This window comes from Microbispora cellulosiformans, assembly GCF_008728085.1.
In the GTDB taxonomy this organism is placed as follows: Bacteria; Actinomycetota; Actinomycetes; order Streptosporangiales; family Streptosporangiaceae; genus Microbispora; species Microbispora amethystogenes.
This window is the reverse complement of sequence record NZ_VYTZ01000008.1, coordinates 57,672-283,456: the sequence shown is the minus strand read 5'-3', so window position 1 is coordinate 283,456 and position 225,785 is coordinate 57,672. Positions and strand designations below refer to the sequence as shown.

Sequence of the window (225,785 nt, the reverse complement as noted above, 5' to 3'; positions counted from 1 at the left end):
CGAGAGCCAGCGGGTCTCCGGTCAGCCGTACGCCCGCGTCGTCGGCGGCGAACTCCCGGGACCGCGAGATCGCCATCTGGATCATGGTGGCCGCGACCGGGCCGAGGATCATCACCAGGATGGCGCCGAGGAACCCCGGCCCCTCGTCGTCGTCCGAACCGGAGAACAGGCCGACGTATCCCAGATAAGTGATCATCGTGGCCAGCGCGCCCGCGACGGACGAGATCAGCGTGTCCCGGTTGTTGATGTGCGACAGCTCGTGGCCGAGCACGCCCTTGAGCTCGCGCTCGTCCAGCAGCCCGAGAAGGCCGTGCGTGACGCACACGGCGGAGTCACGCGGGCTGCGGCCGGTCGCGAACGCGTTGGGCTGCATGGTCGGCGACACGTACAGGCGGGGCATCGGCCTGCGGGTCTCCGTGCACAGATCGCGGACGACCCGGTAGAGGTGCGGCTGCTCGACCTCGGCCACGGGCCGGGCCCGCAGGGCCGACAGCGCGATCCTGTCGGCCGTGAAGTAGGCGACGCCGCAGGTCACGAGCGCGACCACGACGGCGATCCGGGCACCCGCCCCGCCCCCCAGCCAAACCCCGGCCGCCAGGAGGAACGCCGACAGCGCCCCCAGCAGGACCGCGGTGCGCAGGCGGTTGTGGTGCACGCCTCCTCCTCACGGTTCGGTGTGTCCAGCCCTACCAACGCGCAGGTCCTGGGCGAACGTTCCCGTGGGATGCTCCGGCGTGCGAGAGGTCAGCTCCGCCCCTCGGGACCACCCTTCTCGCCGGGCTGCTGAGGCTTCTTCGGCAGTGCGCCGGGCGGCCGGATGGAGCGGACGTCGCGCATGGCACGCGGCGGCTCACGCCGCGGGCGGCTCCCCGGCCCGCTCGCGGGTTGGGTCGCGGGGCCGTTCGCGGGTTCGGTCCCGGGGCCGTGCGCGGGTTCGGTCCCGGAAGCGCCTGCGGGTTCCGCCGCGCCGCCCTCCGGCCGGACCTCTGCCGCCCCGCCTTCTGCCGGTCCGCCCTCTGCCGGCCTGACCGTCTGCTGACCCACCGGCTGCGCGGCCGGCTGTTCCGTGGGCCGCCGCGCGGTGTCCTCCGCGACGGACGCGCCGTCGCCGGGTCCCTTCGCCGGCCCCACGACGGATCGGGCCGCCTGTGCGCGTGTGATCGCGGACGGCGCCTTGAGCGGCCCCTTCGGCGGCTCCGCGCCGATCTCGGGCGCGGGCGGCGGGGGCACGGTCGCCACCCACTCCCCGAGCCGGTCCTTCTCGTGCAGAAGGTCGCGGACGTCGTATTCCGCGTACTCGAACTCCGGCGACCAGAACAGCGCGTCGAACGGGCACACCTCGATGCAGATGCCGCAGTACATGCACAGCGAGAAGTCGATCGCGAAGCGGTCGAGCACGTTGTGGGCGCGCGGGCGTCCGCCCTCCGGCGCCGTGATCGTCTCCTTGTGCGAGTCGATGTAGATGCACCAGTCGGGGCATTCACGCGCGCAGAGCATGCAGACGGTGCAGTTCTCCTCCACCAGGGCGATCACGCCCCGGCTGCGCGCGGGCAGGTCGGGGCGGACCTCCGGATACTGCCCCGTCTCCGGCTCGTGCGGCGCCTGCCGCGTGCTCACGGCCGGGTCCCCTGCCGGTCCTTCTCCTGGTACGCGCGCCATACTTCATCTTCGCGCACCGTATCGAGCGCTGTGGACGGCAGCCGGACGCACGGCTCCGTCCGCACGGTTTTCCACATCGTCCACAGCCCCGTCCCCATAGTTGTCCACAGGATGTGGGGAAGAAGGGCACGCACAAACGGCGACGAATCCGTATCGTCTGGACCATGAACGGCTATGGGGGACCGGGAGGCTATCCTCCCGCACCACAGGGACCACCGAATCCCTACTACGGGGGCTATCCGCCACCACCACCGCAACCGCCGTCCGGCGCCGCCAGCGTGGTCTGGGCGCTCGTCCCGCTCTTCACCTGCGGAGCCGGCACTCCCTTCACGATGCTGTACGCCGCCATTCGCCGGCGCAGCGTCGGGCTCGGCCTGTCCGCCGCCGGATACGCCGCCCTGACGGCCGCGTGGCTCTACAACAGCGTGGTCTACGACGACGTCCCCACCCCGTGGCCGGCGACCGCCGCCATCATCATCGGCGCGCTCGGGCCCTGGCTCGGCGGGACCCTGCACTCCTTCGTGATCAGGAAGCGGGTGTTCGGTCTCGCCTCGCAGCCCTCCACGCTCAACGAGCACGCACTGGCGGTCGCGCAGCACCGGCGGGTGCTGCGGCAGCAGGCGAGGGAGCTGGCCGAGCGGGATCCCGCGATGGCGCGCGAACTGCGGATCGGTCGGCCCGACCTGCCCCGGCAGTACGACGACGGCGGCCTGGTCGACCTCAACCGCGCTCCCGCGCCGCTCATCGCGAGCATGCCGGGGATGACCCTCGCGCTCGCCGATCAGGTCGTACGGGTCCGGGAGCAGGTGGGCGGTTTCGTCTCGGCCGAGGACGTCTCCGCCGCCGCGTCCCTGCCTCCCCACCTCACCGCTGACCTATCCGAATACGGCATTTTTCTCCCATAGGCGCTCAACTCCGGCCGCCGTCACATATCTCTGGTTATACGGCAAGCATTTCCCTAGGCTGCGAAGTGCTCCTTGGGCGTTATGTCAGCCGCGACAACCGGAGGGACCAATGACGGCGCCGGAAATCGCCGAGTGCAGAGCGGACATGGCCGCGGCCGCCACGGCCGCGCGGGACATTCTCGATGCGCTTGGCGCCGTGCCTCCGATGTTCGGCGACCACACCTGGCAGGGTACGGCGGCGGATCTGTGGGCCGCCGACTGGCTCGCGCGAAAGGTCCAGCTCACCACACTGCTCGACGCCGTTCTCACCGAGCAGTCGCATCTCGTCGCCCGTGCCGAGGAGGCGGAACGCCTGAGGGCCGCCTCGTAGTCCGTCGTCACGGAGTCCGCCGGGGAGAGGGAACCAGTGGGGCAATTCGTCGGGGTCGATCCCGAGAATCTGAAAGAGCTGACCAGACGGCTTGAACAGCTTCATGACCTACTCGCCCGGCAGGGCCCCGTGATTCAGCAGAAGATGCAGAAATGGGGCAGTGAACTCAGCTTCGCCTCACTGCCCCGGCTGATCGCCGCCGCGCTCGACGACGTCCGCGACATGGACGCCCGCACGACGAGGGCGTACGAACTGGCCAGGGACCAGGGGTGGAACGTGATGACCGGGGCCCCGGGCGCGCTCGGGCCGGTCTTCGCCCGCCCCCCGGTCGTACGGCTGGACTGGGAGGCGACCGGGCAGAGCCGCGACCAGGGGCGACGCGACGCCGAGACGCTGGCCGCGGCCCTCGCGGCCAAGAACCCCGAGGAGGCCCGCGCCGCCCTTGCACCGTTGGCCGAACGCCTGGAACACCACCTCGCCGACAAGGACTACCAGCAGGCCTTCTGGGCGGGCGCCGGGCCGCTCGCCTCGCAGGCCGCCCGCGCGCTGTACAACCGCACCGGACCCACCCTGTTCAGCGCGGAGACCGTGAGCATCCTGCGGGCGCTCGGCGCCTCGCTGGCCGCCGCGAGCCGGATGCGCGTGGGCGCCGGCAAGGAGAGCCGTCCCCTCCTCTCCACCGCGGCCCGCGACGCCGTCACCCGCGGTTCCGACCCCTGGTCGGCCGGCATGCTGGCCAAGTACGGCCCGGACGGCCGTTCGTGGGACCCGCGCCTGCTCGCCGACCTGACCCGGGCCATGCTCGACGCCCGCGCCGCGGGCAGGACGATCTGGCCACCCGATCGCGGCGAGCCGGAGACCGACACCGCCGCCACCCGTCGCCAGCGCCTCATGGCGGAGTTCGACGCCGTCGGGGCCGTCCTGCAACGGGCCGCCGAGAACGGCGTCGCGGCCCGCCACGTGCTCGGCGACCCCGCCACCGGCCCGAAGTACGCCCGCATGCTCGTCTCCGACTCCTGGCACACCCCCGGCTACGATCCCGGCCGGTTCCTCAGCTCCTACGTGCATCCGGGAGGCGCGCTTCCCCCCACCGGCCGGATGGACCTCTCCACACCCGTGGGGGCCTTCCTCAAGGCCGCCGTCTCCGCCGAGCGCGGCACCTCCGTCGACGCCAAGGAATCCGCCTGGTCCGTCGTCCACATCGTCCAAGCCACCGCCGCCTTCGTCAAACTCCGCCCTCAGACGGTGCTCCCCAACCAGATCCGACAGGCCCTGACCCACACAGCCGAGCGCTACCTCCCCGACTTCGCCAAGTCCGTGGGGCATGACTTCTCCTCGCAACCGCTGCCGAAGGAGAACGATCCCGCGAATCCATGGACAGTCGTGGTCAAGACCAGCGAACTGGAGACGATGTTCGCTGAGGCGTTGCGGACGCCGGAAGAGTTCGGACGGTTCAAGGGCATCCTCAACGCCCGCGTGGCGGTCGCAGTCGCGGCGACCATCAAGGATCCGTCCGACGCGGACTACCTGAACGAGATAGCCGGCTTGTACGGCCTGGTGCAGCGCTTGCAGAACGAGCGGCACTTCATCGACGAGCAGTTGCGGGATGAAGAAGAGACACGGAACCAGACAGCTTTCGCGATCCTGACCGGCGGCTTCGGTGCGCTCAGCTTCAAGAACACATGGGGACCGGGAACCATCGCTCAACTCCTGACCGGCAGCTTCGGCCCGTTGGCCAACGAGTCCTTCGATACGGATCACGCGTTGCGTGCTCTGAAGGACAATGACGATGCCTTCCGCAAGCAGGTTCTCCAGATCGAGGTGCCGGTGGTTCAGGGCCTCATCGGCGCGGGCGCGCTTCATCCGCCAGAACACGTCACCTGGTACACGAACGGGAGGCTCACGCCCAACGCCGAGTTCGTCGAATGGCTCAGCGCGCACGCCGAGACCTCCTACGGTGGCAGAACCCTGCTCGCCTGGATCAGGGCCGCGCAGGAAGCGATGAGGGTGCAACAGTGAGGGCATCGTGGGCGACGACCGCACTTCTCCTATCTCTGACGCTCACACTGGCGGCCTGCACGAGAGAACAAAAGCCCCCCAAGTCAGTGGACGACGAGGTACATCGGCGTGACCAGGCGCTCGTGGCGGTGGTGCAGTGCCTTGTGGACCACGACAGGATCCCCCGCTCTGACCTCAGCGGCCAGCCCTGGCTGGTACAAGACAAGGTTCGTGGAAGTGCGGAACTGGTCGAGTGGCTGAGCGTTCACCGCGAGACGGTGTACGAGGGGAAGACGCTGCAGGCGTGGGAGGACGAGGCGACGGCGGCATGGCCGGGGTGGAGGTGCCCGTTCTGATGCCGCACCGCCCGCCATGCGGTGCGGCGAGAGCGTGGTACGGCGGGGGTGTGTGCGGGAGTAGCGCGAGGTCGGCTGTGCCGGCTGTGGGGAGCTTCTCAGGAGGAGGATGCCCAGCCGGGTGGGACTCCTGGCGGGAGTGTTCTGCGGCGGCTTGGGGAGCCCTGGCCGGACTCCCCCGGCTCCTTGGCTCCCGGCCACGCCTTGGCGACCCGGGCGGCGAGCACGAAGTCCTTGCGCAGCGGATGACCCTCGAAGCCGTCCGGCAGCAGCAGTGGGCTCAGGTCCGGATGGCCGTCGAACACCACGCCGAACATCTCGTACGTCTCGCGCTCGTGCCAGTTCGCGCCGCGGAAGACGCCCGTCGCGGTCGGCAGGCGGGGGTCGGCGTGCGGCACCCGGGTGCGCAGGAGCAGGTGCGCGAACGCGACGGGGTCGAACACGTGGGCCACGACGCCGAACGCCTCCGGCGGCTCGTCCACGGCGGTCAGCCAGTCGAAGAACGCGAACCCGGCCGAGCGCGCGGCCGTCAGCGCGTCGATCCATTCGCCGGGCTCCACGTCGAGCACGTCCTGCCCGAAGGAGTCGCCGACGCGGGAGCCGTACGGCTCCGGCAGCGCGCTCATGACTCCGCGCCCGGGACGGAGCGATCCGCGGCCGGGAGCGAACGGTCCGCGGCCAGGAGGGGGCGATCCTCGGCCGACTCGGCGGCGATCTTCTCCTGCAGCTTCGTGATGCCGTGCAGCAGGGCCTCGGGGCGCGGCGGGCAGCCCGGGACGTACACGTCCACCGGGATGATCTGGTCGACGCCCTTGGTCACGCAGTAGGAGTCCCAGTACGGCCCGCCCGAGTTGGAGCAGGCGCCGAACGAGATGACGTACTTGGGGTCGGGCATCTGCTCGTACAGCCGCAGCACGGCCGGGGCCATCTTGTCGGTGACCGTGCCCGACACGATCAGCAGGTCGGCGCGGCGGGGGCCGTCCGCGAACGGGCTGACCCCGTGGCGGATGAAGTCGTGCCTGCTCATCGACGTGGCGACGAACTCGATCGCGCAGCACGCCAGGCCGAAGTTGAACACCCAGAGGGAGTAACGGCGACCCCAGTTCAGCACGAACCGCATCGGCTCGGGCAGCGGCCGCGTCACCGGGCCTGCCGTCGGCATCGGAAGATCGTTCACGGGCATGCGCTCACCGCCATGACCCCATTCTCCTCCGCCGGAGGGACCGGTCGCGTCCGGCCCGGGACCAGCCATGACCACGGCACATGAGCCCAAATATCCACTCTTGACCCCTACTGTGGACCCCTGAATCCTGGCGGGCGCAATCTCACAGGCTGAACGCTGACGGTCTCAGCCCGGCTCCCCGCATATAGTTGAGGATCGTGACCCGAACCATGCTCGTCGCCCGCTTGCACGTGGACCTGTGCCGGCTCGCGTCGGGCCTGTGTCGTCCAGACGGTTCGCGAGGCTGACGGTGCGCCACCCCGGCGGCCGGAGCACCCAGTCGAAACAGCCCGCATATGGCGGGCCGGCAAGTCCCGGTAGACAGCGCGTCAAGTGCGCACTACGGAGAAACCAGCCTGACCCCGATGGATCTAGCATGGACATGACATCGTGCCACAAGCAGACAGGCCTGGGCGCGTCAAGGAGGACTGAGGAGCTGTGACCAAGCAGGTTCAGCAGCTCGACCGCGTGATCATCCGGTTCGCGGGTGACTCCGGCGACGGAATGCAGCTCACCGGTGACCGGTTCACGGCGGAGACGGCCCAGTTCGGCAACGACCTGTCGACGCTTCCCAACTTCCCGGCGGAGATTCGCGCGCCCGCCGGCACCCTGCCCGGGGTGTCGAGCTTCCAGTTGCACTTCGCCGACCACGACATCCTGACCCCCGGCGACGCGCCCAACGTGCTCGTCGCGATGAACCCCGCCGCGTTGAAGGCGAACATCGGCGACCTGCCCCGCGGCGCCGACATCATCGCCAACACCGACGAGTTCACCAAGCGCAACCTGCAGAAGGTTGGCTACCCGGGCAACCCGCTCGAAGACGACTCGCTGAAGGAGTGGCGGCTCCACGCGGTGCCGCTGACCTCGCTGACCGTACGGGCGCTCGACGGCTTCGACATCTCGAAGAAGGACGCCGAGCGGGCCAAGAACATGTTCGCGCTCGGCCTGCTGTCGTGGATGTACAACCGGCCGACCGAGGGCACGATCAAGTTCCTGGAGTCCAAGTTCGCGCGGCAGCCCGAGATCGCCAAGGCGAACATCGCGGCCTTCCAGGCGGGCTGGAACTACGGCGAGACGACCGAGTCGTTCTCGGTCTCCTACGAGATCAAGCCGGCCACTCTCGCGCCGGGCGTCTACCGGAACATCTCCGGCAACCAGGCCCTGTCGTACGGGCTGATCGCGGGGGCGGTGCAGGCGAAGCTGCCGCTGTTCCTGGGCTCCTACCCGATCACCCCGGCCTCCGACATCCTGCACGAGCTGTCCAAGCACAAGCGGTTCGGCATCCGCACCTTCCAGGCCGAGGACGAGATCGCCGGGGTGGCCGCCGCGCTGGGCGCCTCCTTCGGCGGGTCGCTCGGCGTGACCACCACCTCGGGCCCCGGCGTCGCGCTGAAGGCCGAGACCGTGGGCCTCGCGGTGACCACCGAGCTGCCGCTGATCGTCGTGGACGTGCAGCGGGCCGGTCCCTCGACCGGCATGCCGACCAAGACCGAGCAGACCGACCTGCTCATGGCCATGTACGGCCGCAACGGCGAGTCGCCGGTGCCGGTCCTGGCCCCGGCGACGCCGTCGGACTGCTTCACGATGGCGGTGGAGGCGGCGCGCATCGCGGTGAAGTACCGCACGCCCGTGATGCTGCTCTCGGACGGCTACCTGGCCAACGGCTCGGAGCCGTGGCGCATCCCGGAGGTGTCGGAGCTTCCCGACATCACCGCGCCGTTCACGACCGAGGCCAACGGCGAGGACGGCACGTACCTCCCGTTCAAGCGTGACCCGGAGACACTGGCCCGCCCCTGGGCCGTGCCCGGCACGCCCGGTCTGGAGCACCGGATCGGCGGCATCGAGAAGGCCGACGGCACCGGGAACATCTCCTACGACCCCGACAACCACGACCGGATGGTGCGGCTGCGCCAGGCCAAGATCGACGGCATCGACGTGCCCGACCTGGCGGTCGACGACCCCGGCGGCGACGCCCGCGTGCTGGTGCTGGGCTGGGGCTCGACGTACGGGCCGATCGCGGCGGCGGCCCGGCGGGTGCGCGCGGCCGGGCACAAGGTGGCCCAGGCGCACCTGCGTCACCTGAACCCGCTGCCCGCCAACACCGGCGAAGTGCTGCGCTCCTACGACAAGGTGCTGCTGCCGGAGATCAACCTCGGGCAGCTCGCCATGCTGCTGCGGGCCCGCTTCCTGGTCGACGTGATCAGCTACAACCGCGTGCGGGGGCTCCCCTTCAAGGCCGAGGAGCTCGCCGCCGTCATCGGGGAAGTGATCGAAAGTGACTGACACCCTCAACGGGGGCCTCAACGGCAAGGGCCTGGCCCTGATCCCGCGCACCGACGCCAAGCAGACCCTGAAGGACTTCAAGTCCGACCAGGAGGTGCGCTGGTGCCCGGGCTGCGGCGACTACGCCATCCTCGCCGCGGTGCAGAGCTTCCTGCCCGAGCTGGGGCTGCGCCGGGAGAACATCGTGTTCGTCTCCGGCATCGGCTGCTCCTCCCGCTTCCCGTACTACCTGAACACCTACGGCTTCCACTCGATCCACGGGCGCGCTCCGGCGATCGCGACCGGCCTGGCCGCCTCCCGGCCCGACCTGTCGGTGTGGGTCATCACCGGTGACGGCGACGCGCTGTCGATCGGCGGCAACCACCTCATCCACGCGCTGCGCCGCAACGTCAACCTGAACATCCTGCTGTTCAACAACAGGATCTACGGCCTGACCAAGGGGCAGTACTCCCCCACCTCCGAGATCGGCAAGATCACCAAGTCGACCCCGATGGGTTCGCTGGACAAGCCGTTCAACCCGATCTCGCTGGCGCTCGGGGCCGAGGCCGGGTTCGTCGCCCGGACCATGGACAGCGACCGCAAGCACCTGCAGGGCGTGCTGCGCCAGGCCGCCGAGCACCGCGGCGCCTCGCTGGTGGAGATCTACCAGAACTGCAACATCTTCAATGACGGGGCCTTCGACACGCTGAAGGACCCGGGCACCCGGGACGAGATCACCGTACGGCTGGAGCACGGTCAGCCGATCGTCTTCGGCACCGGCGAGAACGAGCGGGCCGTACGGCTTTCGCCCACGGGCGGCGTCGAGGTGGTGCGCCGCGCCGAGGTGTCCGACGGGGAGATCCTGGTGCACGACGCCCACAACCCCGACCCGTCGCTCGCGTTCGCGCTGTCCCGGCTGGACGAGCCGGCGTTCGAGCACGTGCCGATGGGCGTCTTCCGCTCGGTCGACCGGCCCTCCTACGACCACCTGCTGAACGAGCAGGTGGCCACGGCCACGGCCGACAAGGGCGAGGGCAGCCTCGCCGACCTGCTCCACGGCGGGGACACCTGGACCATCGGCTGATCCTCCGGCCACCCGAAAATGGCTCTCCGCCCGGCCGGGCGGAGAGCCATTTTCGTGCGCAATGTTTTTCATCATGCGCCTGCCCCAAAGGCCTGCCGCCCATTAATATCCAAATGCACTCGAACGGCATTCCGGAGGGACGATGGCGCAGTCGAACGCGCGGGTACAGGCGCGGATTCTGGTGTCCCGGCTGTTGACCCTGGTGCCGATCGGGCTGGTCATGCTCGTGCGGGAGCGTTATTCGACGGCAAAAGGCGGGCCGCGCTTTTTCTGGGAGCAGGTGGTGCGGGTCCTGCGGCACCGGCCGCTGACCCCGCTGGCCGACTTCACCCTTCCCGACAATCCGGTGATCCGGCTTTCCGCCGTACGGTCCCGGCTCGCGCAACTGCTGTTCTGGTACGGCGAACGCGGCTACGAGGGCGCTGAGACCGAACAATGGCGGCGGCTCTGCGGGCAGGCCACCAGGATTCTCGAAGTCGGGGCGAACATCGGCTACTACACGGTGCAGGGCGCGCACGCCGCCGGATCCGTCCCGTACACCGCCGTCGAGGCCAACCCCGAGTCCGCCGCCGTGCTGCGCGCCAACGTCGACCTCAACGGCCTGGCGAACGTCACCGTCGTCGAGGCCGCCGTGGTCGGCGACGACGCGCCCGCCACGATGCGTCTCCTGCTGCCCGACCGCGAGCGCTACACCGCGCCCACCGGCGCCTACCTGGCCAGCGGCACCGAGGGCATCAAGGACCGGCCGGCCACCCGGTACGTCGAGGTCCCGACCATTCCGATGAAGGACCTCGTCGAGGGCGTCGACCTGCTCAAGCTCGACATCGAGGGCTACGAGGCCGTCGTCCTGGAAGCCGTGTGGCCCCAGATCCTCGCCGCGCGGCCGACCATCGTCGTCGAGGTCCTCGCCGACGTCCCCCGGCTCCGCGCCCTCATCCGCGAACTCCACTCCGGCGGCTACCAGGTGCACGCCATCGGCAGCGAGACCCTGCACGAGATCACCACGGCGGAGATCGAGTCGGAGGCGCCCCTGCCCCGCTACGGCTCCCGGGACATCATCCTGACGCCGGCCTGAGCCGCCTGCCGGGCGGCCTACGCCGACCGGAGCTTCTCGTAGTAGGCGAGGCAGTCGTCGTAGCTCGGCAGCAGATGCCGCGCCCCCGCCTCCGCCAGGGTGGGCGCGACCGCGTCCTTCGGCGACAGGAGGGGATCCAGCCCCTCCGGCCACGCGATGCCGAGCTCGGGGTCGAGCGGGTGGATCCCGTGCTCCCGCCCCGGAGCGTACGGCTGGGAGCACATATAGGCGACCGTGGCCTCCTCGCTGAGCGCCAAGAAGGCGTGCCCCAGCCCTTCCGCGAGGTACACCCCCCGGCGGCTCACGTCGTCGAGCGGCACGCTCTGCCACCGGCCGAAGGCGGGCGAACCGACCCTCAGGTCGACCACGACGTCGAGGACGGCTCCCGCCACGCAGGTCACGTACTTGGCCTGGCCCACCGGCACCTCCGCGAAGTGGACGCCGCGCAGCACGCCCCGGCGGGAGACCGAGAGGTTGGCCTGGGCGAGCTCGAACCGGTACCCGAGCGCGGCGGTCAGATCCTCCGCCCGGAACCACTCCAGGAACACCCCGCGGTCGTCCCGGTGGACGGCGGGGGTGAAGACGTACGCGTCGGGGATCTGCATCTGTTCCATCTGCGGCACCTCGTGGTCGGTCGGAGACGGGGAGGAAGACGGGAAAGACGGGGGTAGGCGGAAGGCCCCGCCGTCGCCGGCGGGGCCTTCCTGGTCATCTCAGGAGACGTCGACCGTCTGGGTGGCGACGCTCGTGCGGTTGTCGGACCCGGTCACGGTCAGCGTGATCCGGTAGGTGCCCGGCTGGGCGTAGGTGTGCGACGCGGTCTGGCCCGTCTCCACCACACCGTCGCCGTAGCTCCATGTGTAGGTGGAGATCGGCGCGGAACCCGCGGTCGACGCCGAGGCGTCCACCGCGCAGGTCAGCCCGGTGCAGCTGGGCGTGAACGCCGCGGTCGGCGCCGTGGCCGTGCTGGTCGCGACCAGATCGTCCACCGTGGTCACGACCGGCGCGTTCGTCGCGGTCCCGGACAGGAACGTGCCGAACCCGACGCCGCCCGCCGCCTGCAGACCGGCCGTCGAGTCGGTGGCGGTCACCTGCCAGGAGCCCGGCTCGGCGTCCGCGGCCCGCCAGACCTTCGCCTGGACGGTCGTCGGAGACGTTCCGGCCACCTGGAGCCGGACCTTCAGCACCGTTCCGGCGCTGTAGGTGAGACCGGCCACCGTCTGCTCGGAGACGAGGGCCGTCTCCGCGTTGGCGGAGTCGGTGCGGCTCACCAGCAGGCCGATCCCGTTGGACGACAGCAGCCGCACCCGGGCCCGGTAGTCGCCCTGGCCGTTCACACTGCGCCCGATGCCCCAGATGTAGACGCCGTTGCCGGTGCCGGCCTTGTCGGTCGTGAAGGAGAACGTGGTGTCCGTCATCGTGCTGGACACCCCGTTCAGGTACGCCCGGCGGTTCGCGCTGGTCGAGGGCAGCGAGATCTGCGCCGCGCTGCCGTCCACCGCGAACGAGGAGGCCGCGCCGGAGAGCGAGTACGCCCCGCCGGTGTCGGCCGAGCCCAGACCGCCGGAGACCGAACGCCCGAAGGCGTCCGACGCCAGCGCCGCCGGCGGGTTCGCCGGCGCCTGGGCGGTGACCGTGTCGGTGCGGATGCCCGTCGCGTTCTGGTCGTCGGTGACCGTCAGCTTGACCGGGTAGTCGCCGGCGGCCGGATAGGTGTGCGTCGGCGTCTTCCCGGTGCCCGTGGTGCCGTCACCGAAGTCCCAGGCGTACGAGGCGATCGAGCCGTCGGTGTCGGCGGACGCCCCGGCGTCGAACGAGCACTCCAGCGCGGGGCAGGTAGCGGTGAACGACGCGGTGGGCGGCTGGTTCGGCGGCCCGTTGCCCGAGCCCTTCTGCCAATGCGTGGCGACCTGCGCGTCGGTGAGCACGCCGCCGTAGACGGCCACCTCGTCGATCTGCCCCGCGAAGTTGTTGCTGGTCGGCTGGTTCGGCCAGGAGTTGAGGTTGTCCCCGCCGACCCGCCAGTAGCCGGTGAAGTTCTCGGCGCCCGTCTGCGGGTTGGTCCCGGCGAGGGTGCCGTCCACGTACAGCTTCATGCCGCCGGGGCCCTGGGTCGCCACCATGTGGTGCCACTGGCCGTTGTTGTAGGAGCCGTTCGTGGTGATCACGTTGATGCTGCCGGTGTACGTGCCGAACACGAGCTTGCCGTCGTTCCGCATGTAGACGTGGCGGTCGTAGTTGGAGCTGGTTCCGGTGGCGGAGCCGCCGAGCCCGATCAGCTTGCCACCGCGGTTCGTGGTCGTCTTGAACCACAGCTCCTCGGAGTAGGCCGTCGGGTTGGCGTACGTCGTCGTCGAGGCGACCCCGCCGTTGTTGAACGTCACCGCCTTGTTCGTCGTGCCGACGAGCGCGCCGGTCTGGCCGTAGCTCACGCCGCTGGAGGTGTAGGTGCCCGCGACGCCGCCCTTGCCCGAGTCGGCGGCCGCCGGGCCGCTCGTCTCGTTCAGCCGCCAGTAGAGCGCCGGCTCGTCGTTGTAGACGGCCTTGCCGTACGGGTCCGCCGGGGCGGGCGGGATCGGGCTGGTCCTGCCGCTGGCCACGAAGTGGTCGATGACCTTGTCCTGCGGCAGCGCCGAGGGATAGATCGCGACCTCGTCGATGTCGCCGTTGAGGTAGGAGCTCGTCGGCTGGTTCGTCCATCCGCTGAGGCTGTCGCCGCCGATGCGCCAGTATCCGTTGTACTGCTGGGCGCTGGTGGTGGCGGCGGACTGGGCGACGCGGCGGCCGTCGACGTACAGGGTCATGCCGGCGGTCTCGCTGAGGCTGGCCGCGATGTGGTGCCAGTTGCCGTCGTTGTAGCCCGTGCCGGAGTTGATCGTGCGGACGGCGCCGGGGTGGACGCCGAAGAAGATCCGGCCGGAGTTGTCCATGTAGACGTGCCGGTCGTAGTTGCCGCTGTTGCCGGTGGCCGCGTTGCCGTAACCGACGATCTTGCCGCCCCTGTTCGTGGTCGTCTTGACCCACGCCTCGATGGTGAAGCTCGGCGTCGTGGGGGTCTGCGACTGGGTCACACCGAACCCGCTCGAGGTGCCGTCGAAGTGCGAGGCGGCGTCGGAGTCGCCGTTGACGGCCCCGGTCGCGCCGTGCGTCACCCCGGTCTTCTCGGTGACGTCGTTGAACGCCGCGTAGTCGTACGCGGTGGTGCCGGTGGGCTCACCGAGCCGCCAGTAGCTCGCGGGGTTGTCGGCGAGCACGGCGTCGGGGTAGGCGCTGGACCCTCCCGAGGTCGCGATGGTCACGGGATCGGAGGTGGCGCTGCCGACCGCGTTGCCCTGCGGGTCCCTCGCCCGGATCCGGTAGGTGTGCGTGGAGCCCGGTTCGAGGCCGGTGTCCTGGAAACCCAGCGCGGGCAGCGTCCAGAAGTTCGACTTGGCGGTGACGGTCGCGATCGGCGTGCTGCCGCCGTCCCGCAGGATCTCGTAGTTCAGCTTCTCGTGGTCCTGGTCCCAGGTCGCCTTCCAGCTCACCCTGGCCGTGCCCGCGCGGAAGGAGACCGCGGTCGGGGTCAGGTCCGGGCCGGGGATGGGCGCGGCCTTCCGCGGCGCGATCGTCTTGATCGCGAACCGGGTGAGGCCCTGCTGGGGGTTGCCGTTGACGTAGGTGAACTCGCCGCCCATGGACAGGTACTGGGCGTTTCCGGTGAGCGACCAGCCGCCCTGGTTCATGCCGGTGTAACTGCCGGCGTTGATCGAGGGGAACCAGTGGAGCAGGCCCGGCACGGGCTGTCCGCTGTAGTTGCTGTTCTGTCCCGGCGGGGCCTGGTCGGTGCCGACCGGGTACGTCGTCTCGGCCAGCGCCCGGTGCCACGTCGTCGGGCTGCTCTCGGGGAACGCGCCGAGGGAGCTGCAGTCGTGCGCGTGGCCGACGCTGTAGAGCACCTGACCGGTCACGAAGACGCTGTACGTCGCGCCGTAGCAGTTGTCGAGCCAGATCAGGTCACCGGTGGTGGGATCGGCAGCCCAGCGTCCGTCGTACCAGTGACCGCCCTCGCCGTCGTTTGCGCCGTAAATCACGGTGCCGTCGGTGGTGAGGTCGTCGACGTAGGAGAAGCCCTTGCCGTCGATGGCGGTGGGGGTGGGACGGCTGCTCCACGGCAGCGAGGCGCCGGTGACCGGGTCGACGGCGGTGACGCCGACGCGCGCCTCCCCGTTGAAGTTCTGGAACTTGCCGCCCACGATGACCCGGCTCTGGTCCGGGGACACCAGCATGGCGCGGATCTCGTCGTCGGGCTCGATCGCCCAGTCCCGCAGGGCGCCGTTGCTCCGCGCCAGCGCGGCGGCGCGGTTGCGCGAGTGACCGTTGGCGTTGAAGAAGTTGCCGCCGACGTAGACGGTGCTGTCGGAGACCGTGATGGCCCAGACGGTGTTGGAGATCGACGCGCTGAAGGCGGTGTCGACGGCCCCGGTGGCGGTGTTGAAGGCCACGAGGCGGTTGCGGGTCACCCCGTCGACGGTGGTGAAGTCGCCGCCGACGTAGATCCGCGAGCCGTCCGGGGAGACCGCGATCGAGCGGGCCTGCGCGTTGAGCGTGTGGTTGAACGGCAGGAGGTTCCCCGTCGTGATGTCGTACGCGAGGATGTTGGCGCGGTTGACCTCCTGGGGGTCGCCGGGACTCGTGCCGGGAGGCCGGGCCTTGGAGAAACTGCCAACGGCGTAGACCGTGTTGCCGACCGTGGCCTGCTTCCACACGACGCCGTTGATCTGCCACGTGGGCAGCGCGTCGGCCGTCACGGTCTCGGGTACGCCGGGTTCAGGGTCGATATCGGCCGCGGCGACCCCGCTCTGGGCGAGGCCGAATCCGGCGACGATGAGGAGTGCGAGCGCAGAGCGCTTTAACAGGGGTAATTTGGAACGCACTTGTACCTACTTCGTCCCGTGCGCCCTTATGGGCTGCGTTACGAAATAGATCGTAATGGAACGGTCTAATGGCGACCGTAGATTGATTACCCGATTGGTTCCAATGCGATCACGATTAGGTCTAGTAAGGGGCTCCGGCCACGTTGCGCGCGCCCGCTTGGGTGCCCAGCCAGCCTGCGACGTCAGTGGGCAGCGCCGCACCTGCGGAAAGACCGGATTGGGCGTTTTCCGCCGGAACCTCCCGACCATGACCTTCTATTTGCGCCTGAATTCCCTTCAGGCTGGTGTACGTCCCGCCGCCCCGAGAACGATCAATCCACTTGATGAGCGACTCGCGGCTCTGACCCATGCGGATATAGACGTTGTAGTCCAGCGTGGCCATCTGCGCGGCCGTACGCCTGCCGGTCAGGTCCTGCACCGAGATCAGCGGCCCGGTGCCGCCTCCCTGGAGCACGTTGTTGCGCACCTCGACCCCGGAGACGTTCCACGGCATGTTCGGGTCGGCCTGCTCCCTGGCGCCGTCGATGATGTTGATCTGCGACTCGCCGTTGCGCAGCGCCGTGTTGTTCCACATGCGGACGTCGCTCGACTCGTTGACGTACAGCCCGTTCCTGCCGTTGTCGGCCGCGAAGTTCCCCACGAGGAGCCCGCGCGCCGAGATCTCGAAGTGGATGCCGTGCCCGGTGTTCTCCCAGGCCAGGTTGCGGGCGATCACGGCGTCGGAAACGGACTCGTCGAGCCACAGGCCCGGCCCGCGGTTGCGCTGGGAGCGGTTGCCGATCAGCTGGAGACCCGACGAGGTGGTGATCTTCATGCCACCGGAGACGGGCGCCTGCTCGAAGCGCTCCCAGTTGTTGCCCTCCATCAGGTTGCCGGTCACGACCGCTCCCTGGGTGCGGTGCCCGTGCAGCCCGAGCTGGCCGTTGCGGAGGAAGGAGTTGTGCCGGACCACGATCCGGTCGCCCTTGATGCTGAGGCCGGCGAGCGCCGTGTCGGCGAAGACGTCGTTCTCGAACCGCAGGTCGTTGCCGAACCCCTTCACCGCGCCGACCCGCTTGATCGGCGTCGCGTACCGGCGGAAGCCGATGCCGAGGACGGCCGAGCCGTGCGCCATGTTGAGGTAGAGCGCCTCGGCCAGCGTCGTCGCCCGCACGTCGCGCCCGGTGGGATCGGAGCCGAGATAGAGCGTTCCGCGGTTGTAGTCGACGGCGAACGTGCCCGCCACGACCTGGTCGCGGCCGGCCACCTGCCGCTGCTGGCGCCCGTCGACGAAGACCTGGTCGGGCCAGTTCGCCACCGGGTTCTCCGACCCCACCATGTGCCAGGCCGGGCCGCCGCCCGCCGTCGGGTCGGTGTTGTCGAAACGGACGGTCCAGCCGTCCCTGCGCCAGATCGACCCGTCCCTGACCCAGCCGCTCACGGGCTCCGTGCCGTCGAACCACACGGCCTCGCGAGGGTACGCCTGAAGGGTGAGGCGTTTGCCGTACACCTCGACCGACTCGTGGTAGACGCCGCCGCGCAGCACGATCACCGCACCCGCGGGCGCGGCCTTCACGGCGCGGCCGACGGTGCGCCAGGGCGCCGACTGGCTGCCGTTCGCGGCGTCGTTTCCCTGAGGGGAGACATAGAAGGCTCCGGCGGGCACCGGATAGGCCGCCGTGCCGATGGGCAGCGGGCCCGCCGTACGCCAGCCCTCCACCTGCGCGGCCGCCTGCCGCGGCGCCACAGCCCCGACCGCGGTGACGATCGATACCACTACGGCGACGACTTTCATTCGGCACGCCTCCCTTCGGGGTTCACCAAACACCAACTTGACCACCACGGCAAGGAAAACCGCCCGATGGCTATGGCACCGGAGCCCGCTCCGTGGTGGCCGGCGGCCGGCGGGCCCGGTCACCGGATTGGTTCATGAGGATCACCGTCCAGGCGATGACCATGTACAGCCACACCGACGCGACGTTCGCGGGGGCGGCGGACATCTCCGCCGTCAGCCCGTCCACCGCGAAGAACAGCACCAGGCTCACCAGCAGCGCCGCGTCGGCGCGCCGCGCCGGCAACCGGCTCAGCCCGACGTTGACGGTGGCGAGGACGATCAGCAGCGTGCAGAAGAGGGTCACCCCGACCGCACCGCCCTCGACGAGGGCGTTGACGAAGGCGTTGTGGCCGCCGCCGAGGCCGATCTCGTCGAGGAAGAGGCCGCGCGCGGCCGACAGCCCGTTTCCGAAGAACGGCTGTTTGGCGAAGGCGTCCAGCGCGAGCGTCCACAGGTCCGTGCGCGCGTTCAGCGTCTCCAGTTGTTCGACGCTCTCTCCGCGGGTGGCGAAGGAGAGCAGGCTGTCGGTGAACACCAGCCCGACGACGATCGCGGTCGGCACCCCGATTATCAGCAGCTCCGCGCGGCCGCGGGCGCCCCTGGCCACCACCACCAGCGCGAGGACCCCTGCCGCGCAGGCCCCCGCCGCACCTCGCGTTCCCGTCGCGATCAGCGCCGCCGCCAGGACGAGGATCGTCACCAGGTACGCCGAGACGGGCCAGCGGCGCGGCAGCCCGCCCGGCAGCGCGAAGGCCACGGTCAGCAGCAACGCGATGCCGAGGAAGATGCCGGCCGAGACGGGATGCACGTACAGCCAGTTGAACCTGTCCATGGTCTGCGGGGTGCGCTTGAGGGGCACGGCCAGCCCGAATCCCACCGAGAACAGGACGAGGACGACGAAGGCGTGCGCGAGCCGGTAGAGGTCGTCGCGGTCGGCCCGCGTGGCGACGACGTGACAGACCGCCGCCGTGATCATCATCTGCACCCCGCGGACCAGGGCGAACTGGTGGAACGGCGACCACAGCGCCGACAGCAGGGAGTAGCTCGCGAAGGCCCAGCCCAGCAACAGCGGAGCGGGCGCCCGTCTGCGCGGCGGCCTGATGCCGAACCGCCGGTAGAGATAGAGGGCGACGACTCCGTAGACGCCGATCTCCAGCAGAATGACCGCGTCCACACCGCCCGAGATGGCCTGGTGCCCGCTGCGGGAGCGGAACTTGTACTCGCTGGCCAGGATGAGCGTCAGGGGGAGCAACACGGGCCACCACGCCGACCGGAAGTGGCGGTGGCGCGCCTTGGACATTCGCTCTCCTCGTACTGGACACGGGCACCCGAGCCTCGACCAGAATACTTGTGGACACCGTACCGAACGAGGGAATCGCGACATATGGGTGCACGGGAGATGTTACCGGAATCCGTCCTCGATATAGGGCGTAAAGCATTCCGGGCCTACGGAATGGCAACGGCGCGGACACGACCCGATCCCGATTTCCTGCTCATCGGCGCCAAGCGCGGCGGTTCGACCTCGCTGTACTACGCACTCCTCGAGCACCCCCGGGTCATCCCTCTCTTCCCGTCGGCGAACCTGCTGCCGAAGGCCAACCATACGAAGGGCATTCACTTCTTCGACAGCAATTACGACAAGGGCATGCGCTGGTACCGGTCGCATCTCCCGAGCAGAGCCACCCGTGCGCGTGCGGCGCGGCGCGCCGGCGGCCCGGTGATCACCGGTGAGGGGTCTCCCTACTACCTCCATCACCCCCTCGCCGCGCGACGCGCCCGCCAGGACGTGCCGGACGCACGCATCCTGCTGATCCTGCGTGATCCGGTGGAGCGCACGTTCTCGCACTACCGCGAGCGGGTCAGGGCGGGCGCCGAGTCGCTCTCCTTCGAGGACGCGCTGGAGGCCGAGGCCGAGCGGACCGCGGGCGAGGAGCAGCGGATCACCGAGAACCCGTCGTATCGCAGCTACGCCCACGAACAGCAGTCGTACGTCGCGCAGAGCGAGTACGCCGTGGCGTTGCGCCGCTGGCTCGACTCGTATCCGGCGGACCGCTTCCACGTGGTCACGAGCGAGGAGTTCTATCGGGACCAGCAGCGCGTCTGCGACGGGATCGCGGCATTTCTCGGCCTTCCGCCGGCGCCGCTTCCCGGAGCGGGAAAAGTGTGGAATCCGGCGCCGAAGGCAGAACTGGCACCCGCGGTCAGAAAGAAACTCGCCGACCACTTCGCTCCCCACAACGCGGCCCTCGAAAAGCTGCTCGGCCGGCGTTTTCCCGACTGGACGGATTAGTCCTTCGCGGTTCCCAGCGTCTTCAGGGCGGACATCAGCCGCCGGGTCAGTTCCTGGTCGTCCTGCCCCCGGCGGCCGACCCGATCGCGCCAGTAGTCCGCGGCCTCGGCGTACGAGTCGCCCGGGCGCGCGGGAGGGCCGCCGCCGTACACGGCGATCCGGGTCGCGAGGAAGTACACCTCGTCGGCGTGAGGCGGGCCGTACCCGGCGTCCTCCCAGTCGATGAGCCAGGGAACCCGCCCCCGGGTGAGCCGGAGATTCCACGGCGTGAGGTCCCCGTGCATCGGCGCCCAGTGCCCGGGGACGTCGTCCGGCCGCGGCAGGCACCTGGCCAGAGTCTCGCTGATCCCGTCCGCCAGGCCGGCGACCGCGACGCCGGGCACGGGCCGGGCGGGCACCGGTTCCATGGGAGACAGCAGCAGCCACCATAGGGAGCCCGCCGATCCCGTCCCCAGCACGCGGGGGACGCGGAAGCCGAGCCCGGCGGCCCCGCCCGGCCCGCCGGCCGAGCCGGCGGTGAAGGCCGCCAGCGCCGCCGACTCCCGGGTCAGCTCCCCCGGCGACTCGCGCACCTTGAGGAAGCCCAGGGGCCGCCCGTCGCGCAGGAGCAGCAGAGCGGCGCCACCGGCCCGGGACGCCTGAGGACGCAGATAACCCGCCACCCCGTCGAAGGGACCGGTGAGCGCCGCGACCTGGGCCGAGATCTCGGACCAGCTCTCCTCGTCGAGCGGCGGCCGCCAGGTCGTGCGCCTGCCCGGCAGCACCCAGGGGCCGAGGGCCCCGACCGCCACGTGCAGCGCCCGCTGGATCGCCAGCGGCAGCGGCTTGGACAGGGTCACGAGCGACAGCCCCGCCCGGGCGGAGCGGCGGTCGCGGGTGGGGATGAGGATGTTGCCGCGGCCGGGCGGAAACGCCAGATGCCGTCCGTTCATCGCGCCGGGCCCTTCCCCCGGCGTCGCAGCGCCACGAGAAGCACTCCCACGATGAGCACGAGGGCGAGCCCACCGCCGCCACCCGCGATCCACATCCAGCGGGCCGTCATTCGCGACGCCCACGGGGGCTCGGCCCGCAACTGCTCGGGCAGGCCGAGACGGTAGACGGGAGTGGACGGGTGCTCCGACGAGATCAGCAGCGCGGAACCGTCCGCCGAGAGCGCGAGGCCCTCGCCCTGGGGCTGCTGGGGCACGTCGATGATCCAACTCACCTTCCCGCCGAGCTTGTCCCAGACGCGGATCTTGTTGTAGCCGCGCAGGAACACGGCGCCCTTCGCCGAGATGAACCCGTCGTCCACCACGTGCGGGATCTTCATGACGTGGGTGAGCGGGTTCGGGCGGTCCTCGGAGAGCGTGAGCGGGGCGGAGTAGAGGTCGCCGCCCTGGTCGCTCTTGGTCACCACGTAGAGATGCCGGGTGGTCGGTTCGACGAGCAGGGTCTCCGCGTCGTGCTGCCCGTCCGGATAGACCAGCCGGTACGTCGTCGACGGGATTGTCTGGGTGACGAGACTGCCGGGCTCGGCGAAGCGGTGCACCAGGATGCCGTCCGGCCGGGGCTTCGGAGTGCCGCCGATGTCTCCCACGTAGATCCAGGACACGCCGTCCTCGTCCACCGCGCCGCCGAGCGCCTCGGTGTCGACGCCGGTGACTCCCGCCAGAGTCACGACCGCCCGGGTACGCCCGTCGGGACCCGCGGCGAACAGTCGCACCGGCCCCTCGCCGTCGTTGACCGTCCACACCACACCCGCGTGGACCGCACTCGCGTACAGGCCGCTCGACTCGGTGATCTCTGGATCGGTCCAGGAGAACGCCGTCGTCCAGGACGAGGCGGGGATGGTCTGGGGCGGGGGCTCGTCGGCCCAGGCGGGGGCCGACGTCGTGAGGGCGGCGGCGAAGCTAACGATCAGCTTTGACAGGAACATGAGGACCGGTTTCCGATCGGAGGGCGTGCAGGCGGATCACCAGGACGACGGACGTGACCACTCCGCCGGTGCCGATGTAGAAGGGCGCGAGGCCGAAGAGATCGGGCCGCCACACGAGCATGACGGCCAGCACGGCGAGCCCGATGACCGACTCGATCAGCCGTACCTCGAACACCAGCCGCGAGTGGCGGTAGGCGGTGGCGAGCAGGCTCACCGGCATCGTGGCCGCGATGCTGACGCAGTAGGCGCCCCACCCGGCGACCGTCACCGGGTCGACGTCGAACCGGCCGGCCGTGATGAGGTGTTCGAGCGGTCCGGTGAGCAGCACCGCCACGAGCGCGCTGACCGCGGAGACGGACGTCAGCGCGACCGACGCGGTGAGCGCGAGCCGCGCCCGCAGCGGGTGGCCGGCCTCCCTGAGCCTGACCATGCGCGGCAGCAGGAAGCCGCCGACTCCGTTGATGAGCGTGAGCGTGGGGGCGAGCAGCAGGCGCGCGGCCTCGGTGGCGGCGAGGGCGGTGCTGGAGACGAGGGCCGCGATGGCGATCCGGGCTAGCAGCAGCGTCGTGGGCCGCAGCACCGCCTGGGCCGCGCGCCACGCGGCGAAGACGCCGACCCCGCGGACGTCGGCGCCCCTGAGCGGGGGCAGCGCCAGTTCCTCGCGCGGCGCCTGCAGCAGCACCAGGAAGATCGACACCACGCAGCCCGCGGCCATGGCCACGAGCAGCCACTCCAGGTCGATTCCGGCCGTCACGTGCACGACCACCAGCACCACGCAGGTGGTCAGGAGATGCAGGCCGTCGTTGCGGGCCAGCCGGGCGAACTCCATCCGCGCGGCGAGCAGCCGGCGGCCGGTGTCCTCGGCCAGCCACACCACCACGAGGACCCCGAACAACAGCGTCCGGGCGCCGGGCAGCGCGCCGAAGGCGAGCGCCAGGACCGTTCCCACCACCGCGCCGAGGGCGAGCGTGCCCAGCAGCGAGACGAACAGGCCCGCCCGCACCCGGGGGTCGAAGCGGTCGAGGACGGTCAGCGAGTCGCCCACCCAGGCCGTGTGCAGGGTCGCCATCACCACGAGCGCCCCGTTGAGCAGGGTGAAGGCCGCGAAGCCGGCGGCCCCCAGCTCCCGGGCCGCGATCAGCTGCAGCAGCAGACTGCCGACCGCCGTGATGACCTGGGCGAGCACGGCGCCGCCCGCCCCGAGGATCCGCCGCACCGCTACCGCTTCGCGAGCAGGTCGCGGCACAGGGCCTCGTAACGGGCGGCCACGTCGTCCCAGGTGTACTCGGTGCGGGCCCGCTCACGTGCGGCGTCGCCCCGGGCCCGTCCCCTCGCCGGGTCGGCCTCCGCGTCCTCCACGGCCTTGGCCAGTGACGCGGCGTCGGCGAAGAACTCACCGGTCTCGCCGAGCACCTCGCGGTTGAAGTTCACGTCGTAGGCGACCACCGGGGCCCCTGCGCCCATGGCCCGCAGCAGGGACGGGTTGGTGCCGCCGACGGAGTGGCCGTGCAGGTAGGTCGCGGCCCCCGCGTAGAGCGCGTCGAGCAGGCGCTGGTCCCAGATCCCGCCGGTCAGCGTCACCCGCGGGTCGGCCTCGGCCAGGCGCTCGATCCCGCGCGTGTACTCCGCGGCGTACGGCGCCGACCCGACGACCACCAGGGGGTAGGTCGCGGCGCTCCGCGTGTAGCCCTCCACGATGAGGTCGACGTGGTTCTCCGGCTCGAACCTGGCGACCACGAGGTGATAGCGGCCGGGCTCGTATCCGGCGGCGCGCAGGACCTCCTCGTCGACGGCCTCCTGCACGGGCGCGCCGTACGGGATCATCACGCTCGCGGTTTTGTAACGTTCCCGGTAGTAGTCCTGGATCCCTCTGGCGTCCGCGATGATCTCGTCGGACCAGCGCACCGCGAGGCGTTCGGCGACGAGGTAGTACCTGCGGCCGGTTCCGTTCCACTTGGCGCGCTTCCACTCCAGGCCGTCGACGTGGGTGGCGACGGGGATGCGGGCGGCCCGCACGAGGGGCAGCAGCGGCGAGTTGGCCGCGTTGAAGACCAGCGCCACGTCGGTGCGCCGCCCGAGCAGGTGCCCGACCGACAGGGCCGTATGGCTCAGGGTTTCGAGCACTTTGTGACGGACGGCCGGCAGGTGGACCAGGCGCATTCCCCGGTACTCGCGCATCCGCTCACCGCCCGAACGGCAGTAGACGCGCACCTCGTGTCCCGCCTCGACCAGGCGCGCGCCTATCTCCTCCACCGCGGTCTCGAACCCGCCGTAACGGGCGGGGACCCCTCTCGTGCCGATCATCGCGATTCGCAACCGGCCCTCCATCGAGTCCTGGCCCCATCAAGTGTGTGCGAAAATCGTGAGAACCATACCTCGGGATGGGGATTACTTGGATAAGGATCGAGTGGTAATCGCACATCCGTCACCAGATTTATATGGCTCTGACCGCATGGTGCTCGAATCGGTGAATTCGGTCATAAATACGCATCATGTCCTTTTTGTCCTACCGGTTGACGGACCGCTTACCGAACGCCTGCGGGCGGCGGGCGCCGAGATCGCCTTCCTGCCCGTCCCCGTGCTGCGCAAGTCCCTGCTGTCTCCCGGGGGCCTGCTGTCGCTCGCCTGGCGTACGCTCACCGTCCTGCCGCGCATGGTCGCGCTGCTCCGGCGGACACGTCCGCCGGTGCTGTACGTGAGCACGATCACCATTCCGCTGTGGATCGTGGCCGGCCGCCTGGCCGGAGTCCGGGTGATCTGCCACGCCCACGAGGCCGAGCAGAACCTCTCCCCGTTGGTGCGGCGCCTGCTCACCGCCCCCGTACGGCTCGCCCACCTGACGGTGGCCAACAGCGAGGCGTGCCTGCGCACCCTGACCACGGCCGGGGTGCGCCCCGACCGGGTGCGAGTGATCTACAACGGGGTGCCCGACCGCGGTGACGCGACACCGCCGCGGGAGACGCCCGAGGGCCGGCTCGTGCTCGTGGGCAGGCTCTCCCCCCGCAAGGGCACCGACGTGGCCGTACGGGCCGCCGCGCTGCTGCGCGAGCGCGGCCGCGCGGTGCGGCTCACGCTCGTCGGCGCCGTCTTCCCGGGCTACGAGTGGTTCGAGGAGGAGCTCAGGTCGATCGCCGGCGAGGAGATCGAGTTCGCCGGGTTCCAGGACGTGGTCGCGCCCTTCCTGGCCGACGCCGACATCGTGCTGGTGCCCTCCCGCGAGGAGCCGTTCGGCAACGTCGCGGTGGAGGGCATGCTCGCGGGCCGGCCGGTGGTGGCGAGCGAGGTCCAGGGGCTCGCCGAGATCGTCCGGCCGGGCGAGACGGGGCTGCTGGTGCCTCCCGGCGATCCCGCCGCGCTCGCGGACGCGATAGAAGAACTGCTGGGCGACTGGCCACGCGCCCTGACCATGGCACGGGCGGGACGGGAGGACGCGTGTGACCGTTTTGCGCTGACGCGTTACCACAAGGAAACGGCTCGCGTCCTTTCCGCGTCGCATACCTCTGCCTAGACTTCGAAAGGGGAAAAGCGTGGGAGGTAACGGGGAAGTGGTGAGCGAGGAGTCCGAGGAGGTCCTGCCCGAAGTCGGACTCCTGGAGGCCGTCTGGCGGTATCGCTGGTCCTCGCTCCTGATCATCATCTTGTCCGGGCTGGCCGCGGCCGGTGCGACGCTGGTGCTGCTCAACGGCGCCACGGCGACCGCGCGGTTCGCCGTGACCGACCCGCGCAGCACGTCGTTCCTCCGGCAGGGCGTCTCCTCCGACAGCAGCTTCATCGCCTACACCGCCCAGCGGGCGGCGTACACACAGTCGGCGAAGGTCCTCGGGCGCGCCCAGCAGCTCCTGGAGACCCGCCAGTCGTACCAGATCGACCTGGAGACCCTGCGCGAGAACGTCCAGGCGAGCCCGGGGTCGAGCGGCGGGATCATCGAGGTGCAGGCGGCGGCGAAGACCGACCGGATCGCCGCGAACATCGCCAACGCCGTGGTCGAGGCGTACCAGAGCCTGACCGCGGAGACCGCCAAGGCCGACCAGGCCAAGCTGGTCAAGAGCATCAGGGCCACCGAGCTCCAGATCCGGGGCAGCCTGAAGAAGGCCGCTCCCGGGAGCGGCGTCGCGACCTCGCTCACCGAGGCCCTGGTGCAGCTCCAGCTGAAGGAGAGCGACGCCCAGATCGACCTGGCGACGTACAACGACGGTGTCCGGTTCGTCGACCAGGCCAACCCGCTGCGGATCTCGCCCAGCAAGCTGCCGAGGAACTCCGCGATCGGGCTGGCACTCGGCATCATCATCGCCGTCGTGATCGCCTTCCTCCGGGCGACCAACCCCATCACCCGGGTCGCCCGCGCCACGATGGGCACGGGACGGCGCAAGCGCCCGCGGCGCATCCTGCTCGCCAAGGCCCAGCCGACGCGGCTGACCGCCAAGGCGCTGACCGCCGCGCCGTCGTCCTCCACGTCATCGGGGGCGTCCTCCAGCCTCTCCTCCGGATCGGGCGGCCCGGGTTCGTCCTCGTCGATGTCGTCCGGTGCGCGCAACGGCTCCGTCGTGAACGGCGCGAACGGCATGAACGCCGCCAACGGGGTGAACGGTTTGAACGGCCTGGACGAGGAGGAGGACAGCACGGCGGTCTACGACCGCAACGCGCTGCTCGCCTACAACGTGGACGACGAGGAGCTGCGGATCGTCGACATCAGCGCGGAGGCGCGCAACTCGAAGCGGTGACATGCTCCCCCGGCCCGAGGGGCCCGGGGCACCGCTCACCACGTCACGGCGCAGATTCCACGGCTCAGGTTGTCATGGCCGGAGGCCGGGCCAGGCGGCGTGCAGCGCCTCGCGCCAGTCCCGCATCGGGGGCAGCCCCGCCCCCACCCACCCGGCGTGCGACAGCACGCTGAACTCCGGACGGCGCGCGGGCCTCGGGAAGGCGGCGCTGCTCACCGGGCGCACCCGGCCGGGGTCGGCGCCGAGCAGCGTGAAGACCTCGCGGGCGAGGCCGTACCAGGTCGTGCGGCCGGCGTTGGTGCCGTGGTAGATCCCCGGCGGGGCGGACGCGCGGACCAGCCGGATCACCTGGTCGGCGAGGTCGGCGGTCCAGGTGGGCTGGCCGTGCTGGTCGTCCACCACGTCGACCGTCTCCCGCTCCCCGGCCAGCCGGATCATCGTACGGACGAAGTTCGCCCCGGCGTCGCCGTACAGCCAGGCGGTGCGCACGACGTGGCCGCCGTGCTCCAGCGCCGCGCGCTCCCCTGCGAGCTTGGTCCGTCCGTACGCGTTGAGCGGGGCGGTCGCGGCGTCCTCGGGAACGGGCTCGCGGGCGTCCCCCGGGAACACGTAGTCGGTGGAGATCTGGACGAAGCGCGCGCCGGCCTCGGCCGCGCGGGCGGCGAGCTCGCGGACGGCGTGGCCGTTCACCGCCATCGCCTCGTCCTCGTGGTGCTCCGCGTCGTCCACGCCGGTCCAGGCCGCGCAGTTCACCACCACGTCCGGGCGGTGGCCAAGCACCCAGTCGCGCACCGCCGCGGGATCGCGGATGTCGAGCTCCGCCCGTTTCGGCGCGACGACCTCGCCGTCGGCCCGCCGTACCAGGTCGGTGGCGAGCATGCCGCCGCCGCCCGTGACCAGCCAGCGCATCAGTGCTCCCCGAGCAGGGGCGTCCACCAGTCGGGGTTGCCGGAGTACCAGGCGATGGTGTCCCTGAGCCCGTCGTCGAAGCCGACGGACGGCTCGTAGCCGAGCGCCCGGATCTTGGCGTCGCTGAGCGAGTAACGCCGGTCGTGGCCCTTCCGGTCGGGCACGTGCTCGACCATGTCCCAGCCGTATCCGAAGGCCTCCAGCAGACGGATCGTCAGCTCCTTGTTGGCCAGCTCCGCCGTCCCGGCGACGTGGTAGGTCTCGCCCGCCGCGCCGCGCTCGGCCACGAGCTGGATGCCCCGGCAGTGGTCCTCGACGTGGACCCAGTCTCTGACGTTGCCGCCGTCGCCGTACAACGGGACCTTCTCGCCCCGGATCAGCCGCGTGACGAAGAACGGCACGAGCTTCTCGGGGTACTGGTAGGGACCGTAGTTGTTCCCGCAGCGCGTGATCATCACCGGCAGGCCGTGGGTGACGCCGTACGCGCAGGCGACGTGGTCGGCGCCCGCCTTCGACGCCGAGTACGGCGAGCGGGGACGCAGGGGCGCCTCCTCGTCCCAGGAGCCGGTCTCGATCGAGCCGTAGACCTCGTCGGTGGACACGTGCACGACCCTGGACACACCCGCGTCCAGGCACGCCTGCATGAGCGCCTGCGTCCCGAGCACGTTGGTCCGGACGAACTCGGCGGCGCTGTCGATGGAGCGGTCGACGTGCGACTCCGCCGCGAAGTGCACGACGACCTCGTGCCCGGGAACGACCTCGGCGAGCAGCGCGGCGTCGCAGACGTCCCCGTGGACGAAGTCGAACCCCCCGGAGACGGGCTCCAGGTTGGCGAGGTTGCCCGCGTAGGTGAGCTTGTCGAGCACGGTGACACGGGCCCCGGTGAACGCGGGATAGCCGCCGGAGACCAGGGTGCGGACGTAGTGCGAGCCGATGAAGCCGGCCCCGCCCGTGACGAGGACCCTCACGATGAGATCTGCACCTTACTGTGGTCGCCGAGCACGAGCCGATGTGCCCGGGGCGTGTTGGGGGCCGGGGTGACCTCCACATCGTGGCCGATCAGAGAGGCCTCCACCCGGCGTACGCCGGTGATCGAGGACCGGGACAGCACGATCGAATACTCTATCTCGCTGTCCTCGACGACGCAGTCGGCGCCGATCGAGGTGAACGGGCCCACGTAGGAGTCCGTGATACGGGTGCCCGCGCCGATGACGACAGGACCGACGATGCGCGACCCGGTCACCAGCGCGCCTTCCTCGATCACGACCCGGCCGATCAGCTCGCTGGCCTCGTCGGCCTGGCCGCGGACGGCCGGTTCGAGGCTCTCCAGGACGAGCCTGTTGACCTCCAGCATGTCGGAGACGTTCCCGGTGTCCTTCCAGTATCCGGAGATCACCGTCGACTCCACCCGGTGTCCCTCGTCGATCAGCCACTGGATGGCGTCGGTGATCTCCAGCTCGCCCCGCCGCGACGGCTTGAGCTCGGCCACGGCCCGGTGCACCGCCGGGGTGAAGAGGTAGACGCCGACCAGGGCGAGGTCGCTCTTCGGCGTCTCCGGTTTCTCCTCCAGGCCCACCACACGCCCGCCGGGGCCGAGTTCGGCGACCCCGAACTGCCGTGGATCGGGCACGCGGGTCAGCATGATCTGGGCCGCGGGCCGGTCGGCGGCGAAGCGGCGGACGATCTCGGTGATCCCCCCGACGATGAAGTTGTCCCCGAGGTACATGACGAAGTCGTCGTCACCCAGGTAGTCGGTGGCGATGAGCACGGCGTGGGCGAGCCCGAGCGGGGCCTCCTGCCGCAGGTAGGTCACCTCCAGCCCGAGCTCGCGCCCGTCTCCGACGGCGGCCTCGATCTCGGCGTGGGTGCCGCCCACGACGATGCCGACCTCCCGGATGCCGGCGGCGGCGATCGCCTCAAGACCGTAGAAGAGCACCGGCTTGTTGGCGACCGGAACGAGCTGCTTGGCCGAGGTGTTCGTGATGGGCCGCAGCCGCGTGCCCGATCCGCCCGCCAGCACGAGCGCCTTCACCTGGGGCCCCTCCCGCCGGTCGTCGCCTCGTCGCGTCGCGGCACCAGCAGGCGCACTAGTAGGCCCCTTCCCCGCCGACGACCGCCGCCCATGTCTTCCAGAGGATCTGCAGGTCCATGATGAGCGACCAGTTCTCGACGTAGCGCAGGTCGAGCCGGACCGACTCCTCCCAGGACAGCTCGGACCTGCCGCTCACCTGCCACAGGCCCGTCATGCCGGGCTTGACCAGCAGGCGCCGCCGCACGTCGTCGCCGTACTGCGCCACCTCCTCCGGCAGCGGCGGGCGGGGGCCCACGAGGGACATCTCACCGCGCAGCACGTTGAGGAGCTGGGTGAGCTCGTCGAGGGAGTAGCGGCGCAGCACCCCTCCGACCGGTGTCACCCTCGGGTCCTTGCGCATCTTGAACAGCACGCCGTTCCCGGCGTCGCGCTGCGTGAGCTCGTGCTTGACGGCCTCGGCGTTCCGCACCATCGTCCGGAACTTGTAGAGCACGAACAGCCTGCCGTCCTTGCCGACGCGGGGCTGCCGGAACAGGACCGGCCCGCCGCTGGTCACCCTGATCACCAGGCCGATCGTCAGCAGGACCGGCAGGATCACGATCAGGATCAGCGCCGCGACCACCCGGTCGAAGACGCTCTTGACGAGCTGCTTGCCTCCCCGCAGGTCGGGGTGGGCGACGTGGAGCAGGGGCAACCCGGCGACCGGGCGGATGCTGATCCTCGGCCCGGCCACCTCCATGAGCGCGGAGGCGACGTAGAGCTCGGTGCCCGTCTCCTCCAGCTGCCACGTCAGGCGGCGCAGCATCGATCCGTCCAGCTCGGGGCAGGAGAGCACGGCGACCGTGTCGGCGCCCACCCGTTCCACCACCTCGGCGACGTCGGAGAAGTCGCCGAGGACCGGGAAGCCGTCGAACTGGGCGGGCAGGTCCATGTGCTGTTCCGGCGGGACGCACGCCGCGACGATGCGCATGCCGTGGTGGCGCTGCCGGCTCAGCTGGGCGTGCAGTTCCAGCACCGAGCCCCAGTGGCCCACCACGACGACCCGCCGCAGGCACTCTCCGGCCCGGCGCCGCCGGTGCAGCCGCTTGCGCAGGCCGTACCGGAGGAGAAGGCAGCACAGGCCGGCGAGCGGGATGGCGACCATGACGTAGCTGCGGGCCAGGAGGGTCTGGGTGAGGTACGCGGAGATCGCGACGACCGAGGCGAGGGCGGCCGTGGCGTGGAGGACCTTGCGGTACTCCTCGGCGCCGTCCCCGAGGTGACGGGTGTCGTATCCGCCGATCAGGGCCACGACCAGCGGCCAGGCGACGACCAGCGACGCCGCGAGCGCGCTCTCCCACGTCCCGGCCTCGCCCAACAGGAGCCTGACCCCGAGGACGCCGAGGACGGACAACGCACCGCAGGCCACGTCGCCCACCAGCATCACGCGGACGTGGCGGCGCGGCCAACCGGCCCGGTCCGTCGACTGCCTCACGGCGTATAACGCGTCGTCAATGGCAATGTCCATGCGCCCTCGCCTCTGCCCATCCTCACTTCTGGAGGAAAGCCCGCCCGGTTCAGCCTGCGTCAGAAGGTGATGATTGGAACGATCCTAGGGGATGGCGGAAGTTACAGGGAAGTTCAACCATACGTCCACATGCGGCCATACTCACGTGGTGGACAAGACGTCCGACAGATGGTCCCGATTTCACTACGTATTGGACCGTCCCGTGTGCCGGGTATGGGTCAGTACGGTAGATGTCTGCTTTGGAATGCACGCGCGCAGGACAAGGACTTGAGCATTGGACACCACGTGACGACATCCGGACAGTTACCTCTCACCGCGACCCCGCCGCCGCGGGTGTCACGCCGGCGCAAGGTGCTGATCGTCGTGACCCTCGTGCTCCTCCTCCCGCCGGCCGCCCTCTTCGCGGTGCTGATGCAGCGCCAGCACGTGTACGACACCAACCTCCGGCGGGTGCAGCAGGTGTTCCCCGAGGAGTGGGACCGACCGGCCAAAGCAATTGGAACCGCCCAGAACTGGCTGGTCGTCGGCGCGGACAAGCGGCCCGGAGAGAGCGGCTTCCAGCGGTCGGACAGCCTCATGATCGCGCATATCCCCGCCGATCGGAAGCGAATCTTCCTGATCGGCATACCTCGTGACTCGTATGTGACCATCCCCGGCCACGGCCGGGACAAGATCAACGCGGCCTACGCGTACGGCGGTCCGCGCCTTTTGATCCAGACGGTGGAGAAGCTGGCCAAGGTCCGGATCGACCACTTCGCCGCGCTGGATTTCGATGGTTTCGTCGAGATGAGCAAGGCACTGGGCGGCGTAGACGTCTATGTGGCCCGTCAGGTTCACGACCCCGCAAACAAAATCACCTGGCCCCAGGGAAACGTGCATCTGGAGGGCGAGCGCGCGTTGCTATTTGTCCGCCAGCGTTACGGACTGCCCGGCGGAGATTTCGACCGTATTAAAAGACAGCAGGCCTTCTTACGGGCGGTGGCCCAAAAAGTGGTCAGCAAGGGGATGCTGACCAATCCGTTCGCGCTGGACAAGTTCCTCCAGGCATTGACACGGTCCCTGTCGGTGGACTCGGGGGTCGACATGAAGACCCTCAGGAGCCTGGCTGTCGAACTTCGCGACATACGCGGCGACGACCTGCGGTCGGCCACCTACCCCGTCGCCGGCACGGACACGGTCAAGGGAGTGAGCATCGTCCGCCTGGACGCGAAGGAGGGCGCGAAGCTCACCGACGCCCTGCGGGCCGACACGCTGGAGCGCTACTTCGCCGACCGGGGCGGGCTGAACGAGTCCTCCTTCGTCCGGTGACCCGCTCGTCTAGTCGTATTCGAGATCGGGCAGGGGCGAGGGCGGCTCCGGGCTGCGCCACACCACGACGTAGTCGGCGTGCGCGCCGGCCACCGCCGTGCTCAGCCGGTCGAGGTCGAAGTCCGGCAGATACCGCAGCCGGGCGAGGAAGCTCGCGTCGGTCGCCGAGTGCGGGACCACGCAGCCCTCGCCCGCGCGGTCCAGCAGGACGATGAAGACGTCGTCAGGCTGGCCGGACGGTTCCCGGCGCTCGTGCCCGCCGACGCGGACCTCGACGACGTCCTCCCACGCGAGAGCCTCGACGCTGCCGTCGGCATAGTGACGCGTCACGCCTTCTTCGGTGACGTACACATAGGTGTCCGGCACTGGGTTGCCGTGCATGGGCGCGATTGTGACGACTCACAGCGGCCCCGTGCAAGACCGTTCAGGCAGGCGGCTCAGCCATGCCGCCACCGCAGATGGGCGCGCACCGCCCGCACCGCCGCCTCTGCCGGTCCCTCCTCGATCGTGCGCAGCAGCGCCGCGTGCTCGGCCGCGAGCTCACGTGGGTCCTCGTACGCGTGCCTGAGCCGGACGAGCCCGAGCCGCGTCTCGGCCGCCAGCGTGCCGTACAGACGCTCCAGGCGGGGGCTTCCGGCGGCGGCGACGAGCGCCTCGTGCAGCGCCATGTGCTCGGCCACCACACTCGCCCAGGGGGCTCCGGACGGCAGGCCGGACAGGCGGCCCAGCGCCTCCTCCGCGGCGCGCACCCGGCGGCCGGCGACCGCCTCCGCCATGAGCTCCTCCAGCGGCCTCCTGACGTACATGAGGTCGGCCAGGTCGGCGGGGGTGATCTCCGGGACGTACGCGCTGCGGTTGCGCTCGCGCCGCAGCAGCCCCTCGTGGACGAGGAGCGCCAGCGCCTCCCTGACGGTGGGGCGGGCCACGCCGTACCGCGCGGACAGCTCCTGCTCGGGCAGTGCCGCTCCCGGCTCGACGTCCCCCGACAGCACCCGCTCGCGCAGCGCGGCGGCGAGCGCCTCGACGGTGGAGACGGGCCTCAGGGTGGTCACGGGGCTGAGCCTACTCATCGGATCGGATCTGTACCGGGCCCGTCAGTGACGACCGGCGGTCACCTTCGGCGTCCCGGGCTTCTCGGGCTTGTCTGGCTGCTCGGGCTGCTCGGGCTTCTCTGGCGCGTGGGCGTCCGGAGTGCGCGCCCGGGCGGGCAGGGCGACCACGGCCAGGCCCGCGGCGAGCAGCGCGAGACCGGCCCACGAGACCGCGGACAGGCGCTCGCGCAGCGCCACGACGCCGAGCAGGGCCGCGACAGCGGGTTCGGCCAGCGCGAGCGTGGCCGCCGTGGCCACGGGGGTCGTGCGCAGGCCCCGGCCGTACAGGAGATAGGCGAGGGCCGTCGTGGCGCAGCCGAGATAGAGCGCGGTCAGCAGGCCGCCCGGCCGGGCGAGCCACACCGGGCCGCTCAGCACGAGGACCGGCACCATGAGGACGGCCGCGCCGCCGAAGAGCACGCCCATGACGGTCCCCGAATCCGTCCCTCCGCCGATGGCGCGGGCGGCGACGACCACGTAGAAGGCGTACAGGAGCCCGCCGAGCAGGGCGAGCCCGATGCCCGCGGCGTCGGCGCCGGTCTCCCCTCCGGCGCCCCCGCCCGTGACGAGCACCGCGCATCCGGCGAGGGCGGCGGCCGTGGCGAGGGCCCAGCGCCCGGTCGGCCGCTCGCGCCCCACGAGCCAGGACAGGACCCCGGTGAAGACCGGGCCGCTGCCGATGGCCACCACCGTGCCGATCGCGACTCCCGTACGGTGGACCGCCGCGAAGAAGCACAGCTGGTAGGCCGCCACCGCCGCGGCCCCCAGAGCCAGCGTCCAGTGCGCGCGGGCCCACCGCGCCAGGCCGGGCCCGGGGGTCCGTACGCGCTCGCGGGAACGGTCCAGAGGGCGACGGCGGAGGGAACGGCGGTGCGCGGAGACCGCCAGCGCGGCCAGTACGGCGCCGCCCAGCACGAGGCGGGCGGCCGCCAGAGAGACGGAGTCGGCGGCGGCGAGGGCGCCCGCGGTGCCCGCCGTCCCCCACAGCACGGCCGCGGCGACCACGGCGAACGGACCGGATCGGGTATGCATGAGGTCGATTGTCTGACAACCAGACAGCAATCGGCAAGGCGTTTGCCCACGAACGCTGAGACTGTCCTGATACGGGGCTGTGGCCCAACTCGTTAGGAACGATCCCTGGTGGGCCGACTCACCGATTGCTAGGGTTTCGCCACTAATTAACATGTGTGTAACCGACGGGCGGGGCCATGGCTGGTCGGAAACGGTCCATTCGCTTCAAGATTTTCGCGATCCTGCTGGTGCCGGTGACCGCTCTGGTGGTGATCTGGGGGTTCGCCGCCACCGTGACGATCGAGCAGGGGCAGCAGCTCCTGCGCATCCAGAAGGTCTACGACAACGTCGTCTATCCGGTCAGCGAGACGATCAACGCGTTGCAGACCGAGCGGTTCGTGTCCGTGAGCTACCTCGCCTGGCGCACCGCCTCGTTGCGTACGGACCTCCAGGGCCAGCGGCGCAGGACCGACGGCTGGGCGGACGAGATGACCCGCCTGTCGGAGCAGGCGCGGGACGAGACGCCGCCCGCCATGTGGAGCCGCGTCCAGGACCTGATCCGGCAGGTGCGCGGTCTCGACGTCCTGCGCGGCCAGATCGACGACCACACGCTGACCCGTCTCGAGGCGATAGAGGAGTACAGCTCGGTCGTCGAGACCGCCAACCAGGTCTACGACCGGCTCATGATCTCCCCCGACATCGACATCGTCGGGCAGACCAAGGCGCTCATCCTGCTCGTCCGCAGCCGCGAGGTGGTGAGCCAGCAGTCGGCGCTCGTGCTGGGCGCGCAGGCGTCCGGCCGGATGTCGCAGGACGAGCGGGACGCCTTCTCGGGCATGGTCGGCAAGCGCCGCCTGCTCTACCAGCTCGGCACCAGCCAGCTCGACTCCACCCTTCTCAAGCAGTTCGGCGCTCTCAACGCCTCCCCCGTCTACTCGGCGTTCCTCTCGCTGGAGAACGACGTGATCGCCAGGGTGCGGCCCGGGCAGCCGCTGCCCCCGGACGCGATCGCCTGGCCGACGACGGCCCAGGCCCTGACCAGCCAGCTCACCGAGACGACCAACGTCGCGGCCGACGTCACCGCCGCCCGCGCCCTGCCGCTGGCGCAGGCGGTGCTCTGGCGCATCGGGATCGTCGGCGTCCTCGGCCTGGCCGCGGTGCTCGCGACCATGTTCATCTCCTTCCGGTTCGCCCGCACGCTGACCGGCGAGCTCACCGCCCTCCACCGGGCGGCCCGCGACCTCGCCGAGCGGCGCCTGCCCGACCTCGTACGGCGGCTGCGACGCGGCGACGACGTCGACGTGGCGGCGGAGACGCCGCCGGTGGTGCAGCGCAGCGACACGTTCGAGGTCGAGAACGTGGGCAACGCGTTCACGTCCGTGCAACAGACCGCCGTCGAGGCGGCGGTGGGCCAGGCGGAGCTGCGCAAGGGCGTCAACAAGGTCTTCCTCAACCTGGCCCGCCGCAGCCAGTCGCTGCTGCAGCGCCAGCTCGGCATGCTCGACAGCCTGGAGAAGGTGACCGCCGACCCCGACCTGCTGGAGCGGCTCTTCGGGGTGGACCACCTCACCACCCGCATGCGCCGCCACGCGGAGGGCCTGATCATCCTCTCCGGGGCCGTGCCCGGGCGCGGCTGGCGCAACCCGGTCCGCCTGTACGACGTGGTGCGCGCCGCGATCGAGGAGGTCGAGGACTACCTGCGGGTGGACGTGACCGTCCCGCACGGGTACTCCCTCGTCGGCGGAAGCGTCACCGACATGATCCACCTGCTGGCCGAGCTGATCGAGAACGCCACCGTCTTCTCCCCTCCGCACACCCGGGTGCACGTCCGGGGCGAGGTCGTCGGCCGCGGTTTCGCGCTGGAAGTCGAGGACCGCGGGCTCGGCATCCCGCCGGAGGAGCTGGAGCGCCTCAACCAGCGCCTCGCCGACCCGCCCGAGTTCGATCTCGCCGACAGCGACCGGCTCGGGCTGTTCGTGGTGGGCCTGCTGGCCCGGCGGCACAACATCCGCGTCTCCCTGCGCAGCTCGCCGTACGGCGGGACGAGCGCCGTCATGCTGCTCCCGCAGGAGATCGTGGTGGAGGCCGGGATGCACGAGCCGGCGGTGCAGCCTCTCTCGCAGCCGGAGCACGTGGCCCCGGCGCTCGCCCTCACGCCGCTCGCCGGCGGCGGCCACGACTCCCTGCCCAAGCGGGTACGACAGGCCAACATCGCTCCGCAGCTCAGGGAGGAACCGCCGCTCAGGCAGGATCCGGAGTTCAGGGAGCAACCGCAGCTCAGGGAGGAACGGAGCGACGTGTTCTCCTCGTTCCGGTCGGGCTGGCAGCGCGCCCAGGAGGACTCGTGAGCGAGCAGGAGGAGGGGCCCCTGCTGCGCCCCTACACGATCACCCGGGGACGCACCCGTCCGACGGGGCCGGAGTTCGACCTGATGACCATCATCAGGACGGCCCCCGCGGCGTACCGCGGGGTCTCCGGGCTGGCCCCGGAGCACTGGCGGATCCTGCAGCTGTGCCGGGGGCCCTCCTCCGTGGCCGACCTGGCGTCGGAGCTGGGGCTTTCGCTGAACGTCGTACGCATCCTGCTGAGCGACCTGCGCGACCAGGAGCTGATCACGGCGCGACCGCCGGCCACCGTGGCCCAGCTGCCCGAGGAGCGTCTCCTGCGCGAGGTGATCCAGGGGCTGCAGGCGTTGTGACGGCGGCGGCGCCTCAGGAGTCCGCCGCGCAGGACTCCACGAGGCGCTGCACGTGCCAGCGGGCCGGGGTCGTCAGCTCGTCCACGTACCGCTCCAGCAGGGCCGCGCACTCCACCGGATCGGCGATCTCGACGGGCGGCAGGACCAGGATCGCCTCCTCCCCGTCGAGCACGAGCTCGCCCCGCACGCCGAACGTGTCGTCGCCGACCGCGACGGCGGTCTCGAACACGAGGTCGTGCCCGGGCAGCGCCAGCGCCGTGCCGAGCCGTACGGCGGGCCCGGCCAGGTCGGAGATGATCTCGACGCGGACATGGGGGAAGAAGTCACGGGAGAGGGACCGGCCCATCTCGCTGAACCGCGCCGCCGTGCGCTGCAACGCCCGCAGCAGCTCGGCGGCGCCCTGACTTTTGGCGTCCACCTCCGCAGGGTAGATCACCGCCGGTAGCGCTTTGGCCCGATATTTAGGTTGGCCCGGAAATTTCCCGAGGAGAAACCGCCGTCAGCGGAAGGCGTAGCACTCGACCTCCGCACGCCGCCGGGTCAGCCCGCCGTTCGTCGACTCCTCCACGCACGCCCGCTGCGCGGCGCTGAGTTCGAGGGTCCCGCAGACGGAGATCCCGGAGTACGTGCGGCAGTCGAGGGCGGGGTTGAACGCCCCGACCACGTATTTCGCGCGCACCTGGGTCCGGCACCGCTCTCGCGCCTGGCCCGTCTTCGGGTAGCGGCACTGGCCGATGAGGACTCCGTACTGCTCCTGGCTCACCTCCTGCCGCTCGATCCCTCCCTCGGGCAGCGTGGGAGCCTGCCGGTACGCGCTCCGCGGGCCGGTCCCGGGGCGTACGCCGGTCCCGGCGGCGACCGCCGCGACCGCGGCGGCCGTGCCGAGCGTCGTCATGGCGGCGAGCACGGAGACAGCGACGATCTTTCTCATGCGATCCCCCCGAGGAGGAACGTACCCACGGGCGACCACCCGCCCCAGGTGCCTCCACGGACCACACGGGACCACATAGGACGGCCGTGACCTCGCGTCATCGTGAGATCGGCGAAGTCGCCACGTTGTGTAAACAGCACATTGCCGAGTGTGGTCGATGAAGATCGCGGGTACGTGTGGTCCCGGAACCGAAGGGGACGGCCTTCCGCCATTCAAACCCATTTTCCTCGGTCCAAATCCGGTCATTCTCAACACAACGGAGCTTTTACGTGCGATTTGTTCACGCAGTCACAACAGGCGCCCTGGTTCTCGCCGGGCTGACGGGCACGAGCGCGGCCGCGCTGGCCGGCACCGGGCCGACGGACCCCTCGGACTCGGCGTTCGCCGGCTACCAGATCGTCACGCTGCCCAACGCGAACGTGCCGAACTTCACCCGGCGCACCGTGTACTGCCCGGCCGGCAAGCGGGCCGTCGGCGGCGGCGGCGAGGCACAGGGCAACGACGCGGTCCTCGTGGGCAGCTTCCCCACGGCCGACGGCACCGGCTGGATCGCCCTCGGCCGGCAGACCCGCTACGACAGCGTGGGCATCAGCGTCTACGCCATCTGCGCGTACACCAGCTGACGCACCCCGCCCTGCACCCTGCCCGCGGCGCGCCCCACAGCGCGCCGCGGGCGCGGTACGACCAGGGCCTATCCCGAGGCGCGGGACGGGTTTCTTCCGGCCTGGGCGGGGGTGCGTGACATCCCGCGTGACATCCCGCGTGGCATTCTGCGCGCCATCCCGCGCGTCAGGGTGCGTGCGGCGCGGCGGGCGAGGGCCTTGGGGCGGGAGATCGCTTTCGGGGCGGGGCGCCCGGCGGGCGGGTCCTCCCCGGAAGGCACGGCGAGCACCTGGGCGATGTCGCACGCCCGGCTCCCCCGGCACAACGCGTTCTGGATGCCGATCCCCTCGTTCGCGACATTGACGGAGACCTGCTGGGTGCCCCGGTTGCTGATGGGGCTCGACGCGGAGAGCGCGGGCTGCGCCTCCTCCCTCCCCGCCGATGCTCCCCGATCCGGCTGTGGCCCCGGCGAATGACGCGATAGACCGCCTGCGGCGGCGGGCGCCGCGGTGGCGAGAGTCAGCGCGATCGACACACAGGCGACAAGTCCCGAACCGCTCGGCAGAACCGGCCTGCCGTACCACCGACACCTCATCGCGCGCCGCTCCCGTCAGCCGGACCGCTCCTGCGGCCCTTCCTCGTGCGGGCCGATCCTCAGGCTAGTGATCCACCTTTTCCCGGCGCCCGGCACGCGCGGCGTCTTACGCCATCATTGCCATTTCCGTGGCACCCGATCTGATCACACGGCGGGACACGTCACCAGCCGATGGCGTTGACCGGCATGTTCTGCCAGATCTTGCAGTGCCTCGGGCCGGGGCCGCAGAAGGCGCCCTGGGTGTTGATACGGCCGCCGACCGTGATGCCGGTCTGCTGCTGGCCCATCATGAAGGTCGGGCTGTAGACGCCGTTGAGGTTCTGGTTGAATTTGCCGTTCCCCGAGCCGAACTGCCTGGCCGTGGCCACTCCTCCGGCCGCCACCTGACCTCCGCCGCCCCCGTGTCCGTTTCCGTGCCCGGCGGCGTACGCCGCGACTCCGCGGCGCAGCGGCGGCGTGCTCGCGCTCGCCTCCCCCGCGGTGGCGACCGAAGCGGCGACCGAGACGGCGGCCGAGGCGAGCGCGGCCGCGAGGGCGGCCAGTGTCAGGCGGCCGGCCGCGAGCGCCGGCACCGTTCGCACCTGGGGCGCACAGTCGCGGGACATCTGGAAACGCACCTACTCACCAAGGCCATCCGGTGATGGGCCTCGTCGTGGACATGGGCAACGATGCCCTCATACCCCGTCCGGCGACCTCGGTTCCGGCCATGCCGAGCGCGTCATGGATCATGACTCAGCTTTTGCCGCGAGCCACGGCACCGGCACGTCACTGGGCGAGCGGTGACACGGGGGTCGACACAGGGGCGGACGCAGGAGCGGACGACGGGTCCGGCCTGCCGTCCTGCCGCGGAGACGTCCAGACGGGCCACGCCGGCGACGACGTCCGCGGCGCCGGGGAGACCGACCGCGCCGGAACATCCAGCGCGTGATCGAGTCCACGGTCGAATCCGTGGCCGAATCCGTGGTCGAGGTCCAGATCGAGGCCGACGGTCAGCGTCCCGTCGTACGGCAGCGCCTGCTCGTCGCAACGGTCCCAGACGGCCAGCGGGCCCTCGAACCGTGAGGTGAGCAGGTGCTGCAGCGGAGTGCGCGGCAGGAAGAGGTCGACGTCGGGCGTCGCCCGGCGCACCGCCCTGGGCAGCCGCGGCTCACGCAGCCGGACCAGCGTGGCCGGGTGGGAGCGCCCGGCGAGCGCGCGGATGTCGAGGAAGGACAGGTTGGCCAGCTCCCGGGCCGCCGAGACGTGCCGCACGAGCACGCGGACCGGACCCGGCGCGCCGTCCATCCGGGCGAGCGCGGGCTCTGCCCCGGCGTCGCAGACGATCTGGTCGGCGAAGCCGTCCCTGAGCGCCACGACTCCCCCGGCCCCGATCACCTCGACCGCCTTCGCCAGCGCGTCCTGGCCCAGCAGGCCGTCCCAGCGCAGGGCGGGGCCGCAGGCCGCGCATCCCGCCGCGTCGCCCGGACCGCGCCGCGAGCCGGGCCGGTCGCACTCGCGCCGGCAGTCCTCGCACAGAGCGCGCGGCCGTACGCGTGGCTCTCCGGCCGGCGGCCCGCACTCACGACAGCGGACCAGCGGGTAGAGATGCCTGCGCCCGCGCGGGTCGAACAGCTCGCGTACGCAGTCGGGGCAGATGCGGTGCTCCTTCCGGAGGCCGTGCACGTCGAGGTTCACCGGCACGCTTCCGGCCCGCGCGGAAGCACCGGCGGCCCGCCCGCCGGGAGAGGTCAGGATGCCCATGGCGTCCGCACTGCCCCGGGTGATCGCGCCTAATCCCAGAAGTATCAATCGTCACAGACGTCACATATTGCGCATCTCGACCACCGGCGCGAGACTGATGATCTCGATCGGCACGGCAGACCGGAGAACCACGGTGACCGACGGACCAGGATCCCCCGCGATCGACTCCTCCGCCTCACACTCGGCCCGCGTCTGGAACTACCTCCTGGGTGGCAAGGACCACTACGCCGTGGACCGCGAGGACGGCGACATGATCCTCCGGATGTTCCCCGACATCGCCCGGATCGCCCGGCAGCAGCGCGGTTTCCTCGTCCGCGCGGTGCGCTACCTGACCGCCGAGGCCGGCGTACGCCAGTTCCTCGACATCGGCACCGGTCTGCCGACCGCCGACAACACCCACCAGGTCGCCCAGCGCGTCGCCCCGGATAGCCGGATCGTCTACGTCGACAACGACCCGCTCGTCCTGGTGCACGCGCGGGTGCTGCTCACCAGCACGCCGGAGGGCAGGACCGCCTACATCGAGGCCGACGTGCGCGACACGGACACGATCCTGGCCACCGCCCGGAACACGCTCGACTTCGACCGGCCCGTCGCGCTGATGATGCTCGGGATCCTGGGCCAGCTTCGCGACGAGGAGAACCCGGGAGCGGTCGCGGCCCGCCTGCTCGACGCCCTGCCGTCCGGCAGCTATCTGGCGGTGAGCGACGGCACCGACACCAGCGAGGCGCTCGTGCGGGCCATCGAGGTCTACAACGCCAACTCCGCGAGTTCCTACCACCTGCGCACCCCCGAGGCGATCGCCGGCTTCTTCGACGGCCTGGAGCTCGTCGACCCCGGCGTGGTCACCACCTCCCGCTGGCGGCCCGACGTCGCTGACGTGGAAAGCGGTCCCCGCGCGGTGGCCTCGTTCTGCGGCGTCGGCCGCAAGCCCTGACGGCCGGGCCCACGGGCGCCGGCCGCTGAATATTTCACCGCGTCCGGCAGGGGCAGGCAGCGGCCTCGTACGGATTCTCCGAGGTCTCCTCACGTTCTCGTCCGCCCATTGCGGAAAGGGACGTTTCCCCTCACGCGGACCGGTGTACACGACCCGGGCCATCACGGACTCTGGAGATCGTCGGCGCCCCTCCGGGATGCGGAGCGGCCGCCGGACAGGCCCGGTCACCTCACCCGGAGAAGGACGGCCCATGGCATTCGGCGACAACCGGTTTCTTCGCGGCCTCCTGACGGCCGTCACCGCCACGGCCCTGGGCGGGGCGGGGCTCGTCCTCGGCACGACCTCCGCCGACGCCGCGGTCGGCTGCGAAGTGACCTACGCGACCACCCAATGGGGCACGAACTCGGGCGGCTTCACGGCCGGCGTCACCGTCACGAGCACCGGCGAGTCGCTGAACGGCTGGAGGCTGACGTTCTCGTTCCCCGGCTCCCAGCGGCTCACGCAGGGCTGGTCGGCCAGGTGGACGCAACTCGCCGAGCACGTCGTCGCGGAGAACGAGGCCTGGAACGGCACGCTGCCCTCCGGCGGATCCGTCCACCTCGGCTTCAACGGGGCCTGGACCGGAAGCAACCCGCCGCCCACTGACTTCGCCGTGAACGGGGTGCCGTGCCAGGTGACCCTTGTTCCGAGCCCGTCGCCGAGCGCATCCGCCAGCCCGTCCGCCGGCCCCAGCCGGAGCCCCTCGCCCAGCCCGTCACCGAGCCCCTCGCCCAGCCCCTCGCCGAGCCCGAGCGTCAGCCCGAGCCCGGACGTGCCGGTGGACAACCCGTTCACCGGCGCCACCGGGTACGTCGACCCGGACTGGGCGGCCGACGTGGAGTCCTCGGCCGCGAAGGTGGACGACGCGACCGCGGCCAAGATGCGCGGCCTGAAGACGACGTCCACCGCGGTGTGGCTCGACCGCATCGCCGACGTCACCGGGGGCCCCGGCGTGACGAGAACCCTCAAGGACCACCTCGACGAGGCCGTACGGCAGAACGCCGGCTACGTCACGCTCGTGCTGCACGACCTGCCCGACCGCGACTGCCGGTCGCTGGTCTCCAGCGCCGAACTGCACGAGGCGCAGGGCGGCCTGAACCGCTACAGGACCGAGTACGTCGACGCCATCGCCGCCGTCCTGGCCAGGCCCGAGTACCGGAACCTCCGCGTCGCGACCGTCGTCGAACCGAAAGCGCTGATCGACCTCATCGTGGGCGTGAGCGCGGGGATCTTCCCGTGCCAGCAGGCGCAGCAGTCGGGCGTGTACCTGACGGGCATCCAGTACGCCCTCAACAGGCTCTCGCCCCTGCCCAACGTCTACACGTACCTGGACGCCGCCAACGCGTCGCTCGCGGGCTGGGACACCAACTTCACGCAGCTGACGACCCTCATCACCGAGACCGTGCGCGGCACGGCGGCGGGGATGCACAGCCTCGACGGCATCGCCACGAACGTCGCCGACTACGTCCCCCTCACGGAACCGTTCCTGCCCGACCCCACCCACACCGTGGCCGGCCAGCAGCTCATCATGAGCAGGTTCTACGACTGGAACCCGCACTTCGACGAGCGGGACTACGCCCTCGCGATACGCGCCGCCCTCGTCGCCAAGGGCCTGCCGAGCTCGCTCGGCGTGGTGATCGACACCTCCCGCGACGGCTGGGGCGGGCCGGGCAGGCCCACGGCCGTGAGCACCTCGCTCGACCTCAACACGTACGTGGACCAGAGCCGCGTCGACCGGCGCCCGTCGCGGCTCGCCACCTGCAACCAGAACGGCGCGGGGCTGGGCGCGCGGCCGGTCGCGGCGCCGGTTCCCGGGGTCGACGCCTACCTGTGGATCAAGCGGCCCGGCGAGTCGGACGGAGCGGGCGGGCCGATTCTGCCCGAGGGCTCGGACCGGCTGGTCGACCGCGTGTGCGACCCCAAGGGCAACCTCACGCCCTGGTCGGACACGATACGGCCGACCAACGCCCTTCCCAACGCGCCGCTCTACGGCGACTGGCACCACGAGCAGTTCGTGATGCTGGTGAACAACGCCTACCCCGCGCTCTGAGCACGCTCCGGCGCCCCCGCCGCGAAGGCCGGGCGGTTATCCGCCCGGCCGGCTCTGGAACAGCTGGGCGTCGGTGCTCGGCGGCGCCTGCGTCGAGGTGTCGACCTGGGAGGTGATGTCGATGCCGTGCCTGAGCTGGGTCCACAGGCCGAGGATCGCCGCCGCCTGGGCGACGATGAGCGCGATCCCGCTGCCCGCCGTACCGAGCCGGTAGACGACGGCCACGGGGGTGAGCCGCGACGCGAGGCCGCCCGGACGGGTCTGCAGCGTGCGCGCGTCCATGAGGACGGCGACCACGGTCAGGACCAGGAAGAGCAGCAGGACCCGGACCAGAGAGCCGCGCACGGGAGCCTGGCCGATGAGGTTGTTCAGCATCGCGTGCGCCCCCGTGGCCGCGCCGTACGCGAGCACCGGCACGACCCCCTTGAGGTATCCGCGCCTGCCGGGCAGCCGACGCCACAGCGCGCCCAGCACGAACCCGGCGACCGGCCAGATCAGCAGACCTCCGATCAGGTCGCCGGCCAGCCCGTAGAACCCGTTGGGCTCGCGGAGCCGGTCGAGCCAGCCGTCGTGGCCCGTGCTGTCTGCGCTCCAGGTGGCCCAGATGAGGAAGACGGCGGCGGGCGCGCCCACGTAGGACGCGTACCGCGAGGCGAGCCGCGCGTTGGCCCACCACGAGCCCCCCGGGCCGCGCGACAGCGCGAGGTCGAGCGGGGTCAGGCCGTCCTCCCTGCGGGGATCGAGGCCGATCTCCCCGCGTAACCGCCCGATGCGGTCCACGACCGGCTCGTTCTCCCTGTGGTAGGCGGCGTCGTCCATGTCGCCCGCGGCCCAGCGCCGGCGCAGGCCCTTCTCCCGGGCCTCCAGGGTTCGGTGCTCCTCGACGATCACGGCGAGCCGCCGCCGCGACACGCCCGGGTCCGGGGGCTCGGCCCGTCGCGTCAGCCGCAGCAGCAGGGGCAGCACCGTCAGGCCGGTGAGCGCGGCGAGCGGGACGGGCATCCCCGCGTACGTGCTGGGCCACCTGATCGTGCCCACGACGAACAGGAAGACGACGAGCCACGCGGTGAGCGGCCCGACGGTGTCCGTGCGCCGCCCGTACAGGCGCAGCAGCAGCAGAAGCAGGAGCACCACCAGCGGCCACATCAGGTACGCGAGGTTTTCCAGCAGGAAGAATGGCGACCCGACGACGCGCGGCAGATTTCCCCAGAACCCCAGCAGGCCGGTGGCGGCCGCGTGGGCCACGAACCCCAAGGTGAGCAGCGCGAGCCCCGGGACGCTCCATTGCAGCAGCGTGCGGACGGCCCGGGGCGTCCTCCTGTCCGGCACACGGGCCGCCCGCACCGCGATCACCCACGCCGCACCGGTGAGTAGCAACGCCGTCGCGACCGCCGACGCCGGCAGGATCAGATCCGGCTGTTCGTCGGCGTGCCGCACGGCCAGGGGTCCGAAGCCGCTGACGGCGACGAGCGCCACTCCCGCGAGCACCACGCCGCCGAACGCCGGAGCGCTCAGCGTGTCGAGCCCTGAGCCGGTGGGCCCCGCATCAGGCGACACAGGGCCGGTGGACACAGGGCCGGGGCGCCGGATTCGCCGACGTGCCGACCGCCACGCGGCCGCGCAGAGCGGCGCCGCCAGGATGACGATCGCCCCCACGTCCGTCAGGCCGAGGAGGTGGGCCGCGAACGCAGTCCCGCTGAGGACGAGGACGGCCGTGATCGTCTCCACCGCGGTGATCAACGCCAGCGCGCCGAGCATGATCCCGGCGAGCGCGCGCTCGCCCGGGTCGGCCGAGCGCCGGCGAAGCAGCACGAGCAGGACGGCCGGCAGCAGGTACGGCAGCGCGAAACCCAGGTAGGTCACGACCGTGAGCACGTCCGCCCCCCGCGAGCCGGCCCAGCGCTGGAACTCGGACCGCGCGGACATCCGGAGGGCCACCTCGACGCGCGGCGGGGCGGCGGCGTCCCGCCACACGTACGTGTGGTCGGGCCGCACCTCCGACGGCAGGGGCTGCACTCCGCGCACCCCGGAGTCCGGCGCCCGCACGGCCACGGCCCGCCACCTGGCCTTGGCCAGCCCGGGCGGCAGATCGGCCGGTGCGGGCAGCAGCGCGACGTAGCAGGTCCGGCCGGACGTGCGACTCGACCACAGCCCGGCGGGCTCCCCGATCCACTCCGCACCGTACAACTGCACAGGAGTCTCCTCCGTGTGCCGGACCACGACCTCGGCGCCGTCCGGCGACATCGTGGCGCTCGACGAGCCGCCTTCCGGAAGCAGGCAGCCGTCCGTGGTGGTCGCGCCGAGCAGGGCGGCGGCCCCCGCCCAGTCACGGGGCACGCCGACCCACGTGGTGCTCCTCAGCACGGCGGTGTCGTGGCCGCGTTCCTCGACGGTCACGGACGTCTCGATCCAGGCGGACGCCGGAGCGCCCGACGCGCACGGTGCGGCGGCGGCGAGCGCCGGGCGCGGGCCGAGGGCCGTCGCCGCGAGGAGCACCGAGGTCAGGGCGGCGGCTCCGAGCGCCACCGCGACGCGCGTCGTCCCCATGACAGCCGTCATCCACCGCACAGCCGGCCTCCCTGCCGCGATCGGGCCCCAAAGGATCAGTCGCTCGGAAGGCGGCATTGGTTACATCGAGTCAAGGCCAAAGGTGGATCCCGGCCCCGCGGTCAGGGGCCGCTCAGGCGCCGCTCGCCCTTCGTCGTGATCACGTACACCTGCCAGGTGTAGTAGGCGTAGTAGTTCCTGATGTCCCGCTTCATCTGGCGGGCGTGCAGCAGGACGGCGTCGACGTACGCCTGGGAGTGGTTGTAGGCGTACAGCGCCCGCCGGTAGTCGCCCGGCGCCCCGGACGCGTGCAGGTAGTTCGCCGCGGCGAGCAGGGCGTCCGTGGTGTCCTCGATGTCGCCGCCCATCCCGTACGCCTTCCAGGTGCCGGGCATGAACTGCATCGGCCCCTTGGCGCCCACGTAGCTCGGCGACCGGACCCGGCCGAACTTCGTCTCCACCAGCATGACCGCGGCCAGCACCTGCCAGTCGATCCCGAACCGGCGCCCGGCCCGGCGGAAGCCCTCGAGCAGGACGTCCGCCGGTTCCGGCGGCTCGATGCGGAACTTCACCGGCCCGCTCACGGGGTGGGCGAGGGACAGCAGGTCGCGGATGGCCGTCACGTTGTCGCGCGCCCGCGCGGCCTGGTCCTTCGGCAGCCTGCCGTAGGTGCGGGACGCGACGCCGGGGTTGCGGGCCAGATGACGGAAGAGGCGCTGCTCGTACAGGGAGAGCAGGACCACGGGCTCGGGGGCCTGTCCCTTGGCGGGGTCTCCCTCGCGCCTCCAGTCGTCGACGGCGTCCCGCAGCAGCGCGGTCGTCCGGGTCAGCGCCGCGGCCAGCGCGGCGGGGTCCTTGGGGATCTTCGCATCGGGCGCGGGCGGCTCCGCCGACGGCGACTGGTCCGGCTTCACCGGTGCGGACGGGTCTCCGGAAGGCCGCTCCGGCGGCGTCGCGGAGGCGGCCGGAGCCTCGGCCCCGCCGGAGACCGCCGGCGATCCCTCACCCCGCGCGCCGGCGCAGCCGGACAGCGAGACCAGTCCGGCGAGCCCGGCGGCGAGCAGGCCGGCGAGCACGCGCGGACGCCGCGACGCGGGGAGGAACGGGACACGACTGGTACGGGCACGCTGATCGTTCATCGTCTTCCAACGTATGCCCGGCGGCGCCCTTTCCTGTCCTCTTCGACGCCGGACGCCGCGCGCCGCCGTCCCCCGGCAGGCGGCGGCGACGGGAGAGAAAGAGCTGGCCGTAACCCTTTCCGGCCGCACCCCATATCCCGATTGCGCCGATTCGGGTGTTGACCGGATAAGTGACCGGGCAGTAATGCTCGACTCGTGCGCCTGCCCCGGGTGAAATTCGAGCACCGGCCCCACCGGTACGAGGACGGCACCATTCGCATCGGCGGCGAGATTCACGGGATCGCCGCCGAAATCGAGGACCCCCGCGGTTGGGTCTGGACCGCCCTGTGCCTGATGGACGGCACCCGCTCCCGCGAGGACATCGCCGACCGGCTCCGCTCGGCCCATCCGGAGCTGCCGGACGCCGAGTCGGTCGTCGAGCAGCTCGTCGAGACCCGATACGTGGAGGACGCCGCCGCCGTGCCGCCCGCCGCGCTGAGCGAGCGGGAGCTCGACCGGTACAGCAGGAACCAGGCGTTCTTCCGGGTGGTCGGGCCGGGCCCGCACAGCTGGGAGGTCCAGCTCCGGCTCAAGAGCGCGCGGGTGGTGGTGCTGGGGCTGGGCGGCACGGGCAGCCACGCGGCGTGGGCCCTCGCCGCCGCGGGCGTCGGTGAGATCCACTGCGTGGACCCCGACCTGGTCGAGCTGTCGAACCTCAACCGCCAGGTGCTGTACGGCGAGGCCGACGTGGGACGGCCGAAGTCGGAGGCGGCCGTCGCGCGGCTGCGTGGCGTCAACTCCGACATCACTGTCACCGGCGACCGGCGGCGCATCGGCAGCCGCCGCGAACTCGACACGCTGATCGCGGGCTACGACGCGCTCGCCCTCTGCGCGGACCGGCCGGACGGGCACGGCATCAGGGTGTGGGCCAACCGCGCCTGCGCCGCGGCCCGGATCCCGTGGGTGGGTGGCGGATACAGCGGCCCGCTGGTCACCGTGGGCTGCTTCACGCCGGGGGCCGGCACCTGCTACGAGTGCCTGTGCGACGGCGAGGAGGCGCGGCGCCGCCCGGGTACGCCGGTCGACCTCGGCGGGCCGGGGGTGATCGCCACATCGGCGGGTCTGTCCGGCCAGTTCGTCGCCCACGCGCTGATCGGGCTGCTGACCGGGGTGTCCGCGCCGCCGGTCGGCGTCATCCGGGGAGTCAACCTGATCGCCGGGGACCACCACGTGTGGGTCAGCCATCCGCCCCGTCCCGGCTGCCCGGTCTGCGGGACTCGGGCACGCGCCCGTTTCGATTCGACGGAGCGCATTTCCCCGGCCCGACCGAAACAGTGATTACCAGAAGGAATTGACAGAATCCTTGACTGCGTGGCGGCGGCGGCGAATGCTGAACGCGTTCTCGCGAGACCCCTCACCCAAGAGAGGAACCGGATGAACCCCAACGAGTCGGAGCTCGAGACCGCGGACGAGGCGGCCGCACCGGTCAAGACGAAGATCACAATCCGGCTGCTCGACAAGATCGAGACGACGAACGCCAGCAACAGCGTCGGCAACTGACGCAGGTCCCGGCACCGTGGCGTGCGGGCGCGCAGCGGGAGCGCCCACACGCCGCGGGCGGTCGCTCCCGCACCCCGACGGACGGCCCGAAGGAGGGAAGGGTGGAGTCCACCCGCACCGTCTTTGACGACGTACGGCAGGCCGAGGCGCGGGTGCTGCCCGCCGACGCCTACCAGGCCGAGTTCGCCGAGGAGTTCGACCAGGCCCCCGGTGTGGTGTGGAAGCTCGAACGCGCCCAGGAGTTCCACGAGCCCGACGTCCCCAGCTGGCGGGCGATGATGGCCGGCGACTGGGAACGTTCCCTCGCCCTGATCGCGGAGATGCGGGAGCCTCTCACCGGCTACTACCGGACCCACCCGGAGACCCGCAGGCTCCGCGTCGTGGAGACCCCGCTCACCCCCTATCTCCAGTGGGAACTGCACGTCCTGGCCGTCCGGGCGGCGGCCGGGGAGCGTCCGCGGGTGCTCCCCGCCGGCGCCGTACGGGAGTTCGAGCGCACCGCGCCGCTCCCCGAGATCGTCGTGGTCGGCCCGTCGCTGCTCTACGAGGTGCTGTACGACGAGATCGGCGAGCACGTCGGCGCCCGGCGGATCACCGACCCGGGCCTCGCCGGCCCCTGTCGCGCCGTGATCGGAACGCTCTACGAGCGGGGGGAGGACGTGCGGTCGTACGTCGAGCGGGAGGTCCTCCCGCTGCCGCCTCCCGCCGTCTCCTCCCGGCCGCGCGGCACCTTCCGCCCCTGACCCCCGGTCGCACGCCTGGAGGCCGCGATGAGCCAGGACGCCGGGCGGGCGGCGGACGGGACCCGGGTCCGGCTGCGTGACCTCGCGTTCCGGCGGGACGGGTCCCAGTGGATCGTCGGCCGCCCGGACGGGCAGGAGTTCGCCGCCGTGCCGTACGAGGGGATGCGGGCCATCAGGCTGCTGATGGAGGGCGCGACCGTCGAGGAGACCGAACGGCGGCTGCGCGGCGAGACGGGCGCCGACCTCGACGTCCGCGACTTCGTCCGCGCCCTCGGCGAACTCGGTTTCCTGGAGGAGCCGGGCGGGCCGGCCACCCCGCCCGAGCCGCCGACGTTCCCCCGGCTGCGCGCCCGGCACGTGCGGTGGACGCTGCACCCGCTGGTCCACACGGCGGTCGCCGGCCTGGTCGCCGCCGGAGCCGTGACAGCGGTGATCAGGCGCGAGACGCTGCCGGGCTGGCACGACCTGCTGTGGTCCGAGCACGGCACGCTCGTCCTGCTCTCGGAGATCGCCGTCGGCTGGACGCTGATCTTCCTGCACGAGATGGCGCATCTGTCGACCGCCAGGGCGGCCGGGGTGCCGGGCCGGATCCGCCTGGGCACCCGGTTGCAGTTCCTGGCCGTCCAGACAGAGGTGTCCGGGATCTGGCTGGCCGGCCGGCGCGTCCGCCTGACGGTCTACCTCGCCGGGATGGCCGTGGACGCCGCGGCCTGCTCGGCCGCGGTCATCCTGGCCGCCGTCCTGGGCCGGCACACCGTGCTGTCCCTCGTCACGCTGACCTCGGCGTCGATGCTGACCACCCAGTTCCTGGTGTTCATGCGCACCGACGTCTACTTCCTGCTGCAGGACCTGACCGGCTGCCGGAACATGTACGGCGACGCCACCGCGTACGCGCGGCATCTGGCGCTCCGACTACTGGGCCGTCCCTCGCCCGACCCGCTCGCCGGCCTGCCCCGGCGGGAGCGCCGCAGCCTCCGGGCGTACGCCGTGCTGATGGTCGTGGGCACCGCGGTCTGCCTCGGGGCGGCGTTCGCGGTCACACTGCCCGCGACGCTCGTCCTGCTCTGCCGGGCCGTGCGCGCGCTCGTCACCCCCGCCGGGCTCCTCTCCGTCCTCGACGCCGCGACGGTGCTGCTGGCCGCGCTCGCGTTCCAGGTGGCCTGGGCACGGGCGTGGTGGCGCAGGCACGGCGCCCGCCTGCGCGGCACGCTTTCCCGCCTCCTCACCCGCCCGCGGCCGTAGCCATCCGAAGTCGTGTAAAAAATTCTGTACATGAGGTCAAAGATTGGCTACCTTGGAAATGTCAAAGATGTTGTACATCGAGAGGAGCCGCTCATGACCCACCTGGAGAAGCGCGCCTGGATCAGGCTGGTCGTCTCCGTGCTCGCCTACGCGGCATACGTCGTCGTCGTCCTCAGACGGGCGGACGGAGGCCCGTTACCGGACGTGCCGTACACCGCGGCCTTGCTGTGGACAATCGGCGGGGCCATCGCCGCCACGATCGCGGCCGAGATCGGAATGGCGATCGTGAACCCCCGCGCCTCCCGCGTGCAGGACGCGCGCGACCGGGAGATCGGGCGGTTCGGCGACCACGTCGGCCAGGCGTTCGTCGTCATCGGCGCGGTGGCCGCGATGCTCATGGCGATGGCCGGGTGGGACCGGTTCTGGATCGCCAACGTGGTCTACCTCTGCTTCGTGCTGTCGGCGGTCCTCGCCGGGATCGCCAAGGTCGTCGCCTATCGCAGGAGCCTTCCGGAATGGTGAAGCCGACCCGCGTGACCAACCGCATCCGCACGCTGCGGTTCACCCACGACGAGATGACCCAGGCCGAGCTCGCCGAGCGCATCGGCGTGACCCGGCAGACCCTCATCGCCATCGAACAGGGCCGATACTCGCCGTCCCTGGAGATGGCCTTCCGGATCGCCCGCGTGTTCGGCGTTCCGCTCGACGACGTGTTCCAGTACCCCGAATCCCCGGAGGAGACGCCATGAAAGCCATCGTCCAGGACGCGTACGGCCCGGCCGACGTGCTCGAACCGCGTGACGTCGACCGGCCGTCCATCGGGGACGAGGAGGTGCTCGTCGAGGTCCGCGCCGCCGCGGTGGACCCCGGCGTGTGGGTCCTCATGACCGGCCGGCCGTACCTCATGCGCCTCGCGGGCTTCGGGGTGCGCCGGCCGAAGGTCCCGGTCCGGGGCCGTGACGTGGCCGGGGTGGTGGCGGCCGTCGGCGCCCGCGTGACCCGGTTCCGGCCGGGCCAGGAGGTGTACGGCACCTGCGAGAGCGGCTCGTACGCCGAGTTCGCGGGGGCGCGGCAGAGCAGGCTCGCGCCGAAGCCGACCGGCCTCACGTTCGAGCAGGCCGCCGCGGTGCCGGTCTCCGGCATGACGGCGCTGCAGGCCGTCCGCGACGTCGCCCGCGTCCGGCCGGGGCAGCGGGTGCTGGTCATCGGCGCGGCGGGGGGCGTGGGGTCGTTCGCCGTGCAGATCGCCAAGGCGTACGGCGCCGGCGTCACCGGCGTGTGCTCGGCGGCGAAGGCCGGACTCGTGCGGTCGCTCGGCGCGGACGACGTCGTCGACTACGCCCGAGAGGAGATCGACCGGGACGGGCCGCGTTACGACGTCGTCGTCGACACCGCGGGCAACCGGCCGCTGTCCCTGCTGCGCCGCGCCCTGACCCCGCGCGGCACGCTGGTGATCGTCGGCGGCGGGCACACGGCGTACCGCTTCACCGGTGGCATGGGGCGCACGTTCCGGGCGCCGCTGCTGTCGATGTTCGTCGGTCAGCGGCTGCGTCCGGTGATGAGCCGGGAGCGGTCCGAGCACCTGGAGGAACTGACCCGGCTCGTCGAGTCCGGCGCGGTCACCCCGGCGATCGACCGTGTCTATCCCCTCGCCGACGCGCCCGACGCGATCCGCCACCTCATGGGTGGACACCCCGGCGGCAAGGTCGTCGTCACCGCGAGCGGAACGGCGTGAGCTGAAGAGGTACGCGAAAGCGGCGATGGGCGCCCCTGGGCAAAAGTGATATCACTTTGCTAGTGTCGTGCTAGACATCGAGGAGCGTGCACATGACAGACCTGCAGATCGCCGTCGACATGCCGGCCCCCCAGACGAACGAGCGGGCGGCCCGGGAGACCGCGGGTTGGCCGCTGCTGATCCTGGCCCTGGTGGGCCTGCTGAGCCCCTTCGTCCTGGTCCCGGCCGGAATCAGCATCGCGGCCGGCGGCAGCACCGGGCCGGGAGTCGTGCTGGCCGTCGCCGGCGTGCTGCTCCTCCTGGCGGCCGTCGTCGCCCTCACCGGGCTCACCGCGGTCGCCCCCGGCGAGGCGCGAGTGATCCAGCTTCTCGGCCGCTACGTGGGCACGGTCCGTACGCCCGGGCTCCGCTTCGTGGTCCCCTTCACGCAGAAGCGCCGGGTGTCGACCCGGATCCGCAACCACGAGACCGACGTCAGCAAGGTGAACGACGCCGACGGCAACCCGATCGAGATGGCCGCGGTGGTGGTCTGGCAGGTCGAGGACACCGCGAAGGCCGTGTTCGAGGTGGACGACTTCGTGGAGTTCGTCGCCTTCCAGACCGAGACCGCGGTCCGCCACATCGCGGGCAGCTACCCGTACGACGGGCACGACGACGTGCTCTCCCTGCGCCAGAACGCCGACGAGATCACCGGCCGCCTGTCGGCCGAGATCCAGGCCCGGGTGGCGTCGGCGGGGGTCAGCGTGATCGAGTCGCGCATCACCCGCCTGGCGTACGCCCCGGAGATCGCGCAGGCCATGCTGCGCCGCCAGCAGGCCGGAGCGGTCGTCGCGGCGCGTCAGCGGATCGTGGAGGGCGCGGTCGGCATGGTCGAGGCCGCCCTGGCCCGCCTCGACGAGCACGACGTGATCGAGCTGGACGAGGAGCGCAAGGCCACCATGGTCAGCAACCTGCTCGTCGTCCTGTGCGGCGACCGGGACGTGCAACCCGTGGTCAACACCGGCTCCCTCTACCGCTGACCGTGGCGACCGACCGGAAGAGCATCCTGCTGCGGCTGGACCCCGCCGTGCACGACGCGCTGGCCCGGTGGGCCGGTGACGAGCTACGCAGCACCAACGCACAGATCGAGTTCCTGCTCCGCCGGGCGCTCGCGGACGCGGGGCGGCTCCCCCGCGACGCCGCCCGCATCCCCCGGCGCGGCCGGCCCCCCAGAACCTCTGCTCCGCCCGACGGCTCCGCGGCTTCCCCTGAGTCCGAGGAGCCCGGAGGCGGAGCTCCGCCCGGAGACGACTGAGAGAAGGCGACCGCGTGACTCCTCCGCTCCGTGAAGGGAGCGGCTTCTCGCTAAGCCGCTTCCGCAGCCCGGCGAAGGGCAAGCCCTGCCCTCAAGATGTTGGTCGTCGCGTTCACGTCGGCGTGCGCCGCATGTCCGCAGGCCGTACAGACGAACTCGGCCTGGGTGAGGCGGTTGTCCTTCGCGCAGTGCCCGCAACGGGCGCAGGTGCGGGAGGTGCCGGCGGGGTTCACCGCGATCAGCTCTCGACCGGCGCTTTCAGCCTTGTACGCGAGGACCGTCAGGAACACCCCCCAGCCCGCGTCCAGAATGCTGCGATTCAAGCCGGACTTCTGCGCGGCGTTCCGGCCCGGGGCCTCGATCGTGCCGGACGCCGAGCGGGTCATGTTCGCTATCCGCAGGTCCTCGTGCACGATCACGTCATACGCCCGGACCAGCGTCAGGGCGGCCTTGTGCGCGTAGTCGATCCGCTGACGGCGGACCTTGCCGTGCAGGGCGGCGACTCGTTCCGCCTTCTTGCGGCGGCGTGTGGACCCGCGTCTGCCGCGGGCGAGGTCTCGCTGAGCTTCCGCGAGACGATCGGCGGTCGCGGCGAGGTGGCGCGGGTTGGCGACGTGCACACCGCCGCTCGTGGTGACCAGACAGGCAACGCCCATGTCGAGGCCGACCACCGCGCCCGTGGCGGGACGCGGCTCGGCGGGCACGTCGTCACACGCCAGGACCACATACCAGCGGTCGCCCTCCCGCTTGACGCCGATCGTCTTGACCCGGCCCCGGACCGGACGGTGCTGGTGCACCCGGACATGTCCGACGCCCTGAAGCCGCACGAACATAGCCGAGGGGTGCTCGGGCTGGGAGTCCCAGCGGCAGCCGTCGCCGTTTTTGGGCCACTCCACCGCATCGCCACGACCCTGGCCACGAAGCAGGACCTTGACCACGGTATGGGCGACGGGGAACGCGGGCGCGGGAACCCGCCGCGCGGGTGGTGGGCAGTGAAGCTTGTGACCTTGCTGGCCACGTACGACGGCGAGTTGTTCGGGTTGGGCGTGACGAACAGACGCCCCTGGTCCGGCATCACGTCAAGCGCCGCGATCTGGCAGCCGTGCTCGCCGGCTGTGGCGTAGATCAGTTCCTCACGGCGGTCCCCGGCTCGCCCGCTGAGGACCGAGCGTGCGTACTTCGGGCACCACACGACGTGGTACCCGAGGTCATACGCCGCACCGGGGGACGCGTGCCCTTGCCGAGTCACACGATCAGCATGACAGCGCCGCAAATCCAACACCCGACGAACGGGGAACGATCTCTGATACGCAGACCAGGCAGGTCACCGCACCCCCGGGCCTTGCCGGCCCTCCCGCTCCCGATTCCCCCATCGCCTGAAGGCGACGACCCCCTCAGGAGAATCTGATGGACGTTCCCGGCTCCCTGCCGGCCCGGCTCTACCTGCTCGGCTACGACGCCCGCAAGGAGCGGGTGGTGACGAACTACCGCTCCCCGTACCTGCTCCGCGCCGCCGCGCTCACCGAGCTGCTCCTCGACGGCCGGATCGCCGACGAGCGCGGCAAGGTGCGGGTGGTGAGCGAGGAGCCGCTCGGCGATCCGGTCCTGGACGACCTGCTGCGCCAGATCGCCGGGTCCCGCCCCAGGTCGTGGCGGCACTGGATCGACAAGGACGGCCGCGCGACGGTCCGGGCGGTCCGGGACGAGCTGGAGACGCGGCGCTGGGTCCGCGTGGAGCTGCGCCGGCCGTTCCTCCTGGTCTTCAACAGGACCCGGGTGCGCGTGCGCGACACCCGTGTCGTGAAGCGGCTCGCGGCGCAGGTCTCCGCCGCGCTCAACGGTCCCGTGTCCCGGGTCGGCGAACGGGAGGCCGCCCTGGTCGTGCTGGCCGCCGCGGGAGAGCTCCGGACGGTGCTTCCGCGAGCCAGGCGGAAGGCGTACAAGCAGCGCATCGCCGAACTGGGCGAACGCGGCGGACCGGCGGCGCCCGCCCTGCGTAAGGTCATCCAGCAACTGCACGCGGCGTCCGCCGCCGCCATGGGCGGGGCCGGCTGACCCGCCCGGATCCCGGTGCCGTCAGGGCGTCAGGGCGTCAGGGGCGCCCTTCTCGCCCGGATGGCGCGGCGGCTGATCCGCCAGCCCTCGCCCCCGCGCACGATCGTGTCGTCGTACGTCACACTGCCCGTGGTGCCGTCGGCCATGACGCCGATGCCCTTCGAGAGCGCCCGCACGTGGTCGTCGGCCGTCTCGTCGAGAACGATGTTGGTCACGTGGTGAGCGACCGGATGCTCCCCGGCCATCGCGGACGTGACGTCCCGCAGCGCGGCCAGCCCGGTCAGCACCCCGCCGCCCATGCCGGTCAGGTCGAAGACGACGTCGGGAGTGAACAACTCGCTCCATCTGTCGAGCTCACCGTGGTCTGTCAGGTGCCCATGCCGATTGATCAGGTCTGTTACGGCGACGCGGTCCTCGGCGGACAGAGTCACTGTGTCCTCCCCTGCGGATTCAAACGGGGAGTTCCCCGTTTAGCACTGTTACCCTAAGCGTGGATTTCCCCGGGTAGCAAGAAGCTGAGGCGGCGAATGGCATCGGACACCGGGCGATCCGCCGGCGACGGCCGTACACGCAGGGCGGACGCTTCGCGCAACGCGGCACTCCTGCTCGCCGCCGCGCGCGAGCTCATCGCCGAGTCCGACTCCGAGGTCGTGTTGGACGGAGTGGCTCTGGACGAGGTGGCACGGCGTGCCGGCGTCGGGAACGCGACCCTGTATCGGCACTTCCCCACAAGGGGCGATCTGCTCGTCGCCCTCTACGCCGACGAGGTGGCGGCGCTGTGCCGGCGAGGGGCCGAGCTGTCCGAGACCGCGCGGCCGATCGACGCGCTGTTCGCCTGGCTGGAGGAGTTCGTCGTCCATGTCGCGACGAAACGGGCGCTCGCCTTCGCGGCCACCGAAGGCCCGACCGGCCGCCGTACCGAGCAGTTCGACCGGTGGCACACGTCGATCCGCTCCTCCGCGGCCGAGCTCCTCGCAGGAGCGCGGCAGGCCGGGGCCGTACGGCCGGATCTCACGGTGACCGATCTGCTGGCGCTCGCCAGCGGCGTCGCCCTCACAGCGACGGACGTCGCTCACGCCCGCCGGCTGGCGGCTCTCCTCCGCCGCGGTGTCGAGAACGACGCGGACGGACCGGAACGACGCCACGCGACCCCGCACGACGGCTCCTCCTGACGCGCACTCCGGATCCGGCGCCTGCCGGCGGCGTCACTGGGTGGCGAGGCCGGGGGTGATCGTGCGCAGCGCCTCGGCGAGGTCGGCGGCCGACGGCGCCTCGTCGGGATCGACGAGCCACTGCGCCGCCATGCCGCCGAGCAGCGCCTGGTAGAACGCGCCGACGGCCATCGCCTTCCGCGCGTCCGCGTCGGGGTCGAGGTTCTCGAAGAGCGCCGCGAGTCCCAGCTTCGCCTGGCGGTTGGCCGCCGCGAAGGCCTCCCGCAGCTCGGGCAGGCGATCCATCTGCGCGATGAGCTCGAACTGGATGGCCCACAGGGGCCTGAGCCTGGCGAAGGACTCGATGATCCGGGTCCAGGTGGCCTCGAACCGCTGCGCGGGCGTCCCGCCGAGCGCCGGCCCGGCGGCCAGGGTCCGCTCGATCTCCTGGCCCCACTCCTCCATCGCCTCGACGAGGGCCGCGTTGAGCAGCGCCTTCGTCGACCTGAAGTGGTAGCCGATGGAGGCGAGGCTGGTGCCGGCCGCGGTCGCGATGTCCCGCGCTGTGGTGCCGGAGTACCCCTTCTCCATCAGGCACCGCCTCGCACCGGCGAGCAGGTCTTCCCGGTTTCCCATACGCAGATCTTAACCGATCCACATACCGATGTCTGAGACATCTGTACTAGACAAACATTTGAGACGTTTGTACAGTCCGAGGTGTGACGAACATCCTGATCTCCGGCGGAAGCGTCGCCGGTCTGACGCTCGCCCACTGGCTGCGGCAGTACGGCTTCACCCCCACCGTCGTCGAGCGCGCTCCCGAGGTGCGGGAGGGCGGCTACAAGATCGACATTCGGGGCGCCGCACTCGACGTCGTCGGCCGCATGGGGCTGCTGGACGAGGTGCGCCGGCACAGCACGGACATGCGCGTCGCGCGCTTCGTCGACGCCCGGGGGAGGCAGGTCGCGACGATGAGCGCCGAGGCGTTCGGCGGCCGCGAGGGCGACGACGTCGAGATCATGCGCGGCGACCTCGTCCGGATCCTGCGCGCCGCGGCCGAAGACGGCGTCGAGTACGTCTTCGGCGACTCCATCGCCGCCCTCGACCAGACGCCCGAGGGGGTGCGCGTCACCTTCGAGAGCGGCCCTCCGAGGACGTTCGACCTGGTAGCGGGTGCCGACGGCCTGCACTCCAACGTCCGCGGGCTGGCTTTCGGCGAGGAGTCCCGGTTCGTCCGCGACCTCGGCCACCACATCTCGATCTTCACGGTGCCCAACCACCTCGGCCTGGACCGCACCGAGATGATGCACCCCGCGCCGGGCCGGAGCGCCGGGATGTACGGAACCCGGCGGGACGCCGACGCCAGGGCGATGTTCCTGTTCTCGTCACCGCCGGGGGCCGGCGACGGGCGGGACGTCACCCGGCAGAAGAAGCTGCTCGCCGAGGTCTTCGCGGGCCAGGGCTGGGACGTCCCGCGTCTCCTCGGCGCCATGTGGGACGCGCCCGACTTCTACTTCGACTCGATCAGCCAGGTGCGCATGGACCACTGGTCGACGGGCCGCGTGGCCCTCGTGGGCGACGCCGCCTACGGGCCCTCACCCGCCTCCGGGCAGGGCACCAGCCTGGCCCTGGTCGGCGCGTACGTGCTGGCGGGGTGCCTCGCCGCCGCGGCCGGGGACCACGCCGCCGGGTTCGCCGCGTACGAGCGCGAGATGCGGCACTTCGCCGAGGAGAACCAGAAACTCGCCGCGGCCAACATGAAGGGCATGGTGCTGGGGTCCGCGACGCGGATCCGCTTCCAGATGCTGATGCTGCGGCTGATGCCGCACCTGCCGGGGAAGGACCGGATGATCGAGCGGGTCACCGGGCCGATCCGCCGGGCCGCGACCGCGATCACGATCCGCGACTACCGGGTGCCGTCCGCGTGATCCGCACGGCCGGGCCGATGGAGCGGCGGTTCCGAGCCCGGCGTTCCGGGGGCCGGGCCTCTCGGGCCGCGCCTCCTGAATCGGGCGGGAATGACGGTGCGCCCGGCTGCGCCCCCACGGCGGAACCGGGCGCACCGAGCCTGCCCCGGGCCGTCCCCGGACCGGTGACGGAATGACGGCGAGATGGCAGGGGATGGCGGCGAACCCACGTCCGCCGTCGCGAGGCCGGTGCTCGCGCGGGTCCGTCGGGTTCGCCGCCTCCTGGTGGACGGCGCCGTCAGGGCGCCGCCGGCCTCACGAGCCGGTGCAGGTGAGGGTGGGTGTCGACGCCGTGCCGTTGGCGAGGAAGCCGAACGTCGTCGACGCGGACGGCGCGAGCGAGCCGTTGTACGAGGCGTTGCTCACGGAGACGGTCGAGCCGCTGGTGGTCAGCGCGCCGTTCCAGACCTGGCTGATGGTCTGGCCGCTCGCCAGGGTCCACTTCACGGTCCAGCCGCTGATCGCCGAGCTTCCGGCCGTCACGGTGACCTCGCCCTGGAAGCCGCCGGACCACGTGTTGGTGGTGTGGTAGGTCGCGCTGCAGGCGCCGGTGACCGGCGGAGTCGGCGTCCGCGTGGGCGTGGCCGACGGCGACTGCGAGGGCGACTGGGAGGGCGACTGGGAGGGCGACTGGGAGGGCGACTGCGACGGGGACTGCGAGGGCGACTGCGAGGGCGTGGCCGACGGCGACGGCTGGCCCGCGCCGCTGAACTGCCACCAGTTGAAGTTGAACAGGTTGCCGCTGCCGCCGGTGAACTTGAAGTACAGGTCGTGGGTGCCCGTCGCGCCGTTCACCGAGCAGGAGACGGTGGTCCAGGTCTGCCACCCGCCGGTGCCGGGGACGTTGCACGACCCGACCAGCGTGCCGTTGACGCCGTCGAGGTGAAGCTCGATCTTCCCGCCGGAGGTGGCCGAGGCCACCCGGGCGCTGAACGACGTCGCGCCGGACCCGAAGGCGATGCCCTTGACCTTGATGTAGTCGTTGTTCTCGACGAACCCGACGTTCATGCCGCCCTCGGTGGACGCCTCGGTCTCCACGCCCGACTCCCACGCGATCGTCTCGGCCTCCTGCCGGACGTACGGGTTGAGCGTGCCGATCTGCGGCGCCCCGGTCGTGGTCATGTTGATCGTCGGGATCGAGCCGTCGGAGCCGTAGGTGAACTTCTCCACCGCGACCGACCGGGTGTAACCGCCACCGCCCGGCAGCGCGCCGTTGTGGTAGAAGAAGTACGACCCGCCGTTGTAGTCGATGATCCCCGGGTGGTTGGTGAAGCTGCTGCCCTGCGTCGACATGATCGTGCCGCGGTAGGTCCACGGCCCGGTCGGGCTGGACGACGTCGAGTAGGCGATGAACTCCGAGCAGCACTTGGCCGCGAAGACCATGTAGTACAGGCTGCCCCGCTTGTAGAACCAGGGCCCTTCCTCGAACAGCGTCGGCCGGTTGGCGTCACCGGTGCGGGTGCCGAACCCCGACGTGGTCAGGTTGACCTTCGTCGCGCTGCCCGAGTAGGAGATCATGTCGCTGTTCAGCTTGACGTACCACAGATTCGGGTTGCCCCAGTAGAGGTAGGCCTGGCCGTCGCTGTCGATGTAGACGGTGGGGTCGATCTCGCCGTTCTCGACCAGCGGTCGCCCGATGGCGTCCTTGAAGGGCCCTGTGGGGCTGTCGGAGACGGCCACGCCGATGGCCATCCGGCCGGTCGAGCGGTTGGTCGTGGGGACGTACCAGTAGAACTTGCCATTGCGGTAGACGGCCTGGCCCGCCCACGCGTCCGACTTCGCCCAGCTGAAGGTGGCCACGCTCAGCGGGGAGCCGTGGTCGGTCCAGTTCACCATGTCGGTGGTGGAGAAGACCCGCCAGTCCTTCATGGTGAAGTAGGTCGAGCCGTCCTCGTCGTGACCGGTGTAGAGGTACACCCGCCCGTTGTAGACCAGCGGAGCCGGGTCAGCGGTGTAGATCGTCTGCACGATGGGGTTGTCCGCCCTGGCCGTGGTGGCCGGCAACAACGCCATCACCGACAACAGGCCCGCCATCCAGACGACACCGCGCTTGAGCCGGGCCCGAAGCGTGAACGCCGATCCCATACTCACCTCCTGGGGTAGTAACCACGCGACTCGCGCGTCGACACGTCCGGCGGCGCCAAGTACTACCTATTTGTTAGCGCTAACAACCATGAACGCGTGCCGCGGCGACCGTGGACATCGCCACGGCGCGGAGCCAATCCCATACGGGCGGGATGGTCAAGGTCCCTGGCCCGCGCCACGGCGGCGTCACGCGCCCGGGCCACCCGTCCTGAACTGTGCCCGGAGCACCGCCACCGGGGCCTCCGTACACGGGAAGGATGTGAAACTTTCAGCTCCGGATCGTGGTGGAAAACCCGTCCATCCGCCGGTCAGCCGCCCGGGCCGACCTCGCCCCCCGGCGCGCCGTCGCCCGCCGTGGGAAGGTCACCTCGTTCCACCGGCACGCGGGGCGGCGTGGTGCCGGCCTTCCCGTCGCCGACGGCCCGGTGGGCGCCGGTGACGGCCGCTTTCAGCGCCGCCCGGCTGACGTCCGTCACCCCTCCGCTCAGCTTGATGAGGACGTCTCCCCGGAGCGCGACGTACTCGTGACGGTCGCCGGCCATCCGATACCAGCCCACTTCGTCGTGGATGCAGAGGACCAGCGCGTCCGGAGGCGTGGCGAGGTTGATCGGAGTGCTCCGGCACACGTCGTCACCGAAGGAGCCACGGTCGACCCGCAGCTCCACCTGACGCCCACCGGGCGCGGTGTAGAAGACGCCGAACCCCTCCTCGCCGACCCCGCCCATGGACTGCTCGGCCATCTCGTATTCCGGCAGGTCGACGAGATAGACAAGGTCGGGCGCGACCCCCAGCGCCCGCAGGCGGCCCATGTCCACGCCGGAGGAGGCCGTTATGGACCCGCACGCGCTCAGGCAGGCGAGTCCGAGGACCGCCACTGTGACCCATCGGCCTCTCACCGGGTCAGTGTCCCAGCCACACGCCTGGAGCGCCTAGTCGCTGTTCCTCCCCGCGACGGTTCGGCGGGCGTCTCCTACGCGCCGCGTGGTTTCGCCCGGACGTGCATGCGTTCGCCCTGGGTGCCGAACAGGCTGAGGACCTCCACCGGCGCCTCGCCGGTGCTGCCGAACCAGTGCGGCAGCCGGGTGTCGAACTCCGCGGCCTCCCCCGCCTTGAGCACGATGTCGTGGTCGGCGAGCACCAGTCGCAGCCTCCCGTTGAGCACGTACAACCACTCGTAACCCTCGTGCGTACGCGGCTCGGGCTCGCAGCGCTCCACCGGCAGGATCATCTTGTACGCCTGCAGCCCGCCGGGGTGCTGGGTCAGAGGCACGATCGTCGAGTCCCAGCGGGTGATGGGCTTCAACCGCACCCGGGGGTCGCCGACCGGCGGCGCCCCGACGAGTTCGTCGAGCGGCACCTGGTAGGCCCGCGCCAGCGGCAGCAACAGCTCCAGCGTGGGCTTGCGTTCGCCGGACTCCAGGCGTGACAGGGTGCTGACCGAGATGCCGGTGGACTCCGCGAGCCGGCTCAGCGTGCTGCCGTTCTGCCTGCGCAGCGCCCGCAGCCGGGCGCCCACGGAGGCCAGGACGGCGGCGTCGTCGTTTGCCATGCCGGCAATGCTACTTGTCGAATCCGCACGGAGGAGCGCGCCATGTCCGGCGCCCGCGCCGCCGGACCACAGGGGCGTACGCCGACTTGGCGGCAACATTCACGCGATTTCCGGCATCTCATGGGACATGGGTTCTCGTACGGCTCTCGCCGCGCTTCTCCTGACCGTCGTGCCGCTGACCGTCGTGCCACTCGCCACGCCGCCCGCGGCTGCCGACGCGCCGGCCACGTCCGCCACGATCGCGTACGCGAAGCGGACACAGGCCTGGGAACTGGTGCTGTCCGACGGGCGGGTGGTGAAGGTGCCGGAAGCGCTCACGAAGGCGCCCGCCGACGCGGTCAACCCCGGCGTGCCCGCGCCCTTCCTGGTCAGCCGCGACGGCCGGCACATCTTCTACTTCCGCAGGTCGGACGGGGTGTTCGTCGAGCGGACCGTGCGCGGCGCGGAACACGTGGTGTCACGCCGGCTCACGGCCTTCTCGATCGGCGAGGAGTGGCCGGACGTGTCGGACGACGGCGGTTACGTGGTCACCACCACCTCGGGCCCGGGAGTGGGGATCTTCGCCGACCTGCGGAAGGGCAAGGTGCTGCCGCCTCCCGGACGCACGGACACGTGGAGCTTCCTGGGATTCAGCCCGGACGGCGGGCGGCTGCTCCTGGCCCAGGAGGATCGGCTCACGGTGTTCGACCGGACCCTGCGTGCGCGGGTGAGCCGCAAGACGCGGCTGTCCGCGACGGCGCTGGCGAACGACCACGTCACGGTGGCGGCGCTGGTCGGCAGATGGCCGAACTATCGCCAGGTGCGCCTGCTCAACCTGCGTACCGGCCGCACGAGCCGCACGGTGACCGTACGGCTGCCGCGCGGGCAGTACGTCGACGACCTCGCCTTCGACCGGGCGGACCACCTGATCGTCCGGTCCAGGACCCGGGCCGGGGTGACGATCTACCGGGTCTCGGCGGCGACCGGCAGGGCGACACCGCTACGGAAGATCGCTAGGCCCGACACGACGGTCTGGGTGCTCCCCGGAGACAGCACGTACGAGGCGTGGACGGAAAGGAAGCGCAGGGACTCCTGAGAAGCCCTGTGGCCGTTCGGTGAACGAATGTCCTCGATTGGACGTCATATGGGCGAACGGAGGGGAGCGTCATGCGTACCGCAGTCTTCGCAGGGGTGATGGTTCTCGGCCTGGCGAGCGTGCCGCCCGCGGCCGCGTCCGGTGCGGCCCACCAGGGCTACCAGGCGGAGGCGCCCGTGCCTGCGTGGAAGCCGGCCAAGGTGAACACGCTGCCCGGAGATGACGTGCTCAACGACGTGACGGTCCTGGGCGACGGATCGGTGTGGGCGGCCGGGCACCGGGTCGTGAACGGCCGACAGCGGGGGCTGGTCGAGCGGTTCGACGGCCGATCCTGGCGGGTCGTCCCGAACAGCCCGCCGTACGAACTGCGGGCGGTGACGGCCACCTCCGGCACGAACGTGTGGGTCTTCGGCGAGGGCAGGGCGGCACGCTGGAACGGCCGCGCGTGGACCACGCGCTCGCTGGGCGGCGGCTTCTCGGCGACGGACGCCGACGCGACGGGCGCGAAGGACATCTGGGCGGTCGCCGCGTCGTCCGCCACGGCGAGGCACTGGACCGGGTCGTCCTGGAGGAGCGTCCGGCTGCCGGGCCGCGCCTCCGCCGTCGACGCGTACAAGGCCGGCGTGGCCTGGGCGGCGGGCGTCAAGGGCAACCAGCCCTCGATCATGCGATGGAACGGGAGGTCCTGGTCCCTGGTCCCGGCGCCGGCTCCCGCCGTTCCCGCGCGGGACGCCGTCGTGACCATCCAGGACATCGCGGTCGTGGGCTCGAAGAACGTGTGGGTCGTCGGCGGGGTGAGCTGGGAAGGCGCCGACGAGCAGGGCGACGACGTGAACTTCGGCCGCACCCTGGTGATGCACTGGAACGGCAGGTCGTGGACCGTCTCCATGGGCACCGCCAACGCCCAGCCGTACACCGAGGTGGAGCCCGACGGCAGGGGCGGCGTCTGGGTCCTGCAGGGCAGCTGGAACCCGACCCTGTGGCAGGTCACGGGCTCGACGTGGCGGCAGGCCCGGCTCGTCCGGAAGTCCGGCACCGACGCCGTCGTGTTCTCCGTCGCCCGCAGGCCGGGAACGGCGACGATGTGGGGCGCGGGCTTCAGCGTCCCGCAGGGCGACCCCGACGACCCCTCGGCCAACGGCACGTTCTGGCGCACGCCGTGACCCGCTGACGTCACCGGCGGCCGGTTCCGTCCCCCCGCGGCGCGTCCGCCGCCGTGGGGTTCTCCGCCCCACGGCGTGTCCGCCTCACAGGTCCCGCCGCGCGGGTCTCCGCCTTTCGGGTGGCTCCGGCGCGCCCGCTTCGTGGGCTCGCCGCGCAGGTCCCCGTCTGGCGCGGCCCCCCGGCCTCGCTTGGACGAGTGTGACGCGCGTCACGTTCGCCGACTTTGCAACGCCTCCTGACCTGCGGATTCTCGCCTTATGATCCCTTTATGCGATCATAATCCGATTTGCACCCTTTGCGCCAATATGGCGTGTCTTGGTAGTTTCCTTGCCCAACGAACCCGGCCAGGCCGTGTTCGGAAAGCGCATCCACTGTCACCGTCGCCATGTGCTCTCCCGCCCCCCCTGGGCGCCGGTGATGCCGAATCCGGGCCAGCAAGGAGGCCCGGAACCGGGGAACCAATCGACCTTCGACCCGAAGGTCTGGGGTGAATCGGCGCGCCCAGCGCCGTAGGGCGACTTCCCTGCCCGAATCCGTCAGCTAACCCGGTAGGCGCAAGCGGAAGACTCTAGGAGAGATCCCCTGTCCGCCAACCCCACCACCCTGCTTCGCGCTGCCTGCGTCACGCTGAGTAGCGCAGCGCTCACCGTCTCCCTGGGAGGCTTCGGCGCACTCCCCGCCGGCGCCGTCACGGGGACCGTGACAGCCCCGCCCCCGGACTCGACGGCCATCCCGCCCGAGCCTCCCGTCACGGCGTTCACCCCGTACGCCGGACAGGCCGCCGCCACCCCCGCGGAGGCCTCCGTGGACACGAAGCTCACCAAAGCCGCTCTCCAGCAGGAGAAGGCCGAGCAGGCCATCAAGGTGGCGAGAAAGCACCTCGGCGATCCCTACGTCTGGGGCGCCACGGGCCCGCGGGCGTTCGACTGCTCCGGGCTGGTCCAGTTCGCCTGGCGCAAGGCCGGCGTCAAGATCCCGCGTACGACGTGGTCCATCCTCAGCGCCGTCAAGAAGAGGGTCTCCCTGGCGCGTCTCAAGCCGGGTGACCTCATCTTCACCAGCGGCGGCGGCCACGTGGGCATGTACATAGGGAACAAGAAGGTGATCAACGCTCCCCACTCCGGCGCGGTGGTCAGGGTCGACCGCCTCAAGGGCTACTGGAGGAGCAACTTCGTCGCCGCCGTACGCCCCGGCGTGTGACGCAGGCGTCATGGCACGTCCTCGGCGGAGATGTCCGGTCCCCTGTGCCGGCGTCTCCGCCGGAGGCCGGCCGCGGCGGCGACACGCCGCCCGCCGGGGCGAATTCGGCTTGCCGAAAGCATCCGGGGATGCGGAAGTATTGGGCCATGGATCGCCAGCTGATCAGCCATCTCGCTCATCGGGACCACCCCATCGCCGCGCCGGTCTCCGGCGCCAACGTGACCCGGCTGCTGCGCCGGGCACGGCTGGCCGAGGGGGCGAGGATCCTCGATCTCGGCTGCGGCGAGGGCGCCTGGACGCTGCGCGCGCTGGCGCTCTACCAGGACGCGACCGCCGACGGCGTCGACATCGACGCGCACGGGCTCAAGGCGGCGGAGCACGCGGCCGAGGTCCAGGGCGTCTGGGAGCGCATCCGCTTCCACGAGCGCCCGGCCGCCGACTTCCCGGTCGCCGAGCAGTACGACCTGGTGCTCTGCGTCGGGGCCACGCACGCCTTCGGCGGGCTCGGCCCGACCGTCGAGCACGTCCGCCGCTATCTGCGGCCGAACGGGCTGGCGCTGGTGGGCGAGGGGTTCTGGGAGCGCGAGCCGACCGAGGAGGCGCTCACCCGCCTGGGCGCCACGAAGTCGGAGTTCCTCGACCTGCCCGGCACCGTCGCCGCCGCCGAGTCAGCCGGTTTCGACGTGGTCTATGCGTACACCAGCGACCTGGCCGAATGGGACGAGTACGAGTGGTCCTGGACGGGCACGCTGCTGCGCTGGGCCAACGAGCATCCCGGCCCGGACGCCGCCGACGCCCGCACGGCGGCTCTGGAGCACCGCGACATGTGGTTGCGCGGTTATCGGGGTGTCCTGGGGTTCGTCACGCTCCTCCTCCAGCGCAGAAACTGACCCCCTACAGCTGACGCAGCACCTCCATGGCGTCCTTCTCCACGCGCGAGAGATCGTGGAGGATGACGCCGGCCTGCTCCAGGTGTCCCGCGTCACCGCTCTCCCCCGCCTTCTCGATCAAGGTGGCCACCTCCGTCCACAGGCCGGCGGCCTCGGCGTACAGCCGGTGGCCGGTGCGGAGGCGGCCGTCGTCGATCAGCGAGGCGCACTCGTCGAGGAAGTCGCGGTAGAGGGCGCGGAACAGGCCGCCGCCGGTGCCGCCCCGCTCCATGAGGAGAGCGGCCTGCGGCAGGTCCCGCCGCGGCTCGGCGGCGCGGAGCAGCCATCCGGGCACCAGCCTGCCGGCCTTCTCGATGCCGCGGTAGCCGAGGTTCGCGATGGGAGCGGCGAGGAAGGCGCCGGCGCACTCCCTGACGGCGGGGATGATCTGGTCCTGCCAGGAGAGCGGGCGCTCCGGCAGGGCGATGGTGAAGGACCGGTTCCTGCCGGTCATCGGGCCGCGTTCGGCCCGTGCCCTGGCGAGGCCGGCCCGGCTGGTGCGCACCGCTCCGCCCTGCGGGCCGGTGTCCACCAGGTAGACCTCGTGCTCGTCGTAGCCGTACATCGCGACGACGTGACCGCCGAAGTGCACCTTGGTGCGGAAGTAGTCCAGGTGGTAGCAGTCGAGCTGGAGGCCGACCGGCCGGCCCGCGTCGACGGACGCGGCCACGTTCTCCCACGCCTTACGTGGCGAGGTGGTCTCCTCGGTCACCAGCGTCAGCCCCAGTCTGGCGGCCAGGTTCCTGGTGAGTTCGAACGGCTTGACCCGGCCCCCGAGAAACGGGACCGGCATGGCCTTGCTGTCCCAGTAGACGAAGGACAGGCCCGACCCCAGTCCGAACAGCATGGGCTCGGACAGGTCGAGCCCTTCATGCCGTAACAGCACCCCCAGCGCCGTCGTCTCGCAGTGGTGCGTGCCACGGGCCTCGACATCCTTCACGAAGGTCATGCGTCGCTCTCCTCATGCCGGCCGGGCGAACGGTCTCCCGGCACCTCCATGATCGGCCATCCGGCCCGCTTCCCACGAAACCGGCGGCGATGAAATTTACATCGAGGCGGCGCCGGCGGCCGCGGCCTTTTCCCTGGTCAAAAACCGAATGAATGGACGCGCACCGGAGAGGGGCCGCCGGACCGAAGACAAGATCCTTGACATGTCGCATGACTTCTTATTTGCTCCGGTTCACCACCACCACCAGTCGCCCGTTAGAGAGGAGCCCCTGGCTGCCCCCGGCTGCTGTTAGCGCTAACACGCACTGGACCCAACGCCGGGCGGAGCGTGCCGCCCCGGGTCGACTGACGGGTGGGCTCACTTGCATTTGAATCCGGGAAGACCGCCCGGCCGACCTGCACAGGCCGGCCGCGGACGCCCTGCCGGACGAAGGAAAAACAAATAACTGTCCTGTCGACGCACGTGGATTTTCGAATGGTAAAGGGAGTTGCGTGAAATTGAGACAGAAATCCATCTTCGCCGCCGTCGCGGCGGCCGCGCTTCTCGTTCTGGCGACCGGGCAAACGGCGCTGAGCGACAGCCTCGGCTCGGCCAAGACGTCCTCGGCGAGCGCCGCCGCGGCGACGACCGCCGGATGCGGTAAGACCCCGACCCTCAGAAGCGGCTCGCAGACGATCACGACCAGCGGCAAGAATCGCAGCTGGATCCTGCGGATTCCCGACAACTACGACAACACCCGTCCCTACCGGTTGATCATCGCGTACCACTGGCTGAACGGCACCGCCCAGATCGTCGACTCGGGCGGATCGGACGGAGCCGTCTGGGCCTACTACGGGCTCAAGCAGGTCTCCAACAACAGCACGATCTTCATCGCGCCGCAGGGCATCAACAACGGCTGGGGCAACTCCAACGGTGAGGACCTGACCTTCACCGACGACATGCTGAAGCTTGTCGAGAGCAATCTCTGCGTCGACACGACGCAGCGTTTCGCCCTGGGCTGGAGCTACGGCGGCGCGATGAGCTTCGCGGTCGCCTGTGCCCGGCCGACCGTCTTCCGCGCGGTCGCGGTCTACTCCGGCGCGCAGCTCAGCGGGTGCAACGGCGGCACGCAGCCCGTCGCGTACATGGGAATCCACGGCATCCACGACTCGGTGCTCAACATCTCCCAGGGACGGTCGCTGCGTGACAGGTTCGTCTCGAACAACGGCTGCACGCCCCAGAGCCCGCGGGAACCCTCGCAGGGCAGCCTGACGCACATCATCACCGCCTACTCGGGATGCCGGGCCGGATACCCGGTCGTCTGGGCCGCGTTCGACGGGGACCACACCCCCTCCCCGAACGACGGGTCCACCTCCACCAGCGGTGCCAGGACCTGGACGACCGCGGAGGTGTGGAAGTTCTTCACCCAGTTCCAGTCCGGTCCGACGACGTCTCCCTCGGCTTCGCCCTCGCAGTCCCCGTCGCAGTCCCCCTCCCAGTCGCCGTCGCAGTCGCCGTCGCAGTCCCCGTCCCAGTCGCCCAGCGGCGGAACGGGCGCCTGCCGCGTCACCGCCACGGTCAACGCGTGGAACAACGGCCTGACGGAGAACCTGGCCATCACCAACACCGGCTCCTCCACCATCAACGGCTGGTCGCTCGTCTTCACGCTCCCCGGCGGGCAGACGATCACCAGCGGGTGGAACGCCACCTACTCGCCCACCAGTGGCCAGGTCACCGCGAAGAACATGAGCTACAACGGCACGCTGGCGCCCGGAGGCACGACTGAGGTCGGCTTCCAGGCCAACCACACCGGCAACGCCGGCAAGCCCACCTCGTTCACCCTCAACGGGAGCCCCTGCACCATCGCCTGACCGGCGATGACCACCGGGGGTGGCGCCCGCCCGGGCGCCCCCCCCGCACGCGGCCGGGCGTACGACCGCGAGGACGACCGCGAGGGCGACGCGGTCCGGCTCGCGCGGCATCGATGTCCACCCGGACCGTAGCCGCCTCACGGCCTGACGCCTCCGGGGAACCCGGTCCAGCGCAGGCCGGCCGGGAGATGGCTCATGTCGTTGAACATCACGATCGTGGGCGGCAGGCCGCTGCGATACTCGATGACCGTCAGTGCGGTGTTGGCGCTGTTCAGCCCGAGCCACCGGGAGGGCGGCGCGTCCAGCGCGTGCCGCACCAGCCACGCGATCGGGTAGGCGTGCGTCACCAGGACCTCGTTCGTCTCGGACCGGGCCCCCTGCGTGGCCGGGCCGGGAGCCTTCGCGAACCTGGCGACCAGGGCCTCGGCGAGCCTCTGGCCCGCTGCCGCCTCGGCGTCGTCGTAGCCGTCGAAGAAGCCGGCCCAGGACGGGGGCGTCTCGGCCGCGCTGGGAACGTAGGGCACATGGTCGACGAGTTCGGCGGCCTCGGTCACGGGCACGTCCGGCAGATGACGGGCGAGCTCGTGCGCGCTCGCCGCGGCGCGTGGCAGCGGAGAGTGCCACACGGCGTCGACCGGCACGCCCGCGAGCCGTTCGCCCAGCAGGCCCGCCTGCGTGCGCCCGATGTCGGTGAGCCGCCCGAACGCGTCGGCCGCGCCGTGGCGTGCCAGGTAGAGGCGTCGAATCGTCATAAGGGGTCAGGGGCCGGGGCCCGTGCGGGCCCTTCTCCCCTCTCCTTTCTGTCGGTGCGTACGGGTTCGGCGGAATGCTTGGGCGCGCTCGGCGATGCCCGGTCACGCGTCCGTCGCCGTGACGGTGCCGGCGGTGCCGTCGACGGTGATGACGGTGTCGTCGCGGAGCCTGCTCGTCGCGTCCGGGATGCCGAGGACGGCGGGGATGGCGTGCTCCCGGGCGACGATCGCGGCGTGCGAAAGCACGCCCCCGATCTCGGTGACGACACCGGCGGCGACGCGCAGCAACGGCGTCCACGCGGGGTCGGTGAAGGGGCAGACGAGGATGTCGCCCGGGCGTACGCGCGCGAAGTCGCCGCGACCGCGGACGATCCTCGCGGTTCCGGTCACGGTCCCGCGGCTGCCCGGCGTACCGGTGAGCGTGGCGGAGGGAAGGCCGGAGACGCCGGACGGCGATACCAGCGGTGGGGGTGCGGCGGTGACCGGCCGTGCCTGCAGAACCCAGGCACGGCCGTCGGCGATCGCCCACTCGATGTCCTGCGGACCGCCGAGTACGGCGGCGATCCGCCTGCCCAGCGCGGCCAGCCGCGTGGCGGTCGCGTCGTCGACCGCCGGCTGGTTCCGCGCGGCGGCGGGCACGTCATCGACCACGAGCCGCGTGCCGCGCCGGTCGAGGCGCCGCCGTTTGTCCGCGACGGCGCGGGTGACCGACCCGTCCGCGGCGACGCGGTAGGCGTCAGGGGTGACCCTGCCCTCGACGACGCTCGGGCCGAGGCCCCAGGACGCCTCGATCCGGGTCACGTCGCCGGGGTCCGCGGGGGTGAACATGACTCCGGACACCTCGGCGTCCAGATGGCGTTGCACGATGACGGCCATCAGAAGATCGTCAGGCGGATCGCCGGCGCGGCCGGAGGCGGCCCGGTAGGCGACGGCACACGCGGAGAACAGCGAGGCCCAGCAGGCCCGTACGGCCGTGGCGACCTCGCCGGCTCCCTGAACGGCGAGAAAGCTCTCGTGCTGACCCGCCGCCGACGCCCGGCCGGTGTCCTCGCCCGCCGCCGACGATCTGACGGCCACGGGCGGATCGCCGATCTCGCCGAGCGCTCGCCCCAGCGCGTCGACGACGGCCTCGGGGACCGGGCGGGATCCGATCGTCCGCCGCGCCGCGTCGGCGTCGTCCGGCACGTCGAGGAACCGCCCGAGGTCCAGGTCGCGGGTGGCGTCACGGTAGGCGGCGAACGGGACGACGAAGCCCTCGGGCACCGGCAGACCCGCGCGGAGCAACGCTCCGAGTGCGCCGGCCTTGCCTCCACAGGTGCCGGCGGCGGCCTCCATGAGGGGTACGATCACCCGGCTCCTTTCAACATAAGATTGACAACAATTTGTTGATTGTGCATTGTGAGACCCATGGAACGCAAGGACGACATGGCTCACAGCGCGCGCGCCGACCACGTCCAGGCCCAGCGTGAGAGGGACGCGCGCGAGCGTCTTCTGCGCCTGGGCGCGAACGCGCTCGACGCCCGCCCGTGGCGACCCCCACCCGCCCCGCCGTCGGCGGTGGACCTCGCGCAGTTCGCCGTCTGGCGCAACGCCGACCTGAACCCGGAGGACATCCTGAGCGCGCTCGCCCTCCTGCCCGCCGCACGAGCCGAGGTCGACGGACTCGAATCCGCCCTGCTCTTCATCGCCCGAAGCGCGGGTCTGACCTGGGCGCAGATGGCACACGTGATGGGGTTCAACTCTCCGCAGGCGTGCCAGCAGCACTACACCCGCCTGGCGGCACGACAGGACGCCGAGTCGTGACGCGCGACTCCACGCCCGGCCTCCTGGTCCTGCACGCCGTACGCGTCACCGGATTCGCCGACACCCCGGTGCTCGCTCGCCGGTACGGGCTCGACGCGGTCACGACGGAAGAGGTGCTGCGCGACGCCGAGGCCCGTGGCTGGGTCGAGCACAGCGCCTTCGCCGGCGCCGCGGGCTGGTCGCTGACCGAGCAGGGCCGGGCCGAGAACGAGCGTGAGCTCGCGGCCGAGCTCGCCCGCGTCGGCGCCGCCGACGAGGTCCGCGACGTCTACCGCAGGTTCCTCCCGCTGAACGGCCTCCTGCTGCAGGCCTGCACCGACTGGCAGCTCCGGCCCGCCGCCGGTGATCGGCTCGCCGTCAACGACCACTCCGATCCCGCCTGGGACGCCGGAGTGCTCCATGAGCTCGCCTGCGTCGAACGGGCGCTCACGCCGCTCGCGGACCGGCTCGCTCGCGTCCTCACGCGCTTCCGTGGATATGACACACGGTTCACCGCGGCCCTCGCGCGTGCCCGGGCCGGCGACGGCGCCTGGGTCGACCAGACCGGCCTGGACTCCTGCCATCGTGTCTGGTTCGAGCTCCACGAGGACCTCATCGCCACGCTCGGTCTCGACCGCGGCGCGGAACCCTGATCCCGCCGTCCCGGCTCAATTCGCGGACGGAAACTGAACTGTTCACCCCCATTTATCCCCTCTTGACACTTCCGCGGCAGCAGCCACAATGACGGTGTCGTCGCGAGTTGCGCCCTCTCGACGTGAACCATCTCTCTTGGTTTCGGGTCGAGAAGTGGAGTTCACGAATGCGGTCAGCGTTCTCTCGTGTGTTGATGGCGGCCGTCATCGCCGCCGCGGCGATTCTCGTGCCGTCGGGGCCCGCGTCCGCGGGTGTCTGGCAGCTCACCGACGGGTTCGAGCCGTCGACGAATCCGGCGTCCCGATGGACCTTCACCGCGAGCGGGGATTGCAGCGGGCCGGTGTTCGGCAGCGCGTCGAACACGCCGCGTACGGGGAGCGGCATGGCCGCCATGGCGGCCTATACGAACGGCGACTGGTGCGCGCTCGGGCGGACCATCACCCTCACGCCGGTGAGCGTTCATCCCGGGGCGCGATGCACGGCCGGCGTCTGGACGGACCTGTGGGGCGAGTGGGCCCAGTTCAACCTGGAGGTGATCGACCCCGACACGTGGACGTACATCGCGCTGAAGTCGATCACCCAGGACTGGGTCCACGGCTGGGAACAGCAGACGGTGAGCTGGACGGCGCAACGCTCCGACGTCGTGCTGCGGTTCGCCGTCGTGCAGCGGGCCACGTACTGGCACAACGCGGAGGTCGATCTCGACGACGTCGTGGTGCAGTGCTCCTACTGATCGGCCGAGCCGGCCGGGCCGTCCGGCCCGGCCGGTGCTAGCGGTCCGGGTCGTGGATGACCGCCCACTTGTCACCGCGCTTGAAGTAGATCATCTCCGTGCTGACGTAGAGGGTGGTGGACGCCTTGCGGTCGTTTTGCATCCAGAGCCTGCCGGCCCGTGCCGCGGCCAGATCGTAGATCACTGAGGCCTTGCGCCCCTGCTTGTCGGTCTGGCTCAGGGGGACGAAGCGGTCGGCCACGATCGACCGGGGGTTGTCGCCCGGCAGGTCCAGCACCTGGCCACCGTCGCGGCGGATCGCCTGGCTGTCGGTGACGCACCAGGTCACATTGCACTCCGCCTGCGCCGGATCGTCGAGCCGCTCCCCGGTGCTCAGGTTGAGCAGATTCGCCATGGCCCCCGGACCGTCGAGGGGACGCCCCGCCCAGGGCCAGGAGAAGAGATGCAACCCCTTCGTGCCCGGGACGGGCGACGGCTCGCCACCCGTCACCGGAACCTGGTTGACGCCCCCCGACTTGGCCGACGACCAGAAGATCCTGCCGTCTCCGACGGCCAGGTCCACACCGTAGATCGTGTCACCGTTCACCTTGTCCACATCGAGCTCGGCCGGGAACGAGACCACCGTACGGGGGGCTCCCCCGGTCGCCGGAATCGCCATGATGCGGATGTCCCGGCCCGCGTATTCGAACCAGACGATCACGCCTTCGCCCACCGCCGGCGAGTCCACCGGCGCGATGGGATAGCCGATGACGGCCAGGCGCCGAAAGGTCTGCGATTCCAGGTGATAAGCCCACAATTCAGGCGCTGGATCGTAGCCCTTCTTCGCCACGTACCCGAGCAGGGTGCGTGCGTCGATGAACAGCTTCGGCGTGAAGGCCTTACCGTTGGGGACCTTCAGTGGGACCTTCGCGACCACCGAAGGCAGCGCCTGTTCCAGCGGCGGCGCGATCTCCTTCACGATCCGTGGTTCGTGGATCCGTGGCTCGTGAATGCGGGGCGTGGGCTTGGCAGTGACGGCGGGTGACGGGTGGGGAGCCCGCCACGTCACGGCTGTCGCCGCCCAGATCACCAGACAGGTGGCCATCGCGGTCGCCAGCACCAGCCCACGGCGTCCGCGCCGGGTCCGCCCCTCGGTCACCTGGCGCAGCAGATCCGGCGGCGTGGCCGGGATCCGCGCCTCCGCACGCGCGAACGTACGGCGCAGCGCCTCTTCGACGTCGTTCACCAGAGGCTCCTTAGCGGGGTGACGGTCTCACGCAGCTTGCCGAGGGCGCGGGACGCCTGGCTCCGTACGGTTCCCGGAGAGATGCCGAGGATCTCGGCGATCTCGGCATCCGATCGGTCCTCGTAGTAGCGCAGGACCAGTACGGCACGCTGCCTCTTGGGCAGTTTGGCCAGCTCGTCCCAGAGGTCCGGCGGTGGCTCCGCCACCGGTTGTGGCTGGTCGGGCACCTCCCATGCCAGCTGCTCGCGCCTGCGCCGTCTCCAGACGGAGATGTGCAGCCGGGTGATCGTGGTCCTCACGTAGCTCTCCGGGTTGTGCTTGTGCCGCACCCGCGGCCATGAGCCGCGCAGCCGAATCATCGCCTCCTGAACGAGGTCGGCGGCGTCGTGCGGGTTGCCGGTGAGCATGTAGGCGTAGCGGAACAACGCATCGATCCGCTCGGCGGCGAAGTCCGCGAATTCCGGCGCGTCATCCACAGGCGGGAGTCCTCTCGTTCATCCCGGCTGAGACGCCCCAGGCCCCCGAAATGTTGCATCTTCTGAAATCCGCCGAGACGACAAGTGTTCGGGCAGCCTCAGGAGTCGAGGTCCCGGACGAGCGTCGGGATGAACTCGCGCCGTCACGGCCGAGGTGCTGAGGCCGGTCAGCTCGGCCAGCCGTCCCGCCGTGAGCTCTGTTTCGTGTCTGGCCAGGTTGAGGCACTTCAGGTCGGTCGGCCCGAGACCGAAATGAGCGGCGATGGCCTGGTGCATTCAGCAGAGGAGACGAACATGAGAGATGACACCCCCGTACTGATCGTGGGGGCGGGCCTCGCGGGGCTGTCCACCGCCGTGTTCCTCGGCCGAGCTGGTGTCCTTCCGTCAGGACGACGAGGCGATGATCGCCGAGCTTCGCGACACGGCGACGGGGAAGCGGCGGACGATCACGGCGCGGTACCTGGTCGGCGCCGACGGCCACAAAGGCACGATCCGCGATATGGCCGCCATATCCGTCCACGGACGCCGGGCGTCACGACCGGAGCGCACGATGTTCCTGCAGTTCGAGGCGGTGGCGTTGCGAGGTGACGCGTTCGGGCTCTTCTACCTGCAGAATCCGGCGTTACCCGCCCGGGCCACACTGGACCGGCGCCGTCGAGCAGGCCGTACGACGGCTCGGCGTGGCCCTGGACCTCCACGTGATCGGAGCCGCCGGCGGCCTGGCCGACGTGGACGGGTTGTTCCACACGGCGTACGGCATCACGGAGGCGGGCGCCGTCCTCGTGCGGCCGGACGGGATCATCGCGTGGAGATCGCGAGACGCGGGCGAACCGGGAAGCCTCGAACGTGCACTGCGGCACGTCCTCGACCGGCCCTGATCCGGCCTCTCGACCGGTCAGGACTCCAGGGTCGGGCCTGCTGACGAACGCGCAGCGCCCGCGGGCCGCGGCCGGGCGAGCCGTGCCAGGGCGGCGGCCGGCAGCGCCACGGCCGGTGTCAGAAGCGCGACGATCATGGCGTTCCAGTACGGCAGCGCCTGGGTGGAGTGGTCGTAAAGCCGGGAACCGATCGTCGCGTACACCGACCAGATGAACAGCGGCCCCGCCATGCCCGCCAGCACTCCCGGTCCGACCTCCGCGTCATGTCGTGCCGTGGTCCACGCGGCCACCACGGCGGCCAGCGCGATCGACACGACGACTCCCATCGGGAAGTCGTCCAGCCGGCGGGTGGCGTCGCCGGCGGTGAACAGCAGGACGAAGCAGACCAGCCCGGGGCGCGCCCCGGTATGCCGGAGTGCGGCGGCGCCTGCCGCCGCGCCGATGCCGCCACCCGCGAGGGACGCCATGAGCGCCACGGCCGGGGGGTCGTACGGCGCGCCGAGCGCCTGGAGGTACTGCAGCGGCCCGGCCGTCACCGCACAGCCGAGCCACGCGGCCAGGGGCGGCGCCAGAACACGCCCCCGCCCGGCGGGCATCCAGGACGCGACGAGGGAGGCCGACACCACCGAGGCCAGCACCACCGACGCGGCGGGATACCAGAGGGCGCGGGTCAGGTCGCGGTACCAGCCCGGCCCGTCGTACTCGTGGTAGGCCTCCCACAAGGTCATGCCCAGTGCCTTTCCGGCGACGAGCTGGCCGCAGGCGAGCACGGCGGCGACCACGGCCGTCAACACGATCACGAGCATGGGGCGCCCGGCCTCACCGGGAGCGGCATGCGGCAGCCCCTCGATCGTGGTCCGCTTCGCGGGAGTCACGGGATCGGCGTGGGGCACCGTGACCGGATGCGCGGGGGCCGCCTGACCGGCCTGCGCCCTGGGCAGCCTCCTGGCCGCGATCGCGTAGGCGAGCACGGCCCCGATCACCCAGCCTGGCCAGCCCGGCCGGACGGCCATGGCGTCGGCGAAATCCGGGCCGCCGTCGAAAGCGCCCCGCGAGAGCTCGCCGATCAGCACGGCCGAGGCGCTGCCGTACAGGGTCGCGACCGCGGCCCTGACCGGCTTCCCCCGCAGGAGGCCCCCCGCCGCCAGGCCGGTCAGCAGCCCCGCCGACTCGAGCCCGCCGGTCACCCTGAGGAGCACGGACACGCCCGGGCCCACGGCCGTTGCCACGATCACCGCGAGCACGATGCCCCGCATCTTCGCCACCCGCCCAGAAAATCACGCAGGACATGGCGTGACGGCGGATTCTGTGGACTTCACGCCGAGCGGTTCAGGCCGGGCCGGTCGAGTGATCACAGGTGCCAGCCGAGCAGGTTCCAGTGCCGGCAGAACCAGAGGAGGGCGAGCAGTCCCGCCAGCATGACCACCTGGTGTCCGCGGGCCAGGACGCCGGCGCGCCGCCAGGCCCTCACGGTGGTGACGATCGCGGCGACGGTGAGTGCGAGGACCAGCAGCGGCAGCACCAGGAGGGCCTGGACGTCGGCCGGCACGCCGTACAGGATGCTCGTGTCGCCGGTCAGGACCAGCGCGAACAGCACCACGAACACCAGTCCGGCCGCGGCGGCGAGCCCGGTCAGGACACGCGCGGCACGCCAGACACGCGGCACGGGACGCTTCCTGGCCCGGCCGACCACCGCGGCCACCGGCAGGCCGAGCACGGCGGTCAGCGCGGTGACGGCGAACAGCAGGACGATGACGACATTGACCGGCGGGGTGTCCCACCAGGGGACGCGTTGGTATGCGGGGCCGTCCGTGGCCACGTACGCGGCGCCGCTCCCGCCGGTCACCAGCGCCAGCCGCTGCGTGCCGCCGTCCTGCTGGTACAGGCCGGGCCCCAGAGGGCTCCACGTCGAACCCCTGAAGGCGAGCTTCCCACCCTCCACCCGCAGCCGGGTGGAACTCGTCAGGGCGACCACCTTCTCGATGCTGGACTCGGCGGACCGGGTGAGCTTGTAGAAGCCTTCGACAGGCATGACGGAAGCACCGCCGTCGGGCACGGCGCGCTTTCCGGGCAGGAAGCGGTCGAAGAAGGCAGGAATGATCGTGGTCAGCGCGTCGGCCCCGCCCAGGCTGTTCGTGGAGACGAACAGGCCGAGGCCGGCGTCGGGCACCAGCAGCAACCCGCTCTGGAAGCCCTCCCAGCCGCCGTCGTGCATGATCACGCGATGCCCGTTGAGCGTCTGCTCCTTGAATCCGTGGGCGTACCCGTCGATGCGCGGATCGGCCGCGAACGTCCGCCGGTGCATCTGCCGGGCCGTCGGCTCGTCGAGGATGCGCTGGTCGCCGAAGCGTCCGTCTCGCAGATGGGCGATCATGAAGTGGGCCATGTCGTTCGCGGTGGCACTGATCGACCCGTCGGGGGCGAGGTTGTCGAAGACGAACGGCTTGCGCCGGTACGCCCCGCCCTCGTAGTCGTAGCTGCGCGCCAGATCCGCGGCCAAGGGAGCGGGGACGGGCTCGGCGGCCGTGCTGTGCCGCATCGCGAGCGGGCCGAGGATGTGGTCGCGCACGTACTCGTCATAGGGCTGCCCGCTCACCCGCGACACGATGTGTCCGGCCAGCGCCGCCCCATAGTTCGAGTACGCCGACACCTCGCCGGGCGGGCGCACCCGCGCGGGCATGTTTTCGGCGAGGTAGTCCGCCAAGGGCGGCACATCGTCCTTGCTCCGCGACCCCACGCCGATCGTGCGGTCCTCGAACCCGGCCGTGTGGTCCATCAGGTCCTGCAGCGTGATCGGCCGGGGGTAGGTCGCGGGGATCCGGAACGCGGTGAGGTAGCGGTTCACGTCCGCCTTCAGGTCCAGCCTGCCCTGCTGAACCTGCTGCATCACCGCGGTCCAGGTGAACAGCTTGGTGATCGAGGCGATCCGTACCAATGAGGCGTCCGGGTCGAAGGGCCTGCGGTTCTCGACGTCGGCCAGCCCGTACCCCTTGCTGAAGAGCGTCTTCCCGCCGCCCACCACCGAGACGACCGCGCCCGGCACGTGGTTGGCCGCCAGCCCGTCCGCCATCGCGGCGTCGAAGAAGTCCGCGAGAGCACGTTCGTCCGGAATATCGGTAGCCGCCGCGGCAGGGGAGGTGACGCAGGGCGGGACGAGGAGCATCAGCGCCGCGCACACTGCGGCGAGCATCGAACGGACGACGTACACGGGACGGCTCCTGACCTTGTCGAGGCCATCCACGATGCGGCCGGCGAGGGTGCGGCCGCATCGCCATCACGGCCACAGGCGCCCCCGACGAAAGTCGGAGACCGCCCGGCGTCGGCGTCGACCTTGGTATGAGGTGGCGCGCCGCCGCCCTGGCTACGCTGAATCGATGCTGTCGTACCGCGCGGCGCTGCGGCGGGTGGCCGCGCTCGGGCCACACGCGATCAGCGCGGCCTCTGTGGCGCTCTGCCTGTTCCTCACCGTCCTGGCGGTCAAGGCGCCGTGGGCGCCGCTGCCGCGACCTGTCATCGCCGCCGCCGGGCTGGCAGGCGCGGGTGCGGTGTGGTTCCGGGGCCGGTGGCCGGTCGCGGTGGCCGTCGCCGGGGCGGGCGCGTACGTGCTGTCGGGCAATCCGGGACCGCTGCTGATCAGCCTGTTCTCAGGGGCGGGCACGCGTTTCCTGGCGCTGGCGGCGATCGGCACGGCGGCCTTCCTGGCCCAGCAGTGGGTGGACGGCGGCCGGTTGGGCACGGACGCGCTGGTCTCGGCCGTGACCGCCACCGGGGTCACGCTGGCGGCAGGGGCGTACGCCGCCACCCGCCGCGAGCTGACCCGATCGCTGCGCGAGCGCGCCGAACGCGCCGAGACCGAACAGCGTCTGCGCGACGAGCAGGCGAGGTCCGCCGAGCGTGGCCGGATCGCCCGGGAGATGCACGACGTGCTCGCCCACAAGGTGACGCTCATCTCGCTGCACGCCGGCGGCCTGGAGGTGAACGCCGGCGCAGGGCCGGAGCGCGTCGAGCGGGAGGCGGCGCTGATCAGGGTCAGCGCGCAGGAGGCACTCGAAGAGCTGCGCAAGATCCTTGGCGTGCTGCGCGCCGGGCCCGACGATGACAACGACGGCTTCCCCGACCTGCGGCGGCTGGTGGACTCCTGGGTAGCGGCCGGCGGGACCGTCACCCTGCACGGCGACATCGGCTCGTGGCCACCGGAAACGGCCAGGGCCGCGCATCGCCTCGTCCAGGAGGGCCTGACCAATGCGCACAAGCACGCCCACGGGGCCCCGGTCACGGTCACGGCGACCGGGAGCAGGGAAGACGGCGTCACGATCACTGTCACCAACGGACGATCGCCCCAGCCGAGTCTGGAGACCGGCTCCGGGGTCGGTCTGGTGGGCCTGGCGGAGCGTTTCCGGCTGCTCGGCGGAACGGTGCGCGGCGGGCCGGACGATGCGGGAGGCTGGCGTCTTGAGGGCCGGCTGCCGTGGCACGCCGTGGACGCATCCCCAAGGGGATCACATGATCAAGACGCTGCTGGTTGACGACGAGGCGCTGATCCGCGCGGGGCTGCGGTTCATCCTCGAGTCCGCACCCGACGTGGAGGTCGTGGGCGAGGCCGAGGACGGCAAGCAGGCCGTCGACGCGGTCCACCGCCTCGGGCCCGACGTCGTCCTGATGGACGTCAGGATGCCCCGGTACGACGGCCTGGCCGCCACCGGGGCCATCCGCCGGCTCGCCCGGGCACCTGCGGTGATCATCCTCACCACGTTCGACAGCGACGAGCACGTCTTCACCGCCCTGGAGGCGGGAGCCTGCGGCTTTCTGCTCAAGGACACCTCGCCGCACGACCTGATCCGGGCGATCCGTCTCGCGCACGGCGGCGACTCGATGCTGTCTCCGCAGGTGACTCGGCGGCTGATCCACCGGCTCACCACCGACCAGCCCATCCGGCGCCGCCGTGACGCGCTCGCCCGGCTGGAGGCCCTGACCGGCCGCGAGCGCGAGGTCCTCATCGAGGTCGGGCTCGGCCGCTCCAACAGCGAGATCGCAGCCCTCCTGAACATGAGCGAGGCCACGGTCAAGAGCCACCTCTCCCACCTGTTCGACAAGCTCGCCGTCACGAACCGCGTACAGGTGGCCATCGCCGCCTACCGCGCCGGCCTGGTCGACTGACTCAGCCCACCCCCGCCACCATCTCGCGACGGGAACCGGAGGCCGGAAACCGGCGACCGCGTCCCACGCGTTTCAGTGATAGCTGAGCTTGTTGAGACCTATCATTCCCCACCTTTGCCCGGTGCCGTCCTCCTCGTGCCGGAACACGTTCACCCCGTAGTGCGTGAAGTTGATCCACCCGTTGAGGTCGCCCTTCCCTACCACCCGCCGGGTATACACGTTGTCGAAATCGGCCCTCGTCGCCCACACGGTTCCCAGATCGGTGGTGCCGCCCGCCTGCATCACCTTCAGCCCGTCCTTGGGGAAGGTGATCTTCCCGTCGTCGGCGCTTCGCCCCTGCACCCACTCGGTGTTCACGCCATTGAGGTCGGCCTTGTCAGCGAACACCGTTCCCCAGTCGTGTCCGGCTCCCTTGCGCACGTCCAGACCTTCCTTGGGAAAGCTGATCCATCCGTCATCGGCGTGCCGTCCCTGCACCCACTTGGTGTTGACACCGTTGAGATCGGCCTTGTCGGCGTGCACGTTTCCCCACGCCCCGCTTCCCTGACGGACATCGAGCCCGTCCTTGGGGAAGGTGATCTTCCCGTCGTCGGTGCTTCTCCCCTGCACCCACTCGGTGTTCACACCGTTGAGATCGGCCCTGTCGGCCGTCACGGTCCCCGGCCCGCCGGAGTCGCCGAAGATCTCCACCCCGGTGCCCGTGAAGGTGACGCGCCCCTTGTTCGCCGTCCCCTGGACCCAGGGGGTGTCGATGCCCGTCGTGGCCGTGAGGGTCTCCAGGACGGGATACCGCACCTGAACGGTCGTGGTGAGAAAGTGCTGCTTCTGAGTGGTCGGGTCGGTGGCGACCAAGATGTAGGTGGTGGCCCGCTTCGGGGCGTCGGCCGGCGACCAGGTACGCGTACCCGGGGCAACGGCCGCGTGTCCGCCGGGGAACCGGATCTCGTAGCCGAAGTCGCCGGACCCATCCCAGCTCAGCGTGACGTTTTCGCCCGTGTCCAGCATGGCCTTGTCCGGGCGGAAGTCACGCGGAGCCGGAATCTCCTTGGCAGCGGCCTTGACCACCGGCACCGCCGCGTCGCTGACCTGCCACCCTCTACGGGTTCTGATGGTCTCGGTCACCATCAGCACGGCCACCCCAGCGGAGGGAGCGACGGTGACGTTCTCCAGAGTCAGCACCATGTAGTCACCAGGTGCGAAAGCTTCCAAGCGCCCGCTCTGGGTGGTGACCTGGAAGACGTCGACGCCCTGCGGCTGGACGATCACCGACTCGGTGTCCGCCTGAGGACCCGACTGGGTGTCGGTGTACTCGCCCCTCGGATTGATCGTGCCGATGTCCCGGGTGAGGTGACCGGCGCCGTCACCGACGGGCACCTTCACCTCGATCCTCACCCAGGGCACCGTCTTCCCGGTGTTGGTGACCATCAGATACACCGTTCCCGTGGACGGAGAGCGCCCGTCCACTGACGCCTCCAGGGATGTCGGGTCGGTGAGGAGGGTGTAGGTCAGCGCGGTCAATGTCACGACTCCTTCTCTGGGCCCGCAGAAGATCACCTCTCCCAGATCCAAACGCCAGGATGGGAGCGCAACAAGAGCACTCAAGGGGAGCTATAACGGGGCGCTTCAGCAATATCCTCGCCGCCTTGACAAGAATTCGAACCACGCTCTGATGGCAGTGCCGCAAACGCCCGCCGGCCGCGACAAGGGCGATGATGGAGCCCGCGCTGGAACGGTGTCCAGCTCATCCTCGACGTTCGCTGCTTACCGCATCTGTGCGGCGGCGCGTCCATGGTCCGCAGGCACGGCTGAACAAGATCCGCTGGTGAAAGCCCTCCGCGTCACGCGACATCTGTGCCCGGGGCAGGAGGGATCCTGCGGGCGGAGGCCGCGAGCCGGTCAGCCAGCGCGGCGACAAGGCCGCGGAGTTCGTCTGGTCGCTCGATGACGAACGGCCGGTCGAGCGACGCGAGCACCGGAGGCAACCAGTCGAGCCGCTCCGCTCGCAACTCGACGCGGAGCCAGCCCTCGGTGTCGCGATCTGTGTCGTGCGCGGATGCGGGCTCCTCCACAGTCGCGACGCCGGCGGGAAGCCCGGCGCGGATCTGCTCGACTGTCCCCTGGATGAGCAGGACCACTTCATGCCGGTACGGAGCCTTGGCGAGGGCCGACAGAACGCGCTGCGCCGGATCAATCCCGGCGGGCGGCTCAAACGAACCGGGCAGGGTCCTCGCGTCCGCGATGCGATCCAGCCGGAAGGTCCGCTCCTCACCGATCTTGGGATCAGCGCCCGTGACGTACCACCTGCCCGAATGTGCGACGAGCCCGTACGGATGCAGCGTCCGTTCGCTGCGCCGGCCGTCGGCGGCGGTGTACCTGATCGAGATCGGCCGGTGATGGCGCACCGCATCCGCGATGGAGAGCAGGACCGCGGTCTCCGGGGTGACGAACTCGCCGGGTGGAGCCGTGAAGGCGAGGGATTCGATCACCGTGTCGAGCCTGCGGGCGAGCCGCCCGGGCAGGACCCGGCGAATCTTCGCCGCCGCCGTCTCACTTGCCGCGCCCATCGTCGTCATCAACCCTGACCGGCGACCGGCGACCAGGCCGAGCAGCACGGCGAGCGCCTCGTCGTCGCTCAGCATGAGCGGAGGCACGCGGTATCCGGGGGCGAGCCGGTACCCGCCATAACGGCCGCGCACCGACTCGACGGGCACGTCGAGGTCGACCAGGTGGTCCACGTACCGCCGTACGGTGCGCTCGTCGACGCCGAGCCGGTCGGCGAGTTCGGCCATCGTCCGGGTGCCGCCCGACTGCAGGAGCTCTAACAGCGTGAGCACGCGATGAGTGGGTCGAGCCACGTCACACAACTTAGTGCAGATACTGGGCGGATTCTGTCCGGTATTCGTCCTAGCCTGCGGTCGGAGAACAGCCCATAAGCAGGGAGACCACCATGGACTTCGTATCGATCCGCATCATCACGGGCGACGTCGCACGCCTCGTCGACTTCTACGAGCGAGCCACGGAAGTACGCGCCACCCGATACAGCGAGGACTTCGCCGAGCTCAGAACCGCCTCGGGGACCCTGGCGATCGGCAGCACCCGGACCGTCTCGCTCATCGCGCCTGGCGCTGCCCGGCCGGCCGGCAACCGCACTGTGATCATCGAGTTCCTCGTCGACGACGTGGACGACGTGCATCGGAATCTGTCCGGCTTCGTCGAGGAGTTCGTCAACGAGCCCACCACGATGCCCTGGGGCAACCGCTCACTCCTGTTGCGTGACCCCGACGGCAACCTCGTCAACTTCTTCGCCCCCGTCACCCCAGCCGCACGGGACAAGTTCGCGCGCTGACGACGCGGCAGGGGCCCGCCGGCGGGTCTTACCTCTACTGAGACGAAGAACGATCAGGGCTCCGGTCCCCCGGGGTCGGCCTGAGACCGGCCTCCGGGATCAGGTCGCGAGGGCGGTGCGGCGGCCGCGGCGGGCCACCTCGCGCTCCAGGTACCACTCCACGACCAGCAGCGGGATCGTCCAGCCGAGCCAGCCGGACAGGCCGGAGATCGTCCACGCCATCAGGTCGGGATCGCCGCGGAAGACGGTGTCCTGCAGCGGGGACAGGACGGTGATCAGGATCCCGGTCCATACCCGGTTGGTGATGATGGAGTAGGTCAGCACGGCGCTGCGCAGCATCCAGCGCCGGTGGTCGGCGTACCGGCGGGCGCGGGCGGCGCGCCAGCCCGCCAGGGTGAAGGCGAGCCACAGCAGGGCGAGGAGCACGTCGCTGACCGCGAGGAACAGCCCGAACGGGGAACGCGCCCCGATGACCAGACCGGTCAGCCCGGCAGGCAGCACCCCGGCGAACACGTAGACCCGTCCGGCGCGCCGGTGCCACACCCGGTGCCGCCGCCGGAACCACGGCCACACCTGGAAGAACGCGGTGACCATGGCGACCGAGGCGAACAGTACGTGCGCCACGAGCAGCGGGTAGTGCAGGCCGAACCCCTCTGGCTGCGGCACCCGGGACAGTGACGGGTCCCCGGTCAGGTACGGCGGCAGCGAGAACGCGAGGAACCCGGCTGTGACCAGGCCGAGCGGCACCGTCCAGCGGCGCCGCCACCACGGACGCCGGCGGGCCGATACCGGCGGAGGACTGTCGATCGTCGCGTGCATGACGGCTCCATGGGGACGGGTCGAGTGAATGCGTATGTCATACGCTTAATGCGTACCATATACGCAAGGCGTAGGCCATACGCAAACTGCTAAGCTCTCTGGAATGCCGGACGACATCGGGAACCAGCTGCCGCACGCGCTGAACGTGCTGTGGGGGCGGGCCAAGCCGAAGGGGCGGGGACGCACGCCCGCGCTCAGCCTGGAGCGGATCGTGGCGGCGGCCATCGCCCTCGCCGACGAGGAGGGCCTGACCGCGCTGTCCATGGCCCGGCTCGCCGAACGGCTCGGCTGCGCGCCCATGTCGCTGTACCGGCACGTGGCCGGCAAGGACGATCTGCAGCTGTTCATGCTGGCCGCCGCACCCGGCTCGCCGCCGGAGTTCGACACGGCGCCGGCCGACTGGCGCGGCTCACTCACCCGATGGGCCGTCGAGCTGTTCGACGTCTACCTGCGGCATCCGTGGATCGCCCAGCTGGCGAACTCCCCGCCGATGGACCCCGGCCAGCTCGCCTGGCTGGACGCCGCGCTGCGCTCCCTCGGCGGCACGCCGCTGGACCCGCGGGCCCGGTTCTCCGTGGTCATGCTGGTGCTGCACTACGTGCGCGGCGCCGCCCAACTCCTGACGTCCATCCCCGCCGTACCAGAGGAAAGAGCCGACAGGGCGTACGCCGCCCTGCTCACCGAGCTCGCCGACCCCGACCGGTTCCCGGCGCTGGCCCGCGCCGTCGAGGCCGGGGTGTTCGACCCTCACGCGGGGGCCGCTCCGGACGACGACTTCCACGCCGGCCTCGACCACCTGCTCGACGGGGTGGGAGTGGCGATCGAACGCGCGGCCCGGGCCTGAGCCGGGTCAGCGGGCCGGCGCTGCGCCAGGAGGCGCGGACCTCCAGCCCGGGCAGCCGAGGCGGCCGGACCTGCGCCCCAGGACGGTCCATGCCGTGATCGTCGACCGGACGGGCACGCGAGCTACCGGCCTCGCTACCTCATCTCCGAGGTCCAGATGGAAGGCGAGTTCGGCGGCGCCCGTGTGACCATCCGCAAGGTGACCACCAGGCTCCGCGAGGACGGGCACCAGACCGAAGGGTCACCTGCGTGCGCGTGCCATCCGCGCCCATCCCGCAGCTCCGGAGTGGACTTCACACTGCGGCACGACTGCTCAGCCGCTGCTTGCTCTCCGCGCCCCTGGATACCGCAGAACTTTCGGCCGCTGCCCGTCATCGTGAATGCGATCCCGTCGTTGCGGGCACTGGCTCAGACGGCGCGGAGACGACGACCGTCGTGGCCGCGGAAGCCCCGCGTGCGATGGCGTACTCGGTGAATCGGCCGCAGGTATCGAATCCGAGACGGCGGTAGACGGGCTCACCGTCCGACGATGCCTGCAGGACAGCGGTGCGGTAGCCCTCGTCGTACGCGGTGTGCAGGGTGGCCAGGGTGATGGCGCCGCCGTAGCCCCGCCGACGGTCTGTCGCGAGGGTCGCGATGTTGTAGATCCCGGCAACTCCCCCGTAGAGGAAGACCTCGGCCGAGCAGACCGGGCGGCCGCTCGCGTAGCCGACCAGGTACCGGGCGGCGCAGCCGGGAGCGAGGGCCCACTCAGCGGCGTCGGCGAAGAACCGGCGTACCGTGGCGGCCGGCGGGTCCCAGTTCGCGGCCAGGACCATCGCGTAGTCGGCGAGCTGCTCTGCGGTAGTCACCAGGCGGATGTCCAGGCCATCGGCATGCGGCTTCGGCATGGAGGCATGCAGGTCCTTCCGCATGCCCGTCTCAGTCTCGGCCGCCTCCAGACCCGCGCCCTCCAGGAGCGAGGCGAGGTTCGGTGGCGTGGAGGCGGGACCGACCCACCAGGAGAAGGGGCGACCGGTCGCAGTCAGTGCACGGACGGTCTCCTCCACCCGCACGGGGGCGGTGTCCGCGGTGAAACGCGCCGCCGCGACGATGTTGAAAGTGTCGTCGTCGAGCCCGCTGTCCGCGACCAGAAGATCGTCCGTCTCCGTGACGACTGCGCGCTCCATGCGGCGGTGCAAGTGGCAGGCGTGCTCGGCAAGGTTCTGCTCCATCCTGACCAGCAGGTCAGGTTGGCCGGCAACCTGGTGTGTCGCCTCAATCATGTAGGCCATCACATCATGCCGTCCATGGCTCGCCCCGACCTTCGCGCGGCGATCGGATGACGAGCGTGCGTGTCGTGTGCGGAGCTCCCCCTCATGCAACATCGCAGCCCCACCGCACATGCGCGCACAACCTGCTGTGACGTCGACGGGTGTGTCGAGCCCCTGGACCCGGGTAAGGCACAGCACGGTCACGGAAAGTCAGCGCACGAGCACATTCGTGCAGCAGCGTTCGGCAATTGGTGCCGTCAGCGGAAAACGCCTGATCGAACGGGTAGCCAGAAGGATGGATCATGAAGAAGTCCTTTGACGTCGTCGTGATCGGAACAGGGGAAGCCGGCTCAGCGGTGGCCATGCGATGCCGGGCGGCCGGCCGGAGCGTGGCGATCGTCGATTCCCGGCCCTTTGGCGGTACCTGCGGGCTGCGCGGCTGTGACCCCAAGAAGGTGCTAGTGGGAGCGGCCGAGATCATCGATCGGAAACGTCGCGGATTCGGGGCCTGAGATGTTCGAGGCGGACGTGGTTGTCCATGCGGCTGGTCGCGCACCCGAGGTGGACGATCTTGACCTGTCCGCCGCTGGGGTCGAGTTCGATCGCCGTGGGATCCGGGTCAACGGCCACCTGCAGAGCGTCTCGAACCCGGTGGTCTACGCGGCGGGTGATGCGGCCAACAGCGGAGGTCTGCCCGAGACGCCCCTCGCTCAGTACGAGGGCGGCCTCGTTGCCGAGAACATCGTGGAGGGCAACCAGCGTACGGCGGACTACCTCGGTATGGCGAGCGTGGTCTATTCGATTCCCGCACTGGGCGCGGTGGGGATGACCGAGGAGGAAGCCCATACCAAGGGCCTGAATTTCACCGTCAACCAGGCGGATACCTCTGGCTGGTACTCAGCGCGGCGGGTCGCCGAGCCGGCGTCGATGTACAAGATCCTGATCGACAGCGACAGAATTCTAGGAGCTCACCTCTTGGGCCCGGAGGCTGACGAGTTCGCGAACGTCTTCGCTCTTGCCATCCGAGCGGACGTCCGCGCTGACGCGCTGAAGCATGCGCTGTTCGTCTACCCCACCCAGGCATCCAACATGGCATGGATGCTGTAGTGCCCGATCCTCAGGGCGGCCGGTACTACCCGCGTTCACTGGCGCGTCGGCACCCCGTTCGTGGACTCCCTGATCGCCGCTCTCCTTCACCGCGTCGACGCGGAGGCCATCGTGGACGTGCGTACGAACTTGGCCGGATCGTGGTCATGCCATCGGCGCAGTTCGGTCGAGGGCGTCACATCCCTGCTCCCGGTGGGGAGCGTCATCGCTGGGCCTCGCGACCCCGCCGCCACAGGCAGTCCACGGCGAGGGCCCCTCCCCCGCTGTAGGCGATGGCGATGATGGCAGCCGCGAGTGCCAGAACGAACTCGTAACCGCCTTGGGATACCCAGAAGCCTTTGCTTGCGTGCACAAAGAAGATTGCCAACAGCATGTCGAGCACAAGTAGCGTGCCGAACACCGGCAACAGCAACCCGAGCACAAGAGCCACGCCTCCGACCAGTTCGAGAGCCGCGGCTGCCAGGGTCGACACCCCGGGCAGGGGCACATGGGCCGACTTGAAGAACGCGGTCGTAGCGTCGATACTCGTGAATTTCTCCCACCCGTGCGCGATGAAGATGATGCCCACGATGACCCGAGTGATCAGCAGCGCGACCGGCTGAGCCTTCTCCATAACAAACGTATCCCTCTCGTTGAACGCTCGTAGCGGTCCAGGGGCAAGGGCCCACATGACTACTTCGCAAGCGGAGGGCCATCAACGACAACACAACTTCACGTTATGCCCGGCTCCAACAGCCGCACAACCCAGCCCGGTTTATGATCCATCCAAGATCACAAGGATTTTGAGTTCGCAAGGAAAGGTTTGGCTCGGTGCGGTTTCATGGGGGCAACTCGGTACGATTTTATGGGTGGCAGTAGTAAGCGGCACTGTACGGTGCCGTCGCGAGATGGGTGTGATGGTGCGCCGCTCCGGTGCCTGATCAGATGAGTGGCGGCGCCCCTGCAGGCGGGGCGCCCGGCGAGCATGGGCAAGATCCTTCGGACCCCCGCCGATGGAAAGCCCTGGCCGTCTGCCTGATCGCCGGTTTCATCACATGGTTGGACATCAGCATCGTTAACGTGGCGCTACCCTCTATCCGCATCGCGTTACACGCCTCGCCGAGTGACCTCCAGTGGGTCGTTTCTGGATACGCGTTCGCCTTCGGGCTGCTGCTGATACCCGCCGGGCGGTTCGGCGACGCACATGGCCGACACAACGTTTTTGTCTTCGGCATGGTCCTTTTCGCATTGGCCAGCGCAGCGGCGGGAGCAGCCTCCGGACCGGCTTGGCTGATCGTGGCACGGGTCGCACAGGGGGCTGCTGCAGGTGTGACTGCTCCGCAGATCACCGGGCTGATCGGGCAGCTTTTCTGGGGCGCGGAACGAGGGCGGGCGTTCGGACTGCTAGGCGCCACGATGAGCTTCTCCACTGCAATCGGCCCACTGCTGGGCGGCCTGCTTATTCAATTCACCGGCCAAGAGGCGGGCTGGCACCATGTCTTGCACGTCAGCATACCGATCAGCATCATCGCCATGATCTTGGCGTACCGATACGTACCCAGGAAGGGGGTCATAAAAAGACAACGGGAGAGCATGGATCCTGTTGGAGTTTTGATTCTTGCTGCCGGCATATCCGACCTCGCATTGGTGCAGAAGGTCTTGAAGCCTGCACTCGAAGAATTCCGCAAGCGTAAGGACAAGGAAGCGGAGGCGCGGATACACAATAACCTGGGGTTAGCGGCCAACAAGCTTGGAGACCGAATAGCTTCGATTGCTTTCCTCCACCTAGCGGGTGGCATGTTCGCAGAGGTTGGAGCCAAGCATGAAGAAGCAGGGGTCCTTTTGAACCTTGCTAGCGCATACCGGGAGTCGAGAGACCAGGAGCAGGAAGTCAAAGCGCTACTGGATGCTGTGGCGATCCTTCGACGCACCGGCGACGTTCGAAGAGAATTGCTAGCTACCGGCAACCTTGGAACTGCCTTCTTGACCCTTGATCGTGCTCAAGAGGCCATCGAGCCATTGACCAGAGCAATCGAGTGGGCGAAGCAAAATTCTGATAAAAAGTACACCGCTCTGCTTCTCCATAATCTTGGTGTTGCATTCAAAAAAGTTGGAAGGCTCCAAGAGTCGGAAATAACTATCGAAGAATCGCACTCACTTTTTGGGGGATGTGTTCTTGTTGATCCAAGTGTGTCTTCGGTTGGCTAACTGAGTCGTTGGTAAGGTGACTGCTGGGCTTCTAGTTGGCGGCGCCTTGCTTCTGCCCTAACGATCGCCGACTTCGCAAACGCTTCACACGGTCCGGGCGATCGACGCCGAGGCCCTCCTTCGTCGGGCCCCCGCACTGGGTGACTATGGCTCAGGCGACAGCAACATCCCCACACCGACACATCCGCGCCACCGCCCACATCGTCTGATCATGGTTTCTCCAGTCCTCGGGCCCAGCGGCCATGTAGGCCGGGTCCACCTGGCATCGGATGACGAGGGCGGGCCGTCGGACGGGTGCTGTACAGCAGCGCGTGCAGCACCCGTCGCACTCGTGACCACACCGCGCCGCTTTGCATTGACGGCCTGAACTACAGGGAATGCCGCTGGCAACGGCTGCGTGTCTGTCTTGTAACAGAAGTCAGGCGTCAACGGGCTGAGCCCATCAGAATCCGCATCCACCAGTAGCGGGCTTCGTCCCCTCTCCAGCCGCCGGTGTATGCGTGCTTAGTCGGGTCAGACTGAATGACCTTGTGGACCTGGTAGATGCCGCCGACACAGATCAGCTCGTAGACAACTGCCTGGCAGCAGCAGGTGTGGTCGACCACTCGGTAAGGGCCGCGCGGCCGGTCCTGCCACTCCAGACGTTTCCGGCTCCGTAGCGCGATGCCTGGCTGGACAGCGATTCCTGGACAGTCCCATTCTGGGAAATCCACCCGATCGTCGGCCAGCCGACGCGGCCCTCCCTGCACCGCCGTCATCGCGCCGGCGACCGGCCCGTCTATTCGGCCAGTTCGCGCCGCAGCTCGTCCAGAGTCTCAGCGGCTACCGTCATGCAAGCACCGGCCACGAGCTCGGCCTGGGTAAGCCGATGGCCCCACCGCGTCGCGTACCAGTCCCCCGGCCTGTCATCCGCTCGGCTGCGCCAGATCGACCAGCCGGGAAGCCCGCTACCAGGTCCTCAAGCTCTGTCATGCCCGCAGGTTACAGAGCCTAAATATACCTGTCTATAGCTATGAGCTCCTATGCCTCGTCTAGAGCTGCTACCTACAGTTGCCGAGTGATCGACTACGACCCGACGCGACCCAAGTGGGTGCAGATCTACGAGGTCGTACGCGCACGTATCGAGTCGGGCGAGTACCCGCCCCGCTACCTCATCTCCGAGGTCCAGATGGAAGGCGAATTCGGCGTCGCCCGCGTGACCATCCGCAAGGTGACCGCCAAGCTCCGCGAAGACGGCCTCATCGTCACCACTCCGGGCATGGGCTCCTTCGTGGCCCAGGACAAGAACGAGACCTCCGAGCAGGCCTGAACCGCCACCCGGAGGTCTCAGCCAATCCCGGCTTACTCCTCCGAAGAGGTTGTCAGCCCAGTCGGGCACCAGGCCGAAGGGTCACCTGCGTTGACACCCGTGCCGCCGATGCCGCAGTAGCCGTTTGGCACCTTAAAAAGGTATTGCTGGTGGTAGCACTCCACTTCAGGCAACAAATCGCAAGGCTCGCGCCCGTGCCGTTCGACCAACAGATCACTGCCCAGGACCGCGGGGCGGGACGGTCCTCAGAGCCGCTCCGGCAGGAGCATAAGTGCACCGGTGTGGTGGGGACGGACGATAGTGAAGTGGCGGCGATCAAGCGTTGCCACTTCCGTGACGCCGAGGCGCTCAGCAATGGCGACCACAGAGGCATCAACCGCCCCGAGTGGGAGACTTGCGTACGTCTCCACCAGGTCGCTCATACGCCGCAGATCACGTTCTGTGAGATCCACCAAGGTCAGACCTGCTCCGAAGGAGCGCAGAAACGCCGCCTCCGCCTTGCTCCCCTGCCGCTTCTCTACAAGTTGGCACACCTCCGTGACCACGGTCGCGGGGACGAGCAAGGGTCCTGGGTGGGTCCGCAGAAGTCGTGCGCAAGCCTGATGATGACGGTCCCGGACGTTCACGGCCGCAACCAACGGACCTGAATCGATGACGATCACAAAGAGTGATTGTCCTCCGCACGGAGAATCTCCTCCGAGCGTTCCGCGAAATCCGGCTCCGCTTCAAGCAAGCCGATGAACGGCAGGTCGCGTACGACAGGCGGCTCTTCGAGCTGATCCCGCACGAGCCTGAGCAGAGGAGCCACCTTCTCCTCTGGCAGCCGATCAACCAGGTGGTGGAGTTCCTCGCGCATCACGCTCATGTATCGAGTGTAATCAGTGGGACCGCCCCGGACAGCCGCGCAGCACGGCAGCTGATCGCGGCCCGCCGAGAGCGGCTGCGCCGGCCCGGGGCAGCCTGGGCTCCGGGCCGACTGGTTCCTGCAAGATCAAGCATCGCCGGCGGTCAGGCCGACGGGGCAGCTCACGCCCGTGCCACCGATGCCGCAGTAGCCGTTTGGCACCTTAAAAAGATATTGCTGGTGGTAGCGGTTCACTTCAGGCAATAGATGCCTCCTCACCTCACGCTGCGACATCTCACTGCCTGCGGGCAGGTCGGGGCCTACACTTGGCAGCATGGACTTGGACAACGAAGGCTGGGCCGACATCGAGGAGCCCCTCGACGCGCCCGCGCTTCCACGGCATCTCGCCGCGCTCGTCGGCGCGCTACAAGGGCCGGCAGACCTCGGCGTCCACCATGACCGGTACCTCACCTATCCTCACCGCGAGGAGTCCGACGGAGCGATCACCGCGTGATCCTCTGCGACACGGGACCCCTCGTCGCGGCATTCAACAGGGCCGACAAGGACCACGCTCGCTGCGTCCGGTTTCTCGCGCAGAACTGGACCAAACTCGTCGTACCGTCGCTCGCGGTGACAGAGATCTGTCACCTGCTCTCCGATCCGGTGCGTCGCGGCAGCCCCACTCTTGCAGCCGAGTTCTGCGCCGCCATCGCCGACGACGAGCTTCGCGTGATCGAGGTGACGCCTCACGACTACCGGCGAATGTCCGAGCTGCTCTCGGCCTACGCCTCGCTCCGCCTACAGGCCGTGGACGCCTGCGTGATAGCCCTGGCCGAGCGCTTCGACCTTCGCCAAGTCGCCACGCTGGATCAGCGCGACTACCTCGTCGTTGCCCCTCGTCATCTTCCCAAGGGGCAACGACTCACGATCCTGCCAGCCGACTGATCAGGCCTCGCCGGCGGTCAGGCCGACGGGGCAGCTCACACCGGTGCCGCCCAGGCCGCAGTAGCCGTTTGGCACCTTGAAAAGGTATTGCTGGTGGTAGCACTTCACTTGAGGCAATAGGTCTCGGCTAGCGCGGGTTGGACCGGAAGTCAGCCCAAAGCTCGACCGCCTGCTGCAGATCTCACCTCAGAGGGACCACCACAGCCCGCGTGGGCGCGACTCATGGTGAGTCGGCGACGCAAGACCCTCGCGCCCTGCCGGTCCTGCCACGTGTCGGTGATCTCTTGCTGCTCCTCCGACGTGGCGGCGTCTGTCGGCCGAGACCGCCAGGCGCCCGGGGCGGCGTAGGGCTACATTCCTCGCGCCCGCTGGTGCGTATCCAGAGGAGTGACGTTCTCTGGCAGTTCGTCATCGGCTGCTCGCTCGGCCACCTTCTCAAAGATCGCGCGGGCATCTCTGCCGATGTGGTCACTCTCCGGCGACTCCAAGGAGAGGATCTTCTCCGCCAGGTAAATGGCACCTCGGAGGTTTGCCTCCACCGCATCCGGTCGCCGTTCGTAGATCTTGCTGATCCAGATGTTGTTCCAGCTGCCCTTTTTGTGGCCTTGCTCTACGTAGGCGAGGAGCAGCCGCCCCACCTCTTCCTCCGCGGTCACTTCTCGTGCGGGGGCATGGTGCTCACCGAGAGTCTCCTCGACCCTCCTCAGCGCCCCCTCTATCCGCGCGATCGCCTTCTGCACCTCCGTGACCTGACGCTTGATTTCCTCGGCCGCCGTCCGCGTTTCATGAGAGGCATCTCGGGCCGCCTCTGCGGCATGTCTAGTCCGGCCCAGTATCGGGCCCTTCGCACTCCCTTGCTCCGTCATACATCCCCTCGCCTGGGTTGATGGAGACATCACCCGGAAGGTACGAAAAGAGAGGACCACCAGCCAGGCACGATTCCCTGCCCAGCTGGAAAGCGAGCGGTGGCCAACAAGGCCATATCAACGTCCCCCAGTCAGCCGAGGAGGACCAGGTCGGCGATTCGGAGCAGGCGGGCGACGTAGGTCCGGCCCTCGCGCCGGCGTAGACGCGGAAGCAGCGGCCGCAGATCGCGGGCGCGCTCCCTCACGATACGGAGTTGATTCCAGCACCCCGCGCTAACTTCCTACATACCTGGTCAGAGGGCCTGCACAGGAGTCGAGGTTACGGGGGCTAGTGGGAGCTCCTCGCGGGGTTGAGCCTGTGCGGAGGTCTCGTTCCGAAGCAGGCACCAACTCCCTACCCAAGGATGGCGCATCGATGCTCCCAGGGGGAAGGGAGGCTTAGATCCTCATCCTTCTACACGCCCTCTTGTACTCCTTCATGCAAGCTTCAATCGCCGCATCGTCCACAGAAAGCTCCAGGGTCAAATTTATTTCTAGCCTGCCCCTATTTGGCATCTCCAACCACTGCGGTATCCTGCCGTACTCTTCCACTACCCGATCAACAAAATCCCGTATATCTCTAGCCGGCCTATCCGCCACCCGGGCAGCAAGCTCCGCGGCATGGCGCATCTCCTCTGGATATACAGTGCCGCGAATATCACTTGCCCAATCTAGGAGATCTTCATAAGTGGAGATTATCCGCCCGGCAAAGTGGATAATCTTCCCGGGATCCCCAGGGACTCCAGGAGGACCGAAAGCCTCCTCCTGAGCTCTTTCATCGAAGATAGGCTTGATCCCGTTACCGACAACAAGGGCGTCACCAAAGACGCCGCCGAGGCGAGCTACTGCAGACTTATCGTCGAGATATACGCCGTTGCGCCGCCCATATCCCATCTGAAAATCGCGCCATTTTCCCTCGAGTCGCTCTTTCCCCTGCAGGAGTGACCCAGCAAAGAGGAGGTACTCCCAAGCTGGCGGAGCTTGCGAAATCAACAGCTGCTGCTCTTCGGGATTTCGCGGAACCCAAGTAACTACTGGATCCCTTTGATCTACTCTAAGAGATTCTATTTGCTCAGTTATCTCCTCAAGCTTCCACATGATGTCATTCGCAAGAAGATTCGGGAAGAGCTCTCTAACACTCTTGAAGCGCTGCAGCACTCCAGCAAAGTAATCCGGCCCTCGCCAGCTAACTTCAATACCAGCATCACGCCCCGCCTTCAATATGCGGGAAGCGATGGCTTCCGGTATCGGATAGTTCGAAAGAAACGTCCAGTGACGAATCTCCCAACCCCCATCACCTTTGAGGGCGATAGCCTTTTTCAGATCACTGCTCATCTTGGCATATATTTCACTATCTAGACCGCGATTTTGGATCCTTTTAAAACAGTGGGCCGCAAATATCCGTTTCTCAGACTTGAGATAGCCGTCATTTCCTCTATCCGGCCTATCGTCATCAATTGGAAGAAAATCATCTCCGTACTCAGCTCGAAGGACAGTGTTACAGAGACGCGTGAAATCCTGAGGAACCGTTATTAGTTCTATCTGGGCTTGAAGGTTCACTCATCCACACTACATCGGCAGCCATACACTGCGATTCGATTCCACGCATTTCGGACACGATAACGGCCTGATTTATGCAGTCCCATATACGTCATACCTGCCCAAAATATCCATAGCGGGATGAATTTCGGATGGAAACCGCTGGCGACAGTCCTGAGGCTCGGGCAATAATTGCTGCGGAGGTCGCCTTGGCAACGCACACGCCCCCCATTCCCGTCGTCTCCTACGCTCGTATCTCCGCCGACACCAAGCGGGACGAGCACGGAGTCCAGGACCAGCACAAGCTCAACCGGGAGACCGCGGCCCGGTACGGCTGGACCGTCGTCCACGAGTTCACGGACAACGACAAGTCGGCTGCAAAGGCCGATGTCGTCCGCGACGAGTTCGAGGCCATGTTGAAGGTGCTCCGCTCGGGCGAGCTTCCGGACGGCCCGGAGGTGCGAGGCGTCGTCATCGTGGCTGAGGATCGCCTCGCCCGACGTCCGGGTGACTACGAACGCTTCGTTGAAGCGATCACCTACCAGGACGGCCGCGTCTTCGCGGACGCGCGGGGTCAGAAGGATCTCTACAGCGAAGACACCGAGAGCATGGGTCTGTTCGGCGCGGTCATCTCCAAGATGGAGGTGCGGAAGATGCAGCGCCGTATACGCCGCTCCCATCGGGCACGCGCCGAGCAGGGGCTACCCGTTGGCGGCACGCGTCCCTTCGGCTGGTTACCCGATCGCTTGACTCTCGATCCGCAAGAGGCACCTCTCGTACGTCAGGCGATCCTCGACCTCGTCGCCGGCCGATCGCTCAACTCCATCGTGAACCAATGGCAGCGGGGTGACGTGAAGACTTCCCTGGGCAACCGCTGGACTTCCCGCTCCCTGAAGGTCACATTGACCAACCCTCGGGTCTGCGGCTGGCGCGAGATGAACGGCGAGTTGATACGAGACTCCGAGGGCAACCCGGTGGTCGGGCAGTGGCAGCCGATCGTGACGCCGGAACAGTGGATGGCGGTCAAGTCCATCTTCGACGCGCGCAAGGGTCACTTCGTCTACCGGGACGGTCGACTCGGCCCGATCCTTCCGCGAGACTTCAAAGAGCCCCGCCACCTGCTCACCGGGTTCCTCCGGTGCGGCCGGACCCAACCAGACGGCGCTCTGTGCAACGCGTCCCTCCGGGTCACGCACCAGAAGCACTGCGTGCAGCACATCTACATCTGTCCCGCCAAGACGGTGGGCGGCTGTGGCGGTCTCGGCAGACGTGGGGACATGGTTGACCTCTACGTCTCGGAAGCGGTCCTCGCGAAACTCGAAGAGGTGCAGTTGGCCTCTTCCACAGGCCCTACCGAGTGGCCTGGTCAACAGGATTACGAAGACGCCAAGGCTCGGCTCGAAGAGCTACGCGCCCAATGGACGGCAGGGAATATCAGTAATGAGCTGTTCTTCTCGGCGGCTCCCGATCTGGAGAAGCGCATATCCCGCCCTTCGCACGGACGCGCAGAGCTTCGCGGCGACAGCTCAACGACGACAGGCCCGCTCGGCTACCGACGTGGCCGAGATACGGCGGCGGTGGTTCCTATCGGAGAGTGAGGGCGGTCTACCGCTCTCGTTGAAGCGGTCCTACATCCGGGAGGCGCTGCACGCCGTGATCATCTACCCGAGCGGCAAGGGGCGCAGGCGCTTCGATCCCGACCTTCTTGAACTGGTCTGGCGTGAGGACTGAGGACGCGAGAACCCCCAAGACGTCCAGGACGTCTTGCGGTCGACGGTAGCTCCTCCAGCCTTACCGCCAGGCGACAACCCCCTTACCAGTCTCCCACCACAGCCGGACGTCTACGGACGCCGCTGGACGCCAGCGGACGCCCTGGGACGCCGTCAAAGACGTCATGCCAATTCCGGCTTCGGAACTGACCGGTACGCATATGCGTTCTTCTGGGGTAGAACAGAACTGCAAGAAGTCACCGTCTCCCTGACGGAATGACACAGGCGAGAAGCTACGCGACCCATTTTCCGGCGTGCATGAGATCCGGGCGGCATACAAAATAATTAACGCCGTACCGCTGGAGGGACCCGGCCCAGCGGCAGGCGTCACGCCCTTTCATTTTCTGGTCGCACACTCCCAGGTTCTCTCGCTGACGTGCCCGTGTTCGGCCGTTCGGCTGCTGGCTCACGGTGCTCGGCGTCTGTTCCGCATGCGCGGCGGTGGCTCCACCCGCGAGGAAAGGAGCCCACCTGACCACACAGACCCCCATGTCTGCCCAGGAGTGGGGCAGACGCAAAGCCGCCGAGTCTCCTCGTTGGTCTGCCGACAAGTGGCACCGGGTGGCCGCCGTTCTCGGTGCCGTGCTGGCCGACGAACCTGGCCGCACCGATCCCGCCGACGAGAAGAGCGGGAGGGATGCCGCGTGAGCGAGCTTCCTCCCCTCTCCCCCGATGTCCTCGCTGCTGCCCAGCGCGCCGCCATGCCGGACTTCGCCCGGTGGCAGGAGATGGTGCGGGCGACGGGCGGCTGTGCCCAACCGATCCGGCTCCAGGGACGCCGGATCACCTTCGATGCCGGGTTGGAAGTGCTGGACGTCTACCGGACGGCCGACGAGCCGACCGGGTATCTGCTGACCGCGTGTGGCAATCGTCGTGCATCCCGGTGCCCGGCGTGCTCGGAGGTCTACCGGGACGACACCTATCACCTGATCCTGTCCGGCCTGCGCGGTGGCAAGGGCGTCCCCGAGGACGTGAGCGCTCATCCCCGCGTGTTCGCCACGTTCACGGCCCCCTCGTTCGGCGCGGTCCACGCTCGCCGGGTGAAGAGTGACAAGGTGTTGCCGTGTCGTCCTCGGCGGGACAACCCGGTGTGCGCGCACGGCAGGCCGGAAGGCTGCGGGGTCCGCCATGCCGACGATGACCCCCAGGTCGGGCAGCCGATCTGCGTGGACTGCTACGGCTACCGGGACGCGGTGCTGTGGAACGCGCACGCGGGAGAGCTGTGGCGGCGCTTCACGCAGGCGCTACCGGCGACCTTCGCCCGGCACCTGGGCATCTCGCGGGCCGAACTGCGGCGGCGGCTTCGGCTGTCGTACGCAAAGGTGGCCGAGTATCAGGCGCGGGGCCTGGTCCACTTCCACGCCGTGATTCGCCTCGATGGACCGGACGGGCCGTCCGATCGCCCGCCGGACTGGGCAACGGTGCCCGTGCTCCAGGAGGCGATTCGGGAAACCGCGGCTGCGGTCTCGGTTCCGGTGCCGGACGATGACCCGTCGTTCGTCGGCCGGTGGGGCACGCAGCTCGACGTGGACCCCATCTATGTCGCGACCTCGGTTGAGGGCATCGCGGATCAGCGTGTGGCGGCCTACATCGCGAAGTACGCCACGAAGGGGGCCGAGTCCGCCGGCACCGTGGACCGGCCTATCCGGGAGGTGCCCGATGTCGCGCGACTCGACGTCACTGAGCATGCCCGGCGCATGATCTACACCTGCTTCGCGCTCGGCAACGATCCGGCCTACCGGTTGATCCCGTTGCGGCAGTGGGCGCACATGCTCGGCTACCGGGGCCACTTCTCAACCAAGAGCCGCCACTACTCGACCACCCTGAGCGCGCTTCGGCGGGTGCGGGCCGACCACCAGGCCGAGCGGGCTCGGGAACGGCGCGGCCTGCCTGATCCTGCCGAGCGGGAGACCGTGACGGTTGGTGAGTGGCGTTTCGCCGGGAGCGGGTACCGGCACGGCGAACACCTGTGGGCCGAGCTGATCCGGCAACGTGTCGCCACGGCGCGCCGGATCGCTCGTGAGCGGGGAGAGTCGGCCTGACCGGCGGGATGTGGGTGGGAGTGGTGCGGCCGGCGCAATGCCGTAGGCACCCGAAGGGCCGCGAAGCGGTTGGGCCGGCGGCGCCACGGCCGGTGGCTACTGCCCTTGGCTCGTCGGCTCTACGCTTGGTGCGCCTTCCATCGTCTCGCTGACAACCGATAGAAGGCTGAAGGCCCCTGGACTCGTTCGGGGGCCTTCACTCGTCTTCGGTGTCTCTCCTGGGCGGGCCGCCGGTCTCAGGGTCGGCGACAAAGGTTCCCTTGCCGAGCACGGTGTAGACGTCTCCGGCTTTGAGCAGTTCGTTGATGACACGGCGTGCGGTGCCCTTGGCGATGCCGAACTCTTCGGCCATGCGGGGTTCGCCAGGGATGGGGTGTCCCACCTGGTATTCGCCCGTCCGGATACGGCGTCGTATCTCTTCGAGGACGGCTTCCCATTTGAGCTGGTCAGGCCGGAACTCGATCACGGGCTCAAGAGTAGGAACGAAAGCGTTCCATGTCGTTACCACAGGTACCTAGAGGTACCTAGGAGTAGGACTAGGAAGGTCGGCGTACGCTAAACCCGTCAGCGAGACAGATGGGAGAGCTATGCGTCAGAACACGATCAGCAACCGAACCGCCGACCAGCAGGCGGGCATCCTGGCCGCCCTCAGCGACCTGCTCCGGTCCCAAGAGGTCCGTACCCGGCTCATCAGCCACATCACCGTGCGGATGACCGGGTTCCCGATCTGGGACCCGGCAGTCTCGGAGCTGGACATCTACGGCCTCGGCGGACAGGTCGCGACGGTCACCATCGACCAGGAGAACAAGCCGCGCCGCTTCCTGATCAAACTACCGAAGTCCGGGACCGTCGTTCCGCTGTCCACGGTCGACCAACCACAGTCCGCCGTCCGGTGGATCGCCAACTGGGCCAACGGCGGGCCACGGTAAGGCGGCGGTACTGGTGGCCGCCTCCATCCCGCACCTGGACGAGTGCCTGAGTCCGCACTGGGAGATGCGCCAACAAGATCACGTGAAACTCGTCTGGCATGAGCCGTTCGAAGGGGTCCGGCGGGTGCGGGCGCTTGCGTGGACGTGCGACTGCCGAGCCGTCGTCTACGAACTACTCCAGTCCGGCGGACAGGCGTTCATCCGCAAGACCACCCAGACCGAACCCACACCAAAGGTTGAAGAAACACACCGCTGGTCCATAGAGGAGGCCCGCAGGGCGTGGCATGCCCTGCTCCTCGGCGAGATGCGATAGACGGCCCAGCCCTCACGCGGCCCCGCTCACCTCGGGCGGGGCCGCACTCGCGTCTACGACCCGCGCCACTCCTCCCCCGCCCCCGATAGCTGCCGACATCAGTGGCCCGACCGAGGTGTCAATGCCGTCTTCATGTGTCCGTTCACCAGCGACGTACACCGCAACCCGACACCCAACCCGCACAGACGGCGTTGACACCGACCAAGGGCCACGAACAATCGAGCAGCGGGGGCGGGGAGCGGCCTTCGGCTGACTGTCTAATCTGAGTGCCTGCAGTCTGCTTCCATACCTACACCAGCCACACTCTCCTGACGATTCGGAGTAGGTAGAGATTATCTTCTAGATACTATGTATCTATGAAAGAAGCAGAGAAAGAGGTGCCGCGGAGACCGGATACAGAGGCGGTTTACTGGACACTCACCGATATTGCAGGTTTCCTCAATGTCCAAGTCAACACGGCGCGAGTCTACAACGCCCGGGCCAGTCTCAACCGCAGGAAGGGGACGCCGAAGCCAGGCGACCTGCCGGAACCCGACGCGATATTTGGCCGGTCCCCCGTGTGGAAACCCGCCACGATCATTGCTTGGAGCGAAGAACGCCCTGGGATGGGCGTTGGGGGCGGACGCCCTCCTAAAGACCATTCGGAATGATCAACTCCCTGCGGGCCACTGTGGATTAAGCGCGGGCGGCGCGGGCCGGGACCGGCCCCCAGGCCGCATGCCCGGCCCGCTGGCCGCCCGGCGCGCTGCGAGCCGCCGCAGGCGGCTCGCCTTGACCTTGTAGTGAAGGTTCTCGCCGAAAACGGCTCTGGCCCCTGATCGGCACCGGGCTTGCCGGGCGACCAAGGGCCAGGATCAGTCAGTTACCGCAGGTCAGGCCTCACCAGTGGTCAGGCCAATGGGACACGCGACGCCCGTGCCTCCGATCCCGCAGTAGCCGTTAATGTTGCGGAAAAGGTATTGCTGGTGATAATCCTCCGCGAAGTAGAACTCGCCGGCGGGGGCTATCTCGGTGGTGATCTCGCCGTACCCGGCGTCGGTCAGCACCTTCTGGTACGCCTCCTGGGACGCCAGGGCGGCCTCCAGTTGCTCGGGGCCATGGGTGTAGACGGTCGACCGGTACTGCGTGCCGACGTCGTTGCCCTGGCGCATGCCCTGGGTGGGGTCGTGCGCCTCCCAGAAGACCTTGAGAAGCTCCTCGTACGACACCTGGGCCGGGTCGAAGACCACCCGGACGACCTCGGTGTGCCCGGTGAGGCCCGAGCAGACCTCCTCGTACGTAGGGTTGGGCGTGTAACCGCCCGCGTAGCCCACCGCGGTCGAGACGACCCCCGGGGTCTGCCAGAACTTCCGCTCGGCGCCCCAGAAGCAGCCCAGCCCGAACTCGGCGATCTCCGTTCCTTCGGGGTACGGCGGAGCCAGCGGCGCGCCGAGGACCTGGTGGCGGGTGGCCACCGGCATGATCTCGGCCCGGCCCGGCAGCGCGTCCGTGGGCTCCACCATCGTCGTCTTGTCCCTGCCGAACAGCCAGCCCATCACGGACCTCCCCTTCTGTCTGCCATCACCAACCACCCACCCGGCCGCGTTGTTCCTCACGTAAGGAGTCCTAAACTCCGGGCATAGAGGTCCTTATTTGTCCTGAATCCAGGTAAGCAGCGAAGATAGGCGACATGCCTGATACCCGCCGTGGCCTCCTGTTCGGCGTCGCCGCGTACACGATGTGGGGTCTCTTCCCTCTCTACTGGCCCCTGCTCAAGCCGTCCGGAGCGGTGGAGATCCTCGCGCACCGGATGGTCTGGTCGCTCGTCGTGGTGGTCGCGGTCCTCGCCGTACGGCGCCACTGGTCGTGGATCCGCACCATCACCCGCCGCCAGCTGATCCTCCTCACCGTCGCGGCCGTCACGGTCTCGGTGAACTGGGGCACCTACATCTACGCCGTCAACACCGGCCACGTGGTCGAAAGCGCCCTCGGCTACTTCATCAACCCCCTGGTCAGCGTGCTCTTCGGAGTTCTGGTCTTCCGCGAGCGGCTACGCGTGTGGCAGTGGGCCGCGGTCGGGCTGGGCGCGCTCGCGGTTCTCATCCTCACGCTCGACTACGGGCGCCTGCCCTGGATCGCCCTCGTGCTCGCCTTCAGCTTCGGCTCGTACGGCCTGATCAAGAAGAAGGCGGGGGTGGGCAGCGCCGAGAGCCTGACCATCGAGACCCTCGTGCTGCTGGTGCCGGCCCTCGCCTACCTGCTCGTCCTGGAGGCGAACGGCACGGGCACCTTCGCCCACCACGGCGCCGGCCACGCCCTGCTGCTGGTGGCCGCCGGCCTGATCACCGCGGTGCCGTTGCTCTTCTTCACCGCCTCGGCACTGCTGGTCCCCCTCACGGTAATCGGCCTCCTGCAGTACATCGCTCCGGTGCTGCAGTTCCTGTGCGGCGTGCTGATCGTCCACGAGACCATGCCCGCCAGCCGGTGGGCCGGCTTCGTCGTCGTCTGGCTCGCGCTGAGCCTCTTCACCTGGGACAGCATCCGCGCCGCCCGCACGTCCCGCCGCGAGCGCGCCGCCGAACTCCAGACCGTGTAGTACGCCCCGGGGAGTACGGCTCCCACCACCGACGGGGGGACGACCTCGGCCGTCCGCGGCGGCGAGGATCAGCCCATGAGCAAGGACTTCCGCTTCGGGATCGTCGCCGGCCTCGCCCCCGACGCCGCCGCGTGGACGGCCACGGCCCGCCGCGCCGAGAATCTCGGCTACTCGACCCTTCTCGTCCCCGACACGCTGGGGACACTCCCGCCGCTGCTCGCCGTGACGGCGGCGGCCACCGCCACGACGACGCTGCGCGTGGGCACGTTCGTGCTGGCCGCGCCGTACCGCAATCCCCGGTTGCTGGCGCACGAGCTGGCCGGGGTCGACTTCCTGTCCGGCGGACGGCTGGAGGTCGGCGTGGGGGCCGGACGCCCCGCCGCCGAGCAGGACGCCCGCACGCTCGGCATGCCGTACGGCACGGCGGGCGAGCGGGTCGCCCAGGTCAGGTCGGTGATCGGCGAGGTGCGGACGGCGTTCACCGAGGGCGGCCTCAGCGTGCGGCGCCAGGGGCCGCCCATCCTGGTCGCGGGCTCCGGCCCCCGCATGCTGGCGCTCGCCGCGGAGAAGGCCGACATCGTCGCGCTCGCCGTGCCCGCCGTCACATCCGAGGAGGGCCTGCGCGGGCCCGTCGGCACGCTGCGGGAGCTGGCCGGGGCGAGGTTCGACGACATCGAGCTGAGCCTGAACCTCTTCCAGGTCGGCGACGTGCCTGCCCCGTGGCTGCCCGAGGGCTCCCCCACCATCCCCGACGACGCGGCCGCCGTGCTGCGCGGCTCGCCCCGGGAGATGGCCGACACGCTGCTGCGCCGCCGCGACGATCTGGGCATCTCCTACGTCACCGTCAACGGCTTCTACGCCGACGCGTTCGCTCCCGTCGTCGAGCTTCTCACCGGCCGCTGACGCGCTGCGCCGGCAGTCCTCGGGCACCCTCGACGGATCTCGCCTGGTCGGCCGGAGATAGCATCCGTGGCATCGAGCGAAGGAGAAGACGATGCGAATCGCAGTCGCCGGCGCCACCGGGAACATCGGATCGCTCACCGTCGCCGCTCTCGAACGGGACGGGCACGACGTCGTACGCGTCAGCCGCTCCCTCGGCGTGGACCTGATGACGGGCGAAGGGCTCGACAAGGCCCTGGACGGCGTGGAGGCGGTCGTCGACGCGATCAGTTCGGCGGCGACCGACCGGGACGAGGCGGTGGCGTACTTCGGCACGACCACCCGCAACCTGCTCGCCGCCGAGGAGCGGGCGGGCGTCCGCCACCACGCGCTGCTGTCGATCATCGGCATCCACCGGGTGGAGGGCAACGCCCACTACGCCGGCAAGCGGGAGCAGGAGCGCCTCGTGTCCGCCGGGCCGGTGCCGTGGACGATCGTCCCGGTCGCGCAGTTCCACGACTTCGCCGAGACGGTGGTGAGCTGGACCGAACAGGACGGCGTCGCGACGATCGCACCACTGCTCGTGCAGCCGATCGCGCCCGCGGACGTGGCCGACGTCCTCGCCGAGATCGCGGCGGGCGAGCCGCGGGGACGCCATGCCGACGTTGCCGGCCCCGAGCCACAGGACCTCGTCGACATGGCCCGGCGCACCCTCGCGGCGCGCGGCCGTACGGTCAGGCTCGTGCCGACCTGGTCAGGACTCTTCGGCACGTCGATGGCCGGAGACGTGCTCCTTCCCGGCGAGGGTGCCCGCATCGCGCCGACCACCTTCGACGAGTGGCTCGCCGACCAGAAGTAGGCCTCCTGCTCGGCCACCGGCCGGTCGGCGCGGCCCCGGGCCCGCTTGAGACGTCAGGCCAGCGCCGCCTCGGCCCTGGCGTACGCCGCCTCGGCGATCTTCGGCAGCAGTACGGCGGGGTCGACGCGCGGCTTCGGCCACTGTCTGGAAATCCGAATCTCCAGGACGTAACGCGGCGTCCGCACCACCTCGGCCCACTGCCAGACAGGGACCTTTCGGCTACCGGTGATGCGGAAGGCGAAGGACCTGGTGCCCAGCCGCGGCACGGGGAACGGCTCCACCGCTCCGGTGCCGGCCCCGGTCCCCTCAAGCTTCCGGCACGACTCCACGCCGGTGGTGTCCGCCAGGTGGTCCAGCATCTCGGCCGGCCCGGTGGTGATGGTTTCGCCGAACACGAGAGAGTTCCCTGCGTCCGGCGGGGTCGTCAACTGCGTCGCCGCGATCCATACGCCCCGCTGGTCGAAGTCCCGCAGCACGGCGCTCCATGTCCCCGAGGTCCATTTCCCACACAGGGAGGGCCCGTGCAGGGGGCTGCCGAGCATCCGAAGTCCGATGAACAGCGACGCGTCGTCGACGGGGGCCGGCAGACCGACCACCGCCCCCGGAGTCGTATCCGACTCGTGCGCCGGACCGAAATCCGTGAGCAGCGCCGACAGCAGGCGCGGATTCGCGGCTCCAGCGCCCGGATCGGGCACCGGGATGGGTTCACCTTCCTCCAGCGCCCAGCCCATCAGGCCCAGTTCCTCCGACTCGGGAGGGCTGGGGCCGAGTCGTCCCTCAGTGGGCACAGGCGAAACCGCCGCGACGAGCGCGTCGGCCAGGGAACGCGCCGGGTCCTGGGCCGGGTCGAGCGTGACGGCCTGGTCCTTGTCCACGACGATGGCGTTGCCGGGCGGCGAGTCCGGCGGCGCCGGGGCGGCGGGGGTGCCCGCTCGTTGCGTCCCGCAGCCTGTCACCGCCAGGGAAAAACACAGGGCGACCGCGGACCGGGTGAGTCTCACCCGGTCAATGATCTACGAAAAGGCGTCAGCCCGTACGGTCGACGACGTAGTCGCACAGGGCGACCAGCGCCGTACGGGCGGGGATGTCGGGCAGGCCGGCGAGGGCGGTCTTGGCCCGGTCGGTCCAGCGGATGAGCTCCGCGCGGGCCTGCGCCATGGCGTGGTTGGCCCGCAGCAGCGTCAGCGCCTCCTCGACGTCCTCCTCCGCCACCGGCCCGGACAGCAGCGTACGCAGCCGCGCGTCGGCGGGGTCGCCGGAGGCCAGGGCGTACAGCACGGGGAGCGTGCGGATGCCCTCGCGCAGGTCGGTGCCGGGCGTCTTGCCGGAGTCGGACGTGGGGGCGGCCACGTCGATGAGGTCGTCGCCGAGCTGCCAGGCCACGCCGATCGCCTCGCAGGCGTCGGTGAGGCGATCCACGACGTCGGCCGGAGCGCCGGCCAGCATGGCGCCGAAGCGGCCCGAGGTGGCGATGAGCGAGCCGGTCTTGTCGGCGAGCACGCCGATGTAGTGGGCGATCGCGTCGCGGCCCTCGGCCGGGCCGATCGTCTCGCGGATCTGGCCGCGCACCAGCCGGGAGAACGTGCGCGCCTGGATCCGGATCAGCTCGCTGCCGAGGTCGGCCAGGATCTCCGACGCCTGGGCGAAGAGGTAGTCGCCGGTCAGGATGGCCACGGTGTTGTCCCACCGGGCGTTGGCGGACGGGGAGCCCCGGCGCACCGGGGCCTCGTCCATCACGTCGTCGTGGTAGAGCGTCGCCAGGTGGGTCAGCTCGATGACGACGGCCCCGGGCACGACGCCCGGAGCGTCGGGGGTGCCGAACTGGGCGGCGAGCAGCACGAGCATGGCCCGGAACCGCTTGCCGCCCGCCTCGATGAGATGCCGGGACGCCTCCGTGACGAAGGCGTCCTCGCTCTCCACCGACGAGCGCAGCAGCTTCTCCACCGCCGCGAGCCCGTTTCCGAGATCCTCGGCCAGCCGCTCGTCGACGAGAGGAATGTCCACTACGGGCGGCGCGGCCATACGGAGATCTCCTATCGGACGAACAGGGACTGCGCAGCCGAGTGCGCGAGGTCAAGCAAGGGCTGAGGGAACACCCCGAGAACTACCGTAGCCAATGCCGCGATACCTACCACCGCCGCGGTCCCCCGCGAGGGCAGGACGACGGACGGGCCGTCGGCGGCCGGGTCGCTGAAGAACATCAGCACGATGACCCGCACGTAGAAGAACGCGGCGACGGCCGAGGCCACCACGCCGACGATGACCAGCGGCAGCGCGCCCCCGCTGACGGCCGCCTGGAAGACGGCATACTTGCCGAAGAACCCGCTGGTCAGCGGGATACCGGCGAAGGCCAGCAGGAAGAAGGCGAACGTGCCGGCCAGCAGCGGCGAACGCTTGCCGAGCCCGGCCCAGCGGGACAGGTGCCACGCCTCGCCGCCCGCGTCGCGCACCATCGTGACGACCGCGAACGCGCCGACCGTGGTGAAGCCGTACGCCACCAGGTAGAACAGCAGGCCCGAGAGGGCCGCGGTGTTCTGCGCGGCGCTGCCAGTGGCGATCACGCCGACGAGCAGGAAGCCGCCGTGGGCGATCGAGGAGTAGGCGAGCATCCGCTTGATGTCGGTCTGGGTGATCGCGAGGATCGCGCCGACCACCATCGTGAGAATCGCCACACCGTAGAACACCGGACGCCAGTCCCAGTCGAGGCCGCCGAGGCCGACCCAGAACACGCGCAGCAGCGCGCCGAAGGCGGCCACCAGGGTGCCGGAGGCCATCAGCGCCGTGATCGGCGTGGGCGAGCCCTGGTAGACGTCGGGCTTCCACGCCTGGAACGGCGCCGCGCCGATCTTGAACAGCAGGCCGACGCCGAGCATGGCCGCGCCGATGTAGAGCAGGGTGTCCTGGCCGCCGACCGAGCCGAGCGCGAGGTTGATCTTCGCGAGGTCGACCGACCCGGCGTAGCCGTACAGCAGCGCGGTGCCGTACAGGAAGAACGCCGAGGAGAAGGCGCCGAGCAGGAAGTACTTGACCGCGGCCTCCTGCGACAGCAGGCGGCGGCGGCGCGCGAGGCCGCACAGCAGGTACAGCGGCAGCGACATGACCTCCAGGGCGACGAACGCCACCAGCAGGTCGTTGGCCGCCGGGAAGAGCAGCATGCCGCCCACCGCGAACAGCAGCAGCGGGTAGACCTCGGTGTGCGCGGCGCGCTCCACCAGCGACTGCTCCTCCTCGGCCGAGCCGGGCAGGGCCGCCGCGGAGCCGACGAAGTGCTCCTCGTCCTTGATGAGCAGCACGCTCACGAAGGCGAGCACGAGGATCGTGCCCCAGATGAACAGCGCCGGGCCGTCGACCGCCACCGCGCCCATGGCCGCGGGCTTGGTCGGCACGCCCTTCAGCGCCTGCCACACGGCCAGCGCGAAGGCGCCGGCCAGCGAGAGGAGCGTGAGCGGCAGGTGAATCGCCGAGCGCAGGTAACGCGGCGCGAACGCCTCCACCAGCACGCCGACGATCGCCGCGCCGAAGACGACGAGCATCGGCGCCAGCAGGGCGTACTCGATGGTGGGCGCCTCAATGGTGCCGTTCACTTGCCCTCCTGAGCAACGGGTACGGCCGGCTTCGGGTCCGTGACCGAGACGCTGGACAGCGTGTCCTTCACGGCGGGGTTGATCACGTCGAGGAGCGGCTTGGGATAGAAGCCGAACACCAGCAGCAGCGCGATCAGCGGCGCCACCACGAACTTCTCCCGCGCGTTGAGGTCCGGCAGCGTCTTCACCGACTCGGCGGTCGGGCCGTTCATCGTCCGCTGGTACATCCACAGGATGTAGATCGCGGCGAGGATGACGCCGGTCGTCGCGATGACGGCGGGCACGAGATAACGCTCGTAGGTGCCGATGAGGACCATGAACTCGCTGACGAACGTGCTCAGCCCGGGCAGCGAGAGGCTGGACAGACCCGCCACCAGGAACGTCCCGGCGAGGATCGGCGCCACCTTCTGCACGCCGCCGTAGTCGGAGATGAACTGCGAGCCCCTGCGGTAGATGAGGAAGCCCGCGACGAGGAACAGCGCGCCGGTCGAGAAGCCGTGGTTGACCATGTAGAGCGTCGCGCCCGAGGCCGCGTTGGTCGTCATGGCGAACACGCCCATCGCGATGAAGCCGAAGTGCGACACCGAGGTGTAGGCGATGAGCCGCTTCATGTCGGTCTGCCCGATGGCCACGATCGCGCCGTACACGATGCCGATCACCGACAGCGTGATGACCAGCGGCGTGAAGAACTTCGCGGCGTCGGGGAAGAGTTCCAGGCAGAAGCGCAGCATGCCGTACGTGCCGACCTTGTCGAGCACGCCCACGAGCAGGACGGCCGCGCCGGCCGGGGCCTGGGCGGCGGCGTCCGGCAGCCAGGTGTGGAACGGCCACAGCGGCGCCTTGATCGCGAAGGCGACGAAGAAGCCGAGGAACAGCCACTTCTGCGTCGTCGCGTCCTGGATGGTCCCGACCAGGTCGGTGAACATGAACGTGCCCTTGCCGGCGATCGAGTAGAGCGCGATCACCGCCACCAGCATCAGCAGCCCGCCGAACAGCGAGTACAGCAGGAACTTCACCGCCGCGTACGACCGCTGCGCCCCGCCGTACGACCCGATCATGAAGTACATCGGGATCAGCATGGCTTCGAAGAAGACGTAGAAGAGGAAGACGTCGGTCGCCGCGAAGACGCCGATCATCATGGCCTCGAGCACCAGCAGCAGCGAGAAGTACGTGCGGACCGAGCGCTTGCCGGCCTCAGCGTCGTGCCACGAGGCGAGCACCACGATCGGCACGAGGATCACCGACAGCAGGATCAGCACCAGGGCGATGCCGTCCACCGCGACGCCGTAGTGGACGCCGAACGCGGGAATCCAGTCGTACGTCTCCGCGAACTGGAACTTGTCGCCGTTCGGGCTGAACTGGACCGCCATGGCGACGGTCAGCGCCAGCACGATCAGCGACACCACGAGGGTGAACTGCTTGGCGAGCTTGTCGTTGCGGACAAGGGTCACGCCCAGCGCGCCGAGCACGGACACGCCCATCAGGGTTGAAAGCCAGGGCATCACAGGTTCCCTACGACGAGCCAGGCACCGGCCAGGATGGCCGCGCCCAGGAAGATCGACAGCGCGTACGAGCGGACGAACCCGGTCTGGATCCTGCGCAGCCGCCCGGAGGTCCCCCCGATGCCGGCGGCCAGGCCGTTCACCAGGCCGTCGACGCCGCGGTTGTCGAAGAACACGGCCAGGCGGGTCAGCCACTGTCCGGGGCGCATGAACAGCGCCTCGTTCAGGGCGTCGCCGTACAGGTCACGACGGGCGAAGGTGGTGAGGAACGAGCCGCGCGGGGCGACCGCCGGCACCTCGGCCGCGCCGTACCGGAACCAGGCGAACACCGCGCCCACCGCGACGAGCGCGAGCGTGGCCAGCCCGGTGAGGCTGAACGGGTGGAAGGACGGCATCTCCTCCGGCGCGCCGACGGCCGGCGCGAGGAAGGTCATGAACCGGTTGCCGAGGACCAGGAACGCGCCCAGGCCGATCGCGCCGACCGACAGGATGACCAGCGGCCAGGTCATGACGGCGGGCGACTCGTGCGGGTGGGCCGTCGGCTCCCAGCGCTTGGCGCCGAAGAACGTCATGAACACCAGGCGCGACATGTAGAAGCCGGTGATGCCCGCGCCGAGCACGGCCAGCCAGCCGAGGACGGCGTTGTGCTCCATCACGGTCTCGATGATGCCGTCCTTGGTGAAGTAACCGGACAGCAGCGGGAACCCGATGATCGCGAGGTAGCCGATGGCGAACGTCGCGAACGTGACCGGCATGACCTTCCGAAGCGCGCCGTACTTCCTCATGTCGACCTCGTCGTTCATGGCGTGCATGACCGAGCCCGCGCCGAGGAACATGTCGGCCTTGAAGAAGCCGTGCGTGATCAGGTGCGCGATCGCGAAGGCGTAACCGGCCGGGCCGATGCCCGCGGCGAGCACCATGTAGCCGATCTGCGACATCGTCGAACCGGCCAGCGCCTTCTTGATGTCGTCCTTGGCGGTACCGATGATCGCACCGGCGAGCAGGGTCGCCACGCCGACGATCGTCACGACGAGCTGCGCCGTCTCGGCGCCCTGGTAGATCGGGCCGGACCGGACGATGAGGTAGACGCCGGCGGTGACCATGGTCGCGGCGTGGATGAGGGCCGAGACCGGGGTCGGGCCCTCCATCGCGTCGAGAAGCCAGGACTGCAGCGGCAGCTGGGCCGACTTGCCGCACGCGCCGACCAGCAGCAGCAGGCCGATGGCGGTGAGCGTGCCCGAGGACGCCTTGGACGCGTTCGCGAAGACGTCGTTGAAGGCCAGCGTGTGGAACGTCGCGAAGATCGTGAAGAGGCCGATCAGCAGGCCGAAGTCGCCGACGCGGTTGACGATGAACGCCTTCTTGGCCGCGGTCGCCGCCGAGGGCTTGTGCTGCCAGAACCCGATCAGCAGGTACGACGCGAGGCCGACGCCCTCCCAGCCGACGAACAGCGCGACGTAGTTGTCGGCCAGCACCAGCAGGAGCATCGCCGCGACGAACAGGTTCAGGTAGGCGAAGAACCGCCGCCTGTTCGGGTCGTGCGCCATGTAGCCGATCGAGTAGATGTGGATCAGCGAGCCCACACCGGTGATCAGCAGGCAGAACGAGATCGACAGCGGGTCGACCAGCAGGCCCACCTTCGCCAGGCCCGGGACGAAGTCGTACAGCTCGATCCCCCGGCGGCGCTCGCCCGGGGCGAGGCCGAGGAGCTGGACGAACGACAGCGCGGCCACCGCGAACGACGCCACGGCCATGAGCACCCCGAGCAGGTGGCCGAACCTGTCGGTCCTCCGGCCGCCCAGCAGGAGGATCGCCGCTCCCACCAGGGGCAGAGCGATCATCAGCCAGGCGGCCCCGATCGCTCCACCGGAGTGCTGGATGATCTCAGCGGGTTCCACGGCCACCTCTTAGTACTTCAGCAGGCTGGCGTCGTCGACCGACGCGGACCTGCGGGTTCGGAAGATCGTCACGATGATGGCCAGGCCGATGACCACCTCGGCGGCGGCCACGATCATCACGAAGAACGCGATGAGCTGGCCGTCGAGGTTGCCGTTCTGCCGGGCGAAGGTGACGAACGCCAGGTTGCAGGCGTTGAGCATGAGCTCGACGCACATGAACACCACGATGGCGTTGCGCCGTACGAGCACGCCGACGCCGCCGATGGCGAACAGCAGCGCGGAGAGCACCAGATAGTGGGTGGTCACTTGCCGTCCTCCTCGGTCGCCGCGGACTCACCGCGGGGACGGACCACGCGACCGGCCACGACGGTGTCCTGACCGGTGCCGTCCTCGGGCATCGGCTCGGTGTCTGGACCGGCGTCCCGGGCCTCGTCCGCCACCGTCGGCGTGCCGTGCTCACCGCCGTGCCCGTTGGCCTGAGCGGCGCGCCGCGCGGCCTCCTCCTGCTCCAGCACCTCGGCGACCTCCGGGGGCAGGATGCCCTTGGACTCCTCGTACCGGGCGATGTAGCGGTTGACCGACAGCGGCGCGATGGTCCCGTCGGGCAGCAGCGCCGGCATGTCGATGGCGTTGTGCCGGGCGTAGGTGCCGGGGCCGGGCAGCGGCGCCGGGTTCTTGCCGGTACGGCCGAAGGCGGCGAAGCGCTGCCGGGACAGGTCCCGCTGGGTCGGCTTCGCCTCGGCGCGCTCCCGGTGCGCCAGCACCATCGCGCCCAGGGCGGCGGTGATCAGCAGCGCCGAGGTCACCTCGAAGGCGAACACGTGACGCGTGAAGATCAGCTGGGCCAGGGAGGACACGTTGCTGCCCCCCTCGGTGGCCGCGGCCAGGCCCTTCGGCGACCCGGCCACCGCGTTGCCGATGCCGAGCGCGAGCAGGGCGGCGAAGCCCAGCCCGCCCACGACGGCCCAGAACCGCTGCCCCTTGATCGTCTCCACGAGGGAGTCGGAGGAGTCCACGCCCACGAGCATGAGCACGAACAGGAACAGCATCATGACCGCGCCGGTGTAGACGATGATCTGCACGGCCGCCAGGAACGGAGCGTCCTGGACGGCGTACAGCACCGCCAGCGAGAGCATGACGACGCCGAGCATCAGGGCCGAGTAGACGGCCCTTCGGCTGAAGACGAGTCCGAGTGCGGCGATCACCGAGACGACCGCGAGCACCCAGAACGTGATGGACTCACCCATTGCTTCGACCCAACCGGTAGTAGTCCTCCTCGGTTTCGCCGAGGCGCATCGGGTGGGGCGGCTGCTCCATGCCCGGTCCGAGCGGCGCGAGGAGCATCTCCTTGGTGTAGATCAGCGACTCGCGGCTGGAGTCGGCGAGCTCGTACTCGTTCGTCATCGTGAGCGCCCGGGTGGGGCACGCCTCGATGCAGAGCCCGCAGAGGATGCAGCGCAGGTAGTTGATCTGGTAGACGCGGCCGTACCGCTCACCCGGCGAGAACCGCTCCTCGTCAGTGTTGTCACCGCCCTCGACGTAGATGGCGTCCGCCGGACAGGCCCAGGCGCACAGCTCGCAGCCGACGCACTTCTCCAGGCCGTCGGGCCACCGGTTCAGCTGGTGCCGCCCGTGGAAACGCGGCGCGGTGGGCCGCTTCTCCTCGGGATAGTTGACCGTCACCGGCTTCTTGAACATGTGGTGGAAGGTGACGCCGAATCCCTTGATCGGATTCAACCAATCAGTTGCTCCCACTGGTCACCTCCTTGGCGTCGGTAGGGACACGCGCGGCGGGCACGGCTCCGTGGTAGTGCGGGAGGTCGAGCGCCGGCACCGGGAACCCGCCCGCGGCCGGCTCCTCGCGCAGTTGCTCGAACTCCTCCTCGACCTGGGCGGCCCTGGCCTCCTTGCGGCGCTGGTTGACCGTGTCGAACCGCAGCCAGACCACGAACGCGACGATGATCACCACCGCGCCGAAGGCCATGATGCCCGTCCGGTCGGTCTCCGGCAGGCGCAGCGCCTTGAACGTCGCGGCCAGCAGGATCCAGACCAGGTTGAGCGGGATCAGCACCTTCCACCCGAAGGCCATGAGCTGGTCATAGCGAACGCGCGGCAGCGAGGCGCGGACCCAGACGAAGAACCCGAACGCGATGACCAGCTTGGCGAAGAACCACAGCAGGGGCCACCAGCCGGTGTTCGCGCCGTCCCACAGGGAGATCGGCCACGGGGCCCGCCAGCCGCCGAAGAACAGCGTGATCGCCATGGCCGAGACCGTGAAGACGTTCACGTACTCGGCGAGCATGAACATCGCGAACTTCAGCGACGAGGAGTATTCGGTGTGGAAACCGCCGACCAGTTCGCCCTCGCCCTCGGGGAGGTCGAACGGCACGCGGTTCGTCTCGCCGAGCATGCAGACCGCGTAGATCAGGAACGACGGGATCAGCGAGAACACGTACCACGACGGCGTCGGGATGTGCAGCCCGAGGATGTCCCAGGTGCCGCCGCCAGCCTGCCTGGCCACGATCTCCGACGTGGACAGCGTGCCCGCGTTCAGGAACACCGCGACGAACGACAGGCCCATCGCGATCTCGTACGACACGACCTGGGCGGCCGAGCGCAGGCCGCCCAGCACGGCGTACGGCGAGCGGGAGCCCCACCCGGCGAGCACGATGCCGTACACGCCGATCGAGGCGGTGGCCAGCACCAGCAGGACCGCGACCGGCAGGTCGGTGAGCTGCAGCGGCGTCCGGTGGCCGAACATCCAGACCATCGGCCCGAACGGCACCACCGAGAACGCCAGGAAGGCCGGGACGGCGATGATGACCGGGGCCAGGAAGTAGATCACCTTGTCCACGGTCCGCGGCATGAGGTCTTCCTTGAGGCCCATCTTCAGGCCGTCGGCCACCGACTGCAGCAGGCCGAACTTGCCCGCCCGGTTGGGGCCGTAGCGGTGCTGCATGCGCGAGATGAGCTTGCGCTCGGTCCACACGCCGAACAGCACGCCCAGCATCAGGAACACGAAGATCGCGACGGCCTTGATGATCGTGATCCACAGGGGATCGTGGCCGAAGTCGCTCAGCGTGGGTCCGGGGTTGTTCACGAGACGCTCCCGATCTTGACGACGTCTCCGGCGACCGCGCGCAGGTCGCGCGTGACCGACAGGCCGGCGGAGTTGGACGGCACCCACACGACACGGTCGGGCAGGTCCGCGACGCGCACCGGCACGACGACGTCGTCACCGATGGTGATCTTCCCGCCGTCCACGGCGCCGATCTCGGCGGCGGTGGCCTCCGACAGCAGGGCCGCCGTCGAGCGGGCGGTCCCCGCGAGGTACGGCTCGCCGTCCTGCATCCGGCCGTCGTCGAGCAGCAGGTGCCAGGTGGCCAGCACCGCCTCGCCCGCCTGCGGCTCGGCGACCACGAGGCCGCTGACCGCCGGCGCGGCCGGGCGCGGGCCCTTCCAGGCGCCGAGCGTGGCCATCTCGCGCCGGGCGGCCACGTCGTCGGGCAGGCCGAGGTGCACGTCCATCAGGTCGGCGATCGAGCCGATCGCCCGCAGGTCGCTCATCAGGCCCGGTAGGGCGGTCGCCACGCCGAAGGAGCGGCCCCTGCCCTCCCAGTCGACGAACGTGCCGGACTTCTCGGCCACCGCGGCGACCGGCAGGACCACGTCGGCCCGGTCGGTGACGGCGCTGGCGCGGATCTCCAGGCTGACGATGAACGGGGTGTTCTCCAGCGCGGCCAGGGCCCTCGCGGGGTCGGGCAGGTCGTAGGGGTCCACGCCCGCCACGACCAGCGCGTCGACCTCGTCGTTCAGCGCGGCCTCGATGATCCCCGAGGTGTCGCGGCCGGGCGCCGTGGGCAGCGCGGCGACGCCCCACGCCCTGGCGACCTCCGCGCGGGCGGTCTCGTCGGCGGCCGGGCGGCCGATCGGCAGCAGGCCGGGCAGGGCGCCCGCCTCCAGCGCGCCGCGCTCCCCCGCCCGCCGCGGCACCCAGGCGAGCCGGGCGCCGGTGGCGAGCGTGAGCCGTACGAGCGCCGACAGGGCGCCGGGGGCGGCGGCGAGCCGCTCACCGGCGAGGATGATCGTGCCGGGCGGCAGCAGGTCGCTGGAGACGAGGTCGCCGAGCGCCTCGGCCTCCGCGCCGGGCAGCGTCCGGATCAGCGAGCCGTTCATCTTGGCCAGGCCCGGCGTGGCGAACGGCGCGATCGCGTGGACCTTCAGGCCCCGCTTGCGCGCCGCCTTGCGCAGGCGCAGGAAGACGATCGGCGACTCCTCCTCGGGCTCGAAGCCGGCGAGGAGCACGGCCGGGGCCGTCTCCAGGTCGGCGTAGGAGACCTCGATGCCCTTGCCTGCGACGGCGTGGGCGAGGAAGCGCGCCTCCTCCTCGGAGTGCGGCCGGGCCCGGAAGTCGATGTCGTTGGTGCCGAGCGCGATCCGGGCGAACTTGCTGTAGGCGTAGGCGTCCTCGACCGTGAGCCGCCCGCCGACCAGCACCCCGGCCCTGCCCCGGGCCCGCGCGAGGCCCTCGGCGGCGGTGGCCAGCGCGTCCGGCCAGGAGGTCGGGACGAGCTTGCCGCTCTCGTCGCGCACCAGCGGCGAGCGCAGCCGGTCGGGCGCGGTGGCGTAGGTGAACGCCCAGCGGCCCTTGTCGCAGTTCCACTCCTCGTTGACCTGCGGGTCGTCCCCGGCGAGGCGGCGGGTGACCTTGCCCCGGCGGTGGTCGGTGCGCAGCGAGCAGCCCGACGCGCAGTGCTCGCACGCGCTCGGCGTGGAGACCAGGTCGAACGGGCGGGAGCGGAACCGGTAGGCCGCGCCGGTCAGCGCGCCGACCGGGCAGATCTGGATCGTGTTGCCCGAGAAGTAGGACTCGAACGGCTCGCCGTCGGCGACGCCCACCTGCTCCTTAGCCCCGCGGTCGAAGAAGTCGATGAGCGGGTCGCCCGCGATCTGGTCGGAGAAGCGGATGCAGCGCGCGCACTGGACGCAGCGCTCACGGTCGAGCAGCACCTCGGTCGACAGCGCGACCGGCTTGTCGAACGTGCGCTTCTGCTCGACGAACCGGCTCTCGCCCTGGCCGTTCGACATGGCCTGGTTCTGCAGGGGGCACTCGCCGCCCTTGTCGCAGACGGGACAGTCGAGCGGGTGGTTCAGCAGCAGCATCTCCATCACGCCGCGCTGGGCCTTCTCGGCCACCGGCGAGGTGAGCTGCGTCTTGACCACCATGCCCTCGGCGACCTCGATCGCGCAGGACGGCTGCGGCTTGGGAAAGCCGCGGCCGTTGCCCGCGTCGGGGATGTCGACGAGGCACTGGCGGCAGTTGGCCGCGGGTGAGAGCAGCGGGTGGTCGCAGAACCGGGGGATCTGGATCCCCAGCAGCTCCGCGGCCCGGATGATCAGCGTGCCCTTGGGGACGCTGACCTGGAAGCCGTCGATGGTCAGGCTGACCATGTCCACGACCGGCTGTTCCGGCTGCGTCGTCTGAACTGTCACTTGGACCCCCACACCGTGGAAGCGGCGGGATCGAACGGGCAGCCGCCGATCTCGAAGTGCTTGAGATATTCGTCGCGGAAGTGCTTCACCGACGAGTGGATCGGGCTCGTCGCGCCGTCGCCGAGCGCGCAGAAGGACCGCCCGAGGATGTTGTCGGCGATGTCGGTGATGGTCGCCAGATCCTCCTCCGAGCCCTGGCCCTTCTCCAGCCGCTTGAGCACCTGCTTGAGCCAGTAGGTGCCCTCACGGCACGGGGTGCACTTGCCGCAGGACTCGTGCGCGTAGAACTCCGTCCAGCGCAGGACCGCCCGGACCACGCAGGTGGTCTCGTCGAAGATCTGCAGGGCGCGGGTGCCCAGCATCGAGCCCTTGGCGCCGACCGACTCGAAGTCGAGCGGCACATCGAGGTGCTCGGCCGTGAAGATCGGCGTCGAGGAGCCCCCCGGCGTCCAGAACTTCAGCTCGTGGCCCTCGCGGATGCCGCCCGCCATGTCGAGCAGTTCGCGCAGCGTGATGCCCAGCGGGGCCTCGTACTGGCCCGGCCGGGTCACGTGGCCCGACAGCGAGAAGATGCCGAAGCCCTTGGACTTCTCGGTGCCCATCCCGGCGAACCAGTCGGCGCCGTTGGCGATGATGCTCGGCACGCTCGCGATCGACTCGACGTTGTTGACCACCGTCGGGGAGGCGTAGAGACCCGCGACCGCCGGGAACGGCGGCTTGAGCCGTGGCTGGCCACGGTAGCCCTCCAGCGAGTCGAGCAGCGCCGTCTCCTCACCGCAGATGTACGCCCCGGCGCCGCTGTGCACGACGAGGTCCAGGTCGTAGCCCGAGCCGAAGATGTCCGCCCCGAGGTAGCCCTTCTCGTACGCCTCGCGGACCGCGGCCTGCACCCGGCGGATGACGTGGAGCACCTCGCCGCGGATGTAGATGAACGCGTGGTTCGCCCGGATCGCGTACGACGAGATGATGACGCCCTCGACCAGCGAGTGCGGGTTGGCCATCATGAGCGGGATGTCCTTGCAGGTCCCCGGCTCCGACTCGTCGGCGTTGACGACCAGGTAGTGGGCCTTGCCGTCACCCTGCGGGATGAAGCCCCACTTCATGCCGGTGGGGAAGCCCGCGCCGCCGCGGCCGCGCAGGCCGGAGTCCTTCACCGCCTGGATGACCGCGTCGGGCTCCATGCCCAGGGCCTTCTTCGCGGCCTCGTACTCGCCGTACCCGTCGAGGGTGAACGAGCCGGCCACGTCCCAGTTGTCGGTAAGGACGGGCGTAAGCGTTGTCACTTCTCGCTCCCCTCGGCCTTGGGGGCCTCCCAGCCCTTGGCCCTGGCGATCTTCAGACCCTCGAGGGAGGGACCGGCGGCCGACGGGCCGTCGGCGGCCAGGCCGTCGGGGAACCCGGCGAGGACCCGGGAGGCCTCCCGGAACGTGCACAGCCGGCCCGGGCCGCGCGTGGGCGCGACCTCCTTGCCGGCGCGCAGGTCGTCGGCCAGCTGCTTGGCCGACTCCGGGGTCTGGTTGTCGAAGAACTCCCAGTTGACCATCATGACCGGCGCGAAGTCGCAGGCGGCGTTGCACTCCAGCCGCTCCAGCGTGATCTTGCCGTCCGGGGTGGTCTCGTCGTGGCCGACGCCCACGTGCTCGCTGAGCTCGGCCCAGATCTGGTCGCCGCCCATCACCGCGCACAGCGTGTTGATGCAGACGCCGACGTTGTAGTCGCCGGCCGGCCTGCGCTTGTACATGGTGTAGAAGGTCGCCACGCCGACGACCTCGGCCTTGGACAGGCCCAGCATCTCGGCGCAGAACTCCTGCCCGTCGTCGGAGACGTAGCCGTCCACCGACTGCACCAGGTGCAGCAGCGGCAGCAGCGCCGAACGCGGCCGGGGGTAGCGGCCGATGATCTCCTTGGCGTCCGTCTCCAGACGCTCGCGGACCTCAGGCGCGTAAGTCATCGGTCCACACCTCCCATGACCGGGTCGATCGAGGCGACCGCGGAGATGACGTCGGCGACCATGCCGCCCTCACACGTCGCGGGCACCGCCTGCAGGTTCGTGAACGACGGGTCGCGGAAGTGCACCCGGTAGGGCCGGGTGCCGCCGTCGCTGACCACATGCGCGCCGAGTTCGCCGCGCGGCGACTCGACCGAGGCGTACGCCTGCCCGGCGGGCACCCGGAAGCCCTCGGTCACCAGCTTGAAGTGGTGGATCAGGGCCTCCATGGAACCGCCCATGATGTGCGCGATGTGGTCGGGCGAGTTGCCGAGGCCGTCGGGGCCGAGCGCGAGCTGCGCCGGCCAGCCGATCTTCTTGTCCTCGATCATCACCGGGCCGCCCTTGAGCGGGCCGGACAGGCGGTCGAGCGCCTGCTCGATGATCTTCAGCGACTCCTCCATCTCGTCCATGCGGACGAGGTAGCGGCCGTACACGTCGCAGGTGGTCTGCGTCGGGACCGCGAAGTCGTACGTCTCGTAGCCGCAGTAGGGCTGCGACTTGCGCAGGTCCCACGGTAGGCCGGCGGCGCGCAGCATGGGCCCGGTGATGCCCAGCGCCATGCAGCCGGTCAGGTCGAGGTAGGCCACGTCCTTGGTGCGCCGGGTGTAGACCGGGTTCGCGTCGAGGAGCTTGCGCATCTCCTTGAGCCGCCCCGGCATGACCTTGAGGAACTCACCGATCTTGTCCATCGCGCCGGCCGGCAGGTCGACGCTGACGCCGCCCGGGCGGACGTACGCCATGTTCATCCGCAGGCCGGTGATGTACTCCATCAGGTCGAGCACCATCTCGCGCTCGCGGAAGCCGAACAGCATCGGCGTCGTCGCGCCCAGCTCCAGGCCGAACGTCGCGATCGCGACGAGGTGCGAGGAGATCCGGGTGAGCTCCATCGTCAGGACCCGGATGGCCTGCGCCCGGTCCGGGATCCGGTCGGTGATGCCGAGGAGCTTCTCGACCCCAAGGCAGTACGCCGTCTCGTTGAAGATCGGCGCGAGATAGTCCATGCGGGTGACGAACGTGACCCCCTGGGTCCACGTCCGGAACTCCATGTTCTTCTCGATGCCGGTGTGCAGGTAGCCGATCACCGTGCGGGCCTCGGTCACGGTCTCGCCGTCGAGGGTCAGCACGAGCCGGAGCACGCCGTGGGTCGACGGGTGCTGCGGGCCCATGTTGACGACGAGGCGCTCGTCGGCCGACTCGCTGACGGTCTTGACCAGCTCGTCCCAGTCCTGGCCGGCGACGTCGTAGATCCGGCCCTCGGTCTCCGTAGTGCTCACGACGCTCTCCTCGCTGCCCTCGTTGCCTGGTGCGGGTCGACGCTCACGAGTACGACCTCCTCCGGTCCGGCGCGGGGACCTCGGCGCCGCGGTACTCGACCGGGATGCCGCCGAGCGGGTAGTCCTTGCGCTGCGGGTGCCCCTCCCAGTCGTCCGGCATCTCGATGCGGGTCAGCGCCGGGTGGCCGTCGAAGACGATTCCGAAGAAGTCGTACGTCTCACGCTCATGCCAGTCGTGCGTGGGGTAGACCTGAACCGTGGAGGGGATGTGCGGGTCGGCGTCGGGGCAGGAGACCTCCACCCGGACGCGCCGGTTGTGCGTGATGGAGCACAGGTGGTAGACGGCGCGCAGCTCGGCGCCGGTCTCCTCCGGGTAGTGGACCCCCGAGACGCCGAGCGACAGCTCGAACCGCAGCGCGGGGTCGTCGCGCAGGTGCTTCATCACCTCGGCCAGCCGCTCGCGCCGCACGTGGAAGGTGATCTCGCCGCGGTCGACGACCACGCGCTCGATCGCGTCGGCGAACGCCGGCTCCAGCGCGTCGGCCACCTCGTCGAAGTACGACCCGTACGGCCGGCTGCTGACGAGCTTGGGCGGGCGGCGGACGACCAGGCGGTTGTAGCCGGAGGTGTCGCCGCTGTCCCTGGCGCCGAACATGCCCGTACGGGCGACCGGCTCCTCGGGCAGGCCGGGCAGGTTTTCGGTCGTCACTTCCCGGCCCCCTGGTCGATGAGCGGCAGCGTCCGCAGCGCCTGGAGCTCCAGCTCCTCGACCTGCCTCTCGCGATGCGCGCCGAACTTCATGTTCTGGATCTTGTCGTGCAGCTTCACGATGGCGTCGATCAGCATCTCCGGCCGCGGCGGGCAGCCGGGCAGGTAGATGTCGACCGGCACCACGTGGTCCACGCCCTGCACGATGGCGTAGTTGTTGAACATGCCGCCGCTCGACGCGCAGACGCCCATGGCGATGACCCACTTGGGCTCGGCCATCTGGTCGTAGATCTGGCGGAGGACGGGCGCCATCTTCTGCGACAGCCGGCCGGCCACGATCATGAGGTCGGCCTGCCGCGGGGAGGCGGAGGCGCGCTCCATGCCGAAGCGGGCCAGGTCGTGCTTCGGGCCGCCGGTGGCCATCAGTTCGATGGCGCAGCACGCGAGACCGAAGGTCGCCGGCCACACGGAGTTCTTCCGGGCCCAGCCGGCCACCTGCTCGACGGTGGTGAGGACGAATCCGCTCGGGAGTTTCTCTTCAAGACCCATGGCTAATCCCAATCGAGGCCGCGGCGGCGCCACACGTACGCGTACGCCACGAGGACGGTGACGATGAACAGCACCATCTCGACCAGCCCGAACACGCCGAGTCTGTCGAAGGCCACCGCCCACGGATAGAGGAAGATGATCTCGATGTCGAAGACGATGAACAGCATCGCCGTGATCATGTACTTCAGCGGGAAGCGGCCACCGCCGACCGGCTGCGGTGTCGGCTCGATGCCGCACTCGTAGGCGTCCAGCTTCGCGCGGTTCCAGCGCTTCGGCCCGGTGAAGGGGGCGATGCCCACGGAGAACACGGCGAATCCCGCCGCGAGGACCGCGAGCACCAGAATCGGCACATACAGCTCCATGGCTACATGTCCTCGCTTACTCGGTGAAATTGCGTGATCACAATGCGACTCTTGGTCATACGGGCCTCGGTCATGCGGGCGGAGCCACCTTCGACAGGGCGTTGATTATGCGGTCGGAGACGTCGCCCCGCCGGTCTGTGAGATTAGCGAGAAGCTTGAACGCGAATCTCATCAGGGTGGGATGGGGCATCCCGTGCCGGGTGGCGAAGCTCATCACCCCCGGCCTCCCGATCGCCTCGACGAACAGGCGGCCGAGAGTGAAGTATCCGCCATAGGCGTCTTTGAGGATACGCGGGTACGCGAGTAATACGCGCTCACGCTGGGCGGGCGTCGGCCGGGCCAGTGCCTGCGCGATCACTTCGGCGGCCGTCCGGCCGGTCTCCATGGCGTACGCGATGCCCTCGCCGTTGAAGGGGTTGATCGAGCCGCCGGCGTCCCCGACGAGGACCAGGCCGCGGGTGTAGTGCGGCTGCCGGTTGAATCCCATCGGCAGCGCGGCGCCCCTGATCGGGCCCGTCATGTTCTCGTCGGTGAAGCCCCACTCCGGCGGCGTGTTCTTCATCCAGCGCCGCAGCAGGTCGCGGTAGTCGATGCTCTTGAACGCGTCGCTGGTGTTCAGCAGGCCGAGGCCGACGTTGGCGGTGCCGTCGCCCATGGGGAAGATCCAGCCGTAGCCGGGGAGCAGCCGGTCGTCGTCCCACAGTTCGAGCCACGTCTCCAGGTAGTCGTCGTCGTGGCGGGGGCTCGTGTAGTAGGTGCGCACGGCCACGCCCATCGGGCGGTCCTCGCGCTTGTGCAGGCCCATCGCGATCGACAGCCGGGTCGAGTTGCCGTCGGCCGCGACCACCAGGCGCGAGCGGTAGACGATCTCCTCGCCGTCCGCCTTGGCCGTGACGCCGATCACGTGACCACTGCGCTCGTCCAGCAGCGGGCCTGTAACGTTCACGCCCTCGCGCAGCCGGACGCCCGCGCCCTCGGCGTGCCGGGCGAGGATCTGGTCGAAATCGGCACGGGTGCGCACCAGCCCGAAGTCGGGATAGCTCGACAGCTCCGGCCAGTCGAGTTCGAGCCGCACGCCGCCGCCGTAGACGCGCAGCCCCTTGTTCCTGACCCAGCCGGGGGCATCGACGTCGACGCCCATCGCGACGAGTTCCTTCACCGCCCGCGGCGTCAGCCCGTCGCCGCAGACCTTCTCCCGGGGGAAGCGCGTCTTCTCCAGCAGCAGCACCTGGAGGCCGGCGCGGGCGAGGTGGAAGGCCGCCGTCGAACCCGCCGGACCCGCACCGACGACGATGACGTCGGCGTCGACCTCTCTCCGCGTCACGCGGGTTTGCTCGCTCACGGAGTCCTGTCCGTTCCAGGGAAGGAAGGCCTCGAAACTGGTTTAGACCTTCGTGCCTTTGTGAACAACTTCACAAACTGTCGCGCCGCAGTCTAACCCCTACGCGCGGCGGGATGTCAGAGGGGTGTGGACAACCATTCCTCACCGGCCCTTCACGGCGCGGTGGAGGGCGACGATGCCGAGGCTCAGGTTGCGCCAGCCCACCCTCTCCCAGCCCGCCTTCTGGACGATCCCCGCCAGCGCCCGCTGGTCGGGCCAGGCCCGGATCGACTCGGCGAGGTACTCGTAGGAGTCGGGGTTGGAGCTGACCATCCGGGCGACCGGCGGCAGCAGTCTCATCAGATACTGCGAGTAGACGAGGTCGAACGACTTCGGCGTCGGCCGGGAGAACTCGCAGATCACCAGGCGCCCGCCCGGCCGGGTCACCCGCAGCAGCTCGCGCAGCGCCTGCCCGGTGTCGGCGACGTTGCGCAGGCCGAAGGAGATCGTGACGGCGTCGAAGGTCTCGTCGCGGAACGGCAGGCGCAGCGCGTCGCCCGCGACGAACGTCACGCCGCGCACGCCCCCGCCGTACAGGCCGGACCCGCCGCGGCGCGCCACGCCGGTGCTGAGCATGCCGAACGAGAAGTCGCACGCGATCGCCCGCGCGCCGAGCGCGGTGAACGAGTCGGTCGAGGTGCCGGTGCCCGCGGCGAGGTCGAGGACCAGCTCACCGGGGCCCGCGTCCACCGCCGCCGCCGTGGCCCTGCGCCACAGGCGGTCCTGGCCCAGGGAGAGGACGTCGTTGACCAGGTCGTAGCGCCGGGCCGTGCGATCGAACATCGCGGCGACCTCGTGCGGCTGCTTGTCCAGCGATGCGCGCGTCATGCACGCAAGCCTAGGCCGCGGCACGCACGGCCCCTCACCACCCGGACAGGATGAGCGGAACGTAGTTCATCGATTACGCTCAGTCTGCTAGAACTTGGGGAATGCGTCTCACCACCGCACTGATCGCAGTGACCTCGCTCGCCGTCCTGCCGGCCGCGCCGGCCTCCGCCGGGCTCCGGCAGTCCCACGTGGTCTCGGAGAACCCCGTGAACACCACTCCGCACGTGCTCGACGGCATCGTCACCGCGTTCACGCTGGTCGGCCGCACCGTCGTGGTGGGCGGCGAGTTCAGCGCGGTACGGGAGGCGCGCGGCGGGGCGGACCTGCCGCGCGCCAACGTCTTCGCCTTCGACCTGCCCACCGGCCGCGTCCTGCCCGGCTTCGCGCCGGACCTCGACGGGCCGGTGTCCGCCCTGGCCCCGGGCCCGGGCGGCACCGTCTATGTGGGCGGCGCCTTCACCTGGCCGTCCCGGGGGCTGACCCGGCTGCGCGTCTCCGACGGCGCTCCCGTCTCCTCCTTCTCCGCCCCCGTCTACGCGGGAGAGGTGACCAGCCTGGTGCGTCTCGGCAGGGCGCTCTACGTCGGCGGCGACTTCGGCAGGATCGGCCGCAGCGCGCGGACCGCCCTCGCCCGGGTGGACGCCGAGACCGGCGCGGTGGACCCCCGCTTCACCGTCACCCCCGGCGACGGGCGCGGCGGCGGGGTCGGGATCCACGCGATGGCCGCCACGTCCGACCGCTTAGTCGTCGACGGCTCGTTCACCACGCTCGACGGCCTGCGCCGCCCGCAGCTCGGGGTGATCGACCTGACGACGGGCCGGGTGGCCGGCTGGCACACGGAGGCGTACGCCCCCGCCTGCAAGCCCGACTTCCCGTCGTACGTCCGCGGGCTGGACGTGTCACCCGACGGGAGCTACTTCGTGGTCGTCACGACGGGCGGGCCGGCGCCGCGCACCACCAAGCTGTGCGACTCCGCCGCGAGGTTCGAGACGTACGCGAAGGGCGACGCGGTCCGTCCGACCTGGGTCAACCTGACCGGGGGCGACTCGCTCTACGCGGTCGCGGTGACCGGTTCGGCCGTCTACGTGGGCGGGCACCAGCGCTGGCTGAACAACCCGCGGGGGGCTGACACGGCCGGCCCGGGAGCGGTCCACCGGCCCGGTATCGGGGCGATACACCCTGTAACGGGCCGTGCGCTGAGATGGAACCCGACGCGGGAAAGGGGAATCGGGGTAAAGGCCTTCCTGACCGTAAAGGCAGGTCTTTTGGTGGGAAGCGACACGACGGAGCTCGGGCATGAGTACCATGCCCGGGTCGGCATGTTCCCGGCGGCCTAGGAGTTCCCGGGTCCCCGACGTTTCGTGGCGATGCGCTCGCTCACCGCGTCGCGCTGTTTCGACAGCAGCACGTAGCTGGCCAGACCGCTGACCAGCACGGCGACCAGCAGCAGCGGGAACGACCGCAGGCCGACGAGATACAGGACGCCGACCGCGACCGCGAACAGGGCGAGGCGCGAAAGGGTGTAAACGACAACCGGATGCACAGCGTCGAGGTTACGTCACTCTCCCGGTGCGCTGGTCGCTCTTCGCATCTGCTGCGAGCACTGCTAGTGTTCACAACAAGGCGCTTTTGTAAAGAAACACCCATGAGCGCCCCAAAGAGGCTCTATCATATAACAATCGGGCACTGAGCCGGTAACAACCCGTGATCTTCTCCGAAAACCACGGATAAATCAGGCTTCGCTCGGCACACTGGTTACCTGTCCGCCCGCTGCAGGACGCGGGACGCGAGGGGGAGAGATTGTGGAGAGTAGCAGCGAGCGACTGCTGACTCCTGGAGAGGTTGCGGCTCTCTTCAGGGTCGACCCGAAGACCGTGACCCGTTGGGCCGCGGCCGGGCGTATCAGCAGCATCCGTACCCCCGGGGGGCATCGGCGGTTCCGTGAATCGGAAGTACACGCCCTCCTTCGCGGAGAGGACGTCCTCACGGCCGATCGGCCGAACGGCGACTCCCCGCGAGTCTGACGCAGTACCAGCACCGGGTGATCCTGCGCGCTACCCGGACGCCGCAGGGTCACCGGAGTCAGTCCCACCTCGATTTCAGGCTGCCGTAACAGGCCCTCCCGGCTCGTCCTGCTCCCTTGCCGGGGTTCATCGGTCCTGCTCTGCCTTGAAGGCCAGGAACGCCTGCTCCAGCGCGTCGTCGCCCTCCCGCCAGCGACGGCGTCGCTCGGCGTCCTCCTGCTCGGTGATCGACTCGGCCAGCCAGCCCTCGTAACCGGGTTCCCCCGGCGTGACCTCCACGTACGCGTTGCCGATGAGGCGCCCGTCATCGGTGGTCAGGGACCGGGGCACGCGCAGCGTCCCGTCGCCGAGCCGGATAACGTACATCCGAATCACCTAGATTCCGTAACGCCGGTTGAAGAAGAGCATGACGTTGAGGGCCGTCCTCGTGTCACCGCCCAGCATGTCCACCAGGGCCGGGCGCTGCCGGGACGCGATCGCCGCGAACGCGTCGGCGAAGAACTCCTTGCGCCCCAGGCCGGCGGGCTGCCGGTGGAACGACGACGCGAGCAGCGGCAGGCACTCCTCGTAGAGCGCCGCGAACTCCGGGGAGTCCGAAACCCACTCTCCCGGACCCGCGTCGACGTCGTCCAGCGCGTGCCCGACTTCGTGCATCATCACGTCCGGCGTGGGCGACGGCCGGTCCCCCACCACGATCTTGCGGTCTCCGTACGCGCCGGCGCAGATGTCCCAGGTGGCCCGGCCCGAGGGCAGCGGGGCGCCGCGCAGGTAACCCATGTCGTCCAGGTCGGGCACCCCGCCCCGGCCCACGTAGATGCCGTCGAGCCCGATGGCGAGCTTGGTCTTCAGCTGCTCGGGCAGCCGCGCGAGGCTGTCCACGGCCCGTACGGCGTCGGCGGAGGGAGGGCCCTCCTCGGCGTCCCATTCGCGGAAGAGGACGCGTTCCAGCGGCCCGCAGTTTCTCCTGCCGTCGCGCAGGTCGGGGGCGTCGGGCGGATGGGGCGCGACCCGGGTCGGCAGGTCGTCGAGCTCGAAGTCCTGCCAGGTGTACTGGGGGCGGTCGTCGACCACCGGCGCGGTCACGGCGTAAACCCGCTCCGGGTGCCGCTCGGGCGACCACTCGGCGCCCCACTCGGCACCCCAGTCCGGGGGGCGGTTCTGCGCCCGCTCCCACGGCCGTCCGGAGGCCCGCTCGGGGCCGCCGTCGGAAGCACGGTCGGAGGCGCGTCCGCGAGCGCGGTCGGCGGAACGGTCGGCGCCGCGGTCGAAGGGGCGGCCGGAGGCCCAGTCGGAGGCGCGCTCGGCGGAACGGTCGGAGGCGCGCTCGGAGCCACGGTCGGGGCCACGGTCGGAGGCGCGGTCCTCCGCGCGTCCTGGGACGTCGGTACGGCGGTGGGAGGACACATAGGGCCCTCGCTGCCACCATCGCGCTCCGCGCCGGTGGCGGCCCCTGTCGCCCGGCTCCGCCATCGCACCCCTCTGTTCAGGCCGAATCCGTCAGGCTGCTGGTTCCGTCAGGTTGGTTCCGTCACATGGGTCCACGGGCGTCTCCGGCAGGCTCCACGCTCCGTGGGGCGCGGTCTCCGGACGCCGTGTACCGGTCCACCGTACGATGCCCGGCTGTCCACGTCACCCCGAAGCCGGACACGATCAGTCGCCGGAATGGCTTACCGTGTGGGCATGCCTAGCGTGATTATCGGCCTGGCGCTGCTTGCCTTCTGGCTCTACTGCCTGTTCGACGTGATCACGACCCCCGAGGAGGACATGCGCAACCTCCCCAAGTTCATGTGGGTCCTCATCGTGATCTTCCTGGCCGACCTCGGCGCCCTGACCTGGCTCCTCGTGGGCCGTCCCCGAGCGGTGCACTCCGTGTACGGCCACGGCGCCGTGGGCGGGCCGGGGGCCGCGCAGGCGGAGGCGGGCGGCCGGGCCGGTGCGTGGTCCAGGCGGGGCGACGCGCCGCGCGGGCCCGACGACGACCCGGACTTCCTGAGCAGCTTGGAGCGCCGTCTGCGCGGCGACGACTGACCGGCGACCGACCAGACCGACCTACTGACCAGACCCGACCCGCCGCGACCAGCCCCGACCGGTCGACCGCACCCGATCGGACCAGACCCGACGACTCACCGGCGACCGGGCGGCCCCTCACGCCCGGCCCGGCGCCCCCGCCGGCAGGAGCGGTCCCCCGGCGGTGACGCGCCGGGTGGGCGCCGGGGTCACTTGGGGACGTCGGCGTAGGAGTGCAGTCCCGAGAAGAAGATGTTGACGCCGACCAGGTTGAACAGCAGGCAGCCGAAGGCGACCAACGAAATGATCATCGCGGCCTTGCCGCGCCATCCGGCCGTCGCCCGCGCGTGGAGATAGGCGGCGTAGACGACCCACGTGACGAACGCCCACACCTCCTTCGGGTCCCAGCCCCAGTAGCGGCCCCACGCCCGGTCGGCCCACAGCGCGCCGGCGATGACGGCGAAGGTCCAGATCGGGAAGGAGATGACGATCGCGCGGTGCGCGACCCGCTCCAGGGTCTCCCTGGCGGGCAGCACCGACGGCCGTCCGTCCTGGCGGATCAGGTAGAGGATCGCGCAGACGCCCGCCACGATGAACAGCCCGCTGGCCACGATCGCCGCGGTGACATGGATCGCGATCCAGTAGGAGTGCAGCGCGGGCATCACCGGGCCCGCCTGGACGTGCAGGAACAGCACGGCGAAGCCCAGCCCGAGCGCCGCGGTCACCGTCACGAACGCGCCGAGGTAGCGGATCGGCTGGCGGATCAGCAGCGCGAGGAACGCGGTGACGGCCGCGAAGCAGATGGCCACCACGAACTCGTACATGTTGGCCCACGGCCACCGGTCCACCGCGATGCCCCGGGTGAGGATGCCGGCGAGGTTGCCGGCCCACGCGATCCAGGCGATGACCACGCCGGCGATCCCGGCCCGGACCGCCCACCCCGCCGGTTGCGGCGTGCGGGTGGTCTCGGCCGTGCCCTCCCCGGCGCCCTCCCCCGGGTCCTCCGCGGGGAGCGCCGGGCCACCCGCGCCGACGAGCTCACGCGTACGCGCGGGCGCCGCCGTACGGACCCGGCCGAAGGCGAGCTCCAGCGCGAAGCAGATCATCGCGGCGAGATACAGCAGCACGGTGACCAGGATGAGCTGGTCGCTCACCATGGCGAGGGTCTCGTTGACGGCTTGGCTGACCGGGGCGGGCATGACTCACTCCTCGTCCGGGCGGACGCCCGGTGCGGCGTTTCCGGTGGGCGGCTCGGCCGGCTGGTCCGGCTCGGCCTGCCCGGCGACGATCGCGGAGCCGCCCGGCGCGGCCGCTCCTGGCTGGTCGGTGGCCCGGGGCTCGTCCGGTGTGACGTGGCCGGTGGGCGGGTCGCCGCGCAGAGCGGTGACGATCTGCGCGAACTCCTCGGCGAAGGCCGCGCCGCCGCCTTCGGTGCGGGTCAATCCTCCCACCGTGGCCCTGCCGTCCTTCACCCGCACCCAGACGCGGCGGCGGCGGATCGTGAGAGACAGCACGAGCCCGATCACCGCGGCCGCCGCCGCGAGCAACGCGGGCTCCCGGCCGGGGTCGTAGGTGATCTGGAGGCTGATCCACTCCTTGACGCCGGTGAACTGAATCTTTCCCGCGCCGTCGGCGAGCTCCTTGGTGTCCCCCACGTTCAGCGGCGCCGGCTGGGCGGACATCTTGCCGAGCGGCTTCAGGCGCGTGGTGTCGAGCTGATAGACCGACTGCGGCAGTCCCGACTTCAGGCCGAGGTCGCCCGCGAACGGGAAGACCTGCACGGTCGGGTTGGCCGCGCCGGGGAAGACCGACACCCAGGCGTCGCCGTTCGGCACGGTGGTGGGCAGGAAGCGGGCCAGGAAGCCGAGCTGGGACGGCTGGGCGTCCGGCACCTTGATGACGCACTCGGACGTGTACGTCGCCTGGTCGCCGGCCAGGCAGGGCACCGGGCCGTCGTAGGCCACCTGGCCCTCGCCGTCCGTCACCCGGAACGTGGGGGCGTAGCCGTGCCCGATGAGGTAGGTCAGCGTGCCGTCGACGTCCAGCGGTTCGTTGACCTTGAGGTCCACCTGGCGCGGGGCGGACTCCGGGGAGTCCCGCACCTCCAGCCGCGCGAGGTAGTCGAGCGGCTGGCCCTGCTTGGCCCCGGCGGCGACGTAGCTGGCCTGGAAGTCCCGCAGCGTGAAGGAGAACGGCTCCAGCGACTCGGCGGTGACCCGGCTGCCCGGCATGAAACGGTCGTAGGCCGCGACGGCGTTGGAGAAGCCGTCGCCCTCCACCACCAGCACGTTGCCGCGGTAGCCGTACAGGCCTCCGGCGCCGACGGCGAAGAGCAGCACGAGCAGCGAGAGGTGGAAGAGCAGGTTTCCGGTCTCGCGGAGATAGCCCTTCTCCGCCGCCACCCAGCCGTCGCCGGTGACCACCCGGAACCGCCTGCGCCGGAGCACGGCGGCGGCCCTCTCCAGGGTGAGATCGCCCTGGAACTCCTCGGCGTGCGGCAGGCGGAGGAGGTTGCGTGGCGCGGCGGGCGGCCTGCGCCGGATCTCCCTGAGATGCGCCAGCGCGCGCGGGAACACGCACCCGGCCAGCGAGACGAACAACAGCAGGTAGATCGCGGCGAACCAGGGCGAGGTGAAGACGTCGAACAGCCAGAAGCGGTCGAGCCACTTCGCCTGGGTGGGATTGTCCTTGAAGTACTGCGCGACCCTGCCCGGGTCCACGCCGCGCTGGGGATAGACGGAGCCCGGCACCGAGCCCAGCGCGAACAGGAACAGCAGGATGAGCGCGGTGCGCATCGAGGTGAGCGTGCGCCAGGCCCAGCGCAGCCATCCGACCGGCCCGAGGCCGACCGGCCTGGCCGGCTCCCGCGCCGCGTCCCCGGCCTCCGCTCCCCCACTCGCCGTCTTGTCGCGCGGCGCCGTCTCGTCGACAAGCGCGGGCTCGTCGAGGAGCGCGGGGTCGTCCCGTACGGCGCGGGCGAGGTCGTCGGGCGCGCTCATCTCAGATCACCGGCCGGAATCCGCCGACCCACACCTGCAGGTGGACGATGATCTCGGCCCACTGCCCGGTCACGAGCAGCACGCCGACGGCCACGAGCATGCCACCGCCGACCCTGGTGATCAGCGGGGTGTGCCGGCGGACCGCCCGGAACGCGTGGAGGGCCCTGCGGTAGGCCAGCCCGGCCAGCACGAACGGCAGGCCGAGGCCCAGCGCGTACGCGAAGGCGAGGGCCGCGCCGCGCAGCGCGCTGCCCTGGTTCACCGACAGCGTCATGACCACCGCCAGCGTCGGGCCGATGCACGGCGTCCAGCCGAGGCCGAAGACGACGCCGAGCAGCGGGGCCCCCGCGAGCCCGGCGGCGGGCAGCCGGTGGAAGCGCACGTCCCGCTGGAGGCCGGGCAGGACCCCCACGAAGGCCAGCCCGAGGATGATCGTCACCACTCCGAGGACCCTGCTGATCACGTCGGCGTTGCCCTGCAGCGCCGCGCCGAGACCGCCGAACAGTGCCCCGCCGAGCACGAACACCAGCGCGAACCCGAGCACGAACAACGCGCTGCCCAGCACCATCCGGCTCCGCTTGGGGTCGCCGCTCATGCCCGTGACGTACGACAGGTAGCCGGGCACCAGCGGCAGCACGCACGGGGAGACGAACGACACGAGCCCGGCGGCCGCCGCGATCGGCGCGGCGAGCAGCAGCGAGCCCGTCGCGACGGTGCTGCCGAGGTCACTCATCGGTCACCTTGGTGACGGCCGCGAGGAGGTCGTCGTACTTCACGGCGCCGAGCGCGCGGGCGGCGATGCGGCCCTGCGCGTCGATGATCAGCGTGGAGGGGATGGCGGCGGGCGGCACCGTGCCCTGGAACTTCAGCAGCGTCCTGCCGCTCTGGTCGTAGATGCTCGGATAGCCCGGCTTCACCGCGCGGTCGTACGCCTGCGCCGACGCCTGGAGGTCCTTGAAGTTGACGCCGAGGAACTCCACGCCCTTCGGCTTGGTGGTCGCGGCGATGTCCTTGAGCACGGGCGCCTCGGCCCGGCAGGGCGCGCACCAGGAGGCCCAGAAGTTGAGCACGTGGACCTTGCCCGCGGCGAGGGTGGCGGTGCCGCCGTCCAGGGTCGGCCCCTCGATCGCGGGCGCCTTCTGGCGCTGCGCCGCGGTGAAGAACTCGACCCTGCCGTCACCCGCGACGAAACGGGTGTCACCGGAGCGGGGCTGGGCCTCCTGGCCGCCCGCGCAGCCGGCGAGGGCCGTGACGGCCGCGGCCGCGGCAGCGAGCGCGGTCAGGCGCGTTGCGGTCAGGCGCTTGGCGGACACGGGAGATGGATCTCCTTGTACTACAACCGGTAGAGCTGTAAGCCTACCGACCGGTGCGGGTGCCCGGTTCTCTGGGGCACGGGTCTCCGGGGCACAGCCGCGTATGCGGCGTCGCCCAGGAGACGATCATGCCCCGGGCATCGCTCGCGGGCCGGGCGTCTCCTCGTCCTCCGGGCCGGCCGCCGCCGTCTCGGGATCGACGCGCAGAGCCTCCGGATCGGCGCGCAGAGCCTCGGGAGCGGCGCGCAACACCTCGGGCCCGACCCGTGACGCCTCGGGATCGACGCGCGACGCCTCGGAGGGAACGCCGGCCTGCCCGGGATGGGTGCGCAACGCCTCCGGGAGGGCCGCGTCGGCCTGCTCGAACAGCGCGGCCTCGCCCTGTGGCTGCGCGACCTCCCGCAGCAGCGCCCCGGCGGGCTCGCTGTAGCCGACGCTGATCAGCCGGTTTCCCTCGAAGGTCAGGCTGGTGAGGCTGGCCAGCGCGCACTGGCGCCGGCGCGGGTCGTGCCACAGCCGCCTGCCCTCGGCGGCGAGCCGGATGACCCAGATCGGCAGCTGATGACTGACCAGCAGCGCCTCGTGGCCGCGCGCCGCCGCCCGCGCGTCGTCCACCACCGACTTCATGCGGGCCACGACCTCGCGGTACGGCTCGCCCCAGGACGGCCGGAACGGGTTCCTGAAGTGGCGGTAGGAACGGGGATCGCGGAAGACGGTGTCGCCGCCGGTCATCCGCAGGCCCTCGAAGACGTTGCCCGCCTCGATGAGCCGCTCGTCGGTCGTGATCTCCAGGCCCAGGGCCTGCGCGGCCGGCTCCGCGGTCTCCTGGGCGCGCTCCATCGGCGAACTCCAGACCGCGACGATGTCCCTGCCCGCGACGGCCTTGGCGACGACGTCGGCCATCCGGCGGCCGGTCTCGGACAGGTGGTAGCCGGGCAGCCTGCCGTACAGGACGCCGCGGGGATTGTGGACTTCTCCGTGCCGGAGCAGGTGAACGATGGTCATCTCTGTCATGACCTGCACAGCCTACCCACCGGACGGCTCCGGGCACGCGGAGCGCAGCGCCTCGACGGCGGCGCGGATCGCCGGACGCCTCGCGGCGTCGGTCCGCCACACCGCGTAGATCCGCCGTACGGGCGGCGGCTGGACGGCCAGGACGGCGACGCCCTCCGGCAGCGGTCCCCGGCCGAGCCGCGGGATGAGCGCGCATCCGTGGCCCTCGGCGACCAGCGCGAGCTGGGTGGGGTACTCGTCGGCCATGCAGACGATGTGCGGCTCCCGTTCCTCGGAGCGCAGCAGGAACACCAGGAAGTCGTGGCAGACCGTGCCGGGGGTCGAGCTGATCCAGCTCTCGCCGTCGAGGTCGCTCAGCCGCACCCGGTCGGCGCCCACCAGCGGGTGATCGGCCGGCACGACGACGTCGGCCACGTCGTCGAGCAGCGCCGTGCGCGACAGCCCCTCCGGCAGGGCCATCGGCCGGTTGAGCCAGTCCTGGAGCACGGAGAGATCGAGGTCGCCGCGTGACAGCTCGCGGATCTGCCGCTCGGGCTCCCGCTCGTACACGAGCAGGTCGAGGTCGGGGTGCTGTCTCTTCAGTGTGGTGAGGGCGCGCGGCACGATGCCCCGCGCGGCGGTGGGGAAGGCGGCCATGCTCAGTTTGCCCACCACTTCCCCGCGCAGCGCCTCGAAGTCGGCCTCCGCCGTCTCCACGAGGGCGAGGATGCGTTCGGCGTGGTCGGCGAGCAGCCCGGCCGCGTCGGTGAGCTTCACACCGCGGCCGTTGCGCTCGATCAGGACCGCGCCGGTCTCCCGTTCGAGCTTCGCGAGCTGCTGGGAGATCGCCGACGGGGTCACCATCAGCGCCTCGGCGGCGGCGCCCACGGACCCGTAGACGGCGACCGCGTGCAGTGCCTTCAGCCGGTTCAGATCCAACATGTAGCCAGTCTAAACCGTTCGGGTAAGAAAAACTCGGTTGTGCTCAACTGTTTAGCGATGCGATGATTTGGCCATGCGAATCTTCAACAAGTTCTTCACGAAGCCGTCCCGTTCCGAGCAGACCTCCTACCTGGAGACCCTGGCGAAGCAGGCCAGGCAGAGCCGGGATCGGCGCCCCTCCCGCTGACCCTTCCGGGCGACCGATTCATGCGTCCCCGCCACCTGGCCCTGGCCGTCGCGCTCGCCGCCGTCTGGGGCTGCAACTTCGTCGTCATGCAGACGGGCCTCAGGCACTACCCCCCGCTCACGTACGCCGCCCTCCGGTTCCTGCTGGCCGCCTTCCCCGCCGTGCTGGTCACCGGAGGACCGCGCGTGCCCTGGCGGTGGGTGCTGGCCACCGGCGCGTCGCTCGGCGTCGCCCAGTACGGCCTGTTGCTGCTCGGCATGCGCGCCGGCATGCCGGCCGGGCTGACCTCGCTGGTCATCCAGGTGCAGGCGGTCTTCACCGCGCTGTTCGCGACCGCGCTGCTCGGCGAACGGCTCGGGCGCCGCCGGATCGCCGGCACGGCCGTGGCCTTCGCCGGTCTGGGCCTGATCGCGGCAGGCGTCGTCGCGAAATCGGGGGCGATCCCGTTCGGGGCGTTCCTGCTGTGCGTGGCCTCGGCGGCCGGGTGGGGCCTCGGCAACGTCGCCACCCGCAGGGCCGCACCGCCCGACTCCCTGCGCTTCATGGTGTGGGTGAGCGCGGTCTCGGCGCCGCCCCTCCTGGCACTGGCCCTGGCGACCGAGGGCGCGTCGTCGCTCGGGTCGTTCACGGTGGAGGGCGTGGGCGCCGTGCTCTACACCGCGTTCCTGTCGACCCTCGGCGGGTTCGCCGTCTGGGGGTGGCTCCTGACCCGGTACGACGCCTCGCTCGTCGCGCCGTACGGCCTGCTGGTGCCGGTCTTCGGGCTCGCCTCCGCCGCCATCTTCACCGGGGAGCCCGTCTCCCCGCTCACGATCGCCGCCGGCGCCCTCATCCTCGCCGGCCTCCTCTACGCCAACGCCCGCCCCCGCACCGCCCCCAGCGCCACTCCCGCCGACCGCGCGACAACCGGTCACTCTCGGTCATCATCCGAACGCTAAAGTTCGTGGCATGAGGAGCACACCCGCGCACCGACCCCCAGGCGGATGGACCGCGGACGACCTCGATCACCTGCCGTCCGAGGGCCTGGACGGAGAGCCTGACCTTTTCACCCACGTCGAGCTGATCGATGGAGCGCTCGTTCTCGCGGCACCTCAGAGACGGCTCCACCAGCGCCTGGTGCAGGGGCTGACCGCGCGTCTGGACATGCAGGCTCCCGCGGCCCTGACCGCTGTCCACCGGATGGACGTCAAGCTGGGGGAACGTACGCGGCCGTGCCCGGATGTGATGGTCATCGATGCCGAGGCCGGGGCGGACATGGCCCGCACGTTCTACGCCGCGCGGGAGGTCCATCTCGTGGTCGAGATCGTCTCCCCCGAGTCGGTCGAACGCGACCGCAAGCTCAAGCCGCTGCGGTACGCCGAGGCGGGCATCCCGCACTTCTGGCGGGTGGAGGAGCATGACGGGCGTCCCGTCGTCTACGTGTACGAGCGTGACCCGGCCACGGGTGCGTACACCCCGACCGGGATCCACCATGGGCACCTGACGGTTCAGGTGCCCTTCCCGATCGAGGTGGATCTCGACCAGCTGGTGAAGTAGGGCGGCCTAGGCGTGCAGGTGGGTGCGGGCTGACGTGTGGAACGCGGCGACCAGCCGGCCGCGGTCCTCGGCCCGGCTCGCCACGACGACCTGACCCGGTTCGACGCCCCGCAGCGGGACCGTGGTGAGGTCGGGGCGGATGCCGGCTGCGTACAGGGCGGCCGGGACGATGGCCACGGCCTGCCCTGCGGCGATGTGTTCGAGCTTGTCCTCGATGGTCTCGACGGGGGGTCCGCCCGGCGCGGGGCGCCCTCCGGGGCGCGGGTCGATGCGCCAGTACGCGTCGAACTCGGGATCCGGGAAGCGGGGGATCGGCTCGCCCTCGATGTCGTCGAGGGTGACCGACTCCTTGCCGGCCAGCCGGTGCCCGATCGGCACGAGCAGCGTCTTCGGCTCGTCGTAGAGGATCGTCACGCGCAGGCCGCCGGTGCGCAGCGGCAGCCGGGTGACCACCGCGTCGACCCGCCGGTCGAGCAGCGCCGCACGCGGCTCGCTCCATTCGAGGTGGAGCGTGCGTACGTCGGCGTCGGGATGCCTGTGCCGCAGGTCCCGCACCGCCGGCGTGACGATCCGGCCGGCGGTGTAGCCGATGGTGATCCTCGTGGGCTGGGCGGCGGCCCGGGCGACGGCCACGGCCTGCTCGGACGCGCGGAGCAACGCCTGTGCGTGCGGGAGGAAGACCTCTCCCGCCTCGGTGAGCCGGGTGCCCTGCCGCGTACGGTCGAGAAGCCGCGCGCCCACCTCGGCCTCCAGCCGGCTGATCTGCCGGCTCAGCGACGGCTGCGCGACGCGCAACTCGGCCGCGGCGCGGCCGAAGTGCAGGTGCGACGCGACGACGGTGAAGTAGCGCACCAGCCGCAGGTCGAGATCCGTCATGCCCGAAGCGTATTACGTGGTGCGGAACAGGTCTTTGATCAGCCATGACGCGCGTCCCTACCGTGGACGCATGGCTACCGAGAACGAGATGGCGGTCCGGCGCTTCTACGAGGCCCTGGCCACCGGTGACACGGCGCTGGTCGACGAGGCCCTCGCACCTGACTGGGAGGCCGTCCCGGCCCTGCGAAGCGGAGGAGGCCCCGACGGATGGAAGAAGAGCATCGATCACCTTCGCGGCGTGTTCTCCGGCCTGACCGTCGTGATCGAGCACATCGTCGAGTCGGGTGACCTGGTGGCCGTGCGTTCGGTCGGCCGCGGCGTGCACACCGGGGAGCTGCTCGGCGTCGAGGGCACGGGCCGCGAGGTCGAGCTCCGGGCGTCGGACTTCCACCAGGTGGCCGGGGGCCGGATCGTGCGGACGTGGCACCTGGAGGACTACTTCGGGATCGCCCACCAGATCGGGCTGGAGTTCACCCGTGGCGCTTGACGGGAAGACGGCGGTGGTGACCGGGGCGGCCCGGGGCATCGGCTACGCGTGTTCGCCCGGGTGACGGCCGTGCAGACCATCAAGCGTCAGTCCGTCCCGGAGGACCTCGCCGGCGCCCTCGCCTTCCTGGTCTCGGACGACGCCGGCTTCGTGACGGGCCAGATCCTGCACGTCGACGGTGGCGTGACCCGTACGGGAGCCTGAGCCTTCTCAGGCCCCGGCGGCCTGGGCGGCGGCCTTGGCCGCCAGGGGCAGCGCCTCGGCGACCTGGGTGAGCGCCTCGTCGTCGTGGGCGGCCGACAGGAACCACGCCTCGTACGCCGACGGCGGCAGGTAGACGCCCTGGTCCAGCATGCTGTGGAAGAACGCCCGGTAGGCGTCGGTGTTCTGGGTGCGGGCCGATTCGAAGTCGGTGACCGGGGTGTCGGTGAAGAAGATCGAGAAGAGGTTGCCCGCCCGCTGGAGGCGGTGCGGCACTCCGGCGGCGGCCAGCGCGTCGGAGGCCGCCCGCCCGATGACCAGGGCGGAGGCGTCGATGCGGTCGTAGGCGTCGTCGTCGCAGGCGCGCAGCGTGGCCAGCCCGGCCGCGCAGGCGAGCGGGTTGCCCGACAGCGTCCCGGCCTGGTAGACGGGCCCCTCGGGGGCGAGCGCGGCCATGACCTCCGCCCGTCCGCCGAAGGCCGCGGCGGGCAGCCCGCCGCCCATCACCTTGCCGAAGGTCATGAGGTCGGCCTCGACGGGGTCGACGCCGTACCAGCCGGAGGCGGAGACGCGGAAGCCGGTGAGCACCTCGTCGACGATCAGCAGCGCGCCGTGCTGGGTGCACAGCTCGCGCAGGCGCGCGTTGAAGCCGTCGGCGGGCGGCACGACGCCCATGTTCGCCGGGCACGCCTCGGTGATCACGCAGGCGATGTCGAACGTGCGGAACGCCTCCTCGACCGCCTCGGCCGAGTTGTACGGCAGGACGATCGTGTCGGCCGCCGAGGCGCCGGTGACGCCCGGGGTGTCCGGCAGGCCGAAGGTGACGACGCCCGACCCGGCGGAGGCCAGCAGCGCGTCGACGTGGCCGTGGTAGCAGCCGGCGAACTTCACGACCTTCGCCCGGCCGGTGAAGCCACGGGCGAGCCGTACGGCGGACATGGTGGCCTCGGTGCCCGAGCTGACCAGGCGGACCTTCTCGACCGGCGCCACGCGGGCGACGATCTCCTCGGCGAGCAGGACCTCCCCCTCGGTCGCGGTGCCGAAGGAGAAGCCTCGTGCGACGGCCTCCTCCAGCGCCTCCACGACCGCCGGATGCCGGTGACCCAGGATCATCGGGCCCCAGGAGCACACCAGGTCGACGTAGCGGTTGCCGTCCACGTCGGTGATGTACGGCCCCTCACCGGAAGCCATGAAGCGGGGCGTGCCGCCCACGGCGCCGAAGGCGCGCACCGGCGAGTTCACCCCGCCCGGGACGATCCGGCGGGCGCGGTCGAACAGGTCCTCGGAGGTCTGCGTACGTGTCACGCCCTCCAGGTTACGGGCCGGCCGGCGCGCGGGTCGTACCGGGAACATCCGCGAGAGTCACTCGCAGAAGTCGGCCAGCAGGTCGAGGACGCGCAGCGGATCGGGCAGGGGACGCCCGTCGGGAGGCCTGATCCAGCTCACGACGCCGCCGGTCGGCGTGGTGGACGGCGGCGCGAGCACGTAGCTCTCCCGGCAGTGCCAGCGCAGCCCCGGCGTGCTGTCGATGACCTCCGGGCCCGCGTCGAGGTGGCAGGACCACCACTCGTCCTCGTCCTCGGGGGCGCCGCGCGTGGCCACGAAAAAAAGCACCCGGTCGCCGTTCTCGGCGACCGGGCCGGTGTCGAAGCCCGCGGCGTCCATGGCCGTGAGCGTGGGGCGGCCCGCCTCGGCCGCCACGTCGAACACGTCGAACACCCTGCCGGTGGGCAGGATCACGTTCGCGTCCGGTTCCTGCTTCCACCACCGTGTCAGCAGCGCGCTGTCCGTCGTGGCCTGCATCTGCCAGGCAGGCGACAGCGGGTGCATCCCCGGGTCGGGACAGCCCACCCGGTCACAGGAGCACGCCCTGCCTCCCTCGGCCAGCGGATGGGCGCCCATACAGCTCGCCCAGCCCAGCTGGGCGTATTCGAGCACCGACGTCATCTTCGGTGGCGCGTGATGCGCGCGCCGTTTCGCACGGCGGGTCAGCGGTACTCCGACCATGGCGCTCCTCCCCACAAGCGACCTCAGCGGTCTCCGACGAGACACGCCCTGCCGCGCGGCCCCGGCGGCGCCTCGCCACGCTGCCCCGGCCACGCCTTGAACCGGCGGCGTGCGCCGGACATTCCGTCGCCGCCGCCGCCCTGCGATAGGCACGATGGTACGTACCTGCTGATTTCCCTCGCCTGGCAGGGCCCTGATGAGAGGTCAGGATAGTGCCCGGGCGACCTCCGTGGCCCAGTACGTGAGGATCATGTCGGCCCCGGCACGGCGGATCGCGACCAGCGACTCCATGATCATCCGCTCGCGGTCGATCCAGCCGTTGGCCGCCGCGGCCTCGACCATCGCGTACTCACCGCTGACCTGGTAGGCCGCGACGGGCACCTCGACCAGGTCGCGCACCTGGCGCAGGATGTCGAGGTAGGCCAGGGCGGGCTTGACCATGACGGCGTCCGCGCCCTCGGCCAGGTCGAGGCGCACCTCGCGCAGCGCCTCGCCGACCGGGCCGGCCGGGTCCTGCTGGTAGGCGCTGCGGTCGCCGAACTGCGGCGCGCACTCGGCGGCGTCGCGGAACGGCCCGTAGAACCCGGAGGCGTACTTGGCCGCGTAGGCGAGGATCGGGATCTCGGCGAAGCCGTTGCCGTCGAGGGCCGCGCGGATGGCCTCCACCTGGCCGTCCATCATGCCGCTCGGCGCGATCATCTGGCTGCCGGCCGCCGCCTGGGCTACCGCCGCCGACGCGTACCGCTCCAGCGTCGCGTCGTTGTCCACCTCGCCGTCGGCGGTCAGCAGGCCGCAGTGACCGTGGTCGGTGTACTCGTCCAGGCAGGTGTCGGTCATCAGGACCAGCGCGTCGCCCAGGTCGGCGGCGAGGTCGCGCAGGGCCACCTGGACGATCCCGTCGGGGTCGTCGGCGCCCGAGCCCCGGGCGTCCTTGTGCGCCGGGACGCCGAACAGGATGATCCCGCCGACGCCCGCCTCCGCCGCCTCGTGGGCGGCCTTGCGCAGCGACTCGCGGGTGTGCTGGACGACCCCCGGCATGGAGCCCACCGGCTGCGGCTCGGCGATGCCCTCCTTGACGAACACGGGCAGGATGAACTCGGCCGGATGCAGCCGCGTCCCCGCGACCATCCGCCGCATCGCGGCGGTGCGGCGCAGCCGCCGGGGCCGCGCCACCGGGTATCGGGCGTTCACAACGATCTCCCCGCTCTGGACCGCGCCGGCCCGCGGGATCGTCCCGCGGGCCGCGCGCGAATCACATCCACTCGCGCTTCTACTTCGCGCGCTTCTACTTCACCCTGCGCCGCGCGCCCCGGCGCATCTGGGAGGGGCGGCGGGGCACCTCGCCCGCCGACACCGCGGCGTGGCGCATCTTCGCACCGTAGTCCGCCAGCGCGGCGGCGAGGGCCGAGGCGGACGGCCTGTCGGCCATCACGTCGACCCGCAGGCCGAACTCCTCGGCCGTCTTGGCCGTCTGCGGCCCGATGACCGCGATCACCGTGACGTTGTGCGGCTTGCCGGCGATGCCGACGAGGTTCCGTACGGTCGAGGACGACGTGAACAGCACGGCGTCGAACCCGCCGCCCTTGATCGCCTCGCGGATCGGGGCGGGCGGCGGCGCGGCCCGCACGGTGCGGTAGGCCGTGACGTCGTCGCACTCCCAGCCGAGCTGGGTCAGCCCCGCGACCAGCGTCTCGGTCGCGATGTCGGCCCTCGGCAGCAGCACCCGGTTGATCGGGTCGAGCATCGAGTCGTACGGCGGCCACTCGGCCAGCAGGCCCTCGGACGACTGCTCGCCCGTCGGCATGAGGTCGGGCTTCACACCGAACTCCACCAGCGCCCGCGACGTGGCGTCGCCGACCGCGGCGACCTTGAGCCCGGCGAACGCGCGGGCGTCCAGGCCGTACTCCTCGAACTTCTCGCGCACGGCCTTGACGGCGTTGGCGCTGGTGAAGGCGACCCACTCGTAGCGTCCGGTGACCAGGCCCTTGATGGCGCGGTCCATCTGCTGCGGGGTGCGGGGCGGCTCGACGGAGATCGTCGGCACCTCCTCGGGCACCGCGCCGTACGAGCGGAGCTGCTCCGACAGGCCCTTCGACTGCTCCTTGGTGCGCGGCACCAGGACCCGCCAGCCGAACAGCGACTTGGTCTCGAACCACGACAGGCGGTCGCGCATTCCGACGGCGTCGCCGACGACGATCAACGCGGGCTCGGTCATCCCGGCATGCTTGAGGTCGGGACCGAGCCGCCCGAGCGTGGAGACCACCGTGTACTGCTCGGTGGTGGTGCCGTCGCTGGTGACCGCCACCGGCGTCGAGTCGGGCTTGCCGCCCCCGATCAGCGCCTTGCTGATCGGGACCGCGTCCGCGACACCGTTGTAGATCACGAGGGTGCCCGCGCAGTCGGCGTGCCTCGCCCAGTCGTCCACCTGCGCGGCGTCCACGATCCGGAACTCCGGCGCCGACGCCGCGGGCGGGATGCCGGCGTACGTCAGCACGGCCGTGGCCGGCGGCACGCCGGGCACGATCTCGAAGTCGACGTCCGCCTTGGCGCAGGCGGCCACCTCGTCGGTGACGGAGGAGAAGAAGGACGGGTCGCCCGAGCACAGCCGCACCACGGTGCGGCCCGCCTTGGCGGCCTGGATGGTCTTCAGCGACACCGAGTTCTCCGCCGCGTCGGCGGCGATGTCGACGACCTCTACGTCCTCGCGGCAGTGACGCAGCAGCGGTCCGTACGCCCGGCGGTCGAGGACGGCGACGTCGGCCCTGCTCAGCAGGTCGGCGCCGCGTAGTGTGAGCAGGTTCTCGTCACCGGGACCGGCGCCCACGAAGGCGACGAACCCGGATCGGGCCTGGGTGCTGTGATCGGCGGGGCTCAATGGGCCTGCTCCCCCATCAACGTGTCGGCCCCTTCGGCGATCATGGCTGCCGCGAGTTCACGGCCGAGTTCCACTGCCGCCGGAGAAGGTCCGGAGGTGGACTTGCGCACCGACCGTGCGCCGTCGACGTCGACGACGGTTGCGGTCAGACTGAGAATGTGCCCGTCACCGGAGGCGAAAGCACCTACCGGGGCCGCGCAACCGGCCTCGAGGGCGGCGAGCACCGAACGTTCGGCGGCCACCGCGGCCCGCGTCAGCGGGTCGTCGACGGCGCTCAGCAGTTCGATGAGATCGTCACGGTCGGCCAGGCACTCGACGGCGAGGGCGCCCTGCCCGGGAGCGGGCAGCATCTCGTCGACTTCGAACACCTGGGCGATCTCCCCGTCCCGGCGGATCCTGGCCAGCCCGGCGGCGGCCAGCACGACGGCGTCGAGCTCGCCCGACGTCACCTTGCCGATGCGGGTGTCCGCGTTTCCCCTGATGGGGACGTATTCGAGATCCGGCCGGAGCAGGCGCAGCTGGGCCACCCGGCGCGGCGACCCGGTGCCGACGCGCGCTCCGGCGGGCAGGTCGCGCAGCCGCACCGGACCGACCAGCGCGTCGCGGGGGTCGTCCCGCTCGGGGATGGCCGCGAGCGCGATGCGCTCGTCCTGCTTGGTCGGCAGATCCTTGAGCGAGTGGACCGCGAAGTCGACCTCGCCGGCGAGCAGCCGCCCGCGCAGGTCGTTCACGAAGACGCCGGTGCCGCCGAGCTGGGTCAGGTGGGCCCGGGAGACGTCGCCGAACGTCGTGACGCCGACGAGCTCGACCTCCCGGCCGGTCAGGGCGGTCAGCCGGTCGGCGACGATCCCCGACTGGGTGGTCGCCATCAGGCTCCTGCGGGTGCCGAGACGAAGAGGCGTGCTCATCGCTCCACCTCCGGGCTGTTCGGGCTCCGCATGCCGTCGAGGCTCCTCAGGCTGTCCAGGTTCTCCAAGGTCTCCAGGCCGTCCAGGCTGTCGAGACACGACACGGCGTCGGGCGCGTTCGGGGCGAGGCCGAACAGCTCGCGCAGCGCCTCGGCGTACTGGTCGCCGCCCGGCGCCGCGGCCAGCCGCTTCACCCGTACGGTCGGCTCGTGGAGCAGCTTGTCCACGACCCGCCGCACGGTCTGGGTGACCTCGTCGCGGGTCCGCCCGTCGAGGCCGGGCAGGCGGGCCATCAGCCGGCCCATCTCGGCCTCCACCACTCCGGCGGCCTTGCTGCGCAGGGCCACGACCGTGGGGGTGACCAGCGCGGCGCGCTCCGCGTGCAGGTAGGCCGTGACCTCCTCGGTCACGATGCGCCCGACCTCCCGGATCGCCTCGGCCCGGCCGCCGTCGGCGACGTCGTCGCCCACGCCGTCCTGCTGCATCGACTCCAGGTCGACGAGCGTCACGCCGGGCAGGTCCCGTACGCCGGGGTCCACGTCGTGGGGCAGCGCGAGGTCGAGCAGGAACAGCGGCCGCTCGCGGGCGCCGATCATCTCGGGGTCGATCGTGCGGGTTCCGGCGCCGACGCAGGAGATCACGAGGTCGGCCGCGGCCAGTTCGGCGGGAATGCCGGCCAGGTCCGCGGCGCGCCCGCCGACCGTCTCGGCGAGCCGCTCGGCCCGCTCCCGGGTGCGGTTGGCGATGACGATGTCGGTCACGCCCGCGCGGGAGAGGGTCGCGGCGGACAGCGCGCTCATCGAGCCCGCGCCGACGACCAGGGCGCGCCGGCCGGCGATCGGCCCGAGGACCCGCTCGGCGAGCGTCAGGCCGACCCCGACGAGCGAGGCGCCGGCCCGGTCGATGCCGGTGTCGGCGTGCGCCCGCTTGCCGGCCCGCAGCGCGTGCTGGGCCAGTTCGTTGAGGGTCGTCCCGGCGGTGCCCTCCTCCTGCGCCAGGCGGAGGGCGGTCCTGATCTGGCCGAGGATCTGCCCCTCGCCCACGACCATGGAGTCGAGGCCGCAGGCGACCGTGAACAGGTGCTGGACCGCCCGGTCCTCGTAGTGCACGTAGAGGTGCGGCGCGAGCCGCTCGTGCGGCAGGCCGGAGTGCGCGGCGAGCAGGCCCGTCACGGCGCCGAGGCCGCCGTGGAAGCGGTCGACCGCGGCGTAGACCTCGACGCGGTTGCAGGTGGAGACGACCAGCGCCTCGGACACGTTCTCGTCGGCCTGCAGGTCGTGCAGCAGCTTGACGAGGGCGTCACCACTGACCGTCACGCGTTCGAGCAGGGCGACCGGGGTGGTCCGGTGGCTCAGGCCGACGACGAGGATACTCATGAGCTCGCTCCCACTGATGGCTCACTCACATGACCACCCCGTCCGGCCACTCCTCGGCCATGATGGGTCCTCCATTAGCCTTGCGCTGCTCGTGGAACGCAAGTATCTGCAGTTCGATAGATAAATCGACTTTACGGACATCTACGCCGTCAGGCACAGCCAGGACGACGGGGGCGAAGTTCAAAATACTGGTGACGCCGGCCGCGATGACACGGTCGCACACCTGCTGGGCCGGCGCGGCGGGGGTGGCGATCACCACGATCGACACGCCGCGCTGCCTGATCACCGTCTCCAGCTCGTCGGCGTGCTCGACGACGAGACCGGCGATGCGGTCGCCGACCACGTGCGGGTCGGCGTCGAGCAGGCCCGCGATGCGGAATCCGCGGGAGGCGAACCCGCCGTAGTTGGCCAGCGCCCGGCCGAGGTTTCCGACGCCCACGATCGCCACCGCCCAGTCCTGGGTGAGACCAAGCTCACGCGAGATCTGGTAGATGAGGTACTGCACGTCGTAGCCGACGCCCCGGGTGCCGTACGACCCGAGATGGGAGAGGTCCTTGCGGAGCTTGGCCGAGTTGACGCCCGCGGCGACCGCCAGGTCCTCCGAGCTCACCGTCGGCGTGCCCCGCTCGGCCATCCCGTTCAGGGCACGCAGATAGAGCGGCAGCCTCGCCACGGTGGCGTCGGGGATACCGCGATCGCGTGCCTGCGGGATACGGCGGATCACTTGCCGGAACTCCAGGGGGACGGACGGCCGGTGCGCCCCCGGCCGCAAGGGTGGATGCGACGGAATGAATCCAGGTTAGTGCCTTTGTGAAGCTATGCACAAAGTCGATCGTGCTCTCCAGCGTCCCAGGAGGGTGCGCCGGTCGCCGATCCGGGTCCGCCGGGGTCGTGACGCCAGTGATCGCGGCGCCCGGGATCGTGGGGACGCCGGGAGCGTGACTACGCTGACCGCATGGCTCCTGCGGATCACCGGATCACCCTGCTCGGCAAGCCCGGCTGTCATCTCTGCGACGACGCCCGGGCGGTCGTCGAGCGGGTGGCGGGCGAGCTCGGCGTCGCGTGGGAGGAGCGCGACATCACCGCCTCACCGGAGGACGAGGCCGAATACTGGGAGATGATCCCGGTCGTGCTGGTCGACGGCGTCCAGCACACCTACTGGAGGGTCGACGAGACCCGCCTCCGCGCCGCCCTCGCCCGCTGACGCCGGCTCCCGATCGCAACCGGCCCCCGCGGCCGCCGAACGGAGACGGGGGTCGCGGAGACCGGCCCGTCCCCGCTCACATGCGGGTGGGGAGCGGGACGACCTTGGCGGCGTTGACGGCGAGTTCGATGACGTTGGCGGCCAGCACGTACTTCACCCGCTCGGTGGTGAACCGCTCCATGTGCGGCTGCCGCTGGTGCTCGCCGTAGCCGACCTCGTCGCGGTAGAGCTCGTAGACGATGCGCTGGAGCGGGGCCGACTTCACCGCGTGGCAGACGAACAGCAGCGTGTCGGGCTCGTTGCGCTGCACGGCCTCCACCGTCTCCTCCGCCAGCTTGTCGAACGCCTCTCCCGAGCCGTCGAGCAGCGTGAACACGGTCAGCAGGCCGTAGATGCCGGGGGACGGCCTCACCGAGCCCCCCTGCCGGGCCGGACGGCCCGCCTGCTGCGCTCCCTCGGGGCTCACGCCCTGCCGGGACCGGCCGAAGCCCACGCCGAAGCTCGCCGCGAGGTCGGCCGGGCTGGGCAGCTCCGCCCCACCCACGGGGGTGGCGCCCGATGGCGCCCCCGGATAGAGCGCCCCCGTCGCGGGCATCGCCCGGTCCGGCGCGGCCCCCGGGCCGGCGGGCATGGCGGGCATGGCGGGCGTGGCGGGCATCGCGTAGTCGGGCCGGCGCGGCTGGCCGTACTGGTCGGCGGCCAGAAGCTGGCCGGTCGCGGGCCCGCCGAAATCGTCGGCGAGCGGGCGTCCGTCCGGGCGGATGTCGGAGCGGCCGTCCGGGCGTGCGTCCGGAGGACGCATGCGGGCCGCGTAGTCGACCTCGCCCTGCTCGCCCGCGCGGTATTCGGCCACCAGGTCGCCCAGCCCCGAGCGGCGCGGCGCGGCGCCGGGCGGGACCGCCCCCGCCGCTCCTGCCGCACCCGCCGCCGCGCCCAGGGCACCCGGGTTTCCCAAGCCACCGGGGCCTCCCGACGCGACGTTCGGACCCGAGGGCGCGGAGGGCACGCGGCTCTCGGCGCGCAGGGCGGTGTCGGCCCGCCCGCCGCGCCGGCCCTGCCACTCCTCCTCGGGCGCCTCGTCCTCCTCGTCCTCGTCGTCGTACGGCGCGAGCGGACGGGCCACGGCGTACCAGACGCCCCCGGCGGCGGCCGCCATGAGCACGACGACGACCAGCCCCGGGAGCCCGAACTCCAGCGCACCCGCGACGGCCATGCCCGCGGGCGCGATCACCACGGTCGCGTTCATGTTGTCCGCGTCGTAGTCGTCGCCGTCCCGCCAGCTCATCAGCGCGATGCCGAGGGCGAGGAGGAGCAGGAACACCACCAGGCCGTGGACGCCCCGCAGCAGCCACTCGGGCCACAGGTCCCAGTGAGTGGGACCGTCGGGCAGCGCCTTGGCGAACCCCGAGGCCACGATGGGGTCCAGCACCATGATGACCGTGCCCACGACCGTGAGAGCGGCGCCGAGCAGCCACCCGGCGAAGCGGGCCGCCGCCTTCTCCGCGAGAAGCTGGAGCACGCCGACGGCCAGCCACAGCGGGGCCAGCAGCGACCCGGTGATCTGGTAGACCCGGAACGTCAGGGGCCCGAAGCCGGTGAGGTGGCCGACGGCGACGGCGCCGAGCGACACCGCGAGCGCGCCCGTGGCGATGCTCCACGCGATCAGCCATCCGGCCGGCTCGTCACGGAGACGCCCGACGAGGACGCCGGTGGTGATGCCGGCGAGCAGGGCGCCGGCGAACGCGAGGAGAGCGACGAGGACTTCCATGGTGGCACCCATGCTGCCTGACAACGCCTTCGCACGGGTAGCCGGTCGCCTTGTACGGGTGGGTGATCCGGCGCCGCCGGCGGGTCTCCGGCTCTCGCGGAGTTCGTTCCGTCCCGTCCCGGATCAGCATCCTGACCAGCGCCCCGACCAGCGCTCCGACGGGCGCCCGGGCGCCGCCGGCGCCGCGTGCCACGGCGGGCCCGCCCTCCCGCGGCGAGTTCTTCCACTTGAACGGATTGTGTTATCCCTCGTTGATTTCTAGAGTGTTGCCGCACGCCGACTCCCCTTCCCCCATGGGATAACGGATGCCGAACCTGTGGCCGTTGGCCGGGCTGTCGCCTCCGGCCGCCGCCGTATCCGCGCAGCCCTCGCGCTCCGCGGATCTCACCGAGCGCGGCCGGCGACACGGCCGCGAGCACAGCCACGAACACGACCATGAAGACGACGAGATGCGAAGCCTCGTGCTGCGCGCCAAGACCGGCGACAGCGAGGCGTTCGGCCTTCTCTACGACCATTACCTCGACCTGGTCTACCGGTACGTCTACTTCCGGGTGGGCAGCCACGCGCTGGCCGAGGACCTGACGAGCGACACCTTCCTGCGCGCGCTGCGGGGCATCGCCGACTTCACCTGGCAGGGCCGCGACTTCGGCGCCTGGCTCGTCACCATCGCCCGCAACCTCATCACCGATCACTACAAGTCGGGCCGCAACCGGCTTGAGGTCACCACCGCAGTGATTCTCGACACACCTCTGGACGGCCCGCACATCCCCGAGAACGCGGTCGTCACGAACATGGTGAACGAGCGCCTCATGCAGGCGCTCAAGCAACTCGGCCCGGAGCAGCAGGAATGCGTGATCCTGCGGTTCGTGGAGGGCATGTCGCTCGCGGAGACGGCGAAGATCATGGGCAAGAAGTCCGGAGCGATCAAGGCTCTGCAGTTCCGGGCGATCAGGGCGCTCGCCCGGGCGCTCCCGGACGATCTCGCTGACAGCCCGTAACCATTCCCACACCCTGTCGTTGGGCATGTCGCAGGTCGGATCCTCGCAGGACGGTCGATCCGGCCGGGACACAGTCGCCGACGTCGAGCGGGGGATGGCGGGAACCGTGATGGGCTGGTGGCGACCCTGGCGCCGGAAGGGCGGCCGGACCGCGGCCCGCACCCGGCGGATCGCCGCGCGGATGACGGCCCTGCGGTCCCTGGTGAACGGCGGCCCGAGCCCCGACTTCCGCGAGAGCCTGCGGGCCGATCTCATGCGCGCCCACGCCGCCGAACGCGCCGCCGGGAGGCACGCGGCTCCCCCCGCCGCCCACGCCGGGAGCCGGCGTGCCCGTCCCCGCCGATCCCTCCTCGTCCGGGTGCGTCCCGTCCTGGTCTTCGGCGCCGCGCTGGCCGGGATGTTCGCCACCGGCGTGCACACGTACCACGCGGTGCCCGGGCAGGTGCTGTACCCGCTGAAGCGGGTGGCCGAGTCGACCGTGCTCGTCCTGGCCTACGACGAGAGGGACCGGGCGGAGCGGGAGATGGCCGCGGCCCGGCTGCGGGCGGCGGAGGCCGCCTCGCTGATCGGCCAGGCCGCCCCCGACCGCCGCCGGTTGATCGCCCAGACGCTCGACGACATGGAGACGAAGACCAGGGCCGCGCTGACCCGGGTGGCGCAGCGCGACCGGGCCGACGGCGAGGCGCGGCGGTTCGCGCGTCAGCAGCGCAGGGTGGTGGAGCCGCTGCTGCCGAAACTCGACGGCGAGAACCGCGACAAGGCCGCGCAGTACCTGCATTACATCGACGCCTTCACGGCTTCCGGACGCTGACACGTCATGTCCCGCTCACGTTCGGGACGGTGTCCGGCGGTTAAGCTGTTGACATCTTCCCCTCCGTGAAGGCAGGGGATTCCAACCCTCACAGGTTGGTCTTCCTGCTTCGCCGCCGGTTGCCCGCTCGGAGGACTCCGTTGAGGTCTTACACCAGCTCCACAGGCGTTTCAGCTCTCCGCCAGCCCGGCGGCGAGGATGTTCCTGGCGGCGTTGACATCCCGGTCATGGACCGCGCCGCAGGCGCACGCCCAGGTCCGGACGTGCAACGGCATCGACTCGGCCAGGGTCCCGCAGGCCGAGCACAGCTTGGAAGAGGGAAACCACCGGTCGATCACGACCAGTTCTCGCCCGTACCAGGCCGTCTTGTACGCCAGCATCGAGCGCAGTTCCCGCCAGGAGGCGTCGGAGATGGCGCGGGCGAGGGAGTGGTTCTTGACCATGTGGCGGACGGTCAGGTCCTCGATCACGACCACTTGGTTCTCGTGGACGAGCCGAGTGCTGAGTTTGTGCAGGAAGTCCCGGCGCCGGTCACTGATCCGGGCGTGGGCGCGGGCAACCTTCAGCCGGGCCTTGGCCCGGTTCGCGCTGCCCGCCGCTTTGCGGGCCAGCGAGCGCTGGGCCTTGGCCAGTCTGCGCCGGTCGGCCCGCTCGTGCCGGGGATTGGCGACCCTGCCGTCCTGGTCGGTCAGATCGTCGATCGGGTGGGACAGGGCCACCAGGCTGGTGATCCCCGCATCCAGGCCGACCGCATTTCCAGTGGGGGTGAGGGGGCGGATCGTCTCCTCCACCAGGAGGGACACGAACCACCGCCCGGCCGCGTCCCTGCTCACGGTCACCGTGGACGGCTGCGCCCCCTGCGGGAGTGGACGCGACCACACGATGTCCAGCGGGGCGTCCATCTTGGCCAGCGTGAGCTGTCCGTCGCGGTAGCGGAACGCCGAGCGGGTGTATTCGGCCGACGCCCGCGACTTCTTGCGCGACTTGAAGGTGGGGTGTTTGGCCCGCTTGGCGAAGAAGTTCGCGAAGGCTGCCTGCAGGTGCCGGAGTGCCTGCTGCAACGGCACACTGGACACCCCGTTGAGGAACGCCAGTTCCTCCTCGCGCTTCCATGCCGTCAACGCGGCCGAGGACTCGGCGTAGGAGACGCGGCGGCCTTCCAGGGTAAAGGCGCGGGTACGTTCCTCCAGCGCCTTGTTGTAGACCAGGCGCACACACCCGAACGTCCGGGCAAGCTCGCAGGCCTGCTCGGGGGTGGGATAGAAACGGTACTTGTAGGCCCGCTTCACCGTCTGCGCCACGCCGCACATCATGCCACCCGATCAGCTGACGATCGCATGTTTGTTCGTACGGCGATTCGCCTTGCGGCGAACCGCCTGCCCCTGCCCTGCTCCGCAAGGGGTCCGATTCCTCCCCCGCCTGAAGGCGGGGGTTCCCACGGAGGATCTTGATGAGGCGGCTATTGCGACGGAGGGAAGCGGCGGAGATCGCCGGTGAGGTGGCCGCCGCCGCGGCGGTGTCCGCCCCCGAGGTCGTGCCGGATCTGACCGCGGCGGCGTTCTTCGACGTCGACAACACCATGATGCGCGGCGCCTCCATCTACCACTTCGCGCGCGGGCTCGCCTCGCGCGGCCTGTTCACCACCCGCGACCTGGCGAAGTTCGCGGTCGGGCAGGCGTGGTTTCGCGTCCGGGGCAACGAGAACCCCGAGCACATCGCCAGGGCCAAGGAGATGGCCCTCGCCTTCGTCGCGGGGCTCAAGGTGGACGAGGTCGTCCGGCTGGGCGAGGAGATCTACGACGACGTGATGGCCGACCGCGTGTGGGCGGGCACCCGCGCGCTGGCCCAGGCGCATCTCGACGCCGGGCAGCGGGTGTGGCTGGTCACCGCGACCCCGGTGGAGCTGGCCCGGGTCATCGCGCAGCGGCTCGGACTCACCGGCGCGCTCGGCACGGTCGCCGAGACCGCCGACGGCGCCTACACCGGGCGGCTGGTCGGCGACCTGCTGCACGGCCCGGCCAAGGCCGAAGCCGTACGGGCACTGGCCCGGCGTGAGGGCCTCGACCTCAGCCGGTGCTCGGCCTACAGCGACTCGTCCAACGACCTGCCGATGCTCTCGCTCGTGGGCCATCCGTACGCCATCAACCCCGACAGCGAGCTGCGCGAGCACGCCAGGGACAACGGCTGGGAGACCCGCGACTTCCGCACGGGCCGGAAGGCGACGATGATCGGGCTGCCGATCGCGGCGACGGCGGGGGCCATCGCGGGCGGCGTCGCCGCCGGCATCGCCCTGCGCCGTCACTACCGCTCCACCCTCTGAACCCCCCTCTGACTCCTGGAGCCGGGGACCTCAGATCGGGGGGAACGCGGCCCCGCGGCGCAGCCGCAGGGCGTCGAGCCGCCGCTGCATGGTCTCCCGGACGTGGTCGGTGAGGTCGAAGACCACGGCGGGGTCGTCGGCCTCCTCCGGGTCGTAGGCGTCGGTGCGGACCGGCTCGCCGAACTCGATCAGCCACTTCGACGGCAGCGGGACCAGGCCGAGCGGCCCGAGCCAGGGGAACAACGGCGTGATCGGCAGGTAGGGCAGGCCGAGCAGGCGCGCGAGCGACGGAAGGTCACCGATCTTGGGGTAGATCTCCTCCGCCCCCACGATGGCGCACGGGACGATCGGCACACCGGCCCTGATCGCCGAGGCGACGAACCCGCCCCGGCCGAACCTCTGCAGCCGGTAGCGCTCGGAGAACGGCTTGCCGATGCCCTTGAACCCCTCGGGGAAGACGCCGACGACCTCGCCCTTGCGCAGCAGGCGGTCGGCGTCCTCGGGGCAGGCGAGCGTGTGCCCCGACTTGCGGGCCAGATGCCCGAGCACGGGAAGCTGGTAGACCAGGTGGGCGCCGAGGAGGCGCAGCGGCCGGCCCAGCTCGTCGTTGACCGCGACCTGGAGCATCAGCGCGTCCACCGGCAGCGTGCCGGAGTGGTTGGCCACGATCAGGGCCCCGGCGTCGGCCGGCACGTTCTCCAGGCCGAGGGTCTCGGTCCTGAACCAGTGCCGGTAGAGCGGGCGCAGCGCCTCCAGCAGCACCCGGTCGTTCAGCTCGGGGTCGAAGCCGAACTCGTCGACCTCGTAGTCACCGGTGATCCTGCGGCGCAGGAAGGCGAACAGCTCCGCGAGCCGCTCACCGGATCCGTCGCCGTCCACGGGTCCGGCCGGAGGGCCGTTCCCGGCCGCGTGCCGGTCCCGGAAGTCGTCCATCGAGGTCACCGCTTCGTCAGGAGATCGGCCAGCCAGTCGACCGCGGCGAGCGGCAGGTGGCCGGCGCCGCCCGGGACCGCCCGGGACCGCAGGAAGTCGTCGAACGCCGCCGCCGTGCCGTACTTCGGGCGCCAGCCCAGCTCGGCGGTGATCCTGGCGGTGTCCACCGCGCGGCCGTGGCTCATAAGCGTGAGCTGCTCGGGCGAGAAGTCGACCAGCCGGGCTCCTCTGGCCAGCCCGCCGGCCAGGCGGAAGGCCGGGGACGGCAGCGGGACCACCGCCCGGCCCGTGCGCCGCGCGCACTGCGAGAGCAGCAGGACGCCGTCGCCCGCCACGTTGAACACACCGGGATGGTCGGCCCCGGCCGTACGGCACAGCACCTCGACGGCGTCGTCCTCGTGGACGAACTGCAGCCGCGGATCGAAGCCGAGCACGGTGGGCAGCACGGGCTGCGAGAAGTAGCGCGTGAGCGGCGAGTCGACGCCGGGCCCCATGAGGTTGGCGAACCGCAGCGTGGTCGTCGTCACGTCGGGTCGCCGCCGGGCGAAGCCCCGGACGTACGTCTCGACCTCCGTGGCGTCCCTGGCGTACCCGTGGCGCGCGACCTCGGCGGGCTCGGTGTCCTCCGTGAACACGGCGGGAGCGTGCGGCGAGGAGCCGTACACGGCTGTGGTGGAGCGCACGACCACGCGGCGCACCGTGGCGGAGCGCTGGCAGGCCGCGAGCAACTGCATCGTGCCGATGACGTTGTGCTCTTTCATGGCCGACCGGCCACCGCCGGTCCCGCCCGCCCGGCGGTCGCCGCGGCCGCTGCCGCTGACCAGGCTGAGGTGCACGACCGTGTCGACGTCGGCGTCCCGGATGACCCGTACCAGGTCCGGACCGCGCAGCGCGACGTGGACGAACTCGGTGCGGCCGGGCACCGGGCCGTCCTGCTCGCCGTCCCGCCCACGAGGGGCCGGCGGCGGCGCGGTGTCCACGCCGATGACGCGGTCGATCTCCGGATCGCCCGCGAGCGCGGCCGCCACACGGGCGCCGATGTGACCGCGGACACCCGTGACCAGCACGGTACGAGTCATCGACGCCTCGCCGGGGGTGTGCGTGTTCGACGGTCGCCCGGTCCCTCGGGACCGGTGCGCGCTCCGTCTCGGCTACTTCTTGTTACGCCGCTGGATGCGGGTCTTCTTGAGCAGCTTGCGGTGCTTCTTCTTGGCCATACGCTTGCGGCGCTTCTTGATCACAGAGCCCACGGGACCCCCAGGTGAAGGTGGTGACAGTCGAACCGGCGCGCGAGCGCACACCGGCACAACAGCCTACCGGCGATCCACGGTAGATCGCTCCCCCGGGGGACCCCGCGTCGGGCGGGGGCCGACCACGCCGCCGTCAAGCGTGGTCGTCCGAGGGCGTTCAACCCGCTTCTATGAACGCGTCCCGCAAGTAGTCGTGCACCGCCTGCTCCGGCACTCTGAAGGACCGGCCGACACGGATGGCCGGTAACTCGCCCGAGTGCACGAGCCGGTACACCGTCATCTTGGACACCCGCATGACGGTCGCCACCTCGGCCACCGTCAAGAACTTCACCTCGCTGAGAGGTCTTTCGCCTGCACCCATCGGACGCCTCTTCCGCACGTGTTTCCGGGTTATCCCCACTGGTGCCATCGCTCACGCACGTGTACTGCCGTCAGCGTAAGTCCGGACTCCGAGTAGGCAAACCCCCCATTCCATCATCAGCGGAGCCGTGTGCCGTCAAAATCGGGAAAGCCGCTGGCAGCAGCAGGGCCGTGCCCCTCGCCTCAATCTTGGAACGGACCAACTTCTCTCACATAAGAGTCGCCCAGGATCAGAAAAAAGTTGGCAACCGCCCGACACACGGGTGCAAAAGCGGGCGCGAAATGCCCGATTTGGGAGGTCCGTAAGGGTGTCAGAGGCTACGGGCGATGCGCGCGATCAGATATGAGGTCAACGGCGCGTAGTGCCGGGGAAGCACGTTGTCGTCGAGCGGGACGCTGACGGCGATCTTGCCCTCCGCCTCCCCCACGAACAGCGCGGGGTCGTTGCTGTCGGCGAAGCCCACGGTCTCGATCCCGGCCTCGCCCGCCGCCCCCGCCCAGCCGTGATCGGCGATCACCAGGTCGGGCCGCTCCTCGGCCAGCATCGCCCGCATCGGGTGCGGGTCGTGGGTGTGCACGAACGTGCCGCGGTCCTCCAGCATCGCCACGCCGTCGAGGTAGCGGATCCGCCTGCGGCGGCCGAGCCCGCCGACGTACCCCCACCCCTCCGCGGGGGACAGCAGGGTCGCCCCGTTTTCGGCCGCGAACCTGGCCAGGGCGAGGTGGACGGTGAGCAGGCCGGTGGGGTGGCCGGTGGCCACGACGATCCGGGCCGAGCCACGCCGCAGGACCTTGGCGACCCGGTCTCCCATCTCCTCCACCGCGTCGATGGTCCGCTCGGGGTCGATGGTGTCCTGGCCCTCGCGGTGACCGGGGTCGGCCGCCACCCCGGCCCGGTCGGCCATCAGCCGCAGCACGTCGTCGTAGGACCACTCGCCCTCGAAGGTGAGCCCGAAAAGGTAGTGCGGGTCGCGCAGCGCGAGCGACCGGTAGTGATCGAGGTTGTTCTCCCGGCTGGTCGCGACGTCGCCGGCGATGGCGGTCCGTACGAGGTGCTCGCGCAGTTCGGCCCGGGAGGGCGATGCCGGGGACGGCGGGGAGGACGGTCGGGAGGAGGGAGGGGAGGACGGTCGGGTCACGACTGGTACAGCGCTCCTCGGCTCGGCGCAATTCCGGACATGTCAGGGCATGGGATCCAGACCGTGGAAGGGGAAGACCGCCTTCCTGGTCGCGATGACGGCCCGGTCGACGGCGTCGGCTGGATCGTACCCCTCGGAGAAGTCACGCCACTGTGGATGCCGCCCGTCGGTCATCCGCAACGGCGGGATCTCACCGGTCCGTTCCGTCACGTACGTCCGCCAGGCCGCCGGTGTGACGGCGCCGGGATCGACGGGATGCCCGGCGGCCTCGGCGATCAGGTGCGTCCACGCCCTCGGCACGACCTGGACGAGTTCGTAGCCCCCGCCGCCCAGAGCGATCCAGCGTCCGTCCGCGGTCTCGTGGGCCAGCCGGTGCAGCGCGGCGTACGTCGTGCGCTGCCCGTCGAGGCTGAGCATGAGGTGCGCCAGCGGATCGAGGGCGTGGCTGTCGCACCCCTGCTGGGTGACCAGGACCTGCGGCCGGAAATGCCGCAGCAGCGGCGGGACGACCGCGTGGAAGGCCCGCAGCCACCCGGTGTCCCCGCAGCCCGCCGGCAGCGCGACGTTGACCGCGGTGCCCTCGGCGCCCGTCTCGTGCGGGAACCCGGTGCCGGGGAAGAGTGTGCGCGGGCTCTCGTGCAGGCTGATCGTGAGCACCCGGGGATCGTCGTGGAACGCCGCCTGCACCCCGTCGCCGTGGTGCACGTCCACGTCCACGTACGCGACGCGGGACGCGCCGTGCGACAGCAGCCACGCGATCGCGACCGCCGGGTCGTTGTAGACGCAGAAGCCGCTGGCGGCGCCGGGCATGGCGTGGTGCAGGCCCCCCGCGACGTTGACCGCGTGCTCGGCCGCGCCGTCCCACACGGCCCTGGCGGCGGCCAGCGTGGCCCCGGTGACCAGCGCGGACGCCTCGTGCACGCCCGCGAAGGCGGGGTTGTCCTCGGTGCCGAGCCCGTACCGAAGGTCGGGCCGGCCGTCCCGGGAGACGGTCTTGACCGCCTCGATGTAGTCCCGCTTGTGGACCAGCGCGATCTCGTCGTCGGTGGCGGGGACGCAGCCGGTCGTCTCGACCGCGTCGAGCACGCCCATCTCCCGGGCGAGCGCCATGGTGAGCTCGACGCGCACGGGCGCGAGGGGGTGGCCGGGCCCGAAGTCGTACGTGACCAGAGCGTCGTCCCAGACGACCCGCACCGCCCGGCTCATACGGCCACGCAATCGCAGTGACTCATACCAGAACGGTATCGCCCGGGCTCGTGGCCGTCAGCCGGAGGCGAGGCGGCGGCTGCGCTCGCAGGCGGCCTCGATCGCGTCGAGGAACGCGGCCCTGACCTTGTGCCGTTCCAGCTCGGCGATGGCGGCGATCGTGGTGCCTCCGGGCGAGGTCACGGCCTCGCGCAGGATCACCGGGTGCTCCCCCGAGTCGCGCAGCATGATCGCGGCGCCGACGATCGACTGGGTGACCATGTCGAGGGCGGCGGCGCGCGGCATGCCGAGCAGGATCCCGGCGTCGACCATCGCCTCGACGAGGTAGAAGAAGTAGGCCGGGCCGCTGCCGGACAGCGCGGTGGCGGCGTCCTGCTGGGCCTCGGGGATCCGCAGCACCTTGCCCACCGGGCTGAGCAGGGCCTCGGTGCGCCGGAGGTGCTCCTCGGAGGCGTGCGCCCCCGCCGAGATGACGCTCATCGCCTCGTCGACCAGGACGGGTGTGTTCGACATGACGCGGACGACCGCCACGCCGTCCCCGAGCCTGGTCTCCACGAAGGCGGTCGTGATGCCGGCGGCGACGGAGATCACCAGCCGGTCGGCGGGCACGTGCGGGGCGATCTCGGCCAGCAGCGCACCCATGTCCTGCGGCTTGACGGCGAGGATGAGCGTCTCGGCCAGCTTGGCGGCCTCGGCGTTGCCCGCCACCCGCACGCCGTACCGCTCGCGCAGCGCCTCGGCCCGCTCGGGCCTGCGGGCCGTCGCCACGATCTCGTCCGGCCGCAGACCGGCGCGCACCAGCCCGGAGAGCAGGGCCTCGCCCATCTTTCCGGTCCCGAGAATCGCGATCATCCCTGTGCCTTCCTGTACTCGCCGGGATCTCCGCGCAGCTTACCGATCCCGCCGGAAGGACGTGCCGCGGCCCGGCGGCCTCCGACACCTCATGTCATTCCATGCCCACGATGAATGTTGCGGTTTTGCATCCAAGTGACGGCGAGTGTCGCTTTACTACTCTTTTGCCCGGATGATCGGCCGAGGGTGTCATAACTCGGCTCCATCGACGGGGCCGCCGGCGCCGAAGGGGTGCACGTGAAGAAGATCCTCGTTGCGCTGGCCGCCGCCGGCCTGGGTCTGAGCGGCGTGCTGGCCGCGTCACCCGCGGCCGGCGCCCCCCAGGGCCCCGAGCACGCGCCGCCGGCGCCGGCGCCGCAGTGGACCCAGTGCGATGGCCTGCCCACGGGTGTCGAGTGCACGAAGATCGAGGTGCCGCTCGACTACGGCCGCCCCAAGAGCGAGAAGATCAAGATCGCGGTCTCCCGGAGGAAGGCGACCGACACGGCCCACTACCAGGGCGCGATCCTCTTCAACCCCGGCGGGCCCGGCGGCAGCGGCCTCGCGTACCCGGCGGTCATGCAGACGCGCCTCGGCCCCGCGCTCGCCGCGCAGTACGACCTGATCGGCTTCGACCCGCGCGGCGTCGGCTCCAGCGAGCCCTCGCTGAGCTGCGACCCGAACTTCGCCGACCCGGTGCGGCCCGACTACGTGCCGGCGAACATCACCGAGGAACTGGCCTGGGCCCAGCGCTCCCAGAAGTACGCGCAGGCGTGCGGCCGGATCTACGGCGACCTGCTCAGGAACATGACCACGGTCGACTCGGCCAACGACATGGACCAGATCCGCAAGGCCCTCGGTCAGGAGCAGATCAGCTACGTCGGCTACTCCTACGGCACCTACCTCGGCGCGACGTACGCGACGCTGTTCCCGAACCGGGTCCGCCGGCTCGTGCTGGACAGCATCGTCAACCCCTCGCGGGTGTGGTACGAGGCGAACATCGACCAGAACCACGCGTTCGAGGGCCGCGCCAAGGACTTCTTCGCCTGGATCGCGACGTACGACTCGACCTACCACCTCGGCACCACCGGCGACGAGGTGGAGAAGGCGTTCTACGCGGCCCGCGCCAAGCTGAAGGACACCCCGGCGGAGGGCCGGGTCGGGCCGGACGAGTTCGACGACACCTATCTGGCGGGCGGCTACCTCAAGAGCCGCTGGCCGCTGCTCGCGAACGCGCTCTCCAGGTATCTGACCGCCGGTGAGGCCGCTCCGCTCCTCGCCGCCTACGGCACGTACGGCGACTCCAGCGGCGACGACAACACGTTCGCCGTCTACTCCGCAGTCGAGTGCTCCGACGCGGCCTGGCCGCGTGACTGGCCGAGGTGGCACCGCGACATGTGGCAGTCGTACCGCGCCGCACCCTTCCTGAGCTGGGGCAACGCCTGGTTCAACGCGCAGTGCGCCTTCTGGCCGGTGCACGCGGCGCACGAGCAGCGCGTCGACGGCCGGGCCGTGAAGAACGCGCTGTTCTTCCAGGACACCAAGGACGCCGCCACGCCGTACGAGGGCGGGGTCGAGATGCACAGGCGCTTCCCGAACTCGCGCCTCGTCGTCATGGACGGGGGCGGCAACCACGGCCTGACCGGGCGGGGCGACGCCTGTATCGACGACGCCTGGAAGGCCTACCTGACCGACGGCACGCTGCCCGCGAGCCGGCCGGGGCCGGACCTGCACTGCGCGCCGTTCGCCGACCCGGTTCCGCCGGCCCGGGCCGCCGCGCTGAACGCGGCGCCGACCCAGATCGACGACTGGGTGCCCGGCGAACGCTGACCTCCCCTTCGAGCCACCCCGATACACCCCCCACGGACAGGCCCCCGGTCTTCGACAGGCCGGGGGCCCGTCCGTCTCCGGGCGCCGCTCACGGCGTACGGCGGCGCAGCGTCGCGGCGCCGAGGAGAAGCGCGAGCACGGCCGACCCGGCGACCAGGGCCACGTCGCGCCAGAACTCGCCGCCCGGGTCCGGGTCCGCGCAGGCGTGCGCCATGGCCTCGATCGCGTACGACATGGGCAGGACGTCGGAGACCCATTCGAGCACCGGCGTCATCCGGCCGCGCGGCACGAGGATCCCCCCGAGCAGGACCTGGGGGATCATGACGACCGGCATCAGCTGCACGGCCTGGAACTCCGTACGGGCGAACGCGCTGCACAGCAGGCCGAGCGCGGTGCCGAGCAGGGCGTCGAGCAGCGCGACGAGCACCAGCGGCCACAGCGGGCCCGGGACGTCCAGGCCGAGCCAGGTGAGGGAGACCGCCAGCGCCAGCGCCACCTGCGCGCAGGCCGCGAGGCCGAAGGCGAGGCCGTACCCGAGCAGGAGGTCGAGCCGCCCGAGCGGCATCGCCATGAGCCGCTCCAGCGTCCCCGACGTACGCTCGCGCAGGGTGGCGATCGAGGTGACGAGGAACATCACCAGGAACGGGAACACGCACAGCAGGACCGGGGCGAACCGGCCGAACGTCCGTTCGTCGTCGATCACGTAATAAAGCAGGATCATCACCAGCGTCGGCACGAGCACCATCAGCGCGACGGTGCGCCGGTCGTGGCGGAGCTGGGTCAGGATGCGGCGCGCGGTGGCGAGAGTGATCACGAGGCTCATGCCGCGGCCCTCTCGGCGACAAGGCGCAGGAACGCCTCCTCCAGATCGGATGTGCGGGTGGCCTCACGCAGGCCGTCGGGGGTGTCGTCGGCGAGGATCTCCCCCTGGCGCAGCACGATCAGCCGCTCGCAGCGCGCGGCCTCGTCCATGACGTGGCTGGAGACGAGGAGCGTCGCGCCGCGCCCCGCGAGGCGGTGGAACAGCGCCCACAGCTCCTGCCGCAGCACCGGGTCGAGCCCGACGGTCGGCTCGTCGAGCACGAGCAGTTCGGGCCGGCCGAGCATGGCCACCGCGAGCCCGGCCCGGTTGAGCTGACCGCCGGAGAGGGTGGCGCCGAGCTGGTGGGCGGCGTCCGCGAGCCCCACCTCGGTCAGCACCCGCTCGGGGTCGTCCTTCGGCGCCCCGAGCACGGCGGCGAAGTAGCGGAGGTTCTCCAGCACCGTCAGGTCGCGGTAGACGGCCGGGCTCTGCGTCGAGTAGCCGATCCTGCGCCGCAGGCCCGCGCTCCCGGCCGGCTCGCCGAGCACGGTTACCTCCCCGCCCGAGACGACCTGGACCCCCACGAGGGCCCGCATCAGCGTCGTCTTGCCGCAGCCGCTCGGCCCGAGCAGCCCGGTGACCTGCCCTCGGGGCACCTCGAAGGTCAGCCCGTGCAGGACTTCGGCCCCGCCTCTGGACACCCGCAGACCGCGTACGGCCACGGCGGGGTCGGCTAAATTCATCATGTGATGAAATTAAGCCCGGCAGCCCGGCGCGTCAATGAACCACCGGAGCTTGACAGCCGTGTAAAGGGCATGAGAAAGCTCTGGCTCATGGTCCTCCTGTTCCTGGCCGTCCTCCTGGCGGCCGCCTGCGGAGGGGGTTCCTCCACCTCGGCCCACCCCGAGCAGCCGGAGGGCTCCCCCGCCGGCGCCGAGACGAGCCCTCAGCCGGCTCCGCCGGGGCCGGGGATGGTCGTGCCCGCCGGCTCCCCGTCTCCCGTGACCCCGGCGGGGCCCACCCTGAACACGCGCGCGGTCCCGTGGGAGAGCGCCACGCCCGCGGACGGCGGCCGCTCCCTCGACGTCGTGTGGTGGTCGGGGGTGGAGCCCTGCCAGGTGCTCGACCACGTCGACGTGAAGGAGACCGCGCGCGAGGTGACGGTCACCGTGTACGAGGGGCAGGACCGGCGCTCCCCCGACGCCGTCTGCATCGCGATCGCCATCCAGAAGACCACGCAGGTGCGGCTCGAGTCCCCTCTCGGCGACCGGAAGGTGGTGGACGGGGCGAAGTAGGAGGCGGGCCCGTGAGCTTCGCCCTGCATGGGGCAGGCGCGGGCCTGGGACGGAATCGCGGATGCCGGGACTAAATCCGCGCGCCCTGGGGTTGAGCCTCGTAGACTCAAGACGTTTGACAGGAACCCGGATCGGGTCCAGTATTTGAGTCTGACCGACTCAACTTTGACTACAAGGACGTACTCATGGCACGTGCGGTAGGTATCGACCTGGGGACGACCAACTCCGTCGTCTCGATTCTCGAGGGCGGCGAGCCCACGGTCATCGCGAACGCGCAGGGCTCGCGGACCACGCCGTCCGTGGTCGCGTTCGCGAAGAACGGAGAGGTCCTCGTCGGCGAGGTGGCCAAGCGGCAGGCGGTGACCAACGTCGACCGCACCATCCGCTCGGTCAAGCGTGAGATGGGCACGAACTGGACCGTCGAGATCGACGGCAAGAAGTTCACGCCCCAGCAGATCAGCGCCTTCGTCCTGCAGAAGCTCAAGCAGGACGCGGAGGCGTACCTGGGCGAGAAGATCACCGACGCGGTGATCACCGTTCCCGCCTACTTCAACGACTCGCAGCGGCAGGCCACCAAGGAGGCCGGCCAGATCGCGGGCCTCAACGTGCTGCGCATCATCAACGAGCCCACCTCCGCGGCCCTGGCCTACGGCCTGGACAAGGAGAAGGACCAGACCATCCTGGTCTTCGACCTCGGCGGCGGCACCTTCGACGTGTCCCTGCTCGACGTCGGCCAGGAGGACGGGCACGGGTTCGTCGAGGTCAAGGCCACCAGCGGCGACAACCACCTCGGCGGCGACGACTGGGACCAGCGCGTCGTCGACGAACTGGTGACCCGCTTCAAGAACGCGCACGGGGTCGACCTGGCCAAGGACAAGATGGCCCTCCAGCGCCTGCGCGAGGCGGCCGAGAAGGCCAAGATCGAGCTGTCGGCCCAGACCGAGACCACGATCAACCTGCCCTACATCACCGCCTCCTCCGAGGGCCCGCTGCACCTGGAGGAGAAGCTCACCCGGGCGGAGTTCCAGCGGATCACCGCGGACCTGCTCGAGCGCTGCAAGGGCCCGTTCAACCAGGTCATCAAGGACGCGGGGATCAAGGTCTCCGACATCGCCCACGTGGTCATGGTCGGCGGCTCGACCCGCATGCCGGCCGTCTCCGAGCTCGTCAAGGAGCTGACCGGCGGCAAGGAGCCCAACAAGGGCGTGAACCCGGACGAGGTCGTCGCCATCGGCGCCGCGCTCCAGGCCGGTGTCCTCAAGGGCGAGGTCAAGGACGTCCTGCTGCTCGACGTGACCCCGCTGAGCCTCGGCATCGAGACAAAGGGCGGGATCTTCACCAAGATCATCGAGCGCAACACGACGATCCCGACCAAGCGCTCGGAGGTCTTCACCACGGCCGAGGACAACCAGCCGTCGGTGCAGATCCAGGTCTACCAGGGCGAGCGCGAGATCGCGGCGTACAACAAGAAGCTGGCCACCTTCGAGCTGACCGGCATCGCCCCGGCCCCGCGCGGCATCCCGCAGATCGAGGTCACCTTCGACATCGATGCCAACGGCATCGTGAACGTGTCCGCGAAGGACCTCGGCACGGGCAAGGAGCAGTCGATGACCATCACCGGCGGCTCGGCCCTGGGCAAGGACGACATCGAGCGCATGATGCGCGAGGCGGAGTCCTACGCCGAGGACGACCGGAAGCGCCGTGAGGACGCCGAGGTCCGCAACAACGCGGACGCGCTGGCCTACCAGACGGAGAAGTTCCTCCGCGAGAACGACGACAAGGTCCCGGCCGACGTGAAGACCGAGGTCAACGACTCCCTCGCCGAGCTGAAGAAGGCGCTGGAGGGCACCGACACGGCCGTCATCCGCGACTCCGCCGAGAAGCTCGCGACCGTCAGCCAGAAGATGGGCTCGGCGATCTACGCTCAGTCCCAGGCGGCCGGAGCCGAGGGCGCCGCGCCCGGCGCGGACGCCGGCGCGGGCGCGACCGGCCAGCAGGCGAAGGCCGACGAGGACGTCGTCGAGGCCGAGATCGTCGATGACGAGCGGGAGGGCGGCAGCAAGTGAGCCCGCGTGAGAACGGTTCCCAGGAGGAGCCGGTGATCCGCGACAACCGGAAGATCGACCCGGAGACCGGCAGGGCCCGCGAGGCCACCACGGTGGACGACGGCGCGGCGCAGGCGGAGTCCGCCTCCGTCGCCCAGGAGCCGGAGGTCGCGGCGGCCGAGGGGTCCGCGGCGGACCTGCTCGCGGAGCGCACCGGCGACCTCCAGCGCCTGCAGGCGGAGTTCAGCAACTACCGCAAGCGGGTCGAGCGCGACCGGATCACCGTCAAGGAGCAGGCCGTCGCGAGCGTGCTCACCGAGCTGCTGCCGGTGCTCGACGACATCGGGCGCGCCCGCGACCACGGCGAGCTCACCGGCGGCTTCGCGAAGGTGAGCGAGTCGCTGGAGACGGCCGTCGGCAAGCTGGGCCTGACCACGTACGGCACGAAGGGCGACCCCTTCGACCCGACCGTGCACGAGGCCCTGCTGCACAGCTACTCGGCGGAGGTGACGGAGCCGACGTGCGTCGAGATCCTCCAGCCGGGCTACCGGATCAACGACCGGATCCTGCGCCCGGCCCGGGTGGCCGTCGCCGAGCCGAGCGAGGAGGAGGCGCCGCGCGACGCGGCGGACGACTCCGGCGCCGCCGATGGATCCGACGAGAACTGAACAGCCGGGGGTCTCTCCCGATCGGGAAGGATCGGGAGAGACCTCAGTCACTCCCCTTTCGTGTGAAGGAAGCGATAGATGAGCACCAAGGACTACTTGGAAAAGGACTACTACGCCGTCCTTGGTGTGCCCAAGACCGCGAGCGCCGAGGAAATCAAGAAGGCGTACCGCAAGCTCGCCCGGCAGTACCACCCTGACGCGAACCCCGGCAACAAGCAGACCGAGGAGAAGTTCAAGGAGGTCTCCGCGGCCTACGACGTGCTCTCCGACGCCAAGCGGCGCAAGGAGTACGACGAGGCCCGCACGCTGTTCGGGTCCGGCGTGGGCGGGTTCGCCGGCGCGGGGGGTCAGCGGCCCGGCGGCGGCAGCTTCAACTTCGACCTCGGCGACCTGTTCGGGGGCTCGGGTTCGGGCGAACGGATCGGGGACCTCTTCGGCGGCCTGTTCAACCGGGGCGGCGGCCCGCGCACGACCACCACGACCGGCCGGCCACGGCGCGGCCAGGACGTCGAGTCCGAGGTGACGCTCGCCTTCGGCGAGGCGGTCGACGGCACCACGGTGTCGCTCCGGCTCACCAGTTCGTCCGCCTGTGCGGCCTGCGGCGGCACGGGGGCGAAGGCCGGCACCACGCCGAGAGTCTGCCCGACCTGCGAGGGGACCGGGGCGGCCAGCCGCAACCTCGGCAACTTCGCCTTCTCCGAGCCGTGCCGCGACTGCCGCGGCCGGGGCCTGGTGGTCGACGACCCCTGCCCCGTCTGCGAGGGCAGCGGGCGCGGCAAGAGCACCCGCACGATCCAGGCTCGCATTCCCGCCGGGGTCGGCGACGGCCAGCGCATCAGGATCAAGGGCAAGGGCGCGCCGGGTGAGAACGGCGGCCCGGCGGGCGACCTCTACGTGCTGGTGCACGTGAAGCCACACCCGGTGTTCGGCCGCAGCGGGGAGAACCTGACCGTCTCGGTTCCCGTGACCTTCCCCGAGGCCGCGCTCGGCGCCGAGATCAAGGTGCCGACGCTGAAGGGCATGCCGGTGACCCTCCGAATCCCCGAGGGGACGCCGAACGGGCGGACCTTCCGGGTGCGCGGGCGCGGGGCCCCGCGCAAGGACGGCACCAAGGCCGATCTGCTGGTCACCGTCCAGGTGATGGTGCCGCAGAACCTGGACGACAAGGCCCGCGCGGCCCTTGAGGAGTTCAGGAACGCGACCGAGGGGCCGGACCTCCGCGAAGAGCTGATCAAGCAGGCCAGAAGCGAGTGAGCCGATGGATGCCAGGTTTTTCGACATCTCCGACGACACCCCTGTCTATGTGATCTCCGTGGCCGCCCAGCTGTCCGGGCTGCACCCGCAGACGCTCCGCCAGTACGACCGGCTCGGCCTCGTCAGCCCCGGCCGTACGGCGGGGCGGGGACGGCTGTACTCCACCCGGGACATCGTGCTGCTGCGCGAGGTCCAGCGGCTCTCCCAGGAGCACGGCATCAACCTCGCCGGCATCAAGCGGATTCTCGAACTGGAGACGGAGAACCTGCGCCTGCGCGAGGAGGTCGCGCGGCTGCGGGGTGAGCTCACCATGGTGCGGGCACTGGTCCGCTACGAACTGCCACCCGCCTGAACCTGCCACCCGCCCGCAACCTGCCACCCGCCCGCAACCTGCCACCTGCCACCTGCCTTAACGGGGAATCGAGGCATCGACATATGGACTACAAGTTCACCCAGAAGAGCCAGGAGGCCCTGTCCGCGGCTGTGCGCCGCGCCGCGGCCGACGGCAACCCCGAGGTCGCGCCCGCCCACCTCCTGACGACCCTGCTGGCGCAGAACGGCGGCATCGCCGGGTCGCTGCTGCAGGCCGTCGGCGCGGACCCGGCGAGGCTGCGCGCCCAGGCCGAGGAGCTGCTCGGCCGGCTGCCCAAGGCGCAGGGCTCCACCGTGAGCGCGCCGTCCAGCTCGCGCCAGCTGCTGACCGTGATCAACACGGCGGCGCAGCGGGCCAAGCAGCTTGAGGACGAGTACGTCTCGACCGAGCACCTGCTGGTCGGGCTGGCGACCGACGGAGGGCAGGTCGCCGACCTGCTCAGGGGCGTGGGCGCCACACCCGACGCGCTGCTGGAGGCGTTCGAGAAGGTCCGCGGGCACGCGCGGGTGACCAGCGAGACGCCGGAGGACACCTACCAGGCGCTGGAGAAGTACGGCGTCGACCTCACCGAGGCGGCGCGGGCGGGCAAGCTCGACCCGGTCATCGGCCGCGACAGCGAGATCCGCCGGGTCGTCCAGGTGCTGTCGCGCCGCACCAAGAACAACCCCGTGCTGATCGGCGAGCCCGGCGTCGGCAAGACCGCCGTGGTGGAGGGTCTCGCCCAGCGGATCGTCGCGGGCGACGTGCCCGAGAGCCTGCGCAACAAGCGCCTCGTGGCGCTCGACCTCGGCGCGATGGTCGCGGGCGCGAAGTACCGCGGCGAGTTCGAGGAGCGCCTCAAGGCCGTGCTCACCGAGATCAAGGAGAGCAACGGCCAGATCGTGACGTTCATCGACGAGCTGCACACGATGGTCGGCGCGGGCGCGGCCGAGGGCGCGATGGACGCGGGCAACATGCTCAAGCCCATGCTGGCCCGCGGCGAGCTGCGGATGATCGGCGCCACCACGCTCGACGAGTACCGCGAGCGCATCGAGAAGGACCCCGCGCTGGAGCGGCGCTTCCAGCAGGTCTACGTCGGCGAGCCGACCGTCGAGGACACGATCGCGATCCTGCGCGGGCTCAAGGGCCGCTACGAGGCCCACCACCAGGTGCAGATCTCCGACAGCGCGCTGGTCGCCGCCGCGACGCTCTCCGACCGCTACATCACCGCACGCTACCTGCCCGACAAGGCCATCGACCTGGTGGACGAGTCGATGTCGCGGCTGCGCATGGAGATCGACTCGCGGCCCGTGGAGATCGACCAGCTCCAGCGGAGCGTGGACCGCCTGAAGATGGAGGAGCTCGCGCTCGCGAAGGAGACCGACGAGGCCAGCCGGCAGCGCCTGGAGAAGCTCCGCGAGGAGCTGGCCAACCGCCAGGAGGACCTCAACGCGCTGGTCAGCCGGTGGGAGCGGGAGAAGGCGGGCCTCAACAAGGTCGGCGAGCTGAAGAAGCAGCTCGACGAGGCGCGCGGCGCGGCCGAGCGGGCCCAGCGCGACGGCGACTTCGAGGCCGCGTCGCGGCTCATGTACGGCGACGTCCCGCGCCTGGAGAAGGAGCTCGCCGAGGCCACCAGGGCCGCCGAGTCGGCGGAGGCCGAGGCCGAGCCGATGGTGAAGGAGGAGGTCGGCCCCGACGACATCGCCGAGGTCATCTCCTCGTGGACCGGCATTCCCGCCGGGCGGCTGCTGGAGGGCGAGACCGCCAAGCTGCTGCGGATGGAAGACGAGCTGGGCAGGCGCCTCATCGGCCAGCGTGAGGCCGTGCAGGCCGTCTCCGACGCCGTACGGCGTGCCCGGGCCGGCATCGCCGACCCCGACCGGCCGACCGGCTCCTTCCTGTTCCTCGGCCCGACCGGCGTCGGCAAGACCGAGCTGGCCAAGGCGCTCGCCGAGTTCCTGTTCGACGACGAGCGGGCCATGACCCGCATCGACATGAGCGAGTACGGCGAGAAGCACAGCGTCGCCCGCCTGGTCGGCGCGCCGCCCGGATATGTCGGATACGAGGAGGGCGGCCAGCTCACCGAGGCCGTCCGGCGCAGGCCGTACACCGTGGTGCTGCTGGACGAGATCGAGAAGGCCCACCCTGAGGTCTTCGACATCCTGCTCCAGGTGCTCGACGACGGCCGGCTCACCGACGGGCAGGGCCGCACGGTCGACTTCCGCAACACGATCCTGATCCTCACTTCGAACATCGGCTCGCAGTTCCTCGTCGATCCGACGATGGAGGGCGAGCGCAAGCGCGAGGCGGTGCTGAACGCGGTGCGGGCCTCGTTCAAGCCCGAGTTCCTCAACCGGCTCGACGACATCATCGTGTTCGACGCGCTGGGCACCGAGGAGCTGTCGCAGATCGTGGACCTGCAGGTCGCCCGGCTCGCCAGGCGGCTGTCCGACCGGCGGCTGAGGCTGACGGTCACTCCCGCCGCCCGGGACTGGCTCGCGCTGACCGGCTACGACCCGTTGTACGGCGCGCGTCCGCTGCGCCGTCTGATCCAGTCGGCGATCGGCGACCGGCTCGCCAAGGAACTGCTGTCGGGAGCCATCCGGGATGGTGACGAGGTAATCGTCGACTTCGACGAGGCGGGAGACACGCTGACGATCGGGGCTGCTCGGTAAGGTCTTCTCCACCATTGGGGCAAGCGCGCCCCGCCCTTTTCCCCCGCTGCTACGTTCGGCGTTCGTCGGACTACCGTACGCGATCAGGGGGACGTGGATGTCCAGGACATCACGAAGTATTCGAGGGCGGTGCGCGGCGCTCGCGGCGGTCACCGCCGGAGTGAGCTGGCTGACCTGGGGCACGGCGATGGCGAAGGACGGCGCGTCGTCCGACGCCTGCCGTCCCCAAAACCGCGGCATCACGGACCGCGACGTCACGAACCGCGACGTCACAGACGACGGCGTCACCGGCCGCGACGTCGCGCGTCACGAGATCGCGCAGCGCGAGGTCACCGACCGGGACGTACGGGGCGTTCCGGCGACTCTGGCCCCGGCGGCGGGCGTGCTGAGCATCGCGGACGCCGCCGGAACCGCCGCCGGGCAGGGACACCGCTCACTTCCCGGCAGGCCCGGCCCGGATCCGGCCGTTCCGGGGGCGGTGGCCAAGCCCGTCCTGCCGGCCCTGACGGCTCCTCGGGCGCTGCCCGGCACGTCGTCCGCCAGAACGCTGACGGGCCTGGTGCCGAGGGCCGGGAACGCGCCGGTCCACGCGCCCGGCGCGGTCGGCGGCAGTGTGGCCGGCGTTCCCGGCGCGGCAGGCCTACCCGGGGCGCCCGGCGCGGTCGGCGGCGCGACCACTCCCGCAGCGGCGGGCGCGAGGTCTCTCCCCGTCGGCCTGGCCGCTGCTCCGTCACCGGCGAAGCCGATCTCCGCCGGCGCATCGGTTCTCCCGTCGCCGACGAAGCCGATATCCCTCGGCACGTCCGCGCTCCCGCCGGCCACGAAGCCGCTCGCCGCGGGCACCTCGGCCCTCTCGTCGCCCGCGAGGTCGCTCACGGCGCCGGCGGCGGCCCTGGCGGGGTCGCGGATGCCGGCCGCCGCGCCCGTGGCGAACTCCGGCGCGCTGCTCCCCGCCAGGAGCGCCGTTCCGCTCCTCGCCGTCGCGCCCGCCAGGCCCGGCGCCCCGGACGCGGCCTGCCCGCGGCAGGCGCCGCAGGGGCTACGCGGCGAGCCGGCCGCGCACGAGGGGGTGCGTCCCGTCACCGAGGGACGGCCGCGCGCGCACCGGCACCCGAGGCCGGAGGAAGAGGCGGGCAACGCCGCCCAAGGCGCGGAGTCGCGGGGCCACTCCCCCCAGGACCGGGCGGAGCAGGACCGGGCAGGCCAGGACCGGGCCGGGCAGCAGCGGGGAGCGCACAACCCCGGCCCCCAGGGCCTCACCGGGCAGAACGCCGGCGGACAGAACCACGCCGCTCACGACCCGGCGGGGCAGAATCCCGCTGGTCCGGGGTCCGCCGCACACCCCGCCGGGCAGACCGGGCTGACGCCGCGGACCAGCTCCGTCAGCACCAGTTCCCAGAGCGGCGCCTCCGGCCAGGAGCAGAGCACCGAGACCTTCCCGCGCGAGCACCGGCACCGCAGGCACCATCCGCACAAGCAGAACGGGGCCGGGACGCCCGAGCAGGCGGCGAACCAGGCGGGCCGGCCCTCCATCGCGACGCAGGAGGACACCGGGACGCTGACCGAGCGGAAGAACGGGGCCGGGCACAGGCATCAGCGCGACGCCGCCCAGGCCCACGCCGGAAGGCCCCAGGCCGCCGGCCAGGGCAGAGCAGGCCAGGGGAAGGCAGCACAAGGCAGGAACGTCGCACCGGCCGTCCAGCCTGAGACGGTGGGCGGCAGGCGCATTCCGCGCCTCCAGCCGCGCGAGTATCCCCGGGCCGCCGCGCATCAGCAGGGCGGCGACATCACCACCCCCGCCGCCCTCACCAGGGCGACGGGCACGCACGGGGTGACCGACTTCGCCGTCACGACCGGGAACAAGATCCTGCCCTGACCCGGCACACGACAAAGGGGGCCGTGACACACGGCCCCTTTCTCATTCCCAGACCCTGGCCCCATCGATCCCGCAGGCGACCACTACCGGGTTGCCACAGCGCATCGGTTCCAAGTGGACCGTGACACGCGGCCTCCTTCTCGTTCCGGGCCACTGGCGCCACCTGTGTCTCCACGACCGCGACCGGCGAGGCCGTCCACGGCGCTCGGAGTCAGGCGGGCCTACTGCTCAGCGGGTGATGTCGAGAAGGGCGTCGAGGTCGTCCTCGGGCAGCCCGAGATCGACCCGGATGCGGTAGCGGGTGCGCAGCAGCGAGTCGCGAATGCCCGATCCGGTGGGGCCGCAGGCGCGGATGCCTTCGGTGGCCCAGTCGTGCGCCGCCTCCGCGTCGCCGTACGCGACCAGGGTCTCGGCGATGGTGAGCGCGGTGGCCGGGTTCCAGTCACCCGTCCGGATCGCGGCGATCAGCACCCTGGCCTCGTCGGGCCGGTCCAGCTCGAACAGAGTGTCGGCGATGCCTGCGCGTGGATCCACCGGCACCTCTCCGCCGTCCTCGATGGCGCTCTGGTAGCGGTCGAGCGCGGCGGCCGGCTGGCCGGCCTGGCGCCACTCCTCCGCGGCGAGCATGAGAATCGCCGCCCTCGACATCTCGCCCGACTCGTACCCCTGGGCCAGCGCGTCGAGGCGACGGGCGAGGGCACCGTGGTCATCGAGCAGCAGGGCCTGTTCGAGCAGACGGTCCACCTGCTCATTTGTCACATGTGCCACAGTGCCGAGGCTACCGACCCGAGCCTGGTTTCGCAGGGCAACGCGAGGCATTGACGAAGCAACGATTAGTAGACCTTCCGCTACTATGCGCTTTTCTCCGCAGATAGACGGGCATATCGCACCACGCCTGCGCATTCGAGCCCTGGCGAGGAGCGTCCAGCATGTCCAAGCGAGTGATCCTGACTCTCGCCTCCGCAACGGTGCTCGCCGCCGTGGTCCCCGGTGTCGCCGGTTACCTCACGGCGCAGTACGAGGCGCTCGGGCAGGCTCGCGCCGAACTCGCCCGGCTGCAGGCGCAGTTGCGGATGATGGAGCTCACGATCGAGCCCGCCGCCCTGCGATGCCGCACCGGCGAGTCCGGCAGGCGATCGCCGCTCCAGGCGGACGACGACGACTCGCGCCAGCTCATGATCCCCCCGCGCACCCATACCCGGTCGTGGCAGAACACGGCGTACGTGCCGGTCAACACGCCGGGGCTGTGGCCCTCCATCGAGGCGCCCGGCATCACCAGCCCCCGCGTGGGCACCCCCGGCGCCCTCGACCCCCGGACGGTCTATCCCCGGGCCGTCAGCCCGCGAATGGTCAACCCGCAGGCCGTCAGCCCGCGCGTCGTGACCGGGCCGCAGGCTCCGTCCGAGCCCGCCCGTCCACGGGAGTGACTCACCGCCGGCGCGACTCGGCGGCGTTGAGCTGCCGGGAGAGATATCCGCGTACGAGTTGCTTCGCCTCGGCCACGATCCCGGGGTCGCCGTGCGGGTCATGGCGGAAGGCGAGCTTGAGCACCGCGTCCCCGGCCTCGACCGCGACGAGAATGGCACGGTCCAAATCCTCGCCGTCGGCGAGCCCGAATTCGGTCAGGAGCAGCGCCCGGAGGCGTCCGGCGATCACCGTGTTGTTGTCCGCGACGGAGTCGAGCAGGTCGAGGTCGAAGACGTCGCCGAAGTGCAGTGAGCGGAAACCCGGCACGGTCCGGTGCATCTCGACGTACTCGTCGATGATGGCGTCGACCGCGTCCCACCAGCTGGTGTAGTCATCGATCATGAAGCGGCGCCCGACCCGCGCGGCGAACAACTCGACGTTGCGCCGCGCCAGCGCCCGGCTGAGCGCCCGCTTGTCGGGAAAGAACTGGTAGACCGAGCCGATGGCCACTCCGGCCCGTTCGGCGACCCGGGTGGTCGTGAGGGCGTCGTACCCGCCCTCGTCGAGCAGTTCCGCGCAGGCGTCGAGCATCCGCTCCACCCTGCGGGCGCTGCGACGCTGTGAGGGGCGCCGCCGCAGCGGCTCTCCGGCGTGCGACGAGCGCGGTGACATGCTCTCACCACCCCTGGGACCCCGGCCTTCGACGACGAGATCACCCATCTCCGACACCACCCGGCTGGACACCCACCCATCTTGCCTGTTTCACGGTCCGCGGTCAGGGCTTAGCGGTCACTCGCCGGAAATGCGGCAAGATTCCGGTGTCGTCGCCGTCACGAGTCCCGCGGCGCGGCCGACAGGCCGGTGCAGCCGCGCAGCGCGCGGTACGCGCCGACCGCCTGCTCCCTGGCTCCGCCGGTGACCGGGACGGGCACTCCGCCGTTGATCCGGGCGGGGGTCCACTGGTCCTTGAGGACCTTCCTCCCGTTGATGGTCAGGGTCAGCACGCCGGTCGTCCCGGTCTGCGGACCCCAGTTGTAGAAGGCGAAGTTGCCGAGGCCGTACTGCACGTACGCCTGGCCGGAGTAGCCGCCGCCCAGCAGGATGTGCGCGTGGCTGCCCACCACCACGTCGGCTCCCGCCTCCACGAGCTTGTCCGCCAGGCCGCGCTGCACCGGTGTCGGGCACTTCACCAGCTCGGCGCCCCAGTGGAGGAACACGATGACGGTGTCGCTGTTCTTGCGGGCCTGCCGTACGGCGCGCAGGATGCGCGGCTCGTTCTTCGCGGAGGCGAGCCCGGCCTTGTCACCGGCGGCGGTCCAGGACTGGATGAACTGCTCGTCGAGCACCTGCGTGGCGCCGATGATCGACACGCGGTTGCCGTTGACCGTCCTGCGGTAGGGCCGGTATGCCTCGGTCTCGTTCGCGCCGATGCCGATGACCGGGAACTTCGACGACCTGATGGCGGCCAGCGTGTCGCGCAGGCCGCTCTCCATGTAGTCCATGCCGTGGTTGTTGGCCATCGTCACGACGTCCACCCCGGCGGCCTTGAGAGCGGTGAAGGCCGTCGCCGGGGCGCGGAAGGTGAACTGCTTGCCCGGCGCGGGCGTGCCGCCGGTGGTGATGGCGGTCTCGAGGTTGAGCGCGGTGAGGTTCGACCTGCGCAGCACGGCGGCGATCGGGCCGAGTGCGGTGCGCGGGTCGGCGTTCAGCCGGTTGCGCAGCACGCCTTCGAAGTGCACGTCCCCAGCGAAGGAGATCGTGTAGGGCCGCCGCTGCGGCTTGGGGGACGACGCGGAGGAGGTCGTCGTCTCCTGCCGTTCCTGCCGCGACGCGCCGGGAACGGACTCGCTCTCCGCCGCGCTGCAGCCGGCGGCGAGGAGGGCGGACGCGAGGAGGGTGAACAGGGCCGGGGCGAGGGGAAGACGTCTCACGGCACCTGAGCATGCCATCTCCCGCGGTCCCGCGGAGGACGGGTTCCCGTTCCGCCCAGGCGTCCCGGGGCTTCCTGCCCGGCCCCGCCGCCCCGTTTGCACCCTCATACAGGCCCCGTACAAGCCCCGTGTAGGGCCCGCGCGGACGCGGGTCCTGCACGGGGCCGTGACCGGTCAGAGAAACCTGCCGGAGAAACCGCTCAGAGGTCGAACTCGCCGTCCTTGACGCCGCCGACGAACGCGTCCCACTCGGCGGGCGTGAAAACGAGCGCCGGACCATCCTGGTTCTTGCTGTCGCGTACGCCGACGTGGCCGCCCGGCAGGACGGCCACCTCCACGCAGGCGCAGTTGTTAGAGCTCCGGCTGCTCTTCCACCAGGCGGCGCCGGACAGGTCAATCGAGTTCATGGAAGGTGTTCTCTCCCCCCGGAGATTCTCCGCGCGGATTTCCGGGGCGGTCTTGAGGCTCTATCGCCAATGACGGACAGTTTTTTCCAGGAGCCTGCGGGAGTCGTCCACGTCAAGAGCCTTCGTCTCCAGGTAGTCGAATGCCACCTCGTACCGGTAGACGATCGTCTCGTCCTCGACCAGGCGTCCGCCCAGGAGTGCCTCCAGGTACACGACGTCATGGAACTCGGGCAGTTTGAGGTGGCTGAACGCTCCGGTGTTGATCGGGTGGGCCGTGTCGAGCGGAAGGATCCGCAACTCGACGTTCGGCAGCTCAGACACCTCGATCAACCGCCCGAGCTGCTCCCGCATCACCTCGTCGCCGCCGAACCGGCGCAGCAGGACCGACTCCTCGACCACGGCCGAGATGGCCAGCGGATTGTCCACCCGCAGAACCGCCTGCTGGCGGGCCATCCGGACCTCGATCCGGCTGCGGACGCCGCCCGGCGCCTCAAGGGTGCTCCGCTGCCCGCTCTCCATCATGGCGCGGACGTACGCCTCGGTCTGAAACAGACCCGGCACCACCTGGGGTTCCCAGTCGCGTGCCGTCGTGGCTTCGGCCTCCAGGCCCAGGAACGTCGTGTATTCCTTGGGCAGGGAGTCGCGATAGTCCTCCCACCAGCCCTTCCGGGTCGCGTCCCGGTGCAGGGCGAGCAGCTCTTGGCGTTGGCGCGAATCTACCATGTAGATCACCAGAAGCGCCTCAACGTCGCTCTCGCGAGGTGCGGTGCGCGCCGTCTCGATTCTGCTGATCTTCGCGGCCGACCAGCCGAGCCGGGTCGCGACCTGGTCACCGGTCATGTCGGCGCGCTCACGCAACCGGCGCAGTTCCTGCCCCAGCCGCCGCCGCCGGACGGTGGGACTGCCGTGCTCGGGCATCCCGGCCGACCTCCTTCGTCCGGTGGAGCGGGCGCACGGATGTAGGGCGCCCTGTCCGAAGATACCTCGCCCGCCGATGCAAGTTGCAGTGAAAATTGCACTGCATCCGCAGAAGATTGTTGCGGATTTCTTTTCGCCAAGTATTGCAGCGGAATGTGAACTGGGTCACGATCGATACAGGAAAGGTCTCCCGGACGGTGGGGACGCCGGCGGTCGCCGGCGGAATGTTCCGGAGCCCGATTTCCTACCCGGGGCACGCGCCCGGCCGGTTTCCGAGGCATGGGCGCCGCCCGCCTCGGGTGCGCGTGACAACGGGAGGCATCCGAGCCAGCGGGATTTCGACACCCGGCCGGTGGGGCCGGCGCTCGCGCCGCGCGAGCAGTGACCACTACAGGGACCACGAACAGGGACCACTACAGGGCCGTTCCGGGCGCGGAGCGCGCTCTCCGTTCGTTGAACCCAGCACAACGAACTCGGGGCCACGAACACAGCACGACGAATGCACGACGACGAACTCAGCACGACGAGATCTCCGCTTGGCACCCATCCGGAAGGAGACTCCCATGAATCCCCCCGGTGCCGCCTGGTTCTCATTGATAAGAAGCCGGATGACGACGGCCGACCTGGCTCTGTGCGCCGAGCAGGACAGATGGGCCCGCGAGCTCAGGTGGACCGTCAGCCGCACCGGCTTCGGCGCCCGGCAGTATCGCGATCCCCGCTTCGACCTCGTCCAGGAACTGGAGGAGGTCGGCCGCCTCTTCCGCGCGTGACGCGGGGACACCGTGACGCCATGTCACCCGTGACATGCGGTCACCGCCGCCGAACGCCCCGGCGCGGCACACGCTCGCGGATCAGGCGGAAGACGACGGCGACCGGTTAGGCTTGCGCGGGTGACGACCGCGCTCATCCACGAACGGCTGCAGTCCCAGCTCGCCTTCCACACCGAGATCGACAAGCTGAAGCGCGTCATCCGCCGGAACTCTCTCATCGACGGGTCGCGCCGGGAGAACGACGCCGAGCATTCCTGGCATCTGGGCGTGATGGCGATGACCCTGGCCGAGCACGCGCCTCCCGGCACCGACATGGCGAGGGTGGTCGCCATGCTGCTCGTCCACGACATCGTGGAGATCGACGCCGGCGACACCTTCATCTACGACTCCGTCGCGGTGGAGGGGCAGGCCGCCCTCGAACGCGCGGCGGCCGACCGGATCTTCGGGCTGCTGCCGGAGGACCAGGGAGCGGGCCTGCGGGGCCTGTGGGACGAGTTCGAGGAGCGGCGCACACCGGAGGCGAGGTTCGCCCGGGCGCTCGACCGGCTCGCGCCGATCATCGCGAACCACCACAACGAGGGCGGCACCTGGTCGCTCTACAAGGTGACCGCCCGCCAGGTGATGGAGAAGGTGCGGCTCATCGAGGAGGGCTCGCCCACGCTCGGCGAGTACGCCGCCGGGCTCGTCTCCGCCTCGGTCGCCCGGGGCCACCTCGCGCCCTGACGCTTCCGCCGCTCGGAGACCCGGGCGAGCGCGCCTGAAACCCGCGTATACCGTCTCATTCCTGTCCATGTTCACACCTGTGACGCGCGGGTACGTGATCCGGTGTTAGGGGGCGAGACATGGAAGAGACGACGAGGTCGCGGCGTACGGGCCGGATGGCGCGGAGAGTCCCCGCCGCCGAGGTCTTCGACGGGCTTGAGCGGGCCACCGTGCTCGACCGGCCGATCGCTGTCATCTCCAAACAGGTGCGCCGCAAGCTCGGCCCGGGCAAGACCCGGGACTTCCTGCACGGCGTGCCCATCGGACATCCGCTGCACCCGGCGCTCGCGATGGTCAGCTTCGGCTGCTGGCTGTCGGCCGGCGTGGTCGACATGACGAAGACCGGGTCGCGGGCGGCCCGCACGCTGATCCTCGCGGGGCTGGGCAGCGCCGTCCCCACGGTGGCGGCCGGCCTCACCGACTGGTCCACGCTCCACCGCGAACAGCAGCGGGTGGGCCTGGTGCACGCGATGACCAACGCGGCCGCGGCCGTCTGCTACACCGGCTCCCTGCTGTTACGGATGCGGGGACGTGAGCGGGCGGGCCGGACCCTGGCGTACGCCGGGCTCGCGGCGGCCTCCGCGGGCGGCTATCTCGGCGGGCACATGTCCTACCGGCAGGCGGCCGGGGCCAACCACGCGGAGTCGGTCGGCCATCTCGTGCCGCTCGGCTGGCACGACCTGTGCGCCCTGAAGGAACTGCCCAACGGGCGGCCGGTGCGGCGGCGGCTGGGCTACATCGACCTGTTCGTCATCCGTCTCGGCGACGACGTGAGCGTGCTCGCGGACAACTGCTCCCACCTCGGCGGCCCTCTTCACCAGGGGCGGGTCGCGATGGAGAACGGCGAGCCCTGCATCGTCTGCCCCTGGCACGGCAGCGCCTTCCGCATCTCCGACGGCAGGGTCACGCACGGCCCCGCGACGTCGCGCCAGCCGGCCTTCCAGACCCGGTTGCGGCAGGACGGCGTGGTGCAGGTCCGTCCCGCCGAGTGACCGCGCCCGGTCACTCGACCGCGGCGACCGGCATCACTCGGTGTCGGGGCCGCGGTCGTCGGCGGGATGCTCGACCAGCGCGAGCACCCGGTTGGACATGAACCTCGCGGTGCGGACGGGGGTGCCCGACCGCGTCACCTCGGTGACCTCCACGACTCCCCGGCCCGTGGTGACCTCGATCCGGCGTCCCGCCCTGGTCGCGATCATCTCGTACGTGCGCGGGGTGCCTCCGGCATCGATCACGATCTCCACCCGGTCGCCCTTCACGAAGGCATACATACCCTTTCAGAACACCAGCTTCACTATCGCCACGATTCCGACGACAACAATGAAGCCCCGGAGCAAGGGTGCGGGCAGTCTGCGGCCGAGGCGGGCGCCGAGGAAGCCGCCCGCGGCCGACCCCAGCGCCACCGTCAGCGCGGCCGCCCAGTCCACCGGCGCGATGAACGCGAACAGCACCGCCGCGGTGGCGTTGACCAGCAGCGACAGCAGGTTCTTGGCCGCGTTGACCCGTTGCAGGTCCTCGTCGAGGAAACTGCCGAGCAGGCCGATCAGGACGATCCCCTGGGCCGCGCCGAAGTAGCCGCCGTACATCCCGGCGCCGAGGACGCCCGCCCAGAGCCACGGCCCACCGTGCGGGTGTGGCCGCCGCCGCGCGGCCAGCCACTCGTTGATCCTGGGCTGGAACACCACCATGAGGCAGGCCAGGCCGATGAGCACCGGGACGATGACCCGGAAGGCCTCCGCGGGCAGGCGCAGGAGCAGCAGCCCGCCGGCGAGCGAGCCGATCACCGAGGCGGCGCCCAGCCGGACCAGACGCTCGCGCTGGCCCCTGAGCTCCGCACGGTAGCCGAGCACCCCGGTCACCCCGCCGGGGACGAGGCCGACGTTGTTCGACACGTTGGCGACGATCGGCGGGAACCCGACGGCCAGCATCGTGGGGAACGTGATCAGCGACCCCGATCCCACGACCGCGTTGATGGCCCCGGCCCCCACACCGGCCGCGAAGACCGCGACCGCCTCCCACGGCGTCACTCGCACCTGCTCCCTCGTACGGCTGTCGCCTCAGGGTAGGCGTCGGGCCCGCGCGGGCGGCCGGAGGGGGACCCGGCCGGCCGTACCCCGGAGGGTCAGAGGGGCCGGGCGTACCAGCGGCCGGTCTGGCCCCGGTCGAGGTGCAGCGGGACGCCGAAGGTGGCCGACAGGTTCTCCGCGGTCATCGCCGTCTCGATCGGCCCCTCGTCGACGACCGCGCCGCCGCGCAGCAGCAGCACGTGGGTGAACCCGGCCGGGATCTCCTCGACGTGATGGGTGACCAGGACCATCGTCGGCGACGCCGGGTCCTGGGCCAGCGCGCCGAGGCGGCGTACCAGGTCCTCGCGGCCGGCCACGTCGAGCCCGGCGGCGGGCTCGTCGAGCAGGAGCAGCTCGGGGTCCGGCATGAGCGCGCGGGCGATCTGCACGCGCTTGCGCTCGCCCTCCGACAGCGTCGAGAAGCGCCGCCGGATCAGGTGCGCGCAGCCGAGCTGGTCGATCAGCTCGACGGCGCGGGTGACGTCGTTGGAGTCGTACTCCTCGTTCCAGCGGCCCAGGATGGCGTACGACGCGGTGAGCACGAGATCGATGACCTTCTCGTCCGGCGGGATGCGCTCCGACAGCGCCGCGCTGGCCAGCCCGATCCGGGGCCGCAGGTCGAACACGTCCGTCTGGCCGAGCCGCTCGCCGAGGATCTCCACCGACCCCTCGGTCGGGAACAGCAGCGAGGCGGCCACCTGGAGCAACGTCGTCTTGCCCGCGCCGTTGGGCCCGATGATCACCCAGCGCTCGTCCTCGCGCACGCTCCAGTCGATGCCGCGCAGCAGGGCGGCGCCGTCCCTGCGGACGGCCACGTCCTGAAGCTGAAGCACCTGACCGCCCATCGTGGTCCCCCTCCTGTGGTTCTCTGGGATAAAACTATGGCAGTCCGACCACATATCGTGGATCGGGTGCACACCGATTCACCGATCTCGGCCACGCTCGTCGCCTGGGGCAACGCCTGGCTCCTGGGACACGTGAGTCTGGAGACCGCCCTCGACCGCGTCGAGCGCGAGGCGGGGCCCCAGGTGGTGGCGGCGGAGGGGATCGAGACCCCCCTGCTGGCCTTCCTCCTGGACCGCAGGATCGAGGGGCTGAGCGCGTTCCGCCTCGCCCTGCCGGTCTCCGGCGACCCGCTCGGGCTCACCGGCCCGCCCTCCTTCAACGGCGTCGCCATCGACGCCGGTCAGGCCGTCGTGGCCGTGCTGTCCGGCAGGTGCCTCGGCCTCGTGCCGTCCGCCGACCGGCGCGGCTCGTCGTACCGCGGCGTCCGCTGGGCCACGGCCGAGGCGTCGGCGGCGCCCCCCGACGTGCCCTCGCTGGCGGAGGCGGAGCAGTCCCTGCGGACCGCCATGGTCGCCGCCACCGAGGCGCTGCTCGGCGTGGGCGGCCCGGCGCAGGGCTTCCCCGCGGCGGACGCGCTCGACCGCGCGGGCGAGGCCCTCGCCCCCGGCTATCCGGGCAGGGCGCACCGGGTCGGCGCGCTCGCCGCCCGGCTCGCCGTCGCGCTCCGCCTGGCCGACGAGCGCGGTCTCACCTCCGGGCAGGTCGCCGTGCGCGGCGCCGTCCTGCGCGACCTCGACCGGGCCGTACGGCGGGCCAGGGTCGCCGCGCACAACGCCATCGTGGAGTCCCAGGTCTGACCGACCTGACCCCCGGCGGCGCTCAGGCCAGGCCGTGCCGTACGGCGTAGAGCGCGGCCTGGGTGCGGTCCTGCACGCCGAGCTTCATGAGCACGTTGGAGACGTGGGTCTTCACCGTCTTCTCCGCCACCACCAGCGCGCGGGCGATCTCCCGGTTCGACCGTCCCGCCGCGATGTGCCGCAGCACCTCGCGCTCCCGGTCGGTCAGCGTGGCCGCCTGTTCCGGCCGCGCACGCTCCGCCGGGCCCGACAGCATGGCCTCGGCCGCCTCCGGCGCGAGCAGGACCTGCCCGCTGTGCACGGCGTGGATCGCCCGCACGAGCGCGGCCGGGTCCACGTCCTTGTAGAGGAAGCCCGCCGCGCCCGCGCGCATCGCCGGTGCGACGTCGCCGCGGTCGCTCACCGACGTGAGGACGATCACCCGCACGTCCCGCCCGCTCAGCTCCGCCAGCGCGCCGAGGCCGTCGAGCACCGGCATCCTCAGGTCGAGCAGCAGCACGTCGGGGGCGAGCGACTCGGTCAGCGCGACGGCCTCGGCGCCGTCCGCCGCCTCGCCGACGACGCCGATGTCCTCCTGGATCTCCAGAAACGTGCGCAGTCCCTGCCGTACGACGGGGTGGTCGTCGGCGATGAGCACGCGGATCACGCGGGCACCTCCAGTCGTACGGTCGTGCCGCGGCCGGGCGTGGAGGAGACCGACAGCGTGCCGCCGACGGCCTGGGCCCGGTCGCCCATCGAGGGCAGCCCCAGGCCGCGTGCCGCCGTCCCGCTCATGTCGTCGCTGTCGAAGCCCGCGCCGTCGTCGGTCACCTCCAGCGCCAGGGTGGCCGCGGCGCGCGTGAGGCGCACGCCGATGCGGCCGGCCCCGGCGTGCCGTACGGCGTTGTGCAGCGCCTCCTGGGCGACCCGGAGCACGGCGACCTCGACCTCGGGCGGCAGGTCGCCGGGCGGCTCGCCCTCGGCCGTGAACGCGACGGTCGCGGGATGCAGGCGGTCGAGCAGGGCCACCTGCTCGCGCAGGCCCTCCACGAGGCCGTACCGGTCCAGCTCGGGCGGGCGCAGTTCCACGATCACGGCGCGCAACTCGGTCAGCGCCTCCCCCGCCATCCGCTCGACCCGCTCGATCGCCTCGGCCGCCCGCTCGGGCTCGGTGCGGGCCAGCGCGGCGGCGGCCCGCGCGGTCAGCCGCAGCGAGAACAGCTTCTGGCTGACGGCGTCGTGCAGCTCGCGGGCCATCCGCGTGCGTTCCTCGATCACCGTGAGCTCGCGCCCGCGCTCGTAGAGGCGGGCGTTGGTGAGCGCGATGGCGGCGTGCGCCGCGAACAGCGTCAGCAGGTCCTCGTCGGCCTCGTCGAACCCGCCGGGCGTGCGCTTGTTCGACAGGAAGATGATCCCGAGCACGGTGTCGCCGTCCGTGATCGGCACGCCGAGGAAGTCCGTGAGCACGGGATGGGCCTTCGGCCACCACCCGTACCGCGGATCCTGGCGGATGTCGGGCAGCCGGACCGGCCTTCCCTCGCGCAGCAGCGCGCCCAGCATGCCGTGCTGGCGCGGGGTGGGGCCGATGGCCTTCCACTGCTCGTCGGAGATGCCCTCAGCCACGAACTCCGCGAACGCGCCGTCGTCGTCGGGCACGCCGAGCGCGGCGTAGCGGGCGTCCAGCAGCCGTCGCGCGGACCGCACGATGACCTGGAGGACCTCCCGGACCGAAAGGTGACGGGTCACCGCGAGCACGGCCGAACTGACCGCGTGCAGCACGGCGTCCCGATCCCGTGCGTCGCGATCCCGGGCGTCCGGGTCGTGGGCGTCCTCTGCGGCGGCATGGTCCAGGGCGGCTCGCTCGCGGGCGCACGTGTCCGGTCCCGGCCGGAGCGGCTCGGCACACGTGTCCGGGCCGGACCGGAGCGGCTCGGGCGGGGGAACGGTGTCGGCGGGCTCGGGCACGCACCCAGCGTAGGTCGCCCGGCGCCCGGCGCGCGTCGGCCGGTGGACCTAGGGCCAACTGCCGAACCCGTGCCGGGCCGTGGTCCGATGCCCGCCTGACCTGCCGCTTCCTAGCGTGAAGCGCATGAGACAGGCACTCATCACCGGAGCGTCGCGAGGGCTGGGACTGGCCCTCGCCAAAGCGCTCGCCGCCGACGGCTGGTCGCTCCTCCTCACCGCGCGGGGCGAGGAGGACCTGATGTCCGCGGCCTTCGACCTCGGCGCCCGGGCCATTCCCGGAGACGTCGCCGATCCCGCGCACGTGGCCCGGCTCGCCGAGGCCGTCCCCGAACTGGACCTGCTCGTGAACAACGCGAGCGGGCTCGGCCCGGCCCCGCTGCCCCGGCTCGCCGACTATCCGCTGGACTCCCTGCGGGCCCTGTTCGAGACGAACGTGGTCGGGCCGCTGGCGCTGATCCAGGCCACGCTGCCCGCGCTGCGCAAGCGGCAGGGCGCGATCGTGAACATCTCGTCCGACGCCGCCGTGGAGGCGTACGAGGGCTGGGGCGGCTACGGCGCGACCAAGGCCGCCCTCGACCAGGTCTCGAACGTCCTCGCCGCCGAGGAGCCCGACGTCGCCGTGTGGTGGGTGGACCCGGGCGAGATGCGGACCCGCATGCTGGCGGACGCGGTCGGCGAGGAGGAGGCCGGGACGGCGCCGCCACCGGAGAGCGTGGCGCCGGCCCTGCTGCGCCTCGTCGCCGGCCGCCCCGCGCCGGGCCGCTTCACCCGCGGAGACCTGCGATGACCGGCCCCGGCGGGCCGGCGGACGTGATCGGGGGGCCCGGCAGGCCGCGGGCGTCGGGCGACTCGCTGACGTTCGCGCTCGCGGCGCCGCTGGAGGCCCGTGAGCCGCCCGAGGCACGCGGGCTGCGCCGCGACGAGGTCAGGCTGCTGGTCTCCCGCCGCGACACCGGCGAGGTCACTCATCACGTCTTCGCCGACCTGCCGTCGCTGCTGGCCCCCGGCGACCTGCTCGTGGTGAACGACTCCGCCACCCTGCCCGCGGCCGTACGGCTCGACCGCCTGGCCGTGCACTTCTCGGGCCGGCTCGCGTCCGGCGACTGGCTGGTGGAGTTGCGCCGCCGTACGGCCACGGCGACGGAGCCCTATCTCGGCGCGGCACCGGGGGAATGGCTGCCGCTGCCGGGAGGGGCCACGCTGCGCCTGGTCGAGCGGGAGACGGCGCGGCTGTGGCGGGCCCGCCTGGACCGCGACGTGCTCTCCTACCTCGCCGCGCACGGCGTGCCGATCCGGTACGGCTACGTGCGGCGCGACTGGCCGCTCGCGGACTACCAGACGGTCTTCGGGGTGGAGCCCGGCAGCGCGGAGATGCCGAGCGCGGGCCGTCCGTTCACCCCGGAACTCGTGACCGCGCTGGTCAGCCGGGGCATCGGCATCGCTCCGATCACGCTGCACACCGGCGTCGCGTCTCCGGAGAAGGACGAACCGCCCTATCCGGAGTGGTTCTCGGTCTCCGCGCGTACGGCCCTGCTGGCGAACCTCACCCGCGCGCACGGGGGCCGGGTGATCGCCGTCGGCACGACGGTCGTACGCGCTCTGGAGACGGCGGCGCGGCCTCCGGTCGCCGGGCCACGCCATGGGGAGGCGGGGCCCGACGGCGGGGTGCGGGCGCTGTCGGGGTGGACCTCCCACGTGGTCACCCCGGCGGGAGGCGTCCGCGCGGTGGACGGGCTGATCACGGGCCTGCACGAGCCGCGTTCGAGCCATCTGATGATGCTGTCGGCGATCACCGGGACCGGGGTGCTGGCCGAGGCGTACGAGGAGGCGCTGCGGGAGGGCTACCTGTGGCACGAGTTCGGCGACAGCCATCTCATTCTCTGATATGTGACGAATCTGAGATTTTGTTGGTCAAGGCTGTCTACATGCGAACCCTCATCCGTAAGTCGACGACGTCGCTGGTCGCATCACTGGCCGCCGGAGCGCTGGTGGTCTCCGCCCCCACCGCCGCGTCGGCGTCCGCTCCGTCCCTGGCGCCCACGGCGGCGCGGGCGGCCAGCACCACGAGCACCAGCGCGAGCACCAGCTCGGCCACCACCGCGGCCGCCGCCGCCCCGGTCTCCATCAAGGTGAGCTATCCCTACCGGGTCAGGGCGGGCCGGGTGGTGTCCTTCAAGGTCACCCTCGTCAACAAGCTCAAGACCAGGACGGACGAGATATTCCTGGCCGCGAAGTTCCCCAAGAATGTCACCAAGGCCCGAATTTACGTTCCGCAAGGTTCTCGCTACAACGAGCGGTGCACCCGGGAGCGAATCCGAGCACTCTGCGTACTGCCCGGCCTGAAGAAGGGGAGGAGTTACACGTTCTGGGCCAAGGCCTGGGTGAGCGGATCCGCGCGGGGCAAGCTCTACGGCTATTTCGGCGGAGCCGTGACCGACACGCCGCTCAACACCGACCCCAAGCAGCTGCTCAACGAGTTCGGCGGCAGCATCAGCTGGGTGAAGACGAAGAGCACAATCACCCGCTGACAATTGGATCCGCAATCTTCACAATAAAGATCTTTACGGATGATGTGGGGGGATGGTACAAAATTTCCCCCTTGTGGGGGAACCTCCCTTTCTCCCCATCGTCCTCAGGAGACACACGCTCATGCGTCACCCGATCGTGAAGATCGTCGGCCTCGCGACGGCCGCGCCGCTCGCGGGGGCCCTGTTCCTCGCCGCGGCCCCGGCGGCCTCGGCCGCCCCGGCGTCCACCGCCGCGGCGACCGCCAAGGCGGAGCCGTACTCGAGCTTCTACGTGGTCGCGAAGGGCCCGAAGAAGGCCAGGGCCGGCTCGCGGATCACCTACACCGTCGGCGCGGTCAACCGGGGCCCGCACCTCGCCGACACGTACTTCGTCGGCGGCCAGCTGCCCAAGGGGATCGAGCGCAAGGTGTACTACAGCGCTCCCAAGGGCACGGAATGCGCCTTCTTCTCCGACGGCTTCTGGTGCGTGGTGCCCCGCGCGCTGGAGGTCGACGACGCGGTCTCGTTCTCGGTCACCGTCAAGCTGAAGAAGGGCGCCCGCGGCACGGCCCTCGCCCGCGTCGGTGTGGACCAGTGGGACGTCCCCAACGGCGCCGAGGACCTCAACCGGCGCGCCTGGAAGGAACTGGGCGTCAAGCACTGGTACTTCCTGAAGACGGTCAAGACGAAGATCGTCCGCTGACCTCGCCGTACCGAACCCGACGACGCCCGTCTGCCCCGGCAGGCGGGCGTCCGCCGTTTCCGGGGCCACCGCCCGGCCACGGCGACCGGCTCAGGCGGCCAGGGCGGGTCTGCCGGATTCGGGCAGGAGTGCCGTTCTGACCTGGGCCTCGGCGATCCTGGCGAGCGCCGCTCGCGCCGCGCCCCGCCGGGACCATTCGCCCTGCCCCTCGGCGCGCGCGTCCGCCGGATGGAGGCCCAGCGGGGCCGTCCGCTCCAGGCGTACGCCGGGGAAGACGGTCACCTCCGCGACCAGATCGCGGGTCGCGACGATGCGCAGGAGCGAGGCGACCAGGGTGTCGTCGCCGACGAACGAGGGCCGGGTGGACGGCGTGGCGCACTCGCCCGTGCCTTCCACGAAGCGCAGCGCGACCGGCCGTACGGGCACTCCCGCGTCGAGCGCGGCCTGGAAGACGGCCGGGCGGAAACGCCCCATCTCCCGGCCGCACCAGGTGGTGCCCTCCGGGAACGCCGCGACGCTCTCGCCGCGGCCCAGCGCGGCGGCCATGTCCGCGACGACCCGCGGCAGGGTGGACAAGGCGTCCCTGTCGACGAACAGCGCGCCGCCGCCCGTGGCCAGGGTGCGGATCACCGGCCACCTGGCCACCTCCGCCTTGGCCAGCGGGCGGCAGGGGAGGGTCGCGGCCATCACCAGGGGATCGAGCCAGGAGACGTGGTTGCCCACGAGCAGGGCCGGGCCGTCGTCGTCGCGTACGGCCCGCGCCCGGGCGGACCCTCCGAGGCAGGAGAACCCGCGGCGGGTCACCACCCTGATGCCGAGGGCCCGCAGGAACAGGCGCGACCAGCGGGCCACCGCCGTTCCCCGCCGGGCCGTACGGCCGATCACGAGCGCGACCGGCAGACCGGCGGCGAGCACCGCGAGCGCGCCGGCGAGCCGGGCGGCCCGCCGCAGCGGCCCGGCCGTACGCGTCTGCGCCCGCACACACGCGGCGGGCGCGCAGGACGACAGGGGCAGCCAGACCGAGCGCTCAACGGACCCCGAAGGGGTCGCCGAGGGGGCCGGCGGCAGGGGCGTGACCGCGCTCACCGGGTCTCTCCCAGGAAGTGCCGCAGGTAGCGCGGGTCGGTCTCGGCCAGCGAGAGCAGTACGAAGAAGTCCGCCGTGCCGAAATCCGGGTCGTACGCGGGCGCTCCGCAGATCCAGGCGCCGAGCCGCAGATAGCCGCGCAGCAGCGGCGGCAGCACGAACCGGTCGGTCCGGGGCACCCCGGCGTCGCGCCAGGGCGTGCGCGGAGTCACCCGATACTCCTCCGGCCCGAGCGGCACCCGGTCGACCACCCCCGCGGCGACCACGCCGCCGTCGTCCAGCGGCACCGAGCAGCAGCCCGCCAGCCAGGTGTGGCCGTGGTCGGCGAGATAGCGGGCGATCCCCGCCCACATCAGCGCGACGACCGCCCCGCCGCGGTGGTCGGGATGCACGCAGGTGCGCCCCGCCTCGACCAGGCCGCCGCGCAGGCCCTTCAGCGCGCCGAGGTCGAACTCGGTCTCCGAGTAGAGCCGGTCCGAGCGGCCGGGCGGCAGCAGGCGGTAGGTGCCGACCACGGTGTCCCCCTCGCGGACGAGGAGATGGTCGCAGTACGCGTCGAACCGGTCGGCGTCGTGACCGTTCAGCGGCGAGTCCAGCCGGGCGCCCATCTCGACGGCGAAGACCTCGTGGCGCAGCCGCTGGGCAGCGCGGACGTCGGCGGCGCTCTCGGCGAGGCGCACGGTGTAGCGGCCGGTGTCGCGGCCCCTGCGGGGGCCATCGTGAGGGCCGTCGTGAGTGCTCGTGTGGGGGCCGGTCCGCAGAGAGCCGGGCTGGAGGGGCCCGGGGCCAAGGGAGATCGTCATAGGTCGTCACGTCCTTCCTCGGGGCAAGCGCCCACCACCATGACGACATGCGGAAATGACGCCGCTCCCTCAGGCCGGGGGCACGAAGGCGTCCGCATCGTGAACCTCGTGCGCGGCCACGACAAGCCGCACAGTAACCTCAAACAACGTGAACCAGCGCACGCTCCTGATCACGCTGACCGGTCCGGATCGCCCGGGCGTCACCTCCCGGCTTTTCGCCGTACTGGCCGGGTTCCCGGTCGTCGTGGCCGACGTGGAGCAGGTCGTCATCCGCGGCCGTCTGACCCTTGGCGTTCTCGTCGCCTACGCCGGAGGGCCGCCCACCGGCACCGGAGGCACCATCGGCGGGCTGTGGACCGCCGTCGAGCAGGTGGCCGCCGACCTCGACATGGACCTGGAGATCGCCACCGGCACGACCTCCAAGGAGAAACGACGGCGCGGACGCCTGCACGTCACCGTCCTGGGCGCGCCGCTGCTGCCCGCCGCGATGGCGGGGATCTCCGGGCGGATCGCCGCGAGCGGCGCCAACATCGACAGGATCGAACGGCTGTCGAGCTATCCCGTCACCTGCATCGAGCTCGCGGTCTCGGGGGCGGACCCGCAGGCGCTGCGGGCCGAACTCGCCGCCGAGGCGGCCGCCCAGCAGGTGGACGTGGCCGTCCAGCGCACCGGGCTGCACCGCCGCGCCAAGCGGCTCATCGTGATGGACGTCGACTCGACGCTGATCCAGAACGAGGTCATCGAGCTGCTGGCCCGGCACGCCGGGTGCCTCGACGAGGTCGCCCGGGTGACCGACGAGGCCATGCGGGGCGAGCTCGACTTCGCCGAGTCGCTGGTCAGACGGGTCGCGCTGCTCGAAGGCCTGTCCGAGGAGGTCTTCGAGAAGGTCGTCAAGGAGGTCGTCCTCACCCCCGGCGCGCGCACGCTGGTCCGCACGCTCAAGCGGCTCGACTACCGCTTCGCGATCGTCAGCGGCGGCTTCACCCAGATCACCGACTCTCTCGTGGCGGACCTCGGCATCGACTATTCGGCCGCCAACACCCTGGAGGTGGTGGACGGCCGGCTCACCGGCCGGGTCGTCGGCGAGATCGTGGACCGGCCGGGCAAGGCCCGCGCGCTGGAGCGGTTCGCCGCCGAGGCGGGCATCCCGCTGAGCCAGACCGTGGCGATCGGCGACGGCGCCAACGACCTCGACATGTTCGCCGTCGCCGGGCTCGGCATCGCGTTCAACGCCAAGCCGATCGTCCGGCAGGCCGCCGACACCGCGGTCAACGTGCCCTACCTCGACTCGATTCTCTACCTTCTCGGCATCTCCCGCGAGGAGGTGGAGGCGGCCGACGCCGAGGACGGCATGCCTCCCGCCACCACCTGACGCCCCTCACCGTACGGCCGCGAAGGCGCCGCCCGCCGCGGCGCAGAGCCGTACGGCGTCGGCGTCCAGCGAGCGCAGGGCCTGGTCGGCGGCGGCGGTCCGCAGGAGCGCACGGCGCGATCCGGCGGCCTCCGGCGCCGACTCGAGCTCGGCGAGCCGGCGCTCGGCCTGCGCGCCGACCCACATCGCGTCGTCGGCGAGCCCGCGGCTCACGCCCTCACCCGGCTCGTACGGCTCCCCCGCCTGCACGGCCTGGGAGGCGGCCTGGAGCTGCCCGGCCACGGCGTCCAGCACGTCGGCGACCGGCCCCGCCCCGATCGGCTCGTCCCGGAGCAGCGAGACCATCGTCAGCAGGTCGTCGCGGACCCGCTGGGCGGCGTCGAGGGCCCCTCCGACGGCCTCAGGGGCGGTGCCGCCCGGTTCTCTCGCGATGTAGCCGAGCGCGCCGGTGACCATCTCGGCGTCCACCCCGGCCCTCCTGATCCGGTCCTCGGCCCGTTCGGCGGCCATCCTTCCCCGTGCCAGCTGGGCCAGCGCGCGGGCGGCCGCCGCGTGCGAGCCGAGCATCCGGCCCACCCGGTCGGCGAGCCGCCGTGTCTCGCCACGTGGCCACAGCAGCCGCGTGCAGGCGATCGCGATGGCCCCGCCCGCGAGGGTGAGGACGACCCGTGACTCGGCGATCCGAGCCGTCTGCGGCACCTGGAAATCGAGCAGCAGCAGCACGCACATCGTCATGAACGTCGCCCAGTAGGCCTGGTGGGTCGGGGCCAGGCCGAACGCCAGCGCGGCCGACACCCCGATCAGCGCCACGAGCGCCCAGTGACCGGGCGTGAGGTTGAGCACGGCGGCCGAGACCAGCCCGCCGACCGTGCTGCCGCCCACCCGCGCCCACACCCTCGCCCGCGTCTCGCCGTACGTCGGCTGGATGGTGACCAGCACCGCGATCACCAGCCAGTGCGGGAACGCCGGCTTGAAGAGCACGATGACCACCGAGGCGAAGGCCGTGCCGAGGACGACGCGCAGGGCGTGCCGCACCCGGGGGTCGTCGAAGGCGAGCGGCGGGGGCGCGGCGAGCCCGCCGAAGCCGAGCGCGGCGGCGTCGAGCCCGCCGATGTCGAGCCTTGGCGCGCAGAGGCGGCGGGCCTGCGCGGCGGACCCGTCCAGCGCCGCCTGGATCCGTCCCACGCTGTGGGCGACCTGACGCAGCAGGACGAGCACGACCTTCTCCCGCTCTCCGCCGGTGGTCCGCTCGCGCAACCGGTCGACCCGGGCGCCGAAGTCGACCACCGGTTCCCGCAGCGGAGGGCAGTCGGCCAGGTAGGCCCGCAACGCGTCGGCGAGCGACGCGGTCAGGTCGCCGATCCCGGCCTCCTCCACCGCGCGGGGGGCCCGGCGTCGCAGCGTGTCACACAGGCCGCGCAGCGCGACGATCTCGTGGAACACCCGGCGGAGCGCGAGCGCGACGTCGTCCGCCGCCCGCGATCGTTCGCCGCGCAGCCGCCGGGCCCGGGCCGTGCCGACCGCGGCGAGCGCGTCCGCCGCCGCCCGGCGGCGCGCGTCCCACTCGTCCCGGCCCTCGCTCCGGCCCTCGTTCCGGCTCTCGTTCCGTTCAGCGGCGGGGCTCGCGGCCGGGTGTGCGTCCTGGCGCCCGTCGGTCCCCGCGTCGCGGCCCGCGGCGCCGGCGGTGGGGCCGGGCATCGAGCCTTTGTCTGCCCCGGGCACCGCCTCCGCCAGCGCGGCCAGTGCGGCGGCCACCTCGTTCAGCGTCGTGATGGCCGGGCGGGTACGCCGCCACGGCCAGGGCAGGGTGAGCAGGACGGCAGGCAGCAGCCCGCCGAGCAGTTGCAGGCCCGTGTGCGGCAGGGGATCGAGCGGCAGCGGGTTCGCGGCCGTCAGCAGCAGCGTGAGCGCCGGTGTGACGCCGATCGGCCGTACCAGCCCGCCGAGCCCGGCCAGGGCCGAGGCGGCGCCGATCATCATCCAGCTGCTGCCCGACACCAGGACCCCGAGCGACGTTCCCACGCCGACCGAGACCACCACCCCGAACAGGTACGGCGTCCGTACGCCCGCGGGGTTCACGATGGCCCGCGCTGCCACCAGCCACGCGCCGAGCCCGACCGTCGCGCCCCCGGCCGGATGGCCGGTGAGCAGGCCCACGAGCAACGGGACCACCAGGCAGCAGGCTCCGGACAGCCCGAAGCCGAGCGCGAGGCGCGGATCCTCCGGCCTCGGCGCCCTGGCGAATGCGATGTCCCGGAGCGGCAGGAGCAGGTCCCTACCCACGATCCGCGACCGTTATCACCTCGGGGCGGGCCGGGGCCGCTCCGCTTCAGGGCCGGGGGCCGCTCCGCTCCAGGGCCGGGGGCCGCTCCGCTTCAGGGCCGGGGGCCGCTCCGCTTCGGGGCCGGGGGCCGCTCCGCTTCAGGGGCGGCCGACGCGGATCAGCCGTCCCGTCTCCGGCCCGGCCTCCTCCCACGGCACGCCGAGCTCGATCACCGCGTACGCGCAGGTCGGGAAGCCGTCGAGCCGGGCGCCGGTCAGCGCCGCGACCAGTTCGTGGACGCCCGGGTTGTGGCCGACGAGCACGAGAGACGCGATCTCGGCGTCCGTACGGCGCAGCACGTCGAGCAGGTCGTCGGGGAAGGCCTCGTAGATGTCCCGCTCGATCTCGGCCGGGACGCCGGGCGCGAGCAGTTCGGCCGTCCTGCGGGTGCGGACCGAGGGCGAGCACAGGACGAGCGCGGGGGCGAGCCGCCGGATCTCCTCGCCGGCCGCCCGGGCGTCCCGCTCGCCCCTGGGGGTGAGGGGACGTTCGCTGTCGGGGAGACCGGGCGCGTGACCCGCCTGGGCGTGCCGGACCACGACCAGCGTGCGGAGGTTCACGGCATCGTTCACCACATCGCCCAGGGCATCGCTCGCTGCGTCGCTCACGGCATCGCCCAGACGGCGAGGCCCACGATCAGGGCGAGCATCGCCACCATGGTCAGCAGGATCAGCGCCAGCGTCCTGCCCCCGTTCGGCTTGTCCATAACGGCCCAGTGTACGGACGAAGGTCCCCCGCTTGACCAAGCAGGGGACCTTCGGACGAGCGCGGCGTACGGGCCGTCAGTGCGCGACGGGCTCGCTCGCGCGGGCGGCCGCGTCGGCCTCGCCGGACGGGGCGATGGTCGTCGCCCGGCGCTTGGAGACGACCACGGCGCCCACGACGACCGCCACCGCGGCGACCGTCGCGACGACGCGCACCGTCACGTTGTCGGCGTACGTGACGACGGCCGGGGCGATCAGCAGTGCGACCAGGTTCATCACCTTGATCAGCGGGTTGATGGCCGGGCCGGCGGTGTCCTTGAAGGGGTCGCCGACGGTGTCGCCGATGACGGTGGCGGCGTGTGCCTCGGAGCCCTTGCCGCCGTGGTGGCCGTCCTCGACCAGCTTCTTGGCATTGTCCCAGGCGCCGCCGGAGTTGGCCAGGAACACCGCCATGAGCGTGCCGGACGCGATGGCGCCGGCGAGGTAGGCGCCGAGCGGCGCGTACCCGAGCGCGAAACCGACCGCGATCGGGGTCAGCACGGCCAGCAGGCCGGGCGTCGCGAGCTCGCGCAGCGAGTCACGGGTGCAGATGTCCACCACCCGGCCGTAGTCCGGCAGCTCGCTGCCGTCCATGATCCCCGGCTTGGTGCGGAACTGCTCGCGCACCTCGTAGACGACCCGGCCGGCGGCGCGGCCGACGGCGCTGATCGCGAGACCGGAGAACAGGAACACCACGGCCGCGCCGACGATGAGGCCGACCAGCACGTTCGGGGCGTCCACCGAGAGGCTGAAGTCCGCGAACGAGCCCAGGGCGTTCTTCACCCCCGCCGACGCCTTGGCCAGCTCACCTTCGACCGCCGTACGGAACGACCCGAACAACGCGGTCGCCGCGAGCACGGCGGTCGCGATCGCGATGCCCTTGGTGATGGCCTTGGTGGTGTTGCCGACCGCGTCCAGGGAGGTGAGCACGCGGGCGCCCTCGCCCTCGACGTCGCCCGACATCTCGGCGATGCCCTGCGCGTTGTCGGAGACCGGGCCGAAGGTGTCCATGGACACGATCACGCCGACCGTGGTCAGCAGCCCGGTGCCGGCGAGGGCCACGGCGAACAGCGCCACGGTCACGTTGCCGAAGCCGAGCAGGAAGGCGCCGTAGACCGCGCCGCCGATCAGCAGCGCCGAGTAGACCGCCGACTCCAGGCCGACCGAGATGCCGGACAGGATGACCGTGGCCGGGCCGGTGAGCGAGCTCTCGCCGATCTCCCGGACCGGGCGGCGGTTGGTCTCGGTGAAGTAGCCCGTGAGGATCTGGATGGCGCTGGCCAGGACCAGGCCGACGAGCACCGCGCCGATGGCGATCAGCCGCGGGTCGGCGGTGAGCGCTGCGACGTCCGGCGACGCGCCGGACAGGTCGGCGAAGCTCGACGGCAGGTACGCGAACGCCGCCGCGGCCACCAGCACGGCCGAGATCGCGGCCGAGATGAAGAAGCCGCGGTTGATGGCGGACATCCCGGAGCGGTCGCTGGCGCGGGGGGCGGTGGTGAAGATGCCGATGACCGCGGTGATCACACCGATCATGGGGACGATCAGCGGGAAGACCAGGCCCTCGGTGCCGAAGGCGGCCCGGCCCAGGATCAGGCTGGCGACCAGGGTGACGGCGTACGACTCGAACAGGTCGGCCGCCATGCCGGCGCAGTCGCCGACGTTGTCGCCGACGTTGTCGGCGATGGTGGCCGCGTTGCGCGGGTCGTCCTCGGGGATGCCCTGCTCGACCTTTCCGACCAGGTCGGCGCCGACGTCGGCCGCCTTGGTGAAGATGCCGCCGCCGACCCGCATGAACATCGCGAGCAGCGCGGCGCCGAAGCCGAAGCCCTCCAGGACGTTCGGCGCGTCGCCCTTGTAGACGAGCACGACGATCGCGGCGCCCAGCAGGCCCAGGCCGACCGTGAACATGCCCGCGACGCCGCCGGTGCGGAAGGCGATCCGCATCGCGACCCGCTCGCCCGACTCCCGGGCGGCGGACGCGACGCGGACGTTCCCGCGTACGGCGAGCCACATGCCGATGAATCCCGTCAGGGCGGAGAACACCGCGCCGACGACGAAGAACACCGATCGGCCGATCCGCTCGCCGGTCGAACCGGCCGGAAGCAGCAGAAGCAGGAACGGAATGATGACGACGAATATCGCGAGCGTCCGGAACTGCCGCGTGAGATAGGCCGCGGCGCCTTCCTGCACCGCCCGCGCGATGTTCTGCATCCGCTCGGTGCCCTGCCCGGCGGCGAGCACCTCGCGTACCAGTCCGCCCGCGACGGCCAGAGCGAGCAGCGCCACGACGGCGACGACGATCACAAGGGTGAGATGGGAACCGTTCAAAGCTACCGCTGCGCTTTCGCCAGCGGCGTGATAGGCAGACATCCGTCCTCCTCGGCCAGACGGGGTTTCGGTCCTCCTGCCCGGACGACGCTACGGACGAACCCTCTGGCCGTGCGGCGCACTATCCGGGCGGTTGGCAAGTGCCGCTTCCGGTTGCATCCGCAATACCTTGGCCGGTGCCGGGAGTCTACGCAGCGACGCCGCGGATATGAAGGCCCTCGTGCCCGGGAATCAGGGCAGCGTCGGATGATGGGCCAACATTTGCACCACTATGAAGGTGCTTTGACCAGCGCGGTCAGGATCATGTCCGGTGCCGCTCTCCTGGTTGTGGCACATCCTTGCTTTGGATTTCGGACAACCTTAACCTCTGCCATCGCGCTCCGCGGACGGTGCGGGGCCCCCGGACATACCAAAAGATCGAGTGTCACGCCGGGGGGCGACACTCGATCTGTGCGGTGGTCGGCGCGCGGAGCCGGAGAGCCGGAGCCGTAGCGCGGGAGTCAGAAGGCGGCGAGACCGTTGGTGGAGGCGGGCCAGCTCATGCGGATGCGCATGCCCTTCGGCCCGGGCAGCACCTCGACGTCGTCCGCCAGCCCCGCGATGACCGCGATGCCCAGATTGTCGATCTCGGGCATGAGGCTGCCGTTCGCCTCCAGGACCTGAGGCATCACGTCGTCGCCCGGAGCGGCGTCGGTGACCGTCACCTCAAAACGCCCCGCGTCGTCACGTAACTCGATGCGTACGGGCTCCCCGGGGCAGTGGAGGCGGTGCGCCTCCACAGCCCGCGAGCACGCCTCTCCGACGGCGAGCCGCACCTCGTCCAGGATCGCCTCCGCCACCCCGGTGCGTCTGGCGATGGCCGTGGCGACCAGCCTGGCCGTACGCACATGGGCGGGCAGGGCGGTGAACGTCAGCTCGACGGTGGCCATGGTGCTGGGTCCCCGGCCGTCACTTGTCCCGGCCGTGGGCTTCCTTGGCCTCCTCGACCGAGGCGTAGATCCCGAAGACCTTCGTCAAGCCCGTGATCCGGAAGATCTTCAGAATGCGCTCCTGTGTGCAGACGAGCTCCAGGGAGCCGTCATGCGCCCGCACGCGCTTGAGCCCGCCGACCAGCACGCCAAGGCCCGTCGAGTCGAGGAAGTCCACCTTCTCCATGTTGACGAGCAGGTGGAAGTTGCCCTTGTTGACCAGGTCGATCAGCAGCTCACGCAGTCTGGGCGCGGTGTAGACGTCGATCTCACCCTCGACATCCACGATGGTGAGATTGTCCTCGGAATGGTGGTCCAACTTCAGATCCACAGATCCTCCAGCGCCTTACTTGCGTAGGTCTCGATACGGGTCCTGCATCCTGGTAGTCCAGAAGCACGACCCCGACGCGCGGCATTCAACCACGCTACGACTCCGTGTCTATACGAAATCACGACTCCGGGCGACTCTCCCCGCAGATGCCAAACTGGAAACCAGTGACTCCGACTTCTTCGTCCTCTGCCCGAACAGGCGACCTTCTCACCCGTCTGCTCGCGGTTCCCGCACGCCGGGGGCGCGTAACCCATGTGGAGCATGTTCCAGCACGTCACGCGGGTGAGGCAAGATGGCCCGACTGGGCCCCCGATCTCCTGGTCGCACGACTGGGCCTCCAGGGGGTCGAAGGGCTGTGGGAACATCAGCTTCACGCCGCCGAGCTGGTTAAACGTGGCCAAAACGTGATCATTGCCACAGGGACCGCCTCCGGAAAATCGCTGGCGTACGTCGTCCCGGCCGTCGCGGAGATCTTCTCCGGCGGCACCGTGCTGTACCTCACCCCCACCAAGGCGCTCGCCGCCGACCAGCTGCGGTCGTTGCGGAGGTTACGGCTGACGCAGGTGCGCGCCGCGACGTACGACGGGGACACCCCGCCGGAGGAGCGCCGGTGGGTCCGGCAGAACGCCAACTACGTGCTGACCAATCCCGACATGCTGCACCGGTCGATCCTGCCGAGGCACGCGTCCTGGTCGTCCTTCTGGCGGCGGCTGCGCCTGGTGGTGGTGGACGAGTGCCACGGCTACCGGGGGGTCTTCGGCTCGCACGTCGCCCAGATCCTGCGCCGGCTGCGCCGAGTCTCGGCCAAGTACGGCGCCTCCCCGGTGTTCCTGCTGGCGTCGGCCACCGCGAGCGACCCCGCCGCCGCGGGAATGCGCCTGACCGGCCTTGAGATGGCCGAGGTGACCACGGACGCGTCGCCGAGGGGTTCGACCACCTTCGCCCTGTGGGAGCCGCCCCTGACCGATCTACGCGGGGAGAGCGGCGCCCCGGTCCGACGTACGGCCACGGCCGAGGCCGCCGACCTCCTGGCCGACCTCGTGATCGAGGACGTCCGCACGCTCGCCTTCGTCCGCTCCCGCCGCGCCGCCGAAGCCGTGGCCCTGTCCGCGCGGCACACGCTGGAGGAGGTCGAGGCGGCCCTCGACGCCGATCCGCCGTACGGGGAGGACCATCCGTGGGAGTCCCCGATGCGGGACGAGCCCGGCGAAGCCGCGGCCACGGCGGAGGCGGAGGCGGCCGAGGCGGAAGCGGAGGCGGAGAGCGTCCCGGTGGCCTCCCGCCGGAGGGCCAGGCTGGCCGACCGGGTGGCGGCCTACCGGGCGGGCTACCTGGCCGACGACCGGCGGGTGCTGGAGAAGGCCCTGCGGTCGGGAGAGCTGACCGGCCTGGCCACCACCAACGCGCTCGAACTCGGCGTCGACGTGTCGGGGCTCGACGCGGTGCTCATCGCGGGATGGCCGGGGACGCGCGCCTCGCTCTGGCAGCAGGCGGGCCGGGCCGGGCGCGACGGGCAGGACGCGCTGGCGGTCCTGATCGCCCGGGACGACCCCCTGGACACCTACATCGTCCACCATCCCGAGGCGGTGTTCGGGCGCCCGGTGGAGGCCATCGTCCTCGATCCGGACAATCCGTACGTGCTGGCTCCGCACCTGTGCGCCGCCGCCGCGGAGATCCCGCTCGGCGAGCAGGACCTGGAGATCTTCGGCCCTTCGGCGCGGGACGCGCTGGACGACCTCGTGAACCAGGGACTGCTCCGCAGAAGGCCCGCCGGCTGGTTCTGGACGAGCCGGGACAACGCGGCCGATCTCGCGGACATCCGGGGCTCTGGCGGCGCACCGGTCCAGGTCGTGGAGGCGTCGACGGGCCGCCTGCTGGGCACGGTCGACGAGCCGTCGTCGCACACGATGGTCCATCCGGGCGCCGTCTACCTGCACCAGAGCGAGACGTTCGTGGTCGACGCACTCGACCTCGACGCCGGAGTCGCCCTGGTCACCGCCGCGGAACCGGACTACGCGACCTTCGCGCGGGACGTCACCGACATCCGGGTGATCGAGTCGCTGCGTTCGAGGGACCTCGGCCCCGGCACCCTGCACTTCGGGTCCGTGGAGGTCACCCGGCAGGTCGTCTCGTACCTGAAGCGCCGCACCCAGACCGGTGAGGTGCTCGGGGAGGAGCCGCTCGACCTTCCGCCCCGCACGCTGTGCACCCGCGCGGTCTGGTGGACGCTGCCCGACCCCGCCCTCGCCGGCCTGCGCGGGGAAGCCCGCCCGGCGAACCCCGGAGCACCGGTTGATCCTGGAGCACCGGCGGACCCCGGAGAAGCGGAGCGTACGGCGGACGCCGGGACGCGGTCCGCAGGGCCCCCGGCGGACCCCGGGACGCGGTCCGCAGAGCCCCCGACGGACGCCGGGACGCGGTCCGCAGAGCCCCCGACGGACCCCGGGAGGCGGTCCGCAGCACGCTCGGCGGACGCCGGAAGCGCCCCGGCCGGGCACTCGGTGGATCTCGGCGGGGCCGCGCACGCGGCCGAACACGCCGCCATCGGTCTCCTCCCCCTCTTCGCGACCTGCGACCGCTGGGACATCGGCGGCGTGTCCACGGAGCTCCACCCCGACACCGGCCTGCTCACCGTCTTCGTCTACGACGGCCACGACGGAGGCGCGGGGTTCGCCGAGCGAGGGTACGCCCGGGCGTCCGAATGGCTGACGGCGACGCGTGAGGCGATCGCCTCCTGCGAGTGCGACCGCGGCTGCCCGTCCTGCATCCAGTCCCCGAAGTGCGGCAACGGCAACGAACCGCTCGACAAGGCGGGCGCCATCCGCCTCCTCGACGTGCTCCTCGGCTCCTGATGTTCACGGCTCCGGCGGCGGTCAGAGGTCGCGGTGGCGGCCGGAGTAGGGATCGTCGTCCTCGTCGGTCCACACGTCGGGCTCGGGCTGGCGCAGAGGCCGGTCCGGAAACTGCCCGCTCACCATCGCGCCCGCCGCCATCGTCCCGGCCGGAACCACCGTCCCTGCTGGAAACGCCGTCCCGGCCGGGACCAGCGGGACCTGCTCGACCGGTACGCGAGCGGGGGTCGCGCGCCCGTCACCCGGCTTTCGGTGCTCCGTCTCCGGCCCGCTCTCCAGCTTCTGCTCCGGCTTGTCCTCGGCCGAGGACGTGGCGGGGTCCTGTCCGGGCGGCGTGATCTCGTCGCTGGTGTCCGGCGCGTGGACCGCGTCCAGGTCTGACTGGGTGTCGGCCTCCGCCTCCGGTCGGTCTCCGCGGTTCTTAGGCGTCGCCAGGATCACGGCAGGACGGCGGGCGGGCGCGTTTCCACGGCTCTTCGCCGTGGTGACGCCACCGGCCGTCGCGGCGTCACCGGCGTTCGCGGCATCCGCGGTCCCGGCTCCGGATCTGCCGATGACGGGCTTCGGCCGGGAATCGGCGGGTTCTCCGTCTCCCGCGGTGTCGCCGGTCACGCCTTTGCGGCGCAGCCAGGCCCCCAGATTCGCGCCGATGAGCAGCAGGACGACGGCGATCGCCACGTAGACGCCGAAGCCGAGACCGCCGCTGAGCGGCAGGAAGGACGACTGGGCGGTCGTCTTCGGCGCCTCGGTCTGCTCCGGCACCAGGACCGGCTCGGTCTGATCGCTTCCGCCGGTCGCTTCCGGCAGGGTGAGCTCGCTGTCCGCGTCCTTCGGCAGCTCGGGCTCCGGGTTCGGCAGCGTGGTCGGAGGGTGGGTCTTGGGAGTCTTCGCGGCAGGTGACGTGACCGCCGAGTGATCACTCCTCTTCGACGGCGACGGCGTGGCAGAGGGACTCGCCGAGGCCTTCGGCGCCGGAACCGTCACATACGCGAGGGCGGAGGGGGAAGAGGCGATGGTGCCGCCGACGCCGTCCGCGCGCACCGCCCGCACGCTGACGTCCACCTTCTGCCCGGCCATCGCGGCCGGGAGCGTGAGGCTCGCCTGGCAGGAGGAGCCGGGGCAGGCGGAGTCGAGAGCCACGGAACCGGACTTCCCGGCCTTCGCCGAGGTGATCTCGTACTTCTGGAGGTCGGGCTCGCTGCCCCGCGCCCAGCTGACGAGAACCGTCGTGGCGTTCTTCAGTTTCGCTTTGACGCCGGAGGGAGCCTCCGGCGGACGGCTGAGGACGAAGGTCGAGGTGGCGTAGGTCTTTTGCGTGACCTCGCCGAGAAGGGTCACAGTGAAGGTGCCGTTGGGGGCGTCACCCGGGTCGAACGATCCGCTGATCGTCTGGTTCGCTCCCCCGGAAGCGATCTCCTGCCGGGACACGGAGGGGCCCTCGACGAACAAGGACATCTTGACCTGGTACCAGTCCGTCTTGGCGGACACGGCCACCGCGCCGGGCGCCTTGATCACCTGACCGTTCGCGGGCGACAGGATCTCGCCGTCCGCCGCCGCCGGGGCGGCGCCCACCAACAGAGCGGACGCCACCGCGATCGGAACGATCATCGCCGCGGTACCAAGCCTGGAAACCCTGGTCACGACGCATCCCTTCGTGGAGAACCCGTCCACCCCGGCCTCGCCCGAAGGCGTAGGGCGACTGAGAGTACGGGGCACTTTACGACAGCCGCCCTCTCTTGGACGTTATGTCTAAGAAGATGTGATTCTATTGCGACACAAGTAGTTTCACATCGCGGAAGATCTGAAAAGCGCCGCATGTCGTTCGCCGAGAACGCCGCCGGCCAACGCCTCGATTCGCTGTGGCCGTGTGACGGGCTGGGCCTATAACGCCGGGCACCACCGTCGTCGACGGCGACGTGCCACCTGACCACGGACACCCGTTCTCACTTCATGCCCTCGCACCGGCCGGGCCGGCCGACGCGGACGCGACAGCCGTCACGGCGCCGAGGAGCGGCACCTCGAACGGTACGGCCACCGTGACCTCCGCGACGCCCTCGGAGACGGAGCAGGACCGCAGGGACGCGCGGTTGGCCGCCGTGATCACCTTTGCCCGGGCACACGCCTCCCCCGGCGCCGCGAGCGCCCAGCGGGCGGCGCCGAGCGCGGCGAGGTCCGCGGCGCTCTGCGCCCGATGCCGGGCGACACGCGCGACGCCGACCTGCACGACGACCATCGCCGCCAGCCAGACAACGGCCGTCAAGGTGACCGACCAGATGGTCGCCGAACCCCGCTCCCGGGCGGGACGGGCCATGTCCAGACCGGTGGGCGAGCCCCTCATCGGCGCTCCTCCATCTGGGCATCGTCAAGGCGGCGCGAGAACCCGCCACCTCGGCGACCATCCGGACCGCGCGCTTCGTCCGGGCCGGCGGCGGCTCGCTCCCCTCTCGTCCCCGCTGTGGACGTCGCCGGTGCGGACGGTGCCGGTGCGGACGGTGCCGGTGCGGACGGCGCTGTGGACACGGCCGGCGGAACCGGCGGCGCGGGCATGAGCGATCCGGGCGGAGGCCGCATGAACCGCGCGGACGCGAGCGGGGCGGGCGGGGGAACTCCGGGTTCGGTGTCGGAGACGGCGCTCGCCCTGAGGCGGACCGGGGGCAGGAACGATCTCCACAACGGCCGGACGGTCGCGGTCACCTCGACCCGGACAGTGCCGGTTCCCGTGCCGACGGACACGGTGGCGTCCGCCGGAGCCAGTCGCAGGACAACCGCGCGTACCTGCTCCGGCGCCTCACCCCGGGCAGCGGCCCGGGCACCCGCCCGGGCCGCGTCCACGCATCGCAGTTGGGCGCCCGTGGCCGCCACCGCCCACAGGGAGGCGGTCAGGACCAGAACCAGTGCCGGAAGCGCGACAGCGGTCTCCGCCGTCACCGACCCCCGCGCTCGCCAGCGCGGCGCTCGCCGACGCATCGTCTCGGGCATCTCAGGCGGCCAGCTTCAAAGCCTTCTGGATCAGCGCGGCCAGCATGGACCGCACCTCCGCACTGGTGACGATCTTGTAGAGCAGCGCGGCGAAGCCGCAGGCGGCGATCGTCCCGACGGCGTACTCGGCGGTGGACATGCCCGCGTCTGCCCTCGTCCCGGCCTGCACCACCCACTGGATGCCGAGCTTCCGCGCCCGGCTCCTGCCCCTTCCGGCGGCTCGCCACACCCCCGCCCATCCTCGCTTCGGCCCGGACGACATGGCCGAGACGACGACCGGGCCAACGAGCCCCGCCACTTGCCCACAGGCGAGGTTCAGCATCCGCCGTACGGCCTCGCCGAGCGTCGTCCACCGCCCTGCGCGTGCCCGGTGCCGGCCCACCACCTCTGCCGACCGCCGCCGGGGTCCGCCGCCAATCCGGCTCATCCTGCCCATCCGGCTCGTCCAGCCCGTCCGGCTCGTCCGGCCGGTCCAGCCCGTCCGGCTCGTCCGGCTCGTCCGGCCGGTCGCCGCGTGCCTGCTCATCGGTCCTCCTGACCCGTGTGGGGCGGCTGCTCCGCCCGCGTCGAGGCCAGGTTGCGGCAGGACGGATGACGACGTTCAGGCCGAACGCGGTTCTGTGGACAACGCTCCCGCGGTTGCGGTTCTCCACAGAGGCCGCCAGCCCTCTTTCCCGCCGACAACGCTGGTCATGAGGGTCTCGTCGGGCCGTCGCACCCCACACCGTCCACAGGTGTGGATGACGATGTCCACAGGCTGTTCACGGCAGGAGGATCTGACCCGCCAGGCCCGCGACCATGGGGATGACTCCGAGGAAGACGAAGGCCGGGAGGAAGCAGAGCCCGAGCGGCGCCACGGCGTGGACTCCCACCCGTCGTGCCGCCGCCGATGCCGTCGCCCTGGCCGTACGGCGCGCGTCGTCGGCGAGCCTGGTGAGGACGTCGGCCACGGGCGCACCGCTCCGCGCGGCACGGACCATGGCCCTGGACAGGGCGGCGAGCGAGGGTTCGGCCGAAAGCGCGGCCCAGGCGTCCTCCGGGGCGGCGCCGAGACGCATCTGAGCGCCCACCAAGGTCAGCCGCTCACCCACCGGGCCAGGCATCGCGGCGGCGGTGGTCTCCACCGCCCCGCTCATCGGCTGCCCTGCCCGCAGGCAGGCGACCATGAGTTCGACGGCGAACGGGAGATCGACCTCCATGCGGGCCCGTCGCCGCCTGACCTCGGCGGGCTCCCGCCGGCGGACGGCGACGAAGACGACCGAGGCCGCCGCCGCTCCTGCCACCAGGCCTGCCACCCCTCCGACCAGGAGGAAGAGCGCGAACCCGACAGGCAGCGCGACGGCCGCTCCCCGCCGGGACGGGCTCTCGCGGACGGCCGGACGCCCCGCCGCTCCCGCCTCCCCGCCGGTACGCGGTGACGTCATGGCGGCGAGACGCCCTGCCACCGAAGGTCGAGCGGGCCACGCCAGCACTGCCAGCATCGTCAAGATCCCGGCCAGCACGCAGATCATCGACACACCCCTCCGTCAGCGGCATACGTCGCCGGCCTTCCGCCACCCGGACAGCCGCTCCCGACGCCCGGTGTCCGACGCCTGGTATCCGGCACTCGGCACCACTGCGCTCGGCAACCCTGCGCTCGACACCATGGCGCGGGGCCGCCACGCACTGCTCCCGGCCGCGACTCGCGGTCAGCGCGGGTCGGAGCCCGGGGGCTCCTCGGCCCGCGTGACGAGCCTGCGGGTCCACCACAGGCCGGTGGCGTCCAGGGCGAGCCCGGCGGCCAGGCAGGCGAGCCCACCCGGGCCTCCGAGCAGGAACGACAGAGGGTTCATGCCGAGACCGGCAGCCATCAGCAGCCCGAGCGCGGGCAGGCCCGCCAGCATCCGGGCCGTCGCCCGAGGCCCGGAAAGCTGCGCGGCCACCTCCTCGCGATGCGCCTGCGCCTCGCGCAAGGACACGCACACCCGTTCCACCAGCGCGGCCAGGCCGCCCCCGGCGGCCACGCTCACCCGCCAGCACGCGGCCAGCCGGATCAGGCCCTCCCCGCCTCGGACCGGCGCGGCGGCGAGAAGTGCGGCCGCGACGTCACCGCCGTCCCGCGCGGCGGCGGTCACCGGGGCGAGCGCCGCGGGATCGGGCGGCCGCACCGACGAGACGGCCCTCACCAGGGCGTCGCCGGGAGGCCGGCCCGCCGCCAGTTCGGCCGCGAGTCCCTGGCACAACTCCAGGGAGGCCGCTCGCCAGGCCGCGGCGGTCGCACCCGGACGCGGGGGCCTGACGAGTGCCGTCCACAACCGGAGAGGGACCCTCGTCGCCCGCTGAGAGCCGGTGAGCAGGGCCAGCCGCGCCGCCGCGGGCTCCGGCCCGGCCCACAGCCAGGCGAAGAGCGCCGTGGCGAGCACCGCGACCAGCCCCAGGGACAGGAACCGGCCGTCAGCGGGAATCACGGCGGCCTCCCGGCTCGGGGCAGAGGTCGCGCAGCGTGCCGAAGGACGGCCCCCGGCTCACCCGGCCCCCGGGGTCGAAGGCCAGCGCCGGAACCGCCGTGACCAGGCCGGACGGCCCGCGTTCGAGGACGCAGATCTCCGCGACCCGGCGCCGTCCGCCGCCCGGATCCCGGACGAGGTGGACGACGAGGTCGAGGGCGGCGGCGATCTGGCTGTGCACCGCCTCCCGGGACAGCCCCGCCGCGCAGGCGAGCGCCTCCAGCCGGGCGGGCACGTCCGCGGCGTTGTTGGCGTGCAGCGTGCCGCAGCCTCCCTCGTGACCCGTGTTCAAGGCGCCCAGCAATGTGACGACCTCGGACCCGCGCACCTCGCCCACAACCAGGCGGTCGGGCCGCATGCGCAGGGCCTGCCGCACGAGATCGCGCAGCCCGACCCCGCCCGCGCCCTCCAGGTTGGGCGGCCGGGCCTCCAGCCGTACGACGTGGGGGTGCGCGGGGTGGAGTTCCGCGCTGTCCTCGACCAGCAGCAGGCGCTCGTCCGGACCCGCGAGGGAGAGCATGCTGCTGAGCAGGGTCGTCTTGCCTGTTCCGGTGCCTCCGGTGACGAGGAAGGCCAGCCGTGCCGCCATGATCGCCCGAAGGACCGCGGCGCCCTCCTCCTCGGCGAGTTCCTCCACCGCGAACGTCCGCCGCGACGGCAGCCTGAGGGACAGGCAGGTCCCCTCGGCCGCGATCGGGGGCAGCACCGCGTGCAGCCGCACCCCACCGGCGAGCCGGGCGTCCACGTAGGGGCAGGCGTCGTCGAGACGCCGTCCGGCCGCCGCGGCCAGGCGCTGGGCGAGCCGGCGCACCTCGTCGTCCCCGGAGAACGTCACGCCCGTGCGACGCAGGCCGTCGCCGTCGTCCACCCACACCTCTCGTGGCCCGTTGACCAGCACGTCCGTGACGCCCGGCTCGGCCAGCAGGGCTTCGAGCGGCCCGGCCCCGATGAGATGGGCACGCAGGATGCGTGCGACGGCGAGCACCTCAGCGTCGCCGAGCACCGCGCGTTCCGCCCGCAGAGCCGCCGCCACCTGCGCCGCCGTGGGCGCGGCGTGGGCGTGCGACAGCCGCACCCGGACGGCCTCGACCAGATCGGCGCTCACGCCGGGCACGGCCGCCGGGCCCTCGCGGCTCATCGGCCGTCCGCCTGCGCCCACCCGGCCCGGCCAGGATCGAGCCCACCCGGCAGCGAGTCGAGCAGATCCGCGCAGAAGCGCCCAAGAGGGGTGCGGCCGAGCGGCGGCGGGTCTCCCCGGTCCAGGGTCTCGGCCAGCCCGCGCACCTCGGGGAGCACGCCCGCGCACGAGACGGCGAGCGAGGCCGCGACGACCTTTGGGTCCAGCGATCCGGTCCGCATCACCAGGCGCAGGTCACCGGTCCCGGGGCGCAGCAGCGTCACGGTCTGGGCGGCGGCGAGCGCTCCGCGGAGATCGGCGGGGACGACGACGATCGTCGACGCGGCCCTGGTCAGCGCCTCCGCCTCGCCCTCCCCCACATGGCGTGGCAGGTCCACGACGACCAGGTCGCAGCCGCGCCGCGCGGCGTCGAGCACGGCGCGCATCGCCTCCCGGGGGATGCGCACGGGCTCTCCCCGATGCGCCGAAAGCACGGTGAGCTCTCCGAAGGTGGGCAACGCCTCCTGGAGCGCGGCATAGCTCACCCGGCCCTCCCTCCCGGCGACGTCGGGCCAGCGGGCGCCCTGCGCCTCCTCCTGCCCGAGGAGCACGTCGATGCCGCCGCCGAGCGGGTCGGCGTCGACGAGCAGCGTGCGGAGCCCGCGCCGCGACGCCGTGAGCGCCAGGGACGCGGCGAGGACGGTGGCACCGGCGCCGCCCTTCCCGGCGGCGACGCAGACGACCGTCCCGGCCCGGCTCGCGGGCTCGGCCGCGTCGCCGAACTCCTCGACCAGAAGCCGCTCGGCCTCGGGCAGCTCCAGCACGGTGTGCGCGCCCACGGCCACGCATCTGCGCCACATGTCGGGATCGCCGGCTGTCCGCGTGACAACGACCACGTTCGGCCGGGGCGGCGGGCCGGTCGCGGCGAGGTCGTCGGCCAGGTCGGCCCCGACCACGACCAGCGGCGCCCGGATCCAGTACGGCCGGGCGTGGGCGGCCGCCTGGGCGACGTCCAGCTCGACGCCCGCCGCGGCGGCGATGCGGAGCAGATCGTCGAGCAGGTCCTGATCGTCGGTTACGGCCAGCGGGCGTGGCATCGGTGTCTCCCTGTCGTCCGGGAGGACCACGATGCGCGAGAAGCGAAACCCCGGCGGGGCGCGAACCGCGTTCTGTGGACGACGCCCGTCCTGTGGACGAAACCGGGACTCGTCGCCACTCGGCACGCCTCGGAGGAGAGCGCCCGGAGACCGGCCGGAGAGGCTCGGAGACGGTCGAGAAGATCGGAGAAAAAGGGCGACCCCCGCCGGGGGGGATAGCGGGGGTCGCCGTGGGTCCGGCTCTGGGGGGGTAGAGCCGGGCCGTTATTCCAAAAGCTTTAAACACGAAGCCGTGGCGTGGCAAGAGGTCCACCACTCCGTGACACATGCCGTCTCCGGGGAGAGACGCACCGTATGCTGCCCGATCGGGAGAGGCAGGTCGAGCCCGCCACCGATTTTAGTAAAATTTTTTCTCCGAGTCAGTGTTACATGTGGATGCACGCGGTCGCAACGGGTGGACAGGGGGCACATCGCACCACTTGCACTGGTACGTCCCATGATTCACACCAGTCACAATCAGTGCAAAGGTGCTTAAAGAAGGATGAAGCGCCATAAATGCCGCGCCGACTCGGGTAAAGCTTCCGCGCTCGGGGCTTTCCATATCCAGGATTCGGACGTAAAAAGGGATTACGGACCTGAGGGTCCGCGTACCGCATCGGGTACCCACGCGCGACCAGCCGCGGGAGGCGTGTCGAGACGGGCTTGACCCGCTCCGACAAATATGAGGTGCACGCTTGGTAGCCCGGTGACGTGTACCGGCGACGGCGTTCCACACCAGGGACGCCGTCCGCTTTTCGGGCGTGCCGGACACCCCGGAACGGCTCCGGACCATCGTGCGTGCTGGACGCCCCGGAACAGCCCCTGAACAGACACCCCGGCACAGCCCCGCAATATGGGATATGCCGCACGCCCCCGAACAGGGGTCGCTCAGCGGGACATGGCCTCGCAGATCGCCGTCGTCTCGCGCGCCCCGAGCACGACCGCCGTGGCGCAGTGCCGGATCCAGGCGCCGACGCCCTCACCCGTCCCCTTCTGGTACGACCTCAGGCCCTCGGCGTACGCGTCGCCCAGATCCGCGTGTCCCACCTCGACGGCGGCCAGCGACTTGGGATCGAGACCGAGGCCGACGAGAGTGAGCCGTTCGGCGGCACGGGCGACCAGGCCGTCGGCGACGCCGAAGGGCCGCAGCACCACCAGTTCGGCGTGCACGATCGCGGCGAGCACCAGTGCGGGCACCGCGGACGAGCCGGTCACCAGCCCGGCCAGCGCCGACATGCGGGCCGCGGTCTCCTCCGGGCCCGGGGCCGGGCCGAGACCGAGCGGATCGGCGGTCGTGGGAACCGTACGCGGCCTGCCGGGGTCGGCCGTGAGGCCCGCGGCCGCCAGCGTGTGCAGCCGGGCGAGGACCTGACGCGGGGCCGACCGCCACGTGGGAGTCAACCGTCCGAGCTCGGCCGACGCGCGCAGCGCGCCCTGCGCCACCGGGTCGGCCACCTCCCCCATGCGCAGCGGTTCGAGAGGCACGTCGACGCCTTCGAGCGCGGCGGAGGCACGCGCCCCGCGCAGCGCCGACTCGGCCGTGACCTCGGGACCGCGCCGCCGCAGCACCCGGTGCCGGTAGAGCCGGTCGACGGCCTCCCGGGCCTCCTGTACGGCCTCGGGCACGCCGGGCAGCCCGGCGACGACGGCCAGGGGATCGCTCACAGCCCTCGACCATACCGGCCGGTCAACGTCGTTCGCCGAGGAGGTGCGCCCGTTCACCGCAGGGGCGCGTACGCGATCTCGGCGGGCTTCCCACCCGTCACTACGTTTGCCGGTCATAGCCCTGTTACCACGGACAACGCGGAGCTACGGCGTGCCTGCCCGGATTACTTGTACTTGACGCCGCTCGCCTGGTGAAGTGGGACACGACATACCCCAGCTTGGCCGAGGCGGCCGAACGAGAGACAACCCGAAGACGCTGTGAAGGAGTACGGAGTGGCCACCGAGACCCCTGGTCAGGAAACCCAGGAGACGCTGTCGAACCTGCTGAGTGAGACGCGCCGGTTCGAGCCTCCCGCGGACCTGGCGTCGGCCGCCAACGTCACGGCGGACGCCTACGAGGAGGCCGCCCAGGACCGGCTCGCCTTCTGGGAACGCGCCGCGGAGCGCCTCACGTGGGCGGAGCGCTGGGACACCACGCTGGAGTGGAAGCCGCCCTTCTCCAAGTGGTTCGTCGGCGGCAAACTGAACGTCGCCTACAACTGCGTCGACCGTCACGTCGAGGCCGGCCGGGGCGACAAGGTCGCCTACCACTGGGAGGGCGAGCCGGAGGGCGACACCCGTACGATCACCTACGCCGACCTGCAGAGGGAGGTCGCGAAGGCGGCCAACGCGCTGGAGGAGCTGGGCGTGCGCAAGGGCGACCGGGTCGCCGTGTACATGCCGATGATCCCCGAGCTGCCGATCGCGCTGCTGGCCTGCGCCCGGATCGGGGCGATCCACTCGGTGGTCTTCGGCGGCTTCTCCGCCTCGGCCCTCAAGAGCCGCATCGACGACGCCGACGCCAAGCTCGTGATCACCGCCGACGGCGGATACCGCCGCGGCGCCCCCAGCGCGCTCAAGCCGACCGTGGACGAGGCGGTCGCCGACTGCCCCGGCATCGAGCACGTGCTCGTCGTACGCAGGACCGGGCAGGACGTCGCGGTGAACGAGCGCGACGTCTGGTGGCACGACCTCGTCGACCGTCAGCCCGCCGAGCACGAGCCGGTGCCGCACGACGCCGAGGACCCGCTCTACATCCTCTACACCAGCGGCACGACCGGTAAGCCCAAGGGCATCCTGCACACCACCGGCGGCTACCTCACCCAGGTCGCCTGGACCCACCACGCCGTCTTCGACCTCAAGCCGGAGACCGACGTCTACTGGTGCACGGCCGACATCGGCTGGGTCACCGGGCACTCCTACATCGTGTACGGCCCGCTCGCCAACGGCGCGACCAGCGTGATCTACGAGGGCACCCCGGACACCCCGCACCGGGGCCGCTTCTGGGAGGTCGTGCAGAAGTACCAGGTCACGATCCTCTACACCGCCCCCACGGCGATCCGTACGTTCATGAAGTGGGGCGACGACATCCCCGCGAAGTACGACATGTCGTCCCTGCGCGTGCTCGGCTCGGTCGGCGAGCCCATCAACCCCGAGGCGTACGTCTGGTATCGCGAGCACATCGGCGCGAACCGCTGCCCGGTCGTGGACACGTGGTGGCAGACCGAGACGGGCGGCATCATGATCAGCCCGCTGCCGGGCGTCACGGCCGCCAAGCCCGGCGCGGCGATGCGCCCGCTGCCCGGCGTCGTGGCCGACGTCGTCGACGACCAGGGCGAGTCGGTGCCGAACGGCGGCGGGGGCTTCCTCGTGGTCCGCGAGCCCTGGCCGGCCATGCTCCGGACGATCTGGGGCGACGACCAGCGCTACATCGACACCTACTGGTCGCGGTTCGAGGGGATGTACTTCCCCGGCGACGGCGCCAAGCGCGACGAGGACGGCGACCTGTGGCTGCTCGGCCGGGTGGACGACGTCATGCTCGTCTCCGGGCACAACATCTCCACGACGGAGGTCGAGAGCGCGCTCGTCAGCCACCCGAAGGTGGCCGAGGCGGCCGTGGTCGGCGCCACCGACCCGGTGACCGGCCAGGCCATCGTGTCCTTCGTCATCCTGCGCGGCGGCGCGGAGGAGAGCGCGGACATCGCCGCCGAACTGCGCGCCCACGTGGCGAAGACGCTCGGCCCGATCGCCAAGCCGCGGCAGATCCTGGTGGTGCCCGAGCTGCCGAAGACCCGCTCGGGCAAGATCATGCGCCGCCTGCTGCGCGACGTCGCCGAGAACCGGTCGCTCGGCGACGTCACCACGCTCACCGACAGTTCCGTGATGAACCTCATCGCGGAGAAGCTGCCCAGCGCCAAGAGCGACGACTGATCTACCAGACCGCGGGCGGTCGGAAGGCGTGGACGAGACGCGTCCACGCCTTCCCCGTTCCGGCTCAGGCCCGGCTTTCTCTCGGCCCGGCGGTGCCTCGCCATGACGGGGAGAGCCGGATCGCCTCCGGCGTCATAATCCCGTCCCCTGTGGGCAGGTCCCCGCATGCCCGCCCGGCGGGCCGAGGTTGTCCACCGGTGAGGGTCTTCCTGTTCGCGTGCGCGGACGGACACGAGATGATGTTTGATAGTCGCAGATAGGAGATCGCTGATGCCCGAGGACGAATCGCTCGGCGCGCTGGTCGCCCAGGCGAGCCATCACATCTCGACCCTCGTACGGTCGGAGATCGAGCTGGCGAAGGCCGAGCTCAAGTTCGACGCGAAGCGGGTCGGGATGGCCGCCGGGATGTTCGGCGCCGCGGCCTTCATGGGGCACCTGTGCCTGATCCTGGCCTCGTTCGCGATCGCCTACGGCCTCGTGGCGCTCGGCCTGGCCACCTGGCTCGCGTTCACCATCGTCACCGTGTTCTACCTCCTCGTGGCCGGGCTGCTGGTCTTCGTCGGCTATCGCCGGCTCAAGGGGCTGACCGGGATGAAGCGCACCATGCGCAGCCTGCGTGGCCTCTCGGGCCCCGAGGAGGCGGAGGAACATATGCCGGAGACGGCCGCCGTCCCCGCCATGGCGGGCGAGGCTCCCGCGCCGCCGCCCTACACCGGCCCGACGGCCGGGCAGGTCGGCGCCCACCGGGAGTCCATCCGCGATGTCCCCTGACGAGTCACTGATCGAGGCCGACGGCCCCTGGACGCACCGGGCCGTGTACGCGGGCGGCGTCCGGTTCCACGTGGCGGAGGCCGGAGACGGGCCGCTGGTCCTGCTGCTGCACGGGTTCCCGCAGTTCTGGTGGACCTGGCGGCACCAGCTTCCCGCGCTGGCCGAGGCCGGCTACCGTGCCGTCTCCGTCGACCTGCGCGGCTACGGCGGCAGCGACAAGCCGCCACGCGGCTACGACCTGCCCACGCTGGCCGTGGACGCGGCCGGCCTGGTGCGGGCGCTCGGCGAGACGAGCGCGATCGTGGTGGGTCACGACTGGGGCGGTCTCCTCGGCTGGACGATGAGCGTCCTCGATCCCAAGGTGGTGCGACGGCTGGTCCCCGTGTCGGCGCCGCACCCGCTGCGCATGCGCGCCGCGCTGTTCACCGACCCGCTCGGGCAGCTCAGGGCCAGCCGTTACGGCCTGGGGTTCCAGCTTCCCTTCCTCCCCGAGCGGAAGCTCACCCGGCGGAGCGGCGCCGCCGTGGGACGGCTCATCGACAGGTGGGCAGGGCCGCAGTGGCCGGGCGACGGGGCCACCCGCGTGTACCGCGACGCGATGCGGATCCCGACCGTGGCGCACTGCGCCCTGGAGTACTACCGCTGGTTCGCCCGTTCGCAGATCCGCCCGGACGGCTTCCGCTACGCCCGGCAGATGCGCACCGAGATCGAGGCGCCGACACTGCAGATGCACGGCGCGCTCGACCCCTGCGTCCTGCCGCGGACCGCCCAGGGCTCCGGCCGGTTCGTCGCCGCGCCGTACCGGTGGCGGCTGATCGAGGGCGCCGGGCACTTCCCCCACGAGGAACGCCCCGGCCAGTTCAACACCGAGCTGATCTCCTGGCTCGCCGACCCCGAGCCCGACCGCTGATCCCGTCCCCGCCGTACGTGCGCGCCACCCGCGGCCAAGGGCCGGGAACCCTACCCGTGATCTTGAAGAAGATAGTAGAAATGTGCCCTGAAGTGGCCCAACTTCCTGGTTGATCTCTCGCGTTCGCCGGGAAGGTCGCTGGTCCTTCGGTCGCCGTGAACCGCCCACGCGCCCTAGGAGAGACCATGCGTGACCGTGACGAAGCGGGACGTCCCCGCAACGCACGCCCTCGTGACGAGTACGGCAGGCCACTGCCCCGGGGGGCCGAAGGGGTTCCCCGCGTGCCCGACGACTACGCCCCCGGCCCGGAGGAGGCGCTGGAGCAGGCCCGGAGCCTGCTCGCCGACGGACGCCCGTTCCACGCGCACGAGGTGCTGGAGGCCCGCTGGAAGACCGGCCCCGACGAGGAACGCGAACTGTGGCAGGGGCTGGCCCAGATCTGCGTCGGTCTCACGCACCTCCAGCGCGGCAACCTCTCCGGCGCCGCCGCCTTGCTGACCCGTGGCTCCGCCCGTCTCGGCGCGTACGGGTCGACCCGGCCCTTCGGCCTGGACCTGCGGGCGCTCGCCGTACAGGCCGACGCGATCACGACCGCGATCGACGAGGGGGGCGCCGACGCCGGCACCGCCATCTCCGCCGTCCGCGCCCTCCTGACCCCGGCAGCGTTCTGAAGGCCCGGCCCGCCCGGCCCCTGCGCGCCTGACACGGCCGCCCCTCCCGCGCGGCGTCAAACGACGGCCCTCCTCCGTCCATGGACGGCCTCTCGCGGCGGGCGGTGAGCGCGGCGGGGTCTCGGACGCGGGGGGTGCTGAGCAGGGCGGGGGTGGCGAACGCAGGGGTGGCGAGCGTGGTGGGGGTGAGGGGCTCAGTCGCAGCCCTCGGTGCTCACCGGGCCGACCGCGTGGGTGCCGTCCTGGGCGTCGGGCAGGACCTCCTCGGCCGTCATGGCGAAGCCCGTCTCCGGCGTGTCGGTCGCGGCGGCGAAGATCACACCGAACACCTTGCCGTCCGGGCTCAGCAGCGGCCCGCCCGAGTTGCCCGGCTGCACCTTGCCCCGGATGGCGTAGACCTCGCGCTCGACCTTCCGCTTGTTGTAGATGTCGTACATCTCGGCGCGCTGCTTGACCCTGATCCGCGCGGCGAGCGGGGTGAAGCCCTGGTCCTTCGGATATCCGGCGATGATCGCGCTGTCGCCCCTTCTGGCGACCGTGTCGAAGCGCAGTGTGCCGATCTGGAGGTCGGGGACGAACAGCACCGCGATGTCGCGCTCGGGGTTGTACAGGACCACCCGGGCGTCGTGCTGGTCACCCCGGAAGTCGGTCACCCGCAGCCCTTCGGTGACCCCGGCGACGACGTGGGCGTTGGTCATGATCCGCTGCCGGGCGTAGACGAATCCCGTCCCCTCGATGCGCTTGCGGCAACTCGGCGCGGTGCCCTGCACCTTGACGATCGCCCGGCGGGCGCGGACCAGGGAGGGGCTGGCATTGATCAGGGCCTGGTCAGGCGGCGCCACGTTCTGGCCGCCGATGGAGGTGATGACCTGCGGCCAGTCGGAGGTCTCCACGAAGTCCCTGAACGGCTTCTGCAGGGCCCGTACGCCGTCCGGGATGGCCTCGTCGACGGTCTGCAGCACCAGCGAGCCGTTGATCTGCTCCTTGATGAGCGCGAAGCTCATCGAGACCATGAGCGAGCCGATGAGCCAGGCGATGACCAGGACCGACAACCCGCTGGCCACCGACCCGCCGAACGCGTCGACCATCCGGGCGGGCTCCCAGGTGACGTGGCTGCGGGCCACGGCGCCGATGGTCGATGACGCGAACTGCCCGATGGTCGCGGCCAGGAAGACGATCACGATCGCCAGCAGCGCCCGCTCGGTGTCGCCGCTCACGATCGCCCCGGCCAGCGGCGGTGCGATGAACATCCCCAGAACGGCGCCACCGACGAATCCGATGAAGCTGAAGGCCCCGATGATGAAACCCTGCCGATAGCCGGACACCGCGAAGGCCACAACCAGGCCGATCAGGATGAGATCCAGAAGATCGCCGCTCACAGCTACCACGGTATCCAGCCACGCCTTTCGTCGTGCGGGCGTCCCTGGAGTCTCATCGATATCGTGACGCCATGGGGGTATCGGAACGGCCACCCGCGGCTGGGGACCGCGACGGCGGCGCGGAGCCCGCGCGCGAGCTGATCAGGCTCGCGCTCGCCGACACGGACCCGGACGGGCCGGTCAGGTGGCGGATGATCACAAAGCTGCTGGCGCGCGGCGACCCGGAGACCTTCGCCGTCGCCCGGCGGCTGTGCGCGAGCGCGGACCCGGCGGAGCGGGTGCTGGGGGCCGACGTCCTCGGCGAACTCGGCCGGGACCATCCGTTCAGGGAGCGCACGCTGCCCGTGCTCCGCGCGCTGGCGGCGGACGAGGACGACCCGAGGGTGCTCTACTCCGTGCTGATCGCCTTCGGTCACCTGCGCGACGGGCGCGCGCTGCCGTCCGTGATCGACCTCGCGGGGCACGGGCACCCCACGGTCAGGTACGGCGCGGCCTACGCCCTTCCGCACGTCATGGGCGACCCGCCCGACGCCGCCGGACTGGCGGCGCTGCGCCGCCTGGCGGCCGATGCGGACGAGGACGTCGCCGACTGGGCCGCGCTCGGCCTGTCCCTGAACGGCCTGGCGCCGAACGCCGCGCCCGCGAAGCGAAGCTCAGCGTCGCGCGGACAGGTCGACGACCTCGGGGGGCAGGTCCTCGATCCGTGAACGGTCCCACGGCCGTTCGAAACCCGCCGCGGTCAGCACGCCGTCGAGCACACCGGCGGTGAAGCCCCACACGAGCAGGCCGCGCACGCGGAACGCCACGGACGGGACCACTCCGCGCGGGTGCCGCAACCGCAGCCGGTTGGCGGGGTCCACCAGCTCCGCGATCGGAACCCGCTCGACGGTCTCGACCTCGTCGGGAGAGGCCGCGTGCACGGCGCACGGCGTGTGCCACCAGCCGAGCACCGGCGTCACCCGGTTGTCGCTGTGCCAGATGTAGAGCTCGGGCATGGTGCCGACGACCTCGACGCCGGCGGGGTCGAGGCCGGTCTCCTCCCCGGCCTCCCGCAGGGCCGCGCCGACCGGGCCGCCGTCGCCGGGATCGACGCCGCCACCGGGGAACGCGGGCTGCCCGGCGTGCACCCTGCCCTTCGAACTGCGCTGGATGAGCAGAATGTCCGGGCCCTGCGGCCCCTCGCCGAACAGCAGCAGGACCGCCGCCGAGCGACCGGCGCCGTTCGCGGGCGGCCGCAGCGCGGTGGGGACAGGGCTGTGCGCGGCCTTCGCGGCGAGCCGGCTCAGCCAGTCGGGAGCCGCGACCCCATCCACCGCGACCTCCACCACGACCACCTCCACATCGTCGGGCACATCGTCGGGGCGACCGGCCACGCGGACGCGCGCCGGCCGGGTGTGCCGTACAACCATCGGCGCGGGCGCGAACTTCCCGCCGGCGCACCGCGGGCGCACCGTCGCCTCACCGCCTAGGTACCGCCGACGCACCACCGGGGACGCGCCGTCACCGGACTCCCCGCCATCGGCGCCGGGAAACGTCAGGAGAACGGGCCCGTCCTGACCAGCTTGCGGGCCTCCTCCGGATCGGTGGGGCCGGTGCCGTACGACGGGCAGAGCGCGGCGAGGGGGCACGCGCCGCATGCGGGCCTGCGAGCGTGGCAGATGCGCCGGCCGTGCCAGATCAGCCGGTGGGACAGCATGGTCCACTCCGACTTGGGGATCAGCTCCCCGACCTCGTGCTCGATCTTGACCGGATCGGTCTCGGCCGTCCAGCCGAACCGTCGCGTCAGCCGCTGGAAGTGCGTGTCGACGGTGATGCCGGGCACGTCGAAGGCGTTGCCGAGCACGACGTTCGCGGTCTTGCGGCCCACGCCGGGCAGCTTGACCAGGTCGGCGAGCCTGCCGGGGACCTCCCCCTCGTGGCTCTCGCAGAGGGCCTGCGCCATCCCGATGATGCTGTTGGCCTTGGCCCGGAAGAACCCGGTCGACTTGATGATCTCTTCGAGCTCCGCGCGGTCGGCGCCCGCGTAGTCGGCCGCCGTCCGGTACTTGGCGAAGAGCACCGGCGTGACCATGTTGACCCTCTTGTCGGTGCACTGCGCCGACAGGATCGTGGCGACCAGCAGCTCCAGCGGATCGCCGAAGTCCAGCTCACAGTGGGCGTCGGGGTAGGTCTCGGCCAGGATCCGGTTGATCCGCCGCGCCCGGCGCACCAGGCCCAGGCGGGTCTCGGCCTCGCGTCGGCGCCGTCGCGGGACAGCCGTGCTCGCGGCCGGGTTCGTCGCCATGCCGCAAGCGTAGGGCCTCCGGCGACCGCCCACCTCCCGTCCCGCTGCGTCGACCGCCTTGTCATACATGCCGCATATGCAGCCTGTATTTGCCAATTTGTCCGTACGCAGCGCAATACACTGTGCCCGTAGGGGGACGACCGGCCGCCCGAGCCGGTCGAGCGCGGGATGGGCGTCAGGATAGGTTTCGCGAAGATTGTCTAGTTTCGCCAGGCGCGACGCACACGACTGCGAGCCGGGGCCGGCGCTCGTACGACGCAAGAGGACACCCCGTAATGCGCCGGGAAGGGTGTGGGTCACAATGGCTAGCACGGAGCCGGCGACCGAGCGCGCCCGCAGCAAGGAGGCACCGTGAGCACCGAGGAAGTACTGAGCAAGGCGCCGCTGTTCTCCGCGCTCGACCGCGAGAGCGCCGCGGCGCTCCGGACGAGTATCACCGAGGTGGAGCTGCCCAAGGGGCGCACCCTCTTCAGTGAGAACGAGACGGGCGACCGGCTCTACGTGGTGCTCGAAGGCAAGATCAAGCTGGCGCGCACGGCGCCCGACGGCCGGGAGAACCTGCTCAGCGTGCTCGGCCCGGGCGAGATGTTCGGCGAGCTGTCGCTCTTCGATCCCCGCCCCCGCACCGCCTCGGCGATCGCGCTGACCGACGTCCGGCTCGCCGGGCTCGGCCACGACGACCTCCGCCCGTGGCTGACCGGACGGCCGGAGGTCGCCCTCCACCTGCTGCGCGCCCTCGCGCAGCGGCTGCGCCGCACCAACGACGTGCTCGCCGACCTCGTCTTCACCGACGTGCCCGGCCGGGTCGCCAAACAGCTTCTCGACCTCGCCGACCGCTTCGGCCACAAGACCGACGACGGCATCCGGGTGCACCACGACCTCACGCAGGAGGAGCTGGCCCAGCTCGTGGGCGCCTCGCGCGAGACGGTCAACAAGGCGCTGGCCGACTTCGCCCAGCGCGGCTGGCTGCGCATCGAGGCCAAGGCCGTCGTGATCATGGACAGGGAGCGGCTCTTCAACCGCTCTCGCTAGAGGGTGGTCTTGAGATAGTCGAGCTGGGCCGCGACCGACATCTCCGCGGCCGGCCACAGCGACGGGTCCACATCGGCGTACATCATCTCGACGATCTCCCGCGCGTCCCTGGCGCCCCTGCGGATCGCCTCGCGGACCTGCTCCAGCCTCATCCGGCGGTGCACGACGTACGCGTTCAGGACCGCGGCGGGATCGGGCAGGACGGGGCCGTGGCCGGGCAGCAGCGCGGTGGCCTCCAGCATCTCCGCGCCCTGCCTGAGCCTGTCGAGGCTGCGAAGGTAGTCACCGAGGTCCCCGTCGGGGGCTATCATCGTCGTCCCCCGGCCGAGGACGGTGTCTCCGGTGAGCATCGCCCGGTCGCCGGGCAGCCAGAAGCACAGCGAGTCGAACGAGTGCCCCGGCGTGGCGACGACCCTGACCTCCACGTCGCCCGCCGTGACGACGTCGCCGTCGTCCAGGCCCTCCTCGCCCAGGCGGTGCCGGGGGTCGAGCGCCCGCACCGGAGCGCCGAGCAGGCGCGCGAGCGGGCCCGCCCCCTCGCTGTGGTCGGCGTGCCCGTGCGTCAGCAGTACGGCCGTCACCCGGCGGCCGTCCACCCGCTCGGCGACCCGCCGCAGATGCGCCTCGTCGTCCGGCCCGGGATCGACGACCAGCACGGCGTCCGCCCCGCCGACGATCCAGGTGTTGGTGCCGTCGAGGGTCATCGGCGACGGATTGGGCGCGAGCACGTTCACGGCGGTCGCCGTGCCCGCGCCGTCCGGGCCCTGCGCGCCGTCCAGGGGGATGCGCAGGCCGCTCACGCGCCCGCCCTCCCGGCCTCGGAAATCTCCACTGGGATCTCCTCGGGGATCACCAGCACCATCCGGCCGTCCACCTCGGCAGGGGCGGGCACGATCGTCGTGATCGACCGCGAACAGGACAGCACATCGCCGATCGTCTCGAAAGCGGCCATCTCGGTCAACGTCCGGAAGGTCGGCGGCATCAGGAACGCCGTGTGCTCCCGCGCGGCGGCCAGGGCGTCCCCGGGCCGCATCCAGGCCACCTCGGACGCCTCACCGCCCACGTCACGCGTACGCTGCCCGGACGGCAGCGCGGCCACGAAGAAGCGGGTGTCGAACCGCCGGGTCTCCATGACCGGGGTGATCCAGTGCCCCCACGCCTTGAGCAGGTCGGACCGCAGCACCAGCCCCCGCCGGTCGAGGAACTCCGCGAACGACAGCGTGCGCGCGATCAGCGCGAGGCGGTCGGCCTCCCAGTCGTCGCCGGTGGTGTCGGTCACCACGGTCCCCGGGCCCGGGCCGGCGAGGAGCACGCCCGACTCCTCGAACGTCTCCCGTACGGCGGCGCAGACGAGGCCGCGCGCCGTGCTCTCGCCGGTCCGGAGGACCTCACCCCACTCGGCGGGCGAGGGACCGGCCCAGGCCACGGCCTGGTCGGCGTCCCTGGGGTCGACCGACCCGCCGGGGAACACGTACGCGCCCGCCGCGAAGGCCATCGTCGCCTGCCGCCTGAGGAGATACACCTCAAGGGGGTCGTCGCGGAGCAGCACCACCGTGGCCGCGTCACGGGCCGGGACGGGAGCCAGGCGGCCGGCCAGGATCTCCCGCGCCCGCTCGCCGAGACGATCCGGCAGCGGAACCCCCATGGAACCCTCCCACCAGAACAAGGATCGGTTCGACCGGCCCCATGCTCCCGTACGCCGTCCCGTGACCGCAAACGACGGGTCTTTGGCACCGCGGTCAGCGGACCTCCGCGATTACCTCCACCTCCACGGCCGCGTCGAGCGGCAGGACCGCCACGCCGACCGCGCTCCGCGCGTGCACACCCGCCTCGCCGAACACCTCGCCGAGCAGTTCGCTCGCGCCGTTGACGACCTGCGGCTGCCCGGTGAAACCGGGAGCGCTGGCGACGAACCCGACCACCTTCACGATCCGTACGACCTGCGACAGATCGCCGACAAGGGACCTGATGGCCGCCAGCGCGTTGACGGCGCAGATCCGCGCCTGTTCCTTCGCCTCCTCGGGCGAGACCTCGGCCCCGACCTTGCCGGTGGCGCTCAGCTCGCCCTTCACCAGCGGCAGCTGGCCCGAGGTGTACACATGGCCGCCCGTCCGCACGGCCGGCACGTACGCGGCCAGCGGAGGCACGACCTCGGGCAGCTCGATCCCGAGATCGGCGAGGCGCTCCTCCGGAGTGGCCATCACTTTGGCCGCTTCATGTAGGCGACCAGTTGCTCCGGGTTTGGCCCCGGGATGACGGAGACGAGTTCCCACCCGTCTTCACCCCAGTTGTCCAGGATCTGCTTCGTGGCATGGGTGAGCAGCGGCACCGTGACGTATTCCCACTTGGTCATGGGCAAAGGCTATCGAGGCACAGCCTCTCCGCGCTCGGGGACGACCGGCGCGAATCGGCAGGTGAGCCTTGGGTAGCCTTCCTCACGTGGGCGAGTGGAGCAGGCACGCCGACGGGAACTACCGCGCGACGATCCGCGGAGGCGATCTCGCCGGCCGGCCGGAGGAGGCACGGTGAGTCAGCCGACCAGCAGGCGCGGCGGAGGCGGCGGGGAGACCCGCGACACCGACTGGGACGGCGTGCGCCTGCACGTGGTGAGCGGCAAGGGCGGCACCGGGAAGACGACGGTCGCCGCGGCGCTCGCGCTGGCCCTCGCGGCGGGCGGGCGCAAGGTCCTGCTCGTCGAGGTCGAGGGACGGCAGGGCATCGCCCAGGCGTTCGATCTCCCTCCGCTGCCGTACGAGGAACGCAAGATCGCGGTGGCGCCCGGCGGCGGTGACGTGTACGCGCTCGCCATCGACCCCGAAGAGGCGATGCTCGAATACCTGGAGATGTTCTACGGCATCAGGCGGGTGGGCAAGGCGCTGACCCGCATCGGCGTGGTCGACTTCGCCACCACGATCGCCCCCGGCCTGCGCGACGTCCTGGTCACCGGCAAGACCAGCGAGGCCGTACGGCGCCGCGACAAGCTGGGCCGGAGGGCGTACGACGCGGTCGTCATGGACGCGCCGCCGACCGGCCGCATCTCCCGCTTTCTGAACGTGACGCAGGAGGTCGCCGGGCTGGCCCGGGTCGGCCCGATCAAGCACCACGCCGACCTGGTGAGGGGTGTCCTCGCCTCCCCGGAGACGGCGGTCCACTTCGTGACGCTTCTGGAGGAGATGCCCGTCCAGGAGACGCTGGACGGCGTCGCGGAACTCCGGGAGACCGGGCTGCCGGTCGGCGGCGTGTTCGTCAACATGGTGCGCCCGGCCCTGCTGCCCGAGCGGGCGCTGAAGGCCGCCGCCAAGGGCCGGTTCGACTCCGCCGAGATCGCGCTCGGCCTGAAGGCCGCGGGGCTGGCCGACGCCACCGCCGGCGCCTCGGCCGTCGCCGAGGCGCTCGCCGCGGAGGTCGCCGAGCACGCCCTGCGCGCGGAGCTGGAGAAACGGGAGCGCGCGGAGCTGGAGGAGGCCGGAACGCCGCGGTACGACCTGCCGCTGCTGCCCGACGGCGCCGACCTCGCCGGGCTCTACGAGCTGGCCGACGCCCTGCGCACCCAGGGCGCCGCATGAACCCTGCCGACCCGACCCGACCAGCTGGCGGCCGATTTCGTGCCCATCGAGTGAGAGGCTGAGCTGTGACCAGGACGGCGCCCGCGCTGGACATCGACGCGATTCTGGACGACCCGGACACCCGGATCATCGTGTGCTGCGGCTCCGGCGGCGTCGGCAAGACCACGACAGCCGCGGCCCTCGGGCTGCGCGCCGCCGAGCGCGGCCGCTCCGTGGTCGTCCTGACCGTCGACCCCGCCCGGCGGCTGGCCCAGGCCATGGGCCTGACCGAGCTCGACAACACGCCCAGGCGGGTCGACGGCGCCGACGGCGGCGGGGAGACCGGCGGCGAGCTGCACGCGATGATGCTCGACATGAAGCGGACGTTCGACGAGATCATCGAGGCGCACGCCGATCCGGAGCGGGCCCAGCAGATCCTGACGAACCCCTTCTACCAGTCGCTGTCGTCCAGCTTCTCCGGCACGCAGGAGTACATGGCCATGGAGAAGCTCGGCCAGCTCCGCCGCTCGAACGAGTGGGACCTGATCGTGGTGGACACCCCGCCCTCGCGGTCGGCGCTCGACTTCCTCGACGCGCCGGAACGGCTCGGCCGGTTCCTCGACGGGCGGCTCATCCGCATCCTCACGGCGCCCGCCAAGGCAGGCGGGCGCAGCGCGTTCAAGCTGCTCAACGCGGGCTTCGGGGTGGTCGCCGGCATCCTGACGAAGGTGATCGGGGCCCAGGTGCTCCGGGACATCCAGCTGTTCGTCACCGCGCTCGACGCCGTGTTCGGCGGCTTCCGCCAGCGGGCCGACCAGACGTACCGGCTGCTCCAGGCGCCCGGCACCGCCTTCCTCGTCGTCGCCGCGCCCGAGCGCGACGCGATGCGCGAGGCGTCCTACTTCGTCGAGCGGCTGGCCGAGGAGCGCATGCCGCTGGCCGGGCTCGTCGTCAACCGGGTGCACCGCTCGCTGGCGCCCTCGCTGTCCGCGGCCCGCAGCTCCGCCGCCGCCGAGGACCTGGAGGCCCGGGGCGAGCACGAGCTGACCGCGGCCGTACTGCGGCTGCACGCCGGAAGGATGCAGCTCGCCGCACGGGAGCAGCGCCAGCGGGAGCACTTCACGTCGGCCCATCCCACGGTGCCGATCGCGCAGGTGCCCGCGATGCCGGAGGACGTGCACGATCTGGCGGGACTTCGCCAGATCGGGCAGCTCCTCGCGTCGTGACGTCCGGCCCTCCTCGGGGAGGGACCGGCCGCCGGTCAGCCGGCGATCAACTCGTTGGTCCGCTCGTACTCTTCCTTGGCGGACTCGAGCAGGTCCCGCCATGACTCCACATCGGGCCGGCGCCTGAGCAGCGCGCGGCGTTCCCGCTCCGTCATCCCGCCCCAAACCCCGAACTCGATGCGGTTGTCCAGCGCATCGGCGAGGCATTCGGTACGGACGGGGCATCCACGGCAGATGAGTTTCGCCCGGTTCTGGGCGGCGCCTTGCACGAAAAGCGCGTCAGGATCCGCACCTCGGCAGGCGGCACGGGAGGTCCAATCCGTGATCCACATGTTCGACCCCACTCCCCTTAGGTGGTCAGTCGTTGTTTCGGCCGACGGGCGCGGGCGTCGGGCCTCCTGTATTGCAGTAGCCGCAGAGGAGAACGTACGCAACGAAACGATCGACGCGACATACCCCGGGGGGACCAAATTCGTGCATGGTCAAGTCAGGCCATGTGGCCGGGAATGACTAGTCCCCCCTGCCGCGGGTAATGCGGAGCCGTGAGGCCGATGCCTGGTGAGGCACCAAACGGACGTACCCTAGGTTCCGTGCAAGCTCACGGTAAAACACTGGCATCTCGGTCAGCCGCCGTCCTGCGCCTCGTGGGCGCGGCGGGAGTCGCGGGCGTGCTGGCGGCGGCGATTGCACTACCCGCCGTGGGCGGGGCGGGCGTTTCGGTCAAGTCCGGCATCGAGACCCTGAGCCTCAAGCCGGCCGTGCTCGACGAACCTCCGCTCCCCGAGAAGACCGTGCTCCTCGACGCGGACGGCAAGCAGATCGCCCAGTTCTACTTCGAGAACCGGGAGTCGGTCCCGATGGACCGCATCGCTCCGATCATGCGGAAGGCGATCGTGGCGATCGAGGACTTCCGCTTCTACGAGCACGGCCCGCTCGACCTCGAGGGCACCACCCGCGCACTGGTGAAGAACATCACCACGGGCGGGGTGACCCAGGGCGGCTCGTCCATCACCCAGCAGTACGTGAAGCAGGTGCTGTTCAACAAGGCGGAGACCGACGAGGAGAAGGCCGCCGCCGTCGCGCCGACCGTGGGGCGCAAGCTCAACGAGATCCGGTACGCGATGACGATGGAGCAGAAGTACAGCAAGGACGAGATCCTCAACCGGTATCTCAACATCGCCTACTTCGGCGCCAGCGCGTACGGCGTCGAGGCCGCCTCCAAGCGCTTCTTCGGCAAGCACGCCTCCGAGCTCAACCTGGCCCAGGCCGCGACGCTGGCGGGAGCCGTACAGGACCCGAACGCCACCGACCCCAACCGGGGCAAGACGTTCCGCGACAGGCTGATGGCCCGGCGCAACGTGGTGCTCGACCGGATGGCCGAGTTGAAGATCGTCACAGAGGCCGAGCGCGACGCGGCCAAGAAGAAGAAGCTGGGGTGGAAGGACAAGGAGATCCCCGGCGGCTGCGAGGAGAGCGACTACCCGTACTTCTGCCTCTACGTGCGCAACGAGATCCTCAACGACGCGCAGTTCGGCAAGTCCAAGAAGGCCCGGCAGGACTTCCTGGCACGAGGGGGCCTGACGATCAGGACCACCCTGAGCCGGAAGATGCAGAAGGCCGCCGAGAAGGCGATCAAGAAGTACGTCCACCCCTCCGACAAGCCGGTCGCCTCCGAGGCGCTCGTCGAGCCGGGCACGGGCGCCATCAAGGCGATGGCCGCCAGCCGGAAGTTCGGCACCAGCAAGAAGAAGAACGAGATGTCGATCAACGTCGTGGCCGACGCGCTGCACGGCGGCGGCGCCGGCTTCCAGGCGGGATCGACGTTCAAGGTCTTCACGCTGATCACCGCGCTGAAGGAGGGCTACAAGTTCAACGACGGCATCAACACCGGCGCGACCTTCCAGGCGAGCGGCCCTTCGGCCTTCAAGGACTGCGACGGGAACCTCGTTGGCGACCCCCGGGGCATCCAGCACAACTCCGAGGGCGGCAGCGGCGGGTTCCTGACCCTGCAGTCGGGCACCTGGAAGTCGGTCAACACCTTCTTCATGGCCCTGGAGCAGCGCGTCGGGCTCTGTGACGTCGTCAAGACCGCCAAGGACCTCGGCATCAAGCGGGCCGACGGCGACAAGCTGCGCGAGTTCCAGACGTTCACGCTCGGCTTCAACGAGATGGACCCGGTGACC

General features: G+C 70.9%; 222 protein-coding genes, 8 pseudogenes and 1 riboswitch (2 of these 231 cut by a window edge). Of the genes and pseudogenes, 98 read left to right on the top strand and 132 right to left on the bottom strand.

The window, feature by feature from the left end; translation table 11 throughout:
- Both F5972_RS23905 and F5972_RS23900 read right to left on the bottom strand, forming a co-directional pair.
- Positions 1 to 655, bottom strand: the 5' portion of a protein-coding gene (locus F5972_RS23905; protein WP_150936029.1) for a M48 family metalloprotease. 194 nt of this gene lie to the left of the window's left edge; the window shows 655 of its 849 coding nt (coding positions 1–655); the start codon lies at positions 653 to 655; its stop codon lies beyond the left edge, outside the window.
- 89 nt (positions 656 to 744) lie between these two features.
- The gene (locus F5972_RS23900) at positions 745 to 1,617 is read right to left on the bottom strand and encodes a 4Fe-4S binding protein (RefSeq protein WP_225311784.1); all 873 of its coding nucleotides are present in this window, start codon (positions 1,615 to 1,617) and stop codon (positions 745 to 747) included.
- 206 nt (positions 1,618 to 1,823) lie between these two features.
- Here F5972_RS23900 and F5972_RS23895 point away from each other — a divergent pair, with 206 nt between their 5' ends.
- The 4 genes from F5972_RS23895 to F5972_RS23880 all read left to right on the top strand — a co-directional run bounded on the left by F5972_RS23895 (position 1,824) and on the right by F5972_RS23880 (position 5,288).
- The gene (locus F5972_RS23895; RefSeq protein WP_225311782.1) at positions 1,824 to 2,564 is read left to right on the top strand and encodes a ComEA family DNA-binding protein; all 741 of its coding nucleotides are present in this window, start codon (positions 1,824 to 1,826) and stop codon (positions 2,562 to 2,564) included.
- Positions 2,565 to 2,673: 109 nt separating this feature from the next.
- The gene (locus F5972_RS23890; RefSeq protein WP_150936024.1) at positions 2,674 to 2,934 is read left to right on the top strand and encodes a hypothetical protein; all 261 of its coding nucleotides are present in this window, start codon (positions 2,674 to 2,676) and stop codon (positions 2,932 to 2,934) included.
- Positions 2,935 to 3,063: 129 nt separating this feature from the next.
- Complete coding sequence (locus F5972_RS23885) at positions 3,064 to 4,953, top strand: hypothetical protein (RefSeq protein ID WP_150936023.1); 1,890 nt, start codon at positions 3,064 to 3,066, stop codon at positions 4,951 to 4,953.
- Positions 4,950 to 5,288: a hypothetical protein gene (locus F5972_RS23880; RefSeq protein ID WP_150936020.1), complete on the top strand. Its 339-nt coding sequence runs from the start codon at positions 4,950 to 4,952 to the stop codon at positions 5,286 to 5,288. The genes F5972_RS23885 and F5972_RS23880 overlap by 4 nt, the downstream gene beginning before the upstream one ends.
- 98 nt (positions 5,289 to 5,386) lie before the next feature.
- Here F5972_RS23880 and F5972_RS23875 read toward each other — a convergent pair whose 3' ends face one another.
- Positions 5,387 to 5,914, bottom strand: coding sequence for an NADH-quinone oxidoreductase subunit C (locus F5972_RS23875; RefSeq protein ID WP_150936018.1), 528 nt, complete (start codon positions 5,912 to 5,914; stop codon positions 5,387 to 5,389).
- Positions 5,911 to 6,450 (bottom strand): NADH-quinone oxidoreductase subunit B, encoded by a 540-nt coding sequence (locus tag F5972_RS23870; protein WP_318527624.1) that lies wholly within the window; start codon positions 6,448 to 6,450, stop codon positions 5,911 to 5,913. The genes F5972_RS23875 and F5972_RS23870 overlap by 4 nt, the downstream gene beginning before the upstream one ends.
- A 218-nt stretch (positions 6,451 to 6,668) precedes the next feature.
- Between F5972_RS23870 and F5972_RS39455 the strand changes: the two genes are divergently transcribed.
- From F5972_RS39455 to F5972_RS23855, 4 genes are all read left to right on the top strand, one after another.
- On the top strand, positions 6,669 to 6,758 hold the full coding sequence (locus F5972_RS39455) for a putative leader peptide (RefSeq protein WP_359865535.1): 90 nt from the start codon (positions 6,669 to 6,671) through the stop codon (positions 6,756 to 6,758).
- A 190-nt stretch (positions 6,759 to 6,948) separates the two neighbouring features.
- Positions 6,949 to 8,793: a 2-oxoacid:acceptor oxidoreductase subunit alpha gene (locus tag F5972_RS23865; RefSeq protein ID WP_150936014.1), complete on the top strand. Its 1,845-nt coding sequence runs from the start codon at positions 6,949 to 6,951 to the stop codon at positions 8,791 to 8,793.
- Positions 8,786 to 9,856, top strand: coding sequence for a 2-oxoacid:ferredoxin oxidoreductase subunit beta (locus F5972_RS23860; RefSeq protein ID WP_150936012.1), 1,071 nt, complete (start codon positions 8,786 to 8,788; stop codon positions 9,854 to 9,856). Before F5972_RS23865 ends, F5972_RS23860 begins: the two co-directional genes overlap by 8 nt.
- A gap of 142 nt (positions 9,857 to 9,998) precedes the next feature.
- Complete coding sequence (locus F5972_RS23855; RefSeq protein ID WP_150936009.1) at positions 9,999 to 10,931, top strand: FkbM family methyltransferase; 933 nt, start codon at positions 9,999 to 10,001, stop codon at positions 10,929 to 10,931.
- Positions 10,932 to 10,948: 17 nt separating this feature from the next.
- Here F5972_RS23855 and rfbC read toward each other — a convergent pair whose 3' ends face one another.
- From rfbC to F5972_RS23835, 4 genes are all read right to left on the bottom strand, one after another.
- On the bottom strand, positions 10,949 to 11,545 hold the full coding sequence (gene rfbC / locus F5972_RS23850; RefSeq protein WP_150936007.1) for a dTDP-4-dehydrorhamnose 3,5-epimerase: 597 nt from the start codon (positions 11,543 to 11,545) through the stop codon (positions 10,949 to 10,951).
- Positions 11,546 to 11,644: 99 nt separating this feature from the next.
- Entirely contained in the window at positions 11,645 to 15,847 is a 4,203-nt protein-coding gene (locus tag F5972_RS23845; protein WP_191910290.1) for a LamG-like jellyroll fold domain-containing protein, read from the bottom strand.
- A 121-nt stretch (positions 15,848 to 15,968) separates the two neighbouring features.
- Positions 15,969 to 17,621 carry a right-handed parallel beta-helix repeat-containing protein gene (locus F5972_RS23840; protein WP_150936005.1) on the bottom strand — a complete coding sequence of 551 codons (1,653 nt, stop codon included), beginning with the start codon at positions 17,619 to 17,621 and terminating at the stop codon, positions 15,969 to 15,971.
- Positions 17,622 to 17,691: 70 nt separating this feature from the next.
- The gene (locus F5972_RS23835; protein ID WP_191910289.1) at positions 17,692 to 18,960 is read right to left on the bottom strand and encodes an O-antigen ligase family protein; all 1,269 of its coding nucleotides are present in this window, start codon (positions 18,958 to 18,960) and stop codon (positions 17,692 to 17,694) included.
- A gap of 153 nt (positions 18,961 to 19,113) precedes the next feature.
- Between F5972_RS23835 and F5972_RS37440 the strand changes: the two genes are divergently transcribed.
- Positions 19,114 to 19,950 carry a sulfotransferase gene (locus tag F5972_RS37440; protein ID WP_225311781.1) on the top strand — a complete coding sequence of 279 codons (837 nt, stop codon included), beginning with the start codon at positions 19,114 to 19,116 and terminating at the stop codon, positions 19,948 to 19,950.
- Here F5972_RS37440 and F5972_RS23825 read toward each other — a convergent pair.
- Genes F5972_RS23825 through F5972_RS23810 form a run of 4 tightly spaced genes read right to left on the bottom strand, consistent with a single transcriptional unit; the run spans position 19,947 to position 24,181 of the window.
- Positions 19,947 to 20,882: a phosphotransferase gene (locus tag F5972_RS23825; protein ID WP_150936001.1), complete on the bottom strand. Its 936-nt coding sequence runs from the start codon at positions 20,880 to 20,882 to the stop codon at positions 19,947 to 19,949. The genes F5972_RS37440 and F5972_RS23825 overlap by 4 nt on opposite strands.
- The gene (locus F5972_RS23820; RefSeq protein ID WP_150935999.1) at positions 20,879 to 21,865 is read right to left on the bottom strand and encodes a hypothetical protein; all 987 of its coding nucleotides are present in this window, start codon (positions 21,863 to 21,865) and stop codon (positions 20,879 to 20,881) included. Before F5972_RS23820 ends, F5972_RS23825 begins: the two co-directional genes overlap by 4 nt.
- Entirely contained in the window at positions 21,840 to 23,081 is a 1,242-nt protein-coding gene (locus F5972_RS23815; RefSeq protein ID WP_150935997.1) for an MATE family efflux transporter, read from the bottom strand. Before F5972_RS23815 ends, F5972_RS23820 begins: the two co-directional genes overlap by 26 nt.
- A gap of 2 nt (positions 23,082 to 23,083) precedes the next feature.
- On the bottom strand, positions 23,084 to 24,181 hold the full coding sequence (locus F5972_RS23810) for a DUF1972 domain-containing protein (RefSeq protein WP_225311779.1): 1,098 nt from the start codon (positions 24,179 to 24,181) through the stop codon (positions 23,084 to 23,086).
- Positions 24,182 to 24,317: 136 nt separating this feature from the next.
- Between F5972_RS23810 and F5972_RS23805 the strand changes: the two genes are divergently transcribed.
- Complete coding sequence (locus F5972_RS23805) at positions 24,318 to 25,373, top strand: glycosyltransferase family 4 protein (protein WP_150935993.1); 1,056 nt, start codon at positions 24,318 to 24,320, stop codon at positions 25,371 to 25,373.
- A gap of 19 nt (positions 25,374 to 25,392) precedes the next feature.
- On the top strand, positions 25,393 to 26,586 hold the full coding sequence (locus tag F5972_RS23800; RefSeq protein WP_150935991.1) for a GumC domain-containing protein: 1,194 nt from the start codon (positions 25,393 to 25,395) through the stop codon (positions 26,584 to 26,586).
- Positions 26,587 to 26,658: 72 nt separating this feature from the next.
- On the opposite strand, the gene rfbD is transcribed toward F5972_RS23800, so the two are convergent.
- Genes rfbD through F5972_RS23780 form a run of 4 tightly spaced genes read right to left on the bottom strand, consistent with a single transcriptional unit; the run spans position 26,659 to position 31,034 of the window.
- Positions 26,659 to 27,495, bottom strand: a complete 837-nt coding sequence (gene rfbD, locus F5972_RS23795) for a dTDP-4-dehydrorhamnose reductase (RefSeq protein WP_150935989.1) — start codon at positions 27,493 to 27,495, stop codon at positions 26,659 to 26,661.
- The gene (gene rfbB / locus F5972_RS23790) at positions 27,495 to 28,463 is read right to left on the bottom strand and encodes a dTDP-glucose 4,6-dehydratase (RefSeq protein WP_150935987.1); all 969 of its coding nucleotides are present in this window, start codon (positions 28,461 to 28,463) and stop codon (positions 27,495 to 27,497) included. The genes rfbD and rfbB overlap by 1 nt, the downstream gene beginning before the upstream one ends.
- Positions 28,460 to 29,527 carry a glucose-1-phosphate thymidylyltransferase gene (locus tag F5972_RS23785; RefSeq protein WP_150935985.1) on the bottom strand — a complete coding sequence of 356 codons (1,068 nt, stop codon included), beginning with the start codon at positions 29,525 to 29,527 and terminating at the stop codon, positions 28,460 to 28,462. Before F5972_RS23785 ends, rfbB begins: the two co-directional genes overlap by 4 nt.
- A 55-nt stretch (positions 29,528 to 29,582) precedes the next feature.
- Positions 29,583 to 31,034, bottom strand: coding sequence for a sugar transferase (locus F5972_RS23780; protein WP_150935983.1), 1,452 nt, complete (start codon positions 31,032 to 31,034; stop codon positions 29,583 to 29,585).
- 363 nt (positions 31,035 to 31,397) lie between these two features.
- Between F5972_RS23780 and F5972_RS23775 the strand changes: the two genes are divergently transcribed.
- The gene (locus F5972_RS23775; protein WP_191910287.1) at positions 31,398 to 32,342 is read left to right on the top strand and encodes an LCP family protein; all 945 of its coding nucleotides are present in this window, start codon (positions 31,398 to 31,400) and stop codon (positions 32,340 to 32,342) included.
- A 9-nt stretch (positions 32,343 to 32,351) separates the two neighbouring features.
- On the opposite strand, the gene F5972_RS23770 is transcribed toward F5972_RS23775, so the two are convergent.
- The 3 genes from F5972_RS23770 to F5972_RS23760 are packed head-to-tail and all read right to left on the bottom strand — an operon-like array spanning position 32,352 to position 34,465.
- Positions 32,352 to 32,723 carry a hypothetical protein gene (locus F5972_RS23770; RefSeq protein ID WP_150935979.1) on the bottom strand — a complete coding sequence of 124 codons (372 nt, stop codon included), beginning with the start codon at positions 32,721 to 32,723 and terminating at the stop codon, positions 32,352 to 32,354.
- Between the two features lie 56 nt (positions 32,724 to 32,779).
- Positions 32,780 to 33,394: a GntR family transcriptional regulator gene (locus F5972_RS23765; RefSeq protein ID WP_225311777.1), complete on the bottom strand. Its 615-nt coding sequence runs from the start codon at positions 33,392 to 33,394 to the stop codon at positions 32,780 to 32,782.
- A 42-nt stretch (positions 33,395 to 33,436) separates the two neighbouring features.
- Complete coding sequence (locus tag F5972_RS23760) at positions 33,437 to 34,465, bottom strand: EamA family transporter (RefSeq protein ID WP_150935975.1); 1,029 nt, start codon at positions 34,463 to 34,465, stop codon at positions 33,437 to 33,439.
- Between the two features lie 176 nt (positions 34,466 to 34,641).
- Here F5972_RS23760 and F5972_RS23755 point away from each other — a divergent pair, with 176 nt between their 5' ends.
- Positions 34,642 to 36,792 carry a sensor histidine kinase gene (locus tag F5972_RS23755; RefSeq protein ID WP_150935973.1) on the top strand — a complete coding sequence of 717 codons (2,151 nt, stop codon included), beginning with the start codon at positions 34,642 to 34,644 and terminating at the stop codon, positions 36,790 to 36,792.
- On the top strand, positions 36,789 to 37,142 hold the full coding sequence (locus F5972_RS23750) for a DUF742 domain-containing protein (protein WP_150935971.1): 354 nt from the start codon (positions 36,789 to 36,791) through the stop codon (positions 37,140 to 37,142). The genes F5972_RS23755 and F5972_RS23750 overlap by 4 nt, the downstream gene beginning before the upstream one ends.
- A gap of 13 nt (positions 37,143 to 37,155) precedes the next feature.
- On the opposite strand, the gene F5972_RS23745 is transcribed toward F5972_RS23750, so the two are convergent.
- Positions 37,156 to 37,560 carry a hypothetical protein gene (locus F5972_RS23745; protein WP_150935969.1) on the bottom strand — a complete coding sequence of 135 codons (405 nt, stop codon included), beginning with the start codon at positions 37,558 to 37,560 and terminating at the stop codon, positions 37,156 to 37,158.
- A gap of 81 nt (positions 37,561 to 37,641) precedes the next feature.
- On the bottom strand, positions 37,642 to 38,073 hold the full coding sequence (locus F5972_RS23740) for a hypothetical protein (protein ID WP_225311776.1): 432 nt from the start codon (positions 38,071 to 38,073) through the stop codon (positions 37,642 to 37,644).
- Positions 38,074 to 38,342: 269 nt separating this feature from the next.
- Between F5972_RS23740 and F5972_RS23735 the strand changes: the two genes are divergently transcribed.
- Positions 38,343 to 38,696, top strand: a complete 354-nt coding sequence (locus F5972_RS23735; RefSeq protein ID WP_150935967.1) for a hypothetical protein — start codon at positions 38,343 to 38,345, stop codon at positions 38,694 to 38,696.
- 111 nt (positions 38,697 to 38,807) lie between these two features.
- A complete protein-coding gene (locus F5972_RS23730; protein ID WP_150935965.1) occupies positions 38,808 to 39,152 on the top strand; it encodes a hypothetical protein in 345 nt (114 codons plus the stop codon).
- Positions 39,153 to 39,432: 280 nt separating this feature from the next.
- Here the strand turns inward: F5972_RS23730 and F5972_RS23725 are convergent, their stop codons facing one another.
- Both F5972_RS23725 and F5972_RS23720 read right to left on the bottom strand, forming a co-directional pair.
- The gene (locus F5972_RS23725; protein WP_150935964.1) at positions 39,433 to 39,843 is read right to left on the bottom strand and encodes a hypothetical protein; all 411 of its coding nucleotides are present in this window, start codon (positions 39,841 to 39,843) and stop codon (positions 39,433 to 39,435) included.
- A gap of 193 nt (positions 39,844 to 40,036) precedes the next feature.
- Entirely contained in the window at positions 40,037 to 41,011 is a 975-nt protein-coding gene (locus tag F5972_RS23720) for a carbamoyltransferase HypF (RefSeq protein ID WP_150935962.1), read from the bottom strand.
- Positions 41,012 to 41,108: 97 nt separating this feature from the next.
- Between F5972_RS23720 and F5972_RS23715 the strand changes: the two genes are divergently transcribed.
- Positions 41,109 to 41,945 (top strand): SAM-dependent methyltransferase, encoded by an 837-nt coding sequence (locus F5972_RS23715; RefSeq protein WP_150936281.1) that lies wholly within the window; start codon positions 41,109 to 41,111, stop codon positions 41,943 to 41,945.
- A 250-nt stretch (positions 41,946 to 42,195) separates the two neighbouring features.
- Positions 42,196 to 44,034, top strand: coding sequence for a glycoside hydrolase family 6 protein (locus F5972_RS23710; protein ID WP_191910286.1), 1,839 nt, complete (start codon positions 42,196 to 42,198; stop codon positions 44,032 to 44,034).
- Positions 44,035 to 44,070: 36 nt separating this feature from the next.
- Here F5972_RS23710 and F5972_RS23705 read toward each other — a convergent pair whose 3' ends face one another.
- Both F5972_RS23705 and F5972_RS23700 read right to left on the bottom strand, forming a co-directional pair.
- Positions 44,071 to 46,581 carry a DUF6185 family protein gene (locus F5972_RS23705; protein ID WP_150935957.1) on the bottom strand — a complete coding sequence of 837 codons (2,511 nt, stop codon included), beginning with the start codon at positions 46,579 to 46,581 and terminating at the stop codon, positions 44,071 to 44,073.
- 122 nt (positions 46,582 to 46,703) lie between these two features.
- Positions 46,704 to 47,720, bottom strand: a complete 1,017-nt coding sequence (locus F5972_RS23700) for a lytic transglycosylase domain-containing protein (protein ID WP_150935955.1) — start codon at positions 47,718 to 47,720, stop codon at positions 46,704 to 46,706.
- A gap of 195 nt (positions 47,721 to 47,915) precedes the next feature.
- On the opposite strand from F5972_RS23700, the gene F5972_RS23695 reads away from it, so the two are divergent.
- The 9 genes from F5972_RS23695 (at position 47,916) to F5972_RS23660 (ending at position 54,273) form a co-directional block, all read left to right on the top strand.
- Positions 47,916 to 49,037 (top strand): HesA/MoeB/ThiF family protein, encoded by a 1,122-nt coding sequence (locus tag F5972_RS23695; RefSeq protein WP_225311773.1) that lies wholly within the window; start codon positions 47,916 to 47,918, stop codon positions 49,035 to 49,037.
- Between the two features lie 96 nt (positions 49,038 to 49,133).
- The gene (locus F5972_RS38930) at positions 49,134 to 49,259 is read left to right on the top strand and encodes a hypothetical protein (RefSeq protein WP_263641856.1); all 126 of its coding nucleotides are present in this window, start codon (positions 49,134 to 49,136) and stop codon (positions 49,257 to 49,259) included.
- 101 nt (positions 49,260 to 49,360) lie between these two features.
- On the top strand, positions 49,361 to 50,002 hold the full coding sequence (locus F5972_RS23690; protein WP_150935951.1) for a DUF6879 family protein: 642 nt from the start codon (positions 49,361 to 49,363) through the stop codon (positions 50,000 to 50,002).
- 27 nt (positions 50,003 to 50,029) lie between these two features.
- Positions 50,030 to 51,244, top strand: a complete 1,215-nt coding sequence (locus F5972_RS23685) for a hypothetical protein (RefSeq protein ID WP_150935949.1) — start codon at positions 50,030 to 50,032, stop codon at positions 51,242 to 51,244.
- A gap of 93 nt (positions 51,245 to 51,337) precedes the next feature.
- Complete coding sequence (locus F5972_RS23680) at positions 51,338 to 51,766, top strand: hypothetical protein (protein ID WP_150935947.1); 429 nt, start codon at positions 51,338 to 51,340, stop codon at positions 51,764 to 51,766.
- Positions 51,760 to 51,993 (top strand): helix-turn-helix transcriptional regulator, encoded by a 234-nt coding sequence (locus F5972_RS23675; RefSeq protein ID WP_150935945.1) that lies wholly within the window; start codon positions 51,760 to 51,762, stop codon positions 51,991 to 51,993. Before F5972_RS23680 ends, F5972_RS23675 begins: the two co-directional genes overlap by 7 nt.
- Positions 51,990 to 52,979, top strand: coding sequence for an NAD(P)-dependent alcohol dehydrogenase (locus tag F5972_RS23670; protein WP_150935943.1), 990 nt, complete (start codon positions 51,990 to 51,992; stop codon positions 52,977 to 52,979). The genes F5972_RS23675 and F5972_RS23670 overlap by 4 nt, the downstream gene beginning before the upstream one ends.
- A 92-nt stretch (positions 52,980 to 53,071) precedes the next feature.
- Positions 53,072 to 53,998 carry an SPFH domain-containing protein gene (locus F5972_RS23665; RefSeq protein ID WP_150935941.1) on the top strand — a complete coding sequence of 309 codons (927 nt, stop codon included), beginning with the start codon at positions 53,072 to 53,074 and terminating at the stop codon, positions 53,996 to 53,998.
- Between the two features lie 2 nt (positions 53,999 to 54,000).
- The gene (locus F5972_RS23660; RefSeq protein ID WP_204285839.1) at positions 54,001 to 54,273 is read left to right on the top strand and encodes a hypothetical protein; all 273 of its coding nucleotides are present in this window, start codon (positions 54,001 to 54,003) and stop codon (positions 54,271 to 54,273) included.
- Between the two features lie 50 nt (positions 54,274 to 54,323).
- Here the strand turns inward: F5972_RS23660 and F5972_RS23655 are convergent, their stop codons facing one another.
- Positions 54,324 to 55,211 carry an RNA-guided endonuclease InsQ/TnpB family protein gene (locus F5972_RS23655; protein WP_191910285.1) on the bottom strand — a complete coding sequence of 296 codons (888 nt, stop codon included), beginning with the start codon at positions 55,209 to 55,211 and terminating at the stop codon, positions 54,324 to 54,326.
- Between the two features lie 29 nt (positions 55,212 to 55,240).
- Positions 55,241 to 55,465, bottom strand: a pseudogene (locus tag F5972_RS38330) (IS200/IS605 family transposase); the annotation flags it as partial.
- Positions 55,466 to 55,680: 215 nt separating this feature from the next.
- Here F5972_RS38330 and F5972_RS23645 point away from each other — a divergent pair.
- On the top strand, positions 55,681 to 56,328 hold the full coding sequence (locus F5972_RS23645; protein WP_225311771.1) for a GOLPH3/VPS74 family protein: 648 nt from the start codon (positions 55,681 to 55,683) through the stop codon (positions 56,326 to 56,328).
- Positions 56,329 to 56,357: 29 nt separating this feature from the next.
- Here F5972_RS23645 and F5972_RS23640 read toward each other — a convergent pair whose 3' ends face one another.
- Positions 56,358 to 56,759, bottom strand: a complete 402-nt coding sequence (locus tag F5972_RS23640; protein WP_150935937.1) for a nuclear transport factor 2 family protein — start codon at positions 56,757 to 56,759, stop codon at positions 56,358 to 56,360.
- Between the two features lie 96 nt (positions 56,760 to 56,855).
- Between F5972_RS23640 and F5972_RS23635 the strand changes: the two genes are divergently transcribed.
- Positions 56,856 to 57,500, top strand: a complete 645-nt coding sequence (locus F5972_RS23635) for a TetR/AcrR family transcriptional regulator (RefSeq protein WP_150935935.1) — start codon at positions 56,856 to 56,858, stop codon at positions 57,498 to 57,500.
- A 33-nt stretch (positions 57,501 to 57,533) separates the two neighbouring features.
- Here F5972_RS23635 and F5972_RS23630 read toward each other — a convergent pair whose 3' ends face one another.
- Positions 57,534 to 58,115: a TetR/AcrR family transcriptional regulator gene (locus F5972_RS23630; protein ID WP_150935933.1), complete on the bottom strand. Its 582-nt coding sequence runs from the start codon at positions 58,113 to 58,115 to the stop codon at positions 57,534 to 57,536.
- A gap of 83 nt (positions 58,116 to 58,198) precedes the next feature.
- On the opposite strand from F5972_RS23630, the gene F5972_RS23625 reads away from it, so the two are divergent.
- Entirely contained in the window at positions 58,199 to 59,407 is a 1,209-nt protein-coding gene (locus tag F5972_RS23625) for an FAD-dependent monooxygenase (protein ID WP_150935932.1), read from the top strand.
- A 294-nt stretch (positions 59,408 to 59,701) separates the two neighbouring features.
- Here the strand turns inward: F5972_RS23625 and F5972_RS23620 are convergent, their stop codons facing one another.
- The 3 genes from F5972_RS23620 to F5972_RS23610 all read right to left on the bottom strand — a co-directional run bounded on the left by F5972_RS23620 (position 59,702) and on the right by F5972_RS23610 (position 63,080).
- On the bottom strand, positions 59,702 to 61,531 hold the full coding sequence (locus F5972_RS23620; protein ID WP_150935930.1) for a family 43 glycosylhydrolase: 1,830 nt from the start codon (positions 61,529 to 61,531) through the stop codon (positions 59,702 to 59,704).
- 308 nt (positions 61,532 to 61,839) lie between these two features.
- On the bottom strand, positions 61,840 to 62,427 hold the full coding sequence (locus F5972_RS23615; protein WP_150935929.1) for a hypothetical protein: 588 nt from the start codon (positions 62,425 to 62,427) through the stop codon (positions 61,840 to 61,842).
- A gap of 74 nt (positions 62,428 to 62,501) precedes the next feature.
- Positions 62,502 to 63,080, bottom strand: coding sequence for a helix-turn-helix domain-containing protein (locus F5972_RS23610; RefSeq protein WP_150935927.1), 579 nt, complete (start codon positions 63,078 to 63,080; stop codon positions 62,502 to 62,504).
- Between the two features lie 127 nt (positions 63,081 to 63,207).
- On the opposite strand from F5972_RS23610, the gene F5972_RS23605 reads away from it, so the two are divergent.
- The 4 genes from F5972_RS23605 (at position 63,208) to F5972_RS23590 (ending at position 67,409) form a co-directional block, all read left to right on the top strand.
- The gene (locus tag F5972_RS23605; protein ID WP_150935925.1) at positions 63,208 to 64,155 is read left to right on the top strand and encodes a TolB-like translocation protein; all 948 of its coding nucleotides are present in this window, start codon (positions 63,208 to 63,210) and stop codon (positions 64,153 to 64,155) included.
- Positions 64,156 to 64,226: 71 nt separating this feature from the next.
- Positions 64,227 to 65,318, top strand: coding sequence for a hypothetical protein (locus F5972_RS23600; RefSeq protein WP_150935923.1), 1,092 nt, complete (start codon positions 64,227 to 64,229; stop codon positions 65,316 to 65,318).
- A gap of 409 nt (positions 65,319 to 65,727) precedes the next feature.
- Positions 65,728 to 65,889, top strand: a riboswitch (cyclic di-AMP (ydaO/yuaA leader).
- 129 nt (positions 65,890 to 66,018) lie between these two features.
- Complete coding sequence (locus tag F5972_RS23595; RefSeq protein WP_191910284.1) at positions 66,019 to 66,519, top strand: C40 family peptidase; 501 nt, start codon at positions 66,019 to 66,021, stop codon at positions 66,517 to 66,519.
- A 146-nt stretch (positions 66,520 to 66,665) separates the two neighbouring features.
- A complete protein-coding gene (locus F5972_RS23590; RefSeq protein WP_150935919.1) occupies positions 66,666 to 67,409 on the top strand; it encodes an SAM-dependent methyltransferase in 744 nt (247 codons plus the stop codon).
- Positions 67,410 to 67,413: 4 nt separating this feature from the next.
- Here the strand turns inward: F5972_RS23590 and F5972_RS23585 are convergent, their stop codons facing one another.
- Positions 67,414 to 68,397, bottom strand: coding sequence for a BtrH N-terminal domain-containing protein (locus F5972_RS23585; RefSeq protein ID WP_150935917.1), 984 nt, complete (start codon positions 68,395 to 68,397; stop codon positions 67,414 to 67,416).
- 497 nt (positions 68,398 to 68,894) lie between these two features.
- Between F5972_RS23585 and F5972_RS23580 the strand changes: the two genes are divergently transcribed.
- Positions 68,895 to 70,247: a cellulose binding domain-containing protein gene (locus F5972_RS23580; RefSeq protein WP_150935915.1), complete on the top strand. Its 1,353-nt coding sequence runs from the start codon at positions 68,895 to 68,897 to the stop codon at positions 70,245 to 70,247.
- Positions 70,248 to 70,384: 137 nt separating this feature from the next.
- Here F5972_RS23580 and F5972_RS23575 read toward each other — a convergent pair whose 3' ends face one another.
- Both F5972_RS23575 and F5972_RS23570 read right to left on the bottom strand, forming a co-directional pair.
- Positions 70,385 to 70,999, bottom strand: a complete 615-nt coding sequence (locus tag F5972_RS23575) for a histidine phosphatase family protein (protein WP_150935913.1) — start codon at positions 70,997 to 70,999, stop codon at positions 70,385 to 70,387.
- A gap of 102 nt (positions 71,000 to 71,101) precedes the next feature.
- Positions 71,102 to 72,349: a PEP/pyruvate-binding domain-containing protein gene (locus F5972_RS23570; RefSeq protein ID WP_150935911.1), complete on the bottom strand. Its 1,248-nt coding sequence runs from the start codon at positions 72,347 to 72,349 to the stop codon at positions 71,102 to 71,104.
- A 57-nt stretch (positions 72,350 to 72,406) separates the two neighbouring features.
- Between F5972_RS23570 and F5972_RS23565 the strand changes: the two genes are divergently transcribed.
- From F5972_RS23565 to F5972_RS23555, 3 genes are all read left to right on the top strand, one after another.
- Entirely contained in the window at positions 72,407 to 72,802 is a 396-nt protein-coding gene (locus F5972_RS23565; protein WP_150935909.1) for a DNA-binding protein, read from the top strand.
- Positions 72,799 to 73,434 (top strand): transcriptional regulator, encoded by a 636-nt coding sequence (locus F5972_RS23560; protein WP_150935908.1) that lies wholly within the window; start codon positions 72,799 to 72,801, stop codon positions 73,432 to 73,434. Before F5972_RS23565 ends, F5972_RS23560 begins: the two co-directional genes overlap by 4 nt.
- 194 nt (positions 73,435 to 73,628) lie before the next feature.
- Positions 73,629 to 74,168, top strand: coding sequence for a hypothetical protein (locus tag F5972_RS23555; protein WP_150935906.1), 540 nt, complete (start codon positions 73,629 to 73,631; stop codon positions 74,166 to 74,168).
- Between the two features lie 37 nt (positions 74,169 to 74,205).
- Here the strand turns inward: F5972_RS23555 and F5972_RS23550 are convergent, their stop codons facing one another.
- Entirely contained in the window at positions 74,206 to 75,393 is a 1,188-nt protein-coding gene (locus F5972_RS23550) for a hypothetical protein (RefSeq protein WP_150935904.1), read from the bottom strand.
- Positions 75,390 to 75,869: a SigE family RNA polymerase sigma factor gene (locus F5972_RS23545; RefSeq protein ID WP_150935902.1), complete on the bottom strand. Its 480-nt coding sequence runs from the start codon at positions 75,867 to 75,869 to the stop codon at positions 75,390 to 75,392. The genes F5972_RS23550 and F5972_RS23545 overlap by 4 nt, the downstream gene beginning before the upstream one ends.
- Positions 75,870 to 75,998: 129 nt before the next feature.
- Here F5972_RS23545 and F5972_RS39450 point away from each other — a divergent pair.
- The 3 genes and pseudogenes from F5972_RS39450 to F5972_RS23535 form a co-directional block, all read left to right on the top strand.
- A pseudogene (locus F5972_RS39450) lies at positions 75,999 to 76,238 on the top strand (hypothetical protein); the annotation flags it as partial.
- A gap of 31 nt (positions 76,239 to 76,269) precedes the next feature.
- A pseudogene (locus F5972_RS39445) lies at positions 76,270 to 76,431 on the top strand (FAD-dependent monooxygenase); the annotation flags it as partial.
- A gap of 22 nt (positions 76,432 to 76,453) precedes the next feature.
- Positions 76,454 to 76,747, top strand: a complete 294-nt coding sequence (locus tag F5972_RS23535; RefSeq protein WP_150935898.1) for an aromatic-ring hydroxylase C-terminal domain-containing protein — start codon at positions 76,454 to 76,456, stop codon at positions 76,745 to 76,747.
- Between the two features lie 17 nt (positions 76,748 to 76,764).
- Here the strand turns inward: F5972_RS23535 and F5972_RS23530 are convergent, their stop codons facing one another.
- Together F5972_RS23530 and F5972_RS23525 are read right to left on the bottom strand one after the other, a co-directional pair.
- Positions 76,765 to 78,012 carry a hypothetical protein gene (locus F5972_RS23530; protein WP_150935897.1) on the bottom strand — a complete coding sequence of 416 codons (1,248 nt, stop codon included), beginning with the start codon at positions 78,010 to 78,012 and terminating at the stop codon, positions 76,765 to 76,767.
- 86 nt (positions 78,013 to 78,098) lie between these two features.
- Complete coding sequence (locus F5972_RS23525) at positions 78,099 to 79,955, bottom strand: serine hydrolase domain-containing protein (protein WP_150935895.1); 1,857 nt, start codon at positions 79,953 to 79,955, stop codon at positions 78,099 to 78,101.
- 166 nt (positions 79,956 to 80,121) lie between these two features.
- On the opposite strand from F5972_RS23525, the gene F5972_RS23520 reads away from it, so the two are divergent.
- Entirely contained in the window at positions 80,122 to 81,273 is a 1,152-nt protein-coding gene (locus F5972_RS23520; RefSeq protein ID WP_150935893.1) for a sensor histidine kinase, read from the top strand.
- The gene (locus F5972_RS23515; RefSeq protein ID WP_150935891.1) at positions 81,251 to 81,904 is read left to right on the top strand and encodes a response regulator transcription factor; all 654 of its coding nucleotides are present in this window, start codon (positions 81,251 to 81,253) and stop codon (positions 81,902 to 81,904) included. The genes F5972_RS23520 and F5972_RS23515 overlap by 23 nt, the downstream gene beginning before the upstream one ends.
- 72 nt (positions 81,905 to 81,976) lie before the next feature.
- Here the strand turns inward: F5972_RS23515 and F5972_RS23510 are convergent, their stop codons facing one another.
- Both F5972_RS23510 and F5972_RS23505 read right to left on the bottom strand, forming a co-directional pair.
- The gene (locus F5972_RS23510; protein ID WP_150935889.1) at positions 81,977 to 83,428 is read right to left on the bottom strand and encodes a hypothetical protein; all 1,452 of its coding nucleotides are present in this window, start codon (positions 83,426 to 83,428) and stop codon (positions 81,977 to 81,979) included.
- A gap of 314 nt (positions 83,429 to 83,742) precedes the next feature.
- Positions 83,743 to 84,738, bottom strand: coding sequence for a helix-turn-helix transcriptional regulator (locus tag F5972_RS23505; protein ID WP_225311770.1), 996 nt, complete (start codon positions 84,736 to 84,738; stop codon positions 83,743 to 83,745).
- 113 nt (positions 84,739 to 84,851) lie between these two features.
- Between F5972_RS23505 and F5972_RS23500 the strand changes: the two genes are divergently transcribed.
- A complete protein-coding gene (locus F5972_RS23500; protein WP_150935886.1) occupies positions 84,852 to 85,250 on the top strand; it encodes a VOC family protein in 399 nt (132 codons plus the stop codon).
- Positions 85,251 to 85,349: 99 nt separating this feature from the next.
- Here F5972_RS23500 and F5972_RS23495 read toward each other — a convergent pair whose 3' ends face one another.
- Complete coding sequence (locus F5972_RS23495; RefSeq protein WP_150935884.1) at positions 85,350 to 86,069, bottom strand: DUF2306 domain-containing protein; 720 nt, start codon at positions 86,067 to 86,069, stop codon at positions 85,350 to 85,352.
- 103 nt (positions 86,070 to 86,172) lie between these two features.
- Here F5972_RS23495 and F5972_RS23490 point away from each other — a divergent pair, with 103 nt between their 5' ends.
- Positions 86,173 to 86,913 carry a TetR/AcrR family transcriptional regulator gene (locus tag F5972_RS23490; RefSeq protein ID WP_150935881.1) on the top strand — a complete coding sequence of 247 codons (741 nt, stop codon included), beginning with the start codon at positions 86,173 to 86,175 and terminating at the stop codon, positions 86,911 to 86,913.
- 370 nt (positions 86,914 to 87,283) lie between these two features.
- Here F5972_RS23490 and F5972_RS23485 read toward each other — a convergent pair whose 3' ends face one another.
- A complete protein-coding gene (locus F5972_RS23485; protein WP_225311768.1) occupies positions 87,284 to 88,177 on the bottom strand; it encodes a GNAT family N-acetyltransferase in 894 nt (297 codons plus the stop codon).
- A 290-nt stretch (positions 88,178 to 88,467) separates the two neighbouring features.
- Between F5972_RS23485 and F5972_RS38315 the strand changes: the two genes are divergently transcribed.
- Positions 88,468 to 88,677 (top strand): FAD-dependent oxidoreductase, encoded by a 210-nt coding sequence (locus F5972_RS38315; protein WP_225311766.1) that lies wholly within the window; start codon positions 88,468 to 88,470, stop codon positions 88,675 to 88,677.
- A gap of 1 nt (position 88,678) precedes the next feature.
- Complete coding sequence (locus F5972_RS23480) at positions 88,679 to 89,272, top strand: FAD-dependent oxidoreductase (protein WP_263641855.1); 594 nt, start codon at positions 88,679 to 88,681, stop codon at positions 89,270 to 89,272.
- Between the two features lie 202 nt (positions 89,273 to 89,474).
- On the opposite strand, the gene F5972_RS23475 is transcribed toward F5972_RS23480, so the two are convergent.
- Positions 89,475 to 89,885 carry a DoxX family protein gene (locus F5972_RS23475; protein ID WP_150935880.1) on the bottom strand — a complete coding sequence of 137 codons (411 nt, stop codon included), beginning with the start codon at positions 89,883 to 89,885 and terminating at the stop codon, positions 89,475 to 89,477.
- Positions 89,886 to 90,196: 311 nt separating this feature from the next.
- Here F5972_RS23475 and F5972_RS23470 point away from each other — a divergent pair, with 311 nt between their 5' ends.
- Both F5972_RS23470 and F5972_RS23465 read left to right on the top strand, forming a co-directional pair.
- Positions 90,197 to 91,459 carry an MFS transporter gene (locus F5972_RS23470; protein WP_150936274.1) on the top strand — a complete coding sequence of 421 codons (1,263 nt, stop codon included), beginning with the start codon at positions 90,197 to 90,199 and terminating at the stop codon, positions 91,457 to 91,459.
- 1,057 nt (positions 91,460 to 92,516) lie between these two features.
- On the top strand, positions 92,517 to 92,768 hold the full coding sequence (locus F5972_RS23465) for a GntR family transcriptional regulator (RefSeq protein ID WP_150935878.1): 252 nt from the start codon (positions 92,517 to 92,519) through the stop codon (positions 92,766 to 92,768).
- Positions 92,769 to 93,013: 245 nt separating this feature from the next.
- Here F5972_RS23465 and F5972_RS23455 read toward each other — a convergent pair whose 3' ends face one another.
- The 3 genes and pseudogenes from F5972_RS23455 to F5972_RS38310 form a co-directional block, all read right to left on the bottom strand.
- Complete coding sequence (locus F5972_RS23455) at positions 93,014 to 93,430, bottom strand: type II toxin-antitoxin system VapC family toxin (RefSeq protein WP_150935876.1); 417 nt, start codon at positions 93,428 to 93,430, stop codon at positions 93,014 to 93,016.
- Complete coding sequence (locus tag F5972_RS23450) at positions 93,427 to 93,633, bottom strand: hypothetical protein (RefSeq protein ID WP_079319669.1); 207 nt, start codon at positions 93,631 to 93,633, stop codon at positions 93,427 to 93,429. Before F5972_RS23450 ends, F5972_RS23455 begins: the two co-directional genes overlap by 4 nt.
- Positions 93,634 to 93,759: 126 nt before the next feature.
- Positions 93,760 to 93,858 (bottom strand): annotated as a pseudogene (locus tag F5972_RS38310) (peptide-methionine (S)-S-oxide reductase MsrA); the annotation flags it as partial.
- Positions 93,859 to 93,946: 88 nt separating this feature from the next.
- Between F5972_RS38310 and F5972_RS37435 the strand changes: the two are divergent.
- Both F5972_RS37435 and F5972_RS23435 read left to right on the top strand, forming a co-directional pair.
- On the top strand, positions 93,947 to 94,126 hold the full coding sequence (locus F5972_RS37435) for a hypothetical protein (RefSeq protein ID WP_191910283.1): 180 nt from the start codon (positions 93,947 to 93,949) through the stop codon (positions 94,124 to 94,126).
- Positions 94,123 to 94,557 carry a type II toxin-antitoxin system VapC family toxin gene (locus F5972_RS23435; RefSeq protein ID WP_150935873.1) on the top strand — a complete coding sequence of 145 codons (435 nt, stop codon included), beginning with the start codon at positions 94,123 to 94,125 and terminating at the stop codon, positions 94,555 to 94,557. Before F5972_RS37435 ends, F5972_RS23435 begins: the two co-directional genes overlap by 4 nt.
- Here the strand turns inward: F5972_RS23435 and F5972_RS38305 are convergent.
- Positions 94,558 to 94,656: pseudogene (locus tag F5972_RS38305) on the bottom strand (peptide-methionine (S)-S-oxide reductase MsrA); the annotation flags it as partial. It abuts the gene before it with no gap.
- 111 nt (positions 94,657 to 94,767) lie between these two features.
- Between F5972_RS38305 and F5972_RS39435 the strand changes: the two are divergent.
- Positions 94,768 to 94,905: pseudogene (locus F5972_RS39435) on the top strand (HNH endonuclease); the annotation flags it as partial.
- A 2-nt stretch (positions 94,906 to 94,907) separates the two neighbouring features.
- Here F5972_RS39435 and F5972_RS23425 read toward each other — a convergent pair.
- Positions 94,908 to 95,423, bottom strand: coding sequence for a hypothetical protein (locus F5972_RS23425; RefSeq protein ID WP_150935870.1), 516 nt, complete (start codon positions 95,421 to 95,423; stop codon positions 94,908 to 94,910).
- 438 nt (positions 95,424 to 95,861) lie between these two features.
- Complete coding sequence (locus tag F5972_RS23420; protein WP_150935868.1) at positions 95,862 to 97,022, bottom strand: hypothetical protein; 1,161 nt, start codon at positions 97,020 to 97,022, stop codon at positions 95,862 to 95,864.
- A gap of 188 nt (positions 97,023 to 97,210) precedes the next feature.
- On the opposite strand from F5972_RS23420, the gene F5972_RS23415 reads away from it, so the two are divergent.
- Positions 97,211 to 98,599: a recombinase family protein gene (locus F5972_RS23415; RefSeq protein WP_191910282.1), complete on the top strand. Its 1,389-nt coding sequence runs from the start codon at positions 97,211 to 97,213 to the stop codon at positions 98,597 to 98,599.
- Between the two features lie 815 nt (positions 98,600 to 99,414).
- On the top strand, positions 99,415 to 100,812 hold the full coding sequence (locus F5972_RS23410; protein WP_191910281.1) for a replication initiator: 1,398 nt from the start codon (positions 99,415 to 99,417) through the stop codon (positions 100,810 to 100,812).
- A gap of 196 nt (positions 100,813 to 101,008) precedes the next feature.
- On the opposite strand, the gene F5972_RS23405 is transcribed toward F5972_RS23410, so the two are convergent.
- The gene (locus F5972_RS23405; RefSeq protein WP_076437814.1) at positions 101,009 to 101,278 is read right to left on the bottom strand and encodes a GntR family transcriptional regulator; all 270 of its coding nucleotides are present in this window, start codon (positions 101,276 to 101,278) and stop codon (positions 101,009 to 101,011) included.
- Between the two features lie 121 nt (positions 101,279 to 101,399).
- Here F5972_RS23405 and F5972_RS23400 point away from each other — a divergent pair, with 121 nt between their 5' ends.
- Positions 101,400 to 101,741: a hypothetical protein gene (locus F5972_RS23400; RefSeq protein ID WP_150935864.1), complete on the top strand. Its 342-nt coding sequence runs from the start codon at positions 101,400 to 101,402 to the stop codon at positions 101,739 to 101,741.
- A 13-nt stretch (positions 101,742 to 101,754) separates the two neighbouring features.
- Positions 101,755 to 102,054 (top strand): hypothetical protein, encoded by a 300-nt coding sequence (locus tag F5972_RS23395; protein ID WP_150935862.1) that lies wholly within the window; start codon positions 101,755 to 101,757, stop codon positions 102,052 to 102,054.
- Between the two features lie 872 nt (positions 102,055 to 102,926).
- Here F5972_RS23395 and msrA read toward each other — a convergent pair.
- Positions 102,927 to 103,589, bottom strand: a complete 663-nt coding sequence (msrA, locus tag F5972_RS23390; RefSeq protein WP_150935860.1) for a peptide-methionine (S)-S-oxide reductase MsrA — start codon at positions 103,587 to 103,589, stop codon at positions 102,927 to 102,929.
- A 134-nt stretch (positions 103,590 to 103,723) separates the two neighbouring features.
- Between msrA and rarD the strand changes: the two genes are divergently transcribed.
- The 3 genes from rarD to F5972_RS23375 all read left to right on the top strand — a co-directional run bounded on the left by rarD (position 103,724) and on the right by F5972_RS23375 (position 106,367).
- On the top strand, positions 103,724 to 104,629 hold the full coding sequence (rarD, locus tag F5972_RS23385) for an EamA family transporter RarD (RefSeq protein WP_150935858.1): 906 nt from the start codon (positions 103,724 to 103,726) through the stop codon (positions 104,627 to 104,629).
- A gap of 75 nt (positions 104,630 to 104,704) precedes the next feature.
- Positions 104,705 to 105,532, top strand: coding sequence for a TIGR03621 family F420-dependent LLM class oxidoreductase (locus F5972_RS23380; RefSeq protein ID WP_150935856.1), 828 nt, complete (start codon positions 104,705 to 104,707; stop codon positions 105,530 to 105,532).
- 91 nt (positions 105,533 to 105,623) lie between these two features.
- Positions 105,624 to 106,367 carry an SDR family oxidoreductase gene (locus F5972_RS23375; protein WP_150935854.1) on the top strand — a complete coding sequence of 248 codons (744 nt, stop codon included), beginning with the start codon at positions 105,624 to 105,626 and terminating at the stop codon, positions 106,365 to 106,367.
- A gap of 53 nt (positions 106,368 to 106,420) precedes the next feature.
- Here the strand turns inward: F5972_RS23375 and F5972_RS23370 are convergent, their stop codons facing one another.
- The 18 genes from F5972_RS23370 to F5972_RS23285 all read right to left on the bottom strand — a co-directional run bounded on the left by F5972_RS23370 (position 106,421) and on the right by F5972_RS23285 (position 125,936).
- Positions 106,421 to 107,368 carry a hypothetical protein gene (locus F5972_RS23370; RefSeq protein ID WP_150935851.1) on the bottom strand — a complete coding sequence of 316 codons (948 nt, stop codon included), beginning with the start codon at positions 107,366 to 107,368 and terminating at the stop codon, positions 106,421 to 106,423.
- Between the two features lie 25 nt (positions 107,369 to 107,393).
- Positions 107,394 to 108,389, bottom strand: a complete 996-nt coding sequence (locus tag F5972_RS23365; RefSeq protein ID WP_150935849.1) for a polyprenyl synthetase family protein — start codon at positions 108,387 to 108,389, stop codon at positions 107,394 to 107,396.
- An 11-nt stretch (positions 108,390 to 108,400) separates the two neighbouring features.
- Positions 108,401 to 109,951 carry an NADH-quinone oxidoreductase subunit NuoN gene (gene nuoN, locus F5972_RS23360; protein ID WP_150935847.1) on the bottom strand — a complete coding sequence of 517 codons (1,551 nt, stop codon included), beginning with the start codon at positions 109,949 to 109,951 and terminating at the stop codon, positions 108,401 to 108,403.
- The gene (locus F5972_RS23355; RefSeq protein WP_150935845.1) at positions 109,948 to 111,453 is read right to left on the bottom strand and encodes an NADH-quinone oxidoreductase subunit M; all 1,506 of its coding nucleotides are present in this window, start codon (positions 111,451 to 111,453) and stop codon (positions 109,948 to 109,950) included. The genes nuoN and F5972_RS23355 overlap by 4 nt, the downstream gene beginning before the upstream one ends.
- Positions 111,453 to 113,294, bottom strand: a complete 1,842-nt coding sequence (gene nuoL, locus F5972_RS23350; RefSeq protein ID WP_150936272.1) for an NADH-quinone oxidoreductase subunit L — start codon at positions 113,292 to 113,294, stop codon at positions 111,453 to 111,455. Before nuoL ends, F5972_RS23355 begins: the two co-directional genes overlap by 1 nt.
- A gap of 66 nt (positions 113,295 to 113,360) precedes the next feature.
- Positions 113,361 to 113,657: an NADH-quinone oxidoreductase subunit NuoK gene (gene nuoK / locus F5972_RS23345; protein WP_139574092.1), complete on the bottom strand. Its 297-nt coding sequence runs from the start codon at positions 113,655 to 113,657 to the stop codon at positions 113,361 to 113,363.
- On the bottom strand, positions 113,654 to 114,598 hold the full coding sequence (locus tag F5972_RS23340) for an NADH-quinone oxidoreductase subunit J (protein ID WP_150935843.1): 945 nt from the start codon (positions 114,596 to 114,598) through the stop codon (positions 113,654 to 113,656). The genes nuoK and F5972_RS23340 overlap by 4 nt, the downstream gene beginning before the upstream one ends.
- Positions 114,591 to 115,106, bottom strand: a complete 516-nt coding sequence (gene nuoI, locus F5972_RS23335; RefSeq protein WP_139574090.1) for an NADH-quinone oxidoreductase subunit NuoI — start codon at positions 115,104 to 115,106, stop codon at positions 114,591 to 114,593. Before nuoI ends, F5972_RS23340 begins: the two co-directional genes overlap by 8 nt.
- Positions 115,093 to 116,451 (bottom strand): NADH-quinone oxidoreductase subunit NuoH, encoded by a 1,359-nt coding sequence (nuoH, locus tag F5972_RS23330; protein WP_150935840.1) that lies wholly within the window; start codon positions 116,449 to 116,451, stop codon positions 115,093 to 115,095. Before nuoH ends, nuoI begins: the two co-directional genes overlap by 14 nt.
- Positions 116,448 to 118,844, bottom strand: a complete 2,397-nt coding sequence (locus F5972_RS23325; RefSeq protein WP_150935837.1) for an NADH-quinone oxidoreductase subunit G — start codon at positions 118,842 to 118,844, stop codon at positions 116,448 to 116,450. The genes nuoH and F5972_RS23325 overlap by 4 nt, the downstream gene beginning before the upstream one ends.
- Entirely contained in the window at positions 118,841 to 120,127 is a 1,287-nt protein-coding gene (gene nuoF / locus F5972_RS23320) for an NADH-quinone oxidoreductase subunit NuoF (RefSeq protein ID WP_150935836.1), read from the bottom strand. The genes F5972_RS23325 and nuoF overlap by 4 nt, the downstream gene beginning before the upstream one ends.
- Positions 120,124 to 120,795, bottom strand: coding sequence for an NADH-quinone oxidoreductase subunit NuoE (nuoE, locus tag F5972_RS23315; RefSeq protein ID WP_150935834.1), 672 nt, complete (start codon positions 120,793 to 120,795; stop codon positions 120,124 to 120,126). Before nuoE ends, nuoF begins: the two co-directional genes overlap by 4 nt.
- Complete coding sequence (locus F5972_RS23310) at positions 120,792 to 122,108, bottom strand: NADH-quinone oxidoreductase subunit D (protein WP_150935831.1); 1,317 nt, start codon at positions 122,106 to 122,108, stop codon at positions 120,792 to 120,794. The genes nuoE and F5972_RS23310 overlap by 4 nt, the downstream gene beginning before the upstream one ends.
- Before the next feature lie 43 nt (positions 122,109 to 122,151).
- Positions 122,152 to 122,817, bottom strand: a complete 666-nt coding sequence (locus tag F5972_RS23305; RefSeq protein WP_150935830.1) for an NADH-quinone oxidoreductase subunit C — start codon at positions 122,815 to 122,817, stop codon at positions 122,152 to 122,154.
- A complete protein-coding gene (locus tag F5972_RS23300) occupies positions 122,814 to 123,365 on the bottom strand; it encodes a NuoB/complex I 20 kDa subunit family protein (RefSeq protein ID WP_150935828.1) in 552 nt (183 codons plus the stop codon). Before F5972_RS23300 ends, F5972_RS23305 begins: the two co-directional genes overlap by 4 nt.
- Before the next feature lie 2 nt (positions 123,366 to 123,367).
- Entirely contained in the window at positions 123,368 to 123,727 is a 360-nt protein-coding gene (locus F5972_RS23295; protein ID WP_111699579.1) for an NADH-quinone oxidoreductase subunit A, read from the bottom strand.
- Positions 123,728 to 123,797: 70 nt separating this feature from the next.
- Positions 123,798 to 125,069, bottom strand: a complete 1,272-nt coding sequence (locus F5972_RS23290) for a geranylgeranyl reductase family protein (RefSeq protein ID WP_150935826.1) — start codon at positions 125,067 to 125,069, stop codon at positions 123,798 to 123,800.
- Between the two features lie 141 nt (positions 125,070 to 125,210).
- Positions 125,211 to 125,936: a demethylmenaquinone methyltransferase gene (locus F5972_RS23285; RefSeq protein ID WP_150935824.1), complete on the bottom strand. Its 726-nt coding sequence runs from the start codon at positions 125,934 to 125,936 to the stop codon at positions 125,211 to 125,213.
- Positions 125,937 to 126,037: 101 nt separating this feature from the next.
- On the opposite strand from F5972_RS23285, the gene F5972_RS23280 reads away from it, so the two are divergent.
- Entirely contained in the window at positions 126,038 to 127,273 is a 1,236-nt protein-coding gene (locus F5972_RS23280) for a hypothetical protein (RefSeq protein WP_150935822.1), read from the top strand.
- Here the strand turns inward: F5972_RS23280 and F5972_RS23275 are convergent.
- Positions 127,270 to 127,479, bottom strand: a complete 210-nt coding sequence (locus F5972_RS23275; RefSeq protein WP_150935820.1) for a DUF4229 domain-containing protein — start codon at positions 127,477 to 127,479, stop codon at positions 127,270 to 127,272. The two genes, F5972_RS23280 and F5972_RS23275, sit on opposite strands and share 4 nt — an antisense overlap.
- Positions 127,480 to 127,738: 259 nt before the next feature.
- Here F5972_RS23275 and F5972_RS23270 point away from each other — a divergent pair, with 259 nt between their 5' ends.
- Entirely contained in the window at positions 127,739 to 127,960 is a 222-nt protein-coding gene (locus F5972_RS23270; protein WP_036325312.1) for a BldC family transcriptional regulator, read from the top strand.
- Positions 127,961 to 128,086: 126 nt separating this feature from the next.
- On the opposite strand, the gene F5972_RS23265 is transcribed toward F5972_RS23270, so the two are convergent.
- Positions 128,087 to 128,326 carry a hypothetical protein gene (locus tag F5972_RS23265; protein WP_150935819.1) on the bottom strand — a complete coding sequence of 80 codons (240 nt, stop codon included), beginning with the start codon at positions 128,324 to 128,326 and terminating at the stop codon, positions 128,087 to 128,089.
- A gap of 9 nt (positions 128,327 to 128,335) precedes the next feature.
- A complete protein-coding gene (locus tag F5972_RS37430; RefSeq protein ID WP_225311765.1) occupies positions 128,336 to 129,364 on the bottom strand; it encodes a hypothetical protein in 1,029 nt (342 codons plus the stop codon).
- A 276-nt stretch (positions 129,365 to 129,640) separates the two neighbouring features.
- On the opposite strand from F5972_RS37430, the gene F5972_RS23255 reads away from it, so the two are divergent.
- A complete protein-coding gene (locus F5972_RS23255; RefSeq protein ID WP_191910279.1) occupies positions 129,641 to 129,988 on the top strand; it encodes a PLD nuclease N-terminal domain-containing protein in 348 nt (115 codons plus the stop codon).
- 188 nt (positions 129,989 to 130,176) lie between these two features.
- Here F5972_RS23255 and ccsB read toward each other — a convergent pair whose 3' ends face one another.
- The 6 genes and pseudogenes from ccsB to F5972_RS23225 all read right to left on the bottom strand — a co-directional run bounded on the left by ccsB (position 130,177) and on the right by F5972_RS23225 (position 136,214).
- A complete protein-coding gene (gene ccsB, locus F5972_RS23250; RefSeq protein ID WP_150935814.1) occupies positions 130,177 to 131,166 on the bottom strand; it encodes a c-type cytochrome biogenesis protein CcsB in 990 nt (329 codons plus the stop codon).
- Positions 131,167 to 131,169: 3 nt separating this feature from the next.
- Positions 131,170 to 132,966 (bottom strand): cytochrome c biogenesis protein ResB, encoded by a 1,797-nt coding sequence (locus F5972_RS23245; protein ID WP_150935812.1) that lies wholly within the window; start codon positions 132,964 to 132,966, stop codon positions 131,170 to 131,172.
- Position 132,967: 1 nt separating this feature from the next.
- Positions 132,968 to 133,699: a cytochrome c biogenesis CcdA family protein gene (locus tag F5972_RS23240; protein ID WP_150935810.1), complete on the bottom strand. Its 732-nt coding sequence runs from the start codon at positions 133,697 to 133,699 to the stop codon at positions 132,968 to 132,970.
- A complete protein-coding gene (locus F5972_RS23235; protein ID WP_225311764.1) occupies positions 133,692 to 134,279 on the bottom strand; it encodes a TlpA family protein disulfide reductase in 588 nt (195 codons plus the stop codon). Before F5972_RS23235 ends, F5972_RS23240 begins: the two co-directional genes overlap by 8 nt.
- Positions 134,280 to 134,675: 396 nt before the next feature.
- Positions 134,676 to 135,293: pseudogene (locus tag F5972_RS23230) on the bottom strand (histidine phosphatase family protein); the annotation flags it as partial.
- A gap of 12 nt (positions 135,294 to 135,305) precedes the next feature.
- Positions 135,306 to 136,214, bottom strand: a complete 909-nt coding sequence (locus tag F5972_RS23225; RefSeq protein WP_150935806.1) for a LysR family transcriptional regulator — start codon at positions 136,212 to 136,214, stop codon at positions 135,306 to 135,308.
- Positions 136,215 to 136,421: 207 nt separating this feature from the next.
- On the opposite strand from F5972_RS23225, the gene F5972_RS23220 reads away from it, so the two are divergent.
- A complete protein-coding gene (locus tag F5972_RS23220; protein WP_150935805.1) occupies positions 136,422 to 137,339 on the top strand; it encodes an EamA family transporter in 918 nt (305 codons plus the stop codon).
- Positions 137,340 to 137,349: 10 nt separating this feature from the next.
- A complete protein-coding gene (locus F5972_RS23215; RefSeq protein WP_150935803.1) occupies positions 137,350 to 137,937 on the top strand; it encodes a Uma2 family endonuclease in 588 nt (195 codons plus the stop codon).
- A 6-nt stretch (positions 137,938 to 137,943) separates the two neighbouring features.
- Here F5972_RS23215 and F5972_RS23210 read toward each other — a convergent pair whose 3' ends face one another.
- Positions 137,944 to 138,813 (bottom strand): LysR family transcriptional regulator, encoded by an 870-nt coding sequence (locus F5972_RS23210; protein WP_150935801.1) that lies wholly within the window; start codon positions 138,811 to 138,813, stop codon positions 137,944 to 137,946.
- 70 nt (positions 138,814 to 138,883) lie between these two features.
- Here F5972_RS23210 and F5972_RS23205 point away from each other — a divergent pair, with 70 nt between their 5' ends.
- Both F5972_RS23205 and F5972_RS23200 read left to right on the top strand, forming a co-directional pair.
- Positions 138,884 to 139,300 carry an ester cyclase gene (locus F5972_RS23205; protein ID WP_150935799.1) on the top strand — a complete coding sequence of 139 codons (417 nt, stop codon included), beginning with the start codon at positions 138,884 to 138,886 and terminating at the stop codon, positions 139,298 to 139,300.
- Positions 139,301 to 139,348: 48 nt separating this feature from the next.
- Positions 139,349 to 139,504: an SDR family oxidoreductase gene (locus F5972_RS23200; protein ID WP_404803073.1), complete on the top strand. Its 156-nt coding sequence runs from the start codon at positions 139,349 to 139,351 to the stop codon at positions 139,502 to 139,504.
- Positions 139,505 to 139,510: 6 nt separating this feature from the next.
- Here F5972_RS23200 and hemL read toward each other — a convergent pair whose 3' ends face one another.
- From hemL to F5972_RS23165, 7 genes are all read right to left on the bottom strand, one after another.
- Entirely contained in the window at positions 139,511 to 140,806 is a 1,296-nt protein-coding gene (hemL, locus tag F5972_RS23195) for a glutamate-1-semialdehyde 2,1-aminomutase (protein ID WP_225311763.1), read from the bottom strand.
- A 57-nt stretch (positions 140,807 to 140,863) separates the two neighbouring features.
- Positions 140,864 to 141,508, bottom strand: a complete 645-nt coding sequence (locus tag F5972_RS23190) for a bifunctional DNA primase/polymerase (protein WP_150935795.1) — start codon at positions 141,506 to 141,508, stop codon at positions 140,864 to 140,866.
- A 204-nt stretch (positions 141,509 to 141,712) separates the two neighbouring features.
- Entirely contained in the window at positions 141,713 to 142,699 is a 987-nt protein-coding gene (gene hemB, locus F5972_RS23185; protein WP_150935793.1) for a porphobilinogen synthase, read from the bottom strand.
- A gap of 94 nt (positions 142,700 to 142,793) precedes the next feature.
- Positions 142,794 to 144,383 carry a bifunctional uroporphyrinogen-III C-methyltransferase/uroporphyrinogen-III synthase gene (locus F5972_RS23180; protein ID WP_150935792.1) on the bottom strand — a complete coding sequence of 530 codons (1,590 nt, stop codon included), beginning with the start codon at positions 144,381 to 144,383 and terminating at the stop codon, positions 142,794 to 142,796.
- Positions 144,380 to 145,291 (bottom strand): hydroxymethylbilane synthase, encoded by a 912-nt coding sequence (hemC, locus tag F5972_RS23175; RefSeq protein WP_150935790.1) that lies wholly within the window; start codon positions 145,289 to 145,291, stop codon positions 144,380 to 144,382. The genes F5972_RS23180 and hemC overlap by 4 nt, the downstream gene beginning before the upstream one ends.
- Complete coding sequence (locus F5972_RS23170; RefSeq protein ID WP_150935788.1) at positions 145,288 to 146,667, bottom strand: glutamyl-tRNA reductase; 1,380 nt, start codon at positions 146,665 to 146,667, stop codon at positions 145,288 to 145,290. Before F5972_RS23170 ends, hemC begins: the two co-directional genes overlap by 4 nt.
- A 25-nt stretch (positions 146,668 to 146,692) precedes the next feature.
- Positions 146,693 to 147,391 (bottom strand): redox-sensing transcriptional repressor Rex, encoded by a 699-nt coding sequence (locus F5972_RS23165; RefSeq protein WP_111699599.1) that lies wholly within the window; start codon positions 147,389 to 147,391, stop codon positions 146,693 to 146,695.
- Positions 147,392 to 147,622: 231 nt separating this feature from the next.
- Here F5972_RS23165 and F5972_RS23160 point away from each other — a divergent pair, with 231 nt between their 5' ends.
- Positions 147,623 to 147,871, top strand: a complete 249-nt coding sequence (locus tag F5972_RS23160) for a glutaredoxin family protein (protein WP_150935786.1) — start codon at positions 147,623 to 147,625, stop codon at positions 147,869 to 147,871.
- A gap of 76 nt (positions 147,872 to 147,947) precedes the next feature.
- Here the strand turns inward: F5972_RS23160 and F5972_RS23155 are convergent, their stop codons facing one another.
- Positions 147,948 to 149,639, bottom strand: coding sequence for a putative quinol monooxygenase (locus F5972_RS23155; RefSeq protein WP_150935784.1), 1,692 nt, complete (start codon positions 149,637 to 149,639; stop codon positions 147,948 to 147,950).
- Positions 149,640 to 149,944: 305 nt separating this feature from the next.
- Between F5972_RS23155 and F5972_RS23150 the strand changes: the two genes are divergently transcribed.
- Positions 149,945 to 150,637, top strand: coding sequence for a sigma-70 family RNA polymerase sigma factor (locus F5972_RS23150; RefSeq protein WP_150935782.1), 693 nt, complete (start codon positions 149,945 to 149,947; stop codon positions 150,635 to 150,637).
- Between the two features lie 25 nt (positions 150,638 to 150,662).
- On the top strand, positions 150,663 to 151,448 hold the full coding sequence (locus tag F5972_RS23145; RefSeq protein ID WP_150935780.1) for a DUF5667 domain-containing protein: 786 nt from the start codon (positions 150,663 to 150,665) through the stop codon (positions 151,446 to 151,448).
- A gap of 68 nt (positions 151,449 to 151,516) precedes the next feature.
- Here the strand turns inward: F5972_RS23145 and F5972_RS23140 are convergent.
- Positions 151,517 to 152,749: pseudogene (locus tag F5972_RS23140) on the bottom strand (RNA-guided endonuclease InsQ/TnpB family protein); the annotation flags it as partial.
- Positions 152,750 to 152,898: 149 nt separating this feature from the next.
- Here F5972_RS23140 and F5972_RS23135 point away from each other — a divergent pair.
- On the top strand, positions 152,899 to 153,768 hold the full coding sequence (locus F5972_RS23135; protein WP_150935776.1) for an HAD family hydrolase: 870 nt from the start codon (positions 152,899 to 152,901) through the stop codon (positions 153,766 to 153,768).
- Positions 153,769 to 153,798: 30 nt separating this feature from the next.
- Here the strand turns inward: F5972_RS23135 and F5972_RS23130 are convergent, their stop codons facing one another.
- The 7 genes from F5972_RS23130 to proC form a co-directional block, all read right to left on the bottom strand.
- Complete coding sequence (locus F5972_RS23130; RefSeq protein WP_150935774.1) at positions 153,799 to 154,701, bottom strand: lysophospholipid acyltransferase family protein; 903 nt, start codon at positions 154,699 to 154,701, stop codon at positions 153,799 to 153,801.
- Positions 154,702 to 154,706: 5 nt separating this feature from the next.
- A complete protein-coding gene (locus F5972_RS23125) occupies positions 154,707 to 155,780 on the bottom strand; it encodes an NAD-dependent epimerase/dehydratase family protein (protein WP_150935772.1) in 1,074 nt (357 codons plus the stop codon).
- A 72-nt stretch (positions 155,781 to 155,852) separates the two neighbouring features.
- Positions 155,853 to 155,951 (bottom strand): 30S ribosomal protein bS22, encoded by a 99-nt coding sequence (locus F5972_RS23120; RefSeq protein WP_018654693.1) that lies wholly within the window; start codon positions 155,949 to 155,951, stop codon positions 155,853 to 155,855.
- A 157-nt stretch (positions 155,952 to 156,108) separates the two neighbouring features.
- Complete coding sequence (locus tag F5972_RS23115) at positions 156,109 to 156,312, bottom strand: helix-turn-helix domain-containing protein (protein WP_030456159.1); 204 nt, start codon at positions 156,310 to 156,312, stop codon at positions 156,109 to 156,111.
- A gap of 310 nt (positions 156,313 to 156,622) precedes the next feature.
- Positions 156,623 to 157,450, bottom strand: coding sequence for a phosphatase (locus tag F5972_RS23110; RefSeq protein ID WP_150935770.1), 828 nt, complete (start codon positions 157,448 to 157,450; stop codon positions 156,623 to 156,625).
- Positions 157,451 to 157,492: 42 nt separating this feature from the next.
- Positions 157,493 to 158,656, bottom strand: coding sequence for an acetoin utilization protein AcuC (locus F5972_RS23105; RefSeq protein ID WP_150935768.1), 1,164 nt, complete (start codon positions 158,654 to 158,656; stop codon positions 157,493 to 157,495).
- Between the two features lie 57 nt (positions 158,657 to 158,713).
- Positions 158,714 to 159,508 carry a pyrroline-5-carboxylate reductase gene (gene proC / locus F5972_RS23100; protein WP_117409144.1) on the bottom strand — a complete coding sequence of 265 codons (795 nt, stop codon included), beginning with the start codon at positions 159,506 to 159,508 and terminating at the stop codon, positions 158,714 to 158,716.
- Between the two features lie 237 nt (positions 159,509 to 159,745).
- Between proC and F5972_RS23095 the strand changes: the two genes are divergently transcribed.
- Positions 159,746 to 161,317, top strand: coding sequence for an alpha/beta hydrolase (locus F5972_RS23095; protein ID WP_191910278.1), 1,572 nt, complete (start codon positions 159,746 to 159,748; stop codon positions 161,315 to 161,317).
- 88 nt (positions 161,318 to 161,405) lie between these two features.
- On the opposite strand, the gene F5972_RS23090 is transcribed toward F5972_RS23095, so the two are convergent.
- Together F5972_RS23090 and F5972_RS23085 are read right to left on the bottom strand one after the other, a co-directional pair.
- Positions 161,406 to 162,140, bottom strand: coding sequence for an ABC transporter permease (locus F5972_RS23090; protein WP_150935765.1), 735 nt, complete (start codon positions 162,138 to 162,140; stop codon positions 161,406 to 161,408).
- Positions 162,137 to 162,865, bottom strand: coding sequence for an ABC transporter ATP-binding protein (locus F5972_RS23085; RefSeq protein WP_225311762.1), 729 nt, complete (start codon positions 162,863 to 162,865; stop codon positions 162,137 to 162,139). Before F5972_RS23085 ends, F5972_RS23090 begins: the two co-directional genes overlap by 4 nt.
- Before the next feature lie 69 nt (positions 162,866 to 162,934).
- Between F5972_RS23085 and F5972_RS23080 the strand changes: the two genes are divergently transcribed.
- From F5972_RS23080 to F5972_RS23050, 7 genes are all read left to right on the top strand, one after another.
- Entirely contained in the window at positions 162,935 to 163,414 is a 480-nt protein-coding gene (locus tag F5972_RS23080; RefSeq protein WP_225311761.1) for a hypothetical protein, read from the top strand.
- A gap of 185 nt (positions 163,415 to 163,599) precedes the next feature.
- Entirely contained in the window at positions 163,600 to 165,480 is a 1,881-nt protein-coding gene (gene dnaK, locus F5972_RS23075) for a molecular chaperone DnaK (RefSeq protein WP_150935763.1), read from the top strand.
- Complete coding sequence (grpE, locus tag F5972_RS23070; protein WP_150935761.1) at positions 165,477 to 166,127, top strand: nucleotide exchange factor GrpE; 651 nt, start codon at positions 165,477 to 165,479, stop codon at positions 166,125 to 166,127. Before dnaK ends, grpE begins: the two co-directional genes overlap by 4 nt.
- A 78-nt stretch (positions 166,128 to 166,205) precedes the next feature.
- Positions 166,206 to 167,381 (top strand): molecular chaperone DnaJ, encoded by a 1,176-nt coding sequence (dnaJ, locus tag F5972_RS23065; RefSeq protein WP_150935759.1) that lies wholly within the window; start codon positions 166,206 to 166,208, stop codon positions 167,379 to 167,381.
- Between the two features lie 4 nt (positions 167,382 to 167,385).
- On the top strand, positions 167,386 to 167,733 hold the full coding sequence (locus tag F5972_RS23060) for a heat shock protein transcriptional repressor HspR (protein ID WP_150935757.1): 348 nt from the start codon (positions 167,386 to 167,388) through the stop codon (positions 167,731 to 167,733).
- Positions 167,734 to 167,816: 83 nt separating this feature from the next.
- Entirely contained in the window at positions 167,817 to 170,408 is a 2,592-nt protein-coding gene (clpB, locus tag F5972_RS23055) for an ATP-dependent chaperone ClpB (RefSeq protein ID WP_150935755.1), read from the top strand.
- Between the two features lie 97 nt (positions 170,409 to 170,505).
- A complete protein-coding gene (locus F5972_RS23050; protein ID WP_150935753.1) occupies positions 170,506 to 172,284 on the top strand; it encodes a hypothetical protein in 1,779 nt (592 codons plus the stop codon).
- Positions 172,285 to 172,512: 228 nt separating this feature from the next.
- Here F5972_RS23050 and F5972_RS23045 read toward each other — a convergent pair whose 3' ends face one another.
- Complete coding sequence (locus F5972_RS23045) at positions 172,513 to 173,052, bottom strand: YfgM family protein (protein WP_204285749.1); 540 nt, start codon at positions 173,050 to 173,052, stop codon at positions 172,513 to 172,515.
- 161 nt (positions 173,053 to 173,213) lie between these two features.
- Between F5972_RS23045 and F5972_RS23040 the strand changes: the two genes are divergently transcribed.
- The gene (locus F5972_RS23040; RefSeq protein WP_150935751.1) at positions 173,214 to 173,711 is read left to right on the top strand and encodes a hypothetical protein; all 498 of its coding nucleotides are present in this window, start codon (positions 173,214 to 173,216) and stop codon (positions 173,709 to 173,711) included.
- Position 173,712: 1 nt separating this feature from the next.
- Here F5972_RS23040 and F5972_RS23035 read toward each other — a convergent pair whose 3' ends face one another.
- The 4 genes from F5972_RS23035 to F5972_RS23020 all read right to left on the bottom strand — a co-directional run bounded on the left by F5972_RS23035 (position 173,713) and on the right by F5972_RS23020 (position 176,947).
- Positions 173,713 to 174,363: a TetR family transcriptional regulator gene (locus F5972_RS23035; protein WP_150936260.1), complete on the bottom strand. Its 651-nt coding sequence runs from the start codon at positions 174,361 to 174,363 to the stop codon at positions 173,713 to 173,715.
- 158 nt (positions 174,364 to 174,521) lie between these two features.
- Positions 174,522 to 175,622 carry a CapA family protein gene (locus F5972_RS23030; protein ID WP_225311760.1) on the bottom strand — a complete coding sequence of 367 codons (1,101 nt, stop codon included), beginning with the start codon at positions 175,620 to 175,622 and terminating at the stop codon, positions 174,522 to 174,524.
- Positions 175,623 to 175,822: 200 nt separating this feature from the next.
- Positions 175,823 to 176,029, bottom strand: coding sequence for a DUF397 domain-containing protein (locus F5972_RS23025; RefSeq protein WP_117409129.1), 207 nt, complete (start codon positions 176,027 to 176,029; stop codon positions 175,823 to 175,825).
- 60 nt (positions 176,030 to 176,089) lie between these two features.
- Entirely contained in the window at positions 176,090 to 176,947 is an 858-nt protein-coding gene (locus tag F5972_RS23020) for a helix-turn-helix domain-containing protein (RefSeq protein WP_150935747.1), read from the bottom strand.
- Positions 176,948 to 177,510: 563 nt separating this feature from the next.
- On the opposite strand from F5972_RS23020, the gene F5972_RS23015 reads away from it, so the two are divergent.
- The 3 genes from F5972_RS23015 to F5972_RS23005 all read left to right on the top strand — a co-directional run bounded on the left by F5972_RS23015 (position 177,511) and on the right by F5972_RS23005 (position 179,471).
- Positions 177,511 to 177,717 (top strand): hypothetical protein, encoded by a 207-nt coding sequence (locus tag F5972_RS23015; protein WP_150935745.1) that lies wholly within the window; start codon positions 177,511 to 177,513, stop codon positions 177,715 to 177,717.
- A 120-nt stretch (positions 177,718 to 177,837) separates the two neighbouring features.
- Positions 177,838 to 178,440 (top strand): HD domain-containing protein, encoded by a 603-nt coding sequence (locus tag F5972_RS23010; RefSeq protein WP_150935743.1) that lies wholly within the window; start codon positions 177,838 to 177,840, stop codon positions 178,438 to 178,440.
- Positions 178,441 to 178,559: 119 nt separating this feature from the next.
- Positions 178,560 to 179,471: a Rieske (2Fe-2S) protein gene (locus F5972_RS23005; RefSeq protein ID WP_150935741.1), complete on the top strand. Its 912-nt coding sequence runs from the start codon at positions 178,560 to 178,562 to the stop codon at positions 179,469 to 179,471.
- A gap of 33 nt (positions 179,472 to 179,504) precedes the next feature.
- Here F5972_RS23005 and F5972_RS23000 read toward each other — a convergent pair whose 3' ends face one another.
- From F5972_RS23000 to F5972_RS22990, 3 genes are all read right to left on the bottom strand, one after another.
- Positions 179,505 to 179,750, bottom strand: a complete 246-nt coding sequence (locus tag F5972_RS23000; protein ID WP_225311759.1) for a hypothetical protein — start codon at positions 179,748 to 179,750, stop codon at positions 179,505 to 179,507.
- Between the two features lie 6 nt (positions 179,751 to 179,756).
- On the bottom strand, positions 179,757 to 180,506 hold the full coding sequence (locus F5972_RS22995; protein WP_150936258.1) for a sulfite exporter TauE/SafE family protein: 750 nt from the start codon (positions 180,504 to 180,506) through the stop codon (positions 179,757 to 179,759).
- Between the two features lie 95 nt (positions 180,507 to 180,601).
- The gene (locus F5972_RS22990; RefSeq protein WP_150935740.1) at positions 180,602 to 181,390 is read right to left on the bottom strand and encodes an ABC transporter ATP-binding protein; all 789 of its coding nucleotides are present in this window, start codon (positions 181,388 to 181,390) and stop codon (positions 180,602 to 180,604) included.
- Between the two features lie 66 nt (positions 181,391 to 181,456).
- On the opposite strand from F5972_RS22990, the gene F5972_RS22985 reads away from it, so the two are divergent.
- Positions 181,457 to 182,188 (top strand): hypothetical protein, encoded by a 732-nt coding sequence (locus tag F5972_RS22985; RefSeq protein WP_225311758.1) that lies wholly within the window; start codon positions 181,457 to 181,459, stop codon positions 182,186 to 182,188.
- Between the two features lie 22 nt (positions 182,189 to 182,210).
- Here F5972_RS22985 and F5972_RS22980 read toward each other — a convergent pair whose 3' ends face one another.
- Together F5972_RS22980 and F5972_RS22975 are read right to left on the bottom strand one after the other, a co-directional pair.
- On the bottom strand, positions 182,211 to 182,834 hold the full coding sequence (locus F5972_RS22980) for a response regulator (protein ID WP_150935735.1): 624 nt from the start codon (positions 182,832 to 182,834) through the stop codon (positions 182,211 to 182,213).
- Entirely contained in the window at positions 182,831 to 184,132 is a 1,302-nt protein-coding gene (locus F5972_RS22975; protein ID WP_225311757.1) for a GAF domain-containing sensor histidine kinase, read from the bottom strand. The genes F5972_RS22980 and F5972_RS22975 overlap by 4 nt, the downstream gene beginning before the upstream one ends.
- 124 nt (positions 184,133 to 184,256) lie before the next feature.
- Here F5972_RS22975 and F5972_RS22970 point away from each other — a divergent pair, with 124 nt between their 5' ends.
- From F5972_RS22970 to F5972_RS22955, 4 genes are all read left to right on the top strand, one after another.
- Positions 184,257 to 184,919: an SDR family NAD(P)-dependent oxidoreductase gene (locus tag F5972_RS22970; RefSeq protein ID WP_150935733.1), complete on the top strand. Its 663-nt coding sequence runs from the start codon at positions 184,257 to 184,259 to the stop codon at positions 184,917 to 184,919.
- Positions 184,916 to 186,016, top strand: coding sequence for an S-adenosylmethionine:tRNA ribosyltransferase-isomerase (locus tag F5972_RS22965; protein ID WP_150935731.1), 1,101 nt, complete (start codon positions 184,916 to 184,918; stop codon positions 186,014 to 186,016). Before F5972_RS22970 ends, F5972_RS22965 begins: the two co-directional genes overlap by 4 nt.
- Before the next feature lie 41 nt (positions 186,017 to 186,057).
- Positions 186,058 to 186,660: a hypothetical protein gene (locus F5972_RS22960; protein WP_150935728.1), complete on the top strand. Its 603-nt coding sequence runs from the start codon at positions 186,058 to 186,060 to the stop codon at positions 186,658 to 186,660.
- Between the two features lie 121 nt (positions 186,661 to 186,781).
- Positions 186,782 to 187,342 (top strand): DUF11 domain-containing protein, encoded by a 561-nt coding sequence (locus F5972_RS22955; RefSeq protein WP_191910277.1) that lies wholly within the window; start codon positions 186,782 to 186,784, stop codon positions 187,340 to 187,342.
- 90 nt (positions 187,343 to 187,432) lie between these two features.
- Here F5972_RS22955 and F5972_RS22950 read toward each other — a convergent pair whose 3' ends face one another.
- Positions 187,433 to 188,428 carry a lysophospholipid acyltransferase family protein gene (locus tag F5972_RS22950; RefSeq protein WP_191910276.1) on the bottom strand — a complete coding sequence of 332 codons (996 nt, stop codon included), beginning with the start codon at positions 188,426 to 188,428 and terminating at the stop codon, positions 187,433 to 187,435.
- On the bottom strand, positions 188,425 to 189,231 hold the full coding sequence (locus tag F5972_RS22945; RefSeq protein WP_150935722.1) for a GNAT family N-acetyltransferase: 807 nt from the start codon (positions 189,229 to 189,231) through the stop codon (positions 188,425 to 188,427). The genes F5972_RS22950 and F5972_RS22945 overlap by 4 nt, the downstream gene beginning before the upstream one ends.
- A 148-nt stretch (positions 189,232 to 189,379) precedes the next feature.
- Between F5972_RS22945 and serB the strand changes: the two genes are divergently transcribed.
- Positions 189,380 to 190,603 carry a phosphoserine phosphatase SerB gene (gene serB, locus F5972_RS22940; RefSeq protein ID WP_191910275.1) on the top strand — a complete coding sequence of 408 codons (1,224 nt, stop codon included), beginning with the start codon at positions 189,380 to 189,382 and terminating at the stop codon, positions 190,601 to 190,603.
- A 6-nt stretch (positions 190,604 to 190,609) separates the two neighbouring features.
- On the opposite strand, the gene F5972_RS22935 is transcribed toward serB, so the two are convergent.
- The 5 genes from F5972_RS22935 to F5972_RS22915 all read right to left on the bottom strand — a co-directional run bounded on the left by F5972_RS22935 (position 190,610) and on the right by F5972_RS22915 (position 197,299).
- A complete protein-coding gene (locus F5972_RS22935; protein WP_150935720.1) occupies positions 190,610 to 192,886 on the bottom strand; it encodes an FUSC family protein in 2,277 nt (758 codons plus the stop codon).
- Between the two features lie 138 nt (positions 192,887 to 193,024).
- The gene (locus tag F5972_RS22930; protein WP_225311756.1) at positions 193,025 to 193,534 is read right to left on the bottom strand and encodes a SixA phosphatase family protein; all 510 of its coding nucleotides are present in this window, start codon (positions 193,532 to 193,534) and stop codon (positions 193,025 to 193,027) included.
- Between the two features lie 174 nt (positions 193,535 to 193,708).
- Positions 193,709 to 196,042 (bottom strand): sodium-translocating pyrophosphatase, encoded by a 2,334-nt coding sequence (locus F5972_RS22925; RefSeq protein ID WP_150935718.1) that lies wholly within the window; start codon positions 196,040 to 196,042, stop codon positions 193,709 to 193,711.
- Between the two features lie 458 nt (positions 196,043 to 196,500).
- The gene (locus F5972_RS22920; protein WP_150935716.1) at positions 196,501 to 196,929 is read right to left on the bottom strand and encodes an ATP-binding protein; all 429 of its coding nucleotides are present in this window, start codon (positions 196,927 to 196,929) and stop codon (positions 196,501 to 196,503) included.
- Positions 196,930 to 196,948: 19 nt separating this feature from the next.
- Positions 196,949 to 197,299, bottom strand: a complete 351-nt coding sequence (locus F5972_RS22915; protein ID WP_030506779.1) for an STAS domain-containing protein — start codon at positions 197,297 to 197,299, stop codon at positions 196,949 to 196,951.
- Between the two features lie 404 nt (positions 197,300 to 197,703).
- Between F5972_RS22915 and F5972_RS38300 the strand changes: the two genes are divergently transcribed.
- Complete coding sequence (locus tag F5972_RS38300) at positions 197,704 to 200,151, top strand: DEAD/DEAH box helicase (protein ID WP_263641854.1); 2,448 nt, start codon at positions 197,704 to 197,706, stop codon at positions 200,149 to 200,151.
- A 21-nt stretch (positions 200,152 to 200,172) separates the two neighbouring features.
- Here F5972_RS38300 and F5972_RS37425 read toward each other — a convergent pair whose 3' ends face one another.
- The 9 genes from F5972_RS37425 to F5972_RS22845 form a co-directional block, all read right to left on the bottom strand.
- Positions 200,173 to 201,759, bottom strand: coding sequence for a fibronectin type III domain-containing protein (locus tag F5972_RS37425; protein WP_191910274.1), 1,587 nt, complete (start codon positions 201,757 to 201,759; stop codon positions 200,173 to 200,175).
- 340 nt (positions 201,760 to 202,099) lie between these two features.
- Complete coding sequence (locus tag F5972_RS22885; protein WP_150935714.1) at positions 202,100 to 202,489, bottom strand: Rv3654c family TadE-like protein; 390 nt, start codon at positions 202,487 to 202,489, stop codon at positions 202,100 to 202,102.
- Entirely contained in the window at positions 202,486 to 203,118 is a 633-nt protein-coding gene (locus F5972_RS22880; RefSeq protein WP_150935712.1) for a TadE family type IV pilus minor pilin, read from the bottom strand. The genes F5972_RS22885 and F5972_RS22880 overlap by 4 nt, the downstream gene beginning before the upstream one ends.
- 13 nt (positions 203,119 to 203,131) lie before the next feature.
- Positions 203,132 to 203,656, bottom strand: a complete 525-nt coding sequence (locus F5972_RS39200) for a DUF4244 domain-containing protein (RefSeq protein ID WP_318527623.1) — start codon at positions 203,654 to 203,656, stop codon at positions 203,132 to 203,134.
- Positions 203,657 to 203,891: 235 nt separating this feature from the next.
- The gene (locus F5972_RS22865; protein WP_150935710.1) at positions 203,892 to 204,554 is read right to left on the bottom strand and encodes a type II secretion system F family protein; all 663 of its coding nucleotides are present in this window, start codon (positions 204,552 to 204,554) and stop codon (positions 203,892 to 203,894) included.
- Between the two features lie 264 nt (positions 204,555 to 204,818).
- Positions 204,819 to 205,577 (bottom strand): type II secretion system F family protein, encoded by a 759-nt coding sequence (locus F5972_RS22860; RefSeq protein WP_225311754.1) that lies wholly within the window; start codon positions 205,575 to 205,577, stop codon positions 204,819 to 204,821.
- Positions 205,564 to 206,754: a TadA family conjugal transfer-associated ATPase gene (locus F5972_RS22855; RefSeq protein ID WP_150935706.1), complete on the bottom strand. Its 1,191-nt coding sequence runs from the start codon at positions 206,752 to 206,754 to the stop codon at positions 205,564 to 205,566. Before F5972_RS22855 ends, F5972_RS22860 begins: the two co-directional genes overlap by 14 nt.
- The gene (gene ssd, locus F5972_RS22850) at positions 206,751 to 207,830 is read right to left on the bottom strand and encodes a septum site-determining protein Ssd (RefSeq protein WP_150935704.1); all 1,080 of its coding nucleotides are present in this window, start codon (positions 207,828 to 207,830) and stop codon (positions 206,751 to 206,753) included. Before ssd ends, F5972_RS22855 begins: the two co-directional genes overlap by 4 nt.
- 927 nt (positions 207,831 to 208,757) lie before the next feature.
- A complete protein-coding gene (locus F5972_RS22845) occupies positions 208,758 to 209,534 on the bottom strand; it encodes a Fic family protein (protein WP_225311753.1) in 777 nt (258 codons plus the stop codon).
- Between the two features lie 273 nt (positions 209,535 to 209,807).
- Between F5972_RS22845 and acs the strand changes: the two genes are divergently transcribed.
- From acs to F5972_RS22825, 4 genes are all read left to right on the top strand, one after another.
- A complete protein-coding gene (gene acs / locus F5972_RS22840) occupies positions 209,808 to 211,784 on the top strand; it encodes an acetate--CoA ligase (RefSeq protein WP_150935698.1) in 1,977 nt (658 codons plus the stop codon).
- 270 nt (positions 211,785 to 212,054) lie between these two features.
- The gene (locus tag F5972_RS22835) at positions 212,055 to 212,555 is read left to right on the top strand and encodes a phage holin family protein (protein WP_150935696.1); all 501 of its coding nucleotides are present in this window, start codon (positions 212,055 to 212,057) and stop codon (positions 212,553 to 212,555) included.
- The gene (locus tag F5972_RS22830; protein WP_150935693.1) at positions 212,545 to 213,465 is read left to right on the top strand and encodes an alpha/beta fold hydrolase; all 921 of its coding nucleotides are present in this window, start codon (positions 212,545 to 212,547) and stop codon (positions 213,463 to 213,465) included. Before F5972_RS22835 ends, F5972_RS22830 begins: the two co-directional genes overlap by 11 nt.
- Before the next feature lie 185 nt (positions 213,466 to 213,650).
- Positions 213,651 to 214,136 carry a DUF309 domain-containing protein gene (locus tag F5972_RS22825; protein WP_150935691.1) on the top strand — a complete coding sequence of 162 codons (486 nt, stop codon included), beginning with the start codon at positions 213,651 to 213,653 and terminating at the stop codon, positions 214,134 to 214,136.
- A 194-nt stretch (positions 214,137 to 214,330) separates the two neighbouring features.
- On the opposite strand, the gene F5972_RS22820 is transcribed toward F5972_RS22825, so the two are convergent.
- Positions 214,331 to 215,515 (bottom strand): MarP family serine protease, encoded by a 1,185-nt coding sequence (locus tag F5972_RS22820; protein WP_150935689.1) that lies wholly within the window; start codon positions 215,513 to 215,515, stop codon positions 214,331 to 214,333.
- A gap of 71 nt (positions 215,516 to 215,586) precedes the next feature.
- Here F5972_RS22820 and F5972_RS22815 point away from each other — a divergent pair, with 71 nt between their 5' ends.
- Positions 215,587 to 216,222: a HEAT repeat domain-containing protein gene (locus tag F5972_RS22815; protein WP_150935687.1), complete on the top strand. Its 636-nt coding sequence runs from the start codon at positions 215,587 to 215,589 to the stop codon at positions 216,220 to 216,222.
- Here F5972_RS22815 and F5972_RS22810 read toward each other — a convergent pair.
- On the bottom strand, positions 216,169 to 216,867 hold the full coding sequence (locus tag F5972_RS22810) for an NUDIX hydrolase (RefSeq protein ID WP_225311752.1): 699 nt from the start codon (positions 216,865 to 216,867) through the stop codon (positions 216,169 to 216,171). The genes F5972_RS22815 and F5972_RS22810 overlap by 54 nt on opposite strands.
- A 182-nt stretch (positions 216,868 to 217,049) precedes the next feature.
- Positions 217,050 to 217,799 carry an endonuclease III gene (gene nth, locus F5972_RS22805; RefSeq protein WP_150935685.1) on the bottom strand — a complete coding sequence of 250 codons (750 nt, stop codon included), beginning with the start codon at positions 217,797 to 217,799 and terminating at the stop codon, positions 217,050 to 217,052.
- Positions 217,800 to 218,150: 351 nt separating this feature from the next.
- Between nth and F5972_RS22800 the strand changes: the two genes are divergently transcribed.
- Entirely contained in the window at positions 218,151 to 218,831 is a 681-nt protein-coding gene (locus F5972_RS22800; RefSeq protein WP_111700476.1) for a Crp/Fnr family transcriptional regulator, read from the top strand.
- Here the strand turns inward: F5972_RS22800 and F5972_RS22795 are convergent.
- From F5972_RS22795 to F5972_RS22780, 4 genes are all read right to left on the bottom strand, one after another.
- A complete protein-coding gene (locus F5972_RS22795) occupies positions 218,828 to 219,631 on the bottom strand; it encodes an MBL fold metallo-hydrolase (RefSeq protein WP_191910273.1) in 804 nt (267 codons plus the stop codon). The genes F5972_RS22800 and F5972_RS22795 overlap by 4 nt on opposite strands.
- The gene (locus tag F5972_RS22790) at positions 219,628 to 220,476 is read right to left on the bottom strand and encodes an NUDIX hydrolase (RefSeq protein ID WP_150935683.1); all 849 of its coding nucleotides are present in this window, start codon (positions 220,474 to 220,476) and stop codon (positions 219,628 to 219,630) included. Before F5972_RS22790 ends, F5972_RS22795 begins: the two co-directional genes overlap by 4 nt.
- A gap of 94 nt (positions 220,477 to 220,570) precedes the next feature.
- Complete coding sequence (locus tag F5972_RS22785; protein WP_150935682.1) at positions 220,571 to 221,032, bottom strand: RidA family protein; 462 nt, start codon at positions 221,030 to 221,032, stop codon at positions 220,571 to 220,573.
- Positions 221,032 to 221,184: a DUF4177 domain-containing protein gene (locus F5972_RS22780; RefSeq protein ID WP_076440089.1), complete on the bottom strand. Its 153-nt coding sequence runs from the start codon at positions 221,182 to 221,184 to the stop codon at positions 221,032 to 221,034. Before F5972_RS22780 ends, F5972_RS22785 begins: the two co-directional genes overlap by 1 nt.
- A 172-nt stretch (positions 221,185 to 221,356) precedes the next feature.
- Here F5972_RS22780 and F5972_RS22775 point away from each other — a divergent pair, with 172 nt between their 5' ends.
- A complete protein-coding gene (locus F5972_RS22775) occupies positions 221,357 to 222,397 on the top strand; it encodes an ArsA-related P-loop ATPase (RefSeq protein ID WP_150935680.1) in 1,041 nt (346 codons plus the stop codon).
- Between the two features lie 65 nt (positions 222,398 to 222,462).
- Positions 222,463 to 223,602, top strand: a complete 1,140-nt coding sequence (locus F5972_RS22770; RefSeq protein WP_150935678.1) for an ArsA family ATPase — start codon at positions 222,463 to 222,465, stop codon at positions 223,600 to 223,602.
- 35 nt (positions 223,603 to 223,637) lie between these two features.
- Here F5972_RS22770 and F5972_RS22765 read toward each other — a convergent pair whose 3' ends face one another.
- The gene (locus F5972_RS22765; RefSeq protein WP_030506755.1) at positions 223,638 to 223,934 is read right to left on the bottom strand and encodes a WhiB family transcriptional regulator; all 297 of its coding nucleotides are present in this window, start codon (positions 223,932 to 223,934) and stop codon (positions 223,638 to 223,640) included.
- A 312-nt stretch (positions 223,935 to 224,246) separates the two neighbouring features.
- Between F5972_RS22765 and F5972_RS22760 the strand changes: the two genes are divergently transcribed.
- On the top strand, positions 224,247 to 225,785 hold the 5' portion of the coding sequence (locus tag F5972_RS22760) for a transglycosylase domain-containing protein (RefSeq protein WP_318527622.1). It continues 642 nt past the right edge of the window; only the first 1,539 of its 2,181 coding nucleotides appear in the window; the start codon lies at positions 224,247 to 224,249; the stop codon falls past the right edge of the window.

Bases quoted from the DNA above. Each gene is read 5' to 3' on its own strand.
- F5972_RS22835 (WP_150935696.1), top strand. From the start codon at position 212,055: ATGCCCGAGGACGAATCGCTCGGCGCGCTGGTCGCCCAGGCGAGCCAT.
- F5972_RS23600 (WP_150935923.1), top strand. From the start codon at position 64,227: ATGCGTACCGCAGTCTTCGCAGGGGTGATGGTTCTCGGCCTGGCGAGC.
- F5972_RS22865 (WP_150935710.1), bottom strand. From the start codon at position 204,554: ATGACGTCACCGCGTACCGGCGGGGAGGCGGGAGCGGCGGGGCGTCCG.
- F5972_RS23160 (WP_150935786.1), top strand. From the start codon at position 147,623: ATGGCTCCTGCGGATCACCGGATCACCCTGCTCGGCAAGCCCGGCTGT.
- F5972_RS23635 (WP_150935935.1), top strand. From the start codon at position 56,856: ATGGCATCGGACACCGGGCGATCCGCCGGCGACGGCCGTACACGCAGG.
- F5972_RS22965 (WP_150935731.1), top strand. From the start codon at position 184,916: ATGACCGGCCCCGGCGGGCCGGCGGACGTGATCGGGGGGCCCGGCAGG.
- nth (WP_150935685.1), bottom strand. From the start codon at position 217,799: ATGGCGACGAACCCGGCCGCGAGCACGGCTGTCCCGCGACGGCGCCGA.
- F5972_RS23300 (WP_150935828.1), bottom strand. From the start codon at position 123,365: ATGGGTCTTGAAGAGAAACTCCCGAGCGGATTCGTCCTCACCACCGTC.
- F5972_RS23780 (WP_150935983.1), bottom strand. From the start codon at position 31,034: ATGGACATTGCCATTGACGACGCGTTATACGCCGTGAGGCAGTCGACG.
- F5972_RS23895 (WP_225311782.1), top strand. From the start codon at position 1,824: ATGAACGGCTATGGGGGACCGGGAGGCTATCCTCCCGCACCACAGGGA.
- F5972_RS22920 (WP_150935716.1), bottom strand. From the start codon at position 196,929: ATGGCCACCGTCGAGCTGACGTTCACCGCCCTGCCCGCCCATGTGCGT.
- F5972_RS23265 (WP_150935819.1), bottom strand. From the start codon at position 128,326: ATGTACGTTATCCGGCTCGGCGACGGGACGCTGCGCGTGCCCCGGTCC.
- F5972_RS23220 (WP_150935805.1), top strand. From the start codon at position 136,422: ATGCGTCCCCGCCACCTGGCCCTGGCCGTCGCGCTCGCCGCCGTCTGG.
- F5972_RS23495 (WP_150935884.1), bottom strand. From the start codon at position 86,069: ATGCACGCGACGATCGACAGTCCTCCGCCGGTATCGGCCCGCCGGCGT.
- F5972_RS23710 (WP_191910286.1), top strand. From the start codon at position 42,196: ATGGCATTCGGCGACAACCGGTTTCTTCGCGGCCTCCTGACGGCCGTC.
- F5972_RS23605 (WP_150935925.1), top strand. From the start codon at position 63,208: ATGGGTTCTCGTACGGCTCTCGCCGCGCTTCTCCTGACCGTCGTGCCG.
- F5972_RS23280 (WP_150935822.1), top strand. From the start codon at position 126,038: ATGCGTCTCACCACCGCACTGATCGCAGTGACCTCGCTCGCCGTCCTG.
- F5972_RS23630 (WP_150935933.1), bottom strand. From the start codon at position 58,115: ATGGGAAACCGGGAAGACCTGCTCGCCGGTGCGAGGCGGTGCCTGATG.
- F5972_RS39200 (WP_318527623.1), bottom strand. From the start codon at position 203,656: ATGAGCAGGCACGCGGCGACCGGCCGGACGAGCCGGACGAGCCGGACG.
- F5972_RS23870 (WP_318527624.1), bottom strand. From the start codon at position 6,450: ATGCCGACGGCAGGCCCGGTGACGCGGCCGCTGCCCGAGCCGATGCGG.
- ssd (WP_150935704.1), bottom strand. From the start codon at position 207,830: ATGCCACGCCCGCTGGCCGTAACCGACGATCAGGACCTGCTCGACGAT.
- F5972_RS23555 (WP_150935906.1), top strand. From the start codon at position 73,629: ATGGCGGCCGTCATCGCCGCCGCGGCGATTCTCGTGCCGTCGGGGCCC.
- ccsB (WP_150935814.1), bottom strand. From the start codon at position 131,166: ATGCCCGCCCCGGTCAGCCAAGCCGTCAACGAGACCCTCGCCATGGTG.
- F5972_RS22960 (WP_150935728.1), top strand. From the start codon at position 186,058: ATGCGAACCCTCATCCGTAAGTCGACGACGTCGCTGGTCGCATCACTG.
- F5972_RS23225 (WP_150935806.1), bottom strand. From the start codon at position 136,214: ATGTTGGATCTGAACCGGCTGAAGGCACTGCACGCGGTCGCCGTCTAC.
- F5972_RS23700 (WP_150935955.1), bottom strand. From the start codon at position 47,720: ATGAACGATCAGCGTGCCCGTACCAGTCGTGTCCCGTTCCTCCCCGCG.
- F5972_RS23035 (WP_150936260.1), bottom strand. From the start codon at position 174,363: ATGTCACCGCGCTCGTCGCACGCCGGAGAGCCGCTGCGGCGGCGCCCC.
- F5972_RS23295 (WP_111699579.1), bottom strand. From the start codon at position 123,727: ATGGAGCTGTATGTGCCGATTCTGGTGCTCGCGGTCCTCGCGGCGGGA.
- F5972_RS23125 (WP_150935772.1), bottom strand. From the start codon at position 155,780: ATGACTCGTACCGTGCTGGTCACGGGTGTCCGCGGTCACATCGGCGCC.
- F5972_RS23565 (WP_150935909.1), top strand. From the start codon at position 72,407: ATGGAACGCAAGGACGACATGGCTCACAGCGCGCGCGCCGACCACGTC.
- F5972_RS23720 (WP_150935962.1), bottom strand. From the start codon at position 41,011: ATGGGCATCCTGACCTCTCCCGGCGGGCGGGCCGCCGGTGCTTCCGCG.
- F5972_RS23450 (WP_079319669.1), bottom strand. From the start codon at position 93,633: ATGAGCGTGATGCGCGAGGAACTCCACCACCTGGTTGATCGGCTGCCA.
- F5972_RS37435 (WP_191910283.1), top strand. From the start codon at position 93,947: ATGGACTTGGACAACGAAGGCTGGGCCGACATCGAGGAGCCCCTCGAC.
- F5972_RS23210 (WP_150935801.1), bottom strand. From the start codon at position 138,813: ATGACGGATCTCGACCTGCGGCTGGTGCGCTACTTCACCGTCGTCGCG.
- F5972_RS23020 (WP_150935747.1), bottom strand. From the start codon at position 176,947: ATGCCCGAGCACGGCAGTCCCACCGTCCGGCGGCGGCGGCTGGGGCAG.
- F5972_RS23470 (WP_150936274.1), top strand. From the start codon at position 90,197: ATGAGTGGCGGCGCCCCTGCAGGCGGGGCGCCCGGCGAGCATGGGCAA.
- F5972_RS22880 (WP_150935712.1), bottom strand. From the start codon at position 203,118: ATGCGTCGGCGAGCGCCGCGCTGGCGAGCGCGGGGGTCGGTGACGGCG.
- F5972_RS23475 (WP_150935880.1), bottom strand. From the start codon at position 89,885: ATGGAGAAGGCTCAGCCGGTCGCGCTGCTGATCACTCGGGTCATCGTG.
- F5972_RS23610 (WP_150935927.1), bottom strand. From the start codon at position 63,080: ATGGCAAACGACGACGCCGCCGTCCTGGCCTCCGTGGGCGCCCGGCTG.
- F5972_RS38315 (WP_225311766.1), top strand. From the start codon at position 88,468: ATGAAGAAGTCCTTTGACGTCGTCGTGATCGGAACAGGGGAAGCCGGC.
- F5972_RS23090 (WP_150935765.1), bottom strand. From the start codon at position 162,140: ATGAGCCTCGTGATCACTCTCGCCACCGCGCGCCGCATCCTGACCCAG.
- F5972_RS23575 (WP_150935913.1), bottom strand. From the start codon at position 70,999: ATGACGATTCGACGCCTCTACCTGGCACGCCACGGCGCGGCCGACGCG.
- F5972_RS23355 (WP_150935845.1), bottom strand. From the start codon at position 111,453: ATGCCCTGGCTTTCAACCCTGATGGGCGTGTCCGTGCTCGGCGCGCTG.
- F5972_RS23825 (WP_150936001.1), bottom strand. From the start codon at position 20,882: ATGAACGGACGGCATCTGGCGTTTCCGCCCGGCCGCGGCAACATCCTC.
- F5972_RS23380 (WP_150935856.1), top strand. From the start codon at position 104,705: ATGAGCAAGGACTTCCGCTTCGGGATCGTCGCCGGCCTCGCCCCCGAC.
- F5972_RS23255 (WP_191910279.1), top strand. From the start codon at position 129,641: ATGCCTAGCGTGATTATCGGCCTGGCGCTGCTTGCCTTCTGGCTCTAC.
- F5972_RS23170 (WP_150935788.1), bottom strand. From the start codon at position 146,667: ATGAGTATCCTCGTCGTCGGCCTGAGCCACCGGACCACCCCGGTCGCC.
- F5972_RS22885 (WP_150935714.1), bottom strand. From the start codon at position 202,489: ATGAGGGGCTCGCCCACCGGTCTGGACATGGCCCGTCCCGCCCGGGAG.
- F5972_RS23340 (WP_150935843.1), bottom strand. From the start codon at position 114,598: ATGGGTGAGTCCATCACGTTCTGGGTGCTCGCGGTCGTCTCGGTGATC.
- F5972_RS22955 (WP_191910277.1), top strand. From the start codon at position 186,782: ATGCGTCACCCGATCGTGAAGATCGTCGGCCTCGCGACGGCCGCGCCG.
- F5972_RS23005 (WP_150935741.1), top strand. From the start codon at position 178,560: ATGGAAGAGACGACGAGGTCGCGGCGTACGGGCCGGATGGCGCGGAGA.
- F5972_RS23145 (WP_150935780.1), top strand. From the start codon at position 150,663: ATGTCGCAGGTCGGATCCTCGCAGGACGGTCGATCCGGCCGGGACACA.
- msrA (WP_150935860.1), bottom strand. From the start codon at position 103,589: ATGGGCTGGCTGTTCGGCAGGGACAAGACGACGATGGTGGAGCCCACG.
- F5972_RS23755 (WP_150935973.1), top strand. From the start codon at position 34,642: ATGGCTGGTCGGAAACGGTCCATTCGCTTCAAGATTTTCGCGATCCTG.
- F5972_RS22855 (WP_150935706.1), bottom strand. From the start codon at position 206,754: ATGAGCCGCGAGGGCCCGGCGGCCGTGCCCGGCGTGAGCGCCGATCTG.
- F5972_RS23080 (WP_225311761.1), top strand. From the start codon at position 162,935: ATGAGAAAGCTCTGGCTCATGGTCCTCCTGTTCCTGGCCGTCCTCCTG.
- F5972_RS22790 (WP_150935683.1), bottom strand. From the start codon at position 220,476: ATGGGGGTTCCGCTGCCGGATCGTCTCGGCGAGCGGGCGCGGGAGATC.
- F5972_RS23135 (WP_150935776.1), top strand. From the start codon at position 152,899: ATGAGGCGGCTATTGCGACGGAGGGAAGCGGCGGAGATCGCCGGTGAG.
- F5972_RS23480 (WP_263641855.1), top strand. From the start codon at position 88,679: ATGTTCGAGGCGGACGTGGTTGTCCATGCGGCTGGTCGCGCACCCGAG.
- F5972_RS23425 (WP_150935870.1), bottom strand. From the start codon at position 95,423: ATGACGGAGCAAGGGAGTGCGAAGGGCCCGATACTGGGCCGGACTAGA.
- F5972_RS23050 (WP_150935753.1), top strand. From the start codon at position 170,506: ATGTCCAGGACATCACGAAGTATTCGAGGGCGGTGCGCGGCGCTCGCG.
- F5972_RS23520 (WP_150935893.1), top strand. From the start codon at position 80,122: ATGCTGTCGTACCGCGCGGCGCTGCGGCGGGTGGCCGCGCTCGGGCCA.
- F5972_RS23515 (WP_150935891.1), top strand. From the start codon at position 81,251: ATGATCAAGACGCTGCTGGTTGACGACGAGGCGCTGATCCGCGCGGGG.
- F5972_RS23665 (WP_150935941.1), top strand. From the start codon at position 53,072: ATGACAGACCTGCAGATCGCCGTCGACATGCCGGCCCCCCAGACGAAC.
- F5972_RS23685 (WP_150935949.1), top strand. From the start codon at position 50,030: ATGAGCCAGGACGCCGGGCGGGCGGCGGACGGGACCCGGGTCCGGCTG.
- F5972_RS23620 (WP_150935930.1), bottom strand. From the start codon at position 61,531: ATGGGATCGGCGTTCACGCTTCGGGCCCGGCTCAAGCGCGGTGTCGTC.
- dnaJ (WP_150935759.1), top strand. From the start codon at position 166,206: ATGAGCACCAAGGACTACTTGGAAAAGGACTACTACGCCGTCCTTGGT.
- F5972_RS22970 (WP_150935733.1), top strand. From the start codon at position 184,257: ATGAGACAGGCACTCATCACCGGAGCGTCGCGAGGGCTGGGACTGGCC.
- F5972_RS23085 (WP_225311762.1), bottom strand. From the start codon at position 162,865: ATGATGAATTTAGCCGACCCCGCCGTGGCCGTACGCGGTCTGCGGGTG.
- F5972_RS23835 (WP_191910289.1), bottom strand. From the start codon at position 18,960: ATGTCCAAGGCGCGCCACCGCCACTTCCGGTCGGCGTGGTGGCCCGTG.
- F5972_RS22785 (WP_150935682.1), bottom strand. From the start codon at position 221,032: ATGGCCACTCCGGAGGAGCGCCTCGCCGATCTCGGGATCGAGCTGCCC.
- F5972_RS23680 (WP_150935947.1), top strand. From the start codon at position 51,338: ATGACCCACCTGGAGAAGCGCGCCTGGATCAGGCTGGTCGTCTCCGTG.
- F5972_RS23645 (WP_225311771.1), top strand. From the start codon at position 55,681: ATGGACGTTCCCGGCTCCCTGCCGGCCCGGCTCTACCTGCTCGGCTAC.
- F5972_RS23820 (WP_150935999.1), bottom strand. From the start codon at position 21,865: ATGTTCCTGTCAAAGCTGATCGTTAGCTTCGCCGCCGCCCTCACGACG.
- F5972_RS23365 (WP_150935849.1), bottom strand. From the start codon at position 108,389: ATGGCCGCGCCGCCCGTAGTGGACATTCCTCTCGTCGACGAGCGGCTG.
- F5972_RS23105 (WP_150935768.1), bottom strand. From the start codon at position 158,656: ATGAGCCGGGCGGTGCGGGTCGTCTGGGACGACGCTCTGGTCACGTAC.
- F5972_RS23590 (WP_150935919.1), top strand. From the start codon at position 66,666: ATGGATCGCCAGCTGATCAGCCATCTCGCTCATCGGGACCACCCCATC.
- F5972_RS37440 (WP_225311781.1), top strand. From the start codon at position 19,114: ATGGCAACGGCGCGGACACGACCCGATCCCGATTTCCTGCTCATCGGC.
- rarD (WP_150935858.1), top strand. From the start codon at position 103,724: ATGCCTGATACCCGCCGTGGCCTCCTGTTCGGCGTCGCCGCGTACACG.
- F5972_RS23400 (WP_150935864.1), top strand. From the start codon at position 101,400: ATGCGTCAGAACACGATCAGCAACCGAACCGCCGACCAGCAGGCGGGC.
- F5972_RS23205 (WP_150935799.1), top strand. From the start codon at position 138,884: ATGGCTACCGAGAACGAGATGGCGGTCCGGCGCTTCTACGAGGCCCTG.
- F5972_RS23000 (WP_225311759.1), bottom strand. From the start codon at position 179,750: ATGTATGCCTTCGTGAAGGGCGACCGGGTGGAGATCGTGATCGATGCC.
- F5972_RS37425 (WP_191910274.1), bottom strand. From the start codon at position 201,759: ATGATCGTTCCGATCGCGGTGGCGTCCGCTCTGTTGGTGGGCGCCGCC.
- F5972_RS23840 (WP_150936005.1), bottom strand. From the start codon at position 17,621: ATGAAAGTCGTCGCCGTAGTGGTATCGATCGTCACCGCGGTCGGGGCT.
- rfbC (WP_150936007.1), bottom strand. From the start codon at position 11,545: ATGGAACAGATGCAGATCCCCGACGCGTACGTCTTCACCCCCGCCGTC.
- F5972_RS23060 (WP_150935757.1), top strand. From the start codon at position 167,386: ATGGATGCCAGGTTTTTCGACATCTCCGACGACACCCCTGTCTATGTG.
- F5972_RS23705 (WP_150935957.1), bottom strand. From the start codon at position 46,581: ATGGGGACGACGCGCGTCGCGGTGGCGCTCGGAGCCGCCGCCCTGACC.
- F5972_RS23025 (WP_117409129.1), bottom strand. From the start codon at position 176,029: ATGAACTCGATTGACCTGTCCGGCGCCGCCTGGTGGAAGAGCAGCCGG.
- clpB (WP_150935755.1), top strand. From the start codon at position 167,817: ATGGACTACAAGTTCACCCAGAAGAGCCAGGAGGCCCTGTCCGCGGCT.
- F5972_RS22825 (WP_150935691.1), top strand. From the start codon at position 213,651: ATGCGTGACCGTGACGAAGCGGGACGTCCCCGCAACGCACGCCCTCGT.
- F5972_RS23490 (WP_150935881.1), top strand. From the start codon at position 86,173: ATGCCGGACGACATCGGGAACCAGCTGCCGCACGCGCTGAACGTGCTG.
- F5972_RS23760 (WP_150935975.1), bottom strand. From the start codon at position 34,465: ATGCATACCCGATCCGGTCCGTTCGCCGTGGTCGCCGCGGCCGTGCTG.
- F5972_RS22990 (WP_150935740.1), bottom strand. From the start codon at position 181,390: ATGGGCGGTCAGGTGCTTCAGCTTCAGGACGTGGCCGTCCGCAGGGAC.
- F5972_RS23130 (WP_150935774.1), bottom strand. From the start codon at position 154,701: ATGGACGACTTCCGGGACCGGCACGCGGCCGGGAACGGCCCTCCGGCC.
- F5972_RS23245 (WP_150935812.1), bottom strand. From the start codon at position 132,966: ATGAGCGCGCCCGACGACCTCGCCCGCGCCGTACGGGACGACCCCGCG.
- F5972_RS23890 (WP_150936024.1), top strand. From the start codon at position 2,674: ATGACGGCGCCGGAAATCGCCGAGTGCAGAGCGGACATGGCCGCGGCC.
- F5972_RS23115 (WP_030456159.1), bottom strand. From the start codon at position 156,312: ATGGGTGCAGGCGAAAGACCTCTCAGCGAGGTGAAGTTCTTGACGGTG.
- F5972_RS23375 (WP_150935854.1), top strand. From the start codon at position 105,624: ATGCGAATCGCAGTCGCCGGCGCCACCGGGAACATCGGATCGCTCACC.
- F5972_RS23740 (WP_225311776.1), bottom strand. From the start codon at position 38,073: ATGAGAAAGATCGTCGCTGTCTCCGTGCTCGCCGCCATGACGACGCTC.
- F5972_RS23500 (WP_150935886.1), top strand. From the start codon at position 84,852: ATGGACTTCGTATCGATCCGCATCATCACGGGCGACGTCGCACGCCTC.
- F5972_RS23805 (WP_150935993.1), top strand. From the start codon at position 24,318: ATGGTGCTCGAATCGGTGAATTCGGTCATAAATACGCATCATGTCCTT.
- nuoL (WP_150936272.1), bottom strand. From the start codon at position 113,294: ATGATCGCTCTGCCCCTGGTGGGAGCGGCGATCCTCCTGCTGGGCGGC.
- F5972_RS23150 (WP_150935782.1), top strand. From the start codon at position 149,945: ATGCCGAACCTGTGGCCGTTGGCCGGGCTGTCGCCTCCGGCCGCCGCC.
- F5972_RS23670 (WP_150935943.1), top strand. From the start codon at position 51,990: ATGAAAGCCATCGTCCAGGACGCGTACGGCCCGGCCGACGTGCTCGAA.
- F5972_RS22945 (WP_150935722.1), bottom strand. From the start codon at position 189,231: ATGACGATCTCCCTTGGCCCCGGGCCCCTCCAGCCCGGCTCTCTGCGG.
- F5972_RS23215 (WP_150935803.1), top strand. From the start codon at position 137,350: ATGAGGAGCACACCCGCGCACCGACCCCCAGGCGGATGGACCGCGGAC.
- F5972_RS23585 (WP_150935917.1), bottom strand. From the start codon at position 68,397: ATGACCTTCGTGAAGGATGTCGAGGCCCGTGGCACGCACCACTGCGAG.
- F5972_RS23715 (WP_150936281.1), top strand. From the start codon at position 41,109: ATGATCTCGATCGGCACGGCAGACCGGAGAACCACGGTGACCGACGGA.
- F5972_RS23040 (WP_150935751.1), top strand. From the start codon at position 173,214: ATGTCCAAGCGAGTGATCCTGACTCTCGCCTCCGCAACGGTGCTCGCC.
- F5972_RS23015 (WP_150935745.1), top strand. From the start codon at position 177,511: ATGAATCCCCCCGGTGCCGCCTGGTTCTCATTGATAAGAAGCCGGATG.
- F5972_RS23875 (WP_150936018.1), bottom strand. From the start codon at position 5,914: ATGAGCGCGCTGCCGGAGCCGTACGGCTCCCGCGTCGGCGACTCCTTC.
- F5972_RS23155 (WP_150935784.1), bottom strand. From the start codon at position 149,639: ATGGAAGTCCTCGTCGCTCTCCTCGCGTTCGCCGGCGCCCTGCTCGCC.
- rfbD (WP_150935989.1), bottom strand. From the start codon at position 27,495: ATGCGCTGGCTGGTCACGGGCGGCGGCGGCATGCTCGCCACCGACCTG.
- F5972_RS22765 (WP_030506755.1), bottom strand. From the start codon at position 223,934: ATGTGGATCACGGATTGGACCTCCCGTGCCGCCTGCCGAGGTGCGGAT.
- F5972_RS22780 (WP_076440089.1), bottom strand. From the start codon at position 221,184: ATGACCAAGTGGGAATACGTCACGGTGCCGCTGCTCACCCATGCCACG.
- F5972_RS23855 (WP_150936009.1), top strand. From the start codon at position 9,999: ATGGCGCAGTCGAACGCGCGGGTACAGGCGCGGATTCTGGTGTCCCGG.
- nuoE (WP_150935834.1), bottom strand. From the start codon at position 120,795: ATGACTTACGCGCCTGAGGTCCGCGAGCGTCTGGAGACGGACGCCAAG.
- F5972_RS22830 (WP_150935693.1), top strand. From the start codon at position 212,545: ATGTCCCCTGACGAGTCACTGATCGAGGCCGACGGCCCCTGGACGCAC.
- dnaK (WP_150935763.1), top strand. From the start codon at position 163,600: ATGGCACGTGCGGTAGGTATCGACCTGGGGACGACCAACTCCGTCGTC.
- F5972_RS23770 (WP_150935979.1), bottom strand. From the start codon at position 32,723: ATGCACGGCAACCCAGTGCCGGACACCTATGTGTACGTCACCGAAGAA.
- F5972_RS22815 (WP_150935687.1), top strand. From the start codon at position 215,587: ATGGGGGTATCGGAACGGCCACCCGCGGCTGGGGACCGCGACGGCGGC.
- F5972_RS23240 (WP_150935810.1), bottom strand. From the start codon at position 133,699: ATGAGTGACCTCGGCAGCACCGTCGCGACGGGCTCGCTGCTGCTCGCC.
- F5972_RS22925 (WP_150935718.1), bottom strand. From the start codon at position 196,042: ATGTCTGCCTATCACGCCGCTGGCGAAAGCGCAGCGGTAGCTTTGAAC.
- hemC (WP_150935790.1), bottom strand. From the start codon at position 145,291: ATGAGCACGCCTCTTCGTCTCGGCACCCGCAGGAGCCTGATGGCGACC.
- proC (WP_117409144.1), bottom strand. From the start codon at position 159,508: ATGATCGCGATTCTCGGGACCGGAAAGATGGGCGAGGCCCTGCTCTCC.
- F5972_RS23485 (WP_225311768.1), bottom strand. From the start codon at position 88,177: ATGATTGAGGCGACACACCAGGTTGCCGGCCAACCTGACCTGCTGGTC.
- F5972_RS23285 (WP_150935824.1), bottom strand. From the start codon at position 125,936: ATGACGCGCGCATCGCTGGACAAGCAGCCGCACGAGGTCGCCGCGATG.
- F5972_RS23190 (WP_150935795.1), bottom strand. From the start codon at position 141,508: ATGGTCGGAGTACCGCTGACCCGCCGTGCGAAACGGCGCGCGCATCAC.
- F5972_RS38930 (WP_263641856.1), top strand. From the start codon at position 49,134: ATGAACCCCAACGAGTCGGAGCTCGAGACCGCGGACGAGGCGGCCGCA.
- F5972_RS23675 (WP_150935945.1), top strand. From the start codon at position 51,760: ATGGTGAAGCCGACCCGCGTGACCAACCGCATCCGCACGCTGCGGTTC.